Source organism: Citrobacter sp. Cm046 (genome assembly GCF_030333065.1).
In the GTDB taxonomy this organism is placed as follows: Bacteria; Pseudomonadota; Gammaproteobacteria; order Enterobacterales; family Enterobacteriaceae; genus Citrobacter; species Citrobacter murliniae.
In genome coordinates this window covers 1-228680 of record NZ_JAOWGP010000042.1, presented here as the reverse complement: position 1 = coordinate 228680, position 228680 = coordinate 1, and the positions used below count along the sequence as shown (strand labels likewise).

Below are 228680 nucleotides of genomic sequence, written 5' to 3'. Positions count from 1 at the left end.
ATGGTGCATCCGGGAGGATTCGAACCTCCGACCGCTCGGTTCGTAGCCGAGTACTCTATCCAGCTGAGCTACGGATGCAAATGGCGGTGAGGCGGGGATTCGAACCCCGGATGCAGCTTTTGACCGCATACTCCCTTAGCAGGGGAGCGCCTTCAGCCTCTCGGCCACCTCACCAACAACGCCTCTTGCGAGTGCTTCGAAGAACTTGTTTCTGCTCATCGTCGCTGCGTGGCGCACATATTACTTTCTGGGACTTATAAGTCAAACAATTTTTCCAGTGCTTTTATCGTTTGCACATTTCACGCGCAATTAGTCTGCAAAAACGGCAAAAAGAGTGTTTTATCAACAGATAAATTGGCATTTTCTCCAGACGATGAACAAACAGAAAAATCGTAGAGAAAGGGAATAAGAGGATAGAAGTAGAGAAACAGGAGAGAAATGAACAACAGGAGAGAAATGAACAACAGGAGAGAAAAAGAAACCAACTAAATCAGGTTGCGCCTCACCTGAAAGGTGAGACGCGAAAACCTTAGTAACTGGACTGCTGGGATTTTTCAGCCTGGATACGCTGGTAGATCTCTTCACGATGGACAGATACTTCTTTCGGGGCGTTGACGCCAATGCGCACCTGGTTGCCCTTCACCCCTAAAACTGTCACGGTGACCTCATCGCCTATCATGAGGGTCTCACCAACTCGACGAGTCAGAATCAGCATTCTTTGCTCCTTGAAAGATTAAAAGAGTCGGGTCTCTCTGTATCCCGGCATTATCCATCATATAACGCCAAAAAGTAAGCGATGACAAACACCTAAGTGTAAGCAGTCACGGCATCACATTCTGTTAAACCTAAGTTTAGCCGATATACACAACTTCAACCTGACTTTATCATTGTCGATAGCATTGATTCGCATGCCGTAACCCAGGGTTACAGCATGCGCTAATGCTTATAGTTATTACAGTTTCGCGCTGACCCAGCCTTTCACACTGGCTAACGCTGCAGGCAGAGCCGCGGCATCCGTACCACCGGCTTGCGCCATGTCCGGACGACCACCACCCTTGCCGCCTACCTGCTGAGCGACCATCCCAATCAGCTCCCCTGCTTTCACGCGGTCTGTCACATCCTTAGACACGCCCGCAATCAGAGAAACCTTACCTTCTACTACCGTTGCCAGAACGACAACCGTAGATCCCAGTTGATTTTTCAGATCATCAACCATAGTACGCAACATTTTAGGTTCAACGTCCGTCAGCTCACTAACCAGCAGCTTCACGCCGTTGATATCAATCGCTTTACTGGAGAGATTTGCACTTTCCTGCGCCGCGGCCTGTTCCTTCAATTGCTGCAATTCTTTCTCGAGTTGACGTGTACGTTCCAGTACCGAACGCACTTTGTCACCCAGATTCTGGCTATCACCTTTTAGCAGTTGTGCAATATCGCTTAAGCGATCGCTCTCAGCATGCACGGTATTGATAGCGCCTTCACCGGTTACGGCTTCGATACGACGAACGCCCGCAGCAGTGCCGGATTCAGACACAATACGGAACAGACCGATATCACCGGTACGACTGGCGTGAGTACCGCCACACAATTCGGTTGAGAAATCGCCCATGCTCAGAACGCGTACATGGTCATCATACTTCTCACCAAACAGCGCCATTGCTCCTTTGGCTTTTGCCGCCTCAAGATCCATGACATTTGTTTCAATCGGCAGGTTGCGACGAATTTGCGCATTCACCAGATCTTCAACAGCACGAATTTCCGCCGGTTTCATCGCTTCAGTGTGAGAGAAGTCAAAACGCAGAACTTTATCGTTAACCAGTGAGCCTTTCTGTGACACGTGCGTGCCCAGAATCTGGCGTAACGCCGCATGCATCAGGTGTGTTGCGGAGTGGTTCAGACGAATACGCGCACGACGCGCTTCATCCACATCAGCCTGTACCGCATCGCCCACTTTCAGTGAACCCGCTGACAGCTTGCCAATGTGACCAATTGCCTGGCCATACTTTTGCGTGTCGCCCACTGCGAACGTAAAGCCAGCGCCTTTCAGCTCGCCTTTATCGCCAACCTGGCCACCGGATTCCGCATAGAACGGCGTCTGGTCCAGAACAACGACGGCATCCTGACCTGCGTTAATCGCATCTACCGCTTTACCATCCACAAACAGGGCGGTCACTTTGCCGTTCAGTTCCAGATGATCGTAGCCTTTAAATTCAGATGCACCATCAACGCGAATCATCGCGTTGTAATCTGCACCAAAACCGCTGGCTTCACGTGCACGACGGCGCTGCTCTTCCATCGCGGCTTCAAAACCAGCTTCGTCAACTTTGATGTTGCGCTCACGGCAAACGTCCGCCGTCAGGTCAACCGGGAAGCCGTAGGTGTCATACAGGCGGAATGCGGTTTCACCATCCAGCGTATCACCAGACAGTTTAGCCAGTTCTTCATCCAGCAGTGCCAGACCACGCTCCAGCGTACGAGCAAACTGATCTTCTTCCGTCTTCAGAACCTGCTCAACCAGCGCCTGCTGACGTTTCAGCTCTTCACCCGCAGAGCCCATCACCTCTACCAGCGGACCAACCAGCTTGTAGAAGAAGGTATCTTTCGCACCGAGCATGTTGCCATGGCGTACCGCGCGACGAATGATACGACGCAGCACATAACCACGGTTTTCATTCGACGGAACAACGCCATCGGCGATCAGGAATGCGCAGGAACGGATATGGTCGGCTATTACGCGCAGTGATTTGTTGCTCAGATCGGTTGCACCGGTCACTTTCGCCACGGACTCAATCAGCGAGCGGAACAGGTCAATCTCGTAGTTGGAGTTAACATGTTGCAGCACTGCCGCAATACGCTCCAGACCCATCCCCGTATCCACGGACGGTTTAGGCAGCGGTTCCATAGTACCGTCAGCCTGACGGTTGAACTGCATGAAGACGATGTTCCAGATCTCAATATAGCGATCGCCATCTTCTTCAGCACTTCCCGGAGGGCCACCCCAAATGTGGTCGCCGTGATCGTAGAAAATTTCGGTACACGGACCACACGGACCGGTGTCGCCCATCTGCCAGAAGTTATCGGAAGCATATGCCGCACCTTTGTTATCACCAATACGGATGATACGTTCGCGCGGAATCCCGACTTCTTTTTCCCAGATTTCATAGGCTTCATCGTCAGTTTCATAGACGGTTACCCACAGACGCTCTTTCGGCAGGGCAAACCAGTTTTCACCGGTCAGCAGTTCCCATGCATATTGAATAGCATCGTGTTTAAAGTAGTCGCCGAAGCTGAAGTTACCCAGCATTTCGAAGAAGGTATGGTGACGTGCAGTGTAACCGACGTTTTCCAGGTCATTGTGTTTACCGCCCGCGCGTACGCAACGCTGCGAGGTGGTTGCGCGGGAATAATTACGCTTATCGAGGCCAAGGAATACATCCTTGAACTGGTTCATCCCGGCGTTGGTAAACAACAAAGTAGGGTCATTGTTTGGTACCAAGGAGCTGCTGGCAACTACCTGATGTCCTTTACTATGGAAAAAATCGAGAAACGCCTGACGGATCTCAGCGGTGCTCTTGCTCATAATTATCCTGAAGAAATCAAGCTAACGAAATGTCATTACCAGCATCGGCACGCGATCTGCGCCTCTGGCAATCGAAAAGTGGGAATAAGATAAGTTTTCTTTACTGGGAAGTAAAATCCCGTATGCGCTCAATCGTCAAAATTTCGCCATATCGCCTGAATATCTTCCATCAGATAACCACGATAGAGCAAAAAACGCTGAACCTTTACCTTTTCTGAAAAAGCCACAGGCAAAGGCTCACCGTATTTTCTGATTGCCTGTTCTCGCGCAAGCTGCGCCCAGTCAATTTCACATTCACGCATTGCGCGCTCAATGGATTCACGTTGGATCCCTTTTTGCCCCAGCTCCTGGCGCACACGCGCGGGGCCATAGCCTTTGCGGCTGCGGCTGGCGATAAACTGCCGAACGAATCGGTCATCATCCAGGTAGCGACTTTCAATACACCAGGCAATAACCTTGTCGTAATCCTCAGGCGTAGCATCAATTTCTTCCGGTCCATTTTTCCCCATGACCGGAGCAGCCAGTTTTCGTCTTAGCTCCTGCTCACTGTGATCGCGCATGGCAAGAATACGAACAGCGCGGTCAAGTAGTCGGGACCAGGCGGAACGGCGAGGAATTGAATCTGTCATAGTGAGCCTTCAGAAATGGAAAAGGGCTGCATGATATGCAGCCCTTCTATGTGCGATAACGTCAGATTATCAGAAATCTTCGTTCGTTTCTTTTACATCTTCACCGCTGTCATCAACAGAGAAGTCTGGTTTTGAATCCGGGTTATTGAGCAGTAACTCGCGTACTTTCTTCTCAATTTCCTTCGCAGTTGCCGGGTTTTCCTTCAGCCAGTTAGTGGCATTCGCTTTACCCTGACCAATTTTCTCACCGTTGTAGCTGTACCATGCACCGGCTTTTTCAATCAGCTTCTCTTTAACGCCCAGATCAACCAGTTCGCCGTAGAAGTTGATACCTTCACCGTACAGGATCTGGAATTCAGCTTGTTTAAATGGCGCTGCAATTTTGTTTTTCACGACCTTAACGCGGGTTTCACTACCCACCACGTTATCGCCCTCTTTTACCGCGCCAATACGACGGATATCCAGACGAACAGAGGCGTAGAATTTCAGTGCGTTACCACCGGTGGTAGTTTCCGGGTTACCGAACATGACGCCAATTTTCATACGGATCTGGTTGATAAAAATCAGCAGCGTATTGGACTGTTTCAGGTTACCTGCCAGCTTACGCATTGCCTGACTCATCATACGCGCCGCGAGGCCCATGTGAGAGTCACCGATCTCGCCTTCGATTTCAGCTTTTGGTGTCAGTGCAGCAACGGAATCGACAACGATAACATCGACTGCACCGGAACGCGCCAGCGCGTCACAGATCTCCAGCGCTTGTTCACCGGTATCCGGCTGAGAACAAAGCAGGTTATCGATATCAACGCCAAGTTTACGAGCATAGACAGGATCAAGCGCGTGCTCTGCATCGATGAACGCACAAGTTTTACCTTCACGCTGTGCGGCAGCAATAACCTGCAGTGTCAGGGTCGTTTTACCGGAGGATTCTGGCCCGTAGATTTCGACGATACGCCCCATCGGCAAACCGCCCGCACCCAATGCGATATCCAGAGAAAGCGAACCGGTGGAGATGGTTTCTACGTCCATAGAACGGTCTTCACCCAGGCGCATGATGGAGCCTTTACCGAATTGCTTTTCGATCTGGCCCAGCGCTGCCGCCAACGCTTTCTGTTTGTTTTCGTCGATAGCCATTAATTACTCCTGTCATGCCGCTTTCGGGTTAAACCGCGAAACGTGAAAGATGATGTTCTGTTGTCGCAATTATACTGTATGCTCATACAGTATCAAGTATTTTGTAGAAATTGTTGCCACAGGGTCTGTAACGCATAGGCGGTCGCCTGCCGACGTACTGCATCGCGGTTACCACTGAAGCATTCCCGACGGGTAACCCCCTCGCCGCTTGCGCTGGCAAAAGCAAACCACACGGTGCCGACGGGCTTATCTTCACTCCCGCCATCTGGCCCTGCAATACCGCTGATCGAGACAGCGAAATGCGCACGAGCAGCTTTCAGCGCACCAATCGCCATTTCGACGACTACCGGTTCACTCACCGCGCCATGCTGTACCAGCGTTTCTTCTCGCACACCGATCATCTGTGATTTAGCTTCATTACTGTAAGTCACAAACCCGCGTTCAAACCAGGCGGAGCTTCCGGCAATATCGGTAATGGCTTTCGCTACCCAACCGCCGGTACAGGATTCTGCGGTAGTCACCGTCGCACCGCGCGCTTTCAACGCCAGCCCAACCCGCTCACTTAACTGCATCAGTTCACTGTCAGTCATTTCAGCCTCTGTCAGTAAAAAAAATATGCCGGACAAGATAGCACTTTCATAACAAAGATGGGGATGAGGAGAGTAATTTACGAGGGGGATTCAGAAAATAGATAAGCTGACTTAAAAATAGAGCCGGATACGATGCCTGCACATCGTATCCGGCAAGAATGATTATTGCACCCGTGCCAGCGCCACCGCCTGACCTAACTGCCAGACAGCCATCGCGTAATGCGTGCTGTGGTTATAGCGGGTAATGGTGTAGAAGTTCGGCAGTCCATACCAGTACTGATAACCGGTGCCGATATCCAGACGCAGCAAGCTGACCTGCTGGTGATTCCCTAACGGCTGCTGCGGCGTCAGACCTGCAGCAGCAAGCTGAGAAATGCTGTACTGGGTTTTAAAACCGTTCGCCAGCCCCGGTGCCTGGCCGTTTGCCGGGACAGCCACCATATCTCCTTTCACCCAGCCGTGGCCTTTGAAGTAATTTGCCACGCTACCGATGGCATCAACCGGATCCCACAGATTGATATGCCCATCGCCATTAAAATCGACAGCATATTCTTTGTAAGAGGACGGCATGAACTGCCCGTACCCCATTGCACCAGCGAAGGAACCTTTCAGATCCAGCGGGTCATCGCTTTCATCCCGTGCCATCAGCAGGAAAGTTTCCAGTTCACCGGAAAAGTATTCTGCCCGGCGCGGATAGTTAAATGACAGGGTCGCCAGCGCATCCAGAATACGCGTTTTACCCATCACGCGGCCCCAGCGAGTTTCCACCCCAATAATACCTACGATAATTTCCGGCGGCACGCCGTAAACCTGCCATGCACGCTTCAGAGCATCTTCATGCTGATTCCAGAATGCCACGCCGTTTTGCACGTTATCCGGGGTAATGAACTGCTTGCGATAGCGCAGCCAGGCTCCGTTAGGTCCGGCTGGCGGCTGGGTAGTCGGTGCCTGACGGTCCATCAGACGCAGAACATAATCCAGACGCTTGGCCTGCGACAGGATCTCTTGCAACTGTTGACGGTCAAAACCGTGCTTGCTCACCATCTTCTCGATGAACTGCTGTGCGTTCGGATTATTGGCAAAGTCACCACCCGACAGCATGACATTGTGTTGCGGCTCAAGCAGGAAGCCGCCGGATGGCGTTCCCGTGGTCGTTTGAGTCTCTGAAGGTTTCGGTTTGCTGCTACAGGCAGCAAGCAACACACAAAGGGGAAGTAATGCTACATAACGACGCTTGAACATGGGACATCCATTAAACAGATTCAGCCTGGGAGAAGTATGGTAAAGCATCCCCCGCCAAACAAGGAAGCAGTCCTCACAGAATAAATACCATTCCCACTTATCTCATCAATCCCCTTCCCACAAACTTTCAAAATAAAATATTTATCTTTCATTTTGCGATCAAAATAACACTTTAAATTCTTTCATTGTGATTAAAATAAATCACCTTTTGGAAAGGTAACTAACCCCTACAGGAGAGAATAATGATCGAAACCATCACCCTGGGCGCAGAGTGGTTCATTGGGCTGTTCCAGAAAGGCGGAGAAGTATTCACCAGTATGGTGACCGGTATTCTTCCGCTCTTGATTAGTCTGCTGGTCATCATGAACGCGCTGATTAACTTCATTGGCCAGCAGCGCATTGAGCGATTTGCTCAGCGCTGTGCCGGAAATCCGTTATCCCGCTATCTGCTGCTACCTTGCATCGGTACTTTTGTATTTTGTAACCCCATGACCCTGAGCCTGGGTCGTTTTATGCCTGAAAGATACAAACCCAGCTACTACGCTGCAGCTTCTTATAGCTGCCACTCAATGAACGGATTATTCCCTCATATCAACCCCGGTGAGCTGTTTGTCTATCTGGGCATTGCCAGCGGCCTGACGACGCTTGGTCTCCCCCTCGGCCCGCTCGCGGTGAGCTATTTGCTGGTCGGTCTGGTCACGAACTTTTTCCGCGGCTGGGTAACCGACCTCACCACCTCCATCTTTGAGAAAAAAATGGGCATCCAACTTGAACAGAAAGTCCGTCTGTCTGGAGCGACATCATGATGCGTATTCGTATTGAAAAAGGCACTGGCGGTTGGGGTGGCCCACTCGAACTGGAGGCGACGCCTGGGAAGAAAATTGTCTATATCACTGCCGGAACACGCCCCGCGATTGTCGACAAATTGGCACAGTTAACCGGCTGGCAGGCGGTAGATGGGTTTAAAGAAGGCGAGCCACCTGAAGAGGAAATTGGTGCCGCGATCATTGACTGCGGCGGCACACTGCGCTGCGGGATCTATCCGAAGCGGCGCATACCAACGCTGAACATTCATGCCACGGGTAAATCCGGTCCGCTGGCCCAGTACATTGTCGAAGATATCTATGTCTCTGGCGTAAAAGAAGAAAACATTACCGTTGTCGGTGAAACATCTGCCGCACCTCAGTCCACAAACACCACTGCGGGCCGCGATTACGACACCAGCAAAAAGATTACCGAGCAGAGCGATGGCCTGCTGGCGAAAGTGGGTATGGGGATGGGATCCGCCGTAGCAGTGCTGTTCCAGTCCGGACGAGACACGATTGATACCGTGTTGAAAACCATTCTGCCCTTTATGGCATTCGTCTCGGCGCTGATCGGCATCATCATGGCTTCCGGTCTGGGCGACTGGATAGCTCACGGCCTCGCACCGCTGGCCAGCCATCCGTTAGGGCTGGTAACGCTGGCGCTGATCTGTTCTTTCCCACTGTTGTCCCCTTTCCTCGGCCCTGGCGCCGTAATCGCCCAGGTTATCGGGGTACTGATAGGTGTACAGATTGGTCTGGGTAATATCCCGCCACATCTGGCACTGCCTGCCTTATTCGCAATTAACGCCCAGGCGGCCTGCGACTTTATCCCGGTGGGTTTATCGCTGGCGGAAGCCCGTCAGGATACCGTGCGCGTTGGCGTGCCATCGGTGCTGGTGAGCCGCTTCCTGACCGGCGCACCAACCGTTCTCATTGCCTGGTTTGTTTCCGGCTTTATTTACCAATAAGAGGTTCCGAAGATGACCGTGATTTATCAGACCACCATCACCCGTATTGGCCAGAGCGCGCCGGATGCACTTTGCGATCAAATGCTGATTACCTTTCGTGAAGGCGCACCTGCGGATATCGAAGAATTTTGCTTCATTCATTGCCATGGAGAGCTGAACGGCTCTCTGCAAGCCGGCGTCCAGTTCGAGCTGGGACAGCATCACTATCCGGTCACGGCCGTTGGCAGCGTTGCGGAACAAAACTTACGTGAGCTGGGGCATATCACCCTGCGTTTTGACGGACTGAGTGAAGCGGAATTCCCCGGCACTGTACACGTTGCGGGACCAGTACCAGACGGTATCGCACCGGGCTGTATTTTGAAGTTTGTTGCTTAAGATTGAAGGAGATAAAAATGAATCAAGTTGCCGTTGTCATTGGTGGAGGCCAGACTCTGGGTGCATTCCTTTGCCGTGGGCTTGCTACAGAAGGATACCGCGTTGCGGTGGTGGATATTCAAAGCGATAAAGCAGCGAATGTGGCACAGGAGATTAATGCGGAGTTTGGTGAGGGTACCGCTTACGGCTTTGGTGCCGACGCCACCAGCGAACAGAGCGTACTGGCGTTATCACGCGGAGTGGATGAAATATTCGGCCGCGCTGATCTGCTGGTTTACAGCGCGGGCATCGCCAAAGCAGCGTTCATCAGTGACTTTGAGCTTGGAGATTTTGATCGCTCTTTACAGGTGAACCTGGTCGGTTACTTCCTTTGTGCACGTGAATTCTCACGTCTGATGATCCGTGACGGCATTCAGGGCCGCATTATCCAGATCAACTCAAAATCAGGCAAAGTAGGCAGTAAACACAACTCCGGTTACAGCGCCGCTAAATTTGGCGGCGTGGGTTTAACCCAGTCGCTGGCGCTGGATCTGGCGGAATATGGTATTACCGTACATTCACTGATGCTTGGTAACTTGTTGAAATCACCGATGTTCCAGTCTTTATTACCGCAATATGCGACCAAACTCGGCCTCAAGCCGGATGAAGTGGAGCAGTATTACATTGATAAGGTTCCCCTCAAACGCGGCTGCGATTATCAGGATGTGCTGAATATGCTGCTGTTTTATGCCAGCCCGAAAGCGTCTTACTGCACCGGACAGTCCATTAATGTGACCGGCGGTCAGGTGATGTTTTAATGTTGAATTGCCGGATGGCGGTTCCACCATATCCGTCCTACGCCCTCCCTGTAGGCCGGGTAAGCCCAGCGCCACCCGGCACATAAGCAAGGAGCAATAACATGGTTTCTGCACTGATAACCGTCGCCGCCATCGCCTGGTGCCTGCAGCTGGCGCTGGGGGGTTGGCAAATATCCCGTTTTAATCGCGCGTTCGATAAGCTCTGTCAGCAGGGACGAGTCGGCGTAGGTCGTTCCGGCGGGCGCTTTAAACCGCGTGTAGTTGTCGCCATTGCGCTGGATGAGCAACAACGGGTAACCGATACTTTATTTATGAAAGGACTTACCGTATTCGCTAAGCCAATAAAAATTGCCACGATAATGGGTAAACATCTTGATGAATTACAGCCTGATGTGATCTTTCCCCATGATCCGCTCTCGCAGAATGCACTATCATTGGCGCTTAAACTGAAACATGGATAATTTCGTTGTGAATGCTAATAGCTTGCGAAATTATCATTTCGCAACCTATACAGGGTGATCATGCCTATGAAACCTCGTCAGCGTCAGGCTGCAATACTGGAGCATCTGCAAAAACAGGGGAAATGCTCGGTTGAAGAACTGGCACAATACTTTGACACTACCGGCACGACCATTCGCAAAGACCTGGTCATTCTGGAAAATGCCGGAACCGTCATTCGTACCTATGGCGGTGTAGTATTAAACAAAGACGAATCCGACCCGCCTATCGATCACAAAACGCTAATCAACACGCATAAGAAAGAGCAAATTGCCGAAGCCGCCGTACGATATATTCACGATGGCGACTCTATCATTCTTGATGCAGGCAGCACCGTTTTACAGATGGTGCCAATGCTCACCCGCTTTAGCAATATCACCGTCATGACCAACAGTCTGCACATTGTTAACGCCCTTTCGGAGCTGGACAATGAGCAAACCATCCTGATGCCAGGCGGTACGTTTCGCAAAAAATCTGCGTCATTTCACGGTCAGTTGGCAGAAAACGCCTTTGAGCAGTTCAGCTTTGATAAACTCTTCATGGGTACCGATGGCATTGACCTTAATGCCGGAGTGACCACCTTTAATGAGGTCTACACCGTCAGTAAAGCGATGTGCAATGCCGCTCGCGAAGTGATTCTGATGGCGGACTCATCAAAATTCGGGCGTAAAAGCCCCAATGTTGTGTGCAGTCTGGAAAGCGTCGACAAGCTGATTACCGATGCAGGCATCGATCCTGTATTTCGTCAGGCGCTGGAAGCAAAAGGGATTGAAGTGATCATAACCGGAGAAACCAATGAGTGATGCACTACTGAACGCGGGCCGTCAGACGTTAATGCTGGAACTACAGGAAGCCAGCCGACTGCCAGAACGTCTGGGCGATGATTTTGTCCGCGCCGCCAATACCATTATCCACTGCGAAGGCAAAGTCATTGTTTCCGGTATTGGCAAGTCTGGTCATATTGGCAAAAAAATCGCGGCGACTCTCGCCAGCACCGGCACCCCGGCCTTTTTTGTGCATCCTGCGGAAGCGCTGCACGGCGACTTAGGGATGATTGAAAGTCGCGATGTGATGCTGTTCATCTCTTACTCCGGTGGTGCAAAAGAGTTGGATCTCATTATTCCGCGCCTGGAGGACAAATCCGTCGCCCTGCTGGCGATGACAGGAAAACCGACCTCACCGTTGGGCCTGGCGGCAAAAGCCGTACTGGATATTTCGGTGGAGCGCGAAGCCTGCCCGATGCGCCTGGCGCCGACATCCAGCACCGTCAACACCCTGATGATGGGCGATGCGCTGGCAATTGCCGTGATGCAGGCGCGTGGTTTTAACGAAGAAGATTTTGCCCGTTCCCATCCGGCCGGTGCGTTGGGTGCACGTTTGTTAAATAAGGTGCACCACCTGATGCGTCGCGACGATGCCGTACCACAGGTCACGCTCACCACCAGCGTCATGGATGCCATGCTGGAACTGAGCCGTACCGGTCTGGGCCTGGTGGCGGTCTGCGACGAACAAGCGTTAGTGAAAGGCGTATTTACCGACGGTGACCTGCGCCGCTGGCTGGTCGGTGGCGGCGCACTCACTACTCAGGTTAGCGAAGCGATGACCCCCAATGGCATTACGCTGCAGGCGCAAAGCCGCGCAATTGATGCCAAAGAGATCCTGATGAAGCGCAAAATTACCGCCGCACCGGTGGTGGACGAAAACGGCAAACTCACCGGCGCTATCAACCTGCAGGATTTCTACCAGGCAGGAATTATCTAATCCTTCAGTCCCAGACGTTTCGCCAACCGGTGCAGGTTGGCGACGTCGGTTTCCAGCGCTCGCGCGCTTGCCGCCCAGCTGTGGTTATTCTGCGCCAGTGCCCGGCGGATCATCTCCCGCTGAAATGATTCTGTTGCCTCACGCAGGTTATGAGCCTGCGGCATCTCTGCGATGACTTCGGCCTGCGGCGAATGAACATCTTCCTGTAAAGCAAAATGCTGTGCTTCCAGTACCACTTCATCCCCTGCCCTTGTCGCCCTTGCCAGCACCACTGCACGATGAATAGCATGCTCGAGTTCACGGACGTTTCCGGGCCAGCCGTAGTTCAGCAGATGAGTTCGTGCCCCAGGACTGAGCACCACGCGAGAAAGCCCCAGTCTCAGCCGACACTGTTCGCAAAAATACCCTGCCAGCAACACGACATCGTCACCGCGTTCACGCAGCGGCGGTACGGAAAGCGGGAAGACGCTCAGGCGATGGAACAAATCGGCACGGAAATTTCCGGCCAGCACTTCTTCACGTAAATCACGGTTAGTGGCCGCCAGCACACGGACATCCACACGCAGACTGCGATCGTCCCCGACGCGTTGAATATCCCCATACTGCAACACGCGCAGCAGCTTGGCCTGTAGCGCCAGTGACAGCTCGCCAATCTCATCCAGAAACAGCGTGCCGTTATCTGCCATTTCAAACTTGCCGCTACGATTGCTGATGGCTCCGGTAAATGCCCCCTTCACGTGACCAAACAGCTCGCTTTCTGCCACACTTTCCGGCAACGCGGCACAGTTCAGATACACCAGCGGATTCACCGCTCGCGGTGAGCCTTCATGGATGGCTTTCGCCACCAGCTCTTTGCCTGTCCCCGTTTCACCGCTGATAAGCACGTTGAGATCAGAGCCTGCCACAATCTCAATTTCTTTTTTCAACTGCATCATATTGGGCGACAGGCCAATCATCTGCGTTTCAGTGACCTGCTCAAAGGCAGTCGACGAACCCGGCAGCATATTCTGGCTTTCCAGTTGTTCAATCAACAATGCATTGCTCAGCGCGCCCGCCGCCAGAGCGGCAATCAGGCGTAGTTCTTCATCGCTGAACACATCGAACTGGTCAGGTTCCATACCATCAAGCGTCAGCGCGCCTATCAGATTTTGTCCGGCAAACAGCGGCAACCCGATGCAGGCATGAACCTTCAGGCTTTCCTGACCCGGAATCAGCCCGTCGTATGGGTCGGGTAAATCGCTGTCGGCAGGAAAGCGCACGACATCGCCTGCACGGGCGATCGCTTCCAGGCGCGGATGGCCCTCCAGCGTAAAACGCCTGCCGAGGACATCCTGTGCCAGCCCGTCAATTGCCAGGGGAATGAACTGTCGGGACTCGTAGCGCAGCAGCGCCGAAGCATCACACTCCAACACCTGGCGCAGGGTGGTGATCAGACGTTGAAAACGATCCTGATGCCCAATACCGCTTTGTAATTCAATGGCGATGCCCGCCAGGACATCAACTGAAAAGCTCATGACTACCTCATTGTCATTTTGACAATTCATATTGTCATATTGACAATAAATTAAATAGTCATTTTGACTACCATTTTTGGGGTATAAAAATTAAAACTTTATAAATCAAATAAATAAAAAACTGGCACGCAATCTGCAATAAGCAAAACATCTTTTTTTGAAAAACGCTGAATTAATTGAGGTTGCTATGTCTATTCTGGTTAAAAATAACATTCATTGGGTTGGCCAACGTGACTGGGAAGTTCGTGATTTCCACGGAACCGAATACAAAACGCTGCGCGGCAGCAGCTACAACAGCTATCTCATCCGTGAAGAAAAAAATGTCCTGATCGATACAGTAGACCACAAGTTTAGCCGTGAATTCGTGCAAAATCTGCGCAGTGAAATTGACCTGGCGGATATTGACTACATCATCATTAACCATGCAGAAGAAGATCATGCCGGTGCGCTGACCGAACTGATGTCCTGCATTCCGGATACCCCGATTTACTGTACCAATAACGCCATTGATTCCATTACCGGACATCATCATCACCCGGAATGGAACTTCAACGTGGTTAAAACCGGCGACTCACTGGATATTGGTAACGGTAAGCAGTTGATCTTCGTAGAAACCCCGATGCTGCACTGGCCTGACAGCATGATGACCTACATGACCGGCGACGCCGTCCTGTTCAGTAACGACGCCTTCGGTCAGCATTACTGTGACGAACGTCTGTTTAACGACGAAGTGGACCAGACTGAACTGTTCGAACAGTGCCAACGCTACTATGCCAACATCCTGACGCCATTCAGCCGTCTGGTGACACCGAAAATCACCGAGATCCTCGGCTTTAATTTGCCGGTCGATATGATTGCCACCTCTCACGGTGTGGTATGGCGTGACAACCCAACACAGATCGTTGAACTGTATCTGAAATGGGCGGCAGATTATCAGGAAGATCGCATCACGATTTTCTACGACACCATGTCCAACAACACTCGCATGATGGCAGATGCTATTGCGCAAGGGATCAACGAAGTTGACCCGAATGTGGCGGTCAAAATCTTTAACGTCGCCCGTAGCGATAAGAACGAAATCCTGACCAACGTCTTCCGCTCCAAAGGCGTGCTGGTCGGTACATCTACCATGAACAACGTGATGATGCCGAAAATCGCGGGTCTGGTTGAGGAGATGACAGGTCTGCGTTTTCGTAACAAACGCGCCAGCGCCTTTGGTTCACACGGCTGGAGCGGCGGCGCGGTAGACCGTCTGTCTACCCGTCTGCAGGACGCTGGTTTCGAAATGTCTCTGAGCCTGAAAGCGAAATGGCGTCCGGACCTGGATGCGCTGGAACTGTGCCGTCAGCACGGTCGTGAAATTGCACGTCAGTGGGCGCTTGCTCCGCTGCCGGAAACCAATGTGAAAGCAACAACTAAAGAAGAAGAGTGCGCCTGTGCCGCCGCCGCTGCCGCCGATCTCGGACCTTGCATGCAGTGCAGCGTCTGCCAGTGGATCTACGATCCCGCTAAAGGCGAACCTTTACAAGATGTCGCACCGGGTACTCCGTGGAGCGACGTGCCGGATAACTTCCTGTGCCCGGAATGTTCATTAGGTAAAGATGTCTTCGACGTACTGGCAACGGAGGCAAAATGAGCCACGGAATTGTCATCATTGGTTCGGGCTTCGCCGCCCGCCAGTTAGTCAAAAATATCCGTAAACAGGATGCTACAGTCCCGCTGACGCTGATTGCCGCTGACAGCATGGACGAGTACAACAAACCCGATCTCAGCCACGTTATCAGCCAGGCACAACGTGCCGATGACCTCACCCGCCAGTCGGCGGGGGAGTTCGCCGAACAGTTTACATTACGCTTATTCCCGCACACCTGGGTTACCGATATTGATGCCGAAGCCCACGTAGTGAAAAGCCAGGACAAACAGTGGCAGTATGACAAACTGGTGCTGGCAACCGGGGCGTCAGCCTTTGTACCTCCGGTTACCGGACGTGAGTTAATGCTTACTCTTAACAGCCAACAGGAGTATCGCGCCTGTGAAACACAACTTCGTGACGCCCGGCGTGTTCTGATTGTCGGCGGTGGCTTAATTGGCAGCGAACTGGCAATGGATTTCTGTCGCGCCGGTAAAGCGGTGACGCTTATCGATAACGCCGCCAGTATTCTGGCTTCGTTAATGCCGCCGGAAGTGAGCAGCCGCTTGCAGCATCGCCTGACCGACATGGGTGTGCATTTGCTGCTGAAATCGCAATTACTGGAGCTGGAGAAAACCAGCACCGGTATTCGCGCCACGCTCGATCGTCACCGTAGCGTAGAAGTTGATGCGGTGATTGCGGCAACAGGTTTACGTCCTGAAACGGCGCTGGCGCGACGTGCTGGATTAACCATCAACCGTGGTGTTTGCGTCGACAGCTACCTGCAAACCAGTCATCCGGATATTTACGCCCTTGGCGACTGTGCGGAAATCAATGGTCAGGTGTTGCCGTTCCTGCAACCCATTCAGCTTAGCGCGATGTATCTGGCGAAAAATCTGCTCGGCGGCAACGCCCCGCTGAAACTGCCAGCCATGCTGGTAAAAATCAAAACGCCGGAGCTGCCATTACATCTGGCAGGGGAAACCCAGCGCCGGGATCTGAACTGGCACATTGCAGCGGAAGCACAAGGTATGGTCGCCAGAGGAACGAACAGCGAAGGCCAGTTATGCGCCTTCGTGGTCAGTGAGGACAGAATGAAGGAGGCTTTCGCTCTGTTGAAAACGCTGCCCGTGTAAACAATGTAGTGCCATCGCTTGATTTATTAACCTCACGCACACGGATGTGCGCTGCCACTTGTCGGTATGCCCCGACCTGTTTTTCTTGCCCCGCCAGTCCCGGGGCTTTTTTTATTTTTGTGTAAGCACCCGCGCCGCAGCAATTACGCCTTGTCCCAGCGATAATCCCCCATCTCCTGCCGGTAAACGCTGCGGAAACAGTAACGTAAAATCGGCCAGATAAAATGCCAGCCGCGACGACAGTAATCGGTTATGCATCACACCACCGCTGAATGCCAGCGTATTAATACCGCGAGATACCGCCTGCTCGCGCATCAGCGTGGCAAACCCACGCGCCAGTGCATCATGGAAGGCCCAGGCGCGTTCCGGCGCTGTCGCCTGCCAGTTCAGCCACTGCTGCCAAAAAACAGCCAAATCGAGTTGATTAGCACTTACTGGAATCTTCACCGGATGCTCAACGCCCGCGCATTGTGAGGCCAGCGCCTCCAGCGTACAGGCGGCCTCACCTTCATAACTCAGCGATTCCGGCGCGCAATGGAGCGCTGCCGCAACGGCATCAAACAACCGCCCGCATGATGACGCCAGCGGAGCATTAATTCCCCGCTCAATGGCACGTGCCAGCACGCTCCAGTTTTGTTGTTGCAGTAACGCCGTTTCCGGGTAACGTTGCCAGTCAGGAACAAAACGCAGACACTGCGCCAACAGATTACGCCACGGCTGTTTAGCCGCGAGATCGCCACCAACCAGCGCTACGGGAGGCAAACCGCCGAGGTGTTCGCACTCACGATAATTGACCCGCAGACACTCACCTCCCCACAACGCACCGTTTTCGCCCATACCGATACCATCCAGTGTCAGGGCAATAACATCCCCTCCATCCAGCGGCCAGCCGTGCTCGGCAAGACTTGCAGCGGCGTGAGCATGATGATGCAGTACCGTTTCGGTTGGCAGGTTCATCTCACTGCCCCACTGGCTGGAAACGTAGCCAGGGTGCGCATCGCAGACGATACGCTGTGGCGTGAAATCATAAATGTTCTGGATCAGGTGCAGCGCATCACGCCACTGGTTTTGAATGCCATCATCGCTGAGATCTCCCAGATGCTGGCTGATAACCGCCTGTTCGCCTCGCACCAGGCAGAAGGTATTTTTCAGATCAGCGCCTAAGCACAGTATGGGTGGCACATCGCGAAAACCTGGCGGTAGCGCCACAGCATCCGGTACGTAACCCCTGGAACGGCGCAGCATTTCCCCGCTATCACGCACGACGGAATCATCCATACGCTGGACGATTTCACGGTTATGCAGCAGAAAACCATCGGCAATCTCGCGCAAATCTTCCAGCGCTTGCGCATTGGTAATCGCAGGTGGTCTGCCGCTGAGGTTGCCGGAGGTCATCACCAGCGGGCCATTCATTTCCTGTAAAAGCAAATGCTGTAGCGGGTTGGCTGGCAGCATAACGCCGACTTCCATCAGCCCTGGCGCAATCCCCTCGCACAGCGAAACCACATATTGCTTATTCACCAGCACTATTGGCGCTGCGGGGGTGGCCAGTAAACGACGCGCAGACTCTGGTAGTCCATCATCACCAGGCAGCATTACTGCCAGCGGTTTGGCCGGGCGGTGTTTACGCGTCCTGAGCATCGCCACCGCCTTGTCGTTGCGCGCGTCGCAAACCAGATGGAATCCACCAATCCCTTTGACGGCCACAATGCCACCTGCTTTCAGCAGTGTCACTGCCGACTGCAACGCGTCTTCTTTTTCCGCCCGAAAGCCTGCGCTCAACCACTCAAGATGTGGACCGCACGCCGGACAGGCAACCGGCTGTGCATGGAAGCGGCGGTCATAGGGATCGCGGTATTCTTTATCGCACTGGAGACAAAGCGGAAATGACGCCATCACGGTAAATGGACGATCATATGGCATTGCACGAATAATCGTAAAACGCGGGCCGCAGTGGGTACAGTTGATAAAGGGGTAGCGATAGCGGCGTTCGCCGGGCGTATTCATTTCAACAAGACAGGCCGGACAAGTTGCGGCATCGGGCACGATTTGCGTATTCATCATCCCGCCTGCGCTTTGACGTATCGAGAAATCAGCAGGCTGCTGCGGCCAGGCAAACGGCTCGCTCTCAACGCTGTCAATGCGAGCCAGCGGCGGGCAGTGTTGGTGCAGTTGGGCAATAAATACCGCCGGATCTTCCAGCATTCGCACCACCACACCATCACCGTCGTTACAGACGTCGCCATGCAATTCTAGCCGCTGCGCCAGTTGCCAGACAAAGGGACGAAATCCAACGCCCTGTACCTTACCGCGAATACGTAGCTGTACGCCGGAGTGGTGGTTTATTGTCATGATGAATTCCCGCGGTCATGTTTCCCTGAAATGCCCGTTTGCCGGATAAGCGAAACGCTATCCGGCAAAAATATCGCCTTATTTTACGCGGATTTTCGGGGATCAGAACAGCAAAGATGCGGTGGAATCCAGCGCCGCACGACGGCGTTTTTCTGCACTCAGTTGTTCAAGCTTATTGCGATCCACATAAATCAGGGCGTGAGTCGGACAAACTTCCATACAGGCGGGGCCAGCTTCGCGATGGTGGCACAGGTCGCACTTGTTGGCTTCGGCTTTCTCTGCACGTACGTTCAGACCCGCGCCGCTGTTGCGAACAACGGGACGAACAACGACTTCCATTGCGCCGTAAGGACAGGCCACTACGCAAGTTTTGCAACCAATGCAGCGTTCCTGCATTACGTGGACAAAACCTTTATCGCGGCTGATTGCACCGTTCGGGCAGACGTTAGCGCACGGCGCATCTTCACACTGACGGCACAGCGTCGCAGTGGAGACGTTAACGCCTTTGATCACGTGAATACGCGGTAAAAAGGTTTCAGGGGTCAGCGATGCGCAGTCCTGGTTATCCTGATGGGATACCACGCAGGCCACTTCACAGGTACGGCAACCAATGCATTTATTGGCGTCTGCAATGATGAAACGGTTCATCAATTTCTCCAGCAATGACAGAATATCAGCCGAAGCATTCACAAATCGTGCCAGATTTTAATTCATTGTTATAAAAGGATTTTTATTTCCCAGTACGTGAAGGATATGTGTCATCGTCACTAGTGACGATGACTAACGACAGCGATCAACGCAAAACTGACGGCGCAACAGAGTCGCGAGGAATCAGCTCACCGGTGAAGGTTTTCGGTGGCGCAAAGTCCCCGCCGTCCAGCATAAAGATGAGGCGTCCAATCGTCTCCTGGATCATCTCAGTTACCGGTATTTTGACACTGGAAAGTGCCGGGATCGTGTATGGCGCAAGAGCGATATCATCAAAGCCGATAACCGACACCTGCGCAGGAACGTTAACACCCTGCTCGTGTAGTTGCTTCATGGCACCGATTGCCATGTCATCATTACTGGCCACCAGCGCGGTAAAATTCACGTTGCGTGAAAGCAAAGTATCTACCCCTGCAGCACCGCAAGCTGGAGTCCATTTTCCTTTAACAATCAGATCATTATTTAAGGAAATACCATGATGCGCCAGTGCGTCTTTGTAGCCTGAAAGACGCTCCACGCCGGTGGGAGAATCCATTGAACCAGTAATAAAACCAATTTCCTTATGCCCGGCAGCGATAAGCTGCGTTACGGCATTAAAGCTGGTTTGCTTTTGATCGCACCAGACACAGTGGCTGCTGTTTTTGCGCAGTCGTCGGTTAAGCACCATAATCGGCTGCGAGTGCGCATCAATAATATCGTCAATTTCATCGACGCTGAGAAAACGTGGGTAGATCATAATCGCATCACAACGCAGGTCGAGCAGGTACTGAATCGCCTGACGCTCTTCTTCAGCACTGTGTTTACCATCGGCAAGCAAAAGCTGGCGTCCCCTGTCCTCTGCCATCCGTGCGGTGTGGAACAACAATTCGCTAAAATAAACGCCATGATACAGGGTGTTGGTCACCACCAGCCCCAGCGTCTGAGTACTCTTCGCCGCCAGGTTTCGCGCCAGCAAATTGGGGCGATAACCGCTTTCTTCAATGGCCTGAAACACGCGATCTTTGGTCTCCTGGCTGACGTAGCCGTTCCCTGAAAGCACCCGGGAAACCGTCGCTTTCGACACGCCGGCACGCTTCGCCACCTCCAGCATCGTGGTCATATTACTCATCCCTTATCACTCAATGTGACGCAGTGTACTGCACCGTTTGGCTACTGTCCCCGCTGCTCAACCGCAGTACCCCATATCTGGTGATCGTAATCACATTTATAATAACCGATCAAAATTAAAGCTTGCTCATATTACAAAAAATAAACATGCTTTTATGAAACCGGTTTCCTAACACTGTTTCACCGACACAGAAATGAGACCAGAGTAAACGGCAAGACATAACGTACCCTACTGATAAAACAGGATTAAATTCGATGTCTAAGAATTATGCAGCGCTGGCGCGCTCCGTTGTGACGGCTCTGGGCGGCGTCGGGAATATCACCGCAGTGACGCACTGCATGACCCGATTACGTTTCGTTCTCAAAGATGACTCACTGGTCGACAGCGCCACACTGAAAACACTCCCTGGCGTACTCGGTGTGGTGCGTAACGACAATCAATGTCAGGTGATCATTGGTAACACCGTTTCGCAAGCGTACCGCGAAGTCGTCAACCTGCTGCCTGGTGATATGCAACCTGCCGAGTCGGAAGTAAAACCTAAGCTGAGCCTGAAGCGTATTGGCGCAGGGATCCTCGATGCGCTGATCGGTACCATGTCGCCGCTGATCCCGGCGATTATTGGTGGATCGATGCTGAAATTGCTGGCGATGATCCTTGAGATGACCGGCATTCTGGAAAAAGGCTCCTCAACTCTGACCATCCTGACGGTGATAGGTGACGGCGCATTCTTCTTCCTGCCGCTGATGGTCGCTGCCTCGGCAGCCATTAAATTCAAAACCAATATGTCGCTGGCCATCGCCATTGCGGGCGTACTGGTGCATCCAAGCTTTATCGAGCTGATGGCGAAGGCCGCACAGGGTGAACACGTTGAGTTTGCGCTGATCCCGGTCACTGCGGTGAAATATACGTATACGGTGATCCCGGCGCTGGTCATGACCTGGTGCCTGTCGTATATCGAGCGTTGGGTGGATCGCATCACTCCGGCGGTGACGAAAAACTTCCTTAAACCGATGCTGATCGTTCTGATCGCCGCCCCACTCGCCATCGTACTTATTGGCCCGATCGGGATCTGGATCGGCAGCGCGATTTCGGCTCTGGTTTACACCATTCACGGTTATCTGGGCTGGCTCTCAGTCGCCATTATGGGTGCGCTGTGGCCGTTGCTGGTAATGACCGGCATGCATCGCGTCTTTACACCAACCATCATTCAGACCATCGCCGAGACCGGCAAAGAAGGCATGGTCATGCCATCTGAAATCGGCGCCAACCTGTCGCTGGGCGGCTCATCTTTAGCTGTGGCATGGAAAACCAAAAACCCGGAACTGCGCCAGACGGCGCTAGCGGCGGCAGCCTCCGCGATTATGGCGGGCATTTCCGAACCCGCGCTGTACGGTGTGGCGGTACGCCTGAAACGTCCACTGATTGCGAGTCTTATCAGTGGCTTTATCTGTGGAGCCGTTGCCGGAATGGCCGGGCTGGCAAGCCACTCGATGGCAGCACCAGGGCTATTCACCAGTGTACAGTTTTTCGATCCGGCCAATCCAATGACTATCGTCTGGGTATTTGGCGTAATGGCGCTGGCAGTTGTGCTGTCCTTTGTATTAACGCTACTTCTCGGCTTTGAGGATATTCCCGTCGAAGATGCAGCCGCACAGGCCAGAAAAAACCAGGCTGCGCAACCGGGCAATATCAATGGAGCCAGCATCTGACTGGCCATAACTGAGGTTTACTATGTCTGTTTTTCCGCAAGGATTTTTATGGGGCGGCGCACTGGCCGCCAACCAGTCTGAAGGGGCATATCGGGAAGGCGGCAAAGGGCTGACTACCGTGGATATGATCCCACACGGCGCGCACCGGATGCCCGTCAAACTGGGTCAGGAAAAGCGCTTTCAGCTGCGGGATGACGAGTTTTATCCCAGCCATGATGCGATAGATTTCTATCATCGTTATCAGGAAGATATCGCCCTGATGGCGGAAATGGGATTTACGGTTTTTCGCACCTCAATTGCATGGAGCCGCCTCTACCCGAATGGGGACGAACTCACGCCGAATGAAGAAGGTATCGCTTTTTATCGCGCGGTATTCGCTGAATGCAAAAAATACGGTATTGAACCATTAGTCACCCTGTGTCACTTCGATGTACCAATGCACCTGGTGACCGAGTACGGCTCCTGGCGTAACCGCAAAATGGTGGAGTTCTTTACCCGTTACGCCCGTACCTGCTTCGAAGCCTTCGACGGTCTGGTGAAATACTGGCTGACGTTTAATGAAATCAACATCATGTTACACAGCCCTTTCTCAGGCGCGGGACTGGTGTTTGAAGACGGTGAAAATCAGGATCAGGTGAAATATCAGTCCGCGCACCACGAACTGATTGCCAGTGCACTGGCAACCAAAATTGCTCATGAAATCAACCCGCACAACCAGGTTGGTTGCATGCTGGCTGGCGGAAATTTTTATCCTTATTCATGCAAACCGGAAGATGTGTGGACCGCGCTGGAAAAAGACCGCGAAAACCTGTTTTTCATTGATGTCCAGGCGCGCGGGGCTTATCCCGCTTATTCATCCCGGGTGTTTCGTGAAAAAGGCGTAGTGATAGAGAAAGCCCCGGAAGATGACGAGATCCTGAAAAATACCGTCGATTTTGTCTCTTTCAGCTATTACGCATCACGTTGCGCTTCGGCGGAAATGAATGCCGGCAATACCAGCGCCGCCAACGTAGTGAAATCGCTACGCAATCCCTACATTGAGGCCAGCGAATGGGGCTGGGGCATAGACCCGCTGGGTCTGCGTATCACCATGAACATGATGTATGACCGCTACCAGAAACCGCTATTTCTGGTGGAGAACGGGCTTGGGGCAAAAGATGAGATGGATGCCAGTGGCAACATCAATGATGACTATCGCATAAGCTATTTACGCGAACATATTCGTGCCATGTCTGACGCTATTGAAGATGGCGTACCGCTAATGGGTTATACCACCTGGGGGTGTATCGATGTGGTCTCCGCCTCAACCGGCGAGATGAGCAAACGCTACGGTTTTGTCTATGTGGACCGGGATGATGCAGGTAACGGGACGCTCGCACGGACACGTAAGAAGTCATTCTGGTGGTACAAAAAGGTCATAGCCAGCAATGGGGCAGACCTGGAGTAATCTACCTGCCGGAGGGTTCTGCCACCTTCCGGCATTGCTTTACATCTTCATTTCATTCATTGCATTTCAAATGTGGAATCACCCTTCCAGTTTCAGGTTTGCCCCCGCGCTTTTTTACTGTCATTTTATTCAGTAGTTTTTAATCTTAACCCTCCGCCACAAGGAATGGCTCATGTCTGATGAAAATGGCAAAACAGCAGTGGTTATCACCAAACCCGTACGTCGTTTAAAAGTAGGTTATGTCAGAAAGCGGTACGAGGATCGTCACACCGGGTTCACGCTACGTATCAGCAGGCATGCCTCATTAACGCTGAACGGTGACTGGCTTGAACAGGCAGGGTTCCCTACCGGCACAGCGGTAAATGTTTCGGTAATGCAGGGGAAATTAATTATTGAGCAGGCAACGGAGTAACAACCGGCGCAGGCGAGATAAACAGGCCGGATGCGGCAAACATCCGGCACTGATACGGTTTACTCTTCAGGTGCTTCTAACTCCGAAAATCCACCATGGCCTTCCCACCCGGCTAATCGTTGATAGACGGTTTCAACCGCCTCTTTGATCGGCTGCGTCATCGGGTAATAAAAACCAACGATGTCCGGCTGAATACCGAGGAAAATCACCTCGCCGACATCCTCTTTCAGCTGATCAACCAGGTAGTTCAGCGGCATGTTGTGCGTGGTCATCATGAACATCTCGGCAATATCATCAGGATCGATAATGCGGATTTCACCAGGATTCAGCCCCATATCGGTAGCATCGACAATCAGCAAACGCGCCGGGCGCAGCTCGCGGATTGCCACAATATCATTCTCCGGGGCACTGCCACCGTCGATAACCACCCAGTTACCTTTAGGTTCCGCAGCACACATTTCCGCCAGCAGCGGACCCGCGCCATCATCCCCCATCATGCTATTACCGACACACAATAAAACGTCAGTCACGGTGTCTCCTCACCATCAGATAGATGGCGCTTTCCTGATGAATATCATGGAGCATACTGAGCATGAGCTTGCTCCATTCCTGCTGCTGTGGAGTTTGTACGGCGCGCGCGTCATCAAACGCACGCGCCAGCATCTGTACATGGTTAAAATCGATGACGATCTCGCCGTACTTCGGCACGCCTTCCATTTTGCGGCGGGCTTCGCTTCCTTCGGCAAGCGTCGCAATCCACGCCAGATACTCATCCCACGGACAGGTTAACGCCGCTTCCAGGCAATCGATGATGCCTAAGTGATGGCCAATCGCCAGGCTGTAATAGACAACCTGCTGCGCCTCGGCGGGCGTCGCATCGTTCTCATCAATAAACTTACGGCTCAGTTGACTGAACACCACCGTTTCACTCATCGGATACGCGCCTCTTCAACTACATGGTTAAGATGAGTAACGATCTCGGTCAGACGCGGATCGTTTTCCGCTTCCAGCCAGCGCGCCACCTGATTTTCGCCCTGCCCTAACTGCGTCATATAATCATCGGCAATCTGGCGACCATAGCGATAACCCGCCAGACGACGCGCTTCACGATCCACCTTCACACGCAGAGGCTGTATCATATCCGGGTGCAGAATTTCAGCTGGTTGTTCGTCCAGTTCACCCGGTGCACGCGCGTGAATTTTCTGCTCCAGCAGGCCCAGCGCCATCGCAAAGCCGTACAGCGTCGCCGCAGGCGTCGGCGGACAACCAGGGATGTAAACATCCACTGGTACGATTTTGTCGGTGCCGCCCCATACGCAGTATAAGTCGTGGAAGATGCCACCACTGTTACCGCAGGCTCCGTAAGAGATACAGATTTTCGGATCTGGCGCTGATTGCCAGGCACGCAGCGCCGGAGAGCGCATCGCGCGGGTTACCGCGCCGGTAAACAACAGGATATCCGCATGGCGCGGTGACGGAACAACTTTGATACCGAAACGTTCGGCATCAAACAGCGGGGACAAGGTAGCAAAAATTTCGATTTCGCAACCGTTACAGCCACCGCAGTCAACACGATAGACGTAAGCAGAACGCTTGATGCTTTTCAGCAGCGACGCTTTCATGCTGGCAATAGATTCATCTACCGTCATCGGTACCGGAATACCGTTGGCATCACGTGGGCCTAATAAATTGCTCATCAGCTGGCCTCTTTCATATGGCGAGTCAGTTCAATACGGTCAGACGGCACCAGGCATTTCTGGCGTTTACAGTCCGGGCAGGTCTCAAAGCTTTCACGGTGATTTTCCGCGCGGCTATCACCGTTATGCTTCAGCAGTGCAATGGCGTAATCAATCTCTTTTTGCACCGCAAAAGGACGGTTACATACGCGGCAATTGCACAGCGCAAAGCGAGACTGCTGCAGGAAATCTTCTTTCTTCCACACCGCCAGCTCATATTCCTGAGACAGTTTGATCGCCGCCGTCGGGCAGACTTCTTCACAACGGCCACAGAAGATGCAGCGACCAAGGTTGAATTGCCAGGCCAGTTCATTGGTGACCAGATCGGTTTCAACCGTCAGCGCGTTTGACGGGCACGCATTCACACAGGCTGCGCAGCCAATACACTGCTGCGGATTATGCTCCGGCTTACCACGGAAGTTTTTATCGACCGCGATCGGCTCCAGCGGATACGACGACGTCGGTGCACCGGTTTTGATGACTTTTTTGATAAAGGTAAACATGGCGATTCCTTATTTCAGCGGCGAGTTTTTACGCTCGATGCTGTAGCGCTCAAGTTCTTTGTACGGCACGACTTTGCTTTTCTTCTTACGCACATCAACCACGGTCATACGGTCAGTACAGGAGTAGCAAGGATCGAGGCTACCGATAATCAGCGGGGCATCGGAAACAGTGTTACCACGCAGCATATAACGCAGCGTCGGCCAGTTAGCGTAGGTGGCCGCACGGCAACGCCAGCGGTACAGTTTCTGGTTGTCGCCGGTCATGCTCCAGTGGATATCATCCCCACGCGGCGCTTCCGCAAAGCCCAGCGCGAAACGGTGTGGAATATAGGTAAAACCTTCCACCATTAGCGGCCCGCCAGGCAGGTTATCCAGACCAAAGTCGATCATATTCAGCGCGGTATAGACTTCATTGATGCGGACTTTCAGACGAGAAATGACGTCACAGCCCTGCTCGCTGTGAACTTCCATCGGCAGCAGGCCGTAACCCACAAACGGGTGATCTGCGCGGGTATCACGCGCGTGACCGCTGGCGCGAACCATCGGGCCAACGTTACTGAAGTCACGGGCAATTTCCGGATCCAGACGGCCAATCCCGACAGTACGCTGTTCCATGTTCGGCGTACTCAACAGCATATCAACCAGTTCCTGCACGTCACGACGCATCTGTTGCGCCAGTTGACGAGTCTGGATCATGTCCTCTTTCAGCAGGTCGCGACGGATCCCTCCGATCAGGTTCAGACCGTAAGTTTTACGCGCACCGGTGAGGATCTCTGCCATTTTCATTGACGTTTCACGTACGCGGAAGAACTGCATAAAGCCGGAGTCGAAACCGGTGAAGTGGCACGCCAGCCCCAGGTTCAGCAGGTGAGAGTGCAGACGCTCAACTTCCAGCAGAATAGCGCGGATCATCTGCGCACGCTCCGGTACTACGATACCCATCGCATTCTCAACGGAGGTGGTGTACGCGGTGCTGTGGGCAAAACCACAGATGCCGCACACGCGATCCGACAGGAAAGTCACTTCGTTATAACCCATGCGGGTTTCTGCCAGTTTTTCCATGCCACGGTGGACATAGAACAAGCGGTAGTCGGCGTCGATAATGTTTTCGCCGTCAACGAACAGACGGAAGTGACCCGGTTCATCGGAGGTCACGTGCAGCGGGCCAATAGGCACTACATTATTTTTCTTGTCGCCCAGTTCGTTGATGAACTCATAGGTTTCAGCATCGGTAGTCGGCGCCGGACGTTGACGGTAATCCATGCTGTCTTTACGCAGCGGATAGAGTTCGTCCGGCCAGTCATCCGGTAGCACCAGACGACGTTCGTCCGGCAGCCCCACCGGGATCAAACCGTACATGTCGCGCACTTCACGTTCGCCCCAGACGGCAGCCGGTACGCGTGGCGTGACAGACGGGAATTCCAGTTTATTGGCGTCAACTTCTACGCGAACGGTTATCCAGCATTTAGTGCCCTGCTCCATCGACAAGACATAATACACAGCGTAATGGCCGCACAGCTGGCGTTCGTCGTTACCAAACAACACGGACAACCATCCGCCCTGTTTGTAATAAAGGAACTCCACCACTTCCGGCAGGTAGTTTACCTTCACGGTGATGGTCAGCTGATCTTTGGTCTGCCAGGCTTCGTCCAGTACGACGCCAGGGAAAGCCTGGTGCAGTGCAGCAAGGTATTGTTGACCTAATTTTTCTTCAGACATGCTCAAACTCTCTTAAATCACGCCACCAGCAAGGAGACGAACGCTAAAAACGCAAACCCAAAACCGGCCCAGGTCACGCGTGAAGTGGCGCAAAAACGCAGACGCGCCATGCTGTTTTCAAACAGGGCGATGACCAGCACGCCGAGGATCAGCTTGACGACGGCTATCACCAGTGCCAGCAGCAGTCCACCCGCAGTAAAGGTTTCCATCTGTCCCCACGGCAGGAACACGCCGACAAACATTTGCAAAACGACCAGTTGTTTGAGGCTGATACCCCATTTCAGCACCGCAAAACCGCTGCCGCTGTATTCAGTCAGCGGACCTTCCTGTAGCTCCTGCTCGGCTTCTGCCAGGTCGAACGGCAGTTTGCCCATTTCGATAAAGGTGGCGAAAGCACAGGCGCACAGCGCCAGGATCAGCGGGATGCTGCGCGCCGCAGGCCAGTGATAAACGGTGTCAGCGATATTGCTGATATGGGTTGAACCGGCAACCTGCGCTGCGACCCACAAACCCAGCAGCAGAATCGGCTCAACCAGTACGCCGAGCATCGCTTCACGGCTGGCGCCGATCGCGGTGAACGGGCTACCGGTATCCAGCCCCGCAATAGAGAAGAAGAAACGGGCGATGGCGAACAGGTAAATTAACGTGATCAAATCACCCAGTTGCGGCAGCGGAGAACCTACCGTCACTACCGGCAATGCGGTAGCGATAGTCAGCATGACGCCGACCATCACAAATGGTGTCAGGCGAAAGACCCAACTGGAATCCGCAGGCGCAATGCTCTGACGCCCCAGCAGTTTGATAATGTCACGGTACTCCTGCAAAACACCCGGACCACGGCGATTGTGCAAACGTGCACGCGCCACGCGGGTAATGCCGGACAGCAGCGGCGCAACGGCAAACAGCACCAGCGCCTGAATTAACGGATATAAAACACTCATTCTCAGGCTCCTCGTGAAACCACAATCACCACCAGCACCGCCAGCTCAATCAATGCCAGGCGACGGAACAGAACCGGTGCAGCCGCATTCTGCCAGCCCGGAACCAGTGACACCGGGTTAAGCCATTTACGCAGTTTCAGTACCGGAGCAAAGGCTTCTTTAACCGGCATAGCAAAGCCATGCGCGGTGATCACCATTGACTGCTCATGATCGTAACCACATACCCAGGCGGAACCGCGCGAACGCGACGGCAGACGGTTGCCTTTGAAAATCGCCATGATAATGAACGGCAGCAGCGGACAGGCAATCAGCAACAGGGTGATCATTGGTTGGGAAACGGTCGTGTTCGCGGTTTCCAGCGGCAGTGGCACAGCTGAAGAGATAAGTGGCAGCAACCATGGTGCGGCAACGCCGCCAATCACACAGCAGACTGCCAGCGCAACCACGCTCACCCCCATCAGGATCGGTGCGCAACAGGCGTTTTCAGCTTCCTTCGTACGCGGTGCGCCAAGGAACGTTACGCCATAGACTTTCGCCATACACATCACAGCCAGCGCGCCGGTAATCGCCAGCCCGACCGCCAGCAACGGACCTAACAGACGGCCGATAAACGCTCCGCTGTTACCCAGCTTGAAGAAGGATTGATAGATAACCCATTCACCGGCAAACCCGTTCAGTGGCGGCAGCGCGGCCATCGCCATCAGACCAACCAGCATCGCCAGGGAAATCACCGGCATGCGCTTACCGATACCGCCCAGTTTTTCGATATCACGATGACCAGTACGGAACCAGATGCTGCCGGCCCCCAGGAACAGGACGCTTTTGAACAGACTGTGGTTCACCAGATGATACAAACCGCCGGTCAGACCAAGTGCAATCAGCGCCGGTTGATTAAGGGAAATGCCGGTCACACCGGCACCCAGCCCCAGCAGAATAATGCCGATGTTTTCCAGCGTGTGGTACGCCAGCAGACGTTGAATGTTGTGCTCCATCAACGCATACAGACCGCCAACAAATGCAGTGATCATCCCCAGTACCAACAGGGTAATGCCCCACCACAGCGGTGCATTACCGCCCAGCAGCGACAGGGACAGAATGCCCAACAGGCCAACCTTCATTACCACGGTAGAGAACAGCGCCGCAGCAGGTGCGCTGGCGTTGGCATGTGCCTGTGGCACCCAACCGTGCAGCGGGATAATCCCGGCCAGCAAACCAAAACCGGCAACGCCCAGCAGCCAGATGTCAGAGCCGAGCGGCAATTCCTGGGTGCGAAGGTCGAGCAGACGCAGTTCGAGCGTGCCGTAGCGTTGCCATACCAGATAGCAAGCGACCGCCAGCAGCAGCGTACCGATTCGGCCCAGAGCAAACCACAGTTTGCCCTCTTTACTGCAACCGGTCAGGAACACCGCACACAACGCCATGATTTCAGCCATCACCACTAGCGTACCGAGGTTGCTGGCAACCACAGCACACACGGCCGCAGCCATCAGCAGATTCACCAACAAACCGTTGGCTTTAACCTGTGGATGACGATGCCAGTCGATGTTGTACAGGCTGACAAACAGGCCGCACAGACCCAGTGTGATAAGCCAGATTGCGTTCAGTGGAGTTATTTGCATGCTGTGACCGATAAACGGTATCACGCTGCTGACCGCCAGCGCATTGGTCAGCACGGTGAAACCCGCTGCCGCCGTACACAGGCTGCCGACTGCTCCACCAACGCCGGCAATCCAGCCGCTTAGCGCTTTATGAAATGAAAACAGAAATGCCAGAACCGCCGCAGCCGTAAACCAGGCCACGCCGCTGTTAATCAGTGAAATTGCGCTCATTTTGCATCCCCACTCTGAGCCTGCTGAAACAAGGTGAGATCGCCGAAATCGGTATTAAAAGTCAGCTCACGCTTACGTTTGCTGGCGCGAGCGATATCTGTATTGCTCACCAGGTGCAGGGCTTTCGTCGGGCACATACGTACACAAGCCGGACCTTGTTCATCAAAGCTACACAGGTCGCATTTCACCGCAATGGCACGAATACCTGGAACCCAGTCCAGCAGCGTGCTGACGCGAGCCGGTGCTGGTGGAGCCGGAGGGGCTTTTGAGGTATTCGCGTTCGCCGGGATGTGCAGCGGACGACTGCCGGAAAACTCAATGGCGCCAAACGGACAGGCGATCCCACACAATTTGCAGCTTACGCACAGGCTTTCATTTAGCTGTACGGCGCCGTCGACACGGTTAATCGCATTGACCGGGCAAACGGTGGCACAAGGTGCATCTTCACAATGGTGGCAAAGCTGCGGTGCAGATTCTTTTTCATTTAGCATCACTTTCAGGCGCGGCATTGACTGCAGGCCATGCTGGCGATGCGTCTCTGAGCAGGCGGCTTCACAGGTGTGGCAGCCAATACAAAGAGTGGAGTCAGCAATTACAAAACGATTCACCAGGCATTCCTCAGGTGATAGTCATTTTTGACGAAAACATGTTTATCAAATGTCATTTTCGACATTTTTCGACATGTCCATTCCCTAAAATGTCGTGATACAGCGTAAAAATCTCATCACGACTCAAGCGAGCATCACCCGAGGCTTATGCCGGGTTATGTCCTTCTACCAGTTGGCTTAAATTTACCGGCATATTGTTTTCAACCGCGGTGTACAGGCTGTCGTAGACTCTGGCGATTTTTTCGAGATAGTGCTCCAGCACCTGCTCGCGATCGCGGTTGCTAATGCGGTCATCAACTTTGCCGTCAATGGTCAACTGTGCCTGTGCAATCAGTTGCTTATCATCACCGTCTTTGGTTTCAACGTAGTACTCGATGGTATGGCTGTTAAAGCCGTCCGCCAGCGTGACGTAGATAGTGAAGTGTTCAAAAAGGACAAAGCACAGATCTTTGTCCGGCGCACAGCTCATTGCATGATGCAAACGCGCTTTCGACAGGGTGATCCCCTGTACCAGCGAGTTGCAGTAAATACGCCACTGGTCCTGTAGGCGACGGTGCCGTTCAGCGATGTAATCGGCTTTTTCGCTTATTTCCCAAATAGTCATGTCAGGTTACCCGTTTAGCAGAGACTAACTGCCTTAAGCATATTTCATGCCAACATTAAAAATCTTTATTTTCATTAAGATACAAAAACAAGCATGCATGACGACATGTCATTTCGTCATCGTCGTCATTGTCACGAGAGGAAAAATTCAACCTGGCATGTTTATTGCTTTTGAAACGACAACAACATGGGAGGCGATATGCACGAAATAACCCTCTGCCAACGGGCACTGGAATTGATTGAACAACAGGCCGCACAGCATGGTGCTCACCGGGTAACTGGGGTCTGGCTCAAAATTGGCGCATTTTCTTGCGTAGAAACCAGCGCTCTCGCCTTTTGTTTTGATCTGGTATGCCGTGGCACCCTTGCAGAAGGTTGTAAACTCCACCTCGAAGAACAAGAAGCCGAATGTTGGTGCGAGTCCTGTCAGCAATACGTCACGTTACTGACACAACGCGTTCGTCGCTGTCCACAATGCAATAGCGACATGCTGAGAATTGTGGCCGATGACGGGTTACAGATTCGACGAATAGAAATAGACCAGACTCCAGCGCCGGATGGCGACGCTTAAGCCTCTTATCCAGTCTACAGAAAGAGCACGTTTGTAGGTCGGAAAAGGCGAAGATGCTGTCCGGCAACAGATTTACCGAAAGTGAAAAGATCAGGAGTGAGCGATGTGTACGACATGTGGTTGCGCGGAAGGCAACCTTTATATAGAGGGTGATGAACATAACCCCCACTCAGCGTTTCGCAGCGCGCCATTTGCTCCGGCGGCTCGTCCGGCGCTAAACATTACCGGTGTGAAGACCTCCAGTTTCACGCCGAGCCAGACCGCAGAAGGCGATTTACATTACGGTCACGGCGAAGCAGGTACCCATGCTCCAGGCATGAGCCAGCGCCGTATGCTGGAAGTGGAAATTGACGTGCTGGACAAAAACAACCGTCTGGCCGAGCGCAATCGCGCCCGCTTCGCTGCCCGCCAGCATCTGGTACTCAATCTCGTATCAAGTCCAGGTTCCGGTAAAACGACGCTGCTGACCGAAACACTGATGAAGCTGAAAGACAGCGTGCCGTGCGCGGTCATTGAAGGCGACCAGCAGACGGTCAACGACGCAGCGCGTATTCGCGCCACCGGAACACCAGCAATCCAGGTTAATACGGGTAAAGGCTGCCACCTTGATGCGCAAATGATTGCCGATGCAGCACCACGCCTGCCTTTAGCCGATAACGGTATTTTGTTTATCGAAAACGTCGGTAACCTGGTTTGCCCGGCAAGCTTCGACCTCGGCGAACGTCATAAAGTGGCGGTGCTTTCCGTCACCGAAGGCGAAGACAAGCCGCTGAAATATCCCCATATGTTTGCTGCTGCATCGCTGATGCTGCTCAACAAAGTGGATCTGCTGCCGTATCTCAATTTTGATGTTGAAAAGTGCATCGCCAGCGCCCGGGAAGTGAACCCGGAAATTGAGATAATCCTGATTTCCGCCACCAGCGGCGAAGGGATGGATCAATGGCTGTCGTGGCTGGAGAATCAGCGATGTGCATAGGTGTTCCGGGTCAAATCCGCACCATTGATGGTAACCAGGCTAAGGTCGATGTTTGCGGTATTCAGCGCGACGTCGACCTGACGCTGGTCGGTAGCTGTGATGAAAATGGTCAACCGCGTCTGGGCCAGTGGGTACTGGTCCACGTAGGTTTTGCCATGAGCATCATTAACGAAGCCGAAGCGCGCGACACACTCGAGGCGCTGCAAAATATGTTTGACGTTGAGCCGGATGTCGGCGCGTTACTGTATGGCGAGGAGAAATAATGCGTTTTGTTGACGAATATCGGGCACCGGAACAGGTGATGCAGTTGATAGACCACCTGTGTGAACGTGCCGCTCACCTCCCCTACACCGCTGAACGCCCACTGCGCATTATGGAAGTTTGTGGAGGCCACACCCACGCAATCTTCAAATTCGGCCTTGACCAGTTGCTGCCCGAAAACGTGGAGTTTATTCACGGTCCAGGCTGCCCGGTTTGCGTTCTGCCGATGGGCAGAATTGACAGTTGTGTGGAAATTGCCAGCCATCCGGAAGTGATTTTTTGTACCTTCGGCGACGCCATGCGCGTGCCAGGTAAACAGGGTTCACTGCTGCAAGCCAAAGCACGCGGCGCGGATATCCGCATTGTCTATTCTCCGATGGATGCGCTGAAGCTGGCGCAGGAAAATCCAACCCGTAAGGTCGTGTTCTTTGGTCTGGGTTTTGAAACCACCATGCCGACGACCGCCATCACTCTCCAGCAGGCAAAACAACGCGATGTGCAGAATTTTTACTTTTTCTGCCAGCACATTACGCTTATCCCAACGCTGCGTAGCCTGTTAGAACAACCGGACAACGGTATCGACGCATTTTTGGCACCAGGCCATGTCAGTATGGTTATAGGCACCGATGCCTATAATTTTATCGCCTCTGATTTTCATCGCCCGCTGGTGGTCGCTGGTTTCGAACCGCTTGATCTACTGCAAGGCGTCGTGATGCTAATCGAGCAGAAAATAGCGGCCCACAGCCAGGTGGAGAACCAGTATCGCCGCGTAGTGCCGGATGCCGGTAACACACTGGCGCAACAGGCGATTGCCGACGTGTTCTGCGTCAATGGCGACAGTGAATGGCGCGGTCTGGGCGTTATCGAATCCTCCGGCGTTCACCTGACGCCTGAGTATCAGCGTTTTGATGCAGAAGCGCATTTCAAACCAGCGCCGCAGCAGGTGTATGACGATCCGCGCGCGCGCTGCGGAGAAGTACTGACCGGCAGATGTAAGCCGCATCAGTGCCCATTGTTTGGTAAAACCTGTAACCCGGAGACCGCATTTGGCGCCTTAATGGTCTCCTCCGAAGGCGCATGTGCCGCCTGGTATCAGTATCGTCAGCAGGAGTGTGAAGCATGAACAGCGTACAACTCGCCCACGGTAGCGGCGGTCAGGCTATGCAGCAGTTGATCAACAGTCTGTTTATGGAAGCTTTTGCTAATCCGTGGCTGGCAGAACAGGAAGATCAGGCCCGACTGGACCTGGCGCAACTGGTCGCCGAAGGCGATCGTCTGGCGTTTTCGACCGACAGCTACGTTATCGATCCGCTGTTTTTCCCCGGCGGTAATATTGGCAAGCTGGCAATCTGCGGCACAGCCAACGACGTTGCGGTCAGTGGCGCTATCCCTCGCTACCTCTCCTGCGGTTTTATCCTCGAAGAGGGCCTGCCGATGGAAACGCTGAAAAGCGTCGTCAACAGCATGGCAGCAACAGCTCGCGAAGCGGGAATTGCTATCGTGACCGGCGACACTAAGGTTGTACAGCGTGGCGCAGCGGACAAACTGTTCATTAACACCGCCGGAATGGGCGCGATCCCAGCCAATATTCACTGGGGCGCACAGACTCTGGGCGTGGGCGATGTGCTGCTGGTTAGCGGTACGCTTGGCGATCACGGTGCAACCATCCTTAACCTGCGTGAGCAACTGGGACTGGACGGTGAACTGATCAGCGACTGCGCAGTGTTAACACCGCTGATCCAGACGCTACGCGACATTCCTGGCGTGAAGGCGCTGCGCGATGCCACCCGTGGCGGCGTGAATGCGGTGACGCATGAGTTCGCCGCGGCATGTGGCTATGGCATTGAGTTATCTGAAGCAGCCCTGCCTGTGAAGCCCGCAGTGCGTGGTGTCTGTGAACTTCTGGGTCTGGATGCGCTAAATTTTGCCAACGAAGGAAAACTGGTCATTGCCGTTGAACGTCAGGCCGCTGAAGCCGTACTCGCCGCACTGCGCGCACATCCGTTAGGGTGCGATGCAGCGCTGATTGGCGAAGTGGTCGAACGTAAAGGCGTTCGCCTTGCCGGACTTTACGGCGTGAAACGAACTCTTGATTTACCACACGCAGAGCCGCTGCCGCGGATATGCTGATATATTGCCCGGTACGCTACGCTTACCGGGCCTACAGTCAATGAATTACCCGTAGACCGGATAAGGTGAAACCGCCATCCGGCAATAATTTACAACTTATACCTATAATTCATTTACCGTTTTTGCACCGCGCTACGGTGCTTCCTGGAAAAGCAATATGTCGTATACACCGATGAGCGACCTCGGACAGCAAGGCCTGTTCGATATCACTCGTACATTATTACAGCAGCCCGATCTTCAGTCTCTCAGTGAGGCGCTTTCGCAGTTGGTCAAGCGTTCGGCGCTGGCCGATTGCGCGGCTATTGTGTTATGGCAGGCGCAGACGCAGCGTGCGCGTTATTTCGCGACACGTGAAAATGGTAAACCCATCGATTATGAAGACGAAACGGTGCTGGCTCACGGACCGGTGCGCCGCATTTTGTCTCGTCCCGATGCGCTGCACTGTAACTACCATGAGTTCACAGAAACCTGGCCGCAGTTAGCATCCGGTGCGCTGTACTCAGAATTTGGACATTACTGCCTGCTGCCGCTGGCGGCTGATGGACGGATCTTTGGCGGTTGTGAATTTATCCGCAACGAAGACCGTCCGTGGAGTGAAAAAGAGTACAACCGCCTGCAGACCTTCACCCAGATAGTCGGCGTCGTCGCCGAGCAAATTCAGAGCCGGGTCAGCAATAATGTCGATTATGACCTCTTGTGTCGCGAGCGTGACAACTTCCGTATCCTTGTCGCCATCACCAATGCGGTGCTCTCCCGTCTGGATATTGATGAGCTGGTCAGCGAAGTCGCCAAAGAAATCCACCATTACTTCAATATCGATGACATCAGCATCGTACTGCGCAGCGATCGCAAAAATAAGCTGAGCATATACTCCACTCACTATCTGGATGAACACCATCCGGCGCACGAACAGAGTGAAGTGGATGAAGCAGGTACGCTCTCTGAACGGGTATTCAAAAGCAAAGAGATGCTGCTGATTAACCTGAACGAACGCGATGCCCTTGCACCTTATGAACGCATGCTGTTCGAGACCTGGGGCAACCAGATACAAACCCTGTGCCTGCTACCACTAATGTCAGGCAATACGATGCTTGGCGTCCTCAAGCTGGCGCAGTGTGAAGAGAAAGTCTTCACGACCGCAAACCTCAAACTGTTACGCCAGATTGCCGAGCGCGTGGCGATTGCTGTTGATAACGCTCTCGCCTATCAGGAAATCCACCGCCTGAAAGAACGTCTGGTCGATGAGAACCTGGCACTGACCGAACAGCTCAACAATGTGGACAGCGAGTTTGGTGAAATCATTGGCCGCAGTGAAGCAATGTACAGCGTACTCAAGCAGGTTGAGATGGTGGCGCAAAGCGACAGCACTGTTCTGATTCTGGGTGAGACAGGTACGGGCAAAGAGTTGATCGCCAGAGCGATTCATAATCTGAGTGGACGCAATGCCCGCCGGATGGTGAAGATGAACTGCGCGGCAATGCCTGCCGGGTTGCTGGAAAGCGATCTGTTTGGTCATGAACGCGGTGCGTTTACCGGAGCCAGCACACAGCGCATTGGTCGCTTCGAACTGGCAGACAAAAGCTCGTTATTCCTCGACGAAGTCGGCGACATGCCGCTGGAGCTACAGCCGAAACTGCTTCGCGTCCTCCAGGAGCAGGAGTTTGAACGCCTGGGCAGTAATAAGCTGATCCAGACCGATGTCCGCCTGATCGCCGCCACCAACCGCGATCTGAAAAAAATGGTGGCCGATCGCGAGTTCCGTAACGATCTGTACTATCGACTGAATGTCTTCCCGATCCATCTCCCCCCACTGCGCGAGCGTCCGGAAGATATTCCGCTGCTGGTCAAGGCCTTCACCTTTAAAATTGCCCGTCGGATGGGGCGCAATATTGACAGTATCCCCGCTGAGGCGCTGCGCACTCTGAGCAACATGGAGTGGCCGGGCAACGTGCGTGAGCTGGAAAACGTGGTCGAACGCGCGGTTCTGCTGACCCGGGGCAATGTACTGCAACTGTCCCTGCCAGATGTCACTACGCTGCCCCCTTCCACACCGCCAGTGGCGACAGAAGTTGCGCAGGATGGAGAAGATGAATATCAGCTGATTATGCGCGTACTGAAAGAGACTAACGGCGTCGTAGCCGGTCCTAAGGGAGCTGCGCAACGGCTGGGTCTGAAACGCACCACCTTGCTCTCACGTATGAAGCGTTTAGGCATTGATAAGGATGCGTTGGTTTAGCCATTGTGGCTATACTGGGTGATAACTCAACGAAAGGAGGCAGTATGGCGGTATCAGCACGTAATCAATTAACCGGTACAGTAAGTGCAGTTGCAACTGGCGCCGTGAATGATGAAGTTGAACTGACGCTGGCAGGCGGCGCAAAGCTGGTCGCTATTGTGACTCATAGCAGCCAGCAGGCGCTGGGGCTGGCGAAAGGAAAAGAAGCAATTGCCCTGATCAAAGCCCCGTGGGTCACGCTGGCGACAGAAGACTGCGGCCTGAAATTCTCCGCCCGCAACCAGTTTGCCGGTAGCGTTTCACAGGTAACCGAAGGCGCGGTCAACGCCACGGTGCATATCAAAACTGACGCTGGTTTTGACATAGTTGCCGTCGTGACTAACGAAAGTCAGCAAGAGATGAAGCTAAGCCAGGGAAGTCGTGTCATTGCGCTGATCAAGGCCTCAGCAATTCTGATTGCCACCAAAGCGTAATTTATTGCCCGACGGAGCTTTGCCTGTCGGGCCAGTATCGCCGCCGCTATCCGGCAAAAAATCTATTTCTTCCGCTGGTATTTTTCGGGTAATTCCGGGACCGGGCGTTTATCGTCAATCAGGTGGCGCACTGTCAGGATCGGATGACGCCAGAGCATTCTTGGTCCAGCCCAGCGCATGATTTGCTTCATCTCTTCACGCTTTGCGGGTTGATAACAGTGCACCGGACACTGTTTGCAAGCCGGTTTTTCCTCACCAAAGACGCACTTATCCAGCCGCTTTTGCGCATAGGCAAACAGCGCATCGTAATGCCCCTGTTCGTTCGAAGCCTGTGGACACTGGCTCTCGTACAGCGAGATCATTTTCTGGATCGTCATTTTTTCACGTGCAATACGCTTGCCGGACATAATGCCTCCGTATTTAAGGTGCATATATAATATACCTTAACCATACACAGGACTATTACCTGAAGGTGATACATCCTTAGCATCCTACGCAAATAAGAATTATTTTCATTTATCTATGCCATGTGCTATATAACATAGCAAAGGCTATATTCGACGATAAATTAACCACTTTCTTGTGAGGGATACTATGCCGCACCTGCCCCGTCTGAAGTCGTTTCTCCTTGCCAGCGTTCTTACGGCACTTACACTTTCGCCGGCCTGGGCAAAAGAGAAGTTTAAGGTGATTACCACCTTTACAGTTATTGCCGATATGGCGAGCAACGTGGCGGGTGACGCGGCGGAGGTCAGCTCAATAACTAAACCCGGCGCAGAAATTCATGAATACCAGCCCACTCCAGGGGATATTAAACGGGCGCAGGGCGCGCAGCTTATTCTCTCCAACGGCCTTAACCTGGAACTGTGGTTTGCCCGTTTCTACCAAAACTTATCCGGCGTACCTGAAATAATGGTCTCAGACGGAGTAAAACCGATGGGCATCAGCGAAGGCCCCTATAACGGAAAACCGAATCCACATGCCTGGATGTCGGCAGAGAACGCGCTTATCTACGTAGATAATATTCGCGATGCATTGAGCAAGTACGATCCGGACAATGCCGCCACCTATCAGAAAAACGCCGAGAGCTATAAAACGAAAATTCGTCAGACGCTCGATCCCCTGCGCGCGGCGCTGGCCAAAATCCCTGCTGATAAACGCTGGCTGGTCACCAGTGAAGGCGCTTTCTCCTATCTGGCTCGCGATAACGATCTGAAAGAGCTGTATCTGTGGCCAATCAATGCCGATCAGCAGGGCACGCCGAAACAGGTGCGCAAAGTGATCGACGCGATAAGAGAACATCAGATCCCAACAGTATTCAGTGAAAGCACAGTTTCTGACAAACCTGCGCGTCAGGTGGCACGTGAGTCCGGCGCACATTACGGCGGTGTATTGTACGTCGATTCCCTGAGTGCAGCCGACGGGCCGGTACCAACCTACCTGGATCTGCTGCGCGTCACGACCGAAACCATCGTCAGCGGTATCAACGACGGTCTGAGGAGCCAAAAATGAGTCAATCTGCGATTACCGTGAATCAGGTTACGGTGACGTATCGCAACGGTCACACCGCTCTGCGGGATGCCACTTTTCAGATCCCCGGCGGCTCTATTGCCGCCCTGGTGGGGGTGAATGGTTCAGGAAAATCAACGCTCTTTAAAGCACTTATGGGTTTTGTCCGCCTGGCGCAGGGAGACATATCCATCCTGCAACAGCCAGTCAGCAAAGCGCTGAAGCAGAATCTGATTTCTTATGTTCCGCAATCGGAAGAGGTGGACTGGTCATTTCCGGTGCTGGTGGAAGATGTAGTGATGATGGGGCGCTATGGTCATATGGGCTGGCTGCGTCGGCCAAAAGCACGTGACTATGAATGCGTCGATGCGGCGCTGGCGCGGGTCGACATGCTGGAATACCGCCACCGTCAGATCGGCGAACTCTCCGGTGGACAGAAAAAACGTGTCTTTCTGGCAAGGGCTATCGCCCAGGACGGACAGGTCATTTTACTGGATGAACCCTTCACAGGCGTAGACGTAAAAACCGAGGCCCGCATCATCGACCTGCTGCGCGAACTGCGCGATGAGGGGCGAACCATGCTGGTCTCCACTCATAATCTGGGTTCAGTCACCGAGTTTTGTGATTACACCGTGATGATTAAAGGCACCGTACTGGCGAGCGGTCCGACCGAAACGACATTTACCGCGGAGAATCTCGAGCTGGCCTTCAGCGGCGTCTTGCGCCATGTCGCGCTAAGCGGCGGTGAGCAGCATGTTATTACCGACGATGAGCGCCCATTTATTTCGCGACGCACGGTTAACGAGGGGGAATAATCATGAACTGGCTGACAGAACCGTTTGGCTACCAGTACATGCTCAACGCCATGTGGGTCTCCGCGATGGTCGGCGGGCTGTGTGCGTTCCTCTCATGCTATTTGATGCTCAAAGGCTGGTCGTTAATTGGTGATGCGCTGTCGCACTCCATCGTGCCGGGCGTTGCCGGTGCCTGGATGTTAGGGCTTCCTTTCGCGCTCGGCGCATTTCTTTCCGGGGGGCTGGCTGCGGGCAGTATGCTGTTTCTTAACCAGCGTTCGCGCCTGAAAGAAGATGCGATCATTGGACTGATTTTTTCTTCTTTCTTCGGTATCGGGCTGTTTATGGTGTCGCTTAACCCGATGTCAGTAAACATTCAAACCATTATTCTCGGTAACGTACTGGCGATTGCCCCGGAAGATATTCTGCAACTGGCGATTATTGGTGTGATCTCGCTGACCATTTTGCTGCTGAAGTGGAAAGATCTGATGGTGGTGTTTTTCGATGAAAATCACGCGCGCTCGATTGGTCTGAATCCGGGCCGTCTGAAGCTACTGTTCTTCACACTGCTCTCGGTTTCCACAGTTGCAGCGCTACAAACCGTTGGCGCATTTTTGGTTATTTGCCTGGTAGTAACGCCTGGCGCTACCGCGTGGTTATTAACCGATCGCTTTCCCCGCCTGCTGACCATCGCCGTCGCCATCGGCAGCCTGACCAGCTTTTTTGGCGCCTGGCTAAGTTACTGGCTGGACGGTGCGACCGGCGGGATTATTGTCGTCCTGCAAACGCTGTTGTTCCTGCTGGCATTTGTCTTCGCTCCTAAGCACGGTCTGTTAGCGAATCGCCGCCGCGCCCGTCAGGTGAACAAGGAGTCCACATGCTCTTAACCACGTTGCTGGAACCCTTTCAGTTCAGCTTTATGGTCAATGCACTGACCATCTCCACTGTTGTCGCCATACCCTGCGCGTTGCTGTCGGTGTTTTTGGTGCTTAAAGGCTGGGCGCTGATGGGCGACGCCATGAGTCATGCCGTGTTTCCGGGGATAGTACTGGCTTACATTGCGGGCATTCCTCTGGCGATTGGTGCGTTTGTCGCCGGGCTGTTCTGTGCGGTGGCTACCGGGTATCTCGATGATAACAGTCGTATCAAGCGCGACACCCTGATGGGCATTGTCTTCTCTGGGATGTTTGGCGCGGGGCTGGTGTTGTATGTTTCGATCCAGTCTGAAATCCATCTGGATCATATTTTGTTCGGTGACATGCTGGGCGTATCACCTGGCGATATCGCGCAGACGGCAGCGATTGCGCTGGGGATCGCGCTTATCATCGGGTTAAAGTGGAAAGATCTTCTGCTGCATGCGTTTGATCCGCATCAGGCAAAAGCCAGCGGGCTGAACACCACGCTATTGCACTACGGTCTGCTGTGTATGATCGCCCTGACCATTGTGGCCACGCTAAAATCGGTAGGCATTATTTTGTCGATCTCACTCTTAATTGCCCCCGGCGCTATTGCGATATTAATTACGCGAAAGTTTTCCCATGCGTTGTTACTGGCTGTCGTTATGTCACTTGTGACCTCGTTTATGGGAGTGTACCTGTCATTTTTCATCGACAGTGCACCCGCGCCAACGATTGTTGTCTTATTTTCCTTGCTATTTGTTATCACTTTTATTTATTCAACGCTACGCGATCGCCGTTTAGAACGGCGACGTCAGCAATATGATATATAAGAGATACTAAATAATATAGCCTCGCACGCGAGGCTATATTAATTGATGATTACAACATGGTAATGATGCGTTTTAATAAACGAATCCGTGGTTCGATTGAGGCAATATCCAGCCATTCATCCGAACTGTGGAAGCCTGCGCCGATCGGACCCAATCCGTCCAGCGTAGGAATACCTAACGCTGCCGTATGGTTTGCGTCGCTTCCTCCTCCCACAGCCTGCCATGTCACCGTAATCCCCTCTTCCAGACCCGCGCGCTCGACCAGCGCCATCAGCCGTTGAGTCTCTTCGCTCGCCGCCATTGCAGGTTTATGGCTTACACGGGTGAGCGTGGTGGTCACACCATCCAGGAAACCTTGCTGGCAGAGCGACTCCAGCGCGTGATGAACACGTTCATATTCCTCGTTTTCCCAGAACCGTACATCCACTTCCGCGTGCAGCTTTGCCGCTACCACGTTCGCCGCACTTCCGCCCTGCACCACGCCGACATTAAGTGTGGTGCCGCGCGCCACGTCGGTTAACGCGTTAATCGCCAGTACGCTATTGGCAAATGCGGTAATAGCGGACCGCCCTTTTTCCGGCTCATTACCAGCATGTGCAGCAACACCGTCAAACGTCAGCTGATACCCGCCTACGCCTTTTCGCGCTTTTACCAGCGAGCCGTCAGCCCGGGCAGCCTCACATACCAGTACGTAGCGTGATTGCTTCGCCAGTTCCCCAATCCACTGGCTGGAGTGAACACTACCGGTCTCTTCATCCGGGTTCATTGCCACTGCGATAGATAAGCGATCCAGATGCTCCGCTGGCAATGTACGCATTGCCCAGACAATATTCAGTAAGCCACTTTTCATATCGGAGACACCCGGTCCGTACAGACGACTGGCATCACGGCTCATCGGGCGTTCAGCCACCGTCCCCTGTGGAAATACCGTGTCCAGATGTCCAATCAGCAGCACATCGTAATGTGTCGCTGCGGGTTTATTGGTCGCCAGCAACGCCGGACCTACCGCACTGCCTAAATCGACCTGTTCCGTGTGCCAGCCTTCCTGCTGCCAGAGTTCGCGCATCACCTCTGCCACCCTGGCAACGCCATCTAACGTCTGCGTACCGCAATCCACGTTGACCAGCGTTTGCAGTTCATCAATATACTTTTCCAAATCCATGGTAATTCCTTATCAGAGAATAACGCGCATCAGCAGCATCGCTAAAAAAGCGTTCAGAACGGAGATAACAATCATCAGGGGAATACGTTTCGCACTGGTGCCAATAACCCCTAGAATGCGGCCAAGATACTGCACTTGAGAGCCCATCAGATAAATTGCCGGAGCGAGGATAGCCAGGTGCTCTCCCGTCAGGATGCCTTTGTCGAACAGGCCAATCGCCACGCCGATACCCCCACCCATCGACATCCAGCCGCCAATGAGTACTGCGGCAGCTTCGCCAGGCAAACCAAACAGCCCCATTAGCGGGGCAAATATCATGCCCAGCCCTTTCAGCGCACCGGTAATCTCCAGCGCTTTGATGATGACAAAAGCCATGACCACGTTTGGCAGAGTGCTGGTTGTCGCAATGTTCCAGCCTTTACGGGCACCTTCTACAAAGACATCGGTAATAACTGGATTAGAGGTTGGTGCGCTCATGATGCTTCTCCCGGTACAGTTGATTCGGCTTTTTTATTGGTAAAGGTCAGAATCAGGCGCATCACGTTGGCGCCAACAATTTTCATAATGAACATCACAGCAACGCATGCACCAATGGATGCAGGCACCGCCGGTGTGCCGTCAACCGCCATCAGGGTGAACAAGATTGCACCTGAGGAGAAGAAATTGGTGATCATAGCCCCAGCGGAAAACTGGAACATGGCAAAGATATCTTTCTCATTTTCAGTGATTTCGCCCTCATCAGCCAGGTTACGCGTCAGAGATGCGCCGACGTCTGTACTCTGCAAACTGCCGATGAGCGCAAGGCCGGTATTCCCCGGGATCCCCATCAGCGGACGCAGCAAAGGCGTTAACAAACGACGCGCCGCACGCAGGGCACCGTAGTGCTCCAGCACGTTAATCATTCCCAACGCAAACATAACCGCGGGAATCAACCCTAACGCGAAGAGGAAACCATCCATCGCCCCGTGACCACCGGTACCGCGAAACGCGCTGGTCGCCGTTGTCAGCGTATCGCCGTCAAGGCTCGCTTTACTGACTACTTTGCCAAAAGCACCATTCAGGGTGGTGAAATCAAATACGCCGTACCACTCTTTTCCCCCGAGTAATCCGGAGAAAAATACGGCGGCGAATGCCAGGGCAAAATAAGCCCCCGGCCCAACCTTATTATCCTGGGAAGGTAAACTCATATCCATTTCCTTGTTAACGTAGAGAGTCACCAAACCATTTTGAGTAAATAAAGAATAAATAAAGTGATTTAAATCATCCCGAAAGCGCTGACCATCCTGAAAAATTTAAAAATGTGACGTACCTGATATTACGACCGAAATAAAGTCATCATGTAGACATTTAAACTAATCATTATTTATGTAATGAACGGTAAATAAGACGCCAGGAAAGTGAGCGACTTTAAAAATAAAAAACAAAATGATTTACAGGTAAAATAAATCATGCACATGAAAATGTTCTTGCAACCATATATAAGATCAGCGCCAGCTTAACAATGGGCTAAACGTTTCGCTGCCTACCAATGCACGAAGAGCAGGCAGGCGACAACCGCGAGCCAGAAGTGGGGGAACCGCAAATATCGTATCACTGGATAGCATTACGTTTTCCAGTTGCCCCCATAAGTACCACCCGCACTCAACACCACTATCCGGGACAAACAGATGTAAATGGCTTCCCTCTTGCGGTTCATCTGCAATACCAAGCCACTGGCTAAAACGCGGGATCTCCGGCAAAACTTGCTCTACCCGCGCACAGCGCTTTACCTGGTTTGCCGGAATGTAAAAATCCTGCACGCCCAGCGTCACGCGCACCGCATCCAGATTAATGAGAGGCTTCATAGCCGCTGGTCTCCTGATAGCGGTCAAAGACCAGATCCAGATCGAGCAGGGTGAACCAGGTTTCTGCCACGTTGACCACCCCTGCCGCGATGGTTTGTAGCACCGGAGGAAGAGAATCACCTGGCTGATGAATCTGACTTTCTGCCACTTCAAGAACATCAATCAGCTTATCGATCAGGATGCCACTTTGCATTTTCTCACCGCAGCCGATCAGGATCGTACGTTTTCCCGCCGGGTTAGCTACGGGTTTATCAATGAGACTATCCAGCCTCATCACCGACTCGACCCGCCCGCGATAGTTGATCACCCCTTCCAGCATTGGCGCACAGCACGGTACCCAGGAGATAGGACGTTCCGCGAGGATCTCTTTGATCTGAGCGCCATAGAACGCAAAATTATTCTCTGCCAGTTGAAATAACACCAGCGTACGCTGCGGCTCATCAACACTTTCGCACTCAGGCTTTTCACCATGATTCAGCGCGAGAATTTGCTCCAGTTGTTGGCTCATACTCTCTCCTTTTCTTCTGCAATACAGTAGGTATTGCGACCCTTTTGCTTCGCGGCATACAGCGCCTGATCGGAACGTTCACGGAGTACTTCAATACGATCGCCAAATTGCCACTGCGCAATACCTGCGCTAAAGGTACTGTGAAAACGGGTGTCATTGACGGAGAAAACAACCTGCTCGTAATCCTTGCGTAATCGCTCCACCACCAGCGCGGCGGTTTCGCTTTTAGTATTAGGCATAATGATGGCGAACTCCTCTCCGCCATAGCGGCCCACAATATCTGTGCTGCGCAGGCGATGGGAAAACAGTTGCGAGATCCCCACAATGACCTGATCGCCGACTACATGACCGTAGGTATCGTTAATGCTTTTAAAGCGATCCAGATCGACCATCACCAGACAGAACGGTTTACCGCTGTAGTTTGCTTCAGCGATAGCGCTTTTAAGAAAATGGGTTGTCGTCGAGTGGTTATATAAACCGCTCAGGCTGTCCTGCGACATGCGGGCGCGCAAGGCGCGCATTCTTTCCGCCCGGATAGATACCGCGTGAATGAGCTCCTGAGGATCTGCCTGCTTGAGAATAAAATCCTCCGCACCGATGCGCATTGCGCCAAGCTGCGCCGTCTTGTTGGTCTCGCTGGAGAGATAGGCAATCGGCAGACCAATATGCTGCGGTATTTGGCGGATCAGCTTAGTCAGTTCCTCACCGCTAAACTCGGGCATATGGTAGTCCATCAGGACAAGGTCGACAGGATGGGAATTCAGAACATGCAGTAAATACTGGGGTTTCTCCAGAACATGCACTTCCATTCCCGCCATACGCAGCATTTCCGCATTGTATTCCGCGACCGCTGGCTCATCATCAATCAGCAACACCTGATAGGGCTTTTTCAGCGACGGCTGGGTCAAACGATGAAGCTCCTGCACTAAGTCAGTAATGGAAGCCGGTTTGACATAATAGCCGTCACAACCTGATTTAATGGCGTTAATCCGCGCCTTAAAGTCGCTATGGCACGAGAGGAACAGTACCGGAAAAGACGTTCCAACCTTATTCTTCAGATCTGACATGGTCAGCGGACCACCGTAGGCGTTATCCGGAAAACTGACATCCATGATCACCACCGAAGGCGGCTGCGACAGCACGGCCTGAGTAAAATCATCTGTGTTGGCGAAAACATGGCAGGTAAAACCAAAACAGCGCAACTGAGTAGCAAGCAGTTCAACCTGGTCGACATCATCATCACACAGATAGATCGGTTTGCTGGTCCGACGGACGAATCCTTCATTTGTGCGTGATGAGGCGATCGGTAATTTGAAATCCGTATCGCTGATACGATGTTCAAGATTGAGTTGCTCTTGCGTCAGGGTATACAGCCACCTGATTATTCGACGTAGCTCGTCGGAATGCAGTTTGCTTTGCTCCAGCACCGGATCTGCAAGTAAACGCTCACCTTCAGCAGAGGCATTCGCCAGAGGGGTAAAACCAAACGAGCCAGCCGAACCATGGATACTGTGTAGTAGAATGTGCAACTGTTTCCGACAACCTTCACTGGGTTCTTCGACCAGTTGAATCAATAACCTTTCCGCTTGAGCCAGCATGTCGGGGATACGGCGCAAAAACCCCTGCCGCAGACGCGATATCTTTTCCTGTGCAGCCGCCATGGCAATGTGCTTATTATCTTGTTTCATCGTAAGGTTATGGCTTATTCAGTAACAGCAGCAGGCTGCAGTAACGCATTAACCGCAGCGCCCAGATTTTCCGCCAGGTTTTCATCTTTCTTCACCCAACGGTCATACGGTACGTCACTTCCAGTGACTTCATTTGCACTCAGCAAAATGAAGGGTTTAGGCCAATCCTGAGCGCGCAGAAGCGCCAGCAGATCCAGTCCGCTAATTTCAGGCATATGCAGATCGCTAATGACCAGATCGATATTTTTTTCTGAATCAAGACACGCTAAGGCGGAGATTGCACTTTCCACAATCACCACATCGTAGCCGTCCATTTCCAGGAAAACAGACGCCAGTTCAGCCGCAAAGAGATCATCATCAACTAATAAAATTCGCATCTTCTCTCTCGATTTTGCGCCATCAGCACAAAAGCATTTTTAATGTTTTTATCAGGCTGTCCTGCTCAAAATCGCCCTTCGCGATGTAAGCATCCGCCCCCACCTGAATTCCCCGGCGACGGTCTTCTTCCTTCGCACGGGAGGTCACGATAATGATCGGTGTATGTTGGTAGTTCTTCTCCCCACGCAACGATTTCGTGAAGGTAAAACCGTCCATAAACGGCATTTCAACATCGGTAAGTACGGCATCAAACTGGGTCAGCTTTGCTTTTTGCAACCCGGACAACCCATCCTCCGCCAGCGTGACCTGATAACCGTGAGCTTCCAGCACATTTTTCTCTATCTCTCGGGTATTCAGTGAGTCATCGACCACCAGCACATGCCATGCATTTTGTACGGCGTTAACTGGCTGAATGACCGGGCTGGTTTGTCGCGATTGTTGCGCCATCGCCATCAGAGCGGGGACTTGCAGAATGCTGACCAGTTGGTTATCCGGCGTCTGAACCATTCCGGACACCAGCGACTGCTGTTGCATATGCTTTGGTAACGGTTTGATCATCATCTTGCGTTCATCGAGCAGCTTATCTACCCGCAGCGCCATCTTGCTGTACTGGTTCTGCACGATGATTAAACGTTGCCCTGTCGATGGCAAACTCCCCTGGCGCTCCTGAATCCTCAGCAGAGCACCTGCGCAGACCACCGGAATAAACTCGTTATGCAAAATAATGGCCGGGCGTCCGGCAATATCGCTAATACTCTCGGGAGTACACTCCACCACCTCAACCACATACTGAGCCGCCAACCCGAACAGATGGCCTTGCTCTTCAAATTGCAGGATGCGCATCATCGTCAGTGAGACCGGTAAACGCAGAGTGAAGCTCGTTCCTACCCCCTGTCGGCTATAAACCTGCAGATCCCCCTGCAGATCGGTGACCACCGTTTTACGCACGACATCAAGACCTACACCGCGACCTGAAAGCTCAGAAACAATCTGGCTGGTAGAAAATCCGGGATGAAAAATAAGCTCGTTACACTCCTGTTCCGAGAGCTGTCCGGCCATGGAGGCAGGCACCAATCCTTTACTCACCGCTTTTGCGCTGATTGCCGGGTAATTCAGACCACGACCATCATCCTCCACGCGCAATAATATTCCGCTGCCATCTTGCTGCGTGGTAATGGTAATCGTGCCGCGCGTGGATTTACCGAGCGCCAGTCGCTCATCGATTTCCCCAATGCCGTGATCGACCGCATTACGCAGTAAATGCGTCAGTGACTCTGACAGTCGGTCAATTAGCTGACGGTCAATTTCCACTTCTCCCCCGACAAAGCGGCAAACCACCTGCTTGTTCAGGGTGGAGGCCAGTTCACTGACCTGGAGGGAGATCGGCTCAAATAAGGTTGAAAGCGGGAGCATACGGATCCGTGCCGCCACGTCGTACAGTTCGAACATTTGCAAATGCTGGACCTGAACGCTCTCCTTCAACTGGGCACTGAAATCGCGGATTTGCTGACGAAGCTGCTCTGCGCTCAGTCCTAACAGTCGCGGAACAAGCTGACTCAGGTTTTGTATCTGCTGTTCGAGGCGGTCATGGCCAGCGACAACTTCCCCCAGAATATCTATCAGACTGTCCAGTTTATTCAGTTTTACACGAACAAAATCAGCTTGTTTAATGCCGCCGTCCACAGCGATCGAGCCCGTCGAAGCCGCATTTTTTTCTGATTGCCCACTTGCTTCCACCACCAACGAGACACTTTCTCCGCGGCTCGCACAGGCAAGTCGTTCACACAACCCCGAATCTGCTGGCGGCAGTTGGTTATCCCCCTCACTGACAAAGAGCTGGGTCAGTTGGTTTGAAAGATACTCCACGGACTCATGAATCAGGTTGCCAAGCCCCCTGTCAGGCGTCAGTTTTTTATCCCGCAGCTCGCTCAGAACGTCCTCAAGATGATGGGTGACATCTGCGATGCTCTGCAGTTTCAACATCCGTGCGCCCCCCTTCAGGGTATGCGCGGCCCGAAACATCTCACCGATTAAAGCATCGGTATGTTCATCAGCAGAGAGCAGAAATGCCCCCTCACTGATCGTCTGCAAATGACCTCTCCCTTCATCAATAAAGCGCAGCACGAATTTTTTCAGATCGATAGCCATAATCGTTCTTGTTACCCGCTTTGATGGGCGAATTGCGCCAGTTGATGTTCGCAAAGAAAACGAAACGTATTGCCAGGAAAGACCATAGGTAAACGCAGACGACAAACCGTAGAAGGATTCTTCATTTCATCGTTGAGCAATTGCATCACCACGCGATACGTGCGCTGCGCGGGTTGCCGCAGCTCGCTTTGTCGATACATTTCGGCCAGATAATAGTGGGCGGGCCAATATCCAGGCTCCTGATAGACGACCTGTTTGAACCATGCGATAGCCTGCTGTGTCTGGTGCTGCCACATCATTGCCAGGCCGAGCAGCATTTTGGCTTCCGCTGACCACTCATCCTGCGCGAGGATCTGTTGCGCATTACCGGCGGTCTGAGAAAACTCGCACTGCTCGAGGGCAATCACCCCCTGAATAATCAGCGCATCCTGATTACATGGATCATTACGCAATACGCAGGCAATACATTCCTCAGCCTCAGAAAAGCATTTTTCATCGAGGCAGACACGTGCCTTTTTCAGCCAGTCATCAGACTTAAGAGCCGTTGGCGCAGGTGGTTCGATAACAACAGGAGGTGCTGTAAGTGGCGTTCGTACCGCAACCCTGGGCGTGGGTACGACCCGGAGAGATTCGCTATGGTGGCAAAAATAGAAGATACCGTCTTCTTGCTCCAGCTTAAGGATATCGAAATTGTTGGCCAGCGTTTCCGCATTACCAAAGAACAACGCTCCCCGTGGCTGCAGCATCTTCAGCAAATTACCGTGCAGTTCGCGGCGTGTTGGCGTGTCGAAGTAGATAGACACATTGCGCAGCAAAATGATGTCAATCTCTGGCAGGAATTGCTCTTTTATAATGTTAGCGCGGTGAAACGTGACTTTTTCACGGATCGCATCATGCAGACGATACTGATTGCCTGTACGGGTAAAGTAGCGCTGCTGGATAAGCGGTTCGACGCCACGAAACGAGTAGCTGGAATAATTGCCATTTCTGGCTTTGGCCAGGATCGCCGGGTCAATGTCACAACCGTAGATTTCGACCCGCCCCGCCATGTCATCGTGGTATTTTTCATGCAACTTGATCGCCAGCGAGTAAGCTTCTTCCCCTGATGAACATCCTGCGCTCAGGATGCGTACCGGTCCGCTACGTTGCTGCAGGAGACGAGGCACCCATTTGTCACAGATTAAATCCAGCGTATCGCTTTCGCGAAAAAAATAGGTTTCGTTAATCGTAATCAGCGTAATGAAACTATCGAACTCATCCTGAGAAAGGCGGAGTTGCTCATAGTATTCATAATAATTACTGATAGCCCGCTCAGCCATTCGTCGACTCAGCGCCGATTTCAGCAGTGCTTCCATCGCATTATCAAAGTGCAAACCAACCCGGTCCTTTATCAACCGGGCATAATCAGGGAGATTGGGTATCATGGCAATTGGCTCTCGAAATGCCCGTGAAAAGCCATCGACAGCAGGACCTTTGCGAGACCATCCAGCGGGATCGTGCGATGTATCAGTTGCTTGTCGATAGCGTTCTTGTTCATACCAAAAACAACAGAACTTTCTTCATCCTGCGCCAGCGTTCTGCCTCCACGCTGGAAAATGAGTTCAATGCCACGACAGCCGTCGCTCCCCATCCCGGTCATAATCAACCCGACAGCTTTTTCACCGAACACTTCTGCGACCGACTCCAGTAGCAGATTACAGCTCGGGTGATAAACATCACTGTCCTGTCGCGGGATCGCTGCCAGACGTTGATCGCTTTTAACAATCAAATGTTGCTCAGGCGGTAATACATACACATACCCCGCTTCCACCCGATCATCTTCCTGCGCCAGTCGCACCTTCAGATCGGTCACGCTGTCCAGCCAGTGCACCATATTTTTCGCAAAACCATCGGCAATATGTTGGGCAATGAGTACCGGACAGGGGAACGTACCGGGTAAATCCTGCAGTAGCTTGCTTAGCGCCTGCGGCCCTCCGGTCGAGCAGGCTATCGCCAGCACAAAGGGCCAGTCTGCTGTAGTCTTTATCGCATCCATCACCGGGTGAATGACCGGGATTATCGGCTCTGTAGGATGGCGTAATCCCTTGATATGACGGATCACTTTCACCCCCACCAGCAGTTCCACTTTGCGATGTAGCGCGTTTGTCGATAAAGGCGCATCGCTGCGTTGGTGCAATACCGCCAGCGCCCCGCGGGAAATGTAATCCTCATCCCCGTTATTTTCAGCCCCAAAGCGCATGACCAGTATGGGAATAGCTCTGGTCGCCATAATGGTCTCAACGACCTCGACGTTATCGGCGGTCGAGTTTTCCAGCGTCAGGATCAGCAGGTCAGGCATCAGTTGTTGCAACAGTCGAATCGCCTGTCGACGATGGGCGGATTGCCCCACGACCTTAATATGCGGGTGATCTTCCAGTTGCTTAACCAGGTCATTGCGCGAGACGCTGCCCAGGTCGAGGATCAGTACCCGAATGTTGTCGCTGTTCATGCATCCATATCCGTCAGGGTAAATGACGTCGAGGCCTCTTTCAGCGCCTTCGACAACTGCGTCATATCCTGACTTACGATCAGAATGTCTTTGATGGACTGCGAGGTATAGTTACTGGCGACGACAATTTCGCGTAGCGCCATCACCACTTGATTACTTGCCGTTTTCTGCTGCTGTGTTGACAGTGAAATTTGCAGCGCAGCCGTAGACGTTTGTTCTGCGGTAACAACGATATCGTTCAGATGTTCAGCGCTCACTTTACAGGCTCTGGCTCCTGCTTTGATGCTCTCACCGCCTTTTTCCGCATTCAGCACCAGGCGGTTGATCGCATTTTGTATTTCGCTGATCTTATTCTCGATCTCAACTGTCGACTCGGTTACCGAATCGGCCAGGCGACGGATCTCAGCTGCCACAACAGAAAAACGTTTTCCAGCTTCTCCGGCACTGGCCGCTTCCAGCGCCGCATTGAAGGCAATCAGTTTAGTTTGATCCGCGACGCTATTAATAATCACCATTACGCGACTGATTTCCGTCGACTTGTTGCCGAGCATCATGATTTCTCGCATGTTTTGCTGATTATCGTTGTCGATGTCCGTCATACGCATCAGCAATTGCGACATGGAATCTGAGCCTTTGTTGCAATCTTCCAGCGTCTGATTTGCAATGTCGACGACCGCGCGCGAATGCTCGGCTATCTGGGTGGAGGAGGCTGACAGCTCCTCCATCGTAGAGGTGATTTCCGCTACCGAAGATGACGTCTCCACGCTGGTTGATGCCTGCCCATCTACTGCTTCAGTAATATGCAGCGATGCCTGATGTACCGAATTGGCGTGAGAGACCATATCCCCCACCAGCGAGTGCAGGCGCTGACGCATCATTTCTACCGCGCCAAGCAGTTCGCCAATCTCGTCATGGTGGTCAACCTGGACATCAACTGTTAAATCACCTTCCGCGATGGTCTGGGCAATTCTCAGCACCCGATTTAAACGGCGTGAAATAAGGAAACGGCTGGCCACGGCAATAAGTAGTAAAATGACTGGCAACAGCAGAGCGGTAAACAGCAATAAACCATTGCGAACAAGGTTGCTGCTCCTGGCAACATCATCCACATAGCTGGTCGTGGCAATGATCCAATTGATCCCTTCAATATATTCATAGACAGCGACTTTGGTCTTGGGAGCAGCACCATAACCGCTCACCCAGTTGTAATAGGTGATCCCATTTTTATGTTCGAGGATATCGGCAAAGAGCTTATAACCATTGGCGTCAGTAATATTGATAGCCTGTTGGTTACTTAGCGAAGGATGCGCCAGCATAAGTCCCGGTTCGAATCCGGCATCCAGCACGTAAGCGTAACCATTTTTACCAATATGCACATCCAGCAGTTGCCTGATAATCGGTTGCAGGGTTTGTTTGACATCAAAACCCACCGCAACAGCGCCAACAACCTGACCGTATTTATCGGCAATCGGCTCATAGTGGCTAATAAACTGCTTTCCAAATAGCGTAACAACGCCAGAAAAAGGTTTGTTTTTCAGCAAGAGCGGTAATGCAGGGTTATCGTGTCCCAATGCTGTCGCCGTCGCCGTGTTACCAGAACTCGCCAGTAACGTACTGCTAACACGAACAAACTGTTCGCCTTGCAAAACAAAAGTACTGGCGAATACGCTGGTTAACTCGGTGAAATGCGCGTTGGTATTTGGGTTGCTCAGAACCGCTTTTAATTCAGCTGCATCCATATAGCGCAGCGGTTTTCCTGCGACGTTTTGGTAGTTGTTAATATAAACATTGCTGTAATGCTCAGCATCTCTGGTGACCCTCTGAAACTCATTAGAAATACTATTATGGAAAATGCGCGTATTGGTCTTAATCATTTCCAGCGCATTGACCTGCAATTCTTTGGACAGATAAGACGATAAAATAAAAGAGGCACCAATCAATAGCGTGGCGATGCACACAACCAGAATCATTCCGAGCTTCATCGCAACACCAGGATGAATATCGCGCAATGAGGATAATAAGCGTGTCCCCGGCCCACCTCGTGATACGGTAACCGAACGTTCTTTTACTTTAATAATGTCACTCATAATTTTTGTTCTCTACCTGAGAAGAAACTGCTCTTTTTTGAGTCATAATTGCGTTAGCGCTACGCTATTCCAGCGTGAGCAGCGGCGTCGGCTTGCCGATGTGATATCCCTGTAACCACCCCACATTCATTTTTTCCAGGCATGCCTGAATATTGGCGTTTTCAACAAACTCAGCCACCACCTGCATATTCTTCATTTCGGCGACGCGGCAGAATGACTCAACGATGTAGTAGCTGATTTCACTTTCAGTGATCCGTCGAATAAATGAGCCATCTATTTTCAAAATATCTGCTTCGATATTCATCAGACGTGCATGACTGGCGAACCCGGTACCGAAATCATCAATCGCTACGCGGCATCCCAGCTTGCGAATTAAACATAGCGTTTCAACGGTTTGTTCTTTATCTGACAGCGTATCGGCTTCGGTTATCTCAAAAATAACCCGCTGGGGATCCACCGCGTAATCCTGTAAGAGTTTTGTGATCTGCGAGACAATGTTTGAACGGCATACCGTCACCGGGGCCAGATTAATAGAGAAACAACGTTTGGGGTGGCTCGACATCGCTTTCAGAGTATTTTCTATTACCCATAAGTCGATTTCTGGTGCCAATCCAGCCTCATGCGCAACCGGCAGAAAACTATTTGGTGGAATAAATTCCCCCTTATCATTCAGCATGCGGATCAATATTTCATGATACGGATCTTCACCATTGGTACTGACTATTGGCTGAGCCATCAGTACAAATGCATTGTTATCCAGTGCATTTTGTAATGCCGTGCGAATATCCGTTTTATCGACAATGTGGTTACCGAGGATCCGACTATGCTGCGCTTCAAGATTTTCAGGTCGGCCATTGGTCAGCGATAAACCCGCAGCCATGCCCAGTTTGCCAACCAATTGATAGATGTCATCGCTAATATCATTAATCAGGCAATAACCCAGGCCACTACGAAACCCCAGCCGCTGGTTGTTATGAAAGAGGCGAAAACTGTTGGCGGCCTGATACAAATCGCACAATCGCTCGTACGTACAATTTTCAAGCCTGATCAGCAGATCATAACCGGCGTGATAATAAACTTTCTCACTTTCAACTAAATATTGCTGCAGATGTTCAGCCAGAATCTTCTGGTAGCGCGCGCGAAAATGAAAACCATAGCGGCGGGAAAAGAGTTCAAGCTCAGGCAACTGAATCAGGCAGACCGTTGCGTGATCGGTAGTAAATAACTCTGTCTTCAGCGCCCGTAAATTCGCCATTCCCGTCATCGGGTCAGTCAGCCCCAACAACAAGGCCTGGCTAAACCGCTGACGGGTAAATTTAGCCAATGCTCCCATGACAACAATAGTGAGAGAAAAGACAATGATAAGCGTTGAAACCAGCGCCTGATGCAGCATAAAACTTTCGTCGCTGGCGATATAAGTGTCGGTATGCTTACCTAAAATAATTAACACGATTGTCCACACCAGCATGGTAAACGAGTGGCCAATCTTTATGGCTCCCCACAGCATTAACGGGAACAGTAGAATCAGGCAATAGAACGAGAAAAAAATATTCGTAATATTCGGTGATGTTAAACATAACATCAGACAAACCAGCAGCGTCCACCATGTAATAACACCGTATGCGCTGACATCACTTTTACCCTGATAGCCAAGGGACTTCTTAAATGTAAACAGATACGACGGACGACGCAGGATCCGAAAGACTTTGTAGAAAAAGGGAATTCCCGTCAGACAACCGCTGGTGATCCCCTGGATGCGCACCAGCATTTCCAGACTTAATACATGTAAATTAGCCACATCCGGGCGCAGGTTGTGAGGAAAAAATACGGCCAATATTTTACTTAAAACCAGGTACAGTAAAATATTGAAGCCACATAACCAGACTATGCGATTTAGGCTGATTTTGATGCGACCAAAGCTGGCGCGGCTACGCTTGCCCGTTATTTTGCGGTAAATTGCATAGCTCAATGTTGATGCCATCGTCAGGCATAGCGCATCCACCCGTCCATCTTGTGGACCAACCAGAAACATTACCGTCAAAAACAGAATAAATCCTGGTAGTACCCGAAAACCAAAAAGTACCAACGCGGCGGAAAAAACGGCCAACTTGAGATCGTAAACTGTTAAAATATTATTATTGAAAATACAGTAACCGTTAAGATATTGTGCCAGCAGATAAAAAAGTCCAGGCAAGGCTAGTGGCAGGCACCATTCCTGAATACTTTTGACAGAATTTGTCTTTATTATTGCGTCCAAATCAATTTATCCGCTATACACCATGCTCTGGGTAATTCGAGTTGCAGGGCAAGAGTGGCTGCCGACGAGCTTACTGTAGTAAGTGATTCGGATGAATAAACGCAGCCAATGCTTATACAACTTAAAGTATGACGAGCATATACCAACAGGACTTTAATCCCGGCTTTAATGTTACAAACAAATCCATTTGGCTCAGTAGATTAACTATCGTGAAGTTTTTAACATTGAACGCGCACTGAGAAAATAAAGTAAGGTTCTGTAATGAAGAAACCATCTTATTCAGTTCGAATCAGAAAATAAACCATCAGTTATAGATAAAAATGGACATTGCACGAGAGAAGAAATGCTCTTTAGCCTCATAAAAAGGCGCCTAATTCATTGACGCGCCTCAAGTTATAAGTTTCACGCACACTCATTCCCGGCACATCTTACCAGTGCGAGCAAATTTAATTCTCAGACAGTATTAATGTCAACTTTAATATAATGAAGGAATGATGATAGAAAATGTATTTTAATGTACAGTTTTGCCTGTTGACGAAATGGACAGCGTTACCTATATTCGTAACCCGTTATTTTTTTCATTACCCTATCTGATCACCTGTAAATAACTTGTGGTGACAGAGGGATTTCATACCTTTCATCTATTGTAAACGGTTGAATACGGTTAGCGCGTAACAACCGGAGCACACATGTAGCGCTGCGCAGTTTCAATATAGTAAGCGAAATAGCCTAATGAGACAGGCTCTGAGCAGTAAAAAGTCTATTCAGCATATATTAGTATTATCAGGAATTAACGAAATCCGTGGCAAAGTCTCTGTTTTCCCTTAAAGCAGTTAAGGGGTGGCAACATTCAATCACCGGCAAAATAACTCAGTTTTTGCTGGCGGGGATCATCATCGCTTTTAGCGCGGGGGCCTTTACCAGTTGGAGTTTGATAGACAACTTTTCCTATCAGCAGTGGGTGCAGAGAGCTGAGGCGAATGCCCAGATCATGACCTACATTATTCGCAGCGTATATACCAACGTTTCAGTTGAAACCAGCGACGCAGGGCAGATATCCCGTATCGTATCGGACAGGCAACTTGGTGATACTGACTCTATTCTCCAGACCGGTTATAACCCTGTAGATGTTCTGGCTCTGGCATCAGTACAAACACATAACCCTACCTGGCTGTTCCTCTATACGCCAGATAAGGGATTTGTAGGCATCAACAATAAATCAGAAGAGGGAGACGGGATAATCTCCTTCGCCGATCGTCGCCCCCATGACGTACTGGTCAATTACTATATCGGGTTCGCCCAAATTAACGGCGAAGAGTGCTTCATCAGTGCTGTGCCTATTCTGACGCCGTCAGGTGAAATCCTCGGTAGTCTGATCAGCAGCATCGGTAAGAAAAGCGATCTGTACGCTGCCTACGATGCGATGCTGAAAAAAAGCGGTGTCATTTTCGTATTAATTTTACTGGTGACGCTGGCGCTGGTAACAATGTTCATGCGTCGCTTATTCCGCCCGGTTCCGCTACTGATTAACTCCCTTACCCGCATTGCCAGGGAAGAAACCGACTGCGTAACCCCTTATCTCGATCAGGACGATGAGATTGGGCATCTGGCAGGCGCTATTGAAAAATTACGGGTTGCCATGAAAGAACGCGGCTATCTGCAGCGCATGCATGAAATGTCGCAAAAGATGGAACATATGGCCCATCATGACTCGCTGACTGGCTTACCAAACCGTGTCTCTTTTGGTCTGGCGCTGGATAAGCGTGTCAGTGAAATCCATCAGGAAGGAAAGCAGTTCAACCTGCTGTTGATTGACCTCGACAACTTCAAGCCAGTGAATGATACCTTCGGCCACAAAGCGGGCGATGAAGTGTTAGTCAGCGTTGCCCAGCGTCTGCAGTTACTGCTGGGACCGGATGATATGGCGGCCCGTCTGGGCGGCGATGAATTTGCTATTTTGCAACAGGTCAGCGATAACGCCGCCAAAGAAGCTAATCGCCTGTCAAAGCGCATCATCCGTGCGCTGAGCACACCATTTAGCTCAAGCTCCCACACCTTTTCTATTAGTTGCAGCATTGGCATCACCACCGCACCTTATCAGGGCAATAACACCTCGACATTGATGATCAACGCTGACCTTGCCATGTATGCGTCTAAACATCATGGCCGCGGTTGCTTCCATTTCTTCGAAGATGGCATGGTCATGAAGCAAACACACAGCCTGTTCATTAACCAGGAAATTATTGATGGAATTGATAACGAGGAGTTCGAACTGCACTATCAGCCCATCGTTAATCTGGAAGATGAAAGTATCTGCGGATATGAATCACTGATTCGCTGGAATCACCCGACCAAGGGACTGATTTATCCTGATTATTTTATCAATATTGCCGAAAGCTCTGGTCTGATTGTGCGCTTAGGCGAATGGATTATTCGCCAGTCCTGCGAAGCGGCAGCCAAATGGCCGGAACGAATCCGCATTGCTGTCAACGTATCAGCCTACCAGTTGCACAGCCCCGGGCTGGTCGACGTCATCAAAGATGCATTACGCACCAGCCATCTTTCGGCTGACCGCCTTGAAATAGAGATCACCGAATCCGAAAAACTGGATAAATCTATTGCGCTACCCGTTCTGCAAGAGATTCGCTCAATGGGGATCGACATCGCGATGGACGATCTGGGGACAGGATATGCGGCACTGGATTATTTGCTGATCTACCCTTTCACGCGGATCAAGATTGCCCGAACGCTTATCGATAAGCTCGAGCAGGATAATGCCAGTCAGTATTTGATTGTGATGCTGATCCAGTTTGCTCACAAATACAATATCTCAGTCACTGCGGAAGGCGTGGAAACACCGCTCCAGCGCGACATCCTGCGTGATATAAAGTGCAAAAATGTTCAGGGGTACTTCTTTAGCTATCCGCTTCGCGAACGCGAGGTACTGTCTGCTTTTGCCGATGACCTTATCGAAGAAGAGCCAGCCCATGCCTGAGATATTACGTTTGACGAAGCAAATGCTGCTCGTCGTTTCTTTGTTAATCTCTCTCTCAGCGCACTGCGCAACGAGCCTTCCGCAGGGGGCGAACACACTTGAGCAGATTGCCAGTAAGAATACGATCAGCCTCGGTTACCAGGATGATGCGTTTCCGTTCTCTTATCTGGAGGGGAAATCTCCCACTGGCTATTCCATTGATATTTGCAAAAATATCGTCAGCGCACTCAAAACCAAGCTCCAGCTTAAAAAGCTGAAAATTGAGTGGGTAAAAGCAAATTCGGCATCACAGTTTGTGCTGATTAAAAAACACATGGCAGATATCATGTGCATTCCTGCTTTTTATTCAAAAAGTCGACACAACCTCAGTGAGTTCTCACTGCCGTTTTACTTTTCCAGTACCCGCTATATGATGCGGAAAAATGAATACAACAACGCTCTGGAAGAACTGTCCGGACACAGCGTCCTGGTAAAAAGCGGAACGGTATACGTAGACCAATTACAAAAAATCAATGTGGCAAATGCCCTGAATATTAACATTGAACTTGATACCAACAACACTATCGCCTTCCATGAGATCCAGAGCGGTGAATATTCTGCGCTTATTTCCAGCACCGTATTACTTAAAGGTATGATTGCACAAGCTGAAAATCCTGAGGACTATAAGTTATCCAATATTGCGCTCAGCGATCCTCTTCCCGCAGGGCTACTAATCCCTTTACACGATAAAGAATTTAAAGAGTTTGTTGATAGCACATTATCCTCACTGATAACCAGCAATGAGTTCACCGTCCTCTACACTAAATGGTTTCAGTCTCCGATACCACCAAAAGCCATCAATTTAAACATCCCCATGTCAGACAATCTGAAAGCATTAACGGCGGCTAAAAAGAAGATCAGTTTTGATTATGAAAAGTATAATTAATAATGAGATGACAATGGTGAAACGCGCCATGCACTGGTTGATCTTACTGGTTGGCATTATCGTGTCCCCTGTACTGATGGCACAGCAGGATGCCTCGACGCTTGAGCATATTCAGAACAACAGCGTACTGAACGTCGGTTATCGTCAGCTCCCTCCCTTCTCCTTTACCGATCACAACGGTAAAGTTACAGGTTATACCATTGCGGTATGTAACATCATTGCGGATAAATTACGCCTGTATCTGAAGCTCGATACCTTGACCATTCATTATATTCCGGTGAATTTTGCTGAGCGATTTTCAGCGTTAAAAAATCGTAAAATAGATATGGACTGTAGTGTAAATGCTAATGCGCCAGAACGTATTTCCAGTGTTTCCTTTTCTGTCGATTACTATATCGCAAAAATGCGCATCATCTCTTTACGTAGAAATAATATACATACGATTGAAGATCTAAAAGGAAGAACGGTAAGTCTGCCAGGCAGCTCGAAGGATTTACTGGAATTCAACAAGACCAACAGAGAGAAACATCTCAATATTTCAACGATGACTTCCACAACGATAAACGGTGCATTTAATAAAATGGCGCAGAATGAAGCCGCGGCATTCTTTATTGATGATATCCTGGCCTATCCTTTGATTAATCATAGTGAACATCCTGAAATATTCAGTATATCCGCAGAAACAATCGGCACTGATATGCACTATGCGATTATGATGAGGAAAAACGACCCACGGTTTGTGGCGTTTGTAGACAGTACCCTGAAGACTATTTTTGCCTCACAGACAGACGTACAGTTGCGCAAAAAATGGCTGATGCCCTATTCCTGCCAAAATATGAAAAATCAGCCACCAATCGGTTGTCCACAGCGCAATTGAACATTATCAGCGTCTGTTCACTCCCTCGATTATTGCGCCTCTGGAAGCTTCCCGGGGCGCTATTACTGCTATTAGCGGTCAATTCGTTACGTGCAGCATGGGATTTCGCCACGATCATGCAGAAGTCCGATGCACTCTATGGACCAGCCAATGCAGTCGCTCAACAGCGTATCAACGCCTGGCAACAGCTTTTAATTCAATTACGTAATGCAGACGAAAAAACGCAATTACGCGAGGTAAACCGGTTTTTTAATATTCAATTACGCTACGCCGAAGATAGCGACATCTGGCATAGCGTGGACTATTGGGCAACACCCGTGGAGTCCCTGCGCAAAGGTGAAGCGGACTGTGAAGACTACGCCATCGCGAAGTATTTCACTCTCCGACAGTTGGGCGTTGCTGACGATAAACTGCGCATCACCTACGTTAAAGCCCTGCGCTATAACAGGGCGCACATGGTGTTGACCTGGTATGCCACGCCTGGCGCCATTCCTCTGGTACTCGATAGCCTGACAAACACCCTTTCACCTGCCACGCAGCGTATGGATTTATTACCTGTTTACTCCTTTAACGAGAGTGGTCTCTGGCTGCCTGGCAATCAGAACAATAAACGTATTGGGGACAGCAAGAGACTTTCTCGCTGGCAGCAAGTATTCACAAAAATGCGGGAAGAAGGCTTCCCAATGGATAAATAGGAATCGTCAGTGTCTCTTTTTAAACAGTTACTATTGGCAATCTCTCTCTTTATGATGATTGTGTTCAGCGGCAGCTTTATCGTGACGCTGGAGAGTTCTCGCAATCAGTACAGCAACCAGCTTCTTGCACATGCCCAGGACGCGGCAACGGCTCTGGGCGTTTCGCTCACACCAAACATCGACGATCCGGCAATGATTGAGCTGATGGTAAGCTCAATTTTTGATAGCGGCTATTACCAAAAAATCCGCATTGTTGATCTGACAAACGGAACAACGATGCTTGAACGGCACGCTGCGGCGTCAATACCGAATGTTCCCGGCTGGTTTGTTGATCTGGTGGATGTGGCACCACAAACAGGCCACGCGACAATCATGCGGGGCTGGCAACAAGGCGCACGCGTGGACGTCACCAGCGATCCTATCTTTGCGGTTCAGCGTCTGTGGAGCAGCACATTAGGTAATCTTATCTGGATGCTTTCCTGCAGCCTCGCCTGCCTGCTCGCAGGCATTCTGCTGTTGCGTAAACTGCTGCGCCCGCTCAATTATCTGGCGAAACAATCGGAAGCCATTACACGTCGCGAATTTTTGACGTTGCAAGAACTGCCTAAAACACCGGAACTACGGCGCGTCGTCGGAGCCATGAATTTGATGGCCACTAAACTCAAATCATTATTTGAAGAACAAGCCATCAACAGCGAGCGCCTGCACAATGAAGCTTATCTCGACAGCCAGACCGGTATTGCAAATCGTCGGGCGTTCGATATGCAGTTACAGGCGCGCCTGAGTGATACCGATACCGCACCAGGATATTTGATGTTGATCCGCGTTCAGGATTTAGGGGGGCTGAACCAGCGGTTTGGTGGGCCACATACCGATAAACTTTTGCTCAACATTGCCAACCTGCTGAATACGCATAAAGCAAAGTATGCTCCCCTCGACAGCACACTCGCCCGTATTCGTGGTGGCGAGTTCGCCCTGATCTGCCCAGGTGTCACACAGGGTGAAATGCTGGAACTGCGCCATTCACTCACGCAAAAGCTGACCTCATTTTATGCCACTGGAATGTCAGACCAGCAGCCGGTCGCCTACTCAAGCATGGTGCCATTCAGCGCTGGAGATAACGCGCAATCGCTGCTGATTCAGGCCGACCGCCAGTTGGTGGAAGCAGAAACGCACACCGACCATCAGGGCGTAACCGCCATCGGGGTGGCAACGGTGAACGAAGATCAGCATTTGTGGTTTGTTCGCCTGGAACAGGCGCTGGAGAACCAGCAATTTCAGTTGGTTTATCAGCCCGTTGTGGATTGTCATCAGCCGGATAAGATCCTGCATTACAAGGTACTGTCGCGCATTGTTGATGAACAGGGTAATACCATTAATGCGGGTCGATTCCTGCCGTGGATCCACCGCTTTGGCTGGAGTCATCGCCTTGACAAGGTAATGTTAAAACTGACCTTAAATCAGCTAAAAATCGCCCCCGGAATGTTAGCATTGAGTATTTCTGGCAGCTCGCTAGCCAGTGCCAGCGCTATTTCCGAGCTCTTAAATCCACTGAGATACTCCCCTAAGCTTGCCAGTCAGTTGATCCTTGAACTGGATGAAAGCCAGTTGCCAGGGCCGGGCCAGATGGCGATGTTTGTTAAAGCAGTGAGTCAGCTTCGCTGCTCGCTGGGCCTGCAACACTTCGGTAGCCGCTTCGATATGATTGGGCATCTTTCGCAATGGGGACTTGCCTGGCTGAAAATCGACAGCAGTTACATCCGCAATATCGATAAAGAAAAAGATAAGCAGTTGTTTATTGAAGTGTTGTGCAACGCCACACGCAGTATTGATTTACCGCTGATTGCTGAGCGTGTTGAAACAGAAGGTGAACTAAAAGTACTACAGGCAGTGGGGGTTGACGGTGCAATGGGGCAGCTTTTGGGTGAACCCGCTCCACGTTGAAAAACAGGCAGGCTGCGTAGTAGTCTGCCTGTTGAGATTAAAAAATGCGATCATCGCCGCCAAGTAATTGCTCTAACCCGCCAAGTTCCTGACGGGCGTTCGCACGATTCATCAGTTTAACCTGCGCCTTCGGCGGGAGATCCGTAATGGCAATAACACCTTTACGGATCAACAGGTAAATCAGATCGTCCAGCACGCGTACCATCTCCAGGTCACTCTTTTGCAGCATGGCGAGGAACTGTTGGTTATCAATTTCAGCGCTTTTGCTGTCGTTTTCTCTCGCGGACTGCATGTTTGTATCAGGTGGTAGCGAATTCATGTTATTGCCTTATATGTGATGTGACGCGGCTGCCCTGTCCCATAGAGAAGTAATTATTGTTTGGTGAATATGTTTTTTTGGCTATCGGTGAAAACGGCGTACCGTGAACAGCACTCGGCGTTAAGCACCTCGAGTAATTTCCTGACCATAACCTTACTCAACTCTCATCATTATTTTTATAACCCTATTAATAAACTCACAAACAAATATCACATTAAATTAATGTAAACATTAAACACTCAATATGGAAAAATACACATTTTTAAAAACGTATTTATATGAGACTTGACTGACAAATGAATATAATAAAAAATAACTAAAATTAAAACACGATATGACAGAACATGTTTCTGAATAGCCGCATGCAATATTCGATCTGGATAATTCATGTTTGTTAATTAATATCACGCATTTGTAAAAATAGATGATGGTGAAGACATGTGGATGTCATAACCGTGAGATACAGGGCATTCATGTTATGAAGATATTTTTAGTTTTTCTGCTTTCGTTGTTTTCAATAAATTCAGCCTCTGCAGAAGACTTACGCAACACCGTTAAAGATGCATTAGCTAATCATCCAGAAGTTAATGCGGCGATAAATAGTCGTTACTCTTCAGAACAAGATCTTCGTGCCGCACAAGGTGGGTATTTACCGTCGCTGAATTTGAATGCGGAGGCTGGACGCAAAAATATTGATGATGCAACAACCCGCGCCGCTGGCAGCGCTAACGGTATGACCCAGTCTCCCAATGAGGCAACGCTTAGCCTGGAGCAAAATGTGTTTAATGGTTTTGCAACCACCAGCGAAGTCGCCCGGCAAAAAGCCACCGTTGACTCACGCGCTTACAGCGTTATGAACACCAGCGAAAACACTGCATTCTCTGTGATTCAGGCCTACTTTGATGTGCTGCAACGTGAAGAATTTGTCCGCCTTGCCGAGGACGATCTGGCAAACCATGAACGAATTTACGATCAAATAAAACTTCGTACCGATCAGGGCGTTGGCCGTTCAGGCGACTTTATGCAAGCTGAAGCTCGCCTGGCGCAAGCGCGTAACAATTTGCTGACCGAGCAAACCAATCTTGAAGATGCGAAAACCACCTTTTTCAGCGTAACAGGTATGGATCCGGAAGGATTAAGCCAACCGGAAAGCATCGATACACAGCTCCCGACCTCGCTTGAAGACGCCAAAAGTAGGATGGAGAAAAACAGTCCATTACTGAAGTCTGCCAATGCGGATATTGAAGCCGCACAACAGCAGTACGAAGCGACAAAATCAACCTTCTATCCACGTGTTGACGTTGAACTGTCACGCGGGATCAGCAACAACACGGATACCACCAGCGCGCACGCGGAACAGTGGGAGGCGATGGTAAAACTGCATTACAACCTGTACCAGGGCGGCAGCGACAAAGCGACTATGGATTCTCGCGCCTACCTGCATAAGCAGGCTCAGGATGTGCGCAATAACACATTACGACAGATGAATCAGGAATTGCGTCTGGCCTGGACTGCATTACAAAACGCACGTGCCCAGCTACCATCGGCAGAAGAATATGCCGACCGTAGCGTAAAAGTACGTACCGCTTATCAGGATCAATTCAGTCTTGGCGAACGTACACTACTGGATTTACTTGATAGTGAAAATGAAGTTTTCTCATCAAAACGTCGGCTTGTTGAATTGCGATATCTGGCTGTAACCAGCGGATATCGTATTAGCGAAAGAACGGGTGAATTAATGAATGTTCTAAAAATCACCCCGCCTCCATCAGGGCAACCAGTGGATTCTGAAGAAGAAACCAACTTACCCGAACTGCATTAATAATAAATTAAAATAAATCTCTGACTCCGCGCACTTATCATTAGCTTGCTATTATTTTAAGTGTGCGTTCAGAAATGGTTGCTAAAATGAGTGCACAAGCCGAATTATTAAATGATGTCCCCGAGAATACTTATCGCAGCTCGTCTCAACAGCACGATCCTCGTAGCCATAATGATGACCCGCTATTAGATAGTTTGCTTATTCTCTGCTCTCTGCATGGTAAGCAGGTCAGCCGTTCAACATTAAGCAGCGGCCTGCCATTAGAAAACAATCAACTCACGCTGAATATTTTTCCACGTGCTGCGGCACGAGCTGGTTTAAAAGCGCGAGTGGTAACACGCTCACTCGATAAGATCCCAGCGATGTCTTTGCCTGCTATCCTGATACTGCGTTCCGGCGGAACAGGTGTGTTGCTGGCATGGAACGACGATGGCAGTGCCCGTTTTATGCCCAGTGAAAGTGAGGGCGGGGAAATATGTGTCGATTTAACAACGCTTGAACACAACTATGGCGGAAAGGCTATTTTTGCTCACCCGCGCCACGAATTCGATTTGCAGACAGAAGCTTTTCTGCCTCGTACTAAATCCTGGTTTAAAGACACGCTCAGGCTATCACGCTTTCTGTATCTGGATGCTGTGCTGGCCAGCCTGCTGATCAACCTGATCGCTCTCGGCACGCCGCTTTTTACCATGAACGTCTATGACCGCGTTGTACCGAATCAGGCTACGGTCACATTGTGGGTGCTGGCAGTGGGAATCTGTCTGGCTTTTATATTTGATCTGATTTTGAAAATGCTGCGCGGCATCTGCCTTGATATTGCCGGCAAAAAGAGCGATCTCATTATTTCATCGACCTTGTTCGAACGCATTGTCGGCATGGAAATGAAAGAGCGCCCACCCCGGGTGGGTAGCTTCGCGCAAAACATCCATGAGTTTCAGTCTCTGCGTGACTTTCTCTCGTCACTCACATTGACGACGATTATTGACCTGCCTTTTACCCTGCTATTACTGATTGTCATTGGCATCATCGGCGGCGCACTGGCATGGATCCCCGTACTCACGCTACCCATTGCCCTGCTGTGCAGTTGGGCACTGCAAAACCCCGTCAATGCTGCGGTGGCAAAAACCATGAGCCTGGCCAGCGAACGCCAGGCGCTGCTCATTGAGACACTCAGCAGTCTGGACGCCATAAAAGTGAATAATGCGCAGAGCGAACGCCAGTTTCAATGGGAACAAACGTTGGGTAGCCTGAGCCGCCTGGAACTCCGGGTAAAAACTTTATCCAGCCTGGCGAGCAACCTGACTGGCTGGTTCCAGCAAATTTCAGGCGTCGTGATGATCGTCGTCGGCGTGTACATGATTATCGGCGGTAAACTGAGTATGGGGGGGTTGATCGCCTGTTATATGCTTAACGGCCGCGCATTAATGCCGATGGGTCAGCTTACCGGCCTCATTGCCCGTTATCAGCAGGCAAAGCTGACCATCAAAAATACTGACAAGATGATGTCGCTGGCACAGGAACGTCGTGCAGATGAAAGCCCGCTCAATCGGGAACAGTTACAGGGCAGCATTGAATTTCGCGATGTAGATTTCAGTTACCCGGAACAAAAAAACCTGACACTGCACAAAATAAATCTGACCATTCAGCCAGGTGAACGTATCGGTATTATCGGGCGTAGCGGTTCAGGTAAAAGCTCTCTCAGTAAACTTCTCGTCAATCTTTATCAGCCCTGCGCCGGAAACATTCTGATAGACGGTATCGATGCCCGCCAGTTAGACGTTAACGATCTGCGTCACAGCATCGGCTACGTGCCACAGGATATCCAGTTATTCAACGGAACACTGCGGGACAACCTGCTGTGCGGAGCACGATATGTTGATGATGAAACCATGCTGCGTGCAGCGGAACTGGCAGGGGTCAACGATTTTGCGCGCCTGCATCCTGATGGCTATAACCTGCAGGTCGGCGAACGCGGCTCCCAACTGTCCGGCGGGCAGCGCCAGGCGGTCGCATTAGCCCGCGCGCTGTTACTTGCTCCCCCTATTCTACTGCTTGATGAACCCACCAGCTCAATGGATAACACCAGCGAGGAGAGGCTTAAACATGCTCTTGCACCTTGTATCGCGGGTAAAACATTATTACTGGTCACCCATCGCGCCTCTATGCTGTCGCTGGTTGAGCGCCTGATTATTGTTGATAAGGGACGTATCATCGCAGATGGTCCAAAAGCGGTGGTGATGGATGCGTTAAAAAAGGGGCAGATAAATGCTTCTCACTGAGATCCTGACTCGTGCTCGCCACTATATGCAGCGCTACTTTCGCGGCCGCGATGAAAATCAAACCGACAGTATCAATGAAGTCAGTTTGGCCATTATTGATGACGCCCCCAGGGTTATTCGGCTCACGCTGTGGGTGATCCTCACGTTGGTTGTCCTGTCTTTCGTGTGGGCTGGTTTTGCAAAAATTGATGAAGTGACGCGCGGTGAAGGCAAAGCCATCCCTTCGTCCAAACTACAAAAAATACAGAATCTGGAAGGCGGGATCGTGACCCGGCTTTATGTCCACGAAGGGCAAATCGTCAATGCGGGTACTCCGTTACTGCATCTTGATGACACGCGCTTTGCCTCAAACGTAGGTGAAACAGAGGCCGATAAACTCGGTTTACGGGCGAAGGTAGAACGGCTGACAGCGGAAGTGGAGAACCGGGATTTTATTATCTCGCAAGACATTGCGGCTCAAGCGCCTGACGTCGCCAGGGGGGAAACCGAGCTGTATAACAGCCGTCGGGAACAGTTTCGCAACGAAATATCCGGGCTTGAAGAACAACTGGTACAGAAAAAACAGGAGCTACGAGACGTTGAATCGAAGCAAGATCAGTTTAAGCACAGCCTGGACTTAATCCGCCAGGAGATCAAAATGTCGGAGCCTCTGCTCGCTTCAGGCGCAATTTCTAAAGTCGAGCTGCTGCGCCTGCGCCGCACTGAAGTGGAAACCGCCGGGCAGTTAAATTCGACGAACCTAACGCTTCCCAAAGCCTCGTCAGAGATTAAAGAGATTGAGAATAAAATCGGCGAAAACCGCGGTCGTTTTCAAAGCGATGCGCTCGCACAGTTGAACGAAGCCCGCACCAATCTGAGTAAAGCCCAGGCCAGCGTAAAAGCCCTCGAAGACAGAGTTAACCGAACCATGGTCACGTCACCGGTGCGTGGTATCGTCCAGCAGGTGATGGTGAATACAATCGGCGGAGTTATTCAGCCGGGAAGCGACCTGGTTGAAATCGTCCCACTGGATGACAAGCTCCTCATCGAAGCCAAAATACAGCCTCGTGATATCGCCTTCCTTCATCCAGGACAGCATGCAATGGTGAAATTTACCGCCTACGACTACACCATCTATGGCGGTCTGAAAGGTGAAGTGGTCCAGATAAGTCCTGACACTGTTACAGATAAACAAGGCCGAAGCTTCTACGTTGTTCGCCTGCAAACGGACAAAAACTACCTGGGGACAAAAGAGCATCCAATGTTGATCATTCCAGGCATGGTCGCGACTGTCGATATTCTAACCGGCAAGAAAACGATTTTAAGCTATCTGCTGAAACCGATTCTTCGGGCGCGCGCAGAAGCGCTCAGAGAGCGTTAATCACTTACTGTGCCCCTTTCATTAAGTCAGGGGCGCGTATATTCAGGAAGGGGTATAGGAAGAGAGTTTCCCGCGATTCAGGATGATTTTTCCGTCACTCACCAGCTCCTGTAACACCTTATGGATCGCGCTTCGGGAAATATGGTTTCGCGTCAAAATGAAGGTATACACAGATGTTTTTTCGCGCACATCCGGAGCCATCGCCCAAATGAACTTTACATGTTCGATAATCAGTTCGCGGATAGTGCGGTGAGACTGCAACGTTTCGCGCTGGAAATAGCGTTGCAGATGGTGCGTTAAAATATCAAACGCCTGCTTCCACAGATTTTTAGCGGTGAACAGCAGATCGGCATTCTGCACGCTCATTGCCCACATTTCGCAATCTGTATCGCAGCGTAAATAGTGTCCAGCCACCTCCGTTCGCATTTGTGGTAGCCCAAGAATCGCTGGTGCGGAAATACTCACTGTTACTAGATCATTTTCTACACGATAAACAGAGACCGTCCCTTTCTCCAGAAACAAGATATTTCCATCGACTTTCAGATCAATACGCTGGCGTTTTTTCCGTAAGGATAACCAGGCACTGTCTGATTTTTTGATTTCTTCACCGATAAGCACTACAGACTTTTCTATTTCGTTCTGGAACATGGGGCTCTCTAACGCAGTTTTATGTTTTACAAAAAAACAGAAATAAAAATAAATGTCAGCCTGAAAATATGCTGACATTTATTTCCATTTACATTAATCGTGTTAATCCGTATACATCGCACTACAGATACTGCAACAACTTAACTATTATAGTTTAACCACCATGCTTTCCCTGGTGCAGTGGCGCGTTAACGGCGTAAGCCATATTCTCGCGTGGTGGTGCCAAACAGTATATTGCGCTGTCCATAGAGAATTAATGCTTATCACCTTTGTAGCCATTATTTCTTCTTTCTCTTCTTTACGCAATAGCCAAAAAGATACAATTCATTGATTTTAATATGTTTTATTTTCATTAAAAAATTATCGTTGTTGTTATATTATGATACTAAAATGAAACACTTCGTGGCTCTTGCTGCAAAACTGGCAGGCATTGGTGCCCTTTAGCCTCGAGTGTTTTCAATACTGACCAACCATTGGATGAATCATCAAGAGTAGAGACACCATGTCCGAGACTGGTACCGTCAGTTATCTGATTGAAAGAAAAATAATCTTTACACCAGCCACACAATACCTGGCGAGAGTGGACCAACCTGAGCAACAGATAAAGCTCAAGCAAACAGCATCTTTATGTCTTTTATTACTTATTGAAAATCAAGGAAAGGTTGTCTCACAGAACGAACTGTTGGAATTTGGCTGGGGTGAAAATCATCGTCAGGCGAGCTTCAATGCCTTCTACCAGAGCATTCTCTCGCTGCGTAAAAGTTTTCTTCAGTTAGAACTGGATCCGTCCTTTATCACAACAATAAAACGCAAGGGACTGATTATTAATGAAGAGATTAGGATTGAGGAGATAGAAACTCCGCAAATTCTCGCTTCAGTAGCAGAGGAGTCATGCGTTCTAAACGCTGATCTGACTGAATTCTCTGATGAGACACCGCATAAGCCGCTGATAACCAAAACAGAAACGATGCTCATCGCACTCACTATTATCATCTGTGGTTTGATACTGTACCCACGAACTGCCAGCGATGATTATTTTTCAGGCTATATCACCGCACAAAATAACCCTACTGATTGTCAGTATTATTTTAACCATGATGCCAGCAATTTCACCCGGCATACCTCTTTTATCGACAGAAACCCTGGGTTATGTCAGAGCAATAAATATATTTATATAACAACCTATCCTGAATCCAAAAAGTTGTCGGTGATCCTTTGCCGCTCCCCAATGCAGAGAGAGCAGAAAAATACTTGTCAGTCTATCTATTACCCACGGTACGATAGTTAATGAATATAAATATTCGCACTCCCCGACTCCGAATACAAACAGGTATTATCCTGCTACTTTGTGTCGTGGTTATTATTCTTACTGCGTTTTATCAGCATGGTAAAAATCATAACCATCTACATAATCTTGCCTGCCGGGCAACTATTGAAATAGTACGCAATACCGCCTCATTTCGTGGGGTCATTGATATCAAAACCGGGGATAGTAAAGGCATTGTGAATATTGATGGCATTATCAAAGATGCAACGAATAATGATCAAACCGTGCAACGAATGGTGCTCTTTACACACTCCAGTTATGGTTCAAGTCCGGTCTGGGTATCGCAGGAAATCCATATCTCAAATCGTGAAACAGCTCCCACCAGTATTATTCAGGAGCTCCTCCCCGATTTATTCCTGACCAACACAAGCATCTCCAATGTCGATCTATTCGCCATGAATAGTGAAACATATCTGATTACTAAAGAAGGGATCCCTTATCTTTACTGCCAGAATTACGCGTTGCCAGGAAATGAATAATGACTCAGCTTTCTGACGCCAGCTCCCCGGATATCGGTTTTATCGTCCGGTTCACGATGACCGGTTGACTCATCCTCGCATTGCGCTAAATCCCACGGATGAATCTCTGGGGTGGTCGGTGATAAGATACCCCATTCAGGCTGAGCCTAAGCTCGCCGTTACTGCCTTCAGGCTGCTTTCGATATAAAAATTTATGGGTTTATGTGAGTTTACAGGGGTTCACATGAAACGACCCAGGTACCCAAAAAGATTAAAAAAACGAGCTGAATCAATATGAAAGAGTCACTTGATACGGACTTCACCAATCACACCCCCATGATGCAGCAGTATCTCAAGCTGAAGGCTCAGCACCCGGAGATACTGCTGTTTTACCGCATGGGCGACTTTTACGAGCTGTTCTACGACGATGCAAAACGTGCGTCGCAACTGCTTGATATCTCGCTAACAAAACGCGGTGCGTCTGCAGGCGAGCCGATCCCGATGGCGGGTATTCCTCATCACGCGGTGGAAAACTACCTCGCCAAGCTGGTCAATCAGGGCGAGTCAGTCGCCATTTGCGAACAGATTGGTGATCCGGCCACCAGTAAAGGGCCGGTTGAACGCAAAGTTGTACGCATCGTAACGCCTGGCACTATCAGCGATGAAGCGCTGTTGCAGGAACGTCAGGACAACCTGCTGGCCGCCATCTGGCAGGACAGTAAAGGCTACGGCTACGCCACGCTGGACATTAGTTCTGGCCGTTTTCGCGTCAGTGAACCCGCCGACCGCGAGACCATGGCAGCTGAACTGCAACGAACCAATCCGGCGGAACTACTGTATGCCGAAGATTTTGCAGAAACATCACTGATCGAAGGTCGTCGCGGACTGCGTCGCCGTCCACTGTGGGAATTTGAGATAGACACCGCCCGCCAGCAGCTTAACTTGCAGTTTGGCACGCGGGATCTGATTGGCTTTGGCGTCGAGAACGCTCCGCGCGGGCTATGTGCCGCAGGCTGCCTGCTGCAATATGTAAAAGATACGCAGCGTACTTCTCTGCCGCATATTCGCTCCATCACCATGGAACGCCAGCAGGACAGCATCATTATGGATGCTGCTACTCGCCGTAATCTGGAGATTACCCAGAATCTGGCGGGAGGCGTAGAAAACACTCTGGCCTCAGTGCTCGACTGCACCGTCACCCCCATGGGCAGCCGTATGCTTAAACGCTGGCTGCATATGCCGGTACGCGACACTAACGTCCTGACTGAACGCCAGCAGACTATCGGTGCGCTCCAGGATGCCACAGCAGAGCTACAGCCAGTGCTGCGTCAGGTTGGTGACCTGGAACGTATTCTGGCCCGCCTGGCACTGCGCACCGCGCGTCCACGCGATCTCGCCCGTATGCGTCACGCCTTTCAACAATTACCGGAACTGCGCGCACAACTGGAGAGCGTTGATAGCGCTCCGGTACAGATGCTGCGCGAGAAAATGGGCGAATTCACCGAGCTGCGTGAACTGCTGGAACGCGCCGTGGTTGATGCACCGCCAGTGCTGGTCCGCGATGGCGGTGTCATCGCGCCAGGCTATAACGAAGAGCTGGACGAGTGGCGCGCACTGGCTGATGGGGCAACTGACTATCTGGACAGACTGGAGATCCGCGAGCGCGAACGAACCGGCCTGGACACGCTGAAGGTTGGATTTAATGCCGTACACGGTTACTACATTCAGATTAGCCGTGGGCAGAGCCATCTGGCCCCCATAAACTACGTGCGCCGCCAGACTCTGAAAAACGCCGAACGCTACATTATTCCTGAGCTCAAAGAGTATGAAGACAAAGTACTGACCTCAAAAGGCAAAGCACTGGCGCTGGAAAAACAGTTGTACGATGAACTGTTCGACATGCTGTTACCACATCTGGCTGATTTGCAGCAGAGCGCCAGCGCGCTGGCAGAGCTGGATGTTCTGGTCAACCTGGCCGAGCGTGCATATACGCTGAACTACACCTGCCCGACTTTCACCGATAAACCCGGAATTCGTATTACCGAAGGTCGTCATCCGGTGGTGGAACAGGTGCTGACAGAGCCGTTTATTGCCAACCCGTTAAGCCTTTCGCCTCAGCGTCGGATGTTGATCATCACCGGCCCGAATATGGGGGGTAAAAGTACCTATATGCGCCAGACTGCGCTGATTGCGTTGCTGGCCTATATCGGCAGCTATGTTCCGGCACAAAAGGTGGAGATCGGCCCAATCGACCGCATCTTTACCCGCGTGGGTGCTGCAGATGACCTGGCTTCCGGCCGTTCAACCTTTATGGTCGAGATGACTGAAACTGCCAACATCCTGCATAACGCCACCGAGAACAGCCTGGTTCTGATGGACGAGATTGGACGCGGTACGTCAACTTACGACGGCCTGTCACTGGCATGGGCATGTGCAGAAAATCTCGCTAATAAAATCAAAGCATTAACGTTATTCGCAACGCACTACTTCGAGCTGACACAGTTACCGGAGAAAATGGAAGGCGTTGCCAACGTGCATCTGGACGCGTTAGAACACGGTGATACCATCGCCTTTATGCATAGCGTACAGGATGGTGCAGCAAGTAAGAGCTACGGCCTGGCAGTGGCTGCACTGGCAGGTGTACCGAAAGACGTTATCAAACGTGCGCGACAAAAACTTCGCGAGCTGGAAAGTATTACACCAAATGCAGCCGCTACTCAGGTAGATGGTACGCAAATGTCGCTGCTTTCCGCTCCTGAAGAAACCTCTCCAGCCATCGAAGCTCTGGAAAATCTCGACCCGGATTCCCTGACGCCACGCCAGGCGCTGGAGTGGATCTATCGGTTGAAAAGCCTGGTTTAACAGGACGATGCCCTTATCAACCGGATGAGGCATTTACTCCTCCATCCGGTAATTGAGACTTCATACCTGCGCAGGTAAAAGAAAAAGGCCAGTCTCTCGACTGGCCTTTCTTGATAGAACTTTGCTTACTCGCGGAACAGCGCTTCGATATTCAGCCCCTGAGTCTGCAGGATTTCACGCAGACGACGCAGACCTTCAACCTGAATCTGGCGAACACGTTCACGGGTGAGACCAATTTCACGGCCCACATCTTCCAGTGTCGCAGCTTCATATCCCAGCAAACCGAAACGACGTGCCAGCACTTCACGCTGTTTGGCGTTCAGTTCGAACAGCCATTTGACGATGCTCTGTTTCATATCATCGTCTTGCGTGGTGTCTTCCGGACCGTTTTCCTTTTCATCGGCCAGAATATCCAGCAACGCTTTTTCGGAATCGCCACCCAGCGGGGTGTCTACCGAGGTAATGCGCTCGTTGAGTCGGAGCATACGGCTAACGTCATCAACCGGTTTATCCAGTTGTTCTGCAATCTCTTCTGCGCTCGGTTCGTGGTCCAGTTTATGCGACAACTCACGCGCGGTACGCAGATAGACGTTCAGCTCTTTTACAATGTGGATCGGCAGTCGGATAGTACGGGTTTGGTTCATAATCGCCCGTTCTATCGTCTGGCGGATCCACCAGGTTGCGTATGTTGAGAAGCGGAACCCGCGTTCCGGGTCAAACTTCTCGACGGCACGGATAAGCCCCAGATTGCCCTCTTCAATCAGATCCAGCAATGCCAGACCACGATTGCCATAACGACGGGCAATTTTAACCACCAGACGCAGGTTACTTTCAATCATGCGACGGCGAGAGGCAACATCTCCACGCAGTGCGCGACGCGCAAAATAAACTTCTTCTTCGGCTGTTAACAGTGGTGAATACCCAATCTCACCAAGGTAAAGCTGAGTCGCGTCCAACACACGCTGTGTGGCCCCTTGCGATAACAGCTCCTCTTCAGCCAGGTCGTTATCACTGGGTTCCTCTTCACTCAAGGCTTTTTCATCAAAAGCCTCTACTCCGTTCTCATCAAATTCCGCATCTTCATTTAAATCATGAACTTTCAGCGTATTCTGACTCATAAGGTGGCTCCTACCCGTGATCCCTAACGGAACTAGCAAGTGAAAGCCTGGTTCCGCCGAATTATCGCTGCGGTAAATAACGCAGCGGGTTTACGGATTTCCCCTTGTAACGAATTTCAAAATGCAATCGTGTTGAACTGGTTCCGGTACTACCCATGGTAGCTATTTTCTGCCCCGCCTTGATTTCTTGTTGTTCCCGGACCAGCATCGTATCGTTATGGGCGTAGGCGCTCAGGTAATCATCGTTATGTTTGATGATAATAAGATTACCGTAACCACGCAGTGCGTTACCGGCATATACGACGCGCCCATCTGCGGTCGCGACAATAGCCTGTCCCTTACTGCCTGCAATGTCGATCCCTTTATTGCCACCTTCGGTAGCCGCGAAGTTTTCGATCACTTTGCCGTCAGTCGGCCAGCGCCAGGTAGAGATTGGCGCGCTGGTAGATGTTGAGCTTGCAGTCGATTCGGTTGTGCTAACTGCTGGAGCCGTTACTGGCGCTGTGACAACTGTCCCAGCAGGCTTGTTGTTCGGCAACATTTTGTTAGCACTTTGTTCACCTGAATCCTCAGAATACGTAATTGTTGGTTTCGAAGCAACAGCAACGGTGGAATTTTGTGCAGGGTTGGTCACAACTCCTTGCTGTGCTGCATCCGCCTGAGTGATTGCATTACCACCGGTAATCGGTGCACCCGACGCGTTGCCCACTTGCAGAGTCTGCCCCACATTCAGGCCATACGGGGCCGGAACGTTATTTCGTTGTGCGAGGTCACGGAAATCGTTCCCGGTAATCCAGGCAATATAGAAAAGCGTGTCACCTTTCTTAACCGTATAAGTACTGCCGCCGGTATAACTACCTTTCGGAATGTTCCCATACTTACGATTGTACACAATACGACCGTTTTCCATCTGAACCGGTTGTTCCGCAACGGGTTGGATCTGTCCGGACTGAGTGACCGGACGCTGCACCGGTTGGATCTGTGGCGTTTGCTGTGCTGTCGCCGTTGTGCCCATTTTTGGTGGAGGCGTAATTAGCATGCCGGAGCTGGTGTTCGTTGAGCCGCCACCGCCAACAGAACTGACCGGCGCTGGTGGATTCGAGGTGTTAGAACAACCTGCCAGCCATAACGAAACCAGTGACAATGCCGCAATGCGGCGAACGGTAAATTTGTGGCTTCCCGCGCTCATTTATCCCCCAGGAAAATTTGGTTAAAACCCGTGACGTAATCACCGTGCAAAGCATCGGGCTGGACACTGGAAAACGTGACCACGATACGCTTACTAATTCCAGAATATCCAGGAAAACTCCAGGTATTCAGAACCTGTATCTACGCTAATTCCCCTTTCACTAAGGGAACAAAACGTACGGCCTCCACGGTGTCGATAATAAATTCGCCCCCCCGACGACGCACCCTTTTCAAAAACTGGTGCTCATCACCCACGGGTAGGACGAGAATGCCGCCTTCATCCAACTGCGTCATTAATGCTGTTGGGATCTCCGGCGGAGCTGCCGTCACAATAATAGCGTCAAATGGGGCTCGCGCTTGCCAGCCTTGCCATCCATCACCATGACGAGTCGAAACATTGTGTAAATCGAGCTGCTTCAGACGACGTCGCGCCTGCCATTGCAAACCTTTGATCCGCTCAACGGAACAAACATGCTGCACCAGATGCGCCAGAATTGCCGTCTGGTAACCAGAACCGGTACCAATTTCCAGCACCCGCGATTGTGGCGTTAACTCAAGAAGCTCGGTCATGCGGGCAACCATATAGGGCTGCGAAATCGTCTGCCCCTGGCCAATCGGCAGGGCGATGTTTTCCCAGGCCTTATGCTCAAACGCCTCATCAATGAATTTTTCACGCGGCACGGCAGCGAGCGCATCAAGGACATGCTCATCTCTGATGCCCTGCGCACGTAATTGTTCAAGAAGAGTGTGTACGCGTCTGCTTACCATTGCGTGTTAACTCCCACGCTGTCTAACCAGTCAGAAACGACCTCATGCGCACCGTAAGCGGTTAAATCGACATGCAGCGGAGTGACCGAGACATAGCCTTCATCTACGGCAGCAAAGTCCGTATCCGGCCCGGCATCGCATTTTTCTCCCGGCGGTCCAATCCAGTACAGCGTGTTACCACGCGGATCCTGCTGTGGAATCACTTGATCCGCCGGATGACGACTACCACAGCGAGTGACGCGAATGCCTTTAATCTGATCCAGCGGCAAATCCGGTACATTAATATTCAGAATGCGCCCGGTTCGCAGCGGTTCACGGCTCAGCGCCCGCAAAATACGACAAGTTACCGCCGCGGCAGTATCGTAATGTTTATGACCGTCAAGGGAGACGGCCAGCGCAGGGAATCCCAGGTGTCGCCCTTCCATTGCCGCAGCGACAGTCCCTGAATAGATAACATCATCGCCCAGATTAGGGCCTGCGTTAATCCCGGAAACCACAATATCCGGGCGCGGACGCATTAACGCGTTTACGCCCAGATATACGCAGTCAGTAGGTGTTCCCATTTGCACAGCGATATCGCCGTTATCAAAGGTAAAGGTGCGAAGCGAGGATTCCAGCGTCAGCGAGTTAGACGCGCCACTGCGGTTACGATCCGGGGCAACTACCTGTACATCAGCAAACTCACGCAGCGCTTTCGCCAGCGTTTGTATACCGGGTGCATGAACCCCATCATCGTTACTCAGCAATATACGCATAATCACCCATTGTGTTAATAAGTTCCCTTACAACACTGGTGGCGAAGCTACCTGCCGGTAGCCAGAAGCGCAACTCAACGGTTACATCATCCCACCAGTTCCAGCTTAATTGTTGTGGATACAGCAGCATAGCGCGACGCGATGCTTCAACTTTTTCACGTAATAACAAAGACTGCAGCGTGGTTTCATCAGCAATAGCAGCCTCTTCAAACGCCAGCGCATCGCGCTGAGTTCCCCACTCACCGCTGCCCGGTAATGCTGCTGTAATCATTAATTCTTTTTCATCGACACGACGCTGTAATTCAGCCTGTTCTTCCGCTGTCGCGACAAACCAACTTCCTCGTCCCGACAATTGTAGCGCATCGCCGTCAACAACTTGATTAAAGTCTGTTTTTTTCAACCGTTCGTTGACTATCTGATTAAACAACGCGCTGCGGGCTGCCGACAACCAAAAACTGCGTTTATTGCGATCGCGCACCGGAGCATCACTTTGTGCCCAGCGTAGCGCCCCTTGCAGGTTACTGCCGCCAATGCCAAAACGCTGCGCGCCAAAATAGTTCGGCACGCCGCGCTCGCTAATTGCCTGCAAACGCGCTTCAACGTCATCACGTGCGCTGACTTCGCGCAGAACCAACGTAAATGCGTTACCTTTCAAAGCGCCTAAACGCAGCTTACGCTTGTGGCGGGAGTACTCCAGCACTTTACAGCCTTCAAGCTCAAATTTGCTTAAATCAGGCATCGTATTGCCCGGCACGCGCGCGCACAGCCACTGTTCCGTGACTGCATGCTTATCTTTCTGCCCGGCAAAGCTCACTTCACGGGCATGGATTTTCAGGAATTTAGCCAGCGCGTCAGCCACAAAACGCGTGTTACAACCATTTTTCAGGATGCGAACCAGAACGTGCTCCCCTTCACCGTCCGGTTCGAAGCCTAAATCTTCGACAACCACAAAGTCTTCCGGATTTGCTTTCAGCACGCCACTGCCTTGTGGTTTACCGTGGAGATACGTCAGAGCGTCAAATTCAGTCATTTCGTTGCCTTTATGAGTAAGGCCACCGCTTCACAGGCAATCCCTTCCCCACGTCCGGTAAATCCGAGTTTTTCCGTGGTGGTCGCTTTCACGTTAACATCATCCATATGGCAGCCGAGATCTTCGGCAATAAATACACGCATTTGCGGAATGTGCGGCAGCATCTTCGGCGCCTGAGCAATAATAGTCACATCCACATTACCAAGGGTATATCCTTTGGCCTGAATACGGCGCCAGGCTTCACGCAATAATTCGCGGCTATCCGCCCCTTTAAAGGCCGGATCGGTATCCGGAAAGAGTTTACCAATATCACCTAACGCCGCTGCCCCTAAAAGGGCATCGGTCAGTGCATGGAGTGCAACATCCCCATCAGAATGCGCCAGCAACCCCTTTTCATACGGGATGCGCACACCACCAATGATAATTGGGCCGACGCCTCCAAAGGCGTGTACGTCAAAACCGTGTCCAATTCGCATTATGCATTCTCCAGATGGGTTGTTCGGGTCAGATAAAATTCGGCAAGCGCCAGATCTTCCGGGCGGGTGACTTTAATATTGTCAGCGCGCCCTTCGACCAGTTGCGGATGAAAACCACAATATTCCAGCGCCGAGGCCTCATCTGTAATGGTCGCGCCTTCATTTAGCGCCCGGATAAGGCAGTCGTGTAACAGCTCACGAGGAAAAAACTGCGGCGTCAACGCATGCCATAAATCAGTGCGATCTACCGTATGGGCGATGTCTGTTTTGCCCGGCTCCGCACGTTTCATCGTATCTCGCACCGGTGCGGCAAGGATACCGCCAGTACGGCTGGTTTCACTTATCGCCAGCAAACGGGATAAATCGTCCTGATGCAGACACGGCCTGGCAGCATCATGCACCAGTACCCATCGGGCTTCCCCGGCGGCTTGCAAACCGGCAAGAACCGAATCGGCGCGTTCATTACCGCCATCGACAACGGTGATTTGCGGATGTTGGGCCAGAAGAAGTTGGGCAAAGCGGCTGTCGCCAGGGTTGATGGCAATGACGACTCGCGTCACCCGGGGATGCGCGAGTAGCGCATGGACCGAGTGCTCAAGAATGGTTTTATTACCAATTGAAAGGTACTGCTTAGGACACTCTGTTTGCATTCGGCGGCCAAACCCGGCAGCCGGCACCACGGCGCAAACGTCCAATAAAGTGGCTGCCATGTTAGATCCCTGGATGGTTTATCGATTGTTTTGTCCTGCAGTCTGCGCGCGTTTAGACGCGTCAGGCACCAGACGATAAAACGTTTCGCCCGGCTTAGTCATACTGAGTTCGTTGCGTGCGCGCTCTTCAATCGCTTCCTGACCGCCATTGAGATCGTCAATTTCGGCAAAGAGCTGATCGTTACGCGCCTTAAGTTTCGCGTTTGTAGCTTGTTGCGCAGCCACATCATCGTTGACGCGGCTATAGTCATGTATGCCGTTCTTACCGAACCACAGCGAATACTGCAGCCAGACTAATAAAGCCAGCAACAGCAGCGTTAGTTTACCCATCCTGCCCCCTGAAAAACGGCATCAACATCCCATAATATCCGCAGACGACTTTACGTCCGCAGGTGGGAACGCCGCGACAACGCGGGCAAATGTACCACATTTGCCCGTTGTTACGTATACCCCGTGTAAGGAGAACATAATCTCATTGTTGGTTACGGTTTGAATTATGACCAGTCCGGCATATAGCCCCGGACGTCATTAAAAAGAAGGGAACCAGCCTAACCCAGTAGCCACATGAACAGCGCTCCGAACATCAGCCCAACCGCCAGCAGCGTAAAAGTGATGCTCAGCAGCAGTTTGCCCTTCACTAAAGAGTGTAGGGCAATACCCGCCACAATCGCGACGGGCAGTAGCGCCAGGAAAAAAGGCCAGGTATAAATAAAGAAAAACAGCGTGTTAGGACCATAAATTAGACAAGGGATCCCCAGAGCCATCATCCATGCCACAAAACCAACCACGGCCCCCGGTAATGACCAGGTGGTCTCGTCGTCGGTTTTGAAGGTATCTGACTCTGTAAAAGTAATGTTATGGCTATTACGCATATCTAATCCTGTGACCTTGACTGCCCGGGCAATACAAGTCCGGTGGTGTCTCAGGATCTGATAATATCTTGCTGCTTCAGCAGGTCTAATAATTGAGAGACCAAATTTGTTACCAATTGTTCACCATCCAGATGAATTTCAGGCGATTCAGGCGCTTCGTACACCGAGTCAATTCCGGTGAAATTGTGTAACTCCCCTGCACGCGCTTTTTTATACAGTCCTTTTGGATCGCGTAATTCACATATTTCCAGTGGCGTATCGACGAATACTTCAATAAAACGCCCATCGCCCACACGTTCACGCACCATGTGTCGCTCAGCACGGTGCGGGGAAATAAATGCGGTCAGCACCACCAGACCGGCGTCCACCATCAGATTAGCCACTTCCCCAACCCGGCGAATGTTTTCCTTACGATCGGCATCGCTAAAACCGAGATCGCTGCACAGACCGTGACGTACGTTATCGCCATCCAACAAATACGTGCTGACGCCTTGTTTATGCAAAGCCTCTTCCAGCGCCCCCGCCACCGTCGATTTACCGGAACCAGAAAGTCCGGTAAACCACAGCACAACACCACGATGTCCGTGGCGTTGCTCCCGCTGTTGCGGCGTAACAGGATGGGCATGCCAGACGACGTTTTCGTCATGCAGCGCCATTAGTTGCCTCCCAGCAAATCGCGCGCACCCCAGTGTGGGAAGTGACGGCGTACCAGTGCATTAAGTTCCAGTTCAAAGGCGCTAAACTGGGATGCAGTGACATGCTCCTGTTCGACAGGCTCACGTACCAGCCCGGCCCCAACGGTGACGTTGGTCAGACGGTCAATGATAATCAGGCCACCCGTAACCGGATTCTGCTGATAGGTATCCAGCACCAGCGGTTCATCAAAGGTCAGATCAACCAGACCAATACCGTTGAGCGGTAACGCATCAACTTCACGTTGAGTCAGATTGTTGATGTCGACCTGATACTGCACATTATCAACACGCGCACGCGTCTTTTTGCCCGCAACTTTGATGTCATAGCTCTGCCCAGGCGACAGCGGTTGTTCCGCCATCCACACGACATCCACAGCCGCACTTTGCACTGCCGGTAATGTTTCGCTGGCATCAAGCAGCAGATCGCCACGACTGATGTCGATCTCATCTTTCAGCACCAGAGTGATCGCTTCACCCGCATGAGCTTCCTGTAAGTCTCCATCGAACGTGACTATCCGCGCCACACTCGACTCAACGCCAGACGGCAGCACTTTAATCCGTTGTCCAACTTTTACGCTACCAGAGGCCAGCGTTCCGGCGTAGCCACGAAAATCGAGATTCGGTCGATTCACATACTGCACCGGGAAGCGCATCGGCTGGGTATCGACCACACGCTGGATTTCAACCGTTTCCAGAACTTCCAGCAACGTTGGGCCGCTGTACCATGGCATGCTGGCACTTTGCGAAGCCACGTTATCGCCTTCAAGCGCGGAAAGCGGCACGAAGCGGATATCCAGATTGCCCGGTAGCTGTTCAGCAAAAGTCAGATAGTCTTCGCGAATCCGGTTAAATGTCTCTTCGCGAAAGCCCACCAGATCCATTTTGTTGATTGCCACGACCAGATGCTTAATGCCAAGCAGCGTGGAGATAAAGCTGTGACGGCGAGTCTGATCCAGCACGCCTTTGCGCGCATCAATCAGCAAGATCGCCAGATCACAGGTAGACGCACCGGTCGCCATGTTGCGGGTGTACTGTTCGTGACCAGGGGTATCGGCAATGATAAATTTGCGCTTCTCGGTAGAAAAATAGCGGTAGGCCACATCGATAGTGATCCCCTGCTCACGCTCGGCTTGCAGGCCATCGACCAGCAGCGCCAGATCGAGCTTCTCGCCCTGAGTGCCATGACGTTTGCTGTCATTATGCAGCGACGAAAGCTGATCTTCGTAAATCTGACGCGTGTCATGTAGCAGACGCCCGATCAACGTACTTTTCCCATCATCCACGCTACCGCAGGTTAAAAAACGCAACAGACTTTTGTGTTGTTGGGCGACCATCCAGGCTTCAACGCCGCCTTCATTGGCAATTTGTTGTGCAAGTGTAGTGTTCATGGCGGCTCCTTAGAAATACCCCTGACGTTTCTTCAGCTCCATGGAGCCCGCCTGGTCGCGATCTATTACGCGCCCCTGACGTTCACTGGTGGTTGAGACCAGCATCTCTTCAATAATTTCCGGCAGCGTTTGCGCATTCGACTCCACGGCACCGGTTAGCGGCCAGCAGCCGAGCGTGCGAAAACGCACCATACGTTTTTTGATAACTTCGCCCGGCTGCAAATCGATCCTGTCGTCGTCAATCATCATCAGCATACCGTCACGTTCAAGGACCGGACGCTCCGCTGCCAGGTACAGCGGAACAATGTCGATATTCTCCAGCCAGATGTACTGCCAGATATCCTGCTCGGTCCAGTTAGAGAGCGGAAACACGCGAATACTCTCGCCTTTGTTTATCTGCCCGTTGTAGTTGTGCCACAGTTCCGGACGCTGGTTTTTTGGGTCCCAGCGATGAAAACGGTCACGAAAGGAGTAAATACGCTCTTTAGCGCGCGATTTCTCTTCATCACGACGAGCACCACCGAACGCGGCATCAAAACCGTATTTATTCAGAGCTTGCTTCAGCCCTTCGGTTTTCATGATGTCAGTATGCTTGGCGCTACCATGGACAAACGGGTTGATCCCCATTGCCACCCCTTCCGGGTTTTTATGCACCAGCAGTTCGCAACCATAAGCTTTCGCCGTACGGTCACGAAATTCATACATCTCGCTAAATTTCCAGCCGGTATCAACGTGAAGCAAAGGGAATGGCAGCGTGCCTGGATAAAACGCTTTGCGCGCCAGATGCAGCATTACGCTGGAGTCTTTGCCGATGGAATACATCATCACCGGATTAGAAAACTCGGCGGCCACCTCACGAATGATATGGATGCTTTCCGCTTCCAGTTGCCGCAGGTGGGTAAGTCGTTTTTGATCCATAACCGTTCCTATGTAATGCCGCTATTTTGCTAACGATACTCAGATAACTCGACTATAGGGAGCGCAGGGGAGCGAATGAAATTACGAATTGGAATGAGTAGTTCCTCAAAGGAATAACGATCTGGAAAAGCAAATATCAAAAAGTGCTTAAGCTACCGAATTTCGGGCATTTAGGAGCAAATGAAATTGTTTTACCGCGATCACGGTTTCATACTAGCGGTTAAAAATTTATGCTTGGTATTTAAGGACTCATTATGTTTTCCGCATTGCGCCACCTTCCTGCTGCCCTGGCGCTCGGCGTATGCTTTATCCTTCCCGCACAGGCAACATCCGAGAAACCCGGAGTTATCGCTAATACTCAGGCTCGATATATAGCAACGTTCTTTCCTGGGCGCATGACTGGTTCTCCCGCCGAAATGTTGTCCGCTGATTATTTGCGTCAGCAATTTGAACAGATGGGATACCGCAGTGATATTCGGACATTTAATAGCCGCTATGTTTATACCGCCAAAAATAATCGTAAAAACTGGCATAACATAACGGGAAGCACCGTAATAGCAGCGCATGAAGGCAAAGCGCCACAGCAGATTATTATTATGGCGCACCTCGATACCTATGCCCCACAAAGCGATGCCGATTCCGATGCCAATCTGGGTGGTTTAACCTTGCAGGGAATCGACGACAACGCCGCAGGTCTGGGCGTCATGCTGGAGCTGGCAGAAAAACTAAAAAATGTACCGACGCAATACGGCATTCGCTTTATCGCCACCAGCGGTGAGGAAGAAGGCAAGCTCGGTGCGGAGAACGTGCTCAAACGCATGAGCGCAGCAGAAAAGAAAAATACGCTGTTGGTCATTAACCTCGATAACCTTATCGTCGGCGATAAGCTCTATTTCAACAGTGGACAAAAAACCCCCGAAGCGGTACGAAAACTCACACGCGATCGGGCGCTGGCTATCGCCCACAGCCGGGGCATTACCGCCAGCACCAATCCGGGTATGAACAAGGACTATCCGAAGGGAACAGGATGTTGTAACGATGCGGAGGTTTTCGACAAAGCGGGAATTTCTGTGCTCTCCGTTGAAGCAACAAACTGGAATCTGGGCAAAAAAGACGGCTATCAGCAGCGGGCCAAAAGCGCCTCATTCCCCGCCGGCAACAGCTGGCATGATATACGGCTGGATAACCAACAGCATATCGATAAAGTGCTACCTGGCCGTATTGAACACCGTAGCCGCGACGTAGTACGCATTATGTTGCCGTTGGTGAAAGAGCTGGCGAAAGCGGGTTAATACACAAAATTAATGCCCGGTAGCGGATAGAGCTTACCGGGCCTTTTACCACTTCAACCTTCGTGCAGGCCACACTCGCGTTTAAGCCCGAAGAAACGCGTCTCTTCTTCTGCCATGCCCGGTTCCCATTTACGGGTAGTATGGGTATCGCCCACCGAGAGGTAGCCCTGATCCCACAATGGATGATATTTCAGCCCGTGTTGCTGCAGGTACTGGTACACCGTCCGGTTGTCCCAGTCGATAATCGGTAGCAGTTTAAATACCCCGCGCTGAATGGCCAGCACCGGTAAATGCGCGCGGCTTCCGGACTGTTCACGACGCAGACCTGCAAACCAGGTTTGCGCATTCAGCTCTTTCAGCGCACGGTTCATCGGTTCAACTTTGTTGATGTCATTGTATTTCTCAATGCCCTCAACGCCCTGCTCCCACAGTTTGCCGTAGCGCGCCTCCTGCCAGGCAGCGCTCTCCTTAGCCCGATAGACCTGCAAATTAAGCTTGAGCTTGTCTGTTAACTCGTCAATGAATTGATAGGTTTCCGGGAACAGATAACCGGTATCGGTGAGGATCACCGGAATATCCGGACGGATCTGATTCACCAGATGCAAGCTGACCGCCGCCTGAATACCAAAGCTTGATGAAAGCACATACTCGCCAGGCAGGTTTTCCAGCGCCCACGCCACTCGCTCTTGCGCGCTTAGTTTTTCCAGTTGGCTGTTGGTTTCCGCCAACGCCATGACACGCTCAACTTTTGGTAGCGCGTTCAATGCGTTTAGATCGAGTTCGGACATCGTTACCTCACTTATTGCCTGATGGTGCTGCGCATCTCAGGCCTACAATCGTGCAGTAGGCCGGATAAGACATTCATGCCGCCATCCGGCAATTTCACATTATTCCCAGAGATCCCGAGCGGGATCGAGCACCGGGCGAATAATGCCCGCACGCACCGTAAAGTCTCCGAATCCTTCACCCGCTTCGCGTTCTTTCACCCAGCGCCCAATCAGTTCATCCATCAATGCCAGAATTTCCGGCTCGGTGATATTCTCTTTGAACATGCGTGGAATGCGCGTACCGATACGGTTTCCGCCCAGATGCAGGTTGTAACGCCCTGGCGCTTTCCCCACCAGCCCAACTTCCGCCAGCATCGCGCGTCCGCAACCGTTCGGGCAGCCTGTTACACGCATTACAATATGTTCATCACTCACGCCATGCTTCGCCATCAGCGTGTCGATGTTATCAATAAACGTCGGCAGGAAGCGTTCAGCTTCAGCCATCGCCAGCGGGCAGGTCGGGAACGACACGCAAGCCATCGAGTTTTCACGTTGCGGGGTAACAGCATTCATCAGGCCGCTGTCACGCGCTATCTTTTCAATCTTCGCTTTCTGATTGTCCGGCACACCGGCAATGATCAGGTTCTGGTTCGCCGTAATACGGAACTCACCTTTGTGGATCTTCGAGATTTCCAGTAGTCCCGTTTTCAGCGGACGTCCAGGATAATCCAGAATACGACCATTCTCGATAAACAGCGTCAGGTGCCATTTATTATCGATACCCTTCACCCATCCAATACGATCGCCGCGCCCCGTAAATTCATACGGGCGAATCGGTTCGAATTTGATACCTGCACGACGCTCGACTTCCGCTTTGAAGGTCTCCACGCCCACGCGTTCCAGCGTGTATTTCGTTTTGGCATTTTTACGGTCGGTACGGTTGCCCCAGTCGCGCTGAGTCGTGACCACCGCTTCCGCCACCGCTAAAGTATGTTCCAGCGGCAGATAGCCAAATTCACTGGCTGTACGCGCATAGGTTTTCTTGTTGCCGTGCTCAATAGAAAGCCCGCCACCGACCAGAAGGTTAAAGCCCACCAGTTTGCCGTTTTCTGCGACCGCCACAAAGTTCATATCGTTAGCATGCAGATCGATATCGTTTTGCGGTGGGATCACCACCGTGGTTTTGAACTTACGCGGCAGATAGGTTTGCCCCAAAATCGGCTCTTCATCGGTCGTTGCGACTTTTTCCTGATCGAGCCAGATCTCCGCATAAGCGCGAGTGCGCGGTAGCAAATGTTCAGAGATCTTTTTCGCCCACTCGTAAGCTTCCGCGTGTAGCTCAGACTCATACGGGTTGGAGGTGCACAACACGTTACGGTTCATGTCGTTGGCGGTCGCCAGTGCGTCCAGCCCGACCGAATGCAGCATCTGATGCACCGGTTTGACATTCTTTTTCAGAATACCGTGGAACTGGAAGGTCTGGCGGTTAGTCAGACGAATGCTGCCGTAAATGGTGTTGTCGTGGGCAAACTTATCGATCGCCTGCCACTGTTTGGTGGTGATAACACCGCCCGGCAGGCGGCAGCGCAGCAGCATCGCGTGACGCGGCTCCAGCTTCTGCTCGGCGCGTTCGGCGCGAATATCGCGGTCATCCTGCTGGTACATCCCGTGAAAACGGATCAGCAGAAAGTTATCACCTTTGAAACCACCGGTGAGACCGTCATTTAAATCTTCGGCAATGGTGCCACGCAGATAGTTGCTTTCCAGCTTCATACGTTCAGCGTCGGACAGCTTACCTTCGACCACCAGTGGTCCTGGATGTTTTTCACTCATTAGTAGACATCTCGCTGATAACGGCGCTCAACGCGCAGCTCACTTAAAAATTCATCTGCCGCTTCGGTATCCATACCACCGAATTCGGCAATCACTTCCAGCAAAGCCTGCTCAACATCTTTCGCCATGCGATTGGCGTCGCCGCAGACATAAATGTGCGCACCGTCATTAATCCAGCGCCACAGTTCCGCACCTTGTTGGCGCAGTTTATCTTGTACGTAGACTTTTTCTTTTTGGTCACGAGACCAGGCGAGATCGATACGGCTCAGCACACCCTCTTTGACGTAGCGCTGCCATTCCACCTGATACAGGAAATCTTCAGTAAAGTGCGGGTTGCCAAAGAACAACCAGTTTTTGCCCGACGCTTCATCAGCAGCGCGTTGCTGCATAAAAGCGCGGAACGGCGCAATGCCAGTGCCAGGACCAATCATAATCACCGGCGTTTCAGGGTTAGCTGGCAGACGGAAGTTGTCGTTATGTTCAATGAACACACGCACTTCACCTTCTTCTTCAACGCGATCGGCGAGGAAGCTGGAAGCACCACCAGCACGCGCGCGGCCTTCAACTTCAAAACGCACAGCACCAACGGTGACATGCACTTCGCTTTCCACCTCTGCCTGTGAGGACGCAATGGAGTACAACCGAGGTGTCAGCGGACGCAACAGACCCGTTAACGCGTTAGCGTCCAGTTGTGCCGGAGAGAAGCGCAGCATATCGACAATCGGAGTCGTCGCCGCGTAATGTTGTAATTGCGCTTTATCGCCTACCAGCGGCAGTAATGTTTCACTGCGCGTTAAGCTGGCGTAATTCTCCACGATATTGGCTGTGTTAACCGTCAGTTCGAAATGCCACTGTAAGGCTTCAGTGAGCGGTATTAATTTCCCATCAACCGTGACAGGTTCATCACCTTTCAGCCATAACAGTTCTACGATCTCTTTCACTAAGGCTGGATCGTTTTGATACCAGACTCCTAAGGCATCGCCCGGCTGATAACGCAGACCCGAATCGCCAAGATCGATTTCAATATGGCGTACATCTTTTTCAGAGTCACGTCCGGTAATTTTCTGGTTCACAGAAAGGGAAGCACTGAGCGGCGCCTCTTTGGTATACGGACTGGTATGCACCTCGTTCACAGCACCACTTGCTGCGGTCTGGACAGAAGATGCAGCGGGGGCACGAGCCTTCAGCACATCAACCAGACGAGCACGCCATTCTGCCGCCGCGGTCTGGTATTCAACATCCGCATCCACACGATCGAGCAAACGTTCACCGCCAAGCTCCGCCAGTTTGCTATCGAAGTCTTTTCCAGACTGGCAGAAAAACTCGTAAGAGGTATCTCCGAGACCAAAAACAGCAAAGGCGGTGTTTTCAAGCTTCGGCGCTTTTTTAGAGAACAGGAACTTATGCAGCGCCACCGCTTCTTCCGCTGGTTCACCTTCCCCCTGAGTCGATGCCACCACAACCAGCAATTTTTCGTTAGCGATTTGTTTGAACTTATAGTCGCCGGCATTGATCAGGGTGACATTGAGTTTCGCGGCGAGCAGATCGTCGCGCAGAGCTTCCGCCACACGGCGGGCATTGCCGGTCTGTGAAGCGGAAATAAGCGTGATCCCCGGAACGTCAACGACAGGCGCAGGTGAAGCAACATTTGCGCCCGGCTGCTGATTCAGCACGCCCCAGAAATAGCCAGAAACCCACGCAAGCTGCGAGGGCGAGAGATCGTTCGTGGCCGCCTGAAGGCGTGCCAGTTGCTCCGGGTTTAGCGGAAGCAAAGCAGAAGGTGGGGCCTGTGTCGTCATGCGTTGTCATGTTCCAGTAAGCAAAGCGGATTTCAGCAATAAAACCCAAACTGAAGATAAGGTTAACGGTGGTGATAGTCACAACTAAAGAAGTGATGGAAATAACAAATAACCAAATGGACTAACTTGTTTTAGCTATAGTTATTAACAGCAAAAACGATTATCTAATCACATGAAATTAAAGAAAATAAAAAAGTTAACATCGATAAATAGCGCAATCAGGTGCTGAACGCCGTTTTAGTTAATGATAAAAAACGTACTTTCCGGTACCCTACGGCGGTTTTTCGTATCATTGAGAGCTAATCATGACCACCACCCTGTTTAAAGATTTCACCTTCGAAGCCGCCCACCGCCTGCCGCATGTACCGGAAGGACATAAATGTGGCCGCCTGCATGGTCACTCATTTATGGTGCGTCTTGAAATTACCGGTGAAGTCGATCCGCATACCGGTTGGATCATGGATTTTTCTGAGCTGAAAGCAGCGTTTAAGCCGACATACGATCGTCTGGATCACTACTACCTGAACGATATTCCGGGTCTGTCCAATCCTACCAGCGAAGTGCTGGCAAAATGGATTTGGGATGAGGTAAAACCTGTCGTCCCTCTGCTGAGCGCAGTGATGGTGAAAGAGACCTGCACGGCGGGTTGCGTCTATCGCGGCGAGTGATTTAATCGGATGTGTCAGCGGTCAACATTCCTTGTCTGACAGTCTGTTAGGGTTATGTGCTCTGGATATCTGGAGCACAACATGGCTGACGATTTCGATATTATTATCATCGGTGCAGGGATAGCAGGCACCGCTTGTGCTTTACGCTGTGCACGTGCAGGGCTGACAGTCCTGTTACTCGAACGCGGCGAAATTCCTGGCAGTAAAAACCTTTCCGGCGGACGTCTGTACTGTCATGCACTAAGCGAACTCCTGCCCAACTTCCAACAATCTGCGCCACTTGAGCGCCGCATTACCCAGGAAAACCTCACATTATTAACGCATAGTGGTGCAACGACATACTCCAGCCTGCAACCTGATGGAGACTCATGGACCCTGCTGCGCTCCCGTTTCGATCCGTGGTTTGTCGCTCAAGCACAGGCCGAAGGTGTGCAGTTTATCAGCGGTGTTACAGTTGAAGCACTCCATGTTGAAGATGGCAAAGTCTGCGGCATCATTGCCGATAATGAGAGTCTACGCGCCCGCTATGTGGTACTGGCTGAAGGGGCCAACAGCGTGCTGGCAGAACGGTATGGTTTTCTGCCGCGCCCTGCGACAAGTACGATGGCGCTCGGGATTAAAGAGACGCTGGCGCTGGATACACAGACGATCCAGGAACGCTTTCGACTGAACGGCAATGAAGGCGCAGCTATGCTGTTTAGCGGAGAGGTCTGCGGGGATCTGCCCGGCGGCGCGTTTCTTTATACCAATCAGCAAACGCTTTCATTCGGCGTCGTTTGTCCGCTATCTTCCATTGCACAGAGTGACATTCCAACAGCCGACATACTGACGCGGCTCAAAACGCACCCAGCGCTCCATCCCCTGCTAAGAGACAGCGAAACACTGGAGTATGGCGCACATCTGGTGCCGGAAGGTGGTCTGCACAGTATGCCGGAGCGATACGCTGGAGAAGGTTGGCTACTGGTGGGCGATGCGCTGCGCAGCTGCGTCAATACTGGTTTTTCCGTACGTGGTATGGATATGGCGCTCATCGGTGCTAAGGCGGCAGCACAAACGCTAATCAACGCCTGTCGGAAACCAGAGCAGCAAAACCTGTTCCCTGCCTATCATCAGGAAATTCAACACAGCCTGCTTTGGGATGTTCTGCAACGCTACCAGCATGTTCCCGCATTGCTGCAACGCCCCGGCTGGTATCACCAGTGGCCTGCGCTTATGCAGGCCATTTCTCATGAAATCTGGGAACAAGGGAATCATCCTGTTCCCCCTCTGCGTCAGATCGTCTGGCGTCAGTTTCGTCGTCACGGCCTGCGTCATCTGGCTGGCGATATTATCAGGAGTTTACGATGTCTGTAGCCCGTAATATCTGGCGTCCCACCGACGTTGCACATATCGTTCCAGCTCCCGCCGTCGACAGAGACATGGCGGAACTGCTGATCAAAACATGTCCCGCTGGACTGTTTTCCCTTACGCCAGAAGGTGAACTGCGTGTCGATTTTCGCGGCTGCCTGGAGTGTGGGACCTGTCGACTGTTATGCGATGAAAAAACGCTGCAACAGTGGCGCTACCCTGCATCTTCATTTGGCATCACTTACCGCTTTGGTTAATTTATAAGGATAATCTATGCCTCTGTTACATCTGCTCCGCCAGAATCCGGTGATCGCCGCCGTGAAAGATAACGCCAGTCTGCAATTAGCCATCGATTCCGATTGCCAGTTCATCTCCGTTCTCTACGGTAATATTTGCACCATTAGCAACATCGTAAAGAAGATAAAAAATGCCGGTAAATACGCCTTTATCCACGTAGATCTGCTGGAGGGAGCATCGAATAAGGAGGTCGTGATCCAGTTTCTGAAGCTGGTCACCGAAGCGGATGGCATCATTAGTACTAAAGCGCCAATGCTGAAAGCGGCGCGGGCGGAAGGTTTTTTCTGCATCCATCGCTTGTTTATTGTCGATTCCATCTCTTTTCACAACATTGATAAGCAGGTGGCACAGTCGAATCCGGACTGTATTGAGATCCTGCCTGGTTGTATGCCAAAAGTGCTGGGCTGGGTGACAGAAAAAATACGCCAGCCGCTGATTGCCGGAGGTCTGGTATGTGATGAAGAGGACGCTCGCAACGTGATGAAAGCCGGTGTGGCGGCGCTTTCGACCACCAACACCGACGTCTGGACGCTGGCAAAAAAACTGAATTAAGTTTCTGCGCAGGCTGCCAGCGCCTCAAGCACCGGTAGCCAGTCGTCAATAATCCCTACATCCGCCTGTGAGAAAACAGGCGCACTGGAGTCATTATTTATCGCCACAACAAAACGACTCTGCCTTACTCCAGCCATCAACGCCGCCGCGCCGGATGCGCCAGCCACAATACAGACATCCGGCGAAAGCAGATGCCCCGATATGCCAATCACGCGCTCTGCATCAAAACCGCCGTTCATCACCCGCGCACGGCTGTACCCCACCTCGGCACGAATTCCCTGCCCCAGAGCGGTAATTTTATCCGCACCAACCTCACTTCCACCCTGCCCGACCACCAGCACACGATCGGCCTGCAGCAGAGGATGCGTGCTGACGTCATTTACGCTCTCCACCTCATCCAGCCAGTCAGGCAGCACTGTAGGCATAATGTGATGTTCTACCATCAAAGGAAGGGAATGACCTGAATTGTTCATCTCTGCTTGTCGTGCCAACGACAGGCACAAGGGACGCTTGTTGATTTGCAATGTTGCCGTCAATGCATTCCCCCAGTGCGATTTGATCACTAGTCCTTGTTGTGCATCCAGAGTCTGTACCTGGCAAACGCAGCCGCCGTGCAGGCGCCAGGCCAGTCGTGTCGCCAGCTCGTCGCCCAATGGCCCTGCCGGAAAAACCAGGATCTCGACAGGCGTCAGCAGCCACTGTGCCGCCAGTGCGTCCAGCACCTGTTCCGCCACATCCGCAATTGGCTCGATAATCCAGCGTTCCAGCTCCTCCACACTGAGGTCATTCGCCGCCAGCCATCCAGCCAGAGCATCACTCTCAAGAGAGTTCGTAATAATCGCTATCTTCATGGCTGCATCCTCTGACACAAATAGTCCTGCCATAATATGCGGGCTTTTTCCTGCGTTGTTGCGCCGTCGATAATGGTGGCGTTACGCCGTTGTTCTGGGCGCGCCAGCTTCTGGCACTGAACTATTGGGGTTTTATCGGGGACGGCGGGCTGGCGAACAATCTCAGCTTTTGACGCCGCCAGACGCTGACGCATCCCCGGTACGGGTAGTGCCATTTCCCCACACTGCCTGACGGCAATCACCGCCGGAAGCCGCACCCGACAACGGCGAAGCCCGGTTACGGTTCGCTGGTCAATCACAATAAAAGGCTGTTCGAGCGTAAAACGTTCTACCTGAGTGAAGCAGGGCCACGCCAGCATTTCAGCCACCAGAAACGGCGTCTGCCCGTTTTGCCCTTCGCTACTCTGACAACCAGTAATAATCAAATCCGCACCGTGATCGCGCTGCCAGCCAGCGATCTGTCGGGCAATGAATTCCGCAGCAAAGCGCAGATCCCCAGAGGCCTCCAGCAGCACTGACGTATCAAAACCCAACGCAGCAAAATAACGTAGCCAGTGGATCACCCGTTCATCACCAATGCTTAACGCAGTCAACGCCATATTGCAGCCATCACGACGCTGCGCCAGCAGCAGCGAAGCTGCCGCCTGCTCATCTGCGCCGGGTGAACAGCGCAGCATGGCGGTATCGGGACCAGATACCCCTGCCGTCGCGGCCAACCAGTCTTTTTCCGCCAGCATCCCCTGATCCGGTTCCGCCTTAAATGCTAACAGTATGTTCATTCGCGCCTCCCTGTCTTTTGTCCACGTTCCCGGCAACCGCCAGCGACAAAGCCTTCGTTTCTGGGGCCCAGAGCCAGGTCACGCCAAACCCAATCAGTAATACGCCTGTCAACAGTAACAATGTTGTCTCCATTCCCCATTGTGCAAGCGTCCAGGGTAACAGGCCGGTACTGATAGCTGCGCCAAGTCGGCTCATCGCGGTGGCGAACCCAACCCCCAGCGAACGGATATCCGTCGGAAAACTTTCAGCAGGCAGAATTCCCACTAAATTACTGACAGCGGATATCATTGTGCTGAACAGCACAAATAACATCAGCGTAAAAGAGCTACCTGAGGGTAAAAAAGCCATCGTGAAAAGCGTTGCCGCCAGCAGCAAAAAGCTCCAGAGCAGGAACTTTCGGTGAGTCAGCAGATGCGTCAATAGCAGCCCTAACAAAGAACCAGCAATCAGCAACGTATTCAACAGCAGACTGGCAGTCAGCGCATCTTCAAGACCGATAGTCTGAGCAATCGTGGGCAGCCAGGTGTAGATAACAAACCACGGGATCACCAGACAGACAAAGAACACGCTGTTAAAAACAGTTCGCCGCCAGTAGCGGGCAGAAAACAGCGTTTTGATATGCTTACCAGACGGCGTCGCCACTTCATCACCCAGCAGCACGTGCGGGCCAAAGTAGCGACTCACGATAGCATGAGCTTCGGCGAAACGCCCCTGGCGCAGTAACCATCGTGGCGATTCCGGCGTTCCCCAACGTAACAGTGTAATCAGCAATGCAGGCAATGCCGCCGATGCCAACAACCAGCGCCAGGCCTCGGGGCTTTCCAGAATAAAGTGGTGACCAACCAGGCTTGCCAGCACGTAGCCAATGGTCCATACCACACTGAATGCACCCAGCAATACCCCACGATGTCGACGCGGCGAAAACTCAGCTAACAAGGTATGACCTACAGAGTAATCGCCCCCCAGCCCGATACCAACCAGGATCCGCAGGGTAATAAGCTGTTCCGGCGAGGTCACGAAAAATTGTAAAAAAGAAGCGATAGTGATCAGCACAAAGCTAAAAGTGAATATCTTCTGGCGGCCTAAGTGATCGGACACCCATCCCAACACCAGACTGCCAAGAAACAGCCCGAGCAGCGCCGAACCGCCAATCATCCCGGTCATAAACGGCGTCAGTTGCATCGCGGGTGTTAACTGAATAATGGCGTAACCGACGACGCCAAGCACATAGCCGTCGGTAAGGTGAGCACCAAAGGTCAACGCGGCAATACGACAGTGAAAACCGTTAAGCGGTAAATCGTCCATTCGCACCGGTGAAGTGTTCATTTCCACTCCTTCATCGTCCGGTATAAAAACGGCTTCCCGGTTGAGAAGCCGTTTGGTGCCTATTTTTCAATCGGATAGATCGTTCCCATGTTCATAATACCATTCGGATCAAACTGACGTTTGAGACCTTCCATCAGCGGCCACGCGCTACCATGTTCCAGTTTGCTCCAGTGAACGCGGTGCTTACCAATACCGTGATGATGCACCATTGAACCGCCCAGACGGATCGTCTCTTCGCAGATGATCTTATTGAGCGGGTTATGGTACTTATCAATCTCCTCTTCAGGCTTACAGTCCACTACGTTGTAGTCATAAACAAAGTACATGTTGGTACCGTTAATATAACTGTGAGAAGAGTGACCACCCAGCATGGTGATATCGTCCGCATGCGGAAACTCATTACGGATACGATTGAGTACATTTTCATAGATTTGATGGATGCAACTCCAGCAACCGGAGACTTCCGTGGTGAACCCCATGTTTCCGGTTTTCAGGATCTGCACACGTTCGGCGGCCACTTTCTCTGGCCCCCAGTTCAGATGATTAAACCAGTTTTCAATAAGCTTACTGTCCACACGCTTGCACTGCGGGTAACGCGCCACGATCTCTGCAATACCTTCGCCAGTCGCGCGCGCCAGCCGCGGATTACCCTCCGCCATAAAGATCAACACGCATTTTCCATCAGCAAAATGGGTAAAGTGCTGGGTACCATCCTCTGCATCGTACAGGCGCGCAATGGAGGGACGGTATCCTTCCACCATCACTTCACGCAGTATGTCGAAGCCGGTTTTCATATCATCCAGTACGTAGCCGTAGTACAGGTTGTTCTCTGGAGTAAATTTGAAGATTTTCACCGTCACTTCAGTGATGTAGCACAGCGCCCCTTCATTACCGATAATAATGTGACGAATATCAGGCCCCGCAGCACGACGCGGTACGTTCTTTATACGGGTTACTGTACCGTCCGCCAACACAGCTTCCAGCCCCACCACCATATCTTCAATCGCGCCGTACAGCGTGGAGAACTGCCCGATGCTACGAGTAGCAACCAACCCCCCCATTTGCGCCAACGGCTTAGACTGCGGAGAGTGCCCGGTGGTATACCCCTTTTCACGCAGCGCATTTTCCAGAATCTCAAGAGGTACGCCGCATTGTGCAGTAGCCTGCATGTTCTCAATATCAATATTCAGGATCTGGTTCATCCCGGCACCATCCAGCACCACGGAATCTTTAACAACAGTTTCCAGGCCCCCCTCAGTTGCGGATGCGCCGGTGCGCGGCACCCCATTGATTTTATGCTGATTCATAAACTGCAGAACGCGAGAAACTTGCTCCGTCGAACCGAGTTTTACAACTGCTGCCGGAATAGGTAGTGTGTAAACGCCGTGGATATCCGCATATTTACGAAAACGGTCAATACTGTTTTTCTTTAATACGGTTTCATCGGTAATTACACTATCAGCCCCAACAATTTCCTTTAACTGGTCAACAATCGCATCGCGAGATAAAGACATAGCCATTCCTTCCTGATAATTAATACGGAATAATTAATAAAGACAGAAACCACCTGCCAGGTATCAGCGAACTAAATAACCACCATCAACGACCAGTAAATGACCGTTAACATAATTAGAAGCCTGGCTGGCCAAAAATATTGCCGCCCCCATTAAATCCTGGGTGTCACCCCAACGATTGGCCGGGATGTGATCCAGTACACGCTGATTCGTTTCCGGATTACTGCGTGTAGCCAATGTAATATCTGTTGCATAATAACCTGGAGCAATACCGTTCACCTGAATATTATACTGACCTAATTCATCGCAATACGCTTTGGTAAAACCAGCAAGCGCATGTTTAGTAGCCGAATAAGCCGGAGACCATTGTCCACCAAGGTAAGAAAACAAGGAGCAAATATTGATAATTTTACCGCTATTTTGTGGAATCATAATTTTTGCGGCTTCGTAGCTCAATTCAAATGCTGCTGTCAGGTTGACATCAATCATCGGGTCCCAGTCCGCACGCCCAAAGTCCAGAACCTTATTCAACTTACAAATCCCGGCATTATTCACCAGAATATCGACAGTCCCAAAACGCTCGCAGCAGGCGGCGATTATCTTCTGTGGCGCACCTTTTTCGGTGATATCCACCTGCATAAATTCAACTTCAACCCCCTGTTTTTCAATAATTTCTTTTGTCTCACCATTATCTTTTACAAAGCTTGGAATAAACAGGTTAGCCCCGGCTTTTGCCAGTGCCATCGCAAAGGCCTGGCCCAGCCCGCTGTTCCCCCCTGTCACAATTGCCGTTTTCCCTTTCAGGGAGAAAAAATTCATTGAGAATGCGTTGAGAGATTCGATCGACATAGTTAGCTCCAAATTCTTTTAGGCAAAAAAAAAGAAAGGCAACTTCCCCTGCAAGAGGGAAGTCACCTTTCTCATTATCTCTGGTAACATGGATAAGGTTTTATCACAGGGATAAAATATCAAACGTGATCAATATCACAGATGTTTAGTTCATTTTTCCATTATAGCAAAAAACAAGAATCGTGATTATTCTCACACTATAATAACTTCTTCCATGTTATTTCTAAACGCAATTACTAGAGACCTGAGAAAAGTAATCCTCCTGAAAAGGCGGCTTACTTTTCTCTTTTTTTTGTCTATTGAAGATAGGGATTCGATATGCAACAAAATTCATATCGCCGTTGGATAACTCTCGCTATTATTAGTTTTAGCGGAGGTGTCAGTTTTGATTTAGCTTATTTACGTTATATATATCAAATCCCAATGGCAAAATTTATGGGATTTAGTAATACCGAAATCGGGCTAATAATGAGTACCTTCGGCATTGCCGCTATTATTCTATATGCTCCCAGCGGCATTATTGCTGATAAGTTCTCTCATCGCAAAATGATTACCTCAGCAATGATCATTACCGGATTACTTGGACTGGTAATGGCAACTTTTCCTCCGCTATGGGTCATGCTCTGTATTCAGGTAGCGTTCGCAATAACAACCATTTTAATGCTGTGGTCAGTCTCGATTAAAGCCGCTTCTCTGCTGGGTGACCACAGTGAACAAGGGAAAATAATGGGCTGGATGGAAGGACTGCGCGGCGTCGGCGTGATGTCACTGGCAGTCTTTACCATGTGGATCTTTTCTCGATTTGCGCCGAACGACAGCGACAGTCTGAAAGCTGTGATCCTGATTTACAGCGTTGTTTATATCCTGCTGGGCATTTTGTGCTGGTTCTTCGTTAGCGACGGTAACAATCACATCAACGCCGCTAAAGAAGAAAAACAAGCATTCCAGCTCAGCGATATTCTGGCGGTGTTACGAATTAGTACCACCTGGTATTGCAGCATGGTGGTTTTTGGCGTGTTTACCATCTATGCCATCCTCAGTTATTCCACCAACTATCTGACCGAAATGTATGGCATGTCTCTGGTCGCTGCGAGTTACATGGGGATTGTGATCAACAAAATTTTTCGTGCTATCTGTGGTCCTTTGGGCGGCATCATTACTACTTACAGCAGAATTAAATCTCCCATACGCGTGATTCGACTGCTCGCTATTGTCGGGGCAGTGACGCTGATTGCATTGCTGGCAACCAACTCAAATCCACAGTCCGTCGTCATGGGGATTGGTCTGATCCTGCTGTTAGGTTTCACCTGTTATGCCTCACGAGGACTTTACTGGGCCTGTCCTGGCGAAGCCAGAACGCCGACTTACATTATGGGTACCACCGTGGGTATCTGCTCGGTTATCGGTTTCCTGCCAGACGTTTTTGTTTATCCGATCGTGGGTCACTGGCAGGACACTCTCCCTGCAGCAGAAGCCTATCGCAACATGTGGCTGATGGGACTGACGGAGCTTTGCATCGTCATATTCTTTACCTTTTTACTGTCTCGCAAAATCCGTATTACCAACAGCACACCGGAAAAGATGACATCACTGGCCGCAGAAACCTCCGGCGAGTGAGGATGGAAAATTAAAGGAGAATGACAATGTCGAAGAAATACATCATTGGAATTGATGGTGGAAGTCAGAGTACGAAGGTTGTGATGTACGATCTGCAAGGGAATGTCATTTGCGAGGGCAAAGGGCTGTTGCAGCCTATGTATACTCCGGATGCTGATACGGCAGAGCATCCCGATGACGATCTGTGGACCTCTTTATGCTTCGCTGGGCGAGAGTTGATGAGTCAGTTTTCGGGAGACAAAAATGACATTATCGGGATTGGACTGGGATCTATTCGCTGCTGTCGTGCTCTACTGAAAGCAGACGGAACACCTGCCGCACCGCTGATTAGCTGGCAAGATGCGCGTGTAACCCGTCCCTATGAGCACATCAATCCCGATGTGGCGTATGTCACCTCATTTTCAGGTTATCTCTCACATCGTTTAACAGGCGAATTTAAAGATAATATCGCTAACTATTTTGGTCAGTGGCCGGTGGATTACAAAACATGGGCATGGAGCGACGATCATGAGGTGCTGAAGAAGTTTAATATCCCGCGCAAGATGCTGTTTGATGTTCAAATGCCGGGAACAATACTTGGGCATCTTACTGAAGAAGCCGCACAGGCAACAAACTTCCCTGCCGGGTTGCCCGTGGTTTGCACTACCAGCGATAAGCCGGTAGAGGCTCTCGGTGCCGGACTGCAGGACGACGATACTGCGGTTATCTCATTAGGAACCTATATTGCTCTGATGATGAATGGCAAAACGCTGCCAAAAGATCCTGTTGCGTACTGGCCTATTATGTCTTCAATTCCAGAAATCCTGATTTATGAAGGCTATGGCATCCGCAAAGGCATGTGGACGGTCAGTTGGCTGCGCGATATGTTGGGTGAATCACTGATTCAGGATGCCAAAGCGCAGGATCTTTCACCAGAAGATTTGCTGAACAAAAAGGCCGCCTGTGTACCGCCAGGCTGTAATGGCCTGATGACTGTTCTGGACTGGCTTACCAACCCCTGGGAACCGTTTAAACGTGGAATTATGATCGGCTTTGATTCCAGCATGGATTACGCATGGATATACCGTTCTATTCTGGAGAGCGTTGCGCTGACGCTGAAAAACAATTACGACAACATGTGCAATGAAAGGGAGCACTTTGCAAAACATATCATCGTCACTGGCGGAGGTTCAAACAGCGATCTGTTTATGCAGATCTTTGCCGATGTTTTCAACCTCCCCACAAAACGTAATGCCATTAACGGCTGCGCGAGTCTGGGAGCAGCGATTAACACAGCGGTAGGATTGGGGTTGTACCCAAACTATGAGACGGCGATTGAAAAAATGGTACGGGTTAAAGATGTATTCATGCCGATAGAGAACAATGCCAGGCGCTATGAAGCACTGAACAAAGGGATCTTCCGCGATTTAACACAACACACTGATGTGATTTTGAAAAAATCGTATGAAGTACTGCATGGTAATCTGGGTAATGTCGACTCAATTCAAAGTTGGTCAAACGCGTAATTTGCCCTTTCATGCCTGATGACGGCATAAACGCCTTATCCGACCTACAGGAGTCTGTTCGTTGTAGGCCGGATAAACGCAGTCCCATCAGGCAATATTCAAATACTTGTGCGTTTGCATCGACAAGCGCCAGTTGCGTGCAATACAGGTATCAATACACAGGCGCGTGGCATCTTCCTTCTGACTGATTGGCTGTAAGGCAATGATTCGCGGTTTATCATCAGTCAACGTTGCCAACAGTTCATCCAACGCTTCAATATCGCGAACACGGCCAACCGGGTGCTTGATTTCATTGGCACGTTCCAGCGCCTGTGACAGCACGTCGTAGCCACCGCGCATATTCACCTTCGGCGATACTGTCACCCAGGTATTCGGCGTGCAGCGCACTTCATGTGTGCCACTGGTCTCAATCTGGCAACTGAAACCGTTCTTTTCCAGCAAATCAGTAAGTGGCATCAGGTCATGGATACAAGGTTCACCACCGGTGATCACCACATGACGGGCGGTATAGCCCTGACGCTGAATCACCGTCAGCAGATCTTCGCTGCTTGCCGCCCCCCACTTGTCACTTTCTTTAGTTTTCGCAAGGATGCTGTATAAGGAGACTTCCCGATCCTCAAGCTTATCCCAGGTGTGTTTGGTATCGCACCAGGCACAGCCAACCGGGCATCCCTGTAAACGAATGAAAATGGCGGGGACGCCGGTAAAGTAACCCTCACCTTGCAGGGTCTGGAACATCTCGTTAATCGGGTACTGCATAGTCTTCTCAATATGGGGATAAACGATAATTATCGCAGATCCCCACCAAAGTATCATGCCCGATCGTTGCTTTACGACGCGATTGCCGTGACAAAGCGTGCCGTTATTTGCTGTGGACGGGTGATAGCGCCCCCCACCACCACGGTGTATGCGCCCAATGCCAGGCATTGTGCGGCCCGTTCAGGGGTATCGACATTCCCCTCCGCCACCACCGGCAGAGTAACCGCAGCCAGCACCTCACGTAAAAAACCACAGTCATTATCCGCAAGCACATGCCCGACAGTCTCTGCCGTATAGCCATAAAGCGTTGTACCCACGCAGTCAAAACCCAGTCGTTCGGCAGTGACGGCTTCGTCGACGTTGGAGATATCCGCCATCAACAACACGGATGGGTAGCGTGCGCGGATCTGCACAACTAGCTCTTCCAGCGTTTGCCCACCGGGACGTGGGCGCGCAGTTGCATCAAGGGCGATAATCTCTGGCTCAACGACCATCAACTCATCCACCTCCTGCATGGTAGCGGTGATAAACACTTCGCTCCCCTGGTAATCGCGTTTGATGATCCCAATGATCGGCAGTGCGACGCTCTCTTTAATGGCGCGTATGTCCGCTACACTGTTTGCACGAATACCAGCCGCCCCACCCTGCGCTGCCGCCAGCGCCATACGTGACATGATAAACGGGCTGTGCAGAGGTTCATTTTCCAGCGCCTGGCAGGAGACAATTAACTTACCTTTCAGCGAATCTAATACAGTTTTCATTACGATAAGATCTCTTCAACTTCATTTTTGATAATGGTGACGTGCGGGCCATAGATCACCTGAACACCATTGCCACGAATAATCACACCACGCGCCCCGGTTGCTTTCAGCGCCGCTTCATTAACTTTGCTGCCATCTTTCACCGTCACGCGTAAACGCGTAGCACAACAATCCACCTCTTCCAGATTCTCTTTGCCCCCAAGTCCGGCGACCACGGCTGCTGCTCGTTCACTTTGAGGCAGTGTGTTTTCTACGGATGTTGCGTTCTCGCGGCCCGGCGTCAGCCAGCCAAAGCGATTTATCAAATAGCGGAAGGTGAAGTAATACAGGAAGAACCACGGCACACCCACCATAGGCACGTACATCCAGTTGGTTTTCGCTTCGCCCTGCAACACACCAAAGAGGATGAAATCGATAAGTCCACCCGAGAAGGTTTGACCGATGGTGATATGTAAAATATGAGCAATCATAAACGCCAGTCCATCGAAGAAAGCGTGAATGACATATAAGACAGGAGCCACAAACAGGAAGGAGAACTCAATCGGCTCAGTGATGCCGGTCAGGAAAGAGGTCAAGGCGGCTGACAGCAGCAGACCGGCGACAACTTTTTTGTTCTCTGACTTAGCGGTGTGATACATCGCCAGACATGCTCCGAGCAGGCCGAACATCATGGTGATGAAGCGCCCGGACATAAAGCGTGAGGTACCCACATAGAACTGCTGGGTGTTCGGATCGGCAAGCTGAGCAAAGAAAATACGCTGCGTGCCTTCGACCAGTTGGCCGTTAACGATTTCACTGCCACCAAGCGCCGTCGTCCAGAACGGCAGATAAAAGATATGATGTAAGCCCAATGGGCCAAGCATACGCAGAATAAAGCCGTACAGCAGCGTCCCCAGGTAACCTGTTGCATCCACAAGGCCACCCAGTCCAAAAATAAGTTTCTGGAAATGAGGCCAGACGACCGTCATAGCGGCACCCACGGCAATCGCCGCGAGCGAGCTAATAATCGGCACAAAGCGTGAGCCGCTAAAGAAACCCAGAAACTGTGGTAGCGAGACTTTATTAAAGCGACTGTGCAGCGCACAAGTGACCAGACCAATCACCACACCACCAAATACTCCCGTTTCCAGCGTCTGGATACCAAGCGTCATCCCCTGACCAACAGCCCCCGGGTTTTCATGCGCCAGCGTCCCGTTCAGGATCAGCAAGGCGTTGATGGTGGCATTCATCACCAGAAACGCCAACAGCGCTGCAAGCCCCGCCGTGCCTTTATCCGTTTTCGCCAGGCCTACCGCCACCCCAACGGCAAAGAGCACCGACAGGTTGGCAAACACAATGGAACCCGCGCTGGTCATGATAGTGAAGATAGCCTGCAACCAGTCGACATCTAAAAACGGATAGGCCGTCAGCGTATTAGGGTTCGATAATGCACCACCAATGCCCAACAGCAGTCCCGCAGCGGGCAAGATCGCAATCGGCAGCATGAACGATTTACCGAACCGCTGCGCCTTTTCAAACCACGCCCCAGAGGAAGCGCCGCTAAACATTTTCATCATTTTTCATTTCTCCTGATTGTTGATGAAAATTTTTATCATAATTAATTTAATAAATGAAAATTACCATCAAAAACCAGGAAGTCGATCATACTTTTTTAAAATGTCTGGCATCTCTCCCCAGCTTTCCGCCACACTATCGACAGAGAAACGTATTAAGGATTTTGCATGTCAGAAAATGAAAACCTGCTGCTGAGATTGCGCCAGGGTGTAGACGGATATAGCCGGACACAACAGAAGCTGGGTGAGTTTGTGCTGAGCGATCCGGCGAAAGTTGTCTATCTGACGATTACCGAGCTGGCTCGCGAAAGCGACACCAGCGAGGCAAGCGTCACGCGCCTGTGCCGCACGCTGGGATGTAAGGGATATAACGAATTTAAGATGGCGCTGGCACTTGATCTCCAGCACGGACAGCCCGTAGAACACAGCGGCGATGAGATTGACAACGTGGTCAATGAATCCGTTCAGGCGTTGCAGGACACAGCAAAATTACTCGACAGAACATTACTGGAAGCAGCAGCCCTCGCACTGCACCAGGCGCAGTCGGTACAGATTTATGGCGTGGCGGCCAGTGCGATTCTGGGGGAATATCTACATTATAAACTTTTGCGCCTTGGCAAGCCCGCACAACTGTTCAGCGACATGCATCGTGCCGCCATGAATGCCACAACGCTTTCCAAAAACTCGCTGGTGGTGGCAATTTCCAGTTCAGGTTCCACTCGCGATCTGCTGCATGTGGTTAAACTTGCGCGTACACACGGCGTCCCTGTACTGTCGCTGAGCAATACGCCGCGCAGTCCGCTGGCTTCTCTGAGTGATATCCAACTGGTTGCAGCCAAACCCGAAGGACCGCTGAGCGCCGGGGCGCTGAATGCAAAAGTGGGCGTAATGCTATTAATTGAATTGCTCACTACATCACTTATTGCGTTGGATGAACAGTACAGCGATGTCAGTCAGCAAACCGCCAGTGCGACTCTGCCACTGCTACTTTAAAGACATAAAAAAACCCGCCGAAGCGGGTTTTACGTTAAGAGCTAAAGAACAGGATTAAGCCTGGCCTTTGATCTCTTTACGACCGTTGTACGGCGCTTGCTCACCCAGAGCTTCTTCGATACGAATCAGCTGGTTGTATTTAGCAACGCGGTCAGAACGGCTCATAGAACCGGTTTTGATCTGGCCTGCAGCGGTACCAACAGCCAGGTCAGCGATGGTAGCGTCTTCAGTTTCGCCAGAACGGTGGGAGATGACAGCAGTGTAGCCAGCGTCTTTCGCCATTTTGATCGCAGCCAGAGTTTCGGTCAGAGAACCGATCTGGTTGAATTTGATCAGGATGGAGTTAACGATGCCTTTTTCGATGCCTTCTTTCAGGATCTTGGTGTTAGTTACGAACAGATCGTCACCAACCAGCTGGATTTTGTCGCCCAGAACTTTGGTCTGGTATGCGAAACCGTCCCAGTCAGACTCGTCCAGACCATCTTCGATGGACACGATCGGGTACTGTTTGGTCAGTTCTTCCAGGAAGTGAGTGAATTCTTCGGAGGTGAATGCTTTGTTGCCTTCGCCAGCCAGAACGTATTTACCGTCTTTGTAGAATTCAGATGCTGCGCAGTCCATCGCCAGGGTGATGTCTTTACCCAGCTCGTAACCAGCGGCTTTAACAGCTTCAGCGATTACAGCCAGAGCTTCAGCGTTGGAACCCAGGTTCGGCGCGTAGCCGCCTTCGTCGCCAACTGCAGTGTTCATGCCTTTCGCTTTCAGAACTTTAGCCAGGTTGTGGAACACTTCAGAACCCATACGTACGGCTTCTTTCAGAGTTTTTGCGCCAACCGGCTGAATCATGAATTCCTGGATGTCGACGTTGTTGTCAGCGTGCTCACCACCGTTGATGATGTTCATCATCGGAACCGGCATGGAGTATTTGCCCGGAGTACCGTTCAGTTCAGCGATATGTGCATACAGCGGCAGGCCTTTAGCAGCAGCTGCTGCTTTGGCGTTAGCCAGGGACACAGCCAGGATGGCGTTTGCACCGAAGTTAGATTTGTTTTCAGTACCGTCCAGATCGATCATGATCTTGTCGATGCCAGCCTGATCTTTAGCATCTTTACCCAGCAGAGCCTGAGCAATCGGGCCGTTAACCGCTGCAACAGCTTTGGTTACGCCTTTACCCATGAAACGGGATTTGTCGCCATCGCGCAGTTCCAGTGCTTCGCGGGAACCAGTAGAAGCACCTGACGGAGCTGCTGCCATACCAACGAAACCACCTTCCAGGTGTACTTCGGCTTCAACAGTCGGGTTACCACGGGAGTCGATGATTTCACGACCGATGATTTTAACGATTTTGGACATTAGATTTTCCTCAGTACAAGTTAAACTAAAACTCCAGACAAACAATGCACCCGTGTGGGTGCATTGCCGTTCTAACTTTTCTACTTCTTACTTCGCCTGACGCTTCTGATGCTCACTAGCGGCTTTCACAAAGCCTGCGAACAGCGGGTGTCCATCACGCGGCGTGGAAGTAAATTCCGGGTGGAACTGACAGGCCACGAACCACGGATGATTCGGTACCTCAATGATCTCGACCAACTGATCATCACCGGAACGGCCTGCAACACGCAGACCCGCAGCTTCAATTTGTTTCAACAGCATATTGTTGACTTCGTAGCGGTGACGATGGCGTTCAACAATTGTCGGCGTGCCGTACAGTTGACGTACCAGACTCTCGTCGTCCAACTGACACTGCTGCGCGCCAAGGCGCATAGTGCCACCCAGATCGCTCTTCTCGGAACGGACCTCGACGTTGCCGTCTTCATCACGCCATTCGGTAATCAGAGCCACCACCGGGTACTTACAGTCTGGCACAAATTCCGTAGAGTTGGCGTTGTCCATCCCCGCTACGTTACGTGCAAACTCAATCAACGCAACCTGCATACCCAGGCAAATGCCCAGATAAGGAATATTGTTCTCACGCGCAAAGCGCGCTGTCGCGATTTTACCTTCAACACCACGGTAGCCGAAGCCGCCAGGGATCAGGATTGCATCGAGACCTTTCAGGATCTCAACACCACGTGTTTCGACATCCTGCGAATCAATCAGCTTGATGTTAACGGTGACACGATTCTTCAAACCACCGTGCTTCAGCGCTTCGATCACTGACTTATAGGCATCCGGCAGTTCAATATACTTGCCAACCATACCGATAGTCACTTCACCTGCCGGATTAGCTTCTTCGTAGATAACCTGTTCCCATTCTGACAGATTTGCTTCCGGACAGTTCAAGCTGAATCGTTTACAAATATAATCGTCCAGCCCCTGAGATTTCAACAGGCCTGGAATTTTATAAATAGAATCGACATCTTTCATTGAAATAACGGCTTTTTCTGGCACATTACAGAACAATGCAATTTTTGCACGTTCGTTGGCCGGAACCGCGCGATCTGAACGACAGATCAGAATATCTGGCTGAATACCGATGGAAAGCAGTTCTTTTACGGAGTGCTGAGTCGGTTTAGTTTTGACTTCACCTGCCGCCGCCAAATAAGGAACCAGGGTCAGGTGCATGAACAGCGCGTGCTCACGACCAATATCCACCGCCAACTGACGAATCGCTTCCAGGAACGGCAGAGATTCGATATCACCGACCGTACCACCGATTTCAACCAGCACCACATCATGACCTTCGCCACCGGCAAGGACGCGCTCTTTAATCGCGTTAGTGATGTGTGGAATAACCTGTACGGTTGCGCCCAGATAGTCGCCACGGCGCTCTTTGCGCAGGACATCGGAGTAGATACGCCCGGTAGTGAAGTTATTGCGGCGAGTCATTTTGGTACGAATGAAACGCTCGTAGTGACCCAGGTCCAGGTCGGTTTCAGCGCCGTCTTCAGTAACGAACACTTCCCCGTGTTGGATTGGACTCATAGTACCTGGATCAACGTTGATATACGGATCCAGTTTCATCATGGTCACGTTGAGGCCACGTGCCTCAAGAATAGCTGCCAGGGAGGCTGCGGCAATGCCTTTACCCAGAGAGGATACGACCCCGCCGGTCACAAAAATATAGTTCGTTGTCATGCTGGACCTGAGAAGTTAGGGTGAAACGATGGAATAACCAAGACGGGAAAGTAGTATACCCGAACATGACGAGCGCCACAAACTTTCATTATTCCTCCTCTTCACCAGGCTCACATTAACATCGGGAGTGAGAAAATAGCCCCTTTGGGGTAAATGTTTTTGACGTAAATCAATCGCTTGTTATTTAAAAAATCACACAAATCGCCCTTGACCGACGAAATCCTTTAGAGATCAATTTCCTGGCGTTTTACCTGTTGCCAGACTTCTTCCATAGTTTCCAGATCAACTCCAGTCATTTCCAGACCTCGTTCAGCAACAATTCGTTCAACTTCACGAAAACGTCGTTCAAATTTCTCGTTGGCTTTTTGTAATGCAGTCTCTGCTTTAGTGCCTAAATGACGCGCCATATTGACCGTCGCAAACAGCAAATCCCCCATTTCCTCCTCCAGTTTAGCCTGGTCGACAACGGCCTGCTTCGCTTCGAACATCACTTCGTCGATCTCTTCGTAAACCTTATCTACAACCGGTCCTAGCGTCTTCCAGTCGAAACCAACATTTGAGCAACGTTTCTGGATTTTTTGCGCGCGCATTAATGCTGGTAAGCTGCGAGGAATATCATCAAGCGCGGAATGCTGCGCTTTCTCTGCACGCTCTTCGCTTTTTATTTGCTCCCAGCGGGTTAGTACCTCTGTACTGTTGCTGGCAGAAACATCGGCAAATACATGCGGATGACGACGCTCGAGCTTATCGCTGATAGCAGCACAGATATCATCAAAATTGAAACGTCCTTCTTCCTGCGCCATTTGGGCGTAAAACACCACCTGAAACAGCAGATCGCCCAGTTCTCCGCGCAGATCGTCGAAGTCTTCACGCGCAATGGCATCGAGAACTTCATAAGTTTCTTCGAGAGTGTAAGGGGCAATAGTGGCGAAAGTCTGCTCTTTATCCCACGGACAGCCGTTTTCCGGGTCGCGCAGGCGCTGCATAATACCGAGCAGTCGGTCGATTTGATTCATGTGAAGATCCTGAAAACGATTCAATAGACAGGCCGGATAAGACTTACGTCGCCATCCGGCGCTTTCATGATGCCTGATGGTGACGCCATTGCGTCTTATCAGGCCTACGAAGAAAAATTATCCACCGTGTAAACGACGCGCGTCGATCACATCGGGTACCTGATTGAGCTTGCCGAGTACGCGCCCGAGCACCTGCAGGTTATAAATTTCGATGGTCATATCGATAGTGGCAAGCTGCTGTTTAGTATCACTACGGCTGGCAACACCCAGCACGTTCACCTTCTCGTTAGCCAGAATGGTAGTGATATCGCGCAATAAGCCGCTACGATCGTTGGCCTGAACACGGACAACCAGCGAATACCCGGCAGAATAACTCTCGCCCCACACCGCGTCGACAATTCGTTCCGGCGCATGTGAGCGCAGCTCCACCAGTTGTTCGCAATCGGCCCGGTGTACGGAAATACCACGCCCCTGGGTGATAAATCCAACGATCTCATCGCCAGGGATCGGCTGGCAGCAGCGAGCGATGTGATGCATCAGGTTTCCAACCCCTTCAACCACGACTCGACCATCATCTTTACGACGGCTTTGCGGCGCATGCGTTTTCTGCTGAAGCTGTTTCAGCGCCGCCGCATCTTGTTCGGCTGCACTCGGCTTATTAAACTGCGATTGCAGGAAGTTCACCATCTGGTTGAGGCGGATATCTCCCCCACCAATCGCGGCCAGCAGTTCCTCAAGTTCGTTGAAGTTGTAACGCGGAAGCAGGTGTTTTTCAGCCTCTTTCAGACTAATGCCCAAATGCGCCAGTTCGTCATCGAGGATCTGTCTTCCGGCCAGAATATTCTTGTCCCTGTCTTGTTTACGGAACCAGGCATGAATTTTCGAGCGGCCACGACTGGTAGTCACATAACCCAGGTTAGGGTTCAGCCAGTCACGACTTGGGTTTGGCTGCTTCTGGGTGATAATTTCAATTTGATCACCCATTTGTAGCTGGTAGGTAAACGGCACGATGCGTCCACCAATTTTGGCACCAATACAACGGTGTCCCACATCACTGTGAATGTGATAGGCAAAATCAAGCGGCGTGGAGCCAGCGGGTAAGTCCACGACATCGCCTTTTGGCGTAAAGACATAAACCCGATCGTCAAAGACCTGGCTGCGCACTTCGTCCAGCATTTCGCCGGAATCCGCCATCTCTTCCTGCCAGGCGATCAGCTTACGTAGCCACGCAATCCGATCTTCATGACCGGAGCGAGCCGCACCTGACGCGGTGCCCTCTTTGTACTTCCAGTGCGCCGCGACGCCCAGCTCCGCATCTTCGTGCATCTGTTTGGTACGGATCTGGATTTCAATGGTTTTACCGCCTGGCCCCAGCACAACCGTATGGATTGACTGGTAACCGTTAGGTTTCGGATTCGCGACGTAGTCATCAAACTCATCAGGCAGATGGCGATAGTGGGTATGAACAATCCCGAGCGCGGCATAGCAGTCCTGCAGACGTTCCGCCACGATACGCACGGCGCGCACATCGAACAATTCATCAAAAGCCAACTGCTTTTTCTGCATTTTGCGCCAGATGCTGTAAATATGTTTCGGGCGACCGTACACTTCCGCTTTAACGCCTTCAATTTTCATTTCAGAGCGCAAATGTCCGACGAACTCATCAATGTAGTGTTCGCGATCGATGCGGCGCTCATGCAGCAATTTGGCAATGCGCTTGTATTCTTCCGGATGCAGATAGCGGAAGCAGTAATCTTCCAGCTCCCATTTTAACTGCCCGATCCCTAAACGGTTGGCCAGCGGAGCATAGATATTGGTGCACTCTTTTGCCGCCAGTACACGTTCATCTTCCGGTGCGTCTTTCACTTCACGCAGGTGCGCAATACGTTCTGCCAGTTTGATGACCACACAGCGGAAGTCGTCCACCATTGCCAACAACATGCGACGGACGTTATCGACCTGTTCTGATGAGACTGAGTCGGTATGCGTTGCTTTAAGCTGGCGGATCGCCGCCATATCGCGTACACCGTGGATAAGATTGACGATAGACGTGCCTACGCTTTCACGCAGAGTATCTTCGCTAACCACGCTGGCATCCGCCAGAGGAAACAGCATTGCAGCCCGCAGTGTGTCGATATCCATACTCAACATAGAGAGTATTTCCACCATTTCCACACCACGCCACAGCAACAGATCCGCATCCGGATGCCCCTGTGTTTGCTGCAGGCAGTACGCCCAGGTTTCGGCTAAGCGTTCACACGACTGCTGGCTGGAGATCCCGAGACTCGCGATCCATTTCTTTGGATCAAACTCACCAGCTTTATTTATATGTGCACTTCTTACCGCAACCATCGTCCTCTCCTTAAGGGGCCAGGCCTGTCGAAGTCGACAAGCCATACCCACTGTCTTTCAGGCTGCATTTTTGTTGGCTTCTGACAGACTCAATGCAACCCGAAATTCATCGGGTAAAATATTTATTACAAACGCTCAAACAGGACCATTGATTCCAGATGTCCAGTGTGCGGGAACATATCGAGCATCGCCAGTCGTTGAATGGCATATCCCGCGTTAAGCAACGCTTCGCTGTCACGAGCCAGCGTAGCAGGATTACAGGATACATAAACAACGCGACCAGGTTTTAATTTTATAATATGTTGCATCACGCCTGCAGCCCCCGCACGCGCAGGATCGAGAAGGACTTTATCGAACCCATTTTTCGCCCACGGCTGCCTGGTGACATCTTCCTCAAGGTTTTCATGAAAGAATGTCACATTGTGTAATCCATTATTCAGTGCATTTTCCCGGCCTTTTTCCACCAGCGCAGGCACACCTTCAACCCCCACCACACTTGCAGCTCGTGCAGCCAGCGGCAGCGTAAAATTCCCCATACCGCAGAACAGATCGAGCACGCGATCCTCAGGCTGCACATCCAGCCATTCCAGTGCCCGGGCCACCATTTGTTGGTTCACCCCTTCATTGACCTGGATAAAATCACGCGGGCTGAAGGTTAAACGTAGTCCATTTGAGTCGTACCAGGGCGATTCCCCTGAGATTGATTCAAGTATCTCGCTTTGTGGAGCCAGAAACAAAGACAGTCCCTGGGAATGCGAAAAGCATTCCAGTTTTTCTTTATCGGCTGCACTTAGTGGTGCCGTATGCCGCAAAATCATCAGGGTGCCGTTACCCGCCTGCACCAGTTCAACATGACCAAGATGCCGAAGCCCTTGCAAACTCTCCAGGCACGCCCTGATGTCGGGCAGCAGCGCCTCAAGTTGGGGCACCAAAACAGGGCATTGCTTCACATCGATAATGTCGCTGGAGCCGGATTGACGAAATCCCATCTGCAACTGCTGTTCTTTGGGTCGATAGTTCAGACTTAAACGCGCCCGACGACGATAACCCCACGGAGTGCCAGAAATGACTTCTGAAACCTCACATTTCATCAAACGTGACAGCGCCGCACTTTTACTTCGCTGCTGCAGATGAATGCTTGCATGCTGCTGCTGGCAGCCGCCACACACACCGAAATGTGGGCAACGTGGCACTTCACGATCCGAACTGTCGTTTAAGCGACGTTTGACTTGCGCTCGGGCAAACTGTTTTTTATCTTCGGTTATTACGACCTCGGCGCTTTCCTGGGGCAATAATTCCGGTATAAACAGGGCCTTCCCGTTATGGCGGGCTACGCCCTGACCAAAAGGATCGAGGTCATTGACAGTAACGGTTATGATCTGACGCGTCGTCACGCGTCGCTTTGCAGAGTAGAATTGCGCCATCGACGAGATATTTCTCTATTTAACAGTGTGACCCTAATTGTCCCATAACGGAACTCCATGACCAACTACAGCCTGCGCGCTCGCATGATGATTCTGATCCTGGCCCCGACCGTCCTGATTGGTTTGCTGCTAAGTATCTTTTTTGTTGTGCACCGCTATAACGACTTGCAGCGTCAACTGGAAGACGCGGGTGCCAGCATCATTGAGCCACTTGCTGTCTCCAGCGAATATGGCATGAACTTGCAAAATCGGGAATCCATCGGCCAGCTTATCAGCGTGCTGCACCGCCGCCATTCCGATATCGTGCGGGCAATTTCTGTCTATGACGAAAATAACCGATTGTTCGTCACATCAAACTTTCATCTCGATCCATCGGAAATGCAGCTTGCTACCGGCGAGCCGTTTCCCCGCAAGCTGAGCGTTACCCGGCTCGGGGATATCATGATCCTGCGTACCCCTATTATATCGGAAAGCTATTCTCCGGATGAATCTGCCATTAGCGATGCGAAAAATACGAAAAACATGCTGGGATACGTGGCACTTGAGTTAGACCTCAAATCAGTGCGGCTACAACAGTACAAAGAGATCTTCATCTCCAGCGTTATGATGCTGTTTTGTATTGGTATTGCGTTAATTTTCGGCTGGCGTCTGATGCGTGACGTCACCGGGCCTATCCGCAACATGGTGAATACCGTCGACCGTATACGAAGAGGGCAACTCGACAGCCGGGTAGAAGGATTCATGTTGGGTGAGCTGGATATGCTGAAGAATGGCATCAACTCAATGGCGATGTCTCTCGCCGCCTATCATGAAGAGATGCAGCACAACATTGATCAGGCCACCTCCGACCTGCGTGAAACACTGGAGCAGATGGAGATTCAGAACGTCGAACTGGATCTGGCGAAGAAGCGCGCCCAGGAAGCTGCGCGCATTAAATCTGAGTTTCTGGCAAACATGTCGCATGAACTGCGTACGCCGCTTAATGGCGTCATTGGTTTTACACGCCTGACGTTAAAAACTGAGTTAAACACCACGCAACGGGATCACCTGAATACGATTGAGCGCTCTGCCAACAATCTGTTGGCTATCATCAATGACGTTCTCGACTTCTCCAAACTGGAAGCAGGTAAGCTGATTCTGGAAAGTATCCCCTTTCCTCTGCGCAGTACGCTGGATGATGTCGTAACACTTCTGGCACACTCATCCCATGATAAAGGGCTTGAGCTGACGCTTAATATTAAGAATGATGTGCCAGACAATGTAATCGGCGATCCGCTGCGCTTACAGCAGGTCATTACCAATCTGGTCGGGAATGCCATCAAATTTACCGAGAGCGGTAATATCGACATTCTGGTCGAGAAACGCTCCCTCAGTAATACCAAGGTACAAATCGAAGTACAAATCCGCGATACCGGCATTGGTATTCCGGAACGAGATCAGTCCCGTCTGTTCCAGGCCTTCCGCCAGGCGGATGCCAGTATTTCACGACGCCACGGTGGCACCGGGCTGGGGCTGGTGATTACACAAAAACTGGTTAACGAAATGGGTGGGGATATTTCGTTCCATAGCCAGCCGAATCGCGGCTCCACTTTCTGGTTTCATATCAGTCTCGATCTCAATCCTAACGTTCTCAGTGAACGCTCACCAACCCGTTGCCTGGTCGGTAAACGGCTGGCCTACGTTGAACCCAATGCCACTGCAGCACAATGCACATTGGATATATTAAGTGAAACACCGCTGGAGGTGATTTACAGCCCGTCATTCTCCGCGCTGCCAGCGGATCATTACGATATTTTGCTACTCGGCGTACCCGTTACTTTCCGTGAACCGCTCACAATGCAGCATGAGCGACTGGCAAGCGCTGCAGCGATGTCAGATTTCCTGTTACTGGCGCTTCCTTGCCATGCGCAAATTAACGCGGAGAAATTAAAACAAGGCGGCGCTGCGGCGTGTCTTTTAAAACCACTTACCTCAACCCGCTTGCTGCCTGCACTCACGGAGTATTGTCATCTGAATCAAAGCGCAGAGCTGCTGCTGATGGATGAGAGTAAAATTGCCATGACCGTCATGGCTGTGGATGACAATCCGGCGAACCTCAAACTGATCGGCGCATTGCTGGAAGATAAGGTGCAGCACGTCGAACTGTGTGACAGCGGGCATCAGGCAGTAGATCGCGCCAAGCAGATGCAGTTTGATCTGATTCTGATGGATATTCAGATGCCGGATATGGACGGTATACGCGCTTGTGAACTGATCCATCAACTTCCTCATCAGCAACAGACGCCAGTTATTGCCGTAACGGCACACGCCATGGCAGGTCAAAAAGAGAAGCTACTCAGTGCCGGAATGAACGATTATCTGGCGAAGCCAATCGAAGAAGATAAGCTGCATAATCTGCTGTTACGCTACAAGCCCGGAGCAGTTGCGTTGACCCGGGCGATTGCCGTTGAACCCCTTGAGCCAGTCGTCAACCCGAACACCACGCTCGACTGGCAACTGGCATTAAGACAAGCCGCAGGGAAAAACGATCTGGCGCGCGATATGCTGCAAATGCTGATCGATTTCCTGCCTGAGGTTCGTAACAAAATTGAAGAACAACTGGTAGGTGAAAATCCCGAAGGCCTGGTGGATTTGATTCACAAACTGCACGGCAGCTGCGGCTATAGCGGCGTTCCCCGTATGAAGAATCTGTGCCAGCTCATTGAGCAGCAGTTGCGCAGTGGCACCAAAGAAGAAGATCTGGAACCTGAATTTTTAGAGCTTCTTGATGAAATGGATAACGTCGCGCGAGAAGCGAAGAAGATGTTGGGATAACGGTTTAACTACCCGGCGAGCTTAGTGCCGCCGGGTAAATCGCCGGATAGCGGCGTAAACACCTTATCCGGCCCAATAATTCAACGTAATTGTTGCCCTACTTTAAGCGTTGCAGCCACATTTCGCGCCGTCATCCGTACATTTTCGCTCGCATTATCCAGCGCCTCGTCCAGCGTACAAATGGTAAAAATCACGCTAAAAACAGCATCGATACCATGCTCATGCACCACACCAACATCCGGTGTCAGACTACCCGCAATACCAATGACGGGCTTATTGTAACGCTTTGCAACGTTTGCCACACCGACCGGCACTTTGCCATGAATCGTCTGGCTGTCGATACGCCCTTCGCCGGTCACCACTAAATCCGCATCTGCGACGCAGTCATCAAGGTGTAACGCATCGGTTACGATCTCTATGCCACAACGTAACTGAGCGCCACAAAACGCATACAGCGCAGCCCCCATGCCACCGGCAGCGCCGCCGCCAGCCAGCTCGAGCACCTCAACATTCAGATCGCGGTCAATCAAATGCGCATAGTGCGTTAGCGCCTGATCCAAACGCGCAATCACTTCGGGTGTAGCCCCTTTTTGCGGACCAAATACCGCAGAGGCCCCCTCTTTACCAGTAAGCGGGTTGGTCACATCACATGCCACTTCGATGCGACACTCGGCAAGACGTGCGTCTAACTGAGAGATATCAATCCTGGCGAGCGCTTCCAGGCCCATACCGCCCTGTGCAATGTCGTTATTCTGCTCATCCAGTAATCTTGCCCCCAGTGCCTGCACCATACCGGCACCACCATCGTTTGTTGCACTACCACCAATCCCGATGATGATATGCTCAACCCCCGCATCCAGCGCATGACGTATCAGCTCTCCGGTACCCCAGGAGGTCGTTTTTAGCGGGTCACGTGAACCCGGTGGCACCAGCTCCAGCCCACTGGCTGCTGCCATCTCAATAAACGCGGAACGTGCATCCCCCGATAAGCCATAAAATGCCTGAACATTGCTTCCCAGAGGACCAGTAACATCAACATGAACAAGGCGACCTGCCGTTGCAGCAACCATTGCTTCAACCGTTCCCTCGCCACCATCAGCAAGCGGGATCTTTACGTAATCAGCATCAGGCCAAATTTCACGAAACCCCTGCTCAATGGCAGTTGCCACCTCAAGCGCACTCAAACTTTCCTTATAGGAGTCCGGTGCGATCACTATTTTCATAAAGCATCCTTACGCATGTTGACGGTGTTAAGCATACAACAGGAGAAGTGCCGGTTCCTGTCAGAACCGGCATAACGCTTAGCGCACCATGCATGGGCGTTTATTATCAAAGGTCCAGTTCGGGATCAGATACTGCATTCCCATCGCATCGTCACGCGCCCCCAGTCCATGTTTCTGGTACAGTTCGTGCGCTTTCATTACTTGATCCATATCGAGTTCCACGCCCAGCCCCGGTTTCGCAGGTACCTGCACCATGCCACCTTTAATTTCAAACGGCTCTTTGGTCAGACGCTGGTTGCCTTCCTGCCAGATCCAGTGGGTGTCGATAGCCGTAATTTTACCCGGTGCCGCCGCTGCTACATGAGTAAACATCGCCAGCGAAATATCAAAGTGGTTATTGGAGTGAGAGCCCCATGTCAGGCCAAACTCATGGCACATCTGCGCCACGCGTACGGAACCCTGCATAGTCCAAAAATGCGGATCCGCCAGCGGAATATCAACGGATTGCAGAGACAGCGTATGCCCCATTTGACGCCAGTCGGTCGCGATCATATTGGTCGCCGTCGGCAGTCCGGTAGCGCGACGGAATTCTGCCATCACTTCACGCCCGGAGAAGCCCTGCTCTGCCCCACACGGATCTTCGGCATAGGCCAGCGAGCCTTTCAAGTATTTACCGATTTTGATCGCTTCATTGAGCGACCAGGCACCGTTTGGATCCAGCGTCACGCGCGCCTGTGGGAAGCGTTTTGCCAACGCAACAATAGATTCAGCCTCTTCTTCCCCTGCCAGCACACCGCCTTTCAGTTTGAAGTCATTGAAACCATATTTTTCATACGCCGCTTCTGCCAGTCTTACCACTGCATCCGGAGTCATCGCCTCTTCATGACGCAGACGATACCAGTCACATTGCTCATCCTGCTGGCTCTGATACGGCAACGGCGTCGCTTTACGGTTGCCAACAAAGAACAGATAACCAAGCATTTCGACTTCGCTACGCTGCTGACCATCGCCCAGCAAAGAGGCCACGTTTACCCCCAGATGCTGACCCAGCAGATCCAGCATTGCTGCTTCGATCCCGGTAACAACGTGAATAGTGGTACGTAGATCGAAGGTCTGCAAACCACGCCCACCGGCATCGCGATCGGCAAATGTATTGCGTACGGCATTCAGCACATTTTTATATTCGCCAAGCGCTTTGCCGACTACCAGCGGGATCGCATCTTCCAGGGTTTTGCGAATTTTCTCGCCGCCGGGAATTTCACCGACGCCAGTATGACCGGAGTTATCTTTGATAATCACAATATTACGCGTGAAGAATGGGGCATGCGCGCCGCTCAGATTCATCAGCATGCTGTCGTGACCCGCAACCGGAATAACCTGCATAGCGGTAACGACTGGGGTAGTAAATTGTGTACTCATCATTGTGTCCTTATTCAAAATCAGTGACGGCCGAAAACGGGACGTTTACGGTCAAAAGTCCATCCGGGGATCAAATACTGCATCGGGCCTGCGTCATTACGCGCGCCACCGGGCAACGCCTTATACGCTTCATGTGCTTTTTGTACCTGATCCCAGTCCAGTTCCACACCCAGTCCGGGGGCGTCCGGAACAGCAATTTTTCCGTTCTTAATTTCCAGTGGATTTTTCGTCAGGCGGCAATCACCCTCCTGCCAGATCCAGTGCGTGTCGATAGCCGTCGGATTGCCCGGTGCAGCAGCACCAACATGGGTAAACATCGCCAGCGATATATCGAAGTGGTTATTCGAGTGGCAACCCCAGGTCAGGCCCCAGTCATCGCACAACTGTGCCACGCGCACCGCGCCAGAAAGCGTCCAGAAGTGCGGATCGGCCAGCGGAATATCCACAGAGTTGAGCATCACTGCATGACCCATTTCACGCCAGTTGGTGGCGATCATATTAGTCGCGACAGGCAGTCCCGTCGCACGACGGAACTCCGCCATCACTTCGCGACCAGAGAACCCTTGTTCCGCACCACATGGGTCTTCCGCGTAGGTCAGAACATCATTCAACCCTTTACACAGCGAGATAGCTTCATCCAGTAGCCAGGCACCGTTGGGATCGACCGTAATACGTGCGTCTGGGAAGCGTTTTTTCAGCGCACGTGCGGTTTCAATTTCCTGCTCACCTGGCAGCACACCGCCTTTGAGTTTGAAATCTTTAAAACCGTAGCGATCCTGCGACGCTTCTGCCAGACGTACTACCGCATCGCTGTTCATCGCTTGCTGGTGGCGCAGGTGATACCATTCATGATTACCCGGAGTACTTTCCAGATACGGTAAATCGGTCTTTGTGCGATCGCCGACATAGAACAAATAGCCAAGTACGGTCACCGCGTCGCGCTGTTTACCCGGCCCTAACAGTTCGCAGACCGGTACATTGAGCGCTTTGCCCAGCAGATCCAACAGCGCAGCTTCCAGCGCCGCCACCGCGTTGACTCGCAGCTCAAAGGTCCAGGCGCCTTTACCAAAGGTGTCAAAGTCAGCCGCCTGATTTCCTTTATGTACCTGCTGGACCACTTTATTCAGCCGGGCGACCTCCTTGCCCAATACCATCGGGATGGCGTCTACCAGCGTCTGATAAATCACTTCCCCGCCCGGCGCTTCACCGACGCCGGTATTCCCAGCGTTGTCGGTGAGAACGACGATGTTGCGGGTAAAATATGCGTTGTGCGCGCCGCCAATATTAAGCAGCATGCTGTCATGCCCGGCCAACGGGATGACCTTCATGTCGGTAATTACGGGACTCGATTGTGTTGTCATGATCATTGCCCTGCTACAGGTTTCAGTTCGATACGCTTAATATCGCCCACCAGCACCAGATAGCTCAGTACGGCAATCAGCGCGTGAACACCCACGTAAATCAATGCGCCGTTGAACGAGCCAGTGGTGCCAACGATGTAGCCGATGGCAATCGGCGTCACGATGCCGGAGATGTTACCGAACATATTGAACAGGCCACCGCTCAGGCCGCTGATCTCTTTTGGTGCGGTATCAGCCATCACCGCCCAACCCAGCGCCCCAATACCTTTGCCAAAGAAGGCCAGTGCCATAAAGCCGATGATCATCCATTCAACGTTGACGTAGTTACAGAACACCATCACCATCGATAACAGCATCCCCATAACAATTGGCGTTTTACGGGCGATATTCAGCGAACCAGTACGGCGCATCAGCCAGTCGGAAATAATGCCGCCGAGCACGCCACCAGCGAAGCCGCAAATCGCCGGCACCGAGGCGACAAACCCCGCTTTCAGAATCGACATGCCGCGTGCCTGCACCAAATAAACCGGGAACCAGGTAATGAAAAAGTAGGTCAGGGCGTTAATACAGTACTGACCGATATAGATACCTACCATCATACGAGAGCCAATCAGTTGCTTAATTTGCCCCCACTTCACGCTGAACGGAACTTTGGCTTTGGCTGCGGCCTGATCCATGTTGATCAGCGCGCCACCTGCGGCAATATACTCAAGCTCTTTTTGGTTCACGCCAGGATGCTGGTTCGGTTCGTGGATAACCTTCAACCAGATAAAGCTAATCACGATCCCGAGGCCCCCCATAAAGAAGAACACGTGTGACCAACCCACTTCATGAGTCAGCCAGCCCATAATCGGAGCGAAGATAACGGTGGCAAAGTACTGTGCAGAGTTGAAGATAGCGACCGCCGTTCCCCTTTCCTGTGCCGGGAACCAGGCCGCGACGATTCGACTGTTACCGGGGAATGAAGGCGCTTCAGCGAGACCAACCAGGAATCGCAGAGTGAACAGCGCAACGATGATGCCGAAGCCGCTAAAGATGTCGACGAAGCCCTGCAACAGGGTAAACATGGACCAGATAAAGATGGACCAGAAATAGACACGTTTTGAACCGAAGCGGTCGAGCAGCCAGCCGCCTGGGATCTGGCCGATAACATAAGCCCATGAGAAGGCAGAGAAAACATATCCCATGCCAACCGCATCCAGGCCAATGTCTTTGGCCATTTCTGAACCAGCAATCGATAAGGTAGCGCGATCGCCGTAGTTGAAGGATGTGACGATAAACAGCATCACCACTATCCAGTAGCGAGCATTTGTGCGTTTTTCCGCACTGCTCGCTGCCTGACTTAATGAACTCATTGTTGCACTCCTGAATTTTCGTGTTAGCCACGCTCACTCTGAACTGCACAACCGGTAGGGAATCAGAGGTGACGTTTCATATATATGCAGCTTTTTATGAGGTCGTTCGCCTTGCATGCTGCGTTTTTATTTACTGGCATAAGCAGTATAAAAAGCGTCCCGCGCGCTCTCACCGTGCAACAACACAACATTTTGGCAGCGTATCACGTATGTTTGTGGCAAAAGCCCAGGGTACTGGAAGCAACTTCACGGAAATGAAATCCGATGGGTTGAAAAGGAGAATGTCAGGCGTGAAAAGAGAGGAGTGTGAAACAGGTCGCTTGACCCTATGAAAACGCCAGTAAAACCCCTTTCAAATGAAAGGCTTTTACTGGCATTTGCCCGAAGCTAACACGATTCAGTTTTATTAGGATAGAAACGGGTCGTTCTTTTGCTTGCTGGCACAGGCAAGGCACCCTCCCGGTAGGGGGAGGGTGAACCTTAAGACAGGAGGGTTCCCCAGTTTTCTACCCAGGGATTGGATTCACTTTCCGGCTCAGGGTGCTCACTGGCATCAATCAGCAGCATCTCACCCACGCGCTGGGCACTCTGCTCCTGTAGCAAAGCGTCAAACTGTTTTCCGCCATTGCAGAAATTAACGTAGCTACTGTCACCCAGTGCAATCACGCCGTAACGCAGATTTGGCTGGAAACCAAGATTATCTTTAATCCCCTGAAAAAGCGGCACAATGCTGTCGGGAAGATCCCCTTGTCCGGTTGTTGAGGTTACTACCAGCACATATTTTTCCTGATACGCCTGCCAGTCAGTCAGCTCAGGATCTTCAAACACCGTGGCTTTATGACCCTGTGCAGTAAGGATCGCTTCGGCCTCTTCGGCTACCAGCAGCGCGTTTCCGTACATCGTGCCGACAAAAATACCAATTTCCGCCATACCCTTTGTCTCCCTGAATTAAGAATCTATCTGCTCATCCTGACCCGACGGCTCGCTTAACTCAACCCTTTCATTCTCAGGGAGAAGTCCACGCCAGCCAAACTGTGATAACGCCTGCATCCAGACCTCGTCAAGTCCGGCGCGAATAACCAGCGGCTCCCCGGTAAACGGATGAATAAGTTCAAGCTGGCTGGCATGCAGCATTAATCGCTGGCAACCGAAATGCTCTGCAGCACTGCGATTTTGCCGCAAATCTCCATGCTTACTGTCGCCAATTATAGGATGGCGCAAGTGAGCAAGATGGCGTCTGAGTTGATGCTTACGCCCTGTTTGAGGATCAAGCTCCACCAGCCCGTATCGGGTTGTCGGATAGCGCCCGGTTGCCACCGGCATTTCAACCGTCGCCAGACCTCGATAATGTGTGACCGCTGGCTGCGGCTCTTTGTCCACGCGGGCAAATTTATCGGCGATTTTATCCAACTCCTCCACCAGTGGATAATCCAGCACCGCATCATCCATCAGCCAGCCGCGCACAATCGCATGGTAACGTTTCTGGATTTGATGCTGCTCAAACTGCTGCGACAACAGACGCCCGGCTTCACTGGATAACCCCATCAGCAGCACACCAGATGTCGGTCTGTCGAGGCGATGAACGGTAAAAACATGCTGACCAATCTGGTCGCGCACCGTTTGCATCACCACCACTTTCTCGTCACGGTCGAGCCAACTACGGTGGACCAGCCAGCCAGAAGGTTTATTTACAGCAACCAGCCATTCATCCTGATAGAGTATTTCCAGCATCAGATGTTATCGCTTGTAAACAGCGCATCCAGATCCTGCAATGCCATCAGAATAACCTCACGCTGCGGATGATCGGCTGCCAGCGCCATTTCGTAATACGGCGAGATGGCAAATGCCTCCGGAAGCGGCTGAGCATTATCCAGCAGGGCATGCATGCGGGGAATCAACACCCATTGCAGCCATTCAACTGGTTCCATGGTATCCATACAAAAAGGCTGCGTGCTGGTAAACAGATGCTCCTCTGGCTCATCCATCCGCCAGTGATTATGTTCACGCAGCAACGCTTCTAGCGCATGTAACTGCTCGCGCACACGGTCATGAGTCGTCATGAAATTAACCTCAATGATGAAAAATCTGGCGCGAAGAATAGCACTTGTGAGAAGGAAATAAAAAAAGGGAGCACTGTAAAAACAGTGCTCCCGGTTCGTTTCGCAGCATTCCAGCTACTTTTAGTGCTCCCTGCTCATCCGTGACAACTTTTCCTGTGGTCTTTCGACCTGTTCGTCCTGAACGTTTGCATCCTGCTCACACCACCCCGATGTGAAAACTTCATCCTGAAGTGTCCCTGGCCATCCTGACCCACCGGCTATCCTGACCGGCTCTCGTTCTCCTTCCTGGAGGTGTCCTTTAACGCATCCAGCGTTTTCCTCTTTGCTTCATCCTGAAGCCTGTCCTTGCAACACCATCCTGGTGTGTCCTGCAGAAGTGTCATCATCCTGATGTTCACTTCGTTGTGCGACTCCTTGTCGACAGAGATAGAATCGCCTGTTTCGCCTTATCTTACAAGACACTTACAGACAACCCCTTAAGCTTTTTTTCATATGAAAGCGGGTAGTAAGATAGTAATACGTTGATTTACATAAAATTAGTGTTAAATGGAACAACTAAACCTTTACTTATTACCTGGCAATCTCCTACAGGGTTTGTAAGAGATCTCTCACACGGTTCAGGGCAAACTGGACTACAGAACAGGCTTAAGTTGAGTGAGAAATTCCGCAAGCGAAGCCGCCAGTACCGTTCTGTTACGGGTACCCAGCGTTTCTTTGCACACTTCTCCAGACAGGTTGCACACGGAAATGACATCAAGTTCATTTTCTTGTGTGGCAATAAAAAGCGTAGGCGATAACTTGAGTCGCTTTTGCGTAACCAGATGGCCGATCAGGTTTTCCTGAACACGCCTGAAGTCATCTTCACTCCAGGTTTGCAGCAATGTCAGCTTTTCATCTGCAAACTGCGCGTGCATATCCCCGGCAAACTGGGTGGTATAAAAAGCATGAATAGCGGGTTGTATCACAATATCAAAGGCGCGTTCAACCGCATTTACGTTGGCGTCTCCCACAAAGGGTTGGGGTTGCCAGTACACCGCATCATTGGTGGAAGAAATAATGCACGGAGAAGGTACGCCGTACAGCTCTTCGCTCAACGGCCAACTGTTATTTTGTTCATGCCATGCGTCGCAATAACGTGTCGTAAAGGCTGTCAACGCCTGCGCAGTCAATTCGTCCACTGATTTCTCTCTTCACAAAAGCCAGGATACACTTGTCGCATAGTGTATCTGGTTTATGACGGTGAAACATGTCTTCTTATGAAAACCATCAGGCGCTTGATGGCCTGACTCTCGGAAAATCAACAGATTACCGGGATAATTACGATGCCAGTCTGTTGCAGGGCGTTCCGCGCAGCCTGAACCGCGACCCGCTGGATTTAAAGGCCGATAACCTGCCTTTTCACGGTGCCGATATCTGGACGCTGTATGAACTGTCCTGGCTGAATGCTAACGGCTTGCCGCAGGTTGCCGTCGGTCACGTTGAACTGGATTACACCAGCGTTAATCTGATTGAATCGAAAAGCTTTAAGCTCTATCTGAACAGCTACAACCAAACCCGGTTTGACTCCTGGGATGCGGTTCGCCAGACGCTGGAAAACGATCTGCGCGCCTGCGCTCAGGGTGATGTCAGCGTGGCACTCTATCGTATTGACGAACTGGAAGGGCAACCTATTGCCCATTTCAACGGTACCTGCATCGATGACCAGGACATCGTTATCGACAACTACGAATTCAGTACAGAGTATCTGGAAAATGCCGTTAGCGGTGAGAAAGCGGTGGAAGAAACCCTGGTCAGCCACTTGCTGAAATCCAACTGTCTGATCACTCATCAGCCGGACTGGGGCTCCATACAAATTCAGTACCGTGGACGGAAAATCGATCGCGAGAAGCTGTTGCGTTATCTGGTCTCTTTCCGCCATCACAATGAATTCCACGAGCAGTGCGTGGAACGCATTTTCAATGACATTCTGCGCTTCTGCCAGCCGGAAAAACTGAGCGTCTACGCGCGCTACACTCGACGTGGCGGCCTGGACATTAATCCGTGGCGAACTAACACCAATTTTGTCCCCGCCATCGGCAGACTGGTACGTCAGTAATCTTTTTTCTCAATTTTGCGTGTCGGATTCCGCACGCAAGGTTGTGAAAGATCATAAGCCAGGGCTATTGTAATCAATAGAGGATGATGTCTCTCGTCCCGTAAGGAGTTTACTTGATTACACATATTAGCCCCCTTGGCTCAATGGACATGTTGTCGCAGCTGGAAGTCGATATGCTTAAACGCACGGCCAGCAGCGACCTGTATCAACTGTTTCGTAACTGTTCTCTTGCCGTCCTGAACTCCGGCAGTTTGACTGACAACAGCAAAGAGCTGCTGTCACGTTTTGAAAGTTTCGACATTAACGTGCTACGCCGCGAACGTGGCGTGAAGCTGGAACTGATTAACCCACCTGAAGATGCGTTTGTTGATGGACGTATTATTCGCGCGCTACAGGCCAACCTGTTTGCCGTGCTGCGCGATATTCTTTTTGTCAACGGACAGATCAGTAACGCCGGTCGCTTTCAACATCTGGATCTTGAAAGCTCAGTGCACATCACTAACCTGGTCTTCTCAATCCTGCGTAACGCCCGAGCGCTGCACGTCGGTGAAGCGCCGAATATGGTCGTCTGCTGGGGCGGTCACTCGATTAACGAAAATGAGTACCTTTATGCCCGTCGCGTCGGCACTCAACTGGGTCTGCGTGAACTGAACATCTGTACCGGTTGTGGTCCAGGAGCGATGGAAGCCCCAATGAAAGGTGCTGCGGTCGGCCACGCCCAACAGCGCTACAGAGACAGCCGCTTTATCGGTATGACTGAGCCATCAATCATTGCCGCTGAGCCGCCTAACCCGCTGGTTAACGAACTCATTATCATGCCGGACATTGAAAAACGTCTGGAAGCGTTTGTACGTATTGCGCACGGTATTATCATTTTCCCTGGTGGCGTAGGAACAGCGGAAGAGCTGCTGTATCTGTTGGGGATCCTGATGAATCCGGCCAACAAAGATCAGGTTCTGCCACTGATCCTGACCGGTCCTAAAGAGAGTGCGGATTACTTCCGGGTCCTGGATGAGTTTATCGTGCACACGCTGGGAGAAAATGCTCGTCGTCACTACCGCATCATCATTGATGATGCTTCGGAAGTAGCGCGCTTGATGAAAAAAGCGATGCCGCTGGTGAAAGAGAATCGCCGCGACACCGGAGATGCCTACAGTTTCAACTGGTCGATTCGTATCGCACCTGACTTGCAGATGCCGTTCGAGCCGTCCCATGAAAACATGGCCAATCTGAAACTGTATCCTGACCAGCCCGTTGAAGTGCTGGCGGCTGACCTGCGTCGTGCGTTCTCCGGTATTGTTGCGGGTAACGTGAAAGAAGTTGGCATCCGTGCCATTGAAGAGTTTGGCCCGTACAAAATCCACGGTGACCGCGAGATGATGCGGCGCATGGACGATCTCCTGCAGGGCTTTGTTGCGCAACATCGTATGAAGCTACCTGGTACTGCGTATATCCCTTGCTACGAGATCTGCGCTTAACCTCCAACGACAGATTGACGCTGCTATCGCGGTGACAGATTTGTCCATATACAAGCCGGGATTGGCACCTCTGCCTCCCGGCTTTTTTAGTGATACCAGTCACATAGCACAACTCCAACACATAAATACCAATAATATCTCCTCAAAAAAGCCTCAACACGCAAACGTTTACCTTACGAAGCCGACCGTGATTTATCGCCGCAAATTATTATTAGTCGCCAGAATTCACTAAAAATGACAGTTTTTACAGCGCAACGCTCGTATCTTCTCGCCTTACCTTTCATGGCATATGTCGTTAATGGTAGCCTTCGCGCCCGTAAATTCGCTTTGACTATTTTTTAACAGATTAATGGTCCAAATTTATCCACATAAAAGGTGGATTATTGCATTTGAGATCGCGATCACTGATACATTCATAACTAAAATGTATCTTTCCGCCCGAAAATTATTACGGCGAAAAATTATATAAAAAATCGCTAAACGAATTTCGTTTTACAGTCGGGTCTTTTTTCATTGGATTGAACCCAAACCTGACTTTTTAAGCTTCCTCCAGGAGAAATAGATGGAAAACACGCAAACCAGCACTATCGTTACGGGCCAGACCCGCAGCGCATGGCGCAAGACAGACACCATGTGGATGTTGGGCCTTTACGGCACGGCGATTGGCGCGGGTGTATTATTCCTGCCAATTAACGCAGGCGTTGGCGGTATGATCCCGCTGATTATCATGGCCATTCTTGCCTTCCCGATGACCTTCTTTGCTCACCGTGGCCTGACTCGCTTCGTGTTATCCGGTAAAAATCCGGGTGAAGACATTACCGAAGTTGTAGAAGAACACTTTGGCATTGGCGCAGGTAAACTGATTACCCTGCTCTACTTCTTCGCTATCTACCCTATTCTGTTGGTATACAGCGTTGCTATCACTAACACAGTAGAAAGCTTCCTGACCCATCAGCTAGCAATTACCCCACCGCCGCGCGCGATCCTTTCTCTGATCCTGATTGTCGGCATGATGACCATTGTTCGCTTCGGTGAGCAGATGATCGTGAAAGCGATGAGCATCCTGGTGTTCCCGTTCGTTGCTGCATTGATGCTGCTGGCTCTGTACCTGATCCCTCAGTGGAGCGGTGCGGTTCTGGAAACTCTGTCTTTTGACTCTGCTGCAACCACCGGCAATGGCCTGTTGTTGACCCTGTGGCTGGCAATCCCGGTAATGGTGTTCTCCTTCAACCACTCCCCGATCATCTCCTCCTTCGCCGTAGCGAAGCGTGAAGAGTACGGTGATGAAGCTGAGAAGAAATGTTCTAAGATCCTGGCATTCGCTCACATCATGATGGTATTGACCGTTATGTTCTTCGTCTTCAGTTGCGTATTTAGCCTGACCCCGGCGGATCTGGCTGCGGCGAAAGAGCAGAACATCTCCATCCTGTCTTATCTGGCGAACCACTTTAACGCGCCGATCATTGCCTGGATGGCACCGATCATCGCGATTATTGCTATCACCAAATCCTTCCTCGGCCACTACCTGGGCGCACGTGAAGGTTTCAACGGTATGGTAATTAAGTCTCTGCGTAGCAAAGGCAAATCCATCGAAATCAACAAACTGAACAAAATCACTGCGCTGTTCATGCTGGTAACCACCTGGATTGTGGCAACGCTGAACCCGAGCATCCTCGGTATGATTGAGACCCTGGGTGGCCCAATCATCGCGATGATTCTGTTCCTGATGCCGATGTATGCGATTCAGAAAGTACCGGCAATGCGTAAGTACAGCGGTCATATCAGCAACGTCTTCGTTGTGATTATGGGCCTGATTGCAATCTCCGCTATTTTCTACTCGCTGTTTAGTTAATCCCCTGCGCCGCCCTCGTGCGGCGCACCTCGTTACACAATGGACGCCTAATGATTAGCGTATTCGATATCTTCAAAATCGGCATTGGCCCTTCCAGTTCCCATACTGTAGGCCCAATGAAAGCAGGCAAACAATTCACGGACGACCTGATTGCGCGCGGAATACTCACTGACGTAACCCGCGTAGTGGTTGATGTTTATGGTTCTCTGTCTCTGACGGGGAAAGGCCACCACACCGACATCGCGATTATTATGGGCCTGGCGGGTAATCTGCCGGATACCGTAGACATCGACTCCATCCCGGGATTCATCCAGGATGTTAATACTCATGGACGTTTGCTGCTGGCAGACGGTCAGCATGAAGTTGAGTTCCCGGTCGATAAGTGCATGAATTTCCATACAGATAATCTGTCTCTGCACGAAAACGGGATGCGAATTACTGCGCTGGCGGGTGAAAAGGCCATATACAGCCAGACCTACTATTCCATTGGCGGTGGATTTATCGTTGATGAAGAACACTTTGGTTTACCGAATAACTCGCCGGTAAACGTACCGTACCCGTATAAATCCGCAGCCGATCTGCAAAGACATTGCCAGGAAACTGGTCTGTCGCTTTCCGGTCTGATGATGCAAAACGAACTGGCGTTACACAGCAAAGAAGAGCTGGAACAGCACTTTGCCAACGTCTGGGAAGTCATGCGTAGCGGAATTGAACGTGGCATCACCACAGAAGGCGTGTTGCCGGGCAAACTGCGCGTTCCACGTCGAGCGGCAGCACTGCGTCGTATGCTGGTAAGCAGTGATAAAACCACAACCGATCCGATGGCGGTTGTTGACTGGATCAACATGTTCGCGCTGGCGGTTAATGAAGAAAATGCTGCCGGTGGACGCGTGGTCACTGCACCGACTAACGGTGCGTGCGGGATTGTTCCGGCTGTGCTGGCGTATTACGACAAGTTCATCCGCGAAGTGAACGCTAACTCACTGGCACGCTATATGCTGGTCGCAAGCGCCATTGGTTCACTATACAAGATGAACGCCTCTATCTCAGGTGCTGAAGTCGGTTGCCAGGGTGAAGTCGGCGTAGCATGTTCAATGGCGGCGGCGGGTCTGGCTGAACTGCTGGGCGGTAGCCCAACGCAGGTATGTATCGCCGCGGAAATCGGTATGGAACACAACCTCGGTTTAACCTGCGATCCGGTTGCCGGTCAGGTTCAGGTACCGTGCATTGAACGTAATGCCATTGCCTCCGTGAAAGCGGTTAATGCTGCACGTATGGCGCTGCGCCGTACCAGCGAGCCGCGCGTGTGCCTCGATAAAGTTATCGAGACCATGTACGAAACGGGTAAAGACATGAACGCCAAGTACCGCGAAACTTCTCGCGGCGGCCTGGCAATGAAGATTGTTACCTGCGATTAATTCTCTTCAGATTGCCGGACTGGCGTTAACCGCCATCCGGCAAAATGTTGATTTCTGATATTAGCCTCGCTTCGCCGTGAATGTTACCCTACACCCTGATTTGTAAGGGAGAACATTGTGGCCGTCCATCTGCTTATCGTTGATGCACTGAATCTCATCCGCCGCATTCATGCGGTTCAGGGTTCACCTTGTGTGGAGACATGCCAGCACGCGCTCGATCAATTAATTGTGCACAGCCAGCCCACGCATGCTGTTGCAGTATTTGATGATGAAGCACGTAACAGCGGCTGGCGTCACCAACGACTGCCCGACTACAAAGCGGGCCGTCCACCGATGCCCGACGAATTACATAATGAAATGCCCGCCTTACGTACCGCTTTTGAGCAGCGTGGGGTCTGCTGCTGGGTCTCAAGTGGTAATGAGGCTGACGATTTGGCCGCAACCCTGGCAGTAAAAGTCACCCAGGCTGGGCATCAGGCTACCATTGTCTCGACCGATAAAGGCTACTGTCAGTTGCTCTCCCCGACGCTGCGTATACGCGATTATTTTCAAAAGCGCTGGCTGGATGCACCGTTCATTGAGAAAGAGTTTGGCGTACTGCCTCAGCAGTTACCGGATTATTGGGGACTGGCGGGGATAAGCAGTTCAAAAGTACCTGGCGTCGCAGGCATTGGTCCTAAAAGCGCAACCCAGTTGTTAGTTCAGTTTCAACATCTGGAAGGGATTTACGCCCATCTCGATAATGTGCCTGAAAAATGGCGTAAGAAACTGGAGGCGCACAAAGAGATGGCATTTCTTTGCCGCGATATCGCCCGGTTGCAAACGAACTTACATATCGACGGGAATTTGCAGCAACTTCGGCTGATACGATGATAAATGAATTGCCGTGTGGCTGCGCTCATCCGGCTTACAGAACCAACAAACTGTAAGCCGGATACGTACATAAGAACTACCAGGCCATATGGTACAACTCGACAATATCGGCAAGGCTCGCTTCACGCGGATTTCCACCGGTACAAACATCATCGAATGCCGCCTGCGCCAGCGCCGGTATATCGTCTTTACGCACGCCAACGTCACGTAAGTGCAGCGGGATCCCCACGTCACGGTTAAGCGCAAACACCGCATCAACGGCGGCTTTGCGTGCCTCTTCCAGAGTCAGATTTTCCACCTTCACACCCATCGCACGGGCGATATCACGGAATTTCTCTCCAGTAAATTCAGCGTTGTACTGCATTACATGCGGCAACAAAATAGCATTGGCGACGCCGTGCGGTGTGTTATAAAACGCCCCCAACGGGTGCGCCATACCATGCACCAGCCCCAGACCGACGTTTGAGAACCCCATTCCCGCAACGTACTGGCCCAGCGCCATCGCTTCACCCGCCTGAAGGTCTCCGGCAACTGAACCGCGTAACGCACTGGCAATAATCTCAATAGCTTTAATGTGCAGCGCATCCGTTAACGCCCATGCTGCACGCGTGATGTAGCCTTCAATGGCGTGGGTCAGCGCATCAACGCCGGTCGCAGCCTTTAATGCGGCAGGCATGCCATCCATCATATCCGCATCAATAAACGCCACCTGCGGGATATCATGCGGATCGACACAAACAAACTTACGCCTGTTCTCCTCATCCGTGATCACGTAGTTAATGGTCACTTCTGCTGCCGTCCCCGCCGTAGTGGGGATTGCCATAACCGGTACGCTCGGGAAGCGCGTTGGCGATAACCCTTCCAGACTGCGTACATCGGCAAACTCAGGGTTATTATGGATAATGCCAATAGCCTTACAGGTATCCTGCGGCGAACCGCCACCAATGGCTATCAGATAGTCTGCACCACTTTTCTGGAAGACACTCAGCCCTTCTTGTACCACCGCAATGGTTGGATTGGGCATTACGCCGGAAAAAATGTCCCATTCCAGACCTGCTGCGTCCATCCGCGATGTTACCTTATCGACAACACCACACTGCACCAGATTAGCATCTGTCACAATCAGCGCTTTACGGTAACCACGGCGGATGACCTCATCGGTTAACGCCCCAACAGCTCCCCGGCCAAACCATGCCGTTTCGTTCAGAATCATTCTGTTCGCCATCGTTTTTCTCCTTTCGCTATGCGAAATTACTCTTCAATACGTAATCCATAGGATTTGAATTTCTCCAGCACAATAGCGATTTCTTCATCATCCAGTACCGGAACGGGATCGACAATCGCCAGCGTGCTCAGATAAAGACGGGCCAGAACTTCCACTTCTTGTGCCAGCCACAAGGCTTTTTCCAGATTCGCCTCGCAGGCAATCAGCCCATGATGCTGCAACAGTGTGGCTTTTCGGTTTTGCAGGGCAACAACCACATGCTCTGACAGTTCGCGAGTACCAAATGTCGCATACGGCGCACATGGAATGGAGTTACCTCCGGCAGCCGCAATCATGTAGTGAATGGCAGGGATTGGACGGTTCAGAATCGACACCGCAGTGCAATGAATCGCATGATTATGCACGACCGCATTAGCATCTGGCCGTGTCTGGTAGGCTGCCAGATGAAAACGCCATTCGCTGGAAGGTAATTGTCCTTTATCATAATTACCGTCGTTATCGACATACACGATCATATTTTCTGTGAGTCTTTCATAAGGAATACCGCTGGGCGTGATCAACATTCCGTTCTCATAACGTGCACTCACATTTCCCGCCGTTCCCTGATTCAGTCCAAGGCTGGTCATTTCAAGGCAAGTTTCAATAATTTCTCGAGATAAACGCATTCTTTCCATAATGAATCTCCGGGTACAGTTTCCCCTCGTCTTTATTGCGAAATAATGCACCCGCAGAATAAGACGCGGTCAGGTTTCAGATATGAGCAGCCACTGAATATTATTATTCAGATTCAGTAGGCTGAATTATTTTTAGTACATACACAAAATCATTCAAATTGCGTCAAGACGGCAAGTGAGCGAACGCAGCCAACACGGAGGCAGCTTGAAGGATGACGTGTAGAGCTACGTGTTATTTCTGTCTGACACGCTTAATAAGTTTCATCTCAACTTTTACCGTTTCTTTAATTGGCTGATCGTCAATTGCACTCATCATCATATCGAATGCTTTTTCTGCCCAGACATTTTCGTCCTGCTGCATTGACCAGACATTATTGGCCAGGAATCCCAACATCGGATGTTCATCGAATGTCCCAATATTGATATCAGGTGGAATAACACCAAAACGGTTGCGAATCGCGATAACTGCACCTTCCAGCACGGGTAACGACGAGGCGATAAACGCCTGAGGGCAGCCCTGCTCGTTGATCAGTTTGTCCATGAGTCGATAGCCACCATCCGGGGTATTGTCCGGGCCTTCACGCACCCAATCCTGATGAGAAATACCATTTTTACTCAACGCATTTAGGTAACCTTTCAAACGATCGCCGATACTGGGTAAACCGGTATCCCCCACTAAAAACCAGATTGGCGATTTCCCCGCGTCAAACAAACTTTGCGTCAGCTTTTCACCACCCAAAATATTATGACTTTCAACCAGCGCGTTATCGGTGTACTTAAAATCACGGTCAAGTAACACCATTGGTTTTCTGACCTGGCGTAAATGGTGTTGCTGATTTTCTAATGTCGAAGGAACAATAAAGAGACCATCAACATTGCGTGCAATTAACGCTTTGGTTAATTTGTTTTCGTAATCCACATCATCGTAGGTACAGCTAATCGTTAGCTGATATCCAGAGCGACGACAGCGTTGCTCGAGTTTTTCTGCGAGCGTGGCAAAAAAGACGTTGGAAATATTGGGCACAATCAGACCCAGCGTATCCGTTTTATTGAGTTTCAGGCTACGGGCCGAATGGTTTATCACGTAACCATATCGCTCAACGTATTCATTAATGCGAGTCTGGGTTTTGACGCTGATCCGATATTGCTCAGCTTTCCCATTCAACACCAGTCGCACGGTCGTAACCGATAAATTCAGATCGCTGGCTATCTGTTCTACTGTTTTAGCCATCTATATGCCCCAGTCCACATCCAAAACGTCCATTCACAATCATAAAAGTATTTTAAACTTTTGTCTTACTGCATCAGTTGGTTAAGCGTCTGCTGTTGATCCCACATTGTAAGATAAGCCTGATATTTGCGGGTATAAAAGTCCTGCCGCTGTGGATTTGCCTTAATCACTTCACCTGGCGTAACCATCGCCTGGCACGCTGCTGGAAAATTCGACCACGCGCCGCTTGCGACCGCGCCGGTAATCGCCGCGCCTAATGTCACGGCATCTTCTTCCTGCATCAGATGGATATCGCATCCGGTAGCATCGGCATACTCTCGCAGCCACAAAGGATTATGCGTAGCGCCGCCACACAGCGTCAGTCGAGAAATGGTATGGCCGTTTTCGCGCATCACTTCCATAATATGCCGCGTACCGCAGGCGATCGCCTGTAATGTCGCCAGATACAAGCGGGCAAGCTGTCCCTCTCCTCGCTCAAGAGTCAAACCGCAGACGCTGCCCCTGGCATCGGGTCTTGCTCGCGGTGAACGGTTTCCGTGGTGATCGGCCAATACATGCAGATAGCGCCCCGGTTCCGATTCATTTTCTTCCAGCGCAGCAACCCATTCATTCACTAAAACGATCGGATGACAGCCCCGCGCTTCGGCTTTACGAAACAGCTCGGCGCTGGCTCCTGACTCCTGAAGTGTCCAGTCAACTAACGCACCGGCAGCACTCTGCCCACCTTCCGTCAACCAGTAGCCTGGCAACATGGCGGACCAGTACGGTCCCCATACACCCGGCGTATGAATTTCCTGTGCGCTGCATAACATATGGCAATTTGACGTTCCGCTAATCAGCGCCAGCGTTCCCGCAGGCTGAGCACCAGCAAGTGCAACTCCGCCAGCATGGGCATCAATCATTCCACTAGCGACCACTACTGCTGTCGTCAGCCCCAACGCCTGTGCAGCTTCTGGGCTAAGCGTACCAACAGCAGCTCCCGGCGGCAGGATCCGAGACGGAATTTTGCCCAGTAGATCGGTTAATTCAACAGCGTCGAGCAGGGAATGGCTAAAGCGTTGCTCATGTGCCAGATAGTTCCATTTGCAGGTCAGGGTACACAGTCCCGCCACATCATTATCGGTGGCTTTCCAGACCAGAAAATCCGCCAGATCGTAGAGGCGATGCGCACTCTGCCAGGTAGCGGGAAAATGATTCTTCAGCCAGAGTGCTTTAGGAAGCTCCATTTCTACACTAACTTCACCACCTACGTAGCGCAGAGCCGGATCCTTTGTCGCATTGATACACTGGGTCTCTTGCGCTGCACGGTGATCCATCCACATGATGATGTTATGGTCCGGCGATTCCCCAGGTGAAACCGCCAGCCCCTGCCCTTGCTTATCCAGCGCGACCAGAGAACAGGTGGCATCAAAACCCAGTGAACGGATCTCCTCTGCAGGAACGCCGGCCGACGACACCGCCCCTTTCACCGCACTGCAAACCTGCAGCCAGATTTCAGCAGAAGATTGCTCCACTCGCTCCGGGCCTGGTCGAAACTGCGAGATAGGGAAAGTCGCAAAGGCCAGGCGCTTGCCGCTGGCATCAAATACACCGGCCCTGACACTTGCGGAACCGACATCCACACCGAGGAAATATCCACTGCTCATAGTAACTCCCTACGCTGGCTAAAAATGGGGCGAGAGTTTCGCCCCAACGGGCTTATTTCTTACCGAATGGGTGCAATAACTTCTCGATTTCCGGCGTGTTAATGTTCTTCGCGTTAACAAATTTCACGGGAATATCGATCTCTTTCGGTACGGACTGACCCGACACTGCGGCATTCAGCGTTTTGATACCCTGATAGCCAATCTGATAGGCATCCTGTACCACAAAGCCCTGGATAACTCCGGACTTCAGGAAGGCAATAATCGCCTCGGTACTGTCAAAGCCAATCACCTTCACTTTGCCCTTCAGGTTTTGACTATCAATAGCGTTAGCAACCCCCAAAGTTGAACCTTCATTGGTGCCATAGATCCCTGCGATGTCAGGGTTCGCCTGAATCATATCGATGGTCTTATCCATCGCTTTTTGCGGATCGCCATCGCTGTACTGGACAGGGAGAACCTGGATATCCGGATACTTTTCCTTCATGCGGGCAATAAATCCTTCCGAGCGTTCAATCGCTGAAGAGGTGCCTGCCACATGCGCAATAATGCCGACTTTTCCTTTGTTACCCACCTCAGCAGCAAGCGCATCTGCCGCTTCTGCCCCCGCTTTACGGTTATTGGTTGCCACAAAGCTGGCAGGAATATCGGAATTCACGCCAGAGTCAAACGTCACGACCTTAATGCCACGTGAGTTGGCCGTTTCCACCAGCGGTGCGAGTGCATTGGCATCTAACGCCGCCAGCAACAGTCCATTAGGTTTTTGCGCCATTGCATTTTCAACTAACTGAATCTGCTCAGCAATTTGGGTTTCATCCGCCGGTCCGACATAGCTGGTTTTATCACCCAGCTCTTTCGCTGCCGCTTCTGTACCCATTTTCACGGTTTGCCAGAATTCATGCTGGAAACCTTTACTGACCACCGGAAGATTCATATCTTTAGCCAATGCGCTGGAGGTCATGCAGGCCAGCAGAGATAACGCATAGACAAAATGCCTGGTTTTCATTGTTGTACTCCGTTCTGAGTGAGTCACCCTAAACGTCAGGGTTATGATGCCCCGTGACTACCGGGAGCGTTAATCAACGAATTTTCTTGCGTAATGTATCGAGGTAAACCGCAGCGATAACCACGACACCCATTGCTACCATTTGCCAGAACTGAGAGACACCCATCAGGTTCAGACCATTTTTCAGTACACTCATAATGAATGCGCCGATGATAGTGCCACCGATAGTCCCAATCCCGCCCATCAGGCTGGTACCGCCAATCACAACCGCAGCTATCGCTTCCAGCTCATAACCCACACCGACCGTAGGTTGTCCTGAGTTCAGACGAGAAGCCAGAATGACCCCGGCAATCCCGGTCAGCAGACCGCAAAAGGCGTAGACGAAAATTTTGACGCGCTGGACTTTGATCCCGGAAAGATGTGCTGCAACTTCGTTACTGCCTACAGCGTAAACATAACGGCCAATGACCGTTTTCTTCAGGATATAAGCGGCAATCAGCGCGACAACAACAAGGTAAAAAACAGGATAAGGCAGCACATCGAACAGGCGTCCCTGCGCCAGCATTTTGAACGTAGGGTAATCAGCAAAGTAAATCGCGCGACCGTCAGTCATCACCATGTTGATGCCCCTGACAGACATCATCAGTCCCAGCGTGGCGATAAATGGCGGTATCGTCATTTTGGTTACCAGTATCCCGTTGATATAGCCGCATAATCCTCCGGCCAGAACACCTGCCAGGATACACACTGGCAACGGCAGGCCCAGCGTTGCGCATATCCCTACCGCTACCCCGGAAAAGGCGACGACAGACCCGAGAGAAAGATCGATCCCTGAGGTGATAATGACGAAGGTAACGCCAATTGCCATGATGCCAATCACCGAGGTTTGCAGGGCAATTGTCATAATGTTTTCAGTATTAAAGAAAAAAGGTGAGCCAAAGCTAAAAAATATCACCAGAATAATCAGGCTAAAAAGCGGCGCAAGGCGCATTAAAAGTTCTTTGTTAATTTTTATTTTCTTATTATTGCTGTCTGAAGAGGTTACAGAGATAGTCATAAATTAGTCCTCTAACGTCGCGTATTGCATGATTTTTTCTTGTGTGGCGTCATCAGAAGCTAACTCACCGGTAATACGGCCATTGCGCATAACTAAAATGCGATCGCACATACCCAGCACTTCCGGTAATTCAGAAGAAATCATGATAATTGATTTTCCTTTTGCCACCAGACGATTCATTAATTCATAAATTTCAAGTTTAGCCCCTACATCAATACCACGCGTGGGCTCATCAAAGATGAGAATATCAGTATCCTTACATACCCATCTGGCAATAATAATTTTCTGCTGATTACCGCCACTTAAATTCAACGCAGCCTGCTCAAGATGCGGCGTTTTAATTCGCAGAGTTTTTACCTGTTCCTGACTTATTTTCTGACAGCGTTTACTATCAACATTGCCATAGCGATCGGAATACTCCGGGTAATTGCCGAGCATAATATTACGCTCAACAGACAAGCCTAATGCCAGTCCTTCTTTTTTTCTGTCCTCGGTTAAATAGCTGATACCTTGCCTGATGGCGTCAGGGATATCTTTTACCACCGTCTCTTTGCCGCGCAGCTTAATCGTTCCACTATCTATTGGGTCAGCGCCGAAAATCGCACGCGCCAGTTCAGTACGACCTGCGCCCATCAGACCGGCAAAGCCTAAAATCTCCCCCTGGTGAAGGGTAAAGTTGATGTCGTTCAGTACACCTTTTCGCGTCAGACCGCTCACCTCCAGCACCGGTTTGCGCTGGGATTGTGGCTCGCGACGAGGATAGATATTGCCGAGATCACGGCCAACCATCATAGCGATCAGATCGCTGATTTTTACCGCATCATAATCAACGGTGGCGATAAACTGACCATCCCGCATGACGGTGGCACGATCGGCAATCAGCGCCAGTTCCTCAAGCCGGTGAGAGATATAAACGATGCCAGTACCCTGCTCTTTAAGTAAACGGGTAACCTGAAATAAACTGTCGATCTCCGTTTCGGTTAGTGCAGCGGTCGGTTCATCCATAATTAGAACTTTGGCATTCACCGATATCGCTTTTGCAATCTCAACCATTTGTTGTTGCGCGACAGTGAGGTCGGCAACCAGAGTCTCTGGCGAGATATTCAGGTTTAATTTTTGCAAAATATCGATAGCAGCCTGGCGCTGTTGTTTTTCATCAAGGCGCCAACGGTTATTTTTGCAAAACTCCCTGCCAATAAATATATTCTCTTCAACCGTGAGTTCAGGAAAAAGATTAAATTCCTGGTGAATAATCGTGATCCCGGCTTTCTGGGCGCTCAATGGGTTCGCGAATGCAACGGGTTGGTCCTCGAAAACAATATCTCCCTCATCAGGTTGATAAACACCGGATAAAATTTTCATCAGGGTAGACTTTCCCGCGCCATTTTCCCCCAGCAGCGCATGAACCTCACCTTTGCGTAAAGCAAAATCCACATTACTCAACGCTAATACTCCGGGAAAACGTTTCGTAATATGACTCATCTGTAAAAATGTTTCGGACATTGCTGCTTTCCTCAATATACAGAAACTGCAGTCAGTGAATCAGGCGAAAACAGCGTTGTCAGGGAGCCATCGTCACCGTTGATGCGAATACTTCCTAAAGATCATATACGTTTTATCAAAAATGCTAACTCGAGTTAGCGATTTGCCTTTTAAAGCTATTTTAGCTGCCAAAAATAACCAAATCATTTGGTTTAAAATTGTGATGCCGGGCAGACAATTTATTCTATCCCTCTGATTATAAATAAAATTATCTTAAATCAGTGATTTTGTTTATTTGACGCAGATCGAATTTTAACCACTTCTCGTGAAGCTTCTCACAGTTCCACAACAAAAAAGTTGTGCAAAAAACTCTCTAATACCTAAGCTAACTCGAGTTAGCAAAAATGAAAAATTCAGCCAACTGCGGCAGTGGTATCCAATATCCACTTCAGCTGCACGGCATAAAGTGAGATGAGGAACCTCGAATGAACAAAATCAGTTTACCGAAAATCGGTATTCGTCCGGTGATTGATGGGCGTCGCATGGGTGTACGTGAATCGCTCGAAGAACAAACCATGAACATGGCAAAAGCCACTGCCGCGCTTATCACAGAGAAACTTCGTCACGCCTGTGGCGCACAGATTGAATGTGTGATCGCAGACACCTGCATTGCCGGGATGGCTGAATCCGCCGCCTGTGAAGAAAAATTCAGCGGTCTGAACGTTGGTGTGACGATTACCGTTACCCCATGCTGGTGCTACGGTAGCGAAACTATCGACATGGATCCTATGCGTCCGAAAGCCATCTGGGGCTTCAACGGAACAGAACGTCCTGGCGCCGTTTACCTGGCGGCAGCTCTGGCTGCGCATAACCAAAAAGGTCTCCCCGCCTTCTCTATTTACGGCCATGATGTGCAGGATGCTGGTGACACCACTATCCCCACCGATGTAGAAGAAAAACTGCTACGTTTCACGCGGGCGGGCTTAGCCGTTGCCAGCATGAAGGGCAAAAGTTATCTGTCCGTAGGGGGTGTTTCGATGGGGATCGCAGGATCTATCGTCGATCATAACTTCTTCGAATCCTGGCTGGGAATGAAGGTTCAGCCTGTTGATATGACCGAATTACGTCGTCGCATTGACAAAAAAATCTATGACGAAGCTGAACTGGAAATCGCACTGACGTGGGCGGACAAAAACTTCCGCTACGGCGAAGATCAGAATGCGCAGCAATACAAGCGTAACGAGGAACAAAGCCGTGCGGTACTGAAAGAGAGTCTGCTGATGGCAATGTGCATCCGTGACATGATGCAAGGGAATAAGAAACTGGCAGAAAAAGGCCTTGTAGAAGAGTCTCTGGGCTACAACGCTATTGCTGCTGGTTTCCAGGGGCAGCGCCACTGGACGGATCAATATCCAAACGGCGACACCGCCGAAGCGTTGCTGAACAGCTCATTCGACTGGAATGGTTTACGCCAGCCGTATGTTGTCGCCACCGAAAACGACAGCCTGAACGGTGTGGCGATGCTGTTTGGTCACCAACTCACCGGAACGGCGCAAGTCTTTGCCGATGTGCGCACCTACTGGTCACCCGAGGCGGTAGAGCGCGTAACTGGTAAACCGCTGACTGGTCTTGCTGAACACGGCATCATCCATCTGATTAACTCTGGATCTGCGGCACTGGACGGCTCCTGCAAACAGCGCGACAGCGAAGGCAAGCCAACCATGAAACCGCACTGGGAGATCTCGCAGCAAGAAGCAGATGATTGTCTGGCGGCTACCGAATGGTGTCCGGCAATCCACGAATACTTCCGTGGCGGCGGCTACTCTTCGCGCTTCCTGACCGAAGGCGGCGTGCCGTTCACCATGACTCGCATCAATATCATCAAAGGTCTGGGTCCGGTACTGCAAATCGCTGAAGGCTGGAGCGTGGAGTTGCCGAAGGATGTGCACGCGCAGCTTGATGAGCGCACCAACTCCACATGGCCGACAACCTGGTTTGCACCGCGCTTAACCGGAAAAGGACCATTCACCGATGTCTATTCAGTGATGGCTAACTGGGGCGCTAACCATGGCGTACTGACGATTGGCCATGTTGGCGCAGACTTTATTACGCTTGCCGCCATGCTGCGTATCCCGGTTTGTATGCACAACGTGGAAGAAGAGAAAATTTACCGTCCTTCAGCCTGGGCAGCCCACGGTATGGATAGCGAAGGCCAGGACTATCGTGCCTGCCAAAACTACGGGCCGCTGTATAAGCGTTAAGAGTTCCATCCCCATAACGACAGGGTTCTCATACCCTAAGTCATTCAAGCGCAGGACAAAAACGCATTAGCATTTTTGTCCTGCAGTTTGAGGTATGACGGGTATGCCAGGAGCGATTATGAAACAAGACGTTATTTTGGTCCTCGACTGTGGTGCGACGAACGTGCGAGCCATAGCCGTTGACCGTCAGGGACAAATTATCGCCCGCGCCTCCACCCCCAATGCCAGTGATATTGCCGCTGAAAACAGTGTCTGGCATCAGTGGTCCCTTGATGCCATTCTGCAGCGCTTTGCCGACTGCTGCCAGCGACTCGCAACTGAACTCGCCTCCTGCCAGATCCGCGGGATTACGGTCACTACGTTTGGTGTTGACGGCGCGCTGGTTGATGAGCATGGTGAGTTGCTTTATCCGGTGATCAGCTGGAAATGTCCGCGTACCGCCGCCGTCATGGCCAGTATCGATCGCCTGATATCACCACAGCAGTTGCAGGACATCTCCGGTGTCGGCGCTTTCAGCTTCAACACGCTGTACAAACTGGTGTGGCTCAAAGAGAACCACCCACGATTGCTGGAGCAGGCGCACGCCTGGCTTTTTATTTCATCGCTTATCAACCACCGCTTAACCGGCGAATTCACCACAGATATCACGATGGCGGGAACCAGCCAGATGTTGGAGATCCATCAGCGAGATTTCAGCCATGACATTCTGCAGGCAACTGGTATACCCCGCCGGCTTTTCCCACGCTTAGTCGAGGCAGGGGAACAGATCGGAACGCTGCAAAACGAAGCCGCAAAGCAGCTTGGGCTTCCGCCAGGTATTCCGGTTATTTCCGCCGGGCACGACACGCAGTTTGCGCTGTTTGGCGCAGGCGCGCAGCCGGATGAACCGGTGCTCTCTTCCGGCACATGGGAAATTCTGATGGTGCGCAGCGCACAAGTGAATACTCCCCTGCTCAGCCATTATTCAGGTTCCACCTGCGAGCTGGACAGTCAGAACGGACTGTACAACCCCGGTATGCAATGGTTGGCTTCCGGCGTGCTCGAGTGGGTGCGTAAACTGCTGTGGACGGCAGAAACGCCCTGGCAAACGCTGATAAGTGAGGCGCAAGCTATTCCAACAGGCGCTGAAGGCGTAAAGATGCAGTGCGATTTGCTCACCAACGCTAACGCAGGCTGGCAGGGTGTCACATTGAACAGCACTCGCGGACATTTTTACCGTGCAGCACTGGAGGGATTAACGGTACAGCTCCAGCAAAATCTACACACGCTGGAAACTATCAGCCACTTCAAGGCGACGGAGCTGCTGTTAGTTGGCGGAGGAAGTCGCAACGCGCTGTGGAATCAGATAAAAGCCAACGTACTCGGGATCCCCGTCAAGGTACTGGATGACGCCGAAACTACCGTCGCCGGAGCTGCAATGTTTGGCTGGTCAGGTATTGGTGAGTTTGCTACCCCGGAACAGGCCCGCGCACAGGTGCGCTACCGATATCGCTACTTCTATCCCCAAACCGAATCCGAACTCACAGGAGTCGAGTGAAATGCTTAAAACGATTTCCCCCTTAATTTCCCCTGACCTGCTGAAAGTGCTGGCGGAAATGGGACATGGCGATGAGATAATTTTCTCCGATGCCCACTTTCCGGCACACAGCATGGGACCACAGGTTATCCGTGCCGATGGTTTGCAGGTCAGCGATCTGTTGCAGGCCATTATTCCGTTGTTTGAGCTGGACAGCTACGCCCCACCGTTGGTGATGATGGCCGCCGTAGAAGGAGATTCTCTCGATCCGAACGTTGAAAGGCGTTACCGCGATGCGCTCTCTTTAACGACTTCCGGACCGGATATTACCCGCATCGATCGCTATGCATTCTATGAACGGGCGCAAAAAGCGTTTGCGATCGTCATTACCGGAGAGCAGGCAAAATACGGAAATATTCTTTTGAAAAAAGGGGTAACGCCGTAATCTCTGGTCAGAATGCCCGTCAGATACGGGCATTCATCAAATGATGAGGATCAGAACAGTGAAAGCGGCACGCCAGCAAGCAATAACAGACCTGCTAATTACCCATAAAAACCTGACAACCGAAGCCTTATCTTTACAACTTAATGTCAGCAAAGAGACTATTCGCCGCGATCTCAATGAACTACAAATGCAAGGGAAAGTGCTGCGCAACCACGGACGTGCCAGGATAATTCATCAGGAAAATCAGGACAGCGGCGAACCGTTTCATATTCGACGTAAAAGCCATTATGCGCATAAAGCGGATGTTGCCAGGGACGCATTAGCATGGATAGAGGAAGGAATGGTAATCGCTTTAGATGCCAGTTCCACCTGCTGGTATCTGGCCCGCCAGTTACCGGACATCAACATACATGTGTTTACTAATAGCCAGCCAATTTGTCAGGAACTGGGCAAACGTGAACATATTCAGCTCATCTGCTCAGGTGGACGACTCGAGCGCAAAGATGGCTGCTACATTAATCCGTCGCTCATCTCGCAGTTGAAACCTCTCGACATCGATCTGTTTATTTTTTCCTGCGCGGGGATCGACAGTAACGGCACTCTCTGGGACTCGACGGCTACTAACGCTGAATTCAAATCCATTCTGCTCAAACGGGCATCACAGTCATTGTTGTTGATCGATAAAAGTAAGTTGCATCGTTCTGGCGAGGCCCGGATCGGGCATCTGGAGGAGGTGACGCATGTGATTTCGGATGAACAGCAAACTGACGGTGTTCTGCCACAGGCCTGATAAGCGCATGCGCCATCAGGCCTGCAGGGAGGTCTTTATCGCTCGTCGCGACGACCGCCGACAGCGGCCCACAGACGACGCACGTGCACGGTCACTTCTTCGCGGTCATGATAAAGCTGACGTGCCTGAATCTGCGCATTGATGTTATGTTCATCCAACTGCGCCTGGATATAGGCCAGGTTTTGCGACACTTCTTCGTAGCGCTTTTTCATCGGCAGTTTGAGATTGAAAATCGTCTCACGGCACCAGCCATTAACCAACCATTGCGCCATCAACGCGGCAACTTTCGCAGGCTTCTCCACCATATCGCAGACCATCCACGAGATGTTGTTGCGATTCGGACGGTATTTAAATCCGTCTTCACGCAACCAGGTCACCTGTCCGGTATCCATCAGGCTTTGCGCCATCGGACCGTTATCCACGGAGTAAACCCACATATTGCGTTTGACCAGCTGATAGGTCCAACCGCCGGGGCAAGCCCCTAAATCCACCGCATACATTCCATTTGCCAGACGCTCATCCCACTCATCGGCAGGAATAAAAACATGCAGCGCTTCTTCGAGCTTCAGTGTTGAACGGCTCGGAGCATCGGCCGGGAACTTCAAACGCGGGATGCCCATGTAAAACGGTGAATTATTGTCAGGCCAGGAATAACCGGTGTAACAACAACCTGGTGCGATAAAGAAAACATGGACTACCGGGCGCTTTGGCGTCTCGTATTTTGCCAGCACGCCCGCTTCACGCAGCGCCGCGCGCAGCGGCACGGTAAATTTGCGGCAAAACTTAACCAGCTCTTTGCTTTCGTTAGTGTCTGCGACTTCGACGCGCAGGTCACCACCTTTCTCTACAACGCCCTGCAACATACCGACAATCGGCGTAATGCGATCTTCCGGCGGCAAATATTGCAGCAATTCACCGACGACAAACATTTGACGGGCAAAAATCAGCGAACTGAACGGCAGCTCTTTGACCAACTTTTCAGCATCACCCTGCTGATAGCACTCATAAATGACGTAACCCGCATTGTCTTTCACGCGAGCAAAGCCAAACACTTCCCGACGAGTTGCTTTATCCGTAATTTCTGCGGCGCACTCTTTTTCAAAACCTGGGCGACACAACAATACAACCTTATTCATGACTAACGCCCTTACGTTTCAATCGAATAGCACCAACTAACATCAGAACCCAACCTGCCAGGAAGCTGAAGCCACCAACAGGGGTAACAAACGCCCACAGGCGTAGATGAGACAGCGCGAGGCAATACAGGCTGCCGCTGAACAGCACCGTGCCTAATGCCATAAACACGCTACTCCAGTAAAACCAAATGCTAATACGTCGCTGCATAGCGACCGCGAGGCCAAAGATGGCCAGCGTATGGAACGCCTGATACTCAAGGCCCGTCTGGATCCACCCCATTTCAACGACGCCGAGGGTTTTACTCAGAACATGTGCCCCAAAGGCGCCCAGTGCCACAAAAATAAAGCCACTTACGGCGGCAAAAATCAGCATAAAACGGCTGGTCATGTTAATACCCTAAGTAAATTATTGTTCATAACGAAAGCGGAATTTTTCTTGTTCAGTGGCCGCTTTTGCCAGTATCCACTGACGGAAGGCGGCTATTTTACCCAGTTCTGCCTGACTGTCATGACAAACCAGATAAAATGCGTTCTTGCTGACCAGAACATCATTAAAGGGACAGACCAAACGCCCGGCTTCAATTTCAGACTGCGCCATAACGTTATTGGCCAGCGCCACTCCCTGTCCATGAATAGCAGCCTGAAGCACCATGGCACTATGGCTGAAGATAGGTCCCTGCTGTACGTTGATATGATTCAGGCCAAGCTGGCGCGTATAGGCTTGCCAGTCACGCCGCGAAGCATCGTGCAATAAAGTGTGTTTTGCCAAATCCTCTGGCGTCTTCAATGGTTTATCGCCAGTGAGTAACAGAGGCGAACAGACTGGCAATAAATATTCTGCGTACAATTTTTCCACACGCAGGCCAGGCCAGTTACCGCGCCCATAAAAAATAGCGACATCAACATCGTCAGCCAGTTTGTCTTCCTGGCGGTCTACCGCCTGGATCCTGACATCGATTCCCGGATAAGCTGAGTTAAAGCTAGAGAGTCTTGGCACCAGCCATTGAATTGCAAAACTGGGCAATAAACTCACGGTGAGCGCGCCTTTTGCACTGCGTGCCTGAAGTTTACGCGTCGCATCGGTTAATTGCGAAAAAATCTCTTTGATGTCGAGGAAATAGCTTTGACCTTCTTCCGTCAACAAGAGAGATCGATTGCGTCGACGAAACAGCTTAAGTCCCAAGAAATCCTCAAGTGACTTGATTTGATGACTTACTGCGGCCTGCGTCACAAAAAGCTCTTCGGCTGCGCGAGTAAAACTCAAATGACGCGCCGCAGCATCAAAAACACGTAACGCATTTAAGGGTGGTAATCGTTTTGACATGACTTTTTAGGCTTTGATGTTAAAAGAATTTAACAGTTACATAACAGTCTGTAACCTATTAGTTTTTTTAATCTGAGCCATTATAAATTGTCCGTTGAGGTTCTACCAGCAAATACCTATAGTGGCGGCACTTCCTGAAGCCGGAACGAAAAGTTTTATCGGAATGCGTGTTCTGGTGGGCTTTTGGCTTACGGTTGTGATGTTGTGTTGTTGTGTTTGCAATTGGTCTGCGATTCAGACCATGGTAGCAAAGCTACCCTTTTTCACTTCCTGTACATTTACCCTGTCTGTCCATAGTGATTAATGTAGCACCGCCAAATTGCGGTGCTTTTTTTTGTCCGAGTTTCTGTCGATGACGACCGGCTATTTCTCCAGTTCCACCATCTCTTTCACATCGGTACGGTTAATCTGCTGTTTGTTGCCATTAGCGTCCTTGTAGGAAATCATTCCCGTCTCATTATCGGTCTTTGGCTTACCGTCAGACACGATCGACCGACCATCATTGGTGTGCATCACGTAATTCGAACCAGAACAGGCGCTCAGGGCAAAAGTCAGCATACATGCAGAGATAATTGCGGCAGTCTTTTTCATATTCTTCTCCTTAAAGCGATTTATGCTAAATAAAACGAATTCCATAACAGGCAAAAATACTCACCTAACACTATTTAGCATAAGCCACTGTTCTGACTTTACCAGGATATCCAGAGGATTCTGATAGTTAGCCTCCCCTTGTGTCTGCGCTCTTTTTGCGCCACGATCGGTTTATTGAACTGAGGAATACCATGAACGCTTTTAACCCCGCGCAGTTTCGCGCACAGTTTCCCGCTCTCAGCGATGCTGGCGTCTATCTCGATAGCGCCGCAACAGCGTTGAAACCACAGGCTGTGATTGATGCCACTCACCAGTTTTATAGCCTGAGCGCCGGTAATGTCCATCGCAGCCAATTTGCCGAAGCCCAGCGGCTGACCGCCCGCTATGAAGCCGCACGGGAGAAGGCCGCCCGCCTGATCAATGCACCGGATGATAAATCCATCGTCTGGACCCGCGGTACGACAGAGGCTATCAACATGGTGGCCCAAAGCTACGCACGCCCGCGCTTACAAAGAGGCGATGAGATTATCGTCAGCGTGGCGGAACACCATGCCAACCTCGTTCCCTGGCTGATGGTGGCGGAACAAACGGGGGCAAAAGTCATCAGACTCCCTCTCAACGCCCATTTACTGCCGGACGTGGAACGCTTACCAGAACTCATCACACCACGCAGCCGCATACTGGCGCTCGGGCAGATGTCTAACGTAACTGGCGGCTGTCCGGACCTGGTTCGCGCCATTTCGCTCGCCCACGCTGCGGGTATGGTGGTGATGGTTGATGGCGCCCAGGGCGTTGTACATTTCCCCGCAGACGTGCAGCAGTTGGATATTGATTTCTATGCTTTTTCTGGTCACAAGCTGTACGGGCCGACCGGGATCGGCGTTTTGTATGGTAAGCCAGAGTTGCTGGATGCCATGTCTCCCTGGCTCGGCGGCGGCAAGATGATTAATGAAGTCAGTTTTGCGGGGTTTACCACCCAGGCGGTTCCCTGGAAACTGGAGGCAGGTACGCCTAACGTTGCGGGTGTTATTGGCCTGAGCGCTGCGCTGGAATGGCTGGCGGATGTCGACATCGTGCAAGCAGAAAGCTGGAGCCGTGGTCTGGCTACACTGGCAGAAGAGGCACTGGCGAAGCGCCCGGGATTCCGTTCTTTCCGCTGCCAGGACTCCAGCCTGTTGGCCTTCGATTTTGCCGGTGTTCACCACAGCGACATGGTGACACTGCTGGCCGAATATGGCATCGCGCTTCGCGCAGGACAACACTGTGCGCAACCGCTGCTGGCAGAACTTGGTGTATCAGGGACGCTGCGCGCCTCATTTGCACCTTATAATAGCCAAAGTGATGTGGATGCGTTGGTGACGGCGGTTGACCGCGCGCTGGAAATATTGGTGGATTAATGACAAACCCTCTGTTCGCCGAACATCCGTTTGGCACAACCGTGACCGAAGAGACTTTACGAGCTATCTTTGTCCCACTTACTCAGTGGGAAGATAAATATCGCCAGCTTATCCTGCTGGGGAAGCAACTACCGCCACTCCCGGAGCCATTAAAGGCCCAGGCAAAAGAGATCGCGGGATGCGAAAACCGCGTCTGGCTGGGGTATGCCGTACATGAGAATGGCACTATGCACTTTTTCGGCGACAGCGAAGGCCGTATCGTGCGCGGTTTGCTGGCAGTGCTGCTCACCGCGGTAGAAGGTAAAACCGCCGCCGAATTACTGACACGTTCACCAATGGATTTTTTTGATGAATTAGGTTTACGCGCCCAGCTCAGCGCTTCGCGTAGCCAGGGACTGAATGCCCTTAACGCGGCGATTCTTGCAGCAGCGCAGCTGGTTGTATAGCTGTTTTGCCGGATAAGCGCTGGTGCCTCATCCGGCAAACAATCATTAAGTCTGACGCGCCGCCTTCGCCATCATCTTCTTCAACGCATGTGACACCGCGACAAAGCCAAATGTCGCTGTCACCATCGTCGCAGCGCCAAAACCAGATGCACAATCCATACGCTTCGGCCCTTCTGCCGTCGCCTTCATCGCACACACTGAACCATCAGCCTGCGGATAGACCAGCGCCTCGGTCGAGAACACACAGTCCACACCCAGCTTGCCTTTGCTGTTTTTAACCACGCCAAAGTCACTTTTTAGCCGCTCACGTAGCTTCGCCGCCAACGGATCCTGAATAGTTTTGGCTAAATCAACGACCTGAATCTGCGTCGGGTCAATCTGCCCTCCGGCACCACCGGTGGTGACCAGCGGAATTTTATTGCGACGGCAGTACGCGATCAGCGCTGCCTTCGGGCGCACACTGTCGATAGCATCAATGACATACGAAAAGCCCGCGTTCATATACTCTGCAACGTTATCCGGCGTGACAAAGTCATCGACCACACTGACCCGACACTCGGGATTAATCTGCCGTATACGTTCGGCCATCACCTCAGCCTTCGCCTGGCCCACGTTATCACGCAGAGCATGGATCTGTCGGTTAGTATTGGTAACGCACACATCATCCATATCGATGAGCGTAATTGCGCCAATTCCGGTACGCGCCAGCGCTTCCGCCGCCCACGATCCCACGCCGCCAATCCCGACCACACACACGTGCGATCCGGCGAACAGGTGCAGCGCATTTTCGCCATACAGACGCGCTGTGCCGCCAAAACGCTGACGCCAGGCATCACTTATCACAACAGACATACGACCTCAGAACAGAAAATTCAAAGAGCGGTGATCGCCACTCACTATAGTGGCGACAACACCGTTCTTGCGCCGAATGGCGCTTCGCTTATCCCGCCTGCTCGAAAAATGGCAGGTCTGATAAGGCTATTAACCGCTAAATACGTTACCCGCTCCGGCGCCACTTTTCAGCACCCAAACACGACCGTAGTGATTATACCAGCCCGCACGATGCCCTGCGTCTGCACCAATACCCTGATAGATATCGAAGTGCTGGCCTTTGATCGCTCCACCGACATCTAATGCCACCATCAGACGCAGTTCATACTGACCGGTAAATTTCCCGTTATTGTCCAGCAGCGGCACTTCTGCCAGTAACGTCGTGCCCGCAGGAATAATACTACGGTCAGAAGCAACGGAGGCCCTGCCAATCAGCGGCACTGCGCTGGCCCCTTTTACCGGGGCAAAAGATTGTGGTTTAAAGAAGACGAACGACGGATTCTGTTCCAGCAGTTCACGCACTTCAGCTTCGCTGTGCGTTTCACCCCAGTGACGGATCGCCTGCATCGACATATCTTCTTTCTTCACTTCGCCACGATCGATCAGTACTTTACCAATACTGCGATAAGCATGGCCGTTTTTGCCGGCATAGCTAAAGAAGTTAAGCGGGCTGCCATCACCGAAGTCGATGTAGCCACTGCCCTGAACATCCATAATGAAGTTATCCATCAGGGAGTTGCTGTATGCCAGGATATAGTTGTCACTCAACGCACCTGCGTAGATTTCAGCGCGGGAAGGTAAACGCCCACGTTTTGGCGGCATACGATAGATAGGGTATTGAAATTCCCCCTGACGCGTGTGCCGCGCCTGGATTACCGGCGTGTAATAACCAGTGAACTGAACGTTGCCATAGTTATCAGCCCCTTCCATCTGCCAGGCATCAATACCAAACTGGCGCATATTGCGCGTATCGCCACCTGCACGTAGCCACTCCTGGATAGCGTTGTAGACATTGCTTTGGTTGCCATACAAACGCGGAGAGGCGTTGCGGATCTGATTTACCTGCTCGGCGAAATCACCGGCATTGATTGGCGCGCCAACCGCATCAGGTTGGTTCACCAGTGAGAAAGGCTGGGTAAATTTCCCGTCTTTATACTGCTGTCCACGATCGGTGGGTTTAGAGGAACACGCAGCGAGCATCGCGACTACGGCCCCCGCCAGAAGATATTTTGCCCAACGTCCTTTCATTATTCTCGTCTTAAGTTGCCTGAATGCGAGATGAAGATAACAAACCCCCGAACCTAATGAAATGCGAATGCATACCCCATCGCAAATTTTGCGCAAAAAATAAACCGAAATGCTTTGTTTTTGTTCATTTTCATCCTTAAACCGTGATCAAGGTGAAAAAAGGGTTGCATGAAAACGTTAGCAGAGTATAGTGCGCATCCACGGACGCGGGGTGGAGCAGCCTGGTAGCTCGTCGGGCTCATAACCCGAAGGTCGTCAGTTCAAATCTGGCCCCCGCAACCAATTAAAATCAGAAGCAGTAATATTTCTGTTAAGCAGTTCGGATCACACATGTGATTTGAAATACGCAGCAGAAAGACGGACGCGGGGTGGAGCAGCCTGGTAGCTCGTCGGGCTCATAACCCGAAGGTCGTCGGTTCAAATCCGGCCCCCGCAACCAATTAAAATCTGATGTGATATTTTTGCAAGGTAGTTCGAATCACAGCAAAGCCAACGCAGATGTGGTTTGAATACGAAGCAAAAGACGGACGCGGGGTGGAGCAGCCTGGTAGCTCGTCGGGCTCATAACCCGAAGGTCGTCGGTTCAAATCCGGCCCCCGCAACCAATACATTGAACACCCTGACGGGTGTTTTTTTGTTTCTGCGGTCCGTAAAAAAAGCGCTTCTCAGCGCTTTTTTATTATCCCCTTCTCGCCAGCGTTGCCCCATCGGCAAAATACGCTTTGATCCCAGCCAGAATCGACTCAGCAACTTCCTGCTGGAAGGTCGCGGTTTTGAGCTTTCGCTCCTCTTCAACGTTACTGATAAACGCCGTTTCCACGAGGATCGAGGGAATATCCGGCGCTTTCAACACCGCAAATCCTGCCTGCTCAACCTGATTCTTATGCAGATTATTAATCTTACCGAGCTTATTCAGTACCGCTTTACCAAACTTCAGACTGTCAGCAATCGTCAGCGATTGCACCATGTCGAACATGGTGTGGTCGACGTAGCGGTCACCACTCTTACTGACACCACCAATTAAATCCGAGGCGTTCTGGGTTTGCGCCAAATATTTTGCTGCAGTACTGGTCGCACCTTTAGTGGAAAGTGCAAACACCGACGAACCACTGGGCTGTCGACTGGTAAAGGCATCTGCATGAATGGAGACAAACAGGTCAGCGCGCTGCTTCTGGGCTTTCGCCACGCGGACTTTCAACGGAATGAAGATATCCTCATTACGCGTCATATAGACCTTCATATTGCCTTCTTTTTCGATCAGCGCGCGCAGGCGACGGGCTATCTGCAACACCACATCTTTTTCGCGCGTCTTGTATTTCCCCACGGCACCGGAATCTTCGCCACCATGGCCGGGATCGAGCATAATGACAATTGGACGGTCACGCCCCGCTTTACCGGGCTGCGGGCCACTTTGTGCAGGTGGCACCTGTTTATCGAGATCGCCCTTGTTGTAGTCTTCAAGTAACGCCAGCAGAGGATCCTGCACATCCTGGGCATTCGCGGGATAAAGATCCATCACCAGACGTTCTTTAAATCCTGCAACGGGTGCCAGGGCGAACAGCTGCGGCTTCACATCTTGTTTCAGCTCAAACACCATGCGCACGGTCTGTGGGTCAAACTGGCCTACTCTTGCTGACTTAATGTACGGATCGTCAGGGCGGATCTGCGTCCCGATCCCCTTGAGCACCGAGTTCAAATTAACGCCTTCAATATCCACAACCACACGCTCAGGATTACTCAGGGCAAACTGTTTGTATTTCAGCAGACGGTTGGATTCCACCGTGACGCGGGTATAACTGGAGGCAGGCCAGATGCGCACTGCAACGACCTGACTAACGGCGGCCAGACCGACCTGGCTGACGCTCAAAAGCCACATAGCACCCGCACCTTTCAGTAAACGGCGGCGACTGATTGCTGAATTGGATCCCGACATGCTTCTCCCGAGCAAAAGAAATCTTTATTTAGGTAATAGGTAAAACGTCCTAATTGACCGGAAACTTTAGCGAATGACGCATAATCTGTCATCTACAAAAGGGTAAACATTCTTTTTATATTCACGGCATTACTGAGAAAAATCTTCAGGAAGGGTAAAAATTACGCTTGCGCATGGAGCAAAAACAGAATAAAAATACACAAATTACGAATAATCATGCAACGAGGGTGTGCCGTGGTGAAGGAGCGTAGAACCGAACTGGTACAGGGATTCCGCCATTCTGTTCCCTATATCAATACCCATCGGGGAAAAACGTTTGTCATTATGCTGGGCGGCGAAGCCATCGAGCATGAAAACTTTTCCAGTATCGTCAATGACATTGGCCTCCTGCATAGCTTGGGCATCCGCCTCGTTGTGGTGTATGGCGCCCGGCCACAGATTGATGCCAATCTTGCTGCTCATCATCATGAGCCGGTGTACCACAAAAATACGCGCGTGACTGATGCCAAAACGCTGGAGCTGGTGAAGCAGGCTGCAGGGCTACTCCAGCTTGATATCACCGCCCGCCTGTCGATGAGCCTGAACAATACACCATTGCAGGGCGCGCACATCAATGTGGTCAGCGGTAACTTTATTATCTCCCAACCTCTTGGCGTCGATGACGGCGTAGATTACTGCCATAGCGGACGCATCCGTCGTATTGATGAAGAGGCGATTCACCGTCAGTTGGACAGTGGCGCCATTGTATTGATGGGCCCGGTAGCCGTTTCCGTCACCGGAGAGAGCTTTAATCTGACTTCAGAAGAGGTCGCCACTCAGTTGGCTATCAAGCTGAAAGCAGAAAAGATGATCGGTTTTTGCTCCTCCCAGGGAGTTATTAACGATGATGGCGATATTGTTTCCGAACTTTTCCCCAACGAAGCCCAGGCTCGCGTTGAGTCACAGGAAGAGAAAGGCGACTACAGCTCCGGCACCGTGCGCTTCCTGCGTGGTGCCGTAAAAGCCTGTCGCAGTGGCGTACGCCGCTGCCACCTGATTAGCTATCAGGAAGATGGCGCATTGTTACAGGAGCTGTTCTCACGCGATGGGATCGGGACGCAAATCGTGATGGAGAGCGCCGAACAGATCCGTCGCGCCACCATTAACGATATCGGCGGTATTCTGGAACTGATTCGCCCACTCGAGCAGCAAGGTATTCTGGTCCGTCGCTCACGTGAACAACTGGAAATGGAAATCGACAAATTCACCATTATTCAGCGTGATAACCTGACCATCGCCTGTGCCGCCCTGTACCCTTTCCCGGAAGAACGAATTGGCGAAATGGCGTGTGTGGCAGTACATCCGGACTATCGAAGTTCTTCACGCGGAGAAGTTTTGCTGGAAAGGATCGCCGTGCAGGCCAGACAAATGGGGCTTAGCAAACTGTTCGTGCTGACAACACGCAGTATTCACTGGTTTCAGGAGCGCGGCTTCACGCCCGTGGATATTGACCTGCTGCCAGAGAGTAAGAAACAGATGTACAACTATCAGAGGCGTTCAAAAGTGCTAATGGCAGATCTGGGGTAACCACAGTTGCCGGATAGCGTTAACGCTTATCCGGCCAACAAATCCTACTGTGCAATACCATCATTAAACAACGCCGACAGCCCACTGCGACGTTCAGTGCGAGTGGCAATGGCCCCACTCAATATCCGCTCATCGGCATACAGCGACAAGCGACGGCGCGCGCGGGTCACCGCCGTATAAACCAGCTCGCGGGTAACAACGGGCGAATGCTGGCTGGGTAAAATCAACGCCGCATGATCAAACTCGGATCCTTGTGATTTATGCACCGTCATCGCCCAGGTCGTTTCATGTTCCGGTAAACGGCTGGGCTGTACCGACTTGATATTGCCATCCGGCAACGCAAACCACACCCTTAAGCCCTGACCACGATCGAGCGCGATCCCGATATCACCGTTAAACAGACCCAGCGAACTGTCATTTCGCGCAATCATCACTGGTCGCCCCTCGTACCAACGGGTATGTGCGAGACGGGAAATCTTACGTTTTTGCACCATCACCTGTTCGATGCGCTCATTCAACCCACTCACGCCGAACGGACCTTCACGCAGTGCGCACAATAGCTGATATTCATTAAATGACTGAATAATAGCATCCGGCTCTGCACGCTCATGGAGCAACTCAAGGTAGTGCCCATAGCCCGCTAGCGCTTCATCAAGCATAGCTGCGTAATCTTCACTACTTTGCAGCGTGCGTTTTTCAATATCACTAAAACCTTGCTGGAAGACCGTTTTGATCGCGGCTTTATCACCCCGATTTATCGCAGAAGCCAGTTGGCCGATACCGGAATTACTGCCAAAACGGTAACTCTTTTGCAGCAGGCATAAGCTGTCACGTAATGATGCCGCCTGAGTTCCTGAACCCGCAGGAATGGTGCTACCGGTCAGGCGGCTCAGTTGTTTTGCGCGTTCCGCAGTAAATCCGGCATTCACAAAAGCACAGATATCCCCCAGCACAGCCCCCGCCTCAACGGAAGCAAGCTGGTCACGATCGCCAAGAAAAATCACCCGACCATGGGGAGGTAATGCATCAATAAGGCGCGACATCATAGGCAAATCAATCATCGAGGCTTCATCAACCACCAGCACATCAAGATGGAGAGGATTGCCTGCATGATGGCGCAGTCGCTGGCTACCCGGCTGTGCGCCTAATAATCGGTGCAGCGTACTGGCGTCATCAGGAATACGTTTCTTTTGTTCATCGGTCAACGGCAACTCACGTAATGCAGCGCCCAGCGACGCAGTCAGTCGCGCCGCCGCTTTTCCCGTTGGAGCGGCCAGCCGGATACGACAGCGTTCACCATCCACCATCTGAATCAACGCCGCCAACAGCCTGGCGACCGTTGTCGTTTTTCCCGTTCCCGGCCCACCAGAGATCACTGATATACGACGCGTCAGCGCTACAGCCGCTGCAACTTTCTGCCAGTTAATTCCTTCCGTATGCGGAAAAAGCGTCCCCAGCGTGTGGGTCAACCGCGATTCATCCACCTCGATTGCCTGGTTAACCTCACTAAAGAAGCGAGCCACCGTGCGTTCGTTATTCCACATTCGGTTCAGATACAGGCGATCGCAATACAGCACCAGCGGCGTCGGGCGCTCGCCGCGACTTACCGCATCAGAGGCAAGCAGACATTCAGCCCAGTCTTCAGGCTCCCCTTTTTCACTCATCCAGGAGGTAAGCAAAGGGTGGGCGTCTTCGCTTAAAGATAAACGCGAAAGCGGTAAACAGACGTGGCCTTCTCCCGCTTCGCGGCTAAGCAATGCCGCAGCCAGCGTGACGACCGGGTTGTCGTTTCCGGCAACCGCCAGCGCAAACTGGGCATCTAACGGCCGTAGCTGTTTCTGCTCCACAGCCTCCAGTAATCGCTTCTGGATTGTCATTGCATTTCCTCCAGTGCTGCGCCCGCAAACATCTCGTCCATCATCGCAATCAGCTCTCCGTCTGGTCGGGTCGCATAAATTCCCTGCTGAGGTTCCTCGCTATCAACACCGCGCAAAAAGAGATAGATAACGCCGCCAAAATGGCGTTCATAATCGTAGTCTGTAATGCGGTGACGTAAATAGCGGTGCAGCGCCAGAGTATAAAGTTGATATTGCAGGTCATAACGGTGTGCCTGCATTGCTGAGGCCATCGCCTGCTGGGTATAAGCGCTGCTGTCTTCTCCCAGCCAGTTAGATTTGTAGTCAAGCAGGTAATAACGCCCCTGGTGGCGGAACACGAGGTCAATAAAACCTTTCAGCATGCCGCGAACCTGCATGAAATCCAGCGGTGGACAGCCCGCCGAGAGAGGATCGTACTTGCGGATCAGCGCGTCCAGTTGGCTGGCTATCAGCGGCTGCGAAATGGGCAGATAAAACTCCATCTCCACCTGTTTTTCCCGTGCAGACAGAACGCTCAGACTCACGCCCGATTCGTTAAGCGGCGCACGCAAAATGGTCTCCAGCCAGTGGGTCAAAACCGGCGCCCAGTGTGCCTCATACCCACCCAACGCCAGTTTTTCCTGTACCCATTGCGTTTCAACCGGTTGGGTAAAATCCAGGTCCTCAAACAAGCTATGTAAAAATGTTCCCGGCGATGCACCTCGTGGAAACTGATGCGGTGTTAGCCCTGATTCCACAACCGCCTCACCCACGCCTGATGCATCAATGTCCAGCCGGGGGATCAGATCCTGCGCGATGCCATGTCCACGTTGTTGCAGGCCGGAATAGCTGGTCACACGCCAGCTGTCACCGGGAGCACGTTGCAGCGTTCTTGCACTCAATACCGAACTGGCGGGTTGCGAAACCAGCCAACGCTCACCGTCTGGCTCATTCGGCGTCAGGCAGGCAATATCTTCACTGCAAAGCGCTTCAATAGCAGCACGAAGCCCTGCGGCATCCTTCGTCTCGCCTTTTTGCAACAAGCGTCCCAGAGCACTCTGATGCACATCGGTATCACCTTTCTTATCACCCCGACGGCGCACCAGCGGCGCAACGCCGAGACTGCAATGCCATACCGAACGCGTCAGCGCAACATAAAGCAATCGCAGGTCTTCCGCCAGACGTTCAGCTTCTGCCAGCTCAATACTCTCATCCGCTTCGCTGAGATCCAGTACAGCTTCAAAAGAGCTACGATCATGGTAGAACGCCTGATCCTGAACGCGAAAATTAGTAATAAAAGGCAGCCAGACCAGTGGATATTCCAGCCCTTTCGATTTGTGGATGGTGACGATTTTAACCAGATGCTTATCGCTCTCCAGCCTCAACTGCTGACTGGAAGCATTGCTGTCAGGTTCCAGAATATGCTGGGAAAGCCAGCGCATCAGCGCATGCTCACTTTCCAGTTGCGATCCCGCTTCCTGCAACAGTTCACTGATATGCAAAATGTCGGTCAGACGGCGTTCGCCACCCGCCGTTGCCAGCAGGTTTTCTGCAATTTGACGCGCTGACATCAGCGCGCGCAGCATCGGCATGACGCCACGCTTATGCCAGAGCTGGCGATAACCGTCGAATTCCTCTACTACGGCATCCCAGGCATTCTCGTCATTGTTCAGCGCTTCAATATCCTGCGCATTAAGTCCCATCATGGACGTCGCCAGCGCGCTACGCAGTGTGTTTTCACGTTCCGGCGTCATCACCGCCTGCAGGACCCATAGCAGTTCCTGCGCCTCCAGCGTTTCAAATACACTGTCACGGTTGGAGAGATAGACCGACGGGATAGCCAGTTGCGTTAGCGCGTCGCGTACCAGCGCCGCCTCCTGGCGACTGCGGACCAACACGCTGATATCCGATGCGCGTACCGGGTTGGACGCTTTACCGCTGACCAGCAACGCCTCACCAGACTGCCCGGCTTTAAGCCAGTCACGAATTTGCGTCGCGCATACCTGGGCCATATAGTTCTGGTAATCGCCCACGCCACAGCTTTCTCCTTCCATTAGCCACATGCTCATCGCAGGTTGCTTTTCACCGTGAAGTACAAACCGCAGCGATTGATTCTTCTCTGCGGATTTCACCGGGCTAAAGGGGATTTCGCGGAACATGAAGGCGTCGGTCATCTGGCTGAAGAGCGTATTGACGCCATTGACCATCCCAGGCGCAGAACGCCAGTTGGTATCGAGCGTGTAATGTGCGCTAACTTCACTACGCGCTTTCATATAGGTGAAGATATCCGCACCGCGAAACGCATAAATAGCCTGTTTGGGATCGCCAATCAACAGCAGCGCGGTTTCCGGCTGATGCTGCCAGATACGACGGAAAATACGGTACTGCTGCGGGTCGGTGTCCTGGAATTCATCGATCATCGCCACCGGAAAACGGGTTCGAATGGCAGTAGCCAGCGCATCGCCGCTTTCACTACCCAGTGCCGCGTCCAGCCGACTGAGCATATCGTCAAAGCCTAACTCTCCGCGTCGACGTTTCTCCTGCGCAACCGCTTCGCGGATTTCCGCCAGCGCCCGGGTAATCACCAGATCGCGGATCGTCAGCGGTTCGCTAATCAGTTCATCAATGGCGACAAATAGCGGATGCCGGGGCGTTACGCCGCCCGCTTTGGTGCGATCTTCTAAAAAGCGTTGAGAGAATTTCTCCAGCGCATCAGGGAGCTGGTAGCTTTGTGTCTCTTCCTGCGCCCAGGCACTGATCTTTTCGATCCACTTACCCTGATTACCACGATTAAATTTACGCCTGTCGATTCCGGAATCTTCAAGCAGACCTTCCAGCTCATCGACCGAATCGCGCCATTGCTGCTTAATCTGGTTGATACGCGCCAGAATTTTTTCGTGTCGGGATGCCAGCGTTTCATCCGTTGGCGGCGGCGCTTTAATGACCGGGGCTTCACCCTGTAGGTAGCGGTCGATATCTCGTAGCAGCGCTTGTGGGCCTTTCCACGTTTCGAAGATCACCTGCGCAATATCGCGAGAGAGCGGGTAACAATGTCGACGCCAGAAGTCCGCGCAGGCCTGGTAACGCAGCAGCGATTCATCTTCTATCAGTTGCTGTTCAAACAGCATGCCTGACTCAAAGGCGTTCAGACTAAGCATACGCTGGCAGAAACCGTGAATGGTAAACACCGCCGCTTCATCCATCTGTCTTTCAGCCAATAACAGCCAATGCGCGGCCTGTTTTTTATCGGCAATTTCATCTAACAAGCGGGCATAGAGCGGATTGTCGGTAGTTTCACGCAGGCAGGCAATTCGCAGCTCATGAATGTTGCTACGAATACGACCGCGCAGCTCTTCAGTGGCTGCCTCGGTAAAGGTAACCACTAACAGCTCTTCGACGGTCAGAGGGCGAGGAAAGGCGGCAGAGCCGCCCAGTCCAAGCAGTAAACGTAAATAAAGGGCGGCGATGGTAAAGGTTTTACCGGTGCCTGCAGAGGCTTCAATCAGTCGCTCGCCCGCCAGGGGCAAGCGCAGTGGATCAAGGGACTCAGCGGCATCATTCATTCTTTTCACTCATCAGGGGTAAGGTTTGCTGCAACGCGCTGACGGTCGGCCACACTTTCCAGCCTTCCGGGTGCACATACTCTGCTTTCCCGTTCTGACTGCCGGAAACCTGTGACAGTATCGCCATGCCTTGCGGCTCAACCACCGCCTGATGGAAGAAATCGGCAAGCTTTTGCGGCGTCAGCAGTTTAATCTGAGCCACGATTTTATCACGTGAATCGAAGCGCATATTACCTCGATCGAAATCTTTGCTTAACTGCGAAGCTTCTGCCCCCAACGTTTGGGGCGCCTGCAGCATTTGCGCAATGATGGCCTGCTGAATTTGTACGAATTCATCAGCTTTCATTGCCCGCAGTTTCGCTTCCGCCGTCGGGAAAAACGCTTTATACCGTTCCCACAGGTAAGACGGTTGCTTATCGCTGCTTTGCAGCAGGAAGCCCATTCCCCACTGACGGCCAACGCTCATTGGGAAAGCAAATACGGCGTAGCCTAATTGCTCTTCAGTACGCAGTTGATTGTAGAACCACGGCTGAACAATTTGCCCTAACATCGCGCTGTAGGCCGAACTGGTGTACTCGTCATAACCGGTAGGCACAAATACCGCTGCCAGCGCGGAGTCCGTGCTGCTGCCCGCTTTTTCAAAGATGACGGACTGCTTTTTATCGACTACAACATCTTTGTTCCGGCACCATTCCGACCCGTTCGCACCAAGCTGTTTCTTAATATCACGTGCCATGGTTTTCGCCTGAGCTTCGCTCATGTTACCAATCACCAGAAATTCAGGACGCGCACCGGCTTTTAACGTGTCACGGTAAGTCATCACTTCTTGCAAAGTAATGGATGGCAACAGTTTACGGCGTTCATCGCGTGAGAAGTACGGCACCTGAGAAAGCATCTGTACCGGCATAATTGCCTGATCATAGGCTTTGCCTTTCTCTGCAGAGTCCATCATCTGGGCGTACCAGGATTTCGCCTGCTCCAGCTGTTCGTCCGTAGCGGTGTAGCTGAAATAGCCTGTCAGCAGCGCCTGAAAAAGCTGCGGTAAACGTTGGGTATAGCCGTTTGCGTTAAGCATCAGACCATTGTTAGCATTCGTTGAGAAACCAATCCCCCCCACCGCAGCCTGATTGCTTAACTGGTCGAGCGCAATACCGGCCAGATAATCGTTCAGTGCGAATAACACCTGATTTTTGGCGCTATCCATCGCTTTCGGGTTGCGCAGAATCACGCTGACATCGGCCTTTGGCTCACTGGCAAAATACTGACTCGGCGCATATACCACGCGTAAATCAGGCTCATCAACGATCAAATCCGGATGGGCGTATTTTTTATCCGTCTTAATCAGCGTGAAATCATCAGGGATATAGGGGTTCAACTCCGGCAGAGAGAGCGCAATGCCCTGGGCTTTTTGCTGCCAGTCGGCGAAGGTTTTTTCGCTGATTTTATCCACCTGATAAGGGGCATCGACAAAATAAGCGGTTTTATTATGTGGCTCTTTCGGACTGATATACCAGATACGCGCATTTTGCGGTGTCATCATCGCCAGACGTTCCTGAACCGCCTTAGCATCATATTGATCGGCAATATTCACCGCATCCAGCGTATGTTCGACGGGAACGCGGATCATGGTATCAGCCAGCCATTCCACGTAGTCCATATCACGCGTGATAGAGGGATAACGGAAGTCGAGATCCAGTACGTGTGCCAGTTCGTCAAAATAGCGTTTATCAACGCCTTTTTCACGCAACAGATTGAGATAGCTAAAGATAGCAGCAACAACTTCATCGCGATTCGCCAACCCTTTGTCGGTTAACGTCGCCGAAATAGCCAGCACACCGCTGTTACCATTGACAACCGGATCGGAGTCAGCACGAATGCCTTCAACCAGCCCCTGCTTTTGCAGCCAGTCAGACAAGGTTCCAGGACTGCGATTGCCAATCAGGTAAGTCACCAGTTCATCGGTTTTACTACGAAACTGTGCGCTGTTGTTATCGATACGAAACTCTACGCGCAGCACTTTACGCGGCATTGCAGGGACATAGTGGATGACGACGCCCTTTTGCGCGTCAGTCACGACCGGTACGGTAATTTCCGGTTTTTCGACATTTTTATTCGGTACTCGCCCGAAGGTATCAGCCGCGATCCGCGCCAGCTCTGGCAGGGGTTTATTACTGTAAATCACCGCTTTCATCAGGTTCGCGGAGTAGTACTTTTCATGGAATGTCTGCAAGGCTTGCAGTACCGGGTTACCCGGTTTGTCGCTTAATGTCTGCAGATTTCCGCCGGAGAAGCGCGAACCAGGGTGTGCCGGGTTTATTGTTTCTGCGCTCACCTGTGCCATACGCATACCGTCCCGGGTACGCGCCAGCGTCAGCTCAGAATTAACGGCATTTCGCTCGCGATCGGCATATTTTTTATCGAGCAGCGGCGAGGCAATAGCGTCAGCCAGACGATCGACGGCCCCCGCCAGCGCATCGTTTTCAACTTCGAGATAGAAAGCCGTGCGATAGGGCGCAGTGCTGGCGTTGTGGCTGCCGCCGTGCATTTTGAGGAATTCAGCTAAGCTGTCCGGCTGTGGGTATTTTTTAGATCCCATCAGGCACATATGTTCAAGGTAATGCGCCAACCCCTGGTGATCGTCGGGATCTTCCAGAGACCCCACCGGGACCACCAGTGCAGAGAGAGACTTAACGGCCTGAGGGTCGGATACCAGCAACACGACCATGCCGTTATCAAGGCGCACGGCCTGATACTGGCGAGTGTCTTTATCGCTTTTACGGATGGTTTCAGCTAAAGGCTGCCAACCAGTATCTGCCTGACTTACGGGTACCCAAAGGGCAACGAACAACAGTAATGCGCTGAACCAGGTGCTGCGGGGCATTCACAAACCTCATCATTAACGTATTCACCTGTTCACTACAAACCACGCATTAAGCGTGGTCTGAACAGGGCAAGACTCTGTGCTGAACGAGTCAGCATCTTATGTGTAAGAATCAGTCCGTGACAGAAAGCGCATCATAGTAGAAGTCATCAATCTGTGCAATTTTTATACAATCATCATGACTGATTAAAGCGAAATAACGGTAACAAATAGCGCTGAGACTGCGACACAATGGTCTCCAGAGTTTCAGGAGCCAGCTGACGCCACAGGCGTTGATACCAGATATCATCGCCTTCACCACGCACCATCATGTTGCCTTCATAAGCCTGCAAAAACTTATTTCGTGCTTTTTGCAGCGTATCATCGTCATCTAACATGGCATCATTTACGGCGTCATAACAGGTTTTTATCCACGCCCCACCACTTTCCGGTAGCACCAGCAAAGGCGATGACATGCCTTCCCGATACCCCTCAATAAGTTGTGACAGATACAGTAACGCCTGCTCTGCCTCCAGTGGAGGGAAACGCCATTCTCCGTCTTTACGCAGGAACAAACGACTCTCTCCCGCTCCGCCACTGGCACAATAGACAAGATGTTCCAGCCAAAGTTGCACCCCCTGGGACACACTTATCAAAGATGGGCGCCAGCGCAACAAACCATCTTCCTGGACCTGTGGTAACCAACCCGTGATTTGCACACCGTTGCAGCTCAGATCAATTTCCATGCTCTGGCAAGGCTGGCGAGAGGCAATAATGCGATCGGCAAGCGACTGCATCTCCTGACGTTGGGTATCCCAAAGAATCTCACCAAATGCCCCATAAGGAAGCGAGCCAGCCGCACGGAAGCGACGGAACAAACGCTCGGCGTCGTTCTCTTCCACCAGCGTGTTAAGCAACTGCTGGTTAAGCTGATAGCGGGTTAACCCCTCAAGGGTAAAAGGCTCCGTTTCCGGGATCTCACTCTCTTCAGAACGGAAATTCACTCGTAGCCGCATCTGGAAGAAGGCCCGAACCGGATGAGCCCAAAATCGTTGTAGCGTTTCCAGCGTCAGGGTTTCAAGCATCGTAAAGGGGAGTGGCTGAACAAAATCAGCGTGTGCCTTACCTGACATGTTCGCCGCTGGCAGCCATTCACGCGCATAACTTTGCTGTTCGCCTGGCTGAAAGTTTTGTACATCAAAAGGCATACGGGTGTGCAAACGGGTAATGTGGGCTTTTACTTTGGTTTCGCTTTCATCGCTGGTGAGCAATTCATCACCCGGTAAGTAGTGGCTTTGCCCAATATAGTCCATTAACTCCTGCACCAGTACCGACGGAAAGCGTTCACTGTTGTCCTGAATTGAACGCCCAATGTAGCTGATATAGAGCGTTTGCTGCGCCGAGATCAGTGCTTCCAGAAACAGATAGCGATCATCATCACGACGACTTCGGTCACCCCGCATCGGCTTTTGACTCATCAGGTCAAAACCCAACGGCGCAAGCTGGCGCGGATAAACACCGTCGTTCATGCCTAACAAACACACCACTTTGAAAGGAATGGAACGCATTGGCATCAGCGTACAAATATTCACCGGACCAGCAAGGAAGCGCTGACTGATACGTTCCTGGTCTAGCCGCAGGGCTAGCTCATCGCGTAACAGTGAAAGTGGAATAGCATCGCGATACTCGGCCCCCAAACCTTCGCCAATAATAGCCTGCCACTGTTGTTCAATGAGCGTCATCGCCGCTTCGGTTTCTGCATCCGGCAGGAAGAAATCATTGAGCATGTCACGACAGACGGGTAGCCATTCCTCCAGCGGACGCTCCTGGGCCAACCCCCGGCGCCAGAGATTTAGCTGCATCAATAGCGAAGCCAGATGCCCCACCAGCTCGGCAATCAAACCGCTGGATTCATCATACGGCAATACCGATTGCCACTCGCCCTGCGTGCTTTCCATCGCATAGCCCAGCAGCATACGCGTCAGACCAAATTGCCAGGTGTGCTGGCCTGTCGGTGGTAGTTCCAGTTCGCGAACGTTGTCGTCGTCAATTCCCCAACGAATACCTGACTCATTAACCCACAGGCGAAGATAGCGTAATCCCTCTTCGTTGATGTTGAAGCGCGCCGCCAGTACTGGGACGTCCAGTAATGCCAACACATCTTCTGAGACAAAACGGCTGTCCGGCAACGACAGCAGGCTGATAAAGGCCTGTAAAACGGGATGGGACTGACGTGCACGGCGGTCAGAAATGGCAAACGGTAAATATCTATCAGCTGGCGCGCTGCCAAAAACGGCCTGAATGAATGGGCTGTAGCTGTCGATATCCGCTACCATCACAATGATGTCACGCGGCGTCAGCGTAGGGTCCGCTTCCAGCATCGCCAGCAAACGGTCATGGAGGATTTCCACCTCACGCTGTGGGCTATGGCAGACATGGAAACTCACACTGGTGTCATTCGGCTCAAGCAACCGTTTATTGTCGCTACGCGAATACTCCTCCAGATTGACGCCTGCCACAGCCCGGCTTTCCAGCTCAAGGATGTCCGACTGAATGTTACGCAAAAGGTTGTCGGGCGTGATATCGACAAACGCATCCAGTTCCTGGCTGTTTTCCAGCTCAGACAGCAGGTAAATATAGTCACGCCCCAGTTTTCCCCACGAGGCCAGCAACGGATTGCTGACATCCTGCTCGCCATCACTGTTAAACAACCCCTCAGCATTTTGGCTATCACGAAACAACGGCAACTCTCTTTCTTCAAAGCTGTGCCGACGCTGGCGCGCCAGCAGCTTCGCCAGATACGCAGGATCTTTGATGTCACCCCAGTAGAAACGACACGGATTAGTGAATAACAGGTGAATTTCGATATGCTTACCCAACGCCTGCAACGCCTGAAGATAAACAGGCGGCAACGCCGAAATCCCGCAAATAAAAACGCGCGAAGGTAGCCCTTCCGGGCAGCTTGTTGCACTTTCCAGGGTCTGAATAAACCGTTGATATAAATTAGCGCGATGCCAGCGTGGTTGTCCCAGTTCAGCGGTATATTCCACCAGCGCTTTCCACAGTGGTGCCTGCCAGGCCTGAGACTCTCCTAAACCTTCAACCAGCCTTCCCTCCTCCCACTGCGTTAACCAGTCCGGACGGTAGACTAAATATTGGTCAAAAAGGTCGGCTGCGCGTGAAGAAAGCTGAAACAGCTTACGCTTGTCGGTATCGTCAGTCAGATAGTGACGCAGCAGCGTGAAGTCATCTTTTTCCAGTAATTGCGGCAGCAACGTCATCAGCTTCCAGCTCATACTCTGTTTACTGAACGCACTCTCTTTCGGGATCTCCGGCAATACGCGCACAAACATATCCCAGATAAAACTCGCAGGTAGCGGAAAATCAATGTTGGCGGCAATACCAAACTTCTGTGCCAGGGTCATTTGTAACCATTGCGCCATACCGGTACTTTGAACCAGGATCATCTCCGGTTCAAAAGGGTCGTCCAGTCGCTCCCGCTCGACGATATATTCCATTAACGCTTCCAGCACATCCAGGCGATTGGAGTGGTAGACCCTTAACATAGCGACTCCTGACTACTGACGATTTGAGCAGTGCAGACGTGTCATTTGACCCAGCCTGCCCATAGGGGACGTAATTTTAACATTGATGCTGACACATCCCGCCTGCGTTGTCTGCATTCGGTTTACCTGCCAGTTCAAAGGCGGCGAAAACACATGCAGTTGGCTTTGCTGCCACGCGTAACGCCAAAGCTGCTGGTACTGATTTCTGCCCAAGAAACTGTTCATCAATGCTCGTTGATACCCCGACAGTGTGGTCACAATCATGATCATCAACACCATTGCCAACATGACTTCCGGCAGGCTAAATCCACGTTGCCGGTTCAGGGGATCTGGCATAATGCCAGCGTCTTTAACGGGCAGAAATCGCTCCAGCCATGTGCAGAAAACTTGATATTGCCGTCTACAACCTCGCCCTGACGCCATAGAGATATCCCTTCGTATTGAGCAATAAGCAACACGTTATTATTAGCAAGCAGTCGCAGACAAACGTCTGCATTCTGCATTGCATAGGAGCGACACTGAACATCGGGTTGCAAAAGCCAGCGTTGCATACGCCCCCATTCCATCGCAGATTGCGCCACGGCCTGGCGTTGCAAAGACTGGCTTTCCATTGCAACGCGAGAGGCAAAACTGGCTTCCTGTCTGCTAACGCCCTGCAACAACAGACTACCGAGCACCAGAAGTAAAAGTACCAGCGCAAGGGACGATACACCTCGTTCCCGGTTCACAGATTAAATCCTGTCACGCTGTACAGCGCTTCGATCACTCTTTGTGGTTCGACTTTACTGGAGCCACGCAGACGCAGAATGAGGACGGGCGCAAACCCGCTAACATTCTGGCGTTCCACCTGAAATGACTCAATCTGAATGGTTACAGGATCGGTCATGCTATCCCAGCCCTTTCCTGCGCACGACGTCGCACCGCGCAATGTCTCCAGCGCCTTGTTTTGTAGGCGAAATCCAATCTGCTCGGCTTCTTTCGCCGGATTCGTCTCCCAGATACCGTTACTGTTTGCATCCCACTGCACAATAACGCAATCGCGCTGACCCGATATTTCCAGCCCTTCACCGTGACAGCGTCCGTGACAGTAGCCCGCCCGCTGGAGATGCTTCGCTACGGTATAAACACGTTGCCAGACCTCATCTTCAAGCACTAACTGGTGTGTATTGTGCAAAATACCGCGCTGCAGGGCAGGTAAAAATCGCGCTGAACCCAGGAGTAAAACACTGCTTATCGCCATCGTAATCAGCACCTCCAGCAGTGAAAAACCGCGTTCGTTTAGCGACATAGATTTGCCTCATCGCGCTCGCAAAGTCTGATTCTCCCCCAACCTGATACCACCAGATTTAATTCACCAGCCGCATTTTTCAGGCGAATATGCCCGGCCCATGCCGTGTTCCGTAGGCCAAAAAAAGCCAGCGAAGGCGTTATCTCCACCATCTCAATATCGTCCCAGAGCGGCATAAACAGCCACGGCGAGGAAGGCTTACATGACTCATGAGCATCGGCAGAGCTAACAAAACACCATGACGCTCCCTCTCTGATAACGCTGATAACGTGGTCGCGGTTATGCCAGTTGGCATCTTCACGAAGTTGCAGCAAATAATCCCGTACCTGACAGGCGGTTTGCCACAACCGTTGTTGCTGCTGCCAGCGTTGCCAGCCATAAAGTCCTGTGGCACTTAGGGCGACAATAATGAGCATCGCAACCAGAGTTTCAATTAGCGTATAGCCTTGTTGTTTTTTCATGTCGCCAGTATGGCGTGAGGGAATGAAATAACGAGCAGTGAATTCGGGTTATTCGGCGGGCTGCGAGGAATATTTTCCATGTTGCAGCGTATTACAACTTTTGCAGGAATCAGCATCGAAAAACTGACGCGAAGGCAAAAAAAAACCGACGCGCTATGGCGTCGGTCGTGGCAGCATGACGTTCGATCAGATGGCGACCGGCGCTTTGATGCCTGGGTGCGGATCGTAGCCTTCAATTTCGAAATCGTCGAAACGATAGTCGAAGATAGACTCAGGTTTACGCTTGATAACCAGCTTCGGCAGCGCGCGGGGTTCACGGCTAAGCTGCAGGTGAGTTTGTTCCATATGGTTGCTGTACAGGTGCGTGTCGCCGCCAGTCCAGACAAAGTCACCGACTTCAAGATCGCACTGCTGCGCCATCATGTGGACCAGCAAAGCGTAGCTGGCAATGTTAAACGGCAGGCCGAGGAACACATCGCACGAACGCTGGTACAGTTGGCAGGAGAGCTTGCCGTCAGCCACGTAAAACTGGAAGAATGCGTGGCACGGCGCCAGCGCCATCTTATCCAACTCACCCACGTTCCACGCGGAAACGATGATACGGCGAGAGTCCGGGTCGTTTTTCAGCTGGTTTAAAACAGTCGTAATCTGGTCAATATGGCGGCCATCCGGCGTTGGCCACGCGCGCCACTGTTTGCCATAAACCGGGCCTAAATTGCCATTTTCATCGGCCCATTCATCCCAGATTGAGACATTATTTTCATGCAGATAAGCAACGTTGGTGTCGCCCTGCAAAAACCACAGTAGTTCATGAATAATGGAGCGCAAGTGGCAGCGTTTAGTTGTAACCAGCGGGAACCCTTCCTGCAGGTTAAAACGCATCTGATGGCCAAAAATGGAAAGCGTTCCGGTTCCGGTACGATCGTTTTTCTGTGTGCCTTCATCCAGCACTTTTTGCATCAGTTCTAAATACTGTTTCATGGTTCCTCAGGAAACGTGTTGCTGTGGGCTGCGACGATACGCCCAAACCATCATGATAATACCGGCGACAATCATCGGGATAGACAGGATCTGCCCCATGCTGATGTATTGTACCCATGCGCCGGTAAACTGCTGATCCGGTTGGCGGAAAAATTCAACGATGATACGAAACGCACCATAGCCAATCAGGAACAACCCGGAGACTGACCCCATCGGGCGCGGTTTACGAATAAACAGATTAAGTATGATAAACAGCACAACCCCTTCCAGCGCCATCTCATAGAGCTGGGAAGCGTGGCGTGGCAGTGAGCCGTAAGTATCGAAAATAGACTGCCATTGCGGATTAGTTTGCAGCAGTAAGATATCTTCTGTACGCGAACCAGGGAACAGCATGGCATAGGAGAAGTTCGGGTCGACACGTCCCCACAACTCGCCATTAATAAAGTTGCCCAGACGACCGGCACCCAGGCCAAACGGAATCAACGGTGCGATGAAATCAGAAACCTGGAAGAACGAGCGCTTGGTACGTTTGGCGAAGATAATCATCACCAGAATCACACCTATAAGACCGCCGTGGAAGGACATACCGCCATCCCAGACGCGGAACAGATACAGCGGATTATCAAGGAAGAGAGGGAAGTTGTAGAACAGTACGTAGCCGATACGCCCACCGAGGAAAACCCCGAGGAAGCCTGCATAGAGTAAGTTTTCTACTTCGTTTTTGGTCCAGCCACTCCCTGGGCGATTAGCACGGCGAGTCGCCAGCCACATCGCAAAAATAAACCCCACCAAATACATCATGCCGTACCAGTGAAGTGCGACGGGTCCAATTGAGAAAATGACCGGATCGAAATCCGGAAAATGCAGATAGCTACTGGTCATCTGTCACCACAAGTTCTTGTTATTTCGCTGAAGTCAGACAGCAATTGATAAGCGCGCCTGCATAATGCAGGCGCTCCGAAGTTGCGAATGATAGCACAAGGGGATCACAGCGGATGCCGATTACAGTTAAAAGATATGTATACGCCCTCGTCTTTCAAGCTGCATCTTTGTTGGTTGCGTTCACTCACCGGAGGCAGCCTCCGACTGTTCAAATTCGTTCCTGACGAATTTGTCACGGACTTACCTGTTCAATACACTCAAAATACATTGGGTGTAGCTACTGTTTCCCGCCCTGGTTTCATAATCCCCCGCGAATTAAACCGCCCATGCCACGACGCTCCATAAATGCCGCCACCTGATGGCGTACTTCTGTCGCTAGCTGCGCTTCCAGGCTGCGCTGAGCCAGCGTTTGCGCTTCATCAAAATCGATATGTCGCAGCAGATATTTTACTCGCGCCACGGAACGACCGTTCATCGACAAATGACGGAAGCCCAAACCGATTAGAATAGTTACACACATCGGATCGCCCGCCATTTCACCACACAGGCGCAAATCGATACCACTTCGCTCAGCTTCCTGCGCAATCATCGCCAGGGCACGTAACATTCCCGGATGCAGGCTGTCATAAATGCTGGCGACACGTGTGTTGTTGCGATCGACCGCCAGAATATATTGAGTAAGATCGTTAGTCCCGACCGATATAAAATCGATCCTGTTCGCCAGATGCGGCAACATAAATACCATCGACGGGACCTCCAGCATAATGCCGATGCGTGGTTTCGGGATCGCATAGCCGATCATCTCTTCCACTTCGCGTCCGGCACGTTCAATCAGACGTCGTGCTTCGTCCACCTCATCAATACTGGTTACCATCGGCAGCAAAATACTTAGATTGCCGGTTGCTGCATTTGCCCGCAGCATCGCTCGTACCTGGATCAGAAAGATCTCCGGCTGATCGAGTGTAATGCGGATCCCACGCCACCCGAGGCACGGATTCTCTTCACTGATTGGCATGTAAGGCAGCTGCTTATCCGCCCCGACATCCAGCGTGCGCAGCGTCACAGGCTTGTCGTTAAACATTTGCAGCATCCCTTGATACTGCGCAACCTGCTCTTCTTCCGATGGAAAGCCACTTTGCAGCATGAACGGGATTTCGGTGCGATACAGACCAATACCGTCGATCCGACTACCCAGCTTCTGCTCATGTTCGGGACTAAGTCCGGCATTGAGCATCACCTTAACGCGCTCGCCACTTTTCAATTGTGCAGGCTGATTAACGTCATCTTCTGCCAGGCGACTCAGCTCATTCTCTTCACTGATGAGGCGCTGATATTCCTGTATCAATACAGGTTCCGGATCGACCAACACCTCGCCGCGATAACCATCCACCACCAGCGTGCGACGATGCAATACCGATGGCTGGATATCAGCCCCCATCACGGTGGGGATACCCAACGCACGAACCATTATCGCCGCATGGGAGTTGGCGGCACCGTCCCTGACCACAACACCCACAAGCCGATCCTGTGGAAGTTCCGCCAGAGTGGTAGCTGAGAGTTCATCGGCTACCAGCACAAAACGCTCAGGCCAGGCATTCGGCCCCTGGATGGAGTCATCAAGATGGAACAGCAAACGCTGACCGAGCGCACGTAAATCCCCGGATCGCTCTTTAAGATAGCTATCACTCAGGGCAGCAAACTGTTCGGCAAACTTCTCGATGATCGTTTTAACGGCCCACTCTGCCACTGAACCATTATCCACTTCAGCAAACAGTTCACGGCGTAAACGGGTATCAGAAAGCAGGTGCGAGTAGAGATCAAAGATCGCCGCCGTTTCTTTCTGCGCCCCGGCAGCAAAACGCTTACTGTAGCGGCGGAATTCGTTAGCAGCTTCTTCCAGCGCTCCGGTCAGTCGTTCTCGTTCCAGCGCAGGATCCAACGTTGACGCCTGATACACCTGCTCCATCAACGGCAGCGTGGCATCCTGCCAGCCTTCAGCAATTGCCACACCGGGCGCTGCGGGCAGCGCACGAATGCGCGTTTGGCGGTATTGACCGAACAGCGCGGTAAGCTGCGACTGAGAAAGAATGGCTGCCATTTGCGTGGCAAGCGTGACCAGGAAGGACTCTTCACTTTCATCGTACTGGCGCAACTCGCGCTGCTGTACGACCAGCACACCTAATAGCTGGCGGCGCTGGATGATCGGGACGCCTAAGAACGCACGAAAACGCTCTTCTTTCACTGAAGGAATATATTTGAAGCTCGGATGTTTTTGCGCATCGGCAAGGTTGATAGGTTCCGCCAGCCTGCCAACCAGGCCAACGATCCCTTCATCAAACGCGAGTGCAACAGTGCGACCGCGTGGTTTTTTGAGTCCCCGGGTCGCCATGAGGTAATAACAACGTCGGTCGTGGTCGGCCAGATAGACCGAGCAGACCTCTGTATCCATCGCAAGACAGATGTCAGTAACCAGAATATTCAGCGCCTCATTAAGGCGTGGAGCACTGGCTACCTTTTCGACTATTTCGCGCAGGCGGGTGAGCATAATTTGCGTAGCTTAACCTCTTTTACGTCTGTACGCAGGCGGGCTTTGCGGCTTAGGAGTACTTTCCTGAAGCGCCATCACAACACTTGCGAATTCTTTCATCACCCTGCGATAAACATCGCGTTTAAATGACACCACCTGTCGAACCGGATACCAGTAACTCACCCAGCGCCAGCCATCAAACTCAGGTGTACTACTGGTTTGCATATTGATTTCAGCATCGCTACTGATCAATTGCAGAAGAAACCATTTTTGTTTCTGGCCGATACAAACCGGCTTCGTGTCCCAACGCACCAAACGTTTCGGTAACTTGTAACGCAACCAGTTACGAGTAGAAGCGAGGATCCGTACATCTTTACGGCTGAGCCCCACTTCTTCAAAGAGTTCCCGGTACATCGCCTGCTCTGCTGTCTCTCCTGCGTTTATCCCACCTTGTGGAAATTGCCAGGAGTGCTGACCAAATCGCCGGGCCCACATGACCTGCCCCTGGCGGTTACAAATTACTATCCCTACATTCGGGCGGTAGCCATCGTCATCAATCACCGGACTACCTCAACATAAACCTTATATACAAACGATTGTTTCACACTCCTGGGAGGCGGTAAACCACTCTGTTAAGGACACGATACTCTAATAACAATTGAATAACTCACAGCAAAGGCCCGAGTTATAAACAGAGGGAGCACTGCCAGGACGATTTTATTCACCTTTTCTGTGGATATAGTTGTGAAGAAGTACGGAATTACTATGGGAAAACCCGGAACAGTCTGAATAAGACCTTCGTCACACATAAAAAATAGTCTTATATATTCATTAAGTTAAACTCGGGATCAGGAGATAATCACACAGAAACGTGACGATCATCACGCATACGATCTTCGAGCTGATGAAAGATCAACCAGCGTTGGTTTTATCCACAGATTATGCCAATAAGTTAGGCACAATTTGTGTAAAAATTCGATTTTCGTCGCACGTCAAGGCTGTAAATTGAAACAGTAGTAGGGTTTTTTCACAGTTATCCCATCTTTCTGTGGATAACATGGTGTAAGATCCTGTTCATTGTCAGTGACCAGAATTGGAAAACCTGAATTGCTGTTGCGCAACTCCGCGAATTGAAATCTAAAAACCAATATAAATCATATAATTGAATATAGCATGTGGAAAAAGATAAACTCTGTCCACACGGTATAAAATCATTGCTCATTTTTTCGCCTAAGGTATAACCCAATGCCAGAACTCCATCCGTTACTTTTACCTCCTGAATCTGAGACTCAGTTGCTTACCCAGGCACGACAACTCTCAGGCTACGCTTTGGGAGAGTTGGCGACGATGGCGGGTCTTGTTACGCCAAAGGATTTAAAGCGGGACAAAGGCTGGATTGGCGTGCTGCTGGAGATATGGCTTGGCGCCAGTGCGGGCAGTAAGCCAGAACAGGATTTTGCCGCGCTCGGCGTGGAGCTGAAAACAATCCCTGTGGACAGTCTTGGCAGACCGCTGGAAACCACCTTTGTTTGCGTAGCGCCACTGACCGGCAATACAGGCGTAACGTGGGAAACCAGCCATGTCCGGCACAAACTCAAACGCGTACTGTGGATCCCCGTTGAAGGTGAACGCAATATACCGCTGGCTGAACGGCGCGTCGGCTCTCCGCTACTGTGGAGCCCAAATGAAGAAGAGGACCGACAATTGCGTCTGGACTGGGAAGAGTTAATGGACATGATTGTGTTGGGTCACGTCGAGCGCATTACCGCTCGCCATGGGGAAGTACTACAACTACGCCCAAAAGCCGCCAATGCCAGAGCGCTTACCGAGGCAATTGGTGCCAATGGCGAACCAATCCTGACCTTGCCACGCGGGTTTTACCTTAAAAAGAACTTCACTCGTGCCTTACTGGAGCGACATTTTTTATTCCAGCCCTAATAGGCACTGCCCGGCCTTTCACCCGCCGCGTTACGGGCCTATAATTAGCGCTTCTTTTTTTTGGCAGGACTTTGTTCGATGTTATTTGCATGGATAACCGATCCTAACGCCTGGCTTGCGCTCGGTACGCTGACGCTGCTGGAGATCGTTCTCGGGATCGACAATATTATTTTCCTCTCTCTGGTAGTTGCCAAACTTCCGACCGCGCAACGCAGTCACGCCCGACGTATTGGGCTGGCGGCAGCGATGCTCATGCGTCTGGCTTTGCTGGCCTCTATCGCCTGGGTAACTCGTTTGACAAACCCGTTATTCGAGGTGTTTGGCGAGGCGATATCCGCACGAGATCTCATACTTCTGCTCGGTGGATTATTCCTGATCTGGAAAGCCAGCAAAGAGATCCACGAGTCGATTGAAGGTGAAGAGGAGGGGCTGAAAACTCGCGTATCCTCTTTCCTGGGTGCGATTGTGCAGATCATGTTGTTAGACATTATTTTCAGTCTGGACTCCGTCATCACCGCGGTAGGCTTGTCCGATCATCTGTTTATCATGATGGCGGCGGTGGTCATCGCCGTGGGTGTGATGATGTTTGCAGCACGCCCAATAGGCGAGTTTGTGGATCGTCACCCTTCGGTAAAAATGCTGGCACTCTCTTTCCTGATTCTGGTTGGTTTCACGCTGATTCTGGAAAGTTTCGATGTCCATGTACCGAAAGGATACATTTATTTCGCCATGTTCTTCTCTATCGCGGTAGAGACCCTGAACCTGTTGCGCAATAAAAAAAATCCGCTCTGATAAAATCTGTCGCTCCCCGCAAGGGGAGCGAATAGCCTCATCATCTTCCCCTTCTCACAGATTAAGATTTTCCCTCTTTCGTCCTGCATAACTTCGCGTTATTACTAAACTATTGTCAGACGCAGGCCATGTGAGGATAAACAGATGAAAAAATGGGCAGTTTTAATTTCCGCCGTAGGATTGGCTTTTGCAGTTTCCGGATGCAGCAGTGATTATGTGATGGCGACAAAAGACGGTCGTATGATCCTGACCGACGGTAAACCGGAAATTGATGACGATACCGGTCTGGTGAGCTATCACGATCAGCAAGGCAACGCGATGCAAATTAACCGTGACGATGTGTCTCAAATTATTGAACGTTGATGGTTGAGGTCAGCAATGCTGCTGGCCTTAACAATTTTTGCTTCCCTTTTTCCCTTCCCTCAGCCATTTTTATAATCCTTATGTCGTGATTATAAAAAGGAAACGGCTATGCAATATCACCGTATACCCCACAGCTCGCTTGAAGTCAGTACACTGGGGCTGGGCACAATGACGTTTGGTGAACAAAATAGCGAAGCCGACGCACATGCACAGCTCGACTATGCCGTTGCACAAGGCATAAATTTAATCGACGTTGCCGAGATGTATCCGGTACCGCCTCGCCCTGAAACTCAGGGGCTCACAGAAACTTACGTCGGCAACTGGCTCGCCAAACATGGTAGCCGTGAAAAACTGATCGTGGCCTCGAAGGTCAGCGGTCCGTCACGTAACAATGACAGCGGTATTCGCCCCGATCAGGCGCTGGATCGTAAAAACATTCGCCAGGCGCTGAATGACAGCCTTAAACGCCTGCAAACCGATTATCTGGATCTGTATCAGGTACACTGGCCTCAGCGCCCTACCAATTGTTTTGGCAAACTTGGCTACAACTGGACGGATTCCACACCGGTAATTACTCTGCTGGAAACACTGGAAGCTCTGACTGAATTTCAGCGTGCGGGGAAAATTCGCTATATCGGCGTTTCCAACGAAACCGCATTCGGCGTGATGCGCTATCTGCACCTTGCTGACAAACACGACCTGCCACGCATCGTCACCATCCAGAACCCATACAGCCTGCTGAACCGCAGCTTCGAGGTTGGGCTCGCGGAAGTCAGCCAATATGAAGGGGTTGAACTGCTGGCCTACTCTTGCCTGGGTTTTGGTACCTTAAGCGGTAAATATCTGAACGGCGCTAAACCTGCCGGAGCACGGAATACACTGTTTAGCCGTTTCACGCGCTACAGCGGTGAACAGACGCAAAAGGCTGTCGCCGCTTATGTAGATATCGCGAAACGTCATAATCTGGATCCAGCCCAGATGGCGCTGGCGTTTGTTCGTCGCCAGCCGTTTGTCGCCAGCACTCTGCTGGGAGCCACGACGATGGAACAGTTAAAAACCAATGTCGAAAGCCTGCATCTGGAATTAAGCGAAGAGGTACTGGCGGAGATTGAAGCGGTGCATCAGGTTTATACCTACCCGGCACCGTGATAATGCGCATTGTGTGCCGGGTAAAGCCAAACCGCTACCCGACACACAAATTAATGACGGCGTTGCCAGACCCACAGCGCCGTAATCGCCAGCGCAAATAAGCCGCCAAACCCGATGCCAATCGCGACCGCCGGAAGCCCCACCAGAACCGCTAACGAGTAGATGCCGAGCATTAGCAGCATAGCGCTGTTTTCGCCCAGGTTTTGCACCGCAATAGCATTACCCGCACCAACGCTTTTTTTGCCCCGCTCCTGCAGCAACGCATTCAGAGGCACAACAAAAAAGCCGCCCAGTACACCGATAAGCATCAGCAACGCATAGGATGGAAGCAGCGCATGTTGCAGAGACAAAAACAGCACCCCCACGCCAATCAGGATCCCCGCCGGCATGCAGCGAGACACCGTTTCCAGCGTTACCAGCTTAGCTGCCGCTCCGGCACCAACCACAATCCCGATAGCCACCATAGCATTGAGATAGGTTGGCGTGGCGTTATCAGTGATGCCCAGAGCCACCGGTACCCATAACACCAGCAGAAAACGCAACGTCACACCTGCGCCCCAAAAAAGGCTAGTACCTACTAACGAAAAACGTGTTTCACCGTCACGCCATAACGAAGACGCTGCGCAGAAAAAACTACGCGTCATTTTCCCCAGATGCCACGATTGCCCGGGACGAGCAGCGGCCAGTTTTGGAATATACAGGTTAGCCAGGACAGCTCCGGCGTATGCCAGCGCGCAAACAGAGAGTGCGGCAATGACATGCCAGTCGGCCAGAACGCCGCCAGCGACAGATCCCAGCAAAATAGCTGCGATGGTTGAAGCTTCCATCAGTCCGTTGGCTTTCACCAGTTTGTCGCCAGTGGTCAGCTCGCCGAGAATGCCATATTTGGCCGGTGAATAAGCTGCAGCGCCAATACCCACCAGCGTATACCCCAGAAAAGGGTTAAAACCGAAGCAAATACTCGCCGCACCCAATAGCTTGAGGCCGTTGGCGAACATCATCACTCTGCCCTTGGCAAAGCTATCCGCCACCTGTCCGACAAAAGGCGCAAAAAGAATGTAAGCGCCCACAAACACCATTTGCAGGATCGGTTGGCTCCAGTCCGGGTAGAATTGCGCCTTCAGCAACGCCAGCGTGGCGAACAGCAACGCATTATCGCCAAACGCCGACAGAAACTGCGCGGCGATAACGGACAACATCCCTTTAGACCAGATTGAAGTGTTAGTGTGTACTGACTCAGGCATGTTGTTCTTCCGGTTCATCAACCCAGCTTTTCAGCGTGACAAAATCAGGCTTACCGCTGCCAAGTAGAGGGAGTTGTTTCAGGTGGCGGATATCACGTGGCACGGCAAGTTCCGGAACGCCATGGGCGCGCGCATACTGCAGCAATTTATCTCGCGTCAGCTCTCCATCCGTGGTGAACAGCACCAGCGCCTCGCCTTTACTGGCATCACTCTTGATAGCCGTAGCATGCATTTTGTCGGCGGATACCGCCAACGCCAGTTGCTCGACCATTTCAAGTGAGACCATCTCGCCGGCAATTTTGGCAAAACGTTTAGCACGCCCCTGAATTTGCACGAAGCCGTTCTCATCAAAGCGCACGATATCACCGGTGTCATACCAGCCGCGTTCAAGCTCGCCTTGCGCATTCTCTGCCGTCGGCACTTCCAGTACACCGGGTTTTTCGACGCGCAAATAGCCGTTCATAATATTAGGGCCTTTCAGCTGTAAACGCCCACCCTCCTCAATCCCGGGAACCGCCAGCAGTCGGGCATCCATCCCCGGTAGAATACGCCCTACCGTGCCCGATTTTGCCGCCATCGGCACGTTAATCGAGACGACTGGCGCACATTCCGTCACCCCATAGCCTTCGAGGACACGCAGACCAAACTTCTCCTGCCACAACTGCCTGGTACTGTCTTGCAGCTTTTCTGCTCCCGCCACAACATAGCGCAGGCGGTGGAAATCATAAGGATGTGCGAAGCGTGCGTAGTTACCGAGGAACGTTGAGGTACCAAACAACACAGTGCAGTTCCGGTCGTATACCAGTTCTGGCACGATGCGATAATGCAGAGGACTGGGATAAAGAAACACTTCAGCACCAGTCAGTAACGGTGTGAACAGCCCCACAGTCAGACCAAAAGAGTGAAACAACGGTAGCGCTGACATAAAGCGATCGTCAGCGGTAAAATCGGCAATAGTTTTAATTTGCTCGACGTTAGCCAGGATACTTTTGTGGCTGTGCACTACGCCTTTCGGGTGACCCTCAGAGCCAGAGGTAAAGAGGATCACTGCAGCCTCTTCAGGTTGCTGCTTGACCTGCGCCAGATGCGGCATCAGCAGATGAGAAAAAATCCACAGCTTGTCACCCAGGGTAACATCGGCTTTTAAATCTTCCAGATAAACCCAGCGTACCTGAGTAATCTGCTCCGGCAGATGCCAGAGTTTGCCTTTATCGAGAAACTGTCGGGAGGTAAAAATGGTTTTGATTTCAGAAGCGGTAATTGCGCTGGTTAACCCTTTTACGCCCGCCGTGTAGTTCATCATTGCCGGGATGCGTCGGCGAGCCATAGCGCCAAAGATAACGGCTGCGCTGATACCCGCGTTTGGCAGCATCAGGCCGATTTTCTCGCCTTCCGCGCTGTACTTTTCCAGAATGCGGGCAACAAACAGCGTTTTAGTCAGCAGTTTGCGATAGCTATCCGGAGTAAAGTTAACGTCTTCAATGCAGTTTTTACCTGCGCCAAAGCGGTATTTCGCCGCCAGAAGGGATTCATACAACGTTTCGCGAGGGCGCACCGCCATGCGCGCTTCCATCATAATCTGATGCAACATTTCACCGGCAATCTTGCGACGATCGCGGGCGCGCGGCGCTTCAGGCATTGGCAGTGCCGTTGGCGGCAAAATGTGTAGCCGGATACGTGGGAAGAATCGCTGCTTAACCAGACCCTTCAGCCGGCTGAAGTGACTCAGTTCTGCCCCTTCAATGCGCACAGGTACTACCGTCGCCCCTGATTTTGCCGCGACAAAACCGGCACCGTCATAGATTTTCATCAATGATCCGGTCGTTGAAATACGGCCTTCCGGGAAGATAACCACCGGGCGTCCCTGCTCAACCAGGCGAACCAGATGTTTAATCGACATCGGTTTAGTTGGGTCCAACGGAACGAAATCAATCAATGGGGTTAACCAGCGCATATACCATTGCTGGCTGATAGAAGTATAAACGGCAAAGACAGGGCGAATGGGCAGGAACAGCGCCAGAAGAATACCATCTATAAATGAGACATGATTGGGAGTGATTAGGATGCGTTCTCCCTGTAGCGCACTAACATCGCCCATGACGCGAACACGAAAAAGTACGCGAAACAGAATACGAAATAACCCAAATAGCATCTCAACTCCCTGTACCATCAATTATCTAAAGATGAATGGTGGCAGATTATACGAGTTGGGGATTGCGTGCGACAGGTAAATAGAAGACGAAAAAAAACCTGCGCATCCGCGCAGGTTGGTGCAAGAGACAGGTACGAAGTGCGTACCGAATAATCTCACCAATCAATACCTCTGGGATCTTGATTGTGGTCGTCACCCGACTGATTCGCCAGTACGAAAACGCAAAGGAATGAACGTAAATGCAACCAGTTGTGTAAATTATCGGTTACTGTTACAGATACGCCTGAGATAAAAAAAAACCTGCGCATCTGCGCAGGTTGGTGTAAATCTTGTGATCAACCCGAAAGTTGATTTCACCTATCAATACCTCTGGGATCTCAACTTTAGCAATGTGGCCAGTTCCCTCACCAGCGAACAATCGCAACAGCCCATCGCAAAGTGTAAGCAAAGGTTTTCATTTCCCCCTTTCTGTCTTACTTCGCTCGTGCGCGCTCACATTTGCGACGTTCTGGCGGGCAATCTGCTTGAACAGCCAGCCATTTTCCGTAACACTGGCGGAATGTAAGCGTTTACCCACAACAGGTACTATCATGGCGACCATAAAGGACGTAGCCCGACTAGCTGGTGTATCAGTCGCCACCGTTTCTCGAGTGATCAATGATTCCCCTAAAGCCAGTGAAGCCTCGCGCCTGGCTGTAATGAATGCCATGGAATCACTCAGCTACCACCCCAACGCCAATGCGCGTGCGCTGGCACAACAATCCACTGAAACCATCGGACTGGTGGTAGGTGATGTGTCAGATCCTTTCTTTGGGGCAATGGTAAAAGCTGTCGAGCAGGTGGCCTATAACACCGGAAACTTTTTACTGATTGGCAACGGCTATCATAACGAACATAAGGAGCGTCAGGCGATTGAGCAGCTTATTCGTCACCGTTGCGCCGCTCTCGTTGTACACGCGAAAATCATTCCGGATGCTGAACTTGCGTCGTTAATGCAGCAGATCCCCGGCATGGTGCTCATCAACCGAATCCTGCCCGGCTTCGAGCAACGCTGCGTTGCCCTGGATGACCGTTACGGGGCATGGCTTGCCACCCGGCACCTTATCCAGCAAGGCCATACACGCATCGGTTATCTGTGCTCCAATCACACCATTTCGGATGCAGAAGATCGTCTGAAAGGCTATTACGATGCATTAGCAGAAAGCAATATACCGGTGAACGAACGGCTGGTGACCTTTGGTGAACCGGATGAAAGCGGCGGGGAACAGGCCATGACCGAGCTGCTTGGTCGTGGAAAAAGCTTCACTGCGGTAGCCTGTTATAACGACTCAATGGCAGCCGGTGCCATGGGCGTATTAAATGATAATGGTATTGATGTACCGGGCGAAATATCACTGATTGGCTTTGATGATGTGCTGGTTTCACGCTACGTGCGCCCACGGCTGACAACGGTACGTTATCCTATCGTAACGATGGCAACGCAGGCCGCTGAACTGGCGCTGGCGCTGGCGGAAAAACGCCCGGTGCCCGAAATTACCAATGTATTTAACCCAACTCTGGTACGCCGACATTCCGTTTCAACGCTGACAGAGCCAGGGAATTCATCGTCAAACGATTAAACAGGATTGCGTCATAGTTCCAGCGCTAAGAGTTCGTTAATGGTCTGGCGACGGCGAATCAGCCGCGCCACTCCGTTATCAAACAGCACTTCCGGCAGTAGCGGGCGGCTATTATAGTTCGACGACATCGACGCACCGTACGCCCCGGTATCATGCAGTACCAGATAATCACCCGGTGCCACCGCAGGCAGCAGACGGGTCTCAACTTTACCGCCCTCCTGCTGGGTAAACACGTCGCCGGACTCGCACAGCGGACCCGCAACAACGGTTTCTCGTTGAGGCTCCAGCTCCAGCGAACGACCATCCCCCGCCAGCGCGGAGATATGATGATAACTGCCATACATCGCCGGGCGCATCAGATCGTTAAAACCTGCATCGATCAACACGAAGTGGCGGCTCCCCATCTCTTTTACGCTGCGCACCTGCGCTACCAGTACGCCCGCTTCCGCGACCAGGAAACGTCCCGGCTCAATCTCCAGCTTCACCGGATGCCCAAGATGTCTGGCGATCTGCTCACGCGCGGCGTTCCACAAACCGAAATAGTGATCGGTATTGATCGCCTCTTCTCCTTCGCGGTACGGGATCGACAAACCACCGCCTGCAGAGATCGCCTCGAGATCCTGGCCAAACTCCATCACCTGGCGCACCATCGCGCCACATACCTGCTCCAGGTGTCCGTAGTCCACGCCAGAGCCGATATGCATATGAATACCGACCAGATTCAGTTTATAACGCTGAATGACGTCCAGCGCTGCTGGCAGATCGCTGTACCAGATTCCGTGCTTGCTGTTTTCTCCACCAGTATTGGTTTTCTGACTGTGCCCGTGACCAAATCCAGGATTGACGCGCAGCCATACGCGGTGACCCGGCGATACCTGACCAAGCTGTTCCAGCATATCCACTGACCCGGCATTAACCGGAATTTGTAACTCATGCACCCGTGCCAGCGTCGCTTCATCAATCATATCGGCAGTAAAAACGATCTCATCTTTACCCGCGACATAGCCTGCAGCCAGCGCACGTTCAATCTCACCTAACGATACCGAGTCCACCTTCACGCCCTGCTCGCGCATCAGACGCAGAATATGAATGTTCGAACATGCCTTCTGGGCAAAGCGCACCACGTCGAACTGATTCAGTTTAGCGATCTGCGCAAGGATAATCTGCGCATCGTAGACCCATACCGGGCAGCCAAATTCGGCAGGCAGACGCAGCAGGTTGTCGGCGGTCAGGTCAGTATCGGTGTTATTAAGCGAGCGTGGCATAGCGGACTCCGGTATTCATTTTTTTATGATTACGCCACAAGCTAAAGAGAATAAAAAATATCGTTTTATCGCGAGTCTATGCAAAAATGATATGTACTACCTGATTCGAGGAACGCCCATGCCTGCCGTTAACCTGCGACACATTGAAATCTTTCACGCCATCATGACAGCGGGCAACCTGACGGAAGCCGCACGGATGCTACACACTTCGCAACCCACAGTCAGTCGGGAACTGGCGCGATTTGAGAAAGTATTGGGGTTAACGCTGTTTGAACGTACTCGTGGTCGACTGCAGCCAACGGTACAGGGCCTACGGTTATTTGAGGAGGTACAACGCTCCTGGTATGGTCTGGATCGCATTGTTAATGCCGCAGAAAGCCTGCGAGAATTCCGCCAGGGCGAGCTGTCAATTGTTTGCCTGCCGGTGTTTTCACAATCGTTTTTACCTACCCTACTGCAACCGTTTCTGGCTCGCTATCCGGACGTGAGTCTGAACATCGTTCCGCAAGAGTCACCGCTGCTTGAGGAGTGGCTTTCAGCCCAGCGCCACGATCTGGGATTGACGGAGACCTTGCACACGCCCGCAGGCACTGAACGTACTGCACTGCTGACGCTTAACGAAGTGTGTGTCCTGCCTTCAGGACACCCGCTAAGTGCGAAAGCCATACTAACGCCAGAAGACTTTCAGGGTGAAAATTACATCAGCCTGTCACGCACAGACAGTTACCGTCAGTTGCTGGATGCCCTGTTTAATGACCATCAGGTTAAACGTCGAATGGTCCTGGAAACGCACAGCGCCGCGTCCGTTTGCGCGATGGTTCGTGCCGGCGCAGGGATCTCGGTCGTAAACCCACTCACTGCATTGGATTATGCCGCCAGCGGCGTTGTCGTTCGACGTTTCAGTATCGACGTACCGTTTACCGTTAGCCTGATTCGCCCGTTACACCGACCGGCATCCGCACTGGTCGATGCATTTACGGCACATTTGCAAGCCCATCTTCCTGCTCTGATCGATCCGCTGGATGCTATTTTGGATCCGCTTACGACAGCATAAACTCCACCGCATCAGCCGCGTGAATCGCAGCCGTATCAAACACCGGCAGCGGACTCATCTGCGCCGGAACCAGTAGGCCAATCTCGGTACAGCCAAAAATGACGCCTTGCGCGCCCTGACGAGCCAGGCCATCAATCACATTAAGGTAATAATCTCGCGAAGTGTCACTGAATTCACCCAGGCACAGCTCTTCGAAGATTATCTGGTTAATCTTCTGCCGGTCATCCTGTTCGGGGATCAACGTGTTAATACCAAACTCTTGCTGCAGGCGTCCACGATAAAACTCCTGCTCCATGGTGTAGCGCGTACCGAGTAGCGCCACGTTAGACATTTTCTGCTGGCTGATGGCCCTGCCCGTTGCATCAGCAATATGCAGGAACGGCACCTCGCAGGCCGTTTCAATCGCCCCGGCGACCTTATGCATCGTGTTGGTACACAGAACGATCCCTTGAGCCCCCGCCTGCTGAAGCCCCATGGCGGCCTGCGCCAGAATCTCACCAGCCTGCTGCCAGTCGCCACTTGACTGACAAGCTTCAATCTCGTGGAAATCTACGCTATGCAGCAGGATCTGCGCCGAATGCAGGCCTCCCAGACGTTTCTTCACACCTTCATTAATGAGTCGATAATAAGGAATAGTGGATTCCCAGCTCATACCGCCTAACAGACCGATGGTTTTCATCTTTTTTTCCTTGTTCGTTGGTGTCGCTCCAGTGAACCAAAGATGTGATCAACTTTCCACATCTGTGAGCCTGCGTTTCCTTTTAATTATTTATGATATAAATTTAATGAAACATTGTTTCAACATAATACAGGACCGCCGGATGTTTATTTTTCATAAAGAAACCACCCTCGAAGATCTGGGCAACGGCGTTACCCGCCGCATCCTGGCTCACGACGGCAAAATGATGGCTGTTGAAGTGAATTTCGAGCAAGGCGCAATTGGTCCGATGCACAACCACCCGCACGAACAGCTCACTTATGTGTTATCCGGCGAGTTTGAATTTACCATTGGCGAAGAAAAGCATGTTGTCCGCGCAGGCGACACGCTGTACAAGCGACCCAATATTATGCATGGCTGCGTTTGTTTAAAACCAGGCACATTACTGGATACTTTCACCCCCGTACGCGAAGATTTCCTGAAAGCATAATTCCACCGTTCTCAGGTCACCCTTTTAGCTTCTTATCTGAAATGTAAGGGATAAAAGATAAAAAACCCTGCTGTTTGGCAGGGTTTTTGTTTGTCGATACAGGAAGAAGACCCGTTAACGTGCCAGCCAGCCGCCATCTACTGCAACGGTATAGCCGTTGATGTAGTCAGATGCACTGGACGCCAGGAATACAATTGGCCCTTTCAGATCGTCTGGTAATCCCCAACGTCCCGCCGGGATGCGATCGAGAATTTCTGCACTACGTTGCTCATCAGCACGCAGCTGTTGCGTGTTGTTGGTTGCCATATAGCCCGGAGCAATCGCATTAACGTTGATGTTGTGTTTTGCCCACTCGTTCGCCATCAGACGAGTTACGCCCATTACACCACTTTTTGATGCGGTATAAGACGGAACGCGGATGCCGCCCTGGAAAGAAAGCATAGAGGCGATGTTAATAATTTTGCCGCCCTTGCCCTGCGCGATGAAGTGCTTAGCCGCAGCCTGAGACATAAAGAACACGCTCTTAATGTTCAGATTCATCACGTCGTCCCAGTCTTTTTCGCTGAAATCGATCGCGTCGTCACGACGAATAAGACCTGCGTTATTGACCAGAATGTCGATATGACCGAATTCTGCAACTGCACGCTCCAGCAGCGCCGGGATACCGTCGATTTGACGCAGGTCTGCAGTCAGACTTAAAAAGCGGCGGCCCAGTGCGGTAACACGTTCGATAGTTTCAGTCGGCTCAACAATATTGATACCCACGATATCGCAACCCGCTTCAGCCAGGCCCAGCGCCATACCCTGCCCCAGACCAGTGTCACAACCTGTCACAACGGCGACTTTACCTTCAAGAGAGAATGCATTCAAAATCATTATTAATCCTTACTTTTTATAATGCCTGTCACAGACAGGCAGGGTTGCCGCCCGCAACTAGCGCAGATCTTTTACTGCAACGTGGTCCATATCATCGAAGACCTGGTTTTCACCGACCATGCCCCAAATGAACGTATAAGCTTTTGTACCGACGCCAGAGTGAATAGACCAGCTTGGAGAAATTACTGCCTGCTCGTTATGCATCACAATGTGACGCGTTTCCTGAGGCTGCCCCATCATATGGAAAACGCAGGTGTCTTCTTCCATGTTGAAGTAGAAATAAACTTCCATGCGGCGTTCATGGGTATGGCACGGCATGGTATTCCACAGATTACCAGGTGCCAGTTCCGTCAGACCCATGCTCAACTGGCAGGTTTCCAGTACGTCTGGTACAAAATATTTATTGATGGTACGACGGTTACTGGTGAGATCATCACCCAGAGTCACTGGAGCAACATCGGCTGGGGTCACTTTTTTGGTTGGATAGGCTGTATGTGCCGGTGCGCAGTTATAGTAGAACTTGGCTGGTTTTGTCGCATCGATGCTTGCAAACACAACTTCTTTCGCCCCTTTTCCCACATACAACGCATCGCGGTGACCGATTTCATAGCACTGGCCGTCAACGGTAATTGTGCCCGGACCACCGATGTTGATCACACCGAGTTCGCGACGTTCCAGGAAGTAGGTTACGCCCAACTGTTTGCCCACTTCGCCACCCACGGAAACGGTTTTTGCCACTGGCATAATGCCGCCAACAATAATGCGGTCGATGTGGCTGTAAACCATGGTGTATTCGTCAGCGACAAACACTTCTTCTACCAAAAACTCATTGCGCAGCGCCTGAGTGTCCAGGGTTTTAGCATGCGCACTATGGATGCTTTGTCTTACGTCCACATTTACCTCCAGTGATAAATTGACCGTGAATTCTTGAACGGATAACAAAACACCGTTCCGTTTTTAACTAATGGGTTAATGATATCCCTCCCGGAACACGTTTTCAATTACAACTAAAACGATGTTTCACTTTTTCTGCATCTTATTATCAAAAGTGTAGTTGCGATCACGTTAGGGTCTCAAAAATAGCGGAAAAAATGATAGCAAAGGCATATAAAAACCATATAAAACAATAAAATAGATAATTAATTAAATAGTGATTCAGCAGTGGTTGAGATAATGCACTGAAAATACAGAGTTAACCAGGACGGCTACCGAAGAAGGAGATATTGCAGGTTAGAAAGACGACGGTAGCGTACGCGCCAAGTCAAAGCCCATGCGGAAGGTAAAACTATACCCAAAATAATTCGGGTGGCCTGTAGGTGGCAACAGAGCGAAGCCCCGGGAGCTTACACAAGTTAGTGACTAGGGCCAGGAGCCGTTTTGAACACTGCGGAGCGGCGGTCCGTAAGGGCGAGACTCATGGTAAGCCAAGTAACGCACAGCTAACATCCAGGCAACTTGAAGTATGACGGTATTCAGGCATGAATTCTTGTGTGCTTGTATTAAAGATATCACTCACCGACGCTGTCACATTTGCATGGGACAGCGCAGCAGAAGAGCGTGTTTGAAAGGGGAGTATAAAGCGCTTCAGTCTCGTTCAATGGCGAGCGCGACGCCCTGGCCGCCACCGATACACAGCGTAGCCAGGCCTTTTCGCGCCTGACGTTTGACCATCTCATGTACCAACGACACCAGAATACGACAGCCGGATGCGCCAATAGGATGGCCAAGCGCGATGGCTCCACCATTGACATTGACCCGCCTCTCATCCCATTCCAGCACTTTTCCCACCGATAACGCCTGGGCAGCAAATGCTTCGTTAGCTTCGATAAGATCAACATCAGCCAGCTGCCAGCCGACTCGTTCAAGACAGCGACGGGTAGCATACACTGGCGCAATCCCCATTAGCGCAGGATCGACCCCGACGCTGGCAAAAGCTCGAATACGCGCCAGTATGGGCAAATTCAGCTCCTGCGCCTTGGCTTCGCTCATCATCATCACGGCTGCGGCGCCATCATTTATCGACGACGCATTGCCCGCCGTGACAGAGCCTGAACGATCAAATGCGGGATCCAGTCGCGCCAGCCCTTCAGCACTGGCATCCGTTCTCGGCTGTTCATCGGTATCAACAACGATCGATTGTCCGTTACGTTGGGTCACGACCGGCACAATCTCATCTTTAAAACGCCCGGCGTCGATCGCCATACGCGCTTTATGCTGAGAGCGAAGCGCGTAGTCATCCTGCAATTCGCGGCTAATTCCGTATTCCCGCGCCAGGTTTTCGGCGGTGACGCCCATATGGTAATCGTTGAAAGCGTCCCACAAACCGTCATGCACCAGGCTGTCCACCAGTTGGCTATTGCCCAATTGCGCGCCGGTGCGGCTGTCGGTGAGAACATGCGGTGCGCGGCTCATATTCTCTTGTCCACCAGCAATCACAATATCGGCTTCACCACACTGGATAGCCTGCGTTGCCAGATGCAGCGCTTTGAGGCCCGAACCACAAACATCGTTAATAGTGATAGCAGAAACGGTATTGGGTAATCCCCCATTGATAGCAGACTGGCGCGCGGGATTCTGCCCGGCTCCTGCGGTGAGCACCTGCCCGAGGATCACTTCGTCAACAGCATGGACATCCACGCCTGTGCGTTCCAGTAACGCCCTGACCACCATGCTGCCTAGCTCAACGGCAGAATGACGCGCCAGCGTCCCCTGGAAGCAGCCAATGGGTGTCCTTAACGCCCCCACTATCACAACCTCTTTCATCACCACCTCAGCGCAAAATAACATCGCAATAGTAGATGATTGTTAAAGATAGTTATCACAGTTGTTTAAAAATGGTGATTTTTATCACAAAGGAATTTCGTATCATTTATTGGTCATCTGAACGCCACTCTGCTGTAAATGGTCGCGTAACCAGCTTCCCGCCACGCCAGGAGGCGATTTCTTATTCCACAGCAGGTCGATAGAGATAGCCTTTGGCCAGCCGGGCATCTTCAACTGTACCAGCGGTTTTTGTGCCGCAAATTCTTCCACCAGCGCGCAAGGTAGCGCGCACCAGCCAAACCCCTGAACCGCCATACTCAGCAATAACAGATAGTTAGGAGCAGACCATACGGGACCACGCGCCACGTTAGTGCCGCTTTCCAGATAGGTATTCAACCGCAGTTCGCGCCAGGTGTGGAGCTGCTCCCATTGCAGGTTGTTTTGCGTAGCCAGCGGATGCGAGGCCGCCACATATAACCCCATCCAGGTTTGCATTGGCAGACGAGTGACGCCCATATCCGTTGGATAGTCCTCGCGCGCCTCAATAAGCCCAACCTGAGCTCGTCCCTTTTGCAGCAGATCGATCACATCTTCATCTTCGCCAATCAGACATTCAAACTCGGTATGGGGAAACAGGCGGTCAAACTGCACCATCAATTCTTCCAGCACATCCGGATGCAGCGTGTCAGAAAGCACAAACGTCAAACGCGCTTCCGTTGCGCCTGAAAGTGAAATAGCAGCTTCATCCAGACGATCGCTCGCTGACAAAATCGCCTGAACGTAGCCAAGTACCCGTTTACCTTGTTCAGTGAGCGTCGGCTGGCGCGAGGAACGATCAAATAGCGCAAAACCGAGATCGGCTTCCAGATGCGCAATCGCCGTACTGATAGTGGACTGACTTTTACGCAGCCGCCGCGCTGCCGCAGAAAATGAACCGCAGGAAACGGTCTCAACAAATGCTGTTAATGCTTCGGGAGAGTAACGCATAACCTATCTACTTTATCGATGGATTCTATCTTTTAGATATCACATAAAACGATAAAATTTCCACCATTCCGTTATCCGGGCATCAAAGAAGGTTTTACGTTATGCAACACGATACAGTCCAACGCCGTTCGTTACTGGAACGTATTTTTCACGCCGTCTGTTTTGAGGGCATTGCCACCGCTATTCTCGCACCAACCACCGCATGGTTGATGCAACGTTCGGTGCTGGAAATGGGCGGATTGACCGTACTCCTGGCTACCACAGCGATGATCTGGAATATCATTTATAACGCCCTGTTTGATCGCTTGTGGCCGTCACACCTGGTGAAACGTACGGCGAAAGTACGGGCATTTCACGCCTTAGGTTTCGAAAGTGGTTTTATCGTTATCGGGGTAACCATCGTGTCGTATGTGCTGAGCGTCAGTCTGCTGCAGGCATTCACGCTAGAAATAGGTTTCTTCCTGTTCTTCCTGCCGTACACCATGTTTTATAACTGGGCATACGACACGGTGCGTGAACGCGTGATGAAGCGCCGTCAACAGCGCGTTACTGCCTGATAATTCAACGAATAGTCGGAATTATCCCGATTCCGGCTATTCATCCATTCACCAGCCCACTTGTTCACACCTCCCCCAGCACCTCTCATTTGTGGTAAATTGCGCTTCTTTTTGTTTATTTTATAGTTGATACGTTCAAATAATGTCGAAAATTTGGTCAAAAGAAGAGACTCTCTGGAGCTTCGCGTTATATGGGACTGCCGTCGGCGCAGGAACCCTATTTCTCCCCATACAACTGGGTTCTGCTGGGGCGGTCGTATTGTTTATCACCGCACTTGTTGCCTGGCCTTTAACTTACTGGCCACACAAGGCTCTGTGCCAGTTTATCCTGTCATCGAAAACGTCAGCTGGTGAAGGGATCACCGGTGCGGTAACGCACTACTACGGCAAAAAGATTGGTAGCTTAATCACCACTCTCTATTTTGTTGCCTTCTTTGTGGTCGTGCTGATCTACGCCGTGGCAATCACCAACTCCCTCACAGAACAGCTGGCAAAACATATCACCGTGGATCTACGCATCCGCATGCTCGTCAGCCTTGGCGTGGTGCTGGTACTGAATCTCATTTTTCTGATGGGGCGACAAGCCACTATTCGGGTGATGGGATTTCTGGTGTTCCCTCTCATCGCTTACTTTTTGTTCCTTTCGCTCTATCTGACCGGAAGCTGGCAGCCTACGTTACTCACCGGCCAGATGTCTTTCGATCAACACACGCTTCATCAGGTATGGATATCAATCCCCGTGATGGTTTTTGCTTTTAGCCATACGCCAATCATCTCCACGTTTGCCATCGACAGACGCGAGAAATACGGCGAGCAGGCCATGGGTAAATGCAAAAAAATCATGAAAGTAGCCTACGTAATCATCTGTCTGAGCGTGCTGTTTTTCGTCTTCAGCTGCTTACTTTCTATTCCAGTAAATTATATTGAAGACGCAAGAAATGAAGGCGTGACGATTTTGTCAGCGCTCTCAATGATGCCGAACGCCCCTGCATGGCTGTCGATTTCAGGGATTATCGTAGCCATTGTGGCGATGTCAAAATCGTTTCTGGGTACGTACTTTGGCGTGATTGAAGGAGCAACCGAAGTCGTAAAAACGTCGTTGCATCAGGTGGGAGTGAAGAAAAGCCGGGCCTTTAACCGCGCCCTGTCGATCATGCTGGTCTCGACGATCACGTTTATCATTTGCTGCATTAACCCGAATGCCATCTCAATGATTTACGCAATCAGCGGGCCGCTCATCGCCATGATTCTTTTCATCATGCCGACGCTGTCGACCTATTTGATCCCGGCTCTGAAGCCGTACCGTTCAGTGGGCAATTTGATTACCCTGATTGTGGGTCTGCTGTGTGTTTCGGTGATGTTTTTCGGCTAAAAATGTTATGCAACGGCTCATTCATCAGTGGGTGAATGAGCCGCATATCGCCTTACTTGATGTAGGAATCCAGTACCTTCAGCACCACATCCAAATCTTCTTCGCGTTTTATTTCATCGCCCTGATGCACAATATGCTCAGTCAGGTGACCTTTAATCACTTCTCGCATTAACCCGTTTACCGCCCCGCGGATCGCCGCAATCTGTTGTAACACCGCCGCGCATTCATGCGGTTCATCAAGCATGGTTTTCAGCGCCGCCACCTGCCCCTGAATCTTACTGGCACGGGCCTTGAGCTTTTGTTTGTCGCGGATCGTATGTGACATCGTCCTGTCCCCGTTGCATAAATCACGGCTCACTATACCGCGCCGATCTACTGGGGGGTAGTATTCTGTACTGGGGGGGAGTAGAATCTGGCGAAACAAAACAACTAAGAATCATTCTCATGGGTGAGTTTTCTACGCTTCTTCAGCAAGGTAATGCCTGGTTCTTTATTCCCAGCGCGATTTTATTGGGCGTGTTACACGGTCTGGAACCGGGACATTCCAAGACGATGATGGCGGCATTTATTATCGCCATTAAAGGAACCATCAAACAGGCGGTGATGCTGGGGCTGGCGGCTACGCTGTCACATACCGCTGTGGTGTGGTTGATTGCGCTCGGCGGGATGTATATCAGCAAAGCGTTTACCGCCCAGGCCGTCGAACCCTGGCTGCAGTTTGTCTCTGCCATCATCATTCTGGGCACGGCAATGTGGATGTTCTGGCGGACATGGCAAGGCGAACAGAACTGGCTGACCCAGACGCATCACGAGCACGACCATGATCACGAACATCACCACCATGAGCACCATGAGCACCATGAGCACCATGAGCACCATGAGCATCATAACCATGATGACGATCACCACCATCATCACGACCACGATCATGACCATGCCGTGCTGGCAGAACTCACCGAAGGTTCGAAAGAGTATCAGGACGCTCACGAACGGGCACATGCCACCGACATCCAGCGTCGCTTTCAGGGTAAAGACGTCACTAACGGGCAAATTTTACTTTTTGGCCTGACCGGGGGGCTGATCCCGTGCCCAGCAGCGATTACGGTCTTGCTGATCTGCATCCAGCTCAAAGCCTTCACGCTGGGAGCAACAATGGTGCTGTGCTTTAGCCTCGGGCTGGCGCTGACGCTGGTGACGGTAGGTGTCGGTGCGGCAATCAGCGTGCAGCAGGCGGCAAAACGCTGGAGCGGATTTAACACACTGGCACGTAAAGCCCCCTATTTTTCCAGCGCACTCATCGGCATGGTCGGATTGTATATGGGGATCCACGGCTATATGGGCATCATGGGTTAGGAACGAAAAAGAGAGGAAACGCGCAGCAGCCTGTGCCACTGCGCGTGGAATGACGCTAGCTGGCGACATTTCCCCACACCAGTTGCCCTTTATGGAAGGTCGCTGTACGTGGAGAGATCCTTGCAACCGCTTCTGCTGAGCAGGAGGCATCAACCAGTACAAAACTGGCCTCATCCTGCGCTTTTGGCCAGACGCGCTCACCTTTATCATTCAACGGCAGCACATCGCCGGTGGCGAGGAACAGCGCCCGTGACAGATTCAGCTCATTAGGACGAATATAGAGCTGCGCGTATAGATTCGCCTTCTCCAGCATGTCCCCCAGCCCATACGGTGACCAGTGGTCGATCACGCTGTCGGTACCGGTAATCACCACCACACCTTTGTCACGCAGTTGTTTCAACGGCATGTGCATCGTGCCAATCGGCACCGTCGAGGCAATAGTAATTTGCTGAGCCACCATGCGGGTCGCCAGTTCATCCACCTGCTGCTCATTAAGCGTAGACAATGCAAAAGCGTGGCTGATGGTCAGTTTACCCTTCAGCTGTGGCGTTTTCTCCACGGTCTCCACCATGTAATTCACCGCCGCAACGCCAGCCGGACTGGTTTCATGCAGATGGATATCCACGCCTTTATCGTAATCCAGCGCAATCTGGAACATAGTATCGAGGGATTTCTCCATCGCCCCATCCACGCTGGTCGGATCCAGCCCGCCAACGTAGTGTGCTCCCGCCTGCATCGCTTCACGCATCAGCGGTTCAGACTTTGATAACAGCAGACCATGCTGGGGAAACGCCACGATCTCACAGGCAAAACCGGGCTGACGACGCGCCAGCACCGCCTGTAAGTTTTCCAGATTTTTCAGTCCGGAAACCGGCTCAATATTGCAGTGGCTGCGCGCAATCGATGTACCTTTTGACTGCAGCAGGTCAATAAGCTTTTCCGCGCGCTCCTGGGTGTACGGTTGTAGCTCGGGCAGCAGCTTTTGCTCCAGGCGGATCATATCCTGAATGGTAGTGCCCGCAGGACGATTAAGTGAGCGCCACGGGCCACCATAAAAAGTTTTATCCAGATGGATGTGCATATCTCGCATGGCAGGAAGCATCAACTTTCCGCCTGCATCGTAGTGTGGCAACGTCGCATCCGGATGCTGCTTATTCTCACGCAGCGCAACAATCTTTCCGTCCTGAATTTCGACAGTTTGTAGCGCGGTACGGGTATGTACCACCACGGCGTTTTCGTAATCAAATCCCGCTTCCAGCAGAACGTTATCCAGATAATAGTGTTTATCGTTAATCGTCATTGTGCTTTTCGCGCCACTGGTTGTCCCGACAGGATTAGCAGCATACGCGACCGGGGCCACCGCGCCAAACAACGCGGCAGCGGTCACCATTTTTCCGCTCTGGCTTAAAAACTCACGGCGGCTGTTACTTTCCTTCATTCGCATCTCCTCTCAGGAATGTACAATATGGGTACCCGTTTCACCACGCAGCGCGGCAGGAAGACATTCTGGCGTGGTGATAATCACCCGCTTACCGCCACGCGCCAGGAATGTCAGGCTGGCAACAATTTTGGGTAACATGCTGCCCGGCGGGAAATGCCCTTCCTGCATGTAACGGGTCATCGTCGCGATATCGACCGTGTCCAGCGCCTGCTGGTTAGGTTTGCCGAAGTGAATACACACTTTCTCTACACCGGTGGTGATCACCAGGATGTCAGCGCGGATCTCCTGCGCCAACAGCGCGGTAGAGAGATCTTTATCAATCACCGCGTCCACGCTGTGATAATCCCCCTGCTCGCTACGCACTACCGGGATCCCACCGCCCCCCGCGCCAATCACCACAAAGCCCTGCTGGGTCAGCGTTTTAATCGCCTCCGCTTCGACAATGCGCTTTGGCTCCGGAGACGCAACAACACGACGGTAACCGCGCCCGGAATCCTCCACAAAACGCCAGCCCAGATTGACCCGCTGTAGCTCATCACGCTGCGCTTCGCTAAAGAACGCCCCGATAGGCTTGGTCGGATTAGCAAAACCGGGATCGTTCTTGTCGACCTCCACCTGCGTCACCACGGTCACCGCTTTCTGCTCCCCGCGACGCGCCAGACGGTTATTTAACGCCTGCTGGATCAGGTAGCCGATGCCCCCCTGGGTATCGGCTACGCAGTTGGCCAGCGGGGTGAGTGGTAAACCTTCACGCTCATGCGCGATTTCCGCACGCCGCAGATCGAGTCCAACCTGTGGCCCGTTACCGTGCGTCAGCACAATGTTGTAGTCCGATGCCAACATCTCCAGCACCGTATCTGCGACCGCTTTCACCGCTTCAGCCTGGTGCTCAATCGACTGGCTGGCGTTATCTTTGATAATGCTGTTGCCGCCAATGGCAACGACCACAAGTTCTTTCATAGTGTCATCTTCCGCTTGCAGGCGATTCAGGTAGTTTTCGTTGGTTCCTGCTCAGGCGCAGTTACCGCTTCACGGCTGTCGAGAACATGTTTGATGACAAACATGCCGCTCATCATCAGGTAGGCCAGAACAAACATCATCGAACTGCCTTCCGCAAAGCCAACCGCCGGGGAGTGGATCACACCAAACAGCGACAGCAGTGCGCCGAAGGCTGCGGCAACCGCACCGCGCAGTGGCTTGTTCATAATGGCGAAGATAGCGACACAGCCCCACAACATACTGGCCAACGGCGCGCCGCTTCCCAGATGAACCAGCCCGTCGTAATACACGCCTTTGCTGTGCAACAGATCGCTACCCAGTTTCGCCGCTGACGTTCCGGCCGCGCCCATCACGCTGTTGACGATGGTCAGCGCCCAGTTGGCAATCCATGGGAACAGACAGATGAAGATGACGGGGACCTCGACTTTGGGCGTTTCTCGTACCACCTGATTGGCGGTCACTACGCCGATAAACACCAGGATCGGCACTATCGCGGTCATCGGAATAATGGCGAGCATAAACGCCCCCAGACCAAACAACGGCACCAGGAACATGGTGATACCCGATGCGAGGGTATAACCAATACTGGCTCCCATCGCTTTCCAGCCCGCATGTCCAACGTAGACGGTGACCGGGAACGGGTTCCCCAACATACAGCCAAGCATGGATGCAAAACCGTTCGCCATCATGACCTTACGGGTGTTGTACTCATCTCCCGCCGCGTGCGCACTTTCAATATTCTCAAGGTCAAAAATATAGTTCGCCAGACCCAGAGGAACCGCAGAAGCCAGATACGGCAGCGCGTGCGGCAGGCCTTGCAGGAAGCTGTCGACATGGACTTCCGGCGGGTTAAAGCCAAAAGAGGACATTGAGGCTTTGATCGCTTCAGGGCTTTGCAAGCCGGAGATCCACGCCAATGCCGTACCGGCAATCAGCAGCAGCAAACCGGTAGGAATGCGGGCAAAAATTGGTTTCTTACCAAACCAGTTAATGAAGATCAGCAGCAGGACGATGAAAGAGACAGTTGGCGCTTCAAATGCCTGCAACATCGGGTTCATTGCCAACAGCAACAGACCCAGGCCAGATAAACAGGAAAGCAGCACTGTGCGCGGTATCATTTTGCGGATGGTCTCACCGAGGAATGAACCACCGACCAGGATCAACGCTTCAACAAAGCACCATACCAGCGCTATCTGAATAGCGAAGTTGGCGTCTTTCGTTTGCTGATACACCGGCATTAATACCAGGAAGGTCACAGTAAAGATCGACGGTGCGCTTGGCCCGGACGGCAGCGCCGTCACGTCGTTACGCCCGGTATGTTTCGCCATCTGCAAGCCAAACCAGGCATAACAGATGCTGGCCACCAGCACCGCCAGACCAAAGGCGGGTGCAATTCGGCCGTAGACAATTTCAGTAGGGATCCCGACAACAAAAATGAGTAGCCCCATCATTGTCAGCAGGTTAGTCAGGTTGTTGGTCATCAGCCCGAAGTAAGCCGCCCAGTCACCACGTTTCCATTCTAGTTTTATGTTGTTCATGGAATATCCTTTACAGGTTAAGCATCGTTTGCGATCACGGAGATCGCCCAGCCCTGCAGGTAAGCAACGTTTTTCTCTTCGCTACCGTGGGGCTAACGGTGTTAGCCCCTGTGGTTGTTTTTAGCAGTAGCGGTCACGCCAGTTGAGGATCGCCTTTTCAAAGCAGGCGAACGGCGGGTGTACTATTCCGGCGCCGATCATGCCGATCCCCGCATCTTTGTGCGCAATGGCGGTGTTGATCACCGGCAGAATACCGGTGCTGCCCACACGCGTAATGTCGATCGCGGTTGGCACGCCCATAAAACCGAGCAGCGGAATGGTGACGTTTGGGTTTTCACCGAGGGTGATTTCACGCATCTGGCGGGAGAAGTCGACGGCTTCTTCAACCGTACCACCCACCAGCGCCACGATGGCTGGTGCGGTGGCCATCGCGAAGCCGCCAATACCGTAGGTTTCGGTAATGGCGCTGTCGCCGATATCACGCCCGGAGTCTTCCGGCTTATAGCCCGCGAACATCGGGCCAATCACCTGCTGTGCCGGACCGGTAAACCACTGGCCCGGTAAGCCGCTGATACGCAGGCCGAACTCAACGCCATTACGCGCCATCGTCGTCACCACCGTGCTGTATTCAATGCCGTGCGCAGCATCCATGGCGGCTTTACACATCGCCATCCACGTTGGACCGGAGAAATAGTCGCTGCTGAGCACAAACTCGAACACTTCACGTTGTTGCTCAACCGGATAGCCGGTCTGGATAATCCACGGAGTCAGCGCCTGAATTAACAGTGCCGTACCGGCGTTGTTGCGGTTATGGCACTCATCGCCCATGTGCAGCGCCTGTGCCAGCATCAGGCGTAAATCGATTTCACCCGCCAGTTTCATCGCATCACGCAGCATCGGTCCCATCACATCACGCATCCAGTTAAGGCGATCGATAACGCTTTGATCGTTCGCTCCCATGCGCAGGATCTTTGCCATCTGCTCGCTCATATTGGTATATGCGCGGTTGCCGTAAGTTTTGTTCTCCACGATGTGCATGAACATCGACGCGGACGTTACGCCCGCCATCGATCCCACGCAGTCATGTTCGTGGCACGGCGAGAAGTTAATTTCGCCCGAAGCGGCAAGCTCGGCGGCTTCATCCAGATCTTTCGCCAACCCTTCAAATACCAGCGCGCCGGTGACTGCACCTTTCATCGCACCGCACATTTTTTCCCAGCGGATCGGCGGCCCGGCATGCAGAATCGTGTTACGGGTCATTCCAGGTACCACATTGATGGCCTGGTCATAGCCAATCAGCACCGGATGCGACTTAATAATACGTTCCAGCGCCTGCTGGTTAGCGGCGGCAATCTTGTCTGCCAGCGGTGAATCAGCAATCTGATCCAGTGCCGCAACCACCTGCATATTGCCCTGGCCTGGCGGTGTCCAGTCGAGTTGAGTAACGGGCACGTTCTGCTTTTTCAGGTCATCGCTGAACATCGCGATACCGACGTTAATCACATTCAGCGGCTGGTTAAACAGTGTCTGGCTCATCAGGCTTCCTCCCCTTTACAGATAAATTCACGCGCCAGCAATCCGGTGTTGGTGCTACTGCTCGCCCAGATAACGCCGGCATCAGTCAGCATCTGGCACTGTTTTTCCAGCGATGGCGTATCCAGGTCGGTCCCCAGAACATAGCCGAGAATTTCCAGAGGACGACCGTCAGCGGCAGCGATGGCTTTCGCTTCATTGATCGCGTCGATCATCACGCCAACCGGATCTTCATGCGATCCAAATCCAAGGACGAAATCCATCACGATCACGCCGACTTCAGGATCTCTCGCTTCCTGCAACAAACGACTGATGCGGTTGGTCGGATCGATCATTGGATGGGGCTTGCCGTTGGTGAAATCATCATCACCAAAATCAAGGAAGGTATGCGCCACACTACGGTTGAGATCCTGCAAGCGGAACGCCGGGTCCGGATGAATGTTGCTGTACACCTCGGCATGTTTTTCCATGGCGGCAAACATCGCTTCATCACACAGCGTGCCGCCACAGAACAGTCCGCGAATATACTTTTGCTGCGGCGTCAGACGGGCGCGAACTTCTTCAATCAGCGGCCAGTTGAGCGGATGCAGATCAAGACTCTCTTTTTTCACGCCACTCAGCAGAACTGCTTTCAATGCCGCTTCTTTAGTGCCGCGAGCGAACTGCAGACCCTCTTCGTCCGCAGGCGCAGCTTCACGTCCGAGGAAACAGACCACCACCGGTTTAAAGCAGGCGCGCGCACGTTCCAGCACCTTACGGGCTACCGCAGGTGCTGGCGGTTTAGAGATCAGCGCAATGATCTCAGTTTGTGGATCGGCCTCCAGCATACCTATCGCATCGAGCATCATCAGGCCGCCAATCTTCTCGCTCAGATCGCGTCCACCGGTGCCGATCAACTGGGAAATGCCACCGCCAAATTCGTGAATGCGTACACTGAGCTCCTGACTACCGGTGCCAGATGCCCCAATAATGCCGATATTGCCGCGACGCACCGCGTTCCCAAAACAGAGCGCCGCGCCGTTAATAATGGCGGTACCGCAATCAGGCCCCATCATCAACAACCCTTTTTCATGCGCCAGCTGTTTAAGAGCCAGTTCGTCATCAAGGGAAACGTTGTCAGAAAACAACATTACGTTGAGGTTGTTTTGCAGCGCCTGACGCGCCTCGCGGGCCGCGAACAGACCATTTACCGATATCACCGCGAGGTTGCTGTCGGGGACATGTTTTTTAGCACTGGCGAGCGTGGCATAACGTGCTTCGTGCTGCCCACCTTGTTCCTTATGCGTGAACAGTTCCTCTATCGCCACCAACGTTTGCTCGTTCGCGGCCTCACTCGCACCTTTAATGACAATCATTAGATCGCCACTCTTTGCCTCTTCCAGCTCAGGCGTAAGCAGACCGAGATTCTTCAGCACGCCCTTGTTCATTTCCGTTGCCATCGCCACGAACGCCTGCTCCACACCATCAAGCTTATTAGCGCGAGTAGAGATAGACATCAGTGAGACAGAATCAAAATACGTGTTCTTTTTAACAACTATCCTGATCGACATAATTCCCTCCGGACCGTTGGCTCAGGGCGCAGGCATCCACCATGCCGTACAGCATGTCGCAGCCAGAACTTGAGCCGATATTTTTAATGTCAGTAATAAATTTCGTAGCAACGTGTGGTTGCTCAGTAATAATATGGGTCACCAACCGCGTGACACTTTCCCGATAACGTTGATGAAACGCCTCTTCCAGCGTTATTTTGCTGAGTAAGGTTGTGTTATTTCCGGCAATCTGTAATGCCGTTAAAAAATCTTGTCGATACTTATTCAGCGGATGCCCACTAATAAATAAAATTGTACTCAGGCCTACTAAATAATCATCAGACGATGGCGTCAGCCCTATTCCAAGACCAATTAAATCGCTGACCGCAACACAGATATTTTCTCCCGTACTCAGCGCCGTTATTAAACTTTGGCGGCGCAGTTGTAATTCACGAGTAATTTCCTGGTAAAACGGATTATCCCCCTGGTACAGAAATAATGTGTCGTCGCGATTAAGCTGTTGGCGGATAACCTCTGCCCAGTGGCGCCAGGATATTGTGGTGAAGCGCTCTGCATCTGGCGACCCACGAGGCATTTGCCACATCAGGCAACCAGAGGTCTCTATCCATTTATCATAACCAACAGCGATTCCTGACTGCGTAAAACTCACCGGCTCACCGGGTTGAAACAGATCTTCGCAATGCGTCAGCGCCAGCCGACAGCTGTTAGGCGCGTTATCGCAGCACTCACTCAATAACGTAAACAATCGCTGCTGTTCCGGTATGAACAGGTTCACCGCGCGGGAAAAAACCTGTTCAACTCGCCCCGTTCCCCGATACGCAAGAAACGCGCCGTCTGCAGTTAGCGCCCTCACGCATCGCCGTGATGGCGTGGCGATAGTGGCGCTCCTCTGTCAGGCTCCGGCGGCAATCAGCAGCTCGGCGATTTCATGGAACCCTTTCTCCCGCGCCAGTTCCAGCGGGGTTTTACCGTATTTATCCGTCATGTGCGGGTTAGCGCCATTGTCGAGCAGCAGCTTGACGATTTCCTGCTGCTTCGCGCCGCCATCATTAAGTACGATGGCTTCCAGCAACGGCGTCCAGCCGACAAAGTTGGTATGGTTTACATTGATATCGGTACGCTGCAGTAATTCACGTACGATCTCAACGTGACCTTTTTCGCTGGCTGGCGTAATACCAACGCCGCCAAAACGGCTCAGTCGTTCGAGATCGGGATTGGCAGGTAATACCGTACGCAGCAGCGTTAAATCATTAGTCAGGCAGCTAATCAGGAAGGGGTTAAAACAAGTTTGATCTTGTTTATTAATATCGGCACCGGCGTCAATCAATAAAGAAACGCAGTCATAATGCTTATTCAGGCTGGCAATAATTATGGCGGTACGGCCCTGGCGGTTAGTAGCATTAATATCCACATTATTTGCCAGACAGGATTTTAATCCTTCGGCATTGCCCTGTTCTGCCGCCAGCAGAAATTCAGTAATGAGTTCTTTCTCTGACATAATCGCTCTCCTGCAGTTTTTTAGACTTTTTAAATATCCGATAACCTGAGAATAGCAACAGAGTACGGAGAATAACATCCGCTTAAATTTCATTCATCGTAAGTGAGTCGATTGTTGAAACAAATTTAATAATGAGAACAAAATGTGCTGTAGTGCAATCTTTCTCTTATGACTAACGGTCTTTCAGCCATTAATCAGTCATAGGGGAAATAAAGCGGTATGCTGCACGGATAGCGGCCTGCAACTAAAACACAGAAGTGTGATTGCCTTCAAATCAAATGTAACCCTAGTGTTAAATTCTGTTCAAAACTGATTGCTCTCCATAAGGATTACAAATACATTCAACAATCATCGTATCGCGGGTTGTGGACTCAGGGGAGAAGGAATGAATTCAATATTTACCGAGGAAAACCTGCTGGCGTTTACGATGGCTGCCCGCTACAGCAGCTTCAGCAAGGCCGCCGAGGAGCTGGGTTTAACCACCTCCGCCATCAGTTATACCATCAAGCGCATGGAAATGGGGCTGGATGTGGTGCTGTTTACCCGCAGCACCCGCAGCATTGAGCTGACCGAGTCCGGGCGCTATTTCTTTCGTAAAGCGACAGACCTGCTCAACGACTTTCACGCCATCAAGCGCAGCATTGATACGATCTCCCAGGGCATTGAGGCTCGGGTGCGCATTTGTATTAATCAACTGCTGTATACCCCGAAGCATACCGCGCGACTGTTACAGGTACTTAAGAAACAGTTTCCAACCTGCCAGATAACCGTGACCACGGAGGTCTATAACGGCGTCTGGGATTCCATCATCAATAACCAGGCCAATATCGCCATTGGCGCGCCAGACACGCTACTGGACGGTGGCGGGATCGATTACACCGAGATTGGCGCGATCCGCTGGTCGTTCGCCATCGCACCTGATCACCCGCTGGCCTTTATGCCTGAGCCGATTTCAGAGAGTCAGCTGCGTTTGTACCCGAACATCATGGTAGAAGATACCGCGCACACTATTAACAAGAAGGTCGGCTGGCTGCTGCACGGGCAGGAATCAATCCTGGTGCCCGATTTTAATACCAAGTGCCAGTGTCAGATCCTCGGCGAAGGCATCGGTTTTCTACCCGACTATATGGTGCGCGAAGCAATGGAAAAATCGCTGCTGGTGACGCGACAGATCCATAACCCACGCCAGGATTCGCGCATGCTACTGGCGACCCAGCACTCGGCAACCGGGCGGGTGACACAGTGGATTAAAAAGGAGTTTGGCCCACAAGGGGTACTGACGGGGATTTATCAGGATCTGCTGCATCGGGAGTAATATGCCCGATGAGGGGAACTATTGTGGACGCACCGGATGCGCGTTGCGTCATCCGGTGAAAAGTAAAACTCAGGCACGAATGTCGTCGTACTCGCGAGTTTTATCAAACTCATGTTTGGCAAACGGACAGAGCGGGATCACTTTACGGTTTTCGCGGCGCATTTTTTCCACCACTTTCTCCACCAGCAGCTTGCCGACTCCCTGACCTTTCAGGCTGGGGTCAACATCAGTATGTTCAATGATGCTCAGATGTTCACCCGTCGGCACGAAGACAATCTCAGCAACCTGATTGCCCTCGGCATCGTTAACATAAAACTTGTTGTGCCCTTCAAGAATATCCATGGTCTTCTCACTCATTTCTGGCGATATTTAAGCGCACCGCTCGGACAGGTATCGATAACCTTAATGACCGTCGCGACATCAACTTCATCCGGGATGATCCACGGTTTACGTTTCAGGTTAAAAAGCTTCGCGCTTCCCCGCACACAATTACCCGAATGCTGGCATATCGCCGTATTGAAATAGACATCAACCTTCTCGCCGGTATAGGCCCGGTAACCTGCTTCCAGTAACTCTTTATCCACGACATTACCTCAGTTATTTTTATTGTCCTGGGAGTAATCATAGACCCAGGCGAGTCTGAAGGCTGCTGCTGGCGGCTGAAATTGTCGCAGATTAGCTCCGGCACACGATTACGTTCACCTCATGTTCTTCACTTCTGTGGAACGATACAACCCGTGAACGTAATCCAGTCCAAGGGTCAAAGGTTCTCTGTCACCGATTCATTTCTTCGTGCAACCGTTCCCTGGCTGACGGTAGCATCTCAAGCATTGCAGGTGTTGGCGGCGGCAAGCGGTTATCGGCAATATGCCTGTCCACTTCCACATAGTCGATTTCACCATTCTCATGGTGATGAACCGTAAGCACCCTCGCCTTATTCAGCTCGGTAACCAGTTCTCGGGTAATTCGCAAACTTTCTGCCAGCTCATGATCTTCAAGCCCAGGCCTGCGACTGCGTCGTTCCACACGGAAGCGATACTGGTTGTACTTCGCCCAGCCAATGAGCACCAGACCGTTTATCAATGCGATCAGGATGTAAAAAGTGACCGTATCCAGAGTTGTGAAAAACGGCCTCACGCCCATAAAGGGTGAATGAGCCAGTGCCGTAACCAGCCCTTTATAGATCAGGTACAGAAATCCAACCCAGGCAAAAAACGTTAGCAGAACGTCTATTACACGTGGCAGAAGTCGCTGTTCGGTAAAGATGAGTGGCTGGCTCATGATTCTATCCTCCCAATTCCACGGTCAGGGCTTACCCAACGCGCTCTGCCGCGTTTGCGTTTAAGCATCACTTTGGGGAAAGCGACCAGCGTGGTGAACAGACTCAGCATCCAGTACACCACCGGGAACCAGATGATCCAGAACAACGAAGCGCCGATACCTTTTTCATAGCGCCGTTCAATCATCAGACTCACCGCAAACTGCAGCAAGCAAACCACGCCGAGTATTAGCCCGGTAAATGCTGGCGGGAACAGGTTTTGCACGTATAGCGAGTCTGGCATTGGGAAAAATAACCCGCAAAGGAACAGCACAATGCTGACCGCATAGGCAAATGACCAGGCGGTAGAAAAACAGAACTCAAGGAACAGCGGCCACATGCGGCGAAATTCCCAAGACCACAGGCGACGCATGTTAACAATAAATACTTCCGCACCACCTTGAGCCCAGCGCAGACGCTGTTTCCACAATCCTCTTAATGTTTCAGGCATCAGGATCCAGCACAGTGCTCGTGGTTCAAAGAATACTGACCAGTGGCGCAATTGCAGCTTCCAACTGATATCGATATCTTCAGTGATCATGTCCGGGCTCCAGTACCCCACCTCAGCCAGAGCACGACGACGAAATGCCGCAATGACGCCAGAAACGGTAAAGATCTGCCCATAGACTCGCTGAGTGCGCTTAATCAAGCCGATAATCGAGGAGAATTCACCGACCTGTACACGACCAATTAACGTGGAACGGGTACGAATGCGCGGGTTTCCGGTCACCGCCCCGACACGCGGGAACTGTATCAACGGGGCGACAATATAGGCGACGGCATCGCGATCCAGTAAAGCATCACCATCAATGCAGACAAGATAATCACTGCGGGCCGCCGCTGCGCCGGTCCTGAGCGCCAGGGCTTTCCCCTGGTTCTCGGCTAAATGAATCACCCGCAGGCTCGGGTATTCCGTTGCCAGTTGTTCAAGCACGTCGTGCGTGTCATCTGTCGAACCGTCGTTAATGGCAATAACTTCAATATTTGTATAACGCTGCGCCAGCGCTGCACCGATCGTTTCACGCGCATTGATCCCTTCGTTATAACAAGGGATCAAGATCGAAATCAGCGGATTTCCTTCAAGCGTCGGCGGCGGTGTTTCCTCTCCCCATTTCCAGTGGCGTTCACGGTAAAACCAGAAGTAAACCCCACCGCTTATCCACAAAGCCGACATGAACAAGGGCCAGAAGAAGACGAAGTTCAGCATCACTTCACCTGTAAAAACGACAGCCACGCCAAACGGCAGACTGAACATCAGGCAAAGAATCAGGAAAGCAATAATGCGATCGGTCATTTTTGCGGGTACCAGTATGATGAGAACGTCGAGCGAATCTCTGACATCTCGGGTTTGTCGCTGATGAAATCATCCGGGTAATAACCATAGTTGCCCGCACCGCTTAACTTAAGCTGGCGCATCCACTCGGCTATTTGTTTACCGCTGATTTCGGCCTGTTCCCCGGACTTACGCCAGTCTCGTGCTTGCAGTTCAAACACGGTCTTATCCAGCGCTCCGGGCGTTTGTGCAACGGCATTCACCAGTCTGTCCAGCCAGGCGTTGGCATCATTGGCCGGAATATTCTCCATCAATGGCATTGCCATCGGTGCTGTCCAGTCATAGGTATTGAGGAAATCATTCAGGTTCTGCGCGAACCAGGCTTCACTTTCTGGTTCCAGCACCGGCATGGCGTAAATATTGCGTGCGGTTTGTACCTGTGGGCCGCGAATATTACGTACCGCGCGGGTCAGTTCCTTTGTAAAGTCGGTCAGCATCTTACTTTTCAGGCGAGTCCAACGTTCGAATGCCTGAGGATCGTTACGAATTTGCTCAATACTGCCCGGAAGGCCTGCGGCACGGTATGCGGCTAAAGCCTCCGGCGACGCATCTTCAAAATCCGTCAGGAAAGCATCATCATGGAACAGAATCCCTTTGAAACTGGCATGCTTCGCCAGATCTTCATAAATCTCGGTGATACGCTTACGCGCTTCGCTATCCCAGGGAGAAAGACGAACATACTGCTCACGATTAATCGCGCTACGTCCGGTTTTCGGATCCCATGCCGTCACGCGTGGAATAGCGTCGTCGAGACCAAAAGCCAGCACCGGCATCCAGGCATAAACGGTAACCCCTGCCCGCGTTTGTAATTGCCAGGAGATATAGTTAAAGAGATCGGCACGCATCGGCAGCCAGCGGTTAGGGAAATAAAGCTCGTGAATATTTCCGTCACCTTGTGGATCGGCATACGCCTGCAGGAAAACATGAGAAATACGCATGTCATAGACACGCTGGATCAGCTTGTCGATATTTCTACGTTGTTGGGCAGGATCTTTGTCATACACATAATCCAGATCGATATGCATAACGCGCATCGTCTGAGGTTCACGCACCTGGCCGACCTGGCTGGCAAAGCGCTTAAGGGATGGGTTATCAGATATCAGAACACGGGGGATATCATCCAGAAACGCGGCATTCGCAAGCCCTTCGTTGAGCGTAAACGCCATCTTGTAACCGTGCTCTTTGGCCAGACTTAACGTCGTGCCATTGGCTGCGCCATAAGGCCAGACCCATGCGCGTGGCGATTTCCCGGTTACAGATTTTATTTTGTTTGTGATTAAAGAGATATCAGTGTTAATACGGCGATTGTACTGTTCGTCCGTTTCGTAAGTGCCGGTCTTTTTATCGTACAGACGGTTTGCCACAGCAGGTTCTTTACTTCCCTGCGGGTTCGCTTCACCACCGAAATGCGATGCCCATGTATGCGCACCAATTTCAACCAGCGGCGATTTCCCCATTTCCTCGACCATTTTCCAGGTGGCAAATTTGTCTCGCGCCGTCATCAGCCCACCAAAATCAACTTTTTTATTGGCGGGAGAATCAACCCAGCTGCCCACCGGTGCCCACAGTGCTGGCCAGTTATAGGCTTTCAGCAGCGGCCACACGCGGGTATAAAAACTGCTATAACCATCATCAAAGGTGAGTAATACCGCTTTTTCCGGCAGCACGATTTTCCCGTCATGCGCATCCAGAATTTGCTGCACACTGATCGGGTTATAACCGTTGTCACGTAGCCATCCCATCTGATCGCTCAGCGCACTGGTACGCACAGAGAGGTATCGCTGATCTGCCGCGCCGTCCTCTACATCGTGATAGCCCAGCACCAGGAAGCTATTTTTCGGCCATGGATGATCAGCAGCAAGCGGAGATCGCTCCGCCGGAGGAACGTAGCGCGGGGTCGTATTGTGCGCGCTACTGCACGCAGTGATCATCAACCAGCCAGCGATTAATGCGCTAACCCATAGGCATCTTTTAAACATGTACAGTCCTTAAAACCTGACATTCAAATCGAAAGCGAGGGAGATATTCCGCTCACGTTTACCGTCGTAGGGGCGTTTATCCCACACCAACATCACCCCGCCATCCACGACGTTGTTCCATTTAAGCCGCTGTCCGTATCCCACCTGAACGATGGCGCCCACGTCTTCACCTTGCTGCCAGTAGCCACCTACGCCAGCCACGCCTTGCTGCGTCCACACAGTGTCATAGTGGCGGTAAAGAACCTGCTCTGCGGCAAGCCCTGGTACAACGGAAAAATCACTCTTAGGGTTGTAATACGGCACATTCTCTTTGGTGTTGGTACTTCCGCCGATGCCCGGTGTGAAGTCCAGCGTGAAGCGCGGCGTCGTCCACATGCGCTCTTTTCCGCTCAACCCGTACTCGATACGATCGTTACCATCCGAGAAATGTGATGCGGCAAACGACAACTGATACTCTCGTCGTTCATTTTGATACCAGCGGACAAACATATCCCCGCCGTTTGCGTACACACCGCTACGCAATGCGCGAAGCGGGGTATTACGTGAAAGACGCTCCGCCGAACCGCCAACGCGCCAGTTATCATTAAAATCATGCCAGGCTGAAAGACGCCCACCAATTTTCTGACCATCGCCATAGTTACGGCCCGAAACTTCCATTTCCGCCCAATTATCGCGTGAGGTCCATTCCGCACCGGCAGCCAGGTCACGGTTGATACCCTTTCCTTCTTCAAATTCACCAGTGGCAAAGTTGAATCCGGTAAACAGTCGCCAGTTATCATTGATCGGCGGGCTGTAAATGGCGGTATTGATGTTGAAGTCATTCTTACCACTGACCGGGCTATCGGAGGAAATCCCCTGCGTGCCGCTGATCCGCAGCTCTGACATTTTGTGAACATCGCGTATGCGGGCCAGGCGCAGCGTTGCTTCATCATCCGGGCTACGGGCAATGACGTCATCGGTAAGTTCATCGGCCTGCCGCCATTCCTGAAGATCCAGCGCTACATAGGCCTGCTGGCGTTCCAGCTCCAGGTTGCTTGGCTCAATAACTTCGGCCAGTTTAAGCTCTTTCTCTGCAGCTCGAGGCAGACCACGGGCTTCAAGCACTGAAGAATAGGTTATACGCAGCCCCTGGTTACCAGATCCCGTGCGCGCCAGATGTTCCGCGAGTTTTTCTGCCTCAGGCAATTCATTGGCAGCAATGTGATATTGCGTGAGCAACGTCTGACCAAGCAGCCAGTTATCGTTAGGCTGTGGCGTAGGTGAACCATAAATCCGTCGCAGATACGGACTCTCTTTGATTAAATTGTCGACCTGCTTTTTGGCTGCAGCAAAGTTTTCATTATCAATATGCGCATAAAAAAGATCCTGCTGATCTTCAGGACTGAGAGGAGTGACTGGAAGCGGTCCATGCGGATAGTAGATGCTCATCAGCATCGCTTCGGTTTTTTCCGGCTGACGTTCGCTTAGCCACGCCGAAGCGACCCAACGTTTCGCATAGTTAGGCACCTCCCCGCTCGCTTCAAGTGACTCATATTCTTGAATCACTTCGGCAGTACGCTTGCGCACCAGCAAAGCGCCCATACGGTCAATCCTTGCCCGGCGAACATCATCCTGAGCGGACGGTTCATCTTTCCAGGCCGCGAGCAGTTGGGCATATCGGGCAAGCGCTTTATCTGCCACGATAAAACGTTCTTCTTCATTACGCGCGGAAGTATATGAGGAGCGAACGATTTCTGCTGCCGCATCAAGTTCAAGACGACGTTTAACAGGATCTGACGTCGGAACCACCTCCGTTAGCCCTAACGCAGGCCCGGATACACGGTTAGCTGACAGGGCAGATAACAACGTAGATTTTGCATTTTTGTTGCTCGGATCGATATCATTGGCCTGGCTGGCGACTAACAATGCATCCCAGTTTTTCCCCTGCGAATGGTATACATAGGCCACCAATGCATCGGAGTCAGCTCCCGGGTGCGCCTGCGCCCATTTATTCGCTTCAGTGAGCGCCTGCTGATTATAGCGAGCATCTGCAAGCGTCATTATCCAGCCGGTACGTACATCCACATTATCAGGATCTTCCTGCAAAACGTTTTCCCAGATGGCTAACGAATCATTCCATTTTTTCTGATTGCGAAAAGCCCGTGCAGCGGCGATTTGCCCACGCGCAGGCACAGCCATCTGCCCACGATATCGCAGCCAAATATCAATCGTTTCTTTATCGCTGTTATTGGCCCAACTGGAGACTTGCAACCAGTCAGCGACCTGATTTGGCGTTAGTGAGGATTTCTTTTCCTGTTCCTGAAGGTAGCGCATGAGCGGCGCACTATTACCTTCACGAGCTTCAATAATCAAACCGTCATAATCAGATGCTGCCGCAGAAGTTTGAACAGGAAAAAGAACGCAGGCCGTAAATAAACAGGTTACAGACTTAAAGCTTTTAATGAAGTTGGTATGTCGACGCATACTGAACATATCTGCCCTTATGTCTTGCATCAGAGTAAAAACAAGCGTTTTCAATAAGTTAACTTAATTTCTTAACGATTGTCGACCATCTTATATGCACTACCGCTTATTTCGTAATAGGGTTGCAAACCATTTTAATTCTTTCGTCTTATTGACTACCTGCGCCTCATCCTCTAGTTACCGGAATGGGGCAAAAACTCATAAATTTTAACACTCAGCGTACACTGTGGCTACATGATAAGAAAACCCTTAGGCAAAAAAAGTATTTTAGACCAGAATATCCTAATACTCTTGGGATCGAATTCTGAACTCGCTTTAAGACCAGGCGGAAAAGTTATGTAACTCAGTTTACTATTACCTTAAAATATAAAAACACAACGTAATTGTATGCCTGTTAACTATTAAAAGAGTTTATCCCTTTCAGGGGGCCCGGCGCCTTCATCTATACCATTATCCAGCAGTGTACCCATCATGACAGCGCTCATGACGTTACATGGAGTGGTAACCAGTATGAGTCAGCGAGGAAACATCCATAATAATGAAATAACGAAAAGTATTTTCTCGCCATTGAGACGAAAGTGAATAATAAATGCCTACAAAATGCAAAAACAGGCCCTTAGAATATCAGTATTAATATTATCAACAGCTGTTCCGGAAGCATCCTGGCTATCAATACCGATTAATAATTGCAAACCACAAAAATCAATAATGATTTATATTATTTAAACTTTAATGTTATTTAAAACAATTATAATAATGACATATTTTTTAGCATGTAAAATTCATCTCATTGATAAATATGGATATTTTACAAACAAATTTATATATAAAAAAGAATGCACCAGTGCATATAATACTGATGCTTTTACCTGCTTAAAAATTATAGTAGCGTATTAAGCCCGAAATAAAATATTCTACAGGAAATTGAATATAATATTCTTCGCTGACCGTTCTTATAACCGCAGCTAAACCAGTATCACTGAATAGCAAGGGTCGTCATGTACTTTTAAACGACACTAAAATCTGGCACCACCTTCTGGTGACGTAACAGTAAAGCTAAAGCGCAGTTCATGTAGGGTATAGAGGTAATGTCATGCCATTTGGTCTGTTAAAGAAGCGTCAACTCAGGTACCGAATGGTTCGCACCATACTTGTGAGCTTGCTTTGCATCCTGTTGGGACTCATCAGCACCTTCTGGCAGGCGGCAGCAAACCTCAAACGAACCACTAATATCCGGATGACAAATGCCCGGCAACTGGTGGAAGGAACGCTGGACAGTGCCAGGCATGCTGCTTACGCCGTAAAAGACAATCTTGGTCGGCCCTGCCTTGAGTCTGTCGCGATGAAGCTCAGGACGCAGGTGGCGTACTCGCAGAATGTGCGCAGCGTAAACCTGGTACATGGGAATAAAATCTATTGTTCATCTCTGTACGGTAGCAATGAAGAAAATATTAACTTTGATAGTTATACCAACGGGATGCTCTACCTGATGAGCGACATGCTGGTCAGGAAAGGACAGCCACTGATTATCTACCGAATGGTTGTCGGTAATAACAGTATTGTGGTCCGACTCTATGGCGAGAGGATCCTTTCCGAACTGAGTGTCATGAGCATCAATTTACCCCTGGGCCTGGTTGTTGGACAACAGCAATGGCAGACTCCAGAGATTCCTTCGTTCTCCCCCGGTACGTCTGGTTATCTGGAACAAGCCTCGACCAGATATCCATTCCGGATAGTTACGGTGATTTCCGCTGCCGATTATGCCCATTACTTCTGGATCTTCTCACGATTCTCTCTTGTTTCCTGGGCCTTGCTGGCCGCTATTCTTGGTTTCAGCGCATTTCGCTGGACAGGGCGACAGATAACTGCAGAACATGAATTACATGAGGCTCTGGAATTGCAGGAATTTATTCCTTACTTCCAGCCAGTGGTATCCGCAGAGCATACTCACTGGGTCGGTTGCGAGGTTCTAATGCGCTGGTCACATCCAACGCTCGGTATCATCCCTCCAGACAATTTCATTCCTCTGGCAGAAAGCTGTAACCTTATTATGCCGATGACTCAGGCGCTGATGGTTCAGGTACGTCAACAGTTTTTACCATTAATACATTTACTGCCGAAGGATTTTCATTTCGCTTTCAATATCAGCGCCAGTCACTTAAGAAATTTCAATCTGGTGGAAGACTGCCGGGTATTCATCCAGGCATTCAGGGCTAATCCTGTTAAGCTGGTTCTGGAGTTAACTGAGCGGGAATTACTTGTTACAGATGGTGTGACAGAAAGGTTGGTGGCAGAACTGCACAAACTGGGTGTGCTTATCGCTATCGATGATTTCGGCACCGGCAATTCCAGCCTTAAATACCTGCAAAACTTCGAGGTCGATATTCTTAAAATCGACAAAAGCTTTGTCAGCAATATAGGTATTGATTCGCATTCTGTTCATATCATCGACAATATTATTGACCTCACCCGCCGATTACACCTGCAAACGGTGGCGGAAGGAGTAGAAAATGAAATTCAGGCAGCTTATTTGAAAGCACACAACGTTACTTTTCTGCAAGGATATTTATACGGTAAGCCCATCCCCATGGAGGATTTCACCAGACAATTTTATTCCTGATGTTGAATAGTAACATCAAAACGTAGTCATCATACCGTGCAGAGGCACTTGCCAGTATATAAACATCTCGATGATAGAGGTAAAAACATATGGAATGTTCAAAAAATAATTTATTTACCAAAGAAGTATCTAACCAACTGATTATATTTATTAATGAAAGACGGAAAGACAAGTTACAGATTGACGATCTGGCTGCTATTTCTGGCTTTTCAAAATTTTATCTGCAATCTTTTTTTAAAGCTCATACCGGGATACCACTTGGCCGTTTCATCAAGGATACCTACCTTAATCATGCAGCTCATGAACTCATCAACTCCCAGAGCACTATTCTGACTATTGCTTTAAATGCCGGATATGGTTCTCAGCAGTCATTTTGCCGGGCGTTTCGTAAAAAATACAAAATAACGCCCAATGAGTTAAGGAAATCAGGTGCGACACATAAGATTTTATAATATGAAGAGTAAATATATCACTGATTATTTACAGCGTATGACGCTGGTGTCTTTAATAATTTCAAGGCAATACATAAAAAAAGACCGCACGGGTGGCGGTCAAAATGACACTTCAAAAATATAATTTTATTTCTTAGACACATTCATGCTTGTTTCATAAATACCATCAATGTGATTTTTCTCCTCACTTGAGATACCTTATAAAACAATTTCAATATAAAACCAAAAAATTCACCATGCAATTTATTTATAAAAATTAAGTTCCATTTAATGGAATCATTCCATAAATCTAAACGATTAATGCTAGCGAGACTAAGTGAATAAGGTATCCTACATTCATTAATGTATGTACAAGGCATTTTTAAACAACCCAAAATCACTAAAACAGCCACTAAAACAACACAAAATAAAAACGACGCATCAGGTTCATTGCCTTAAAAAGCACAAGCACGCTGTCCTCAGCGTACTATTCCCTGGAGACACCACGAAGGGGTAATACGTCAATAACCAGAGAGGCGAGCTTAGTTTTACCCAACCGACGAAGGGAGGAGGAATAGTATGTTCCTTAATTACTTTGCACTTGGAGTGCTAATCCTGGTATTCCTGGTAATTTTTTACGGTGTCATCATCATCCATGATATTCCTTACGAGATCGCCAAAAAGCGAAATCACCCGCATGCCGATGCCATACATGTCGCTGGATGGGTAAGCCTGTTCACTTTACATGTCCTGTGGCCATTCCTATGGATATGGGCCACGTTGTATCGCCCCGATCGTGGATGGGGAATGCAGAACGCACAGCAACCACAGTATGAAAATTTGCAATTACGTATTGCTGAACTTGAACGGCAATTCAAAAAACAACAACACGCTGACTCAGATAACACTCAAGGTAATTAATTGTGGATTTATTAATTATTCTGACTTACGTAGCCCTGGCATGGCTGGTCTTTAAAATATTCAAAATACCGGTCAATAAATGGAGTATCCCAACAGCCGCTCTGGGCGGGATCTTTCTGGTTGGGGCACTGATTTTGTTAATGAACTATAACCACCCATATACCTTTAAGGTACAAAAAGCGGTGGTCTCCATTCCTGTTACGCCACAAGTGACAGGTATTGTTCGTACCATCACGAATAAGTCAAACCAGCTAATTAAAAAAGGTGAAGTCCTTTTTGAACTGGATCCAACGCGTTATCAGGCTCGTGTTGCGCGACTTGAGGCCGATCTTGTCACCGCGATCCATAGTGCCGACTCGCTGCAATCACAACTGGATGAAGCCATCGCCAATACGTTAACAGCAACTGCACAACGTGACCGGTTATACAAAGATTACCAACGATATTTACAGGGCAGTAAAGCAAAGGTGAATCCGTTCTCAGAAAGTGATATTGATCATGCCCGGCAAAACTACCTCGCTCAGGATGCAGCAGTAAAATCATCGGTTGCCGAACAAGCACAAATCAAAAGCCAGCTTGATAGCATCCTCAACGGCGAACAATCACAAGTTGCCAGCCTGCGCGCTCAACTGGCAGAAGCAAAATACGATTTGGAGCAAACCGTTGTCCGTGCGCCCAGCGACGGCTACGCCACTCAGGTATTGATCCGTCCCGGTACTTTTGCGGCAGCGCTGCCGCTGCGCCCGGTTATGGTATTTATTCCCAAACAAAAGCGACAGATTGTGGCGCAATTCCGTCAGAATTCATTGTTGCGCCTGAAAGCTGGTGATGAAGCAGAAATCGTTTTTAATTCGTTGCCCGGCCAGGTCTTTACAGGAAAACTGGCTGGAGTCCTTCCCGTGATCCCTGGCGGTTCTTATCAGGCCCAGGGGACGCTTCAATCCTTGACTGCTACCCCAGGGAGCGAGGGGGTTCTCGCTCTTATCGATCTGAATCCAGATGAGAATATTGATGCATTACCAGATGGCATATATGCGCAAGTTGCGGTCTATTCGGATCATTTTTCTCATGTGGCCATTATGCGTAAAGTTTTACTACGCATGACCAGTTGGATGCACTACCTCTATCTGGACCATTAAGCCGTTCATTGTGCCTTGTTGATATCGGGTAATTATATCAGGACGTAGATCATCTACACTGAAAGCAAGGCACTATCCTCACAGAACAGCCATGATGAAACAATTAAAAATCAGAGATTTAAAAATACTCCTGGACCTTGTTGAAACGAAAAGTTTCAGTCTGTCTGCTAAAAATGTCGGCCTGACCCAGGCCAGCATCAGTAAAAGTATTGCGGCAGTAGAAGAAACGTTAGGAATCAAAATAATTGATCGAGAGAGTCGTCCGGTCAGGCTGACTGCATTCGGGGAAACTCTTCTGCCTAACATTAGAAAGTACATTATTGAAAATGATGAACTCTTTGAACTAGTCGACCATTATAAGAAAGCGCCATCTGGTGAAGTTAATATTTTTTCTCCTTCCGGTATGCAGGCTTATCTTGCAGAGAATATTCTGCCGCCATTGTTTCAACGATTCCCCGATTTGAACGTGACAATAACAACATCCAATCACTATAACGCGGACTACTTTAAGGGCGTGAGCTTTAATAACTCCTGTGACATGCTCATATCCTATTCCCCACCACATAATCAGAATCTGATTGCCCGAAAAGTAAAGCGGATACGGATGGATGTTTTTGCTACCCCAGCGTTTTTTGAACATCACCCTTTCACGACGCCAGAAGAGTTATCTCGCCATCCTTTCATTTTATTAAGTTCGATGGCCAATAACAGCTATGAAAATGCGCTGGAGTTCACCCATGAAAAAACGGCTGAAGTGAAATCAGTCAACGTCACGGGGAAACTAAAATTTGACAATATCTATACAGCCATCAACTGCTGCAGAAATGGAATGGGATATATGGTGACATCCCATCTACTTCTCAAAGACACAAGCGGAATAATGTCTGTACTTCCTCCAGAATGGGGAGTTTTTATTGATTGCTACGTTATTTACAGAAACCGGAAAAATCTTCCGCTACGAGTACAACTATCGTTGGATTATATAATTGAACTAATGACAAAAGAAAAATGAGATGCCTGTAGATTTACTCTGAGTGATAATTAAGACAATGCTCATTTAAAAATCGCAACTTTTCGAGGATCATTGCTCATAGCCACAGAAAATTTCAAAAATGTTTCTCCGATCATTTTATCCAGTTCTACCGCATATTTCGTCGGGCTCAGGCAACGACCTTCTCTCTCAAACAATGGAACGGGAAAGTAAGAACAAAAGCGTTTGAGCATGATGCTAACTGTTGGCGCAGAACAGTTTAATACCACACTAGCATTAAAAATTGTCTTATAACTCATCACCGCAGAAAAGTAGAGTGCTGAATTTAAATCAATGTTCTTTATACATTCAAAATCATGTTTTTCAAGCATACTTATACTCTCAACGCTATCAATATTCACTTGATCAGTGTCTCATATAACAATACAAAAAATAAGTATTTTAAATTATTAATCAAATAATCACTAACACTATAAGTGTTAGTGATTAGAGCCATATAGTTCTGGAAAAGGTTAAGTGACCAGGTGACTTATTTCAGATAAATCAGTGATTTTAAACAATAACTCCAACACATCAGATTAATTAAACTATTTGATAGACTACAATAGTTTTCATATTGCTATCTTTATTTAGAAAAAGTCCGAATCCAAGAACAGTTCACAAAGATTACCAAAACCACAAAAAAGATAAACAATTAAAAGATACAAAACAGTGAATACTATTATTCCAAAATTAGTATGGCTCTGGGGTTGCTAGCATGCAGGCTCTTTTTCAACGAACCGAAGAACGACTCAGACACCACGTACTATTTTTGAGAATATGGTTTTCAGAACGGAATAGTCGCTTTTAGATATAGCTGGGAGCCGACTGGCCGATTGAGAACATTCGTTTCCTTCTGCCATTTCAATATAGGTAACCAGTTCTTATCGTTGGCGTCACGGACAGAAGGACCAACTGAAAATGCCCGCACCTTTGCCTGCGCTGCATTAGGCCCGTCATCATCCGTTGTTTGAATGAAGTTATAGCCACCAAGACCAATCACCCAACCATTGCCAAAAGCCCATTCCAGGGCATAATCGGCATGAAACGCCTGACCTGAACGCGTACGGGTCTTACCATTGCGGAAATTAAAGTCGTACATCATTTTGATATCAGCATTGACGCCTTTTTGAGGGATATAGCTGATCGCCCATACCGGTTGTACCACCCAGTAATTTCGCCCCAGGCTGGAAAGATCAAACTGGTTATAGTCGCCTGTTGGCACATACATATCAAAGCTCAAAACATAGTGAAGATCCCGGGTGGGATGAAAGCCCAATGCAGTACCCAGCGTGATATCCCCTAACCCCATTGATTCTATTTATCTGTAGGAAATTTGAAGCAATGATTGTGTGTAATAGTAAAATCAGGACAGGTTTCATAAAAACCTGTCCGTCACGAACTCAAATTACACCAGTTTTGGTAAAATATTCAGTACGTTACCAAACCAGCAAAAGATAACGACAATGCCAAAGATAATCACTACGGCTGGAATAATGCGCCCACCCCATACTGTAAACATCTGATTGGGAAATTTTTTACGAGACTTCAATGCGAGTACCGCAGGAATAATAACAGCCCATATCGTTGCACATAATCCTGCGCCACCTATCCCATAGATAAAACCGTTAGGAAATAGCAGATAAAGCAGTGTTGGTGGCAGGAAGGTAAGAAGGATTGTTTTAAAACGACCAGTATGCGAGTTGTCAAATTTGAATAAATCAGCAAGAAAATCGAATAATCCCAGCGTCACACCAAAGAAAGAACTCGCCACTGCTAAATTAGAGAAAACGAGTAAGCAGAACTCAATCATGCCACTCTGATTTGTCCCAAGAAATGATCCTACCAGAGCATCAACATTTCCACCGGAAGCAATGATACCTTTGAAACTCTCGCGCGGAATATTCCCCATTGTGCAATACAGCCAAAACAAATAGATAACCAACGCCAGAAAAGACCCCAATACAACACTTTTTATTAATTTATCTTTTCTCTTCCCATAACAAATGATAAGACTGGGAATATTACCATGAAAACCAAAGGATGCCAGACATACTGGAACCGCCATAAATATATAGAGGAAGTAGGAATGACTAGTTTCATTTACGCCACTGATACCACTTAAAATTGAGTAATCGACCTGAAAGAAAAGTGAACCAAAAACAATAACGAAGGCAATGATTTTTATACCGAGAAAAAGCGAAGTAATCCGACTCGCAGCTAGCGAACTAAACCATAACACCCCGGCCACGAACAGAGCGGTACAAACACCTATAATTCTGGGGTTAACATGTTCTCCTGAATGCATAGATATCGTTTCACTAATAATAGCTCCGTTTGCTGAAATATATGCATACGTTAATATGTATAAAACAAAGGCAACCGTAGCGCCACTAATGATATTCCATTTGTTACCAATTAGATCTTTAGTAATAGTATTAAAACTGGAACCCACTGGATAGTTTAAGTTTGCTTCCAGTAGTAACAATCCTGAGTGTAACATTGAAAACCAGGAGATTATTAATATAAACGCGCCCCAAAAAAACCAGGCACCTGCAAGATCAACGGGTAAAGCAAACATCCCTCCACCAATTACGGTTCCGGCAATAACCATAACTCCCCAAAAGGATGAATGCTTTGAACTGGAATTTTCTTCCATGCGAGCCTCTTATCTTGAGTTATATATCTTCATTGTCATGTCATTTTTATAGAGCGAGATAGAACATGAATGGCCATTAAATATGGCCATTCATATTCGGTTGCTAATTATCAGATTTCTTTCAGTCGGGCAGTAAAGTGACGCAGAACTTTAGGTTCATAGGTGAATGTTAATCCTTTAATATTATTGGCATTTTCTTTCACATGACCAAACGCCTCAATAATAAAGTCCATATGTGATTGCGTATATGTAGCGCGTGGAATGGTTAAACGGAGCAATTCTGCCGGACAAGGTAATTGAATCCCTGTTTTAGGATCTCTTCCCAATAAGAACGATCCAATTTCAACAGCCCGAATCCCAGCAACTTTGTAAAGCTCACACGCCAGGGCCTGTGCAGGAAACTGTTCGGCAGGGATATGAGGTAACAACTTTCCTGCATCCACGAAAGCGGCATGTCCGCCCGCCTGCTGACAGATGACACCAATGGCTTCAAGGCCATCAACCAGGTACTGGATCTGTGCGATGCGATATGCCAGCCAGTCCTGATTCATACCATCATAAAGACCAACGGCCAGACGCTCCATTGCCCCGCCTTCCAGACCACCATAGGTTGGAAAACCCTCCTGGACCACGCAAAGTGTTCTGCATTCGGTGTAGACATCAAAATAACTGTCATCTTTAATGCATAACAATCCGCCCATTGGCACCATTGCATCTTTCTTCGCCGACATAGCTAACATATCAGCATATTTATATGTTTCGCGGGTTATGTCTTCAATGCTCCAGTCTTTATAAGCGGCTTCTCTTTGTTGGATAAAATATGCGTTTTCAGCGAATCGCGCTGAGTCCATTACTACCGGAATGTCGTACTTTTTCGCTAACTGGTACGTTGCTTTCAAATTTGCCAAAGATACCGGCTGACCGCCTGCGGAGTTGCATGTAATAGTGGCAACAATATAGGGGACATTATTTGGACCTACTTCCTGGATTCCTTTCTCCAGTTTATCAAGGTCAAAGTCTCCTTTAAAATCACAACGAACTGAAGTATCAAATGCTTCTTTGATATAAACATTACGAACGGTACAGCCATTTATTTGACTATGCCCTTGGGTGGTATCGAAGAAATAATTTGAAAAAACAACCATTTTGCTTCTGTCGAGTCCTTTTTCCTGCTCACGTTTACGAATTAATACAGGAATATAAATCTGCTCGGCCCCCCTTCCCTGGTGCGTTGGAATAGTATAATGATATCCAAAAATATTCTTCACTGCCTCAGCAAGTGCATAGTAACTTCGACTTCCGCTGTATGCCTCGTCTCCCCGTAGCATTGCGGCTTGCATATTTTGGGTAACTGCGCCTGTACCACTATCTGTCAGCAAATCGATAAATACATCTTCACTGTCAAGCAGGAACGGGTTCATCCCTGATTTGAGAATGGCATTTTCACGATGATCCCGTGTTGTACGTTTTACGGGTTCAATAACACGAATACGGAATGGCTCTGGCAAATGTTTGAAGTTATTCATGGAATAGTCCTATATTAGATAAAAGACATGTCAGCCTGCAGCAACTCATTAAACATGAATTACCGATATAATTTATTTAAAACCCGCAAAATTAGTCCATGGAGATATTATTAGCACACCAAGCATTCCCTTATCGCAGGCCTTTTTCAGGCATACAGACAGAGAAACGTGATTGTGCAGACAATAATTTATGGATTATTCAGGGCATGCAAAACAGACAGATTTTTTAATCTGCTTCTGTCCTTCATTGCATTTATAAAGAGGAAGGGAACTTATGGGCGATGATTGACAATGATGGTATCAATGTTGAACCATTTGGAAGTCGTGTATGTATTAATTAAGCTAATCATTATATGTCAACCCTTATTAAACATGCTGACATCATTATAGTGTGGAGAAAATTTGTCTATTAGCAGATAAACTTAATGTGATAAAAGTCACTATAAATTTATTATACACAATAAGGAATTAATTAACAGATACAGGTTTACAGCTGATTGACATTACCTCAGTAAGACCTGGTCAACATACAGGAATTTGTACATTCGACCCGAAAATTGTCCAGGTTTTAGTTTTGCGTTAACGAGCATTTCACCCAACGAATGCTATTGCAACACTTGTACTGTTATTGCTGAGTTAAGCAACGGGTGAAAGCCACAGTCACCGACCAGTTAGCAGGAAGAAAAATAGAGCTCAACTGACGAACAGAATGCAACAACTGCTTATTTATCAAGGGTAAATTGAGTTAGGTAGATTTCAGGAGAATTGAATTTGGAGCGGGCGAAGGGGTTAGAACAACCCCGCCAATAACTTGAAAAATATAGAATTTTCAAGTTATATCTTAACTTATACCCCCAAAGATACCCCCAAAGCACAGAGGCTTTGAATTCAAGTAATTACCTTTGTCGATAAATCAGCAGGAAGCGAGATGATAGCAAATGGCAGGCATACTCGAAAGCAGCGACACCAGTAGCATCAGACTAATTACGATTTAATAAACCCAGATCGCGGCGGGCCCTCATGATATCAATATTCGTGAGATATGGCGTTTGTTCTTGCCAGCTAAACCCTCTGCGATCGATACGAACCAGTTCGTACTTTTCCACTAGAAAGTTAATGGCATTAGCGAGAGTGATACCGGCATCGAAATGTTCCTTTATAACGGTTTCATCACTGAACGGCGTATCGTTCAGGGTCAGACCATAGTGTTTTTCCAGTAGCCGTGTAAGAAGCAATTGCCAGACTGCAACGGGTGGCAGGCAGGGCTTCGCCGCCCGCGAAATTGTAGCCGGTAGAATTTTCATATTTGTTCTCGTGAAATTTGTTAGCGCTGAGTGGAATAAACAGCGACGTATACATAGCCACAACTGCCAAGGGTATCGGCTTCGCAGGTAAAACCGTTGTGGTACAGGGTGACGCAGTGGGCGTGGCGAGGATTCATTTCACCCGTGCTCAGCATGGATTCCATCCGGCTGATAAAATGCGGAAATGCCACATCCAGCTTAAGACATTCGGCATCACTGAACTTACCTGTGATACAGGCCCGGTCAGCCAGGTAGTGCAGCTGGTTGCCCTCCTGCACCAGACGTGTTCCCAGGCGCGGCGTGATATCGCGCTGCAGGCCCCAAATGATGTTGCTCATTACAGTTCTCCACAATTGTCAGTTCAGGGTGATGCTCATCAGGCAGGCATAAGGCCCGTTGCGGTCCTGGCGGCGTTCGGCGTACACAGCCAGGACTCCTGTGATATCCGGAACATCCCTGCCGGTGTAATGACAGACGCTACCGTGCCACTGATATTTTCCGGTGCAGTAGCGAAAGATTCGGGACTCAGGATGCTGGCGGTATATCGTCATTGCCCGGCGTTTACTGATAATTTTCATGTAATACCTCACAACAGACCGTGTTCTGCGAACGAATAGATTTGCCTGCCACCAACAATCAGATGGTCAGGAATACGGATATCCACCAGTTGAAGTACCTGAGTCAGTCGCTGCGTGAGGGCTTTGTCAGCCTGGCTGGGTGTCGTCTCGCCGGAAGGATGGTTATGCACCAGTATCACCGCCGCCGCATTGAAGTGCAGTGCACGTTTGACCACTTCCCGGGGATGGACCTCGGTGCGGTTAATCGTGCCACTAAAGAGCGTCTCATGGGCGATAAGCTGGTTCTGATTATCCAGATACAGCACCCGGAACTCTTCCCGCTCAAGTGCGGCCATATGCAGTCGCAACCACTCCCGAACGGCGTGAGTAGAGGTGAAGGCTACCCCTGGCTCATGCAGGTGCCGCTCCAGAGCCCTGAGCGCCCGCTGAATGAGACGCCGGTCCTGTGGCGTCATCTCGCCGGGTAAAAAGGAGAGCTGTTTCATCCTTTGTTCCTCCGTTCAGTCGATGATACGCAGAATGGCGTGAGCTTCAGGATGCTGCAGGGCATAGTCCCGCAAGCGATAATAGTGTGCGGTCATTGCGTCACACTCTGTGCGACAGGCGTGATGGCTGTATTCAATCATGCAGACCGCGATACCTGCGGCTTCCACGCTCATTTCCGCGCCATTGCCGTTCATGCTATTAAACAGATGCCATTTATCGCCACCGTCAGCATCAGGGGCCATAAACGCGCCGCCATTACTGAGCGTGTAAAAGGACCAGATACCACCGCTGTACTCATCACAAAAGCGCTCCATCCAGGCGAAAATACGCGGTTCCAGCGTTATCCACTGCGGGATAGTGCCAAAGTACAGCGGCCAGAAATCGAGACGCTGTTCGTCAGGTACTGGTGTTGCTGTAAGGGCAAATTGAGGTTCATTAGCGGGTACCAATTCGCATTGAGTTTGTGTCGTCATGGATTTTCTCCGTCAATAAAAACGCCAGCGACGATGGCTGGCGTATGGGAAATAAAGGACAGACAGGGATGATGAATGGGTGTGGTCAGGAGGAGGATGCTCTGAGCATGCCTGAGTTGCGGATATAACGGTTAAGCCCTTCACCGGCATCCGGTTCAAAGCACCACGCCCGCCAGATCATTCGACCTTCAGAGTCACGAACCACCAGGCGGAAGTGTGTGCCCTGGTCGTCTTCAATGCTGATGTTGCGATACCTGCGGGTAACCGCTTCGGCCTGCTGTCGGGTAAAAGGTCCCGGTGGCAGCATGTGAGATTCAGACATTCGATGTACCTTAAAAGCAAAAGCCCCTGACGCAGACGCGTCAGGGGCTTTGGGAATATGCGGGTGTGGGGAGATTGTCAGTAACCGGTTTGTACCTTATACAGCCGCAGGGTTTTGCTGCCCCGAACAATCTTCACATACAGGGCATTATCTTCCGCGCTGCGTACAAAACCGGCCTTCACATCGCCCTTACAGTCACCACCATCGTAAGGAACATTGATGCCGGTCTGGCGCACCAGGTCGATAATCCCGAAGCTTAAATCTTCACAGGCTGGGCCCGGCAGGTCCTGAATCAGGGCAAATTTATGGTCGTCGCTGACACCGGTCAGTGAGCACATGGACGTATTGATGTCGTTTCCCTGGCACCAGTACTCCTGGCCGGGATTGTCTTTATCCATCAGACTTGCCGGAAGCTGAGCGGCACCGGCACTGAAGGCGGCAAGTGACAGAATGAGGGCAGGTACAGCAGAGGTCATTATTTTCAGCATGGTCTTCTTCCTGAATTAATCCAGCCCGCTGTCGGGCAAAATGAGAGAGGTTGATATCGGGTGTTATCAGAAGCGCCGGTAGCGAAACAGCTCTTTGCCCTGGTAAAGTGCCACCAGGTCGTCATATTCCGGCTTCTTCTGGTTGGGTTTAAAGGTCACTACCGTGCCCGGACGGCACAGGTCTTTTACGGTGAGTCCGTATTTCTTGTCCGGAGTAATGGTGAATCCTTTCGACACATCGTTGCGCATGATAGTTATCCAGCCCCACAGGCCGCCTTCGCAGTCTTTAAAGGGTGCGGAACGCACCGTGACCATCCCGCCCAGGCGGTCAACAGACATGGCTTCGCATTTTCCGGTAACCTGACGATGCGCATCGCACCAGAAAATGTTCCCGTTGTTGTCATTAACTACAGCAGGGAGGGTCCGGTTATAAGGCTGAGCCTGAGCGCCCACACAGAGCAGAAGGCTGCCGGTAATACCCAGTACTTTAATCAGTGTTTTCATTACGTTGGTCCTAAACAGAGAAAGAATCAGGTAGCGGTCATTCAGGCCCAGACAGTCAGGGCCAGCATCAAAAGCCATACCCAGAAGTAAGCCGGTTTCTGACCGAGAGTTTTCGCCCGCCGCCACAGATAGAACGGCACCAGCCAGGCCAGTTTGCCGAACGTGGTGGTGTCCACTCCGGCCTTACGCAGGCGTCGTTCATCGAGATACCCCAGAGCAATATTGAGCAGCAGCGTGATAAACCAGTACTGCCCACCCGAGACGGCATCATATGCCTCGTCAAATGACATCCCGCTCAATCCTGCAGTCCACAACTCCAGCGCGTAGCCAATGAAGGGAGCAAATGCCAGCGTCCACACAACGCCACCCGGAATGCGGTTCCCCGGCAGCGCTGGTGGTGTGGTGCTCCGGAGCAGCGTCGAAGCCAGCGGAGTAGCGGAGACCGGCTGCCACTCTGCCATTCCCTGTCGCCACACCAGAGTGGATGCAGTCAGTTCACCGCGCATAATCAGGCTGGTGATGTCGTCTTCGGTCACATTGTCGTGGCGTATGCCATTTTTCTCGTAATGCCAGGTCATTGTTTTTCCTTCTTAACAGAGGTAATTAAATCAGTGTGTTGCCCGGCTCCTCCTCTGAGGGCCCAGGAGACAGGACTTCACGGATACAGCTGAAGTGCGGAAGGGCCCGGATAAAGCCCGCCTGTGTGGTTAACTGGCTGAGACGTTTTAGCGGGGTGAAAGTTGTATTGAGGACTGTCACCGCATGGATGGTCGCCAGTGGATGCACGGTGATATGCCCGTTAAGTTCACCGGTGAGGTACCAGCAGCCGTCGAGTGATATCAGGCGGTACGGGGCCAGTCCGTCACAGCGCTCTCCCTCAGCCAGCAGCAGTACCCGTTGGCAGGCGGTAATAGCACTGACGAGACGGTAGAACACCAGTGAGGTGGCCGGTGATATAGTCTGTGGCGGTTGCCACACCAGACAGGGCATCCCTCCTGCTGTGAGCAGCATGCCCGCCAGACGCCGGTCCAGCCCCGGAAAGATATCGGCCAGTCCGGACCGGTGAGCAAAGGTCAGCGCATCCAGCTCACCCTGTACGCCCCCACTGGTGCTGCGCAGGCGGCATTGCCCTCGTCGATACTCCAGGTCCAGATACATCAGCCGTTCGCGAAAATCCCGTCGCAGGGTACGGACTGACACACTAAACTCTGCAGCCAGCCGGGCCATGTTCAGCGTCTCACCGGCAACCAGGCGGCTGATTATCAGTGACAGCCTGACAGCCAGTCGGTCGTGACGGCGCTCTGCCTGTGTTATCTCAAATCTCCGTAATAATTAACTGACTGAATATGAAATGATTCTAAAGAGGGGGGCGGACAGGGTATGGACATGGAATGAACTATTTTTTATCTGCCACCGGAGGCAAGCCCAACGCGGCGCACCGTGAAATACGGTGATAAAACACTCAATCCAATGGAGGTAAAACGGACAGGGAGTGTCCTTTCCCAACATGCTGATAACAAGCTCAGGACTGAAACCCACTCAGCATCGCTTCCGCCATCACCCAGAGAGCCCGGTTGAGCTTCACATCGCCGTCGATACCACGCACGGCGCGGGTATGTGTTCGCCCACCTTTTGCACTCCGGCCACTGAGCCCGCCCTTAATCAGGTTCTCCTGAATACGCTGGTATGTGGTCCACAGGTCATTGCTCTCATCCTGCCAGCGGCGTGGGGAGAGTATCTGAGGTGCTGTCACCGGCTGGTGGTCCTCACCAAAACGGTACGTCAGTGCGGCCTGTGCCAGAGCCTGTTGTGCGGGCGGCGGCAGCATCAGCGACTGCATGGCATCCCGCTTCTCTTCCACACGGTCAAAAATACCCAGCACTTCATACGCCCCCTCAATCACCTGACTCACGACATCTCCTTTGTGCGG

204 protein-coding genes, 5 tRNA genes and 1 pseudogene are annotated in these 228680 nt (G+C 51.1%); 74 read left to right on the top strand and 136 right to left on the bottom strand.

The features are described from left to right. Nucleotide 1 precedes the first annotated feature (1 nt). The 8 genes from OGX98_RS15310 to mltB form a co-directional block, all read right to left on the bottom strand. Nucleotides 2-78: transfer RNA gene (locus OGX98_RS15310), tRNA-Arg, on the bottom strand. A gap of 3 nt (nt 79-81) precedes the next feature. After that, nucleotides 82-174, bottom strand: a tRNA-Ser gene (locus tag OGX98_RS15305). Between the two features lie 355 nt (nt 175-529). After that, complete coding sequence (csrA, locus tag OGX98_RS15300) at nt 530-715, bottom strand: carbon storage regulator CsrA (protein WP_000906486.1); 186 nt, start codon at nt 713-715, stop codon at nt 530-532. A 237-nt stretch (nt 716-952) separates the two neighbouring features. Further along, complete coding sequence (gene alaS / locus OGX98_RS15295; protein WP_286595486.1) at nt 953-3580, bottom strand: alanine--tRNA ligase; 2628 nt, start codon at nt 3578-3580, stop codon at nt 953-955. Nucleotides 3581-3708: 128 nt separating this feature from the next. Next, the gene (recX, locus tag OGX98_RS15290; protein ID WP_286595485.1) at nt 3709-4209 is read right to left on the bottom strand and encodes a recombination regulator RecX; all 501 of its coding nucleotides are present in this window, start codon (nt 4207-4209) and stop codon (nt 3709-3711) included. A gap of 69 nt (nt 4210-4278) precedes the next feature. Beyond that, the gene (recA, locus tag OGX98_RS15285; protein WP_016154166.1) at nt 4279-5343 is read right to left on the bottom strand and encodes a recombinase RecA; all 1065 of its coding nucleotides are present in this window, start codon (nt 5341-5343) and stop codon (nt 4279-4281) included. Between the two features lie 92 nt (nt 5344-5435). Beyond that, nucleotides 5436-5933: a nicotinamide-nucleotide amidase gene (gene pncC / locus OGX98_RS15280; protein ID WP_045446621.1), complete on the bottom strand. Its 498-nt coding sequence runs from the start codon at nt 5931-5933 to the stop codon at nt 5436-5438. A 162-nt stretch (nt 5934-6095) separates the two neighbouring features. Continuing rightward, a complete protein-coding gene (mltB, locus tag OGX98_RS15275) occupies nt 6096-7175 on the bottom strand; it encodes a lytic murein transglycosylase B (protein WP_045446624.1) in 1080 nt (359 codons plus the stop codon). Nucleotides 7176-7417: 242 nt separating this feature from the next. On the opposite strand from mltB, the gene srlA reads away from it, so the two are divergent. The 7 genes from srlA (at nt 7418) to gutQ (ending at nt 12380) form a co-directional block, all read left to right on the top strand. After that, complete coding sequence (gene srlA / locus OGX98_RS15270) at nt 7418-7981, top strand: PTS glucitol/sorbitol transporter subunit IIC (protein WP_045446627.1); 564 nt, start codon at nt 7418-7420, stop codon at nt 7979-7981. Then, nucleotides 7978-8949 carry a PTS glucitol/sorbitol transporter subunit IIB gene (gene srlE / locus OGX98_RS15265; protein WP_045446629.1) on the top strand — a complete coding sequence of 324 codons (972 nt, stop codon included), beginning with the start codon at nt 7978-7980 and terminating at the stop codon, nt 8947-8949. The genes srlA and srlE overlap by 4 nt, the downstream gene beginning before the upstream one ends. A gap of 12 nt (nt 8950-8961) precedes the next feature. Next, nucleotides 8962-9324, top strand: a complete 363-nt coding sequence (gene srlB, locus OGX98_RS15260; RefSeq protein WP_045446632.1) for a PTS glucitol/sorbitol transporter subunit IIA — start codon at nt 8962-8964, stop codon at nt 9322-9324. Nucleotides 9325-9341: 17 nt separating this feature from the next. Continuing rightward, entirely contained in the window at nt 9342-10121 is a 780-nt protein-coding gene (srlD, locus tag OGX98_RS15255) for a sorbitol-6-phosphate dehydrogenase (protein ID WP_045446635.1), read from the top strand. Nucleotides 10122-10222: 101 nt separating this feature from the next. Continuing rightward, nucleotides 10223-10582, top strand: coding sequence for a transcriptional regulator GutM (gutM, locus tag OGX98_RS15250; RefSeq protein ID WP_045446638.1), 360 nt, complete (start codon nt 10223-10225; stop codon nt 10580-10582). Between the two features lie 66 nt (nt 10583-10648). Beyond that, nucleotides 10649-11422, top strand: coding sequence for a glucitol operon DNA-binding transcriptional repressor SrlR (gene srlR / locus OGX98_RS15245; protein WP_045449764.1), 774 nt, complete (start codon nt 10649-10651; stop codon nt 11420-11422). Further along, nucleotides 11415-12380, top strand: a complete 966-nt coding sequence (gene gutQ / locus OGX98_RS15240; protein ID WP_045446641.1) for an arabinose-5-phosphate isomerase GutQ — start codon at nt 11415-11417, stop codon at nt 12378-12380. Before srlR ends, gutQ begins: the two co-directional genes overlap by 8 nt. Here gutQ and norR read toward each other — a convergent pair. After that, entirely contained in the window at nt 12377-13894 is a 1518-nt protein-coding gene (norR, locus tag OGX98_RS15235) for a nitric oxide reductase transcriptional regulator NorR (RefSeq protein ID WP_048220695.1), read from the bottom strand. The genes gutQ and norR overlap by 4 nt on opposite strands. Nucleotides 13895-14081: 187 nt before the next feature. On the opposite strand from norR, the gene norV reads away from it, so the two are divergent. Then, the gene (gene norV / locus OGX98_RS15230; protein WP_200012366.1) at nt 14082-15530 is read left to right on the top strand and encodes an anaerobic nitric oxide reductase flavorubredoxin; all 1449 of its coding nucleotides are present in this window, start codon (nt 14082-14084) and stop codon (nt 15528-15530) included. Beyond that, entirely contained in the window at nt 15527-16660 is a 1134-nt protein-coding gene (gene norW, locus OGX98_RS15225; RefSeq protein ID WP_286595483.1) for an NADH:flavorubredoxin reductase NorW, read from the top strand. The genes norV and norW overlap by 4 nt, the downstream gene beginning before the upstream one ends. 111 nt (nt 16661-16771) lie before the next feature. Here the strand turns inward: norW and hypF are convergent, their stop codons facing one another. The 3 genes from hypF to OGX98_RS15210 form a co-directional block, all read right to left on the bottom strand. Next, a complete protein-coding gene (gene hypF / locus OGX98_RS15220; RefSeq protein WP_286595482.1) occupies nt 16772-19012 on the bottom strand; it encodes a carbamoyltransferase HypF in 2241 nt (746 codons plus the stop codon). Nucleotides 19013-19114: 102 nt separating this feature from the next. Further along, nucleotides 19115-19660, bottom strand: a complete 546-nt coding sequence (hydN, locus tag OGX98_RS15215) for an electron transport protein HydN (RefSeq protein WP_003037366.1) — start codon at nt 19658-19660, stop codon at nt 19115-19117. Between the two features lie 145 nt (nt 19661-19805). Then, nucleotides 19806-20819 carry a LacI family DNA-binding transcriptional regulator gene (locus OGX98_RS15210; protein ID WP_045446651.1) on the bottom strand — a complete coding sequence of 338 codons (1014 nt, stop codon included), beginning with the start codon at nt 20817-20819 and terminating at the stop codon, nt 19806-19808. A 263-nt stretch (nt 20820-21082) separates the two neighbouring features. Here OGX98_RS15210 and ascF point away from each other — a divergent pair, with 263 nt between their 5' ends. From ascF to OGX98_RS15195, 3 genes are all read left to right on the top strand, one after another. Continuing rightward, nucleotides 21083-22537, top strand: coding sequence for a PTS cellobiose/arbutin/salicin transporter subunit IIBC (gene ascF, locus OGX98_RS15205; RefSeq protein WP_200012377.1), 1455 nt, complete (start codon nt 21083-21085; stop codon nt 22535-22537). Nucleotides 22538-22559: 22 nt separating this feature from the next. Further along, nucleotides 22560-23984 (top strand): 6-phospho-beta-glucosidase, encoded by a 1425-nt coding sequence (locus OGX98_RS15200; RefSeq protein ID WP_286595481.1) that lies wholly within the window; start codon nt 22560-22562, stop codon nt 23982-23984. 172 nt (nt 23985-24156) lie between these two features. Beyond that, on the top strand, nt 24157-24396 hold the full coding sequence (locus OGX98_RS15195; protein WP_045446659.1) for a SymE family type I addiction module toxin: 240 nt from the start codon (nt 24157-24159) through the stop codon (nt 24394-24396). 59 nt (nt 24397-24455) lie between these two features. Here OGX98_RS15195 and hycI read toward each other — a convergent pair whose 3' ends face one another. From hycI to hycA, 9 genes are all read right to left on the bottom strand, one after another. Next, nucleotides 24456-24926, bottom strand: a complete 471-nt coding sequence (gene hycI / locus OGX98_RS15190; protein ID WP_045446662.1) for a hydrogenase maturation peptidase HycI — start codon at nt 24924-24926, stop codon at nt 24456-24458. After that, a complete protein-coding gene (locus tag OGX98_RS15185) occupies nt 24919-25329 on the bottom strand; it encodes a formate hydrogenlyase maturation HycH family protein (protein WP_003037385.1) in 411 nt (136 codons plus the stop codon). Before OGX98_RS15185 ends, hycI begins: the two co-directional genes overlap by 8 nt. Further along, nucleotides 25326-26093 (bottom strand): formate hydrogenlyase subunit HycG, encoded by a 768-nt coding sequence (gene hycG / locus OGX98_RS15180; RefSeq protein WP_045446665.1) that lies wholly within the window; start codon nt 26091-26093, stop codon nt 25326-25328. The genes OGX98_RS15185 and hycG overlap by 4 nt, the downstream gene beginning before the upstream one ends. Continuing rightward, nucleotides 26093-26635, bottom strand: a complete 543-nt coding sequence (hycF, locus tag OGX98_RS15175; RefSeq protein WP_045446668.1) for a formate hydrogenlyase subunit HycF — start codon at nt 26633-26635, stop codon at nt 26093-26095. The genes hycG and hycF overlap by 1 nt, the downstream gene beginning before the upstream one ends. A 9-nt stretch (nt 26636-26644) precedes the next feature. Then, the gene (gene hycE, locus OGX98_RS15170; protein ID WP_045446672.1) at nt 26645-28354 is read right to left on the bottom strand and encodes a formate hydrogenlyase subunit HycE; all 1710 of its coding nucleotides are present in this window, start codon (nt 28352-28354) and stop codon (nt 26645-26647) included. 17 nt (nt 28355-28371) lie between these two features. After that, nucleotides 28372-29295: a respiratory chain complex I subunit 1 family protein gene (locus OGX98_RS15165; protein WP_045446675.1), complete on the bottom strand. Its 924-nt coding sequence runs from the start codon at nt 29293-29295 to the stop codon at nt 28372-28374. 2 nt (nt 29296-29297) lie between these two features. Next, nucleotides 29298-31124 carry a formate hydrogenlyase subunit 3 gene (hycC, locus tag OGX98_RS15160; RefSeq protein ID WP_045446678.1) on the bottom strand — a complete coding sequence of 609 codons (1827 nt, stop codon included), beginning with the start codon at nt 31122-31124 and terminating at the stop codon, nt 29298-29300. After that, nucleotides 31121-31732 (bottom strand): formate hydrogenlyase subunit HycB, encoded by a 612-nt coding sequence (gene hycB / locus OGX98_RS15155; protein WP_045446680.1) that lies wholly within the window; start codon nt 31730-31732, stop codon nt 31121-31123. Before hycB ends, hycC begins: the two co-directional genes overlap by 4 nt. Before the next feature lie 145 nt (nt 31733-31877). Then, on the bottom strand, nt 31878-32336 hold the full coding sequence (gene hycA / locus OGX98_RS15150; protein WP_045446683.1) for a formate hydrogenlyase regulator HycA: 459 nt from the start codon (nt 32334-32336) through the stop codon (nt 31878-31880). A gap of 198 nt (nt 32337-32534) precedes the next feature. On the opposite strand from hycA, the gene hypA reads away from it, so the two are divergent. The 7 genes from hypA to OGX98_RS15115 all read left to right on the top strand — a co-directional run bounded on the left by hypA (nt 32535) and on the right by OGX98_RS15115 (nt 38982). Next, on the top strand, nt 32535-32906 hold the full coding sequence (gene hypA / locus OGX98_RS15145; protein ID WP_045446686.1) for a hydrogenase maturation nickel metallochaperone HypA: 372 nt from the start codon (nt 32535-32537) through the stop codon (nt 32904-32906). A gap of 103 nt (nt 32907-33009) precedes the next feature. Then, on the top strand, nt 33010-33882 hold the full coding sequence (gene hypB, locus OGX98_RS15140) for a hydrogenase nickel incorporation protein HypB (protein WP_045446689.1): 873 nt from the start codon (nt 33010-33012) through the stop codon (nt 33880-33882). Then, nucleotides 33873-34145: a hydrogenase 3 maturation protein HypC gene (hypC, locus tag OGX98_RS15135; RefSeq protein WP_045446692.1), complete on the top strand. Its 273-nt coding sequence runs from the start codon at nt 33873-33875 to the stop codon at nt 34143-34145. Before hypB ends, hypC begins: the two co-directional genes overlap by 10 nt. Beyond that, nucleotides 34145-35266, top strand: coding sequence for a hydrogenase formation protein HypD (gene hypD, locus OGX98_RS15130; protein ID WP_045446696.1), 1122 nt, complete (start codon nt 34145-34147; stop codon nt 35264-35266). The genes hypC and hypD overlap by 1 nt, the downstream gene beginning before the upstream one ends. Further along, nucleotides 35263-36273, top strand: a complete 1011-nt coding sequence (gene hypE, locus OGX98_RS15125; protein ID WP_045446699.1) for a hydrogenase maturation carbamoyl dehydratase HypE — start codon at nt 35263-35265, stop codon at nt 36271-36273. Before hypD ends, hypE begins: the two co-directional genes overlap by 4 nt. Nucleotides 36274-36430: 157 nt before the next feature. Further along, nucleotides 36431-38509, top strand: a complete 2079-nt coding sequence (gene flhA / locus OGX98_RS15120; RefSeq protein WP_045446702.1) for a formate hydrogenlyase transcriptional activator FlhA — start codon at nt 36431-36433, stop codon at nt 38507-38509. Between the two features lie 44 nt (nt 38510-38553). Then, nucleotides 38554-38982, top strand: coding sequence for a TOBE domain-containing protein (locus tag OGX98_RS15115; protein ID WP_003037421.1), 429 nt, complete (start codon nt 38554-38556; stop codon nt 38980-38982). Nucleotides 38983-39044: 62 nt separating this feature from the next. Here OGX98_RS15115 and OGX98_RS15110 read toward each other — a convergent pair whose 3' ends face one another. Beyond that, on the bottom strand, nt 39045-39389 hold the full coding sequence (locus tag OGX98_RS15110) for a nitrous oxide-stimulated promoter family protein (RefSeq protein WP_048220686.1): 345 nt from the start codon (nt 39387-39389) through the stop codon (nt 39045-39047). Between the two features lie 187 nt (nt 39390-39576). Between OGX98_RS15110 and sitA the strand changes: the two genes are divergently transcribed. Genes sitA through sitD form a run of 4 tightly spaced genes read left to right on the top strand, consistent with a single transcriptional unit; the run spans nt 39577 to nt 43014 of the window. Then, entirely contained in the window at nt 39577-40494 is a 918-nt protein-coding gene (sitA, locus tag OGX98_RS15105) for an iron/manganese ABC transporter substrate-binding protein SitA (RefSeq protein WP_200041872.1), read from the top strand. Continuing rightward, the gene (sitB, locus tag OGX98_RS15100) at nt 40491-41306 is read left to right on the top strand and encodes an iron/manganese ABC transporter ATP-binding protein SitB (protein ID WP_045446710.1); all 816 of its coding nucleotides are present in this window, start codon (nt 40491-40493) and stop codon (nt 41304-41306) included. Before sitA ends, sitB begins: the two co-directional genes overlap by 4 nt. Nucleotides 41307-41308: 2 nt before the next feature. Beyond that, a complete protein-coding gene (sitC, locus tag OGX98_RS15095; RefSeq protein ID WP_045446713.1) occupies nt 41309-42172 on the top strand; it encodes an iron/manganese ABC transporter permease subunit SitC in 864 nt (287 codons plus the stop codon). Beyond that, nucleotides 42163-43014: an iron/manganese ABC transporter permease subunit SitD gene (gene sitD / locus OGX98_RS15090; RefSeq protein ID WP_200012404.1), complete on the top strand. Its 852-nt coding sequence runs from the start codon at nt 42163-42165 to the stop codon at nt 43012-43014. The genes sitC and sitD overlap by 10 nt, the downstream gene beginning before the upstream one ends. Nucleotides 43015-43063: 49 nt before the next feature. Here the strand turns inward: sitD and OGX98_RS15085 are convergent, their stop codons facing one another. The 12 genes from OGX98_RS15085 to OGX98_RS15030 all read right to left on the bottom strand — a co-directional run bounded on the left by OGX98_RS15085 (nt 43064) and on the right by OGX98_RS15030 (nt 57349). Then, nucleotides 43064-44176 carry a M20 family metallopeptidase gene (locus OGX98_RS15085; RefSeq protein WP_200012407.1) on the bottom strand — a complete coding sequence of 371 codons (1113 nt, stop codon included), beginning with the start codon at nt 44174-44176 and terminating at the stop codon, nt 43064-43066. A 12-nt stretch (nt 44177-44188) separates the two neighbouring features. Continuing rightward, nucleotides 44189-44653 (bottom strand): YjiG family protein, encoded by a 465-nt coding sequence (locus OGX98_RS15080; RefSeq protein WP_045446722.1) that lies wholly within the window; start codon nt 44651-44653, stop codon nt 44189-44191. Continuing rightward, the gene (locus OGX98_RS15075; RefSeq protein WP_045446725.1) at nt 44650-45369 is read right to left on the bottom strand and encodes a nucleoside recognition domain-containing protein; all 720 of its coding nucleotides are present in this window, start codon (nt 45367-45369) and stop codon (nt 44650-44652) included. Before OGX98_RS15075 ends, OGX98_RS15080 begins: the two co-directional genes overlap by 4 nt. Nucleotides 45370-45660: 291 nt before the next feature. Further along, nucleotides 45661-46020: a hypothetical protein gene (locus OGX98_RS15070; RefSeq protein WP_286595477.1), complete on the bottom strand. Its 360-nt coding sequence runs from the start codon at nt 46018-46020 to the stop codon at nt 45661-45663. Then, complete coding sequence (locus OGX98_RS15065; RefSeq protein ID WP_286595476.1) at nt 46004-46528, bottom strand: chemotaxis protein CheW; 525 nt, start codon at nt 46526-46528, stop codon at nt 46004-46006. Before OGX98_RS15065 ends, OGX98_RS15070 begins: the two co-directional genes overlap by 17 nt. After that, complete coding sequence (locus OGX98_RS15060) at nt 46525-48216, bottom strand: diguanylate cyclase (protein ID WP_136345260.1); 1692 nt, start codon at nt 48214-48216, stop codon at nt 46525-46527. The genes OGX98_RS15065 and OGX98_RS15060 overlap by 4 nt, the downstream gene beginning before the upstream one ends. 14 nt (nt 48217-48230) lie before the next feature. Next, on the bottom strand, nt 48231-48593 hold the full coding sequence (locus OGX98_RS15055; protein ID WP_045446737.1) for a response regulator: 363 nt from the start codon (nt 48591-48593) through the stop codon (nt 48231-48233). Between the two features lie 22 nt (nt 48594-48615). Then, the gene (locus OGX98_RS15050; protein WP_048220680.1) at nt 48616-50742 is read right to left on the bottom strand and encodes a hybrid sensor histidine kinase/response regulator; all 2127 of its coding nucleotides are present in this window, start codon (nt 50740-50742) and stop codon (nt 48616-48618) included. Nucleotides 50743-50753: 11 nt separating this feature from the next. Next, nucleotides 50754-52166, bottom strand: a complete 1413-nt coding sequence (locus OGX98_RS15045; RefSeq protein ID WP_045446743.1) for a CheR family methyltransferase — start codon at nt 52164-52166, stop codon at nt 50754-50756. Beyond that, a complete protein-coding gene (locus OGX98_RS15040) occupies nt 52163-53230 on the bottom strand; it encodes a chemotaxis protein CheB (RefSeq protein ID WP_045446745.1) in 1068 nt (355 codons plus the stop codon). The genes OGX98_RS15045 and OGX98_RS15040 overlap by 4 nt, the downstream gene beginning before the upstream one ends. Continuing rightward, nucleotides 53227-55317 (bottom strand): methyl-accepting chemotaxis protein, encoded by a 2091-nt coding sequence (locus tag OGX98_RS15035; protein WP_048220677.1) that lies wholly within the window; start codon nt 55315-55317, stop codon nt 53227-53229. The genes OGX98_RS15040 and OGX98_RS15035 overlap by 4 nt, the downstream gene beginning before the upstream one ends. A gap of 64 nt (nt 55318-55381) precedes the next feature. Further along, on the bottom strand, nt 55382-57349 hold the full coding sequence (locus OGX98_RS15030; RefSeq protein ID WP_353622281.1) for a sensor domain-containing phosphodiesterase: 1968 nt from the start codon (nt 57347-57349) through the stop codon (nt 55382-55384). A 1027-nt stretch (nt 57350-58376) separates the two neighbouring features. Between OGX98_RS15030 and OGX98_RS15025 the strand changes: the two genes are divergently transcribed. The 5 genes from OGX98_RS15025 to lapD are packed head-to-tail and all read left to right on the top strand — an operon-like array spanning nt 58377 to nt 65010. Next, nucleotides 58377-60569: a putative bifunctional diguanylate cyclase/phosphodiesterase gene (locus OGX98_RS15025; RefSeq protein ID WP_286595473.1), complete on the top strand. Its 2193-nt coding sequence runs from the start codon at nt 58377-58379 to the stop codon at nt 60567-60569. Beyond that, the gene (locus OGX98_RS15020) at nt 60535-61494 is read left to right on the top strand and encodes a transporter substrate-binding domain-containing protein (protein WP_286595539.1); all 960 of its coding nucleotides are present in this window, start codon (nt 60535-60537) and stop codon (nt 61492-61494) included. The genes OGX98_RS15025 and OGX98_RS15020 overlap by 35 nt, the downstream gene beginning before the upstream one ends. Continuing rightward, on the top strand, nt 61478-62371 hold the full coding sequence (locus tag OGX98_RS15015; RefSeq protein ID WP_286595472.1) for a transporter substrate-binding domain-containing protein: 894 nt from the start codon (nt 61478-61480) through the stop codon (nt 62369-62371). The genes OGX98_RS15020 and OGX98_RS15015 overlap by 17 nt, the downstream gene beginning before the upstream one ends. After that, a complete protein-coding gene (gene lapG / locus OGX98_RS15010; RefSeq protein ID WP_286595538.1) occupies nt 62368-63066 on the top strand; it encodes a cysteine protease LapG in 699 nt (232 codons plus the stop codon). Before OGX98_RS15015 ends, lapG begins: the two co-directional genes overlap by 4 nt. A gap of 9 nt (nt 63067-63075) precedes the next feature. Beyond that, nucleotides 63076-65010 carry a cyclic di-GMP receptor LapD gene (gene lapD / locus OGX98_RS15005; RefSeq protein WP_286595471.1) on the top strand — a complete coding sequence of 645 codons (1935 nt, stop codon included), beginning with the start codon at nt 63076-63078 and terminating at the stop codon, nt 65008-65010. Between the two features lie 37 nt (nt 65011-65047). Here lapD and OGX98_RS15000 read toward each other — a convergent pair whose 3' ends face one another. Then, nucleotides 65048-65329, bottom strand: coding sequence for a hypothetical protein (locus OGX98_RS15000; protein ID WP_225761545.1), 282 nt, complete (start codon nt 65327-65329; stop codon nt 65048-65050). A gap of 478 nt (nt 65330-65807) precedes the next feature. Between OGX98_RS15000 and OGX98_RS14995 the strand changes: the two genes are divergently transcribed. The 3 genes from OGX98_RS14995 (at nt 65808) to OGX98_RS14985 (ending at nt 70790) form a co-directional block, all read left to right on the top strand. Next, on the top strand, nt 65808-67151 hold the full coding sequence (locus OGX98_RS14995; protein WP_286493367.1) for a TolC family outer membrane protein: 1344 nt from the start codon (nt 65808-65810) through the stop codon (nt 67149-67151). An 86-nt stretch (nt 67152-67237) separates the two neighbouring features. Continuing rightward, nucleotides 67238-69430 (top strand): type I secretion system permease/ATPase, encoded by a 2193-nt coding sequence (locus OGX98_RS14990; protein WP_225761543.1) that lies wholly within the window; start codon nt 67238-67240, stop codon nt 69428-69430. Further along, nucleotides 69417-70790, top strand: coding sequence for an HlyD family type I secretion periplasmic adaptor subunit (locus OGX98_RS14985; protein WP_048220669.1), 1374 nt, complete (start codon nt 69417-69419; stop codon nt 70788-70790). Before OGX98_RS14990 ends, OGX98_RS14985 begins: the two co-directional genes overlap by 14 nt. 42 nt (nt 70791-70832) lie before the next feature. Here OGX98_RS14985 and OGX98_RS14980 read toward each other — a convergent pair whose 3' ends face one another. Beyond that, a complete protein-coding gene (locus OGX98_RS14980; protein WP_045449769.1) occupies nt 70833-71438 on the bottom strand; it encodes a helix-turn-helix domain-containing protein in 606 nt (201 codons plus the stop codon). A gap of 502 nt (nt 71439-71940) precedes the next feature. Here OGX98_RS14980 and OGX98_RS14975 point away from each other — a divergent pair. The 3 genes from OGX98_RS14975 to mutS all read left to right on the top strand — a co-directional run bounded on the left by OGX98_RS14975 (nt 71941) and on the right by mutS (nt 76085). After that, nucleotides 71941-72726, top strand: a complete 786-nt coding sequence (locus tag OGX98_RS14975) for a winged helix-turn-helix domain-containing protein (RefSeq protein ID WP_048220668.1) — start codon at nt 71941-71943, stop codon at nt 72724-72726. Next, the gene (locus OGX98_RS14970) at nt 72726-73244 is read left to right on the top strand and encodes a hypothetical protein (RefSeq protein WP_045446774.1); all 519 of its coding nucleotides are present in this window, start codon (nt 72726-72728) and stop codon (nt 73242-73244) included. The genes OGX98_RS14975 and OGX98_RS14970 overlap by 1 nt, the downstream gene beginning before the upstream one ends. A gap of 273 nt (nt 73245-73517) precedes the next feature. Further along, a complete protein-coding gene (gene mutS / locus OGX98_RS14965; RefSeq protein ID WP_045446776.1) occupies nt 73518-76085 on the top strand; it encodes a DNA mismatch repair protein MutS in 2568 nt (855 codons plus the stop codon). A gap of 125 nt (nt 76086-76210) precedes the next feature. Here mutS and rpoS read toward each other — a convergent pair whose 3' ends face one another. The 12 genes from rpoS to cysD form a co-directional block, all read right to left on the bottom strand. Continuing rightward, a complete protein-coding gene (gene rpoS / locus OGX98_RS14960; protein ID WP_000081498.1) occupies nt 76211-77203 on the bottom strand; it encodes an RNA polymerase sigma factor RpoS in 993 nt (330 codons plus the stop codon). A gap of 61 nt (nt 77204-77264) precedes the next feature. After that, nucleotides 77265-78347 carry a murein hydrolase activator NlpD gene (nlpD, locus tag OGX98_RS14955; protein WP_223307009.1) on the bottom strand — a complete coding sequence of 361 codons (1083 nt, stop codon included), beginning with the start codon at nt 78345-78347 and terminating at the stop codon, nt 77265-77267. Nucleotides 78348-78532: 185 nt separating this feature from the next. Further along, entirely contained in the window at nt 78533-79159 is a 627-nt protein-coding gene (gene pcm, locus OGX98_RS14950) for a protein-L-isoaspartate O-methyltransferase (protein WP_045446783.1), read from the bottom strand. Next, nucleotides 79153-79914 (bottom strand): 5'/3'-nucleotidase SurE, encoded by a 762-nt coding sequence (gene surE / locus OGX98_RS14945; protein WP_045446786.1) that lies wholly within the window; start codon nt 79912-79914, stop codon nt 79153-79155. The genes pcm and surE overlap by 7 nt, the downstream gene beginning before the upstream one ends. Further along, nucleotides 79895-80944 carry a tRNA pseudouridine(13) synthase TruD gene (truD, locus tag OGX98_RS14940; RefSeq protein WP_045446790.1) on the bottom strand — a complete coding sequence of 350 codons (1050 nt, stop codon included), beginning with the start codon at nt 80942-80944 and terminating at the stop codon, nt 79895-79897. Before truD ends, surE begins: the two co-directional genes overlap by 20 nt. Then, nucleotides 80941-81420 carry a 2-C-methyl-D-erythritol 2,4-cyclodiphosphate synthase gene (ispF, locus tag OGX98_RS14935; protein ID WP_003034167.1) on the bottom strand — a complete coding sequence of 160 codons (480 nt, stop codon included), beginning with the start codon at nt 81418-81420 and terminating at the stop codon, nt 80941-80943. Before ispF ends, truD begins: the two co-directional genes overlap by 4 nt. Then, the gene (ispD, locus tag OGX98_RS14930) at nt 81420-82130 is read right to left on the bottom strand and encodes a 2-C-methyl-D-erythritol 4-phosphate cytidylyltransferase (protein ID WP_048220667.1); all 711 of its coding nucleotides are present in this window, start codon (nt 82128-82130) and stop codon (nt 81420-81422) included. The genes ispF and ispD overlap by 1 nt, the downstream gene beginning before the upstream one ends. Before the next feature lie 18 nt (nt 82131-82148). Then, nucleotides 82149-82460: a cell division protein FtsB gene (ftsB, locus tag OGX98_RS14925; RefSeq protein ID WP_003034163.1), complete on the bottom strand. Its 312-nt coding sequence runs from the start codon at nt 82458-82460 to the stop codon at nt 82149-82151. Between the two features lie 218 nt (nt 82461-82678). Continuing rightward, a complete protein-coding gene (locus tag OGX98_RS14920; protein WP_045446796.1) occupies nt 82679-83002 on the bottom strand; it encodes a DUF3561 family protein in 324 nt (107 codons plus the stop codon). Between the two features lie 50 nt (nt 83003-83052). Beyond that, a complete protein-coding gene (gene cysC, locus OGX98_RS14915; RefSeq protein ID WP_045446799.1) occupies nt 83053-83658 on the bottom strand; it encodes an adenylyl-sulfate kinase in 606 nt (201 codons plus the stop codon). Further along, nucleotides 83658-85085, bottom strand: coding sequence for a sulfate adenylyltransferase subunit CysN (gene cysN / locus OGX98_RS14910; RefSeq protein ID WP_045446802.1), 1428 nt, complete (start codon nt 85083-85085; stop codon nt 83658-83660). The genes cysC and cysN overlap by 1 nt, the downstream gene beginning before the upstream one ends. A 9-nt stretch (nt 85086-85094) precedes the next feature. After that, nucleotides 85095-86003, bottom strand: a complete 909-nt coding sequence (gene cysD / locus OGX98_RS14905; protein ID WP_003034152.1) for a sulfate adenylyltransferase subunit CysD — start codon at nt 86001-86003, stop codon at nt 85095-85097. 254 nt (nt 86004-86257) lie between these two features. Here cysD and OGX98_RS14900 point away from each other — a divergent pair, with 254 nt between their 5' ends. After that, entirely contained in the window at nt 86258-87295 is a 1038-nt protein-coding gene (locus OGX98_RS14900; protein ID WP_045446805.1) for an aminopeptidase, read from the top strand. A gap of 53 nt (nt 87296-87348) precedes the next feature. Here the strand turns inward: OGX98_RS14900 and cysH are convergent, their stop codons facing one another. The 3 genes from cysH to cysJ all read right to left on the bottom strand — a co-directional run bounded on the left by cysH (nt 87349) and on the right by cysJ (nt 91694). After that, nucleotides 87349-88083 carry a phosphoadenosine phosphosulfate reductase gene (cysH, locus tag OGX98_RS14895; protein ID WP_048220666.1) on the bottom strand — a complete coding sequence of 245 codons (735 nt, stop codon included), beginning with the start codon at nt 88081-88083 and terminating at the stop codon, nt 87349-87351. 99 nt (nt 88084-88182) lie between these two features. Then, a complete protein-coding gene (cysI, locus tag OGX98_RS14890) occupies nt 88183-89895 on the bottom strand; it encodes an assimilatory sulfite reductase (NADPH) hemoprotein subunit (protein WP_048220665.1) in 1713 nt (570 codons plus the stop codon). Next, the gene (gene cysJ, locus OGX98_RS14885) at nt 89895-91694 is read right to left on the bottom strand and encodes an NADPH-dependent assimilatory sulfite reductase flavoprotein subunit (RefSeq protein WP_048220663.1); all 1800 of its coding nucleotides are present in this window, start codon (nt 91692-91694) and stop codon (nt 89895-89897) included. Before cysJ ends, cysI begins: the two co-directional genes overlap by 1 nt. 305 nt (nt 91695-91999) lie before the next feature. Between cysJ and queD the strand changes: the two genes are divergently transcribed. The 4 genes from queD to OGX98_RS14865 all read left to right on the top strand — a co-directional run bounded on the left by queD (nt 92000) and on the right by OGX98_RS14865 (nt 94558). Continuing rightward, complete coding sequence (gene queD / locus OGX98_RS14880; RefSeq protein WP_045446818.1) at nt 92000-92362, top strand: 6-carboxytetrahydropterin synthase QueD; 363 nt, start codon at nt 92000-92002, stop codon at nt 92360-92362. Nucleotides 92363-92443: 81 nt separating this feature from the next. Then, nucleotides 92444-93715 carry an FAD-dependent oxidoreductase gene (locus tag OGX98_RS14875; protein WP_048220662.1) on the top strand — a complete coding sequence of 424 codons (1272 nt, stop codon included), beginning with the start codon at nt 92444-92446 and terminating at the stop codon, nt 93713-93715. Continuing rightward, nucleotides 93706-93966: a ferredoxin family protein gene (locus tag OGX98_RS14870; RefSeq protein WP_045446823.1), complete on the top strand. Its 261-nt coding sequence runs from the start codon at nt 93706-93708 to the stop codon at nt 93964-93966. Before OGX98_RS14875 ends, OGX98_RS14870 begins: the two co-directional genes overlap by 10 nt. Before the next feature lie 16 nt (nt 93967-93982). Then, nucleotides 93983-94558 carry a glycerol-3-phosphate responsive antiterminator gene (locus OGX98_RS14865; RefSeq protein ID WP_045446827.1) on the top strand — a complete coding sequence of 192 codons (576 nt, stop codon included), beginning with the start codon at nt 93983-93985 and terminating at the stop codon, nt 94556-94558. Here OGX98_RS14865 and OGX98_RS14860 read toward each other — a convergent pair. From OGX98_RS14860 to OGX98_RS14840, 5 genes and pseudogenes are all read right to left on the bottom strand, one after another. Continuing rightward, nucleotides 94555-95409: an electron transfer flavoprotein subunit alpha/FixB family protein gene (locus OGX98_RS14860; RefSeq protein WP_045446830.1), complete on the bottom strand. Its 855-nt coding sequence runs from the start codon at nt 95407-95409 to the stop codon at nt 94555-94557. The genes OGX98_RS14865 and OGX98_RS14860 overlap by 4 nt on opposite strands. Further along, entirely contained in the window at nt 95406-96188 is a 783-nt protein-coding gene (locus OGX98_RS14855) for an adenine nucleotide alpha hydrolase family protein (protein ID WP_045446833.1), read from the bottom strand. Before OGX98_RS14855 ends, OGX98_RS14860 begins: the two co-directional genes overlap by 4 nt. Next, nucleotides 96166-97565, bottom strand: a pseudogene (locus OGX98_RS14850) (MFS transporter); the annotation flags it as partial. The pseudogene OGX98_RS14850 and the gene OGX98_RS14855, both read right to left, overlap by 23 nt. A 9-nt stretch (nt 97566-97574) precedes the next feature. Next, the gene (locus OGX98_RS14845) at nt 97575-99029 is read right to left on the bottom strand and encodes an FAD-binding oxidoreductase (protein WP_045446839.1); all 1455 of its coding nucleotides are present in this window, start codon (nt 99027-99029) and stop codon (nt 97575-97577) included. A gap of 63 nt (nt 99030-99092) precedes the next feature. After that, on the bottom strand, nt 99093-99878 hold the full coding sequence (locus OGX98_RS14840; protein WP_016154226.1) for an SDR family oxidoreductase: 786 nt from the start codon (nt 99876-99878) through the stop codon (nt 99093-99095). Nucleotides 99879-100196: 318 nt separating this feature from the next. Here OGX98_RS14840 and OGX98_RS14835 point away from each other — a divergent pair, with 318 nt between their 5' ends. Then, nucleotides 100197-101495, top strand: a complete 1299-nt coding sequence (locus tag OGX98_RS14835; RefSeq protein ID WP_286595467.1) for an MFS transporter — start codon at nt 100197-100199, stop codon at nt 101493-101495. Between the two features lie 26 nt (nt 101496-101521). Next, nucleotides 101522-103000 carry an FGGY-family carbohydrate kinase gene (locus OGX98_RS14830; RefSeq protein ID WP_048220659.1) on the top strand — a complete coding sequence of 493 codons (1479 nt, stop codon included), beginning with the start codon at nt 101522-101524 and terminating at the stop codon, nt 102998-103000. Nucleotides 103001-103087: 87 nt separating this feature from the next. Here the strand turns inward: OGX98_RS14830 and queE are convergent, their stop codons facing one another. The 3 genes from queE to OGX98_RS14815 all read right to left on the bottom strand — a co-directional run bounded on the left by queE (nt 103088) and on the right by OGX98_RS14815 (nt 106076). Continuing rightward, nucleotides 103088-103759, bottom strand: coding sequence for a 7-carboxy-7-deazaguanine synthase QueE (queE, locus tag OGX98_RS14825; RefSeq protein ID WP_045446849.1), 672 nt, complete (start codon nt 103757-103759; stop codon nt 103088-103090). Between the two features lie 71 nt (nt 103760-103830). Continuing rightward, nucleotides 103831-104520 (bottom strand): N-acetylmannosamine-6-phosphate 2-epimerase, encoded by a 690-nt coding sequence (locus tag OGX98_RS14820; RefSeq protein ID WP_284096928.1) that lies wholly within the window; start codon nt 104518-104520, stop codon nt 103831-103833. Then, entirely contained in the window at nt 104520-106076 is a 1557-nt protein-coding gene (locus OGX98_RS14815; RefSeq protein ID WP_045446856.1) for a PTS transporter subunit EIIC, read from the bottom strand. Before OGX98_RS14815 ends, OGX98_RS14820 begins: the two co-directional genes overlap by 1 nt. A gap of 165 nt (nt 106077-106241) precedes the next feature. On the opposite strand from OGX98_RS14815, the gene OGX98_RS14810 reads away from it, so the two are divergent. Beyond that, the gene (locus OGX98_RS14810; RefSeq protein WP_045446859.1) at nt 106242-107066 is read left to right on the top strand and encodes a MurR/RpiR family transcriptional regulator; all 825 of its coding nucleotides are present in this window, start codon (nt 106242-106244) and stop codon (nt 107064-107066) included. A gap of 54 nt (nt 107067-107120) precedes the next feature. On the opposite strand, the gene eno is transcribed toward OGX98_RS14810, so the two are convergent. The 5 genes from eno to rlmD all read right to left on the bottom strand — a co-directional run bounded on the left by eno (nt 107121) and on the right by rlmD (nt 114936). Continuing rightward, nucleotides 107121-108419 carry a phosphopyruvate hydratase gene (gene eno, locus OGX98_RS14805; RefSeq protein ID WP_045446862.1) on the bottom strand — a complete coding sequence of 433 codons (1299 nt, stop codon included), beginning with the start codon at nt 108417-108419 and terminating at the stop codon, nt 107121-107123. Between the two features lie 87 nt (nt 108420-108506). Then, nucleotides 108507-110144 carry a glutamine hydrolyzing CTP synthase gene (gene pyrG / locus OGX98_RS14800; protein WP_045446865.1) on the bottom strand — a complete coding sequence of 546 codons (1638 nt, stop codon included), beginning with the start codon at nt 110142-110144 and terminating at the stop codon, nt 108507-108509. Nucleotides 110145-110368: 224 nt separating this feature from the next. Then, nucleotides 110369-111160: a nucleoside triphosphate pyrophosphohydrolase gene (gene mazG, locus OGX98_RS14795; RefSeq protein ID WP_048220657.1), complete on the bottom strand. Its 792-nt coding sequence runs from the start codon at nt 111158-111160 to the stop codon at nt 110369-110371. A gap of 117 nt (nt 111161-111277) precedes the next feature. Then, a complete protein-coding gene (gene relA, locus OGX98_RS14790; RefSeq protein WP_045446871.1) occupies nt 111278-113512 on the bottom strand; it encodes a GTP diphosphokinase in 2235 nt (744 codons plus the stop codon). A 125-nt stretch (nt 113513-113637) separates the two neighbouring features. Then, nucleotides 113638-114936, bottom strand: a complete 1299-nt coding sequence (rlmD, locus tag OGX98_RS14785) for a 23S rRNA (uracil(1939)-C(5))-methyltransferase RlmD (RefSeq protein ID WP_200009913.1) — start codon at nt 114934-114936, stop codon at nt 113638-113640. A 57-nt stretch (nt 114937-114993) separates the two neighbouring features. Between rlmD and barA the strand changes: the two genes are divergently transcribed. After that, nucleotides 114994-117750 (top strand): two-component sensor histidine kinase BarA, encoded by a 2757-nt coding sequence (gene barA, locus OGX98_RS14780; protein ID WP_045446877.1) that lies wholly within the window; start codon nt 114994-114996, stop codon nt 117748-117750. 80 nt (nt 117751-117830) lie between these two features. Here the strand turns inward: barA and OGX98_RS14775 are convergent, their stop codons facing one another. The 8 genes from OGX98_RS14775 to syd all read right to left on the bottom strand — a co-directional run bounded on the left by OGX98_RS14775 (nt 117831) and on the right by syd (nt 126346). Then, the gene (locus OGX98_RS14775) at nt 117831-118973 is read right to left on the bottom strand and encodes a glycerate kinase (protein ID WP_045446880.1); all 1143 of its coding nucleotides are present in this window, start codon (nt 118971-118973) and stop codon (nt 117831-117833) included. A gap of 78 nt (nt 118974-119051) precedes the next feature. Continuing rightward, nucleotides 119052-120392, bottom strand: a complete 1341-nt coding sequence (gudD, locus tag OGX98_RS14770; protein ID WP_045446883.1) for a glucarate dehydratase — start codon at nt 120390-120392, stop codon at nt 119052-119054. 20 nt (nt 120393-120412) lie between these two features. Further along, on the bottom strand, nt 120413-121753 hold the full coding sequence (locus OGX98_RS14765; protein ID WP_286595466.1) for an enolase C-terminal domain-like protein: 1341 nt from the start codon (nt 121751-121753) through the stop codon (nt 120413-120415). A gap of 2 nt (nt 121754-121755) precedes the next feature. Next, nucleotides 121756-123108 (bottom strand): galactarate/glucarate/glycerate transporter GudP, encoded by a 1353-nt coding sequence (gene gudP, locus OGX98_RS14760; RefSeq protein ID WP_045446889.1) that lies wholly within the window; start codon nt 123106-123108, stop codon nt 121756-121758. Between the two features lie 480 nt (nt 123109-123588). Then, the gene (locus tag OGX98_RS14755) at nt 123589-124038 is read right to left on the bottom strand and encodes a flavodoxin (protein WP_045446892.1); all 450 of its coding nucleotides are present in this window, start codon (nt 124036-124038) and stop codon (nt 123589-123591) included. An 18-nt stretch (nt 124039-124056) separates the two neighbouring features. Beyond that, entirely contained in the window at nt 124057-124839 is a 783-nt protein-coding gene (gene truC / locus OGX98_RS14750; protein ID WP_045446895.1) for a tRNA pseudouridine(65) synthase TruC, read from the bottom strand. Further along, on the bottom strand, nt 124839-125168 hold the full coding sequence (locus OGX98_RS14745; protein WP_045446898.1) for a YqcC family protein: 330 nt from the start codon (nt 125166-125168) through the stop codon (nt 124839-124841). Before OGX98_RS14745 ends, truC begins: the two co-directional genes overlap by 1 nt. Before the next feature lie 632 nt (nt 125169-125800). Continuing rightward, a complete protein-coding gene (gene syd, locus OGX98_RS14740; RefSeq protein WP_045446901.1) occupies nt 125801-126346 on the bottom strand; it encodes a SecY-interacting protein in 546 nt (181 codons plus the stop codon). Between the two features lie 68 nt (nt 126347-126414). Here syd and queF point away from each other — a divergent pair, with 68 nt between their 5' ends. The 5 genes from queF (at nt 126415) to xni (ending at nt 132884) form a co-directional block, all read left to right on the top strand. Continuing rightward, nucleotides 126415-127263: an NADPH-dependent 7-cyano-7-deazaguanine reductase QueF gene (gene queF, locus OGX98_RS14735; RefSeq protein WP_045446904.1), complete on the top strand. Its 849-nt coding sequence runs from the start codon at nt 126415-126417 to the stop codon at nt 127261-127263. Nucleotides 127264-127376: 113 nt separating this feature from the next. Beyond that, a complete protein-coding gene (gene ppnN, locus OGX98_RS14730; protein WP_045446906.1) occupies nt 127377-128741 on the top strand; it encodes a nucleotide 5'-monophosphate nucleosidase PpnN in 1365 nt (454 codons plus the stop codon). 562 nt (nt 128742-129303) lie between these two features. Next, nucleotides 129304-130593, top strand: a complete 1290-nt coding sequence (locus OGX98_RS14725; RefSeq protein WP_045446909.1) for an HAAAP family serine/threonine permease — start codon at nt 129304-129306, stop codon at nt 130591-130593. 50 nt (nt 130594-130643) lie between these two features. After that, nucleotides 130644-132011: an L-serine ammonia-lyase gene (locus tag OGX98_RS14720; RefSeq protein ID WP_045446912.1), complete on the top strand. Its 1368-nt coding sequence runs from the start codon at nt 130644-130646 to the stop codon at nt 132009-132011. A gap of 117 nt (nt 132012-132128) precedes the next feature. Next, a complete protein-coding gene (xni, locus tag OGX98_RS14715) occupies nt 132129-132884 on the top strand; it encodes a flap endonuclease Xni (RefSeq protein WP_286493354.1) in 756 nt (251 codons plus the stop codon). 76 nt (nt 132885-132960) lie between these two features. On the opposite strand, the gene fucO is transcribed toward xni, so the two are convergent. The 7 genes from fucO to OGX98_RS14680 form a co-directional block, all read right to left on the bottom strand. Continuing rightward, nucleotides 132961-134109: a lactaldehyde reductase gene (gene fucO, locus OGX98_RS14710; RefSeq protein WP_200009918.1), complete on the bottom strand. Its 1149-nt coding sequence runs from the start codon at nt 134107-134109 to the stop codon at nt 132961-132963. Nucleotides 134110-134135: 26 nt separating this feature from the next. Next, complete coding sequence (fucA, locus tag OGX98_RS14705; RefSeq protein ID WP_045446921.1) at nt 134136-134783, bottom strand: L-fuculose-phosphate aldolase; 648 nt, start codon at nt 134781-134783, stop codon at nt 134136-134138. A gap of 232 nt (nt 134784-135015) precedes the next feature. Then, nucleotides 135016-136014: a LacI family DNA-binding transcriptional regulator gene (locus OGX98_RS14700; protein ID WP_045446924.1), complete on the bottom strand. Its 999-nt coding sequence runs from the start codon at nt 136012-136014 to the stop codon at nt 135016-135018. Between the two features lie 65 nt (nt 136015-136079). Further along, entirely contained in the window at nt 136080-137660 is a 1581-nt protein-coding gene (locus OGX98_RS14695) for an FGGY-family carbohydrate kinase (RefSeq protein ID WP_048220647.1), read from the bottom strand. Nucleotides 137661-137712: 52 nt separating this feature from the next. Next, a complete protein-coding gene (locus OGX98_RS14690) occupies nt 137713-138663 on the bottom strand; it encodes an ABC transporter substrate-binding protein (RefSeq protein ID WP_045446930.1) in 951 nt (316 codons plus the stop codon). Nucleotides 138664-138736: 73 nt separating this feature from the next. Then, nucleotides 138737-139720, bottom strand: a complete 984-nt coding sequence (locus tag OGX98_RS14685; protein ID WP_045446933.1) for an ABC transporter permease — start codon at nt 139718-139720, stop codon at nt 138737-138739. A gap of 3 nt (nt 139721-139723) precedes the next feature. Then, the gene (locus tag OGX98_RS14680; protein ID WP_200009919.1) at nt 139724-141223 is read right to left on the bottom strand and encodes a sugar ABC transporter ATP-binding protein; all 1500 of its coding nucleotides are present in this window, start codon (nt 141221-141223) and stop codon (nt 139724-139726) included. A gap of 464 nt (nt 141224-141687) precedes the next feature. Here OGX98_RS14680 and fucI point away from each other — a divergent pair, with 464 nt between their 5' ends. The 4 genes from fucI (at nt 141688) to fucR (ending at nt 146214) form a co-directional block, all read left to right on the top strand. Further along, entirely contained in the window at nt 141688-143463 is a 1776-nt protein-coding gene (gene fucI / locus OGX98_RS14675) for an L-fucose isomerase (RefSeq protein WP_045446939.1), read from the top strand. Between the two features lie 118 nt (nt 143464-143581). Continuing rightward, the gene (gene fucK / locus OGX98_RS14670; protein ID WP_045446941.1) at nt 143582-145000 is read left to right on the top strand and encodes an L-fuculokinase; all 1419 of its coding nucleotides are present in this window, start codon (nt 143582-143584) and stop codon (nt 144998-145000) included. A 1-nt stretch (nt 145001) separates the two neighbouring features. Beyond that, nucleotides 145002-145424: an L-fucose mutarotase gene (gene fucU, locus OGX98_RS14665; protein ID WP_045446943.1), complete on the top strand. Its 423-nt coding sequence runs from the start codon at nt 145002-145004 to the stop codon at nt 145422-145424. Nucleotides 145425-145482: 58 nt separating this feature from the next. Next, on the top strand, nt 145483-146214 hold the full coding sequence (gene fucR / locus OGX98_RS14660; protein ID WP_048220645.1) for an L-fucose operon activator: 732 nt from the start codon (nt 145483-145485) through the stop codon (nt 146212-146214). Between the two features lie 35 nt (nt 146215-146249). On the opposite strand, the gene rlmM is transcribed toward fucR, so the two are convergent. The 4 genes from rlmM to OGX98_RS14640 form a co-directional block, all read right to left on the bottom strand. Continuing rightward, entirely contained in the window at nt 146250-147350 is a 1101-nt protein-coding gene (rlmM, locus tag OGX98_RS14655; RefSeq protein ID WP_045446948.1) for a 23S rRNA (cytidine(2498)-2'-O)-methyltransferase RlmM, read from the bottom strand. Continuing rightward, a complete protein-coding gene (locus OGX98_RS14650) occupies nt 147343-147738 on the bottom strand; it encodes a DUF423 domain-containing protein (protein WP_045446951.1) in 396 nt (131 codons plus the stop codon). Before OGX98_RS14650 ends, rlmM begins: the two co-directional genes overlap by 8 nt. A gap of 18 nt (nt 147739-147756) precedes the next feature. Further along, nucleotides 147757-148674 carry a glycine cleavage system transcriptional regulator GcvA gene (gene gcvA / locus OGX98_RS14645; protein WP_005130970.1) on the bottom strand — a complete coding sequence of 306 codons (918 nt, stop codon included), beginning with the start codon at nt 148672-148674 and terminating at the stop codon, nt 147757-147759. Between the two features lie 363 nt (nt 148675-149037). After that, complete coding sequence (locus OGX98_RS14640; protein WP_045446955.1) at nt 149038-149265, bottom strand: YgdI/YgdR family lipoprotein; 228 nt, start codon at nt 149263-149265, stop codon at nt 149038-149040. Nucleotides 149266-149456: 191 nt separating this feature from the next. Here OGX98_RS14640 and csdA point away from each other — a divergent pair, with 191 nt between their 5' ends. Continuing rightward, nucleotides 149457-150662: a cysteine desulfurase CsdA gene (csdA, locus tag OGX98_RS14635; protein WP_286595463.1), complete on the top strand. Its 1206-nt coding sequence runs from the start codon at nt 149457-149459 to the stop codon at nt 150660-150662. Beyond that, nucleotides 150662-151108 carry a cysteine desulfurase sulfur acceptor subunit CsdE gene (gene csdE, locus OGX98_RS14630; protein ID WP_045446961.1) on the top strand — a complete coding sequence of 149 codons (447 nt, stop codon included), beginning with the start codon at nt 150662-150664 and terminating at the stop codon, nt 151106-151108. The genes csdA and csdE overlap by 1 nt, the downstream gene beginning before the upstream one ends. Before the next feature lie 45 nt (nt 151109-151153). On the opposite strand, the gene tcdA is transcribed toward csdE, so the two are convergent. Then, the gene (gene tcdA / locus OGX98_RS14625) at nt 151154-151960 is read right to left on the bottom strand and encodes a tRNA cyclic N6-threonylcarbamoyladenosine(37) synthase TcdA (protein ID WP_045446964.1); all 807 of its coding nucleotides are present in this window, start codon (nt 151958-151960) and stop codon (nt 151154-151156) included. A 129-nt stretch (nt 151961-152089) separates the two neighbouring features. Further along, a complete protein-coding gene (mltA, locus tag OGX98_RS14620) occupies nt 152090-153187 on the bottom strand; it encodes a murein transglycosylase A (protein WP_048220641.1) in 1098 nt (365 codons plus the stop codon). A gap of 205 nt (nt 153188-153392) precedes the next feature. On the opposite strand from mltA, the gene OGX98_RS14615 reads away from it, so the two are divergent. The 3 genes from OGX98_RS14615 (at nt 153393) to OGX98_RS14605 (ending at nt 153792) form a co-directional block, all read left to right on the top strand. Beyond that, nucleotides 153393-153469: transfer RNA gene (locus tag OGX98_RS14615), tRNA-Met, on the top strand. Nucleotides 153470-153549: 80 nt separating this feature from the next. Then, nucleotides 153550-153626: transfer RNA gene (locus OGX98_RS14610), tRNA-Met, on the top strand. A gap of 89 nt (nt 153627-153715) precedes the next feature. Next, nucleotides 153716-153792, top strand: a tRNA-Met gene (locus tag OGX98_RS14605). A gap of 74 nt (nt 153793-153866) precedes the next feature. On the opposite strand, the gene amiC is transcribed toward OGX98_RS14605, so the two are convergent. Next, on the bottom strand, nt 153867-155120 hold the full coding sequence (amiC, locus tag OGX98_RS14600) for an N-acetylmuramoyl-L-alanine amidase AmiC (RefSeq protein ID WP_045446970.1): 1254 nt from the start codon (nt 155118-155120) through the stop codon (nt 153867-153869). Between the two features lie 234 nt (nt 155121-155354). Here amiC and argA point away from each other — a divergent pair, with 234 nt between their 5' ends. Continuing rightward, a complete protein-coding gene (gene argA, locus OGX98_RS14595; RefSeq protein ID WP_045446973.1) occupies nt 155355-156686 on the top strand; it encodes an amino-acid N-acetyltransferase in 1332 nt (443 codons plus the stop codon). Nucleotides 156687-156730: 44 nt separating this feature from the next. Here the strand turns inward: argA and recD are convergent, their stop codons facing one another. The 12 genes from recD to rppH all read right to left on the bottom strand — a co-directional run bounded on the left by recD (nt 156731) and on the right by rppH (nt 175231). Continuing rightward, the gene (gene recD / locus OGX98_RS14590) at nt 156731-158563 is read right to left on the bottom strand and encodes an exodeoxyribonuclease V subunit alpha (protein ID WP_286595462.1); all 1833 of its coding nucleotides are present in this window, start codon (nt 158561-158563) and stop codon (nt 156731-156733) included. Continuing rightward, nucleotides 158560-162105, bottom strand: coding sequence for an exodeoxyribonuclease V subunit beta (gene recB, locus OGX98_RS14585; protein ID WP_286595461.1), 3546 nt, complete (start codon nt 162103-162105; stop codon nt 158560-158562). The genes recD and recB overlap by 4 nt, the downstream gene beginning before the upstream one ends. Further along, nucleotides 162098-164986 carry a pitrilysin gene (gene ptrA / locus OGX98_RS14580; protein WP_286595460.1) on the bottom strand — a complete coding sequence of 963 codons (2889 nt, stop codon included), beginning with the start codon at nt 164984-164986 and terminating at the stop codon, nt 162098-162100. Before ptrA ends, recB begins: the two co-directional genes overlap by 8 nt. A 176-nt stretch (nt 164987-165162) precedes the next feature. Beyond that, on the bottom strand, nt 165163-168531 hold the full coding sequence (recC, locus tag OGX98_RS14575; RefSeq protein ID WP_286595459.1) for an exodeoxyribonuclease V subunit gamma: 3369 nt from the start codon (nt 168529-168531) through the stop codon (nt 165163-165165). Between the two features lie 12 nt (nt 168532-168543). Continuing rightward, nucleotides 168544-168867: a prepilin-type N-terminal cleavage/methylation domain-containing protein gene (locus tag OGX98_RS14570; protein ID WP_286595458.1), complete on the bottom strand. Its 324-nt coding sequence runs from the start codon at nt 168865-168867 to the stop codon at nt 168544-168546. Beyond that, nucleotides 168852-169259 carry a DUF2509 family protein gene (locus tag OGX98_RS14565; RefSeq protein WP_045446992.1) on the bottom strand — a complete coding sequence of 136 codons (408 nt, stop codon included), beginning with the start codon at nt 169257-169259 and terminating at the stop codon, nt 168852-168854. The genes OGX98_RS14570 and OGX98_RS14565 overlap by 16 nt, the downstream gene beginning before the upstream one ends. After that, nucleotides 169256-169819, bottom strand: a complete 564-nt coding sequence (locus tag OGX98_RS14560) for a prepilin peptidase-dependent protein (protein WP_286595457.1) — start codon at nt 169817-169819, stop codon at nt 169256-169258. The genes OGX98_RS14565 and OGX98_RS14560 overlap by 4 nt, the downstream gene beginning before the upstream one ends. Beyond that, on the bottom strand, nt 169810-170280 hold the full coding sequence (locus tag OGX98_RS14555; protein WP_045446998.1) for a prepilin peptidase-dependent protein: 471 nt from the start codon (nt 170278-170280) through the stop codon (nt 169810-169812). The genes OGX98_RS14560 and OGX98_RS14555 overlap by 10 nt, the downstream gene beginning before the upstream one ends. A gap of 186 nt (nt 170281-170466) precedes the next feature. Beyond that, nucleotides 170467-171261 carry a thymidylate synthase gene (gene thyA, locus OGX98_RS14550; RefSeq protein ID WP_045447002.1) on the bottom strand — a complete coding sequence of 265 codons (795 nt, stop codon included), beginning with the start codon at nt 171259-171261 and terminating at the stop codon, nt 170467-170469. 6 nt (nt 171262-171267) lie between these two features. Next, complete coding sequence (gene lgt, locus OGX98_RS14545) at nt 171268-172143, bottom strand: prolipoprotein diacylglyceryl transferase (protein WP_045447005.1); 876 nt, start codon at nt 172141-172143, stop codon at nt 171268-171270. Between the two features lie 298 nt (nt 172144-172441). Continuing rightward, nucleotides 172442-174688: a phosphoenolpyruvate--protein phosphotransferase gene (ptsP, locus tag OGX98_RS14540; RefSeq protein ID WP_045447008.1), complete on the bottom strand. Its 2247-nt coding sequence runs from the start codon at nt 174686-174688 to the stop codon at nt 172442-172444. Between the two features lie 12 nt (nt 174689-174700). Beyond that, nucleotides 174701-175231: an RNA pyrophosphohydrolase gene (rppH, locus tag OGX98_RS14535; protein WP_045447012.1), complete on the bottom strand. Its 531-nt coding sequence runs from the start codon at nt 175229-175231 to the stop codon at nt 174701-174703. Nucleotides 175232-175915: 684 nt separating this feature from the next. Between rppH and mutH the strand changes: the two genes are divergently transcribed. The 4 genes from mutH (at nt 175916) to OGX98_RS14515 (ending at nt 178912) form a co-directional block, all read left to right on the top strand. After that, nucleotides 175916-176608 (top strand): DNA mismatch repair endonuclease MutH, encoded by a 693-nt coding sequence (gene mutH, locus OGX98_RS14530; RefSeq protein ID WP_045447015.1) that lies wholly within the window; start codon nt 175916-175918, stop codon nt 176606-176608. A gap of 78 nt (nt 176609-176686) precedes the next feature. After that, nucleotides 176687-177400 carry a TerC family protein gene (locus tag OGX98_RS14525; RefSeq protein ID WP_045447018.1) on the top strand — a complete coding sequence of 238 codons (714 nt, stop codon included), beginning with the start codon at nt 176687-176689 and terminating at the stop codon, nt 177398-177400. A 144-nt stretch (nt 177401-177544) separates the two neighbouring features. Beyond that, nucleotides 177545-177763, top strand: coding sequence for a lipoprotein YgdR (gene ygdR, locus OGX98_RS14520; RefSeq protein WP_000758660.1), 219 nt, complete (start codon nt 177545-177547; stop codon nt 177761-177763). A gap of 108 nt (nt 177764-177871) precedes the next feature. Continuing rightward, nucleotides 177872-178912: an NADP(H)-dependent aldo-keto reductase gene (locus tag OGX98_RS14515; protein WP_045447022.1), complete on the top strand. Its 1041-nt coding sequence runs from the start codon at nt 177872-177874 to the stop codon at nt 178910-178912. 50 nt (nt 178913-178962) lie between these two features. On the opposite strand, the gene lplT is transcribed toward OGX98_RS14515, so the two are convergent. Further along, complete coding sequence (lplT, locus tag OGX98_RS14510; protein WP_045447032.1) at nt 178963-180156, bottom strand: lysophospholipid transporter LplT; 1194 nt, start codon at nt 180154-180156, stop codon at nt 178963-178965. Further along, the gene (aas, locus tag OGX98_RS14505; protein ID WP_045447034.1) at nt 180149-182308 is read right to left on the bottom strand and encodes a bifunctional acyl-ACP--phospholipid O-acyltransferase/long-chain-fatty-acid--ACP ligase; all 2160 of its coding nucleotides are present in this window, start codon (nt 182306-182308) and stop codon (nt 180149-180151) included. Before aas ends, lplT begins: the two co-directional genes overlap by 8 nt. A gap of 590 nt (nt 182309-182898) precedes the next feature. Between aas and galR the strand changes: the two genes are divergently transcribed. Next, nucleotides 182899-183927, top strand: coding sequence for an HTH-type transcriptional regulator GalR (gene galR, locus OGX98_RS14500; protein WP_286595454.1), 1029 nt, complete (start codon nt 182899-182901; stop codon nt 183925-183927). A gap of 11 nt (nt 183928-183938) precedes the next feature. Here the strand turns inward: galR and lysA are convergent, their stop codons facing one another. Beyond that, nucleotides 183939-185192: a diaminopimelate decarboxylase gene (gene lysA / locus OGX98_RS14495; RefSeq protein WP_286595453.1), complete on the bottom strand. Its 1254-nt coding sequence runs from the start codon at nt 185190-185192 to the stop codon at nt 183939-183941. A gap of 118 nt (nt 185193-185310) precedes the next feature. On the opposite strand from lysA, the gene OGX98_RS14490 reads away from it, so the two are divergent. After that, nucleotides 185311-186246, top strand: coding sequence for a LysR family transcriptional regulator (locus tag OGX98_RS14490; RefSeq protein ID WP_045447042.1), 936 nt, complete (start codon nt 185311-185313; stop codon nt 186244-186246). On the opposite strand, the gene OGX98_RS14485 is transcribed toward OGX98_RS14490, so the two are convergent. After that, nucleotides 186233-186925 (bottom strand): aspartate/glutamate racemase, encoded by a 693-nt coding sequence (locus tag OGX98_RS14485; RefSeq protein WP_045447045.1) that lies wholly within the window; start codon nt 186923-186925, stop codon nt 186233-186235. The two genes, OGX98_RS14490 and OGX98_RS14485, sit on opposite strands and share 14 nt — an antisense overlap. A 142-nt stretch (nt 186926-187067) precedes the next feature. Here OGX98_RS14485 and OGX98_RS14480 point away from each other — a divergent pair, with 142 nt between their 5' ends. Then, a complete protein-coding gene (locus OGX98_RS14480) occupies nt 187068-187394 on the top strand; it encodes a cupin domain-containing protein (RefSeq protein WP_045447048.1) in 327 nt (108 codons plus the stop codon). A gap of 114 nt (nt 187395-187508) precedes the next feature. On the opposite strand, the gene kduD is transcribed toward OGX98_RS14480, so the two are convergent. From kduD to OGX98_RS14460, 4 genes are all read right to left on the bottom strand, one after another. Then, complete coding sequence (gene kduD, locus OGX98_RS14475; RefSeq protein ID WP_045447052.1) at nt 187509-188270, bottom strand: 2-dehydro-3-deoxy-D-gluconate 5-dehydrogenase KduD; 762 nt, start codon at nt 188268-188270, stop codon at nt 187509-187511. Nucleotides 188271-188327: 57 nt separating this feature from the next. Then, nucleotides 188328-189164: a 5-dehydro-4-deoxy-D-glucuronate isomerase gene (gene kduI, locus OGX98_RS14470; RefSeq protein WP_045447055.1), complete on the bottom strand. Its 837-nt coding sequence runs from the start codon at nt 189162-189164 to the stop codon at nt 188328-188330. A 690-nt stretch (nt 189165-189854) separates the two neighbouring features. Then, on the bottom strand, nt 189855-191033 hold the full coding sequence (locus tag OGX98_RS14465) for an acetyl-CoA C-acetyltransferase (protein ID WP_286595452.1): 1179 nt from the start codon (nt 191031-191033) through the stop codon (nt 189855-189857). A gap of 102 nt (nt 191034-191135) precedes the next feature. Further along, the gene (locus tag OGX98_RS14460) at nt 191136-192020 is read right to left on the bottom strand and encodes a LysR family transcriptional regulator (RefSeq protein ID WP_045447059.1); all 885 of its coding nucleotides are present in this window, start codon (nt 192018-192020) and stop codon (nt 191136-191138) included. A 101-nt stretch (nt 192021-192121) separates the two neighbouring features. Between OGX98_RS14460 and OGX98_RS14455 the strand changes: the two genes are divergently transcribed. Together OGX98_RS14455 and OGX98_RS14450 are read left to right on the top strand one after the other, a co-directional pair. Beyond that, a complete protein-coding gene (locus OGX98_RS14455; protein WP_045447061.1) occupies nt 192122-192577 on the top strand; it encodes a multidrug/biocide efflux PACE transporter in 456 nt (151 codons plus the stop codon). A gap of 142 nt (nt 192578-192719) precedes the next feature. Beyond that, nucleotides 192720-193949, top strand: coding sequence for an amino acid permease (locus tag OGX98_RS14450; RefSeq protein ID WP_045447063.1), 1230 nt, complete (start codon nt 192720-192722; stop codon nt 193947-193949). A 52-nt stretch (nt 193950-194001) separates the two neighbouring features. Here OGX98_RS14450 and rcnR read toward each other — a convergent pair whose 3' ends face one another. Next, nucleotides 194002-194274: a Ni(II)/Co(II)-binding transcriptional repressor RcnR gene (gene rcnR / locus OGX98_RS14445; protein ID WP_016154292.1), complete on the bottom strand. Its 273-nt coding sequence runs from the start codon at nt 194272-194274 to the stop codon at nt 194002-194004. A 119-nt stretch (nt 194275-194393) separates the two neighbouring features. On the opposite strand from rcnR, the gene OGX98_RS14440 reads away from it, so the two are divergent. Continuing rightward, nucleotides 194394-195302 carry a nickel/cobalt efflux protein RcnA gene (locus tag OGX98_RS14440; RefSeq protein WP_286595450.1) on the top strand — a complete coding sequence of 303 codons (909 nt, stop codon included), beginning with the start codon at nt 194394-194396 and terminating at the stop codon, nt 195300-195302. Between the two features lie 55 nt (nt 195303-195357). Here OGX98_RS14440 and OGX98_RS14435 read toward each other — a convergent pair whose 3' ends face one another. The 7 genes from OGX98_RS14435 to OGX98_RS14405 all read right to left on the bottom strand — a co-directional run bounded on the left by OGX98_RS14435 (nt 195358) and on the right by OGX98_RS14405 (nt 203861). Continuing rightward, nucleotides 195358-196740 carry an amidohydrolase family protein gene (locus tag OGX98_RS14435; protein WP_045447070.1) on the bottom strand — a complete coding sequence of 461 codons (1383 nt, stop codon included), beginning with the start codon at nt 196738-196740 and terminating at the stop codon, nt 195358-195360. A 12-nt stretch (nt 196741-196752) separates the two neighbouring features. Continuing rightward, entirely contained in the window at nt 196753-197703 is a 951-nt protein-coding gene (locus OGX98_RS14430; protein WP_286595449.1) for a carbamate kinase family protein, read from the bottom strand. Nucleotides 197704-197729: 26 nt separating this feature from the next. Beyond that, nucleotides 197730-199280 (bottom strand): hypothetical protein, encoded by a 1551-nt coding sequence (locus OGX98_RS14425; protein WP_048220624.1) that lies wholly within the window; start codon nt 199278-199280, stop codon nt 197730-197732. Nucleotides 199281-199400: 120 nt separating this feature from the next. After that, on the bottom strand, nt 199401-200816 hold the full coding sequence (locus OGX98_RS14420) for a YlbE family protein (RefSeq protein ID WP_284097300.1): 1416 nt from the start codon (nt 200814-200816) through the stop codon (nt 199401-199403). After that, nucleotides 200816-202363: an acyl-CoA synthetase FdrA gene (gene fdrA, locus OGX98_RS14415; RefSeq protein WP_048220622.1), complete on the bottom strand. Its 1548-nt coding sequence runs from the start codon at nt 202361-202363 to the stop codon at nt 200816-200818. The genes OGX98_RS14420 and fdrA overlap by 1 nt, the downstream gene beginning before the upstream one ends. Continuing rightward, a complete protein-coding gene (locus OGX98_RS14410) occupies nt 202341-203216 on the bottom strand; it encodes an oxamate carbamoyltransferase subunit AllH family protein (protein ID WP_200041861.1) in 876 nt (291 codons plus the stop codon). The genes fdrA and OGX98_RS14410 overlap by 23 nt, the downstream gene beginning before the upstream one ends. Before the next feature lie 39 nt (nt 203217-203255). Then, nucleotides 203256-203861 carry an ankyrin repeat domain-containing protein gene (locus OGX98_RS14405; protein WP_045447086.1) on the bottom strand — a complete coding sequence of 202 codons (606 nt, stop codon included), beginning with the start codon at nt 203859-203861 and terminating at the stop codon, nt 203256-203258. Nucleotides 203862-204246: 385 nt separating this feature from the next. On the opposite strand from OGX98_RS14405, the gene OGX98_RS14400 reads away from it, so the two are divergent. After that, nucleotides 204247-205176 carry a LysR substrate-binding domain-containing protein gene (locus OGX98_RS14400; protein WP_045447089.1) on the top strand — a complete coding sequence of 310 codons (930 nt, stop codon included), beginning with the start codon at nt 204247-204249 and terminating at the stop codon, nt 205174-205176. 69 nt (nt 205177-205245) lie between these two features. On the opposite strand, the gene OGX98_RS14395 is transcribed toward OGX98_RS14400, so the two are convergent. The 6 genes from OGX98_RS14395 to pgaA form a co-directional block, all read right to left on the bottom strand. Next, the gene (locus OGX98_RS14395) at nt 205246-205518 is read right to left on the bottom strand and encodes a GNAT family N-acetyltransferase (protein ID WP_045447092.1); all 273 of its coding nucleotides are present in this window, start codon (nt 205516-205518) and stop codon (nt 205246-205248) included. An 11-nt stretch (nt 205519-205529) separates the two neighbouring features. Then, nucleotides 205530-205760, bottom strand: a complete 231-nt coding sequence (gene yjdI, locus OGX98_RS14390; protein ID WP_048220619.1) for a 4Fe-4S mono-cluster protein YjdI — start codon at nt 205758-205760, stop codon at nt 205530-205532. A gap of 190 nt (nt 205761-205950) precedes the next feature. After that, a complete protein-coding gene (gene pgaD / locus OGX98_RS14385) occupies nt 205951-206457 on the bottom strand; it encodes a poly-beta-1,6-N-acetyl-D-glucosamine biosynthesis protein PgaD (protein WP_286595447.1) in 507 nt (168 codons plus the stop codon). Next, nucleotides 206454-207788, bottom strand: a complete 1335-nt coding sequence (gene pgaC / locus OGX98_RS14380; RefSeq protein ID WP_045447099.1) for a poly-beta-1,6-N-acetyl-D-glucosamine synthase — start codon at nt 207786-207788, stop codon at nt 206454-206456. The genes pgaD and pgaC overlap by 4 nt, the downstream gene beginning before the upstream one ends. Then, on the bottom strand, nt 207785-209806 hold the full coding sequence (gene pgaB / locus OGX98_RS14375) for a poly-beta-1,6-N-acetyl-D-glucosamine N-deacetylase PgaB (protein WP_200009933.1): 2022 nt from the start codon (nt 209804-209806) through the stop codon (nt 207785-207787). The genes pgaC and pgaB overlap by 4 nt, the downstream gene beginning before the upstream one ends. 9 nt (nt 209807-209815) lie before the next feature. Next, nucleotides 209816-212278, bottom strand: coding sequence for a poly-beta-1,6 N-acetyl-D-glucosamine export porin PgaA (gene pgaA, locus OGX98_RS14370; RefSeq protein WP_048220618.1), 2463 nt, complete (start codon nt 212276-212278; stop codon nt 209816-209818). Between the two features lie 1084 nt (nt 212279-213362). On the opposite strand from pgaA, the gene OGX98_RS14365 reads away from it, so the two are divergent. From OGX98_RS14365 to OGX98_RS14345, 5 genes are all read left to right on the top strand, one after another. Next, the gene (locus OGX98_RS14365) at nt 213363-214889 is read left to right on the top strand and encodes an EAL domain-containing protein (RefSeq protein WP_286595446.1); all 1527 of its coding nucleotides are present in this window, start codon (nt 213363-213365) and stop codon (nt 214887-214889) included. An 89-nt stretch (nt 214890-214978) separates the two neighbouring features. Continuing rightward, nucleotides 214979-215341, top strand: a complete 363-nt coding sequence (locus tag OGX98_RS14360) for a helix-turn-helix transcriptional regulator (protein ID WP_045447111.1) — start codon at nt 214979-214981, stop codon at nt 215339-215341. 558 nt (nt 215342-215899) lie between these two features. Then, on the top strand, nt 215900-216241 hold the full coding sequence (locus OGX98_RS14355) for a DUF3302 domain-containing protein (RefSeq protein WP_045447114.1): 342 nt from the start codon (nt 215900-215902) through the stop codon (nt 216239-216241). A gap of 2 nt (nt 216242-216243) precedes the next feature. After that, nucleotides 216244-217380 carry an HlyD family secretion protein gene (locus OGX98_RS14350; RefSeq protein WP_286595445.1) on the top strand — a complete coding sequence of 379 codons (1137 nt, stop codon included), beginning with the start codon at nt 216244-216246 and terminating at the stop codon, nt 217378-217380. Between the two features lie 91 nt (nt 217381-217471). After that, a complete protein-coding gene (locus OGX98_RS14345; RefSeq protein WP_200009936.1) occupies nt 217472-218392 on the top strand; it encodes a LysR family transcriptional regulator in 921 nt (306 codons plus the stop codon). Between the two features lie 41 nt (nt 218393-218433). On the opposite strand, the gene OGX98_RS14340 is transcribed toward OGX98_RS14345, so the two are convergent. The 16 genes from OGX98_RS14340 to OGX98_RS14270 form a co-directional block, all read right to left on the bottom strand. After that, complete coding sequence (locus tag OGX98_RS14340; protein WP_286595444.1) at nt 218434-218742, bottom strand: LysR family transcriptional regulator; 309 nt, start codon at nt 218740-218742, stop codon at nt 218434-218436. A 455-nt stretch (nt 218743-219197) separates the two neighbouring features. Continuing rightward, nucleotides 219198-219722, bottom strand: coding sequence for a SphA family protein (locus OGX98_RS14335; RefSeq protein WP_082138857.1), 525 nt, complete (start codon nt 219720-219722; stop codon nt 219198-219200). Between the two features lie 96 nt (nt 219723-219818). Then, the gene (gene tnaB, locus OGX98_RS14330; protein WP_048220614.1) at nt 219819-221069 is read right to left on the bottom strand and encodes a low affinity tryptophan permease TnaB; all 1251 of its coding nucleotides are present in this window, start codon (nt 221067-221069) and stop codon (nt 219819-219821) included. A gap of 110 nt (nt 221070-221179) precedes the next feature. Continuing rightward, entirely contained in the window at nt 221180-222595 is a 1416-nt protein-coding gene (tnaA, locus tag OGX98_RS14325) for a tryptophanase (protein WP_045447130.1), read from the bottom strand. Nucleotides 222596-222867: 272 nt separating this feature from the next. After that, a complete protein-coding gene (tnaC, locus tag OGX98_RS23995; RefSeq protein ID WP_197086135.1) occupies nt 222868-222945 on the bottom strand; it encodes a tryptophanase leader peptide in 78 nt (25 codons plus the stop codon). 630 nt (nt 222946-223575) lie between these two features. Then, complete coding sequence (locus OGX98_RS14320) at nt 223576-223899, bottom strand: TA system toxin CbtA family protein (RefSeq protein ID WP_000698542.1); 324 nt, start codon at nt 223897-223899, stop codon at nt 223576-223578. A gap of 20 nt (nt 223900-223919) precedes the next feature. After that, the gene (locus OGX98_RS14315) at nt 223920-224237 is read right to left on the bottom strand and encodes a type IV toxin-antitoxin system YeeU family antitoxin (RefSeq protein WP_000065326.1); all 318 of its coding nucleotides are present in this window, start codon (nt 224235-224237) and stop codon (nt 223920-223922) included. Nucleotides 224238-224255: 18 nt separating this feature from the next. Further along, nucleotides 224256-224477: a DUF987 domain-containing protein gene (locus OGX98_RS14310; protein ID WP_000691995.1), complete on the bottom strand. Its 222-nt coding sequence runs from the start codon at nt 224475-224477 to the stop codon at nt 224256-224258. A gap of 8 nt (nt 224478-224485) precedes the next feature. Further along, a complete protein-coding gene (locus tag OGX98_RS14305) occupies nt 224486-224962 on the bottom strand; it encodes a JAB domain-containing protein (RefSeq protein WP_000811694.1) in 477 nt (158 codons plus the stop codon). A 15-nt stretch (nt 224963-224977) separates the two neighbouring features. Further along, nucleotides 224978-225436: an antirestriction protein gene (locus OGX98_RS14300; protein ID WP_016538084.1), complete on the bottom strand. Its 459-nt coding sequence runs from the start codon at nt 225434-225436 to the stop codon at nt 224978-224980. A gap of 85 nt (nt 225437-225521) precedes the next feature. Further along, nucleotides 225522-225758 carry a DUF905 domain-containing protein gene (locus OGX98_RS14295; protein ID WP_000004273.1) on the bottom strand — a complete coding sequence of 79 codons (237 nt, stop codon included), beginning with the start codon at nt 225756-225758 and terminating at the stop codon, nt 225522-225524. A gap of 77 nt (nt 225759-225835) precedes the next feature. Beyond that, on the bottom strand, nt 225836-226246 hold the full coding sequence (locus OGX98_RS14290) for a hypothetical protein (RefSeq protein WP_000912997.1): 411 nt from the start codon (nt 226244-226246) through the stop codon (nt 225836-225838). Between the two features lie 66 nt (nt 226247-226312). Next, complete coding sequence (locus tag OGX98_RS14285) at nt 226313-226750, bottom strand: hypothetical protein (RefSeq protein ID WP_024198335.1); 438 nt, start codon at nt 226748-226750, stop codon at nt 226313-226315. A 41-nt stretch (nt 226751-226791) separates the two neighbouring features. Next, nucleotides 226792-227328 (bottom strand): DUF4339 domain-containing protein, encoded by a 537-nt coding sequence (locus tag OGX98_RS14280; protein WP_000219797.1) that lies wholly within the window; start codon nt 227326-227328, stop codon nt 226792-226794. A 25-nt stretch (nt 227329-227353) separates the two neighbouring features. Then, nucleotides 227354-228064 carry a hypothetical protein gene (locus OGX98_RS14275; RefSeq protein ID WP_024198336.1) on the bottom strand — a complete coding sequence of 237 codons (711 nt, stop codon included), beginning with the start codon at nt 228062-228064 and terminating at the stop codon, nt 227354-227356. A 208-nt stretch (nt 228065-228272) separates the two neighbouring features. After that, a partial coding sequence (locus tag OGX98_RS14270) for a DUF932 domain-containing protein (RefSeq protein WP_286595396.1) occupies nt 228273-228680 on the bottom strand: 408 nt, incomplete at its 5' end.

Bases quoted from the DNA above. Each gene is read 5' to 3' on its own strand.
- csrA (WP_000906486.1), bottom strand. From the start codon at position 715: ATGCTGATTCTGACTCGTCGAGTTGGTGAGACCCTCATGATAGGCGAT.
- alaS (WP_286595486.1), bottom strand. From the start codon at position 3,580: ATGAGCAAGAGCACCGCTGAGATCCGTCAGGCGTTTCTCGATTTTTTC.
- recX (WP_286595485.1), bottom strand. From the start codon at position 4,209: ATGACAGATTCAATTCCTCGCCGTTCCGCCTGGTCCCGACTACTTGAC.
- recA (WP_016154166.1), bottom strand. From the start codon at position 5,343: ATGGCTATCGACGAAAACAAACAGAAAGCGTTGGCGGCAGCGCTGGGC.
- pncC (WP_045446621.1), bottom strand. From the start codon at position 5,933: ATGACTGACAGTGAACTGATGCAGTTAAGTGAGCGGGTTGGGCTGGCG.
- mltB (WP_045446624.1), bottom strand. From the start codon at position 7,175: ATGTTCAAGCGTCGTTATGTAGCATTACTTCCCCTTTGTGTGTTGCTT.
- srlA (WP_045446627.1), top strand. From the start codon at position 7,418: ATGATCGAAACCATCACCCTGGGCGCAGAGTGGTTCATTGGGCTGTTC.
- srlE (WP_045446629.1), top strand. From the start codon at position 7,978: ATGATGCGTATTCGTATTGAAAAAGGCACTGGCGGTTGGGGTGGCCCA.
- srlB (WP_045446632.1), top strand. From the start codon at position 8,962: ATGACCGTGATTTATCAGACCACCATCACCCGTATTGGCCAGAGCGCG.
- srlD (WP_045446635.1), top strand. From the start codon at position 9,342: ATGAATCAAGTTGCCGTTGTCATTGGTGGAGGCCAGACTCTGGGTGCA.
- gutM (WP_045446638.1), top strand. From the start codon at position 10,223: ATGGTTTCTGCACTGATAACCGTCGCCGCCATCGCCTGGTGCCTGCAG.
- srlR (WP_045449764.1), top strand. From the start codon at position 10,649: ATGAAACCTCGTCAGCGTCAGGCTGCAATACTGGAGCATCTGCAAAAA.
- gutQ (WP_045446641.1), top strand. From the start codon at position 11,415: ATGAGTGATGCACTACTGAACGCGGGCCGTCAGACGTTAATGCTGGAA.
- norR (WP_048220695.1), bottom strand. From the start codon at position 13,894: ATGAGCTTTTCAGTTGATGTCCTGGCGGGCATCGCCATTGAATTACAA.
- norV (WP_200012366.1), top strand. From the start codon at position 14,082: ATGTCTATTCTGGTTAAAAATAACATTCATTGGGTTGGCCAACGTGAC.
- norW (WP_286595483.1), top strand. From the start codon at position 15,527: ATGAGCCACGGAATTGTCATCATTGGTTCGGGCTTCGCCGCCCGCCAG.
- hypF (WP_286595482.1), bottom strand. From the start codon at position 19,012: ATGACAATAAACCACCACTCCGGCGTACAGCTACGTATTCGCGGTAAG.
- hydN (WP_003037366.1), bottom strand. From the start codon at position 19,660: ATGAACCGTTTCATCATTGCAGACGCCAATAAATGCATTGGTTGCCGT.
- OGX98_RS15210 (WP_045446651.1), bottom strand. From the start codon at position 20,819: ATGACCACGATGCTGGAGGTGGCGAAGCGTGCCGGCGTGTCGAAAGCG.
- ascF (WP_200012377.1), top strand. From the start codon at position 21,083: ATGTCTAAGAATTATGCAGCGCTGGCGCGCTCCGTTGTGACGGCTCTG.
- OGX98_RS15200 (WP_286595481.1), top strand. From the start codon at position 22,560: ATGTCTGTTTTTCCGCAAGGATTTTTATGGGGCGGCGCACTGGCCGCC.
- OGX98_RS15195 (WP_045446659.1), top strand. From the start codon at position 24,157: ATGTCTGATGAAAATGGCAAAACAGCAGTGGTTATCACCAAACCCGTA.
- OGX98_RS15185 (WP_003037385.1), bottom strand. From the start codon at position 25,329: ATGAGTGAAACGGTGGTGTTCAGTCAACTGAGCCGTAAGTTTATTGAT.
- hycG (WP_045446665.1), bottom strand. From the start codon at position 26,093: ATGAGCAATTTATTAGGCCCACGTGATGCCAACGGTATTCCGGTACCG.
- hycF (WP_045446668.1), bottom strand. From the start codon at position 26,635: ATGTTTACCTTTATCAAAAAAGTCATCAAAACCGGTGCACCGACGTCG.
- hycE (WP_045446672.1), bottom strand. From the start codon at position 28,354: ATGTCTGAAGAAAAATTAGGTCAACAATACCTTGCTGCACTGCACCAG.
- OGX98_RS15165 (WP_045446675.1), bottom strand. From the start codon at position 29,295: ATGAGTGTTTTATATCCGTTAATTCAGGCGCTGGTGCTGTTTGCCGTT.
- hycC (WP_045446678.1), bottom strand. From the start codon at position 31,124: ATGAGCGCAATTTCACTGATTAACAGCGGCGTGGCCTGGTTTACGGCT.
- hycA (WP_045446683.1), bottom strand. From the start codon at position 32,336: ATGACTATTTGGGAAATAAGCGAAAAAGCCGATTACATCGCTGAACGG.
- hypA (WP_045446686.1), top strand. From the start codon at position 32,535: ATGCACGAAATAACCCTCTGCCAACGGGCACTGGAATTGATTGAACAA.
- hypB (WP_045446689.1), top strand. From the start codon at position 33,010: ATGTGTACGACATGTGGTTGCGCGGAAGGCAACCTTTATATAGAGGGT.
- hypC (WP_045446692.1), top strand. From the start codon at position 33,873: ATGTGCATAGGTGTTCCGGGTCAAATCCGCACCATTGATGGTAACCAG.
- hypD (WP_045446696.1), top strand. From the start codon at position 34,145: ATGCGTTTTGTTGACGAATATCGGGCACCGGAACAGGTGATGCAGTTG.
- hypE (WP_045446699.1), top strand. From the start codon at position 35,263: ATGAACAGCGTACAACTCGCCCACGGTAGCGGCGGTCAGGCTATGCAG.
- flhA (WP_045446702.1), top strand. From the start codon at position 36,431: ATGTCGTATACACCGATGAGCGACCTCGGACAGCAAGGCCTGTTCGAT.
- OGX98_RS15115 (WP_003037421.1), top strand. From the start codon at position 38,554: ATGGCGGTATCAGCACGTAATCAATTAACCGGTACAGTAAGTGCAGTT.
- OGX98_RS15110 (WP_048220686.1), bottom strand. From the start codon at position 39,389: ATGTCCGGCAAGCGTATTGCACGTGAAAAAATGACGATCCAGAAAATG.
- sitA (WP_200041872.1), top strand. From the start codon at position 39,577: ATGCCGCACCTGCCCCGTCTGAAGTCGTTTCTCCTTGCCAGCGTTCTT.
- sitB (WP_045446710.1), top strand. From the start codon at position 40,491: ATGAGTCAATCTGCGATTACCGTGAATCAGGTTACGGTGACGTATCGC.
- sitC (WP_045446713.1), top strand. From the start codon at position 41,309: ATGAACTGGCTGACAGAACCGTTTGGCTACCAGTACATGCTCAACGCC.
- sitD (WP_200012404.1), top strand. From the start codon at position 42,163: ATGCTCTTAACCACGTTGCTGGAACCCTTTCAGTTCAGCTTTATGGTC.
- OGX98_RS15085 (WP_200012407.1), bottom strand. From the start codon at position 44,176: ATGGATTTGGAAAAGTATATTGATGAACTGCAAACGCTGGTCAACGTG.
- OGX98_RS15080 (WP_045446722.1), bottom strand. From the start codon at position 44,653: ATGAGCGCACCAACCTCTAATCCAGTTATTACCGATGTCTTTGTAGAA.
- OGX98_RS15075 (WP_045446725.1), bottom strand. From the start codon at position 45,369: ATGGATATGAGTTTACCTTCCCAGGATAATAAGGTTGGGCCGGGGGCT.
- OGX98_RS15070 (WP_286595477.1), bottom strand. From the start codon at position 46,020: ATGAAGCCTCTCATTAATCTGGATGCGGTGCGCGTGACGCTGGGCGTG.
- OGX98_RS15065 (WP_286595476.1), bottom strand. From the start codon at position 46,528: ATGAGCCAACAACTGGAGCAAATTCTCGCGCTGAATCATGGTGAAAAG.
- OGX98_RS15060 (WP_136345260.1), bottom strand. From the start codon at position 48,216: ATGAAACAAGATAATAAGCACATTGCCATGGCGGCTGCACAGGAAAAG.
- OGX98_RS15055 (WP_045446737.1), bottom strand. From the start codon at position 48,593: ATGCGAATTTTATTAGTTGATGATGATCTCTTTGCGGCTGAACTGGCG.
- OGX98_RS15050 (WP_048220680.1), bottom strand. From the start codon at position 50,742: ATGGCTATCGATCTGAAAAAATTCGTGCTGCGCTTTATTGATGAAGGG.
- OGX98_RS15045 (WP_045446743.1), bottom strand. From the start codon at position 52,166: ATGATACCCAATCTCCCTGATTATGCCCGGTTGATAAAGGACCGGGTT.
- OGX98_RS15040 (WP_045446745.1), bottom strand. From the start codon at position 53,230: ATGAACAGCGACAACATTCGGGTACTGATCCTCGACCTGGGCAGCGTC.
- OGX98_RS15035 (WP_048220677.1), bottom strand. From the start codon at position 55,317: ATGAGTGACATTATTAAAGTAAAAGAACGTTCGGTTACCGTATCACGA.
- OGX98_RS15030 (WP_353622281.1), bottom strand. From the start codon at position 57,349: ATGTTTCTGGTTGGTCCACAAGATGGACGGGTGGATGCGCTATGCCTG.
- OGX98_RS15020 (WP_286595539.1), top strand. From the start codon at position 60,535: ATGACCTTATCGAAGAAGAGCCAGCCCATGCCTGAGATATTACGTTTG.
- OGX98_RS15015 (WP_286595472.1), top strand. From the start codon at position 61,478: ATGAAAAGTATAATTAATAATGAGATGACAATGGTGAAACGCGCCATG.
- OGX98_RS15000 (WP_225761545.1), bottom strand. From the start codon at position 65,329: ATGAATTCGCTACCACCTGATACAAACATGCAGTCCGCGAGAGAAAAC.
- OGX98_RS14995 (WP_286493367.1), top strand. From the start codon at position 65,808: ATGAAGATATTTTTAGTTTTTCTGCTTTCGTTGTTTTCAATAAATTCA.
- OGX98_RS14990 (WP_225761543.1), top strand. From the start codon at position 67,238: ATGAGTGCACAAGCCGAATTATTAAATGATGTCCCCGAGAATACTTAT.
- OGX98_RS14985 (WP_048220669.1), top strand. From the start codon at position 69,417: ATGCTTCTCACTGAGATCCTGACTCGTGCTCGCCACTATATGCAGCGC.
- OGX98_RS14980 (WP_045449769.1), bottom strand. From the start codon at position 71,438: ATGTTCCAGAACGAAATAGAAAAGTCTGTAGTGCTTATCGGTGAAGAA.
- OGX98_RS14975 (WP_048220668.1), top strand. From the start codon at position 71,941: ATGTCCGAGACTGGTACCGTCAGTTATCTGATTGAAAGAAAAATAATC.
- OGX98_RS14970 (WP_045446774.1), top strand. From the start codon at position 72,726: ATGAATATAAATATTCGCACTCCCCGACTCCGAATACAAACAGGTATT.
- mutS (WP_045446776.1), top strand. From the start codon at position 73,518: ATGAAAGAGTCACTTGATACGGACTTCACCAATCACACCCCCATGATG.
- rpoS (WP_000081498.1), bottom strand. From the start codon at position 77,203: ATGAGTCAGAATACGCTGAAAGTTCATGATTTAAATGAAGATGCGGAA.
- pcm (WP_045446783.1), bottom strand. From the start codon at position 79,159: ATGGTAAGCAGACGCGTACACACTCTTCTTGAACAATTACGTGCGCAG.
- surE (WP_045446786.1), bottom strand. From the start codon at position 79,914: ATGCGTATATTGCTGAGTAACGATGATGGGGTTCATGCACCCGGTATA.
- truD (WP_045446790.1), bottom strand. From the start codon at position 80,944: ATGACTGAATTTGACGCTCTGACGTATCTCCACGGTAAACCACAAGGC.
- ispF (WP_003034167.1), bottom strand. From the start codon at position 81,420: ATGCGAATTGGACACGGTTTTGACGTACACGCCTTTGGAGGCGTCGGC.
- ispD (WP_048220667.1), bottom strand. From the start codon at position 82,130: ATGGCAGCCACTTTATTGGACGTTTGCGCCGTGGTGCCGGCTGCCGGG.
- ftsB (WP_003034163.1), bottom strand. From the start codon at position 82,460: ATGGGTAAACTAACGCTGCTGTTGCTGGCTTTATTAGTCTGGCTGCAG.
- OGX98_RS14920 (WP_045446796.1), bottom strand. From the start codon at position 83,002: ATGCGTAATAGCCATAACATTACTTTTACAGAGTCAGATACCTTCAAA.
- cysC (WP_045446799.1), bottom strand. From the start codon at position 83,658: ATGGCGCTGCATGACGAAAACGTCGTCTGGCATGCCCATCCTGTTACG.
- cysN (WP_045446802.1), bottom strand. From the start codon at position 85,085: ATGAACACTACACTTGCACAACAAATTGCCAATGAAGGCGGCGTTGAA.
- cysD (WP_003034152.1), bottom strand. From the start codon at position 86,003: ATGGATCAAAAACGACTTACCCACCTGCGGCAACTGGAAGCGGAAAGC.
- OGX98_RS14900 (WP_045446805.1), top strand. From the start codon at position 86,258: ATGTTTTCCGCATTGCGCCACCTTCCTGCTGCCCTGGCGCTCGGCGTA.
- cysH (WP_048220666.1), bottom strand. From the start codon at position 88,083: ATGTCCGAACTCGATCTAAACGCATTGAACGCGCTACCAAAAGTTGAG.
- cysI (WP_048220665.1), bottom strand. From the start codon at position 89,895: ATGAGTGAAAAACATCCAGGACCACTGGTGGTCGAAGGTAAGCTGTCC.
- cysJ (WP_048220663.1), bottom strand. From the start codon at position 91,694: ATGACGACACAGGCCCCACCTTCTGCTTTGCTTCCGCTAAACCCGGAG.
- queD (WP_045446818.1), top strand. From the start codon at position 92,000: ATGACCACCACCCTGTTTAAAGATTTCACCTTCGAAGCCGCCCACCGC.
- OGX98_RS14875 (WP_048220662.1), top strand. From the start codon at position 92,444: ATGGCTGACGATTTCGATATTATTATCATCGGTGCAGGGATAGCAGGC.
- OGX98_RS14870 (WP_045446823.1), top strand. From the start codon at position 93,706: ATGTCTGTAGCCCGTAATATCTGGCGTCCCACCGACGTTGCACATATC.
- OGX98_RS14865 (WP_045446827.1), top strand. From the start codon at position 93,983: ATGCCTCTGTTACATCTGCTCCGCCAGAATCCGGTGATCGCCGCCGTG.
- OGX98_RS14860 (WP_045446830.1), bottom strand. From the start codon at position 95,409: ATGAAGATAGCGATTATTACGAACTCTCTTGAGAGTGATGCTCTGGCT.
- OGX98_RS14855 (WP_045446833.1), bottom strand. From the start codon at position 96,188: ATGAACATACTGTTAGCATTTAAGGCGGAACCGGATCAGGGGATGCTG.
- OGX98_RS14845 (WP_045446839.1), bottom strand. From the start codon at position 99,029: ATGTCTTTATCTCGCGATGCGATTGTTGACCAGTTAAAGGAAATTGTT.
- OGX98_RS14840 (WP_016154226.1), bottom strand. From the start codon at position 99,878: ATGTCGATCGAATCTCTCAACGCATTCTCAATGAATTTTTTCTCCCTG.
- OGX98_RS14835 (WP_286595467.1), top strand. From the start codon at position 100,197: ATGCAACAAAATTCATATCGCCGTTGGATAACTCTCGCTATTATTAGT.
- OGX98_RS14830 (WP_048220659.1), top strand. From the start codon at position 101,522: ATGTCGAAGAAATACATCATTGGAATTGATGGTGGAAGTCAGAGTACG.
- queE (WP_045446849.1), bottom strand. From the start codon at position 103,759: ATGCAGTACCCGATTAACGAGATGTTCCAGACCCTGCAAGGTGAGGGT.
- OGX98_RS14820 (WP_284096928.1), bottom strand. From the start codon at position 104,520: ATGAAAACTGTATTAGATTCGCTGAAAGGTAAGTTAATTGTCTCCTGC.
- OGX98_RS14815 (WP_045446856.1), bottom strand. From the start codon at position 106,076: ATGATGAAAATGTTTAGCGGCGCTTCCTCTGGGGCGTGGTTTGAAAAG.
- OGX98_RS14810 (WP_045446859.1), top strand. From the start codon at position 106,242: ATGTCAGAAAATGAAAACCTGCTGCTGAGATTGCGCCAGGGTGTAGAC.
- eno (WP_045446862.1), bottom strand. From the start codon at position 108,419: ATGTCCAAAATCGTTAAAATCATCGGTCGTGAAATCATCGACTCCCGT.
- pyrG (WP_045446865.1), bottom strand. From the start codon at position 110,144: ATGACAACGAACTATATTTTTGTGACCGGCGGGGTCGTATCCTCTCTG.
- mazG (WP_048220657.1), bottom strand. From the start codon at position 111,160: ATGAATCAAATCGACCGACTGCTCGGTATTATGCAGCGCCTGCGCGAC.
- relA (WP_045446871.1), bottom strand. From the start codon at position 113,512: ATGGTTGCGGTAAGAAGTGCACATATAAATAAAGCTGGTGAGTTTGAT.
- rlmD (WP_200009913.1), bottom strand. From the start codon at position 114,936: ATGGCGCAATTCTACTCTGCAAAGCGACGCGTGACGACGCGTCAGATC.
- barA (WP_045446877.1), top strand. From the start codon at position 114,994: ATGACCAACTACAGCCTGCGCGCTCGCATGATGATTCTGATCCTGGCC.
- OGX98_RS14775 (WP_045446880.1), bottom strand. From the start codon at position 118,973: ATGAAAATAGTGATCGCACCGGACTCCTATAAGGAAAGTTTGAGTGCG.
- gudD (WP_045446883.1), bottom strand. From the start codon at position 120,392: ATGAGTACACAATTTACTACCCCAGTCGTTACCGCTATGCAGGTTATT.
- OGX98_RS14765 (WP_286595466.1), bottom strand. From the start codon at position 121,753: ATGACAACACAATCGAGTCCCGTAATTACCGACATGAAGGTCATCCCG.
- gudP (WP_045446889.1), bottom strand. From the start codon at position 123,108: ATGAGTTCATTAAGTCAGGCAGCGAGCAGTGCGGAAAAACGCACAAAT.
- OGX98_RS14755 (WP_045446892.1), bottom strand. From the start codon at position 124,038: ATGGCGGAAATTGGTATTTTTGTCGGCACGATGTACGGAAACGCGCTG.
- truC (WP_045446895.1), bottom strand. From the start codon at position 124,839: ATGCTGGAAATACTCTATCAGGATGAATGGCTGGTTGCTGTAAATAAA.
- OGX98_RS14745 (WP_045446898.1), bottom strand. From the start codon at position 125,168: ATGACGACTCATGACCGTGTGCGCGAGCAGTTACATGCGCTAGAAGCG.
- queF (WP_045446904.1), top strand. From the start codon at position 126,415: ATGTCTTCTTATGAAAACCATCAGGCGCTTGATGGCCTGACTCTCGGA.
- OGX98_RS14725 (WP_045446909.1), top strand. From the start codon at position 129,304: ATGGAAAACACGCAAACCAGCACTATCGTTACGGGCCAGACCCGCAGC.
- OGX98_RS14720 (WP_045446912.1), top strand. From the start codon at position 130,644: ATGATTAGCGTATTCGATATCTTCAAAATCGGCATTGGCCCTTCCAGT.
- fucO (WP_200009918.1), bottom strand. From the start codon at position 134,109: ATGGCGAACAGAATGATTCTGAACGAAACGGCATGGTTTGGCCGGGGA.
- fucA (WP_045446921.1), bottom strand. From the start codon at position 134,783: ATGGAAAGAATGCGTTTATCTCGAGAAATTATTGAAACTTGCCTTGAA.
- OGX98_RS14700 (WP_045446924.1), bottom strand. From the start codon at position 136,014: ATGGCTAAAACAGTAGAACAGATAGCCAGCGATCTGAATTTATCGGTT.
- OGX98_RS14695 (WP_048220647.1), bottom strand. From the start codon at position 137,660: ATGAGCAGTGGATATTTCCTCGGTGTGGATGTCGGTTCCGCAAGTGTC.
- OGX98_RS14690 (WP_045446930.1), bottom strand. From the start codon at position 138,663: ATGAAAACCAGGCATTTTGTCTATGCGTTATCTCTGCTGGCCTGCATG.
- OGX98_RS14685 (WP_045446933.1), bottom strand. From the start codon at position 139,720: ATGACTATCTCTGTAACCTCTTCAGACAGCAATAATAAGAAAATAAAA.
- OGX98_RS14680 (WP_200009919.1), bottom strand. From the start codon at position 141,223: ATGTCCGAAACATTTTTACAGATGAGTCATATTACGAAACGTTTTCCC.
- fucI (WP_045446939.1), top strand. From the start codon at position 141,688: ATGAACAAAATCAGTTTACCGAAAATCGGTATTCGTCCGGTGATTGAT.
- fucK (WP_045446941.1), top strand. From the start codon at position 143,582: ATGAAACAAGACGTTATTTTGGTCCTCGACTGTGGTGCGACGAACGTG.
- fucU (WP_045446943.1), top strand. From the start codon at position 145,002: ATGCTTAAAACGATTTCCCCCTTAATTTCCCCTGACCTGCTGAAAGTG.
- rlmM (WP_045446948.1), bottom strand. From the start codon at position 147,350: ATGAATAAGGTTGTATTGTTGTGTCGCCCAGGTTTTGAAAAAGAGTGC.
- OGX98_RS14650 (WP_045446951.1), bottom strand. From the start codon at position 147,738: ATGACCAGCCGTTTTATGCTGATTTTTGCCGCCGTAAGTGGCTTTATT.
- gcvA (WP_005130970.1), bottom strand. From the start codon at position 148,674: ATGTCAAAACGATTACCACCCTTAAATGCGTTACGTGTTTTTGATGCT.
- OGX98_RS14640 (WP_045446955.1), bottom strand. From the start codon at position 149,265: ATGAAAAAGACTGCCGCAATTATCTCTGCATGTATGCTGACTTTTGCC.
- csdA (WP_286595463.1), top strand. From the start codon at position 149,457: ATGAACGCTTTTAACCCCGCGCAGTTTCGCGCACAGTTTCCCGCTCTC.
- csdE (WP_045446961.1), top strand. From the start codon at position 150,662: ATGACAAACCCTCTGTTCGCCGAACATCCGTTTGGCACAACCGTGACC.
- tcdA (WP_045446964.1), bottom strand. From the start codon at position 151,960: ATGTCTGTTGTGATAAGTGATGCCTGGCGTCAGCGTTTTGGCGGCACA.
- mltA (WP_048220641.1), bottom strand. From the start codon at position 153,187: ATGAAAGGACGTTGGGCAAAATATCTTCTGGCGGGGGCCGTAGTCGCG.
- amiC (WP_045446970.1), bottom strand. From the start codon at position 155,120: ATGTCGGGATCCAATTCAGCAATCAGTCGCCGCCGTTTACTGAAAGGT.
- recD (WP_286595462.1), bottom strand. From the start codon at position 158,563: ATGACAATCCAGAAGCGATTACTGGAGGCTGTGGAGCAGAAACAGCTA.
- recB (WP_286595461.1), bottom strand. From the start codon at position 162,105: ATGAATGATGCCGCTGAGTCCCTTGATCCACTGCGCTTGCCCCTGGCG.
- ptrA (WP_286595460.1), bottom strand. From the start codon at position 164,986: ATGCCCCGCAGCACCTGGTTCAGCGCATTACTGTTGTTCGTTGCCCTT.
- recC (WP_286595459.1), bottom strand. From the start codon at position 168,531: ATGTTAAGGGTCTACCACTCCAATCGCCTGGATGTGCTGGAAGCGTTA.
- OGX98_RS14570 (WP_286595458.1), bottom strand. From the start codon at position 168,867: ATGCCAGATCCCCTGAACCGGCAACGTGGATTTAGCCTGCCGGAAGTC.
- OGX98_RS14560 (WP_286595457.1), bottom strand. From the start codon at position 169,819: ATGTCGCTAAACGAACGCGGTTTTTCACTGCTGGAGGTGCTGATTACG.
- OGX98_RS14555 (WP_045446998.1), bottom strand. From the start codon at position 170,280: ATGAAAAAACAACAAGGCTATACGCTAATTGAAACTCTGGTTGCGATG.
- thyA (WP_045447002.1), bottom strand. From the start codon at position 171,261: ATGAAACAGTATTTAGAACTGATGCAAAAAGTGCTGGATGAAGGCACA.
- lgt (WP_045447005.1), bottom strand. From the start codon at position 172,143: ATGACCAGTAGCTATCTGCATTTTCCGGATTTCGATCCGGTCATTTTC.
- ptsP (WP_045447008.1), bottom strand. From the start codon at position 174,688: ATGCTCACCCGCCTGCGCGAAATAGTCGAAAAGGTAGCCAGTGCTCCA.
- mutH (WP_045447015.1), top strand. From the start codon at position 175,916: ATGCCAGAACTCCATCCGTTACTTTTACCTCCTGAATCTGAGACTCAG.
- OGX98_RS14525 (WP_045447018.1), top strand. From the start codon at position 176,687: ATGTTATTTGCATGGATAACCGATCCTAACGCCTGGCTTGCGCTCGGT.
- ygdR (WP_000758660.1), top strand. From the start codon at position 177,545: ATGAAAAAATGGGCAGTTTTAATTTCCGCCGTAGGATTGGCTTTTGCA.
- OGX98_RS14515 (WP_045447022.1), top strand. From the start codon at position 177,872: ATGCAATATCACCGTATACCCCACAGCTCGCTTGAAGTCAGTACACTG.
- lplT (WP_045447032.1), bottom strand. From the start codon at position 180,156: ATGCCTGAGTCAGTACACACTAACACTTCAATCTGGTCTAAAGGGATG.
- aas (WP_045447034.1), bottom strand. From the start codon at position 182,308: ATGCTATTTGGGTTATTTCGTATTCTGTTTCGCGTACTTTTTCGTGTT.
- galR (WP_286595454.1), top strand. From the start codon at position 182,899: ATGGCGACCATAAAGGACGTAGCCCGACTAGCTGGTGTATCAGTCGCC.
- lysA (WP_286595453.1), bottom strand. From the start codon at position 185,192: ATGCCACGCTCGCTTAATAACACCGATACTGACCTGACCGCCGACAAC.
- OGX98_RS14490 (WP_045447042.1), top strand. From the start codon at position 185,311: ATGCCTGCCGTTAACCTGCGACACATTGAAATCTTTCACGCCATCATG.
- OGX98_RS14485 (WP_045447045.1), bottom strand. From the start codon at position 186,925: ATGAAAACCATCGGTCTGTTAGGCGGTATGAGCTGGGAATCCACTATT.
- OGX98_RS14480 (WP_045447048.1), top strand. From the start codon at position 187,068: ATGTTTATTTTTCATAAAGAAACCACCCTCGAAGATCTGGGCAACGGC.
- kduD (WP_045447052.1), bottom strand. From the start codon at position 188,270: ATGATTTTGAATGCATTCTCTCTTGAAGGTAAAGTCGCCGTTGTGACA.
- OGX98_RS14465 (WP_286595452.1), bottom strand. From the start codon at position 191,033: ATGAAAGAGGTTGTGATAGTGGGGGCGTTAAGGACACCCATTGGCTGC.
- OGX98_RS14460 (WP_045447059.1), bottom strand. From the start codon at position 192,020: ATGCGTTACTCTCCCGAAGCATTAACAGCATTTGTTGAGACCGTTTCC.
- OGX98_RS14455 (WP_045447061.1), top strand. From the start codon at position 192,122: ATGCAACACGATACAGTCCAACGCCGTTCGTTACTGGAACGTATTTTT.
- OGX98_RS14450 (WP_045447063.1), top strand. From the start codon at position 192,720: ATGTCGAAAATTTGGTCAAAAGAAGAGACTCTCTGGAGCTTCGCGTTA.
- rcnR (WP_016154292.1), bottom strand. From the start codon at position 194,274: ATGTCACATACGATCCGCGACAAACAAAAGCTCAAGGCCCGTGCCAGT.
- OGX98_RS14440 (WP_286595450.1), top strand. From the start codon at position 194,394: ATGGGTGAGTTTTCTACGCTTCTTCAGCAAGGTAATGCCTGGTTCTTT.
- OGX98_RS14435 (WP_045447070.1), bottom strand. From the start codon at position 196,740: ATGAAGGAAAGTAACAGCCGCCGTGAGTTTTTAAGCCAGAGCGGAAAA.
- OGX98_RS14430 (WP_286595449.1), bottom strand. From the start codon at position 197,703: ATGAAAGAACTTGTGGTCGTTGCCATTGGCGGCAACAGCATTATCAAA.
- OGX98_RS14425 (WP_048220624.1), bottom strand. From the start codon at position 199,280: ATGAACAACATAAAACTAGAATGGAAACGTGGTGACTGGGCGGCTTAC.
- OGX98_RS14420 (WP_284097300.1), bottom strand. From the start codon at position 200,816: ATGAGCCAGACACTGTTTAACCAGCCGCTGAATGTGATTAACGTCGGT.
- fdrA (WP_048220622.1), bottom strand. From the start codon at position 202,363: ATGTCGATCAGGATAGTTGTTAAAAAGAACACGTATTTTGATTCTGTC.
- OGX98_RS14405 (WP_045447086.1), bottom strand. From the start codon at position 203,861: ATGTCAGAGAAAGAACTCATTACTGAATTTCTGCTGGCGGCAGAACAG.
- OGX98_RS14400 (WP_045447089.1), top strand. From the start codon at position 204,247: ATGAATTCAATATTTACCGAGGAAAACCTGCTGGCGTTTACGATGGCT.
- OGX98_RS14395 (WP_045447092.1), bottom strand. From the start codon at position 205,518: ATGGATATTCTTGAAGGGCACAACAAGTTTTATGTTAACGATGCCGAG.
- pgaD (WP_286595447.1), bottom strand. From the start codon at position 206,457: ATGAGCCAGCCACTCATCTTTACCGAACAGCGACTTCTGCCACGTGTA.
- pgaC (WP_045447099.1), bottom strand. From the start codon at position 207,788: ATGACCGATCGCATTATTGCTTTCCTGATTCTTTGCCTGATGTTCAGT.
- pgaB (WP_200009933.1), bottom strand. From the start codon at position 209,806: ATGTTTAAAAGATGCCTATGGGTTAGCGCATTAATCGCTGGCTGGTTG.
- pgaA (WP_048220618.1), bottom strand. From the start codon at position 212,278: ATGTTCAGTATGCGTCGACATACCAACTTCATTAAAAGCTTTAAGTCT.
- OGX98_RS14365 (WP_286595446.1), top strand. From the start codon at position 213,363: ATGCCATTTGGTCTGTTAAAGAAGCGTCAACTCAGGTACCGAATGGTT.
- OGX98_RS14360 (WP_045447111.1), top strand. From the start codon at position 214,979: ATGGAATGTTCAAAAAATAATTTATTTACCAAAGAAGTATCTAACCAA.
- OGX98_RS14355 (WP_045447114.1), top strand. From the start codon at position 215,900: ATGTTCCTTAATTACTTTGCACTTGGAGTGCTAATCCTGGTATTCCTG.
- OGX98_RS14345 (WP_200009936.1), top strand. From the start codon at position 217,472: ATGATGAAACAATTAAAAATCAGAGATTTAAAAATACTCCTGGACCTT.
- OGX98_RS14340 (WP_286595444.1), bottom strand. From the start codon at position 218,742: ATGCTTGAAAAACATGATTTTGAATGTATAAAGAACATTGATTTAAAT.
- OGX98_RS14335 (WP_082138857.1), bottom strand. From the start codon at position 219,722: ATGGGGTTAGGGGATATCACGCTGGGTACTGCATTGGGCTTTCATCCC.
- tnaB (WP_048220614.1), bottom strand. From the start codon at position 221,069: ATGGAAGAAAATTCCAGTTCAAAGCATTCATCCTTTTGGGGAGTTATG.
- tnaA (WP_045447130.1), bottom strand. From the start codon at position 222,595: ATGAATAACTTCAAACATTTGCCAGAGCCATTCCGTATTCGTGTTATT.
- tnaC (WP_197086135.1), bottom strand. From the start codon at position 222,945: ATGATTAGCTTAATTAATACATACACGACTTCCAAATGGTTCAACATT.
- OGX98_RS14320 (WP_000698542.1), bottom strand. From the start codon at position 223,899: ATGAAAATTCTACCGGCTACAATTTCGCGGGCGGCGAAGCCCTGCCTG.
- OGX98_RS14315 (WP_000065326.1), bottom strand. From the start codon at position 224,237: ATGAGCAACATCATTTGGGGCCTGCAGCGCGATATCACGCCGCGCCTG.
- OGX98_RS14310 (WP_000691995.1), bottom strand. From the start codon at position 224,477: ATGAAAATTATCAGTAAACGCCGGGCAATGACGATATACCGCCAGCAT.
- OGX98_RS14305 (WP_000811694.1), bottom strand. From the start codon at position 224,962: ATGAAACAGCTCTCCTTTTTACCCGGCGAGATGACGCCACAGGACCGG.
- OGX98_RS14300 (WP_016538084.1), bottom strand. From the start codon at position 225,436: ATGACGACACAAACTCAATGCGAATTGGTACCCGCTAATGAACCTCAA.
- OGX98_RS14295 (WP_000004273.1), bottom strand. From the start codon at position 225,758: ATGTCTGAATCTCACATGCTGCCACCGGGACCTTTTACCCGACAGCAG.
- OGX98_RS14290 (WP_000912997.1), bottom strand. From the start codon at position 226,246: ATGCTGAAAATAATGACCTCTGCTGTACCTGCCCTCATTCTGTCACTT.
- OGX98_RS14285 (WP_024198335.1), bottom strand. From the start codon at position 226,750: ATGAAAACACTGATTAAAGTACTGGGTATTACCGGCAGCCTTCTGCTC.
- OGX98_RS14280 (WP_000219797.1), bottom strand. From the start codon at position 227,328: ATGACCTGGCATTACGAGAAAAATGGCATACGCCACGACAATGTGACC.